This window comes from Labrys sp. ALF-8 (genome assembly GCF_059699065.1).
This window is the reverse complement of record NZ_AP048538.1, coordinates 1739900-1961979: the sequence shown is the minus strand read 5'-3', so window position 1 is coordinate 1961979 and position 222080 is coordinate 1739900. Positions and strand designations below refer to the sequence as shown.

At 62.2% G+C, this 222080-nt stretch carries 239 protein-coding genes and 4 tRNA genes (2 of these 243 running past the window's edge); 153 read left to right on the top strand and 90 right to left on the bottom strand.

Features of this window, described 5'->3' with window-relative positions; translation table 11 throughout:
- From ndk to AC6H34_RS29495, 5 genes are all read left to right on the top strand, one after another.
- A protein-coding gene (ndk, locus tag AC6H34_RS29515) for a nucleoside-diphosphate kinase (protein WP_448148191.1) crosses the window boundary here: on the top strand, positions 1-249 show its 3' portion. The gene continues 174 nt to the left of window position 1, outside the view; only the last 249 of its 423 coding nucleotides appear in the window; its start codon lies off the left edge, out of view; its stop codon occupies positions 247-249.
- A 387-nt stretch (positions 250-636) separates the two neighbouring features.
- Positions 637-1650 carry a taurine ABC transporter substrate-binding protein gene (gene tauA / locus AC6H34_RS29510; RefSeq protein WP_497541216.1) on the top strand — a complete coding sequence of 338 codons (1014 nt, stop codon included), beginning with the start codon at positions 637-639 and terminating at the stop codon, positions 1648-1650.
- 116 nt (positions 1651-1766) lie between these two features.
- On the top strand, positions 1767-2786 hold the full coding sequence (gene tauA / locus AC6H34_RS29505; RefSeq protein WP_497541215.1) for a taurine ABC transporter substrate-binding protein: 1020 nt from the start codon (positions 1767-1769) through the stop codon (positions 2784-2786).
- A 72-nt stretch (positions 2787-2858) separates the two neighbouring features.
- Complete coding sequence (locus AC6H34_RS29500; RefSeq protein ID WP_448151307.1) at positions 2859-3635, top strand: taurine ABC transporter ATP-binding protein; 777 nt, start codon at positions 2859-2861, stop codon at positions 3633-3635.
- The gene (locus AC6H34_RS29495) at positions 3632-4474 is read left to right on the top strand and encodes an ABC transporter permease subunit (protein WP_448148188.1); all 843 of its coding nucleotides are present in this window, start codon (positions 3632-3634) and stop codon (positions 4472-4474) included. The genes AC6H34_RS29500 and AC6H34_RS29495 overlap by 4 nt, the downstream gene beginning before the upstream one ends.
- Before the next feature lie 101 nt (positions 4475-4575).
- Here AC6H34_RS29495 and AC6H34_RS29490 read toward each other — a convergent pair whose 3' ends face one another.
- The 18 genes from AC6H34_RS29490 to AC6H34_RS29405 form a co-directional block, all read right to left on the bottom strand.
- Positions 4576-4947, bottom strand: a complete 372-nt coding sequence (locus AC6H34_RS29490) for a DUF427 domain-containing protein (protein ID WP_497541214.1) — start codon at positions 4945-4947, stop codon at positions 4576-4578.
- Between the two features lie 11 nt (positions 4948-4958).
- Entirely contained in the window at positions 4959-6449 is a 1491-nt protein-coding gene (locus AC6H34_RS29485; RefSeq protein ID WP_497541213.1) for an MFS transporter, read from the bottom strand.
- Between the two features lie 101 nt (positions 6450-6550).
- On the bottom strand, positions 6551-7132 hold the full coding sequence (locus tag AC6H34_RS29480) for a TetR/AcrR family transcriptional regulator (RefSeq protein WP_497541212.1): 582 nt from the start codon (positions 7130-7132) through the stop codon (positions 6551-6553).
- A 30-nt stretch (positions 7133-7162) separates the two neighbouring features.
- On the bottom strand, positions 7163-8173 hold the full coding sequence (gene curA, locus AC6H34_RS29475; RefSeq protein WP_497541211.1) for an NADPH-dependent curcumin/dihydrocurcumin reductase: 1011 nt from the start codon (positions 8171-8173) through the stop codon (positions 7163-7165).
- Between the two features lie 39 nt (positions 8174-8212).
- A complete protein-coding gene (locus AC6H34_RS29470; RefSeq protein ID WP_497541210.1) occupies positions 8213-9316 on the bottom strand; it encodes an amino acid ABC transporter permease in 1104 nt (367 codons plus the stop codon).
- Positions 9313-10500 (bottom strand): amino acid ABC transporter permease, encoded by a 1188-nt coding sequence (locus AC6H34_RS29465; RefSeq protein ID WP_497541209.1) that lies wholly within the window; start codon positions 10498-10500, stop codon positions 9313-9315. The genes AC6H34_RS29470 and AC6H34_RS29465 overlap by 4 nt, the downstream gene beginning before the upstream one ends.
- Positions 10501-10554: 54 nt before the next feature.
- The gene (locus AC6H34_RS29460; RefSeq protein WP_448148181.1) at positions 10555-11586 is read right to left on the bottom strand and encodes an amino acid ABC transporter substrate-binding protein; all 1032 of its coding nucleotides are present in this window, start codon (positions 11584-11586) and stop codon (positions 10555-10557) included.
- A 248-nt stretch (positions 11587-11834) separates the two neighbouring features.
- Complete coding sequence (gene cysE / locus AC6H34_RS29455) at positions 11835-12674, bottom strand: serine O-acetyltransferase (protein WP_497541208.1); 840 nt, start codon at positions 12672-12674, stop codon at positions 11835-11837.
- Between the two features lie 20 nt (positions 12675-12694).
- Positions 12695-13444 carry an ABC transporter permease gene (locus AC6H34_RS29450; protein ID WP_448148180.1) on the bottom strand — a complete coding sequence of 250 codons (750 nt, stop codon included), beginning with the start codon at positions 13442-13444 and terminating at the stop codon, positions 12695-12697.
- Positions 13441-14400 carry an ABC transporter ATP-binding protein gene (locus AC6H34_RS29445; RefSeq protein WP_497541207.1) on the bottom strand — a complete coding sequence of 320 codons (960 nt, stop codon included), beginning with the start codon at positions 14398-14400 and terminating at the stop codon, positions 13441-13443. The genes AC6H34_RS29450 and AC6H34_RS29445 overlap by 4 nt, the downstream gene beginning before the upstream one ends.
- On the bottom strand, positions 14397-15557 hold the full coding sequence (locus tag AC6H34_RS29440; protein ID WP_497541206.1) for an ABC transporter permease: 1161 nt from the start codon (positions 15555-15557) through the stop codon (positions 14397-14399). The genes AC6H34_RS29445 and AC6H34_RS29440 overlap by 4 nt, the downstream gene beginning before the upstream one ends.
- A 59-nt stretch (positions 15558-15616) precedes the next feature.
- On the bottom strand, positions 15617-16546 hold the full coding sequence (gene osmF, locus AC6H34_RS29435) for a glycine betaine ABC transporter substrate-binding protein OsmF (RefSeq protein ID WP_497541205.1): 930 nt from the start codon (positions 16544-16546) through the stop codon (positions 15617-15619).
- Between the two features lie 144 nt (positions 16547-16690).
- Complete coding sequence (locus tag AC6H34_RS29430) at positions 16691-16984, bottom strand: hypothetical protein (RefSeq protein WP_497541204.1); 294 nt, start codon at positions 16982-16984, stop codon at positions 16691-16693.
- Positions 16985-16986: 2 nt separating this feature from the next.
- Entirely contained in the window at positions 16987-17754 is a 768-nt protein-coding gene (locus AC6H34_RS29425) for an ABC transporter ATP-binding protein (protein ID WP_448148176.1), read from the bottom strand.
- A complete protein-coding gene (locus AC6H34_RS29420; protein WP_497541203.1) occupies positions 17754-18755 on the bottom strand; it encodes an ABC transporter permease in 1002 nt (333 codons plus the stop codon). Before AC6H34_RS29420 ends, AC6H34_RS29425 begins: the two co-directional genes overlap by 1 nt.
- A gap of 10 nt (positions 18756-18765) precedes the next feature.
- Positions 18766-19782 carry an ABC transporter substrate-binding protein gene (locus AC6H34_RS29415; protein ID WP_448148174.1) on the bottom strand — a complete coding sequence of 339 codons (1017 nt, stop codon included), beginning with the start codon at positions 19780-19782 and terminating at the stop codon, positions 18766-18768.
- A 186-nt stretch (positions 19783-19968) separates the two neighbouring features.
- Positions 19969-21291, bottom strand: coding sequence for an O-acetylhomoserine aminocarboxypropyltransferase/cysteine synthase family protein (locus AC6H34_RS29410; protein WP_448148173.1), 1323 nt, complete (start codon positions 21289-21291; stop codon positions 19969-19971).
- A 20-nt stretch (positions 21292-21311) separates the two neighbouring features.
- Positions 21312-22370 (bottom strand): isopenicillin N synthase family dioxygenase, encoded by a 1059-nt coding sequence (locus AC6H34_RS29405; RefSeq protein ID WP_497541202.1) that lies wholly within the window; start codon positions 22368-22370, stop codon positions 21312-21314.
- Positions 22371-22634: 264 nt separating this feature from the next.
- On the opposite strand from AC6H34_RS29405, the gene AC6H34_RS29400 reads away from it, so the two are divergent.
- The 3 genes from AC6H34_RS29400 to AC6H34_RS29390 are packed head-to-tail and all read left to right on the top strand — an operon-like array spanning position 22635 to position 25207.
- The gene (locus AC6H34_RS29400) at positions 22635-23591 is read left to right on the top strand and encodes a sulfonate ABC transporter substrate-binding protein (RefSeq protein ID WP_448148171.1); all 957 of its coding nucleotides are present in this window, start codon (positions 22635-22637) and stop codon (positions 23589-23591) included.
- Positions 23592-23603: 12 nt separating this feature from the next.
- Complete coding sequence (gene ssuC, locus AC6H34_RS29395) at positions 23604-24404, top strand: aliphatic sulfonate ABC transporter permease SsuC (RefSeq protein WP_497541201.1); 801 nt, start codon at positions 23604-23606, stop codon at positions 24402-24404.
- On the top strand, positions 24401-25207 hold the full coding sequence (locus tag AC6H34_RS29390; protein ID WP_497541200.1) for an ATP-binding cassette domain-containing protein: 807 nt from the start codon (positions 24401-24403) through the stop codon (positions 25205-25207). The genes ssuC and AC6H34_RS29390 overlap by 4 nt, the downstream gene beginning before the upstream one ends.
- Before the next feature lie 54 nt (positions 25208-25261).
- Here AC6H34_RS29390 and AC6H34_RS29385 read toward each other — a convergent pair whose 3' ends face one another.
- A complete protein-coding gene (locus tag AC6H34_RS29385) occupies positions 25262-26557 on the bottom strand; it encodes an NCS2 family permease (RefSeq protein WP_448148169.1) in 1296 nt (431 codons plus the stop codon).
- Between the two features lie 750 nt (positions 26558-27307).
- Between AC6H34_RS29385 and AC6H34_RS29380 the strand changes: the two genes are divergently transcribed.
- The 11 genes from AC6H34_RS29380 to AC6H34_RS29330 all read left to right on the top strand — a co-directional run bounded on the left by AC6H34_RS29380 (position 27308) and on the right by AC6H34_RS29330 (position 39090).
- Complete coding sequence (locus AC6H34_RS29380; protein ID WP_497541199.1) at positions 27308-27526, top strand: hypothetical protein; 219 nt, start codon at positions 27308-27310, stop codon at positions 27524-27526.
- Positions 27523-28626 (top strand): methionine ABC transporter ATP-binding protein, encoded by a 1104-nt coding sequence (locus AC6H34_RS29375; RefSeq protein ID WP_497541198.1) that lies wholly within the window; start codon positions 27523-27525, stop codon positions 28624-28626. Before AC6H34_RS29380 ends, AC6H34_RS29375 begins: the two co-directional genes overlap by 4 nt.
- Positions 28616-29281, top strand: a complete 666-nt coding sequence (locus tag AC6H34_RS29370; protein ID WP_448148166.1) for a methionine ABC transporter permease — start codon at positions 28616-28618, stop codon at positions 29279-29281. Before AC6H34_RS29375 ends, AC6H34_RS29370 begins: the two co-directional genes overlap by 11 nt.
- A gap of 70 nt (positions 29282-29351) precedes the next feature.
- Positions 29352-30164, top strand: a complete 813-nt coding sequence (locus AC6H34_RS29365) for a MetQ/NlpA family ABC transporter substrate-binding protein (RefSeq protein ID WP_497541197.1) — start codon at positions 29352-29354, stop codon at positions 30162-30164.
- Between the two features lie 398 nt (positions 30165-30562).
- Complete coding sequence (locus AC6H34_RS29360) at positions 30563-31072, top strand: flavin reductase family protein (RefSeq protein WP_448148164.1); 510 nt, start codon at positions 30563-30565, stop codon at positions 31070-31072.
- A 280-nt stretch (positions 31073-31352) separates the two neighbouring features.
- Positions 31353-32591 carry an SfnB family sulfur acquisition oxidoreductase gene (locus tag AC6H34_RS29355; protein ID WP_497541196.1) on the top strand — a complete coding sequence of 413 codons (1239 nt, stop codon included), beginning with the start codon at positions 31353-31355 and terminating at the stop codon, positions 32589-32591.
- 121 nt (positions 32592-32712) lie between these two features.
- Positions 32713-33972, top strand: a complete 1260-nt coding sequence (locus AC6H34_RS29350; RefSeq protein ID WP_497541195.1) for an SfnB family sulfur acquisition oxidoreductase — start codon at positions 32713-32715, stop codon at positions 33970-33972.
- 159 nt (positions 33973-34131) lie between these two features.
- A complete protein-coding gene (ssuD, locus tag AC6H34_RS29345) occupies positions 34132-35325 on the top strand; it encodes an FMNH2-dependent alkanesulfonate monooxygenase (RefSeq protein WP_497541194.1) in 1194 nt (397 codons plus the stop codon).
- Between the two features lie 188 nt (positions 35326-35513).
- Complete coding sequence (locus AC6H34_RS29340; protein WP_497541193.1) at positions 35514-36899, top strand: LLM class flavin-dependent oxidoreductase; 1386 nt, start codon at positions 35514-35516, stop codon at positions 36897-36899.
- A gap of 71 nt (positions 36900-36970) precedes the next feature.
- Complete coding sequence (locus AC6H34_RS29335; protein WP_448148159.1) at positions 36971-37420, top strand: RrF2 family transcriptional regulator; 450 nt, start codon at positions 36971-36973, stop codon at positions 37418-37420.
- Positions 37421-37710: 290 nt separating this feature from the next.
- Positions 37711-39090: an FAD/NAD(P)-binding protein gene (locus AC6H34_RS29330; RefSeq protein WP_497541192.1), complete on the top strand. Its 1380-nt coding sequence runs from the start codon at positions 37711-37713 to the stop codon at positions 39088-39090.
- Positions 39091-39233: 143 nt separating this feature from the next.
- On the opposite strand, the gene AC6H34_RS29325 is transcribed toward AC6H34_RS29330, so the two are convergent.
- The 3 genes from AC6H34_RS29325 to AC6H34_RS29315 are packed head-to-tail and all read right to left on the bottom strand — an operon-like array spanning position 39234 to position 42435.
- Positions 39234-40244 (bottom strand): zinc-binding alcohol dehydrogenase family protein, encoded by a 1011-nt coding sequence (locus AC6H34_RS29325; protein WP_448148157.1) that lies wholly within the window; start codon positions 40242-40244, stop codon positions 39234-39236.
- A complete protein-coding gene (locus AC6H34_RS29320; RefSeq protein ID WP_497541191.1) occupies positions 40241-41710 on the bottom strand; it encodes a mannitol dehydrogenase family protein in 1470 nt (489 codons plus the stop codon). Before AC6H34_RS29320 ends, AC6H34_RS29325 begins: the two co-directional genes overlap by 4 nt.
- Before the next feature lie 5 nt (positions 41711-41715).
- Positions 41716-42435: a GntR family transcriptional regulator gene (locus AC6H34_RS29315; RefSeq protein ID WP_448148155.1), complete on the bottom strand. Its 720-nt coding sequence runs from the start codon at positions 42433-42435 to the stop codon at positions 41716-41718.
- 211 nt (positions 42436-42646) lie between these two features.
- Here AC6H34_RS29315 and AC6H34_RS29310 point away from each other — a divergent pair, with 211 nt between their 5' ends.
- From AC6H34_RS29310 to AC6H34_RS29290, 5 genes are all read left to right on the top strand, one after another.
- Positions 42647-43672, top strand: a complete 1026-nt coding sequence (locus tag AC6H34_RS29310) for a sugar ABC transporter substrate-binding protein (RefSeq protein WP_497541190.1) — start codon at positions 42647-42649, stop codon at positions 43670-43672.
- Positions 43673-43768: 96 nt separating this feature from the next.
- Positions 43769-44833, top strand: coding sequence for an ABC transporter permease (locus tag AC6H34_RS29305; RefSeq protein WP_448148153.1), 1065 nt, complete (start codon positions 43769-43771; stop codon positions 44831-44833).
- Positions 44833-45792, top strand: a complete 960-nt coding sequence (locus tag AC6H34_RS29300; protein WP_497541189.1) for an ABC transporter permease — start codon at positions 44833-44835, stop codon at positions 45790-45792. The genes AC6H34_RS29305 and AC6H34_RS29300 overlap by 1 nt, the downstream gene beginning before the upstream one ends.
- A 3-nt stretch (positions 45793-45795) precedes the next feature.
- Complete coding sequence (locus tag AC6H34_RS29295; protein WP_448148151.1) at positions 45796-47325, top strand: sugar ABC transporter ATP-binding protein; 1530 nt, start codon at positions 45796-45798, stop codon at positions 47323-47325.
- A 230-nt stretch (positions 47326-47555) separates the two neighbouring features.
- Positions 47556-48590, top strand: a complete 1035-nt coding sequence (locus AC6H34_RS29290; protein ID WP_497541188.1) for an NAD(P)-dependent alcohol dehydrogenase — start codon at positions 47556-47558, stop codon at positions 48588-48590.
- Positions 48591-48647: 57 nt separating this feature from the next.
- Here AC6H34_RS29290 and AC6H34_RS29285 read toward each other — a convergent pair whose 3' ends face one another.
- The 3 genes from AC6H34_RS29285 to AC6H34_RS29275 all read right to left on the bottom strand — a co-directional run bounded on the left by AC6H34_RS29285 (position 48648) and on the right by AC6H34_RS29275 (position 51269).
- The gene (locus tag AC6H34_RS29285; protein WP_448148149.1) at positions 48648-48956 is read right to left on the bottom strand and encodes a Dabb family protein; all 309 of its coding nucleotides are present in this window, start codon (positions 48954-48956) and stop codon (positions 48648-48650) included.
- 398 nt (positions 48957-49354) lie between these two features.
- Complete coding sequence (locus AC6H34_RS29280; protein ID WP_448148148.1) at positions 49355-49666, bottom strand: type II toxin-antitoxin system HicB family antitoxin; 312 nt, start codon at positions 49664-49666, stop codon at positions 49355-49357.
- Between the two features lie 190 nt (positions 49667-49856).
- Positions 49857-51269 carry an MFS transporter gene (locus tag AC6H34_RS29275; protein ID WP_497541187.1) on the bottom strand — a complete coding sequence of 471 codons (1413 nt, stop codon included), beginning with the start codon at positions 51267-51269 and terminating at the stop codon, positions 49857-49859.
- Positions 51270-51560: 291 nt separating this feature from the next.
- On the opposite strand from AC6H34_RS29275, the gene AC6H34_RS29270 reads away from it, so the two are divergent.
- The 6 genes from AC6H34_RS29270 (at position 51561) to AC6H34_RS29245 (ending at position 54779) form a co-directional block, all read left to right on the top strand.
- Positions 51561-52193, top strand: coding sequence for a CDGSH iron-sulfur domain-containing protein (locus AC6H34_RS29270; protein ID WP_448148146.1), 633 nt, complete (start codon positions 51561-51563; stop codon positions 52191-52193).
- Between the two features lie 107 nt (positions 52194-52300).
- Positions 52301-52618 (top strand): hypothetical protein, encoded by a 318-nt coding sequence (locus AC6H34_RS29265; protein WP_497541186.1) that lies wholly within the window; start codon positions 52301-52303, stop codon positions 52616-52618.
- Positions 52619-52812: 194 nt separating this feature from the next.
- Positions 52813-53190 carry a hypothetical protein gene (locus tag AC6H34_RS29260; RefSeq protein ID WP_497541185.1) on the top strand — a complete coding sequence of 126 codons (378 nt, stop codon included), beginning with the start codon at positions 52813-52815 and terminating at the stop codon, positions 53188-53190.
- Positions 53191-53467: 277 nt separating this feature from the next.
- Positions 53468-53731: a YjhX family toxin gene (locus tag AC6H34_RS29255; RefSeq protein ID WP_497541184.1), complete on the top strand. Its 264-nt coding sequence runs from the start codon at positions 53468-53470 to the stop codon at positions 53729-53731.
- A gap of 1 nt (position 53732) precedes the next feature.
- Positions 53733-54233 carry a GNAT family N-acetyltransferase gene (locus AC6H34_RS29250; protein WP_497541183.1) on the top strand — a complete coding sequence of 167 codons (501 nt, stop codon included), beginning with the start codon at positions 53733-53735 and terminating at the stop codon, positions 54231-54233.
- 171 nt (positions 54234-54404) lie between these two features.
- Positions 54405-54779 carry a hypothetical protein gene (locus tag AC6H34_RS29245; RefSeq protein WP_497541182.1) on the top strand — a complete coding sequence of 125 codons (375 nt, stop codon included), beginning with the start codon at positions 54405-54407 and terminating at the stop codon, positions 54777-54779.
- Positions 54780-55240: 461 nt separating this feature from the next.
- On the opposite strand, the gene AC6H34_RS29240 is transcribed toward AC6H34_RS29245, so the two are convergent.
- The 11 genes from AC6H34_RS29240 to AC6H34_RS29190 form a co-directional block, all read right to left on the bottom strand.
- The gene (locus AC6H34_RS29240) at positions 55241-55966 is read right to left on the bottom strand and encodes a hypothetical protein (protein WP_497541181.1); all 726 of its coding nucleotides are present in this window, start codon (positions 55964-55966) and stop codon (positions 55241-55243) included.
- A 76-nt stretch (positions 55967-56042) separates the two neighbouring features.
- Positions 56043-57512, bottom strand: a complete 1470-nt coding sequence (locus AC6H34_RS29235; RefSeq protein WP_497541180.1) for an SNF2-related protein — start codon at positions 57510-57512, stop codon at positions 56043-56045.
- A complete protein-coding gene (locus tag AC6H34_RS29230) occupies positions 57505-57873 on the bottom strand; it encodes a VRR-NUC domain-containing protein (RefSeq protein WP_497541179.1) in 369 nt (122 codons plus the stop codon). Before AC6H34_RS29230 ends, AC6H34_RS29235 begins: the two co-directional genes overlap by 8 nt.
- Positions 57874-57922: 49 nt before the next feature.
- Positions 57923-58234 carry a hypothetical protein gene (locus AC6H34_RS29225; protein ID WP_497541178.1) on the bottom strand — a complete coding sequence of 104 codons (312 nt, stop codon included), beginning with the start codon at positions 58232-58234 and terminating at the stop codon, positions 57923-57925.
- 1 nt (position 58235) lies between these two features.
- Positions 58236-60206: a hypothetical protein gene (locus AC6H34_RS29220; RefSeq protein WP_497541177.1), complete on the bottom strand. Its 1971-nt coding sequence runs from the start codon at positions 60204-60206 to the stop codon at positions 58236-58238.
- Positions 60207-60274: 68 nt separating this feature from the next.
- Positions 60275-61234, bottom strand: a complete 960-nt coding sequence (locus tag AC6H34_RS29215) for an ssDNA-binding protein (RefSeq protein WP_497541176.1) — start codon at positions 61232-61234, stop codon at positions 60275-60277.
- 20 nt (positions 61235-61254) lie between these two features.
- A complete protein-coding gene (locus tag AC6H34_RS29210) occupies positions 61255-62562 on the bottom strand; it encodes a DUF2800 domain-containing protein (RefSeq protein ID WP_497541175.1) in 1308 nt (435 codons plus the stop codon).
- A complete protein-coding gene (locus AC6H34_RS29205; RefSeq protein ID WP_497541174.1) occupies positions 62562-62858 on the bottom strand; it encodes a hypothetical protein in 297 nt (98 codons plus the stop codon). The genes AC6H34_RS29210 and AC6H34_RS29205 overlap by 1 nt, the downstream gene beginning before the upstream one ends.
- Positions 62846-63091, bottom strand: coding sequence for a hypothetical protein (locus tag AC6H34_RS29200; protein WP_497541173.1), 246 nt, complete (start codon positions 63089-63091; stop codon positions 62846-62848). Before AC6H34_RS29200 ends, AC6H34_RS29205 begins: the two co-directional genes overlap by 13 nt.
- A gap of 3 nt (positions 63092-63094) precedes the next feature.
- Positions 63095-63319, bottom strand: a complete 225-nt coding sequence (locus AC6H34_RS29195; protein WP_497541172.1) for a hypothetical protein — start codon at positions 63317-63319, stop codon at positions 63095-63097.
- 207 nt (positions 63320-63526) lie between these two features.
- Positions 63527-64054, bottom strand: coding sequence for a hypothetical protein (locus AC6H34_RS29190; protein WP_497541171.1), 528 nt, complete (start codon positions 64052-64054; stop codon positions 63527-63529).
- 155 nt (positions 64055-64209) lie between these two features.
- On the opposite strand from AC6H34_RS29190, the gene AC6H34_RS29185 reads away from it, so the two are divergent.
- Positions 64210-64578 (top strand): YdaS family helix-turn-helix protein, encoded by a 369-nt coding sequence (locus AC6H34_RS29185; protein ID WP_497541170.1) that lies wholly within the window; start codon positions 64210-64212, stop codon positions 64576-64578.
- Positions 64550-66991 (top strand): PriCT-2 domain-containing protein, encoded by a 2442-nt coding sequence (locus tag AC6H34_RS29180; protein WP_497541169.1) that lies wholly within the window; start codon positions 64550-64552, stop codon positions 66989-66991. Before AC6H34_RS29185 ends, AC6H34_RS29180 begins: the two co-directional genes overlap by 29 nt.
- Here the strand turns inward: AC6H34_RS29180 and AC6H34_RS29175 are convergent.
- Positions 66988-69477: an ATP-binding protein gene (locus AC6H34_RS29175; protein ID WP_497541168.1), complete on the bottom strand. Its 2490-nt coding sequence runs from the start codon at positions 69475-69477 to the stop codon at positions 66988-66990. The two genes, AC6H34_RS29180 and AC6H34_RS29175, sit on opposite strands and share 4 nt — an antisense overlap.
- Positions 69478-70866: 1389 nt before the next feature.
- Between AC6H34_RS29175 and AC6H34_RS29170 the strand changes: the two genes are divergently transcribed.
- The 22 genes from AC6H34_RS29170 (at position 70867) to AC6H34_RS29065 (ending at position 80951) form a co-directional block, all read left to right on the top strand.
- Positions 70867-71022, top strand: coding sequence for a hypothetical protein (locus AC6H34_RS29170; protein ID WP_497541167.1), 156 nt, complete (start codon positions 70867-70869; stop codon positions 71020-71022).
- Between the two features lie 12 nt (positions 71023-71034).
- Complete coding sequence (locus AC6H34_RS29165; RefSeq protein ID WP_497541166.1) at positions 71035-71292, top strand: hypothetical protein; 258 nt, start codon at positions 71035-71037, stop codon at positions 71290-71292.
- 100 nt (positions 71293-71392) lie between these two features.
- Positions 71393-71680 (top strand): hypothetical protein, encoded by a 288-nt coding sequence (locus AC6H34_RS29160; protein ID WP_497541165.1) that lies wholly within the window; start codon positions 71393-71395, stop codon positions 71678-71680.
- Between the two features lie 5 nt (positions 71681-71685).
- On the top strand, positions 71686-71970 hold the full coding sequence (locus AC6H34_RS29155) for a hypothetical protein (protein ID WP_497541164.1): 285 nt from the start codon (positions 71686-71688) through the stop codon (positions 71968-71970).
- 2 nt (positions 71971-71972) lie between these two features.
- Positions 71973-72221: a hypothetical protein gene (locus tag AC6H34_RS29150; RefSeq protein WP_497541163.1), complete on the top strand. Its 249-nt coding sequence runs from the start codon at positions 71973-71975 to the stop codon at positions 72219-72221.
- Positions 72222-72584: 363 nt separating this feature from the next.
- Entirely contained in the window at positions 72585-73040 is a 456-nt protein-coding gene (locus AC6H34_RS29145) for a hypothetical protein (RefSeq protein ID WP_497541162.1), read from the top strand.
- A gap of 11 nt (positions 73041-73051) precedes the next feature.
- The gene (locus AC6H34_RS29140) at positions 73052-73360 is read left to right on the top strand and encodes a hypothetical protein (protein ID WP_497541161.1); all 309 of its coding nucleotides are present in this window, start codon (positions 73052-73054) and stop codon (positions 73358-73360) included.
- A gap of 30 nt (positions 73361-73390) precedes the next feature.
- Positions 73391-73834, top strand: coding sequence for a hypothetical protein (locus AC6H34_RS29135; protein WP_497541160.1), 444 nt, complete (start codon positions 73391-73393; stop codon positions 73832-73834).
- A gap of 4 nt (positions 73835-73838) precedes the next feature.
- Positions 73839-74132: a hypothetical protein gene (locus tag AC6H34_RS29130; RefSeq protein WP_497541159.1), complete on the top strand. Its 294-nt coding sequence runs from the start codon at positions 73839-73841 to the stop codon at positions 74130-74132.
- Positions 74133-74138: 6 nt separating this feature from the next.
- Positions 74139-74288 (top strand): hypothetical protein, encoded by a 150-nt coding sequence (locus tag AC6H34_RS29125; RefSeq protein ID WP_497540876.1) that lies wholly within the window; start codon positions 74139-74141, stop codon positions 74286-74288.
- 242 nt (positions 74289-74530) lie between these two features.
- Complete coding sequence (locus AC6H34_RS29120; RefSeq protein ID WP_497541158.1) at positions 74531-75760, top strand: helicase HerA-like domain-containing protein; 1230 nt, start codon at positions 74531-74533, stop codon at positions 75758-75760.
- Between the two features lie 300 nt (positions 75761-76060).
- Entirely contained in the window at positions 76061-76606 is a 546-nt protein-coding gene (locus AC6H34_RS29115) for a BRO-N domain-containing protein (RefSeq protein WP_497541157.1), read from the top strand.
- A 90-nt stretch (positions 76607-76696) separates the two neighbouring features.
- Positions 76697-76963: a hypothetical protein gene (locus AC6H34_RS29110; RefSeq protein WP_497541156.1), complete on the top strand. Its 267-nt coding sequence runs from the start codon at positions 76697-76699 to the stop codon at positions 76961-76963.
- A gap of 692 nt (positions 76964-77655) precedes the next feature.
- Positions 77656-77799 carry a hypothetical protein gene (locus tag AC6H34_RS29105; protein ID WP_497541155.1) on the top strand — a complete coding sequence of 48 codons (144 nt, stop codon included), beginning with the start codon at positions 77656-77658 and terminating at the stop codon, positions 77797-77799.
- A 194-nt stretch (positions 77800-77993) separates the two neighbouring features.
- A complete protein-coding gene (locus AC6H34_RS29100) occupies positions 77994-78503 on the top strand; it encodes a hypothetical protein (RefSeq protein ID WP_497541154.1) in 510 nt (169 codons plus the stop codon).
- Complete coding sequence (locus AC6H34_RS29095; RefSeq protein ID WP_497541153.1) at positions 78500-78661, top strand: hypothetical protein; 162 nt, start codon at positions 78500-78502, stop codon at positions 78659-78661. The genes AC6H34_RS29100 and AC6H34_RS29095 overlap by 4 nt, the downstream gene beginning before the upstream one ends.
- Positions 78658-79125, top strand: a complete 468-nt coding sequence (locus tag AC6H34_RS29090) for a hypothetical protein (RefSeq protein WP_497541152.1) — start codon at positions 78658-78660, stop codon at positions 79123-79125. Before AC6H34_RS29095 ends, AC6H34_RS29090 begins: the two co-directional genes overlap by 4 nt.
- Positions 79126-79128: 3 nt before the next feature.
- Positions 79129-79707 carry a DUF1643 domain-containing protein gene (locus tag AC6H34_RS29085; protein WP_497541151.1) on the top strand — a complete coding sequence of 193 codons (579 nt, stop codon included), beginning with the start codon at positions 79129-79131 and terminating at the stop codon, positions 79705-79707.
- Positions 79708-79714: 7 nt separating this feature from the next.
- Positions 79715-80032, top strand: coding sequence for a hypothetical protein (locus AC6H34_RS29080; RefSeq protein WP_497541150.1), 318 nt, complete (start codon positions 79715-79717; stop codon positions 80030-80032).
- Between the two features lie 2 nt (positions 80033-80034).
- Positions 80035-80382, top strand: coding sequence for a TSCPD domain-containing protein (locus tag AC6H34_RS29075; RefSeq protein WP_497541149.1), 348 nt, complete (start codon positions 80035-80037; stop codon positions 80380-80382).
- Positions 80366-80596 (top strand): hypothetical protein, encoded by a 231-nt coding sequence (locus tag AC6H34_RS29070; protein WP_497541148.1) that lies wholly within the window; start codon positions 80366-80368, stop codon positions 80594-80596. Before AC6H34_RS29075 ends, AC6H34_RS29070 begins: the two co-directional genes overlap by 17 nt.
- A 202-nt stretch (positions 80597-80798) precedes the next feature.
- Positions 80799-80951, top strand: coding sequence for a hypothetical protein (locus AC6H34_RS29065; protein ID WP_497541147.1), 153 nt, complete (start codon positions 80799-80801; stop codon positions 80949-80951).
- Positions 80952-81193: 242 nt separating this feature from the next.
- Here the strand turns inward: AC6H34_RS29065 and AC6H34_RS29060 are convergent, their stop codons facing one another.
- Positions 81194-81487: a hypothetical protein gene (locus AC6H34_RS29060; RefSeq protein ID WP_497541146.1), complete on the bottom strand. Its 294-nt coding sequence runs from the start codon at positions 81485-81487 to the stop codon at positions 81194-81196.
- A 624-nt stretch (positions 81488-82111) separates the two neighbouring features.
- On the opposite strand from AC6H34_RS29060, the gene AC6H34_RS29055 reads away from it, so the two are divergent.
- The 18 genes from AC6H34_RS29055 (at position 82112) to AC6H34_RS28970 (ending at position 90200) form a co-directional block, all read left to right on the top strand.
- On the top strand, positions 82112-82816 hold the full coding sequence (locus tag AC6H34_RS29055; protein ID WP_497541145.1) for a DUF7168 domain-containing protein: 705 nt from the start codon (positions 82112-82114) through the stop codon (positions 82814-82816).
- Positions 82813-83025, top strand: a complete 213-nt coding sequence (locus tag AC6H34_RS29050) for a hypothetical protein (RefSeq protein ID WP_497541144.1) — start codon at positions 82813-82815, stop codon at positions 83023-83025. Before AC6H34_RS29055 ends, AC6H34_RS29050 begins: the two co-directional genes overlap by 4 nt.
- 85 nt (positions 83026-83110) lie before the next feature.
- Complete coding sequence (locus tag AC6H34_RS29045; RefSeq protein WP_497541143.1) at positions 83111-83359, top strand: hypothetical protein; 249 nt, start codon at positions 83111-83113, stop codon at positions 83357-83359.
- Positions 83360-83654: 295 nt separating this feature from the next.
- Complete coding sequence (locus AC6H34_RS29040) at positions 83655-83879, top strand: hypothetical protein (RefSeq protein ID WP_497541142.1); 225 nt, start codon at positions 83655-83657, stop codon at positions 83877-83879.
- 160 nt (positions 83880-84039) lie between these two features.
- On the top strand, positions 84040-84294 hold the full coding sequence (locus AC6H34_RS29035; protein WP_497541141.1) for a spike base protein, RCAP_Rcc01079 family: 255 nt from the start codon (positions 84040-84042) through the stop codon (positions 84292-84294).
- Entirely contained in the window at positions 84222-85895 is a 1674-nt protein-coding gene (locus AC6H34_RS29030) for a hypothetical protein (protein ID WP_497541295.1), read from the top strand. Before AC6H34_RS29035 ends, AC6H34_RS29030 begins: the two co-directional genes overlap by 73 nt.
- Positions 85895-86158 (top strand): hypothetical protein, encoded by a 264-nt coding sequence (locus tag AC6H34_RS29025; RefSeq protein WP_497541140.1) that lies wholly within the window; start codon positions 85895-85897, stop codon positions 86156-86158. Before AC6H34_RS29030 ends, AC6H34_RS29025 begins: the two co-directional genes overlap by 1 nt.
- A gap of 135 nt (positions 86159-86293) precedes the next feature.
- Positions 86294-86707, top strand: coding sequence for a DUF3310 domain-containing protein (locus AC6H34_RS29020; RefSeq protein WP_497541139.1), 414 nt, complete (start codon positions 86294-86296; stop codon positions 86705-86707).
- A 42-nt stretch (positions 86708-86749) separates the two neighbouring features.
- Positions 86750-86902, top strand: a complete 153-nt coding sequence (locus AC6H34_RS29015) for a hypothetical protein (protein ID WP_497541138.1) — start codon at positions 86750-86752, stop codon at positions 86900-86902.
- Positions 86903-86968: 66 nt separating this feature from the next.
- Entirely contained in the window at positions 86969-87241 is a 273-nt protein-coding gene (locus AC6H34_RS29010; RefSeq protein ID WP_497541293.1) for a DUF2312 domain-containing protein, read from the top strand.
- A 5-nt stretch (positions 87242-87246) separates the two neighbouring features.
- Positions 87247-87528 (top strand): hypothetical protein, encoded by a 282-nt coding sequence (locus tag AC6H34_RS29005; RefSeq protein ID WP_497541137.1) that lies wholly within the window; start codon positions 87247-87249, stop codon positions 87526-87528.
- Positions 87528-87737, top strand: coding sequence for a hypothetical protein (locus tag AC6H34_RS29000; protein WP_497541136.1), 210 nt, complete (start codon positions 87528-87530; stop codon positions 87735-87737). Before AC6H34_RS29005 ends, AC6H34_RS29000 begins: the two co-directional genes overlap by 1 nt.
- Positions 87734-88039 carry a hypothetical protein gene (locus AC6H34_RS28995; RefSeq protein WP_497541135.1) on the top strand — a complete coding sequence of 102 codons (306 nt, stop codon included), beginning with the start codon at positions 87734-87736 and terminating at the stop codon, positions 88037-88039. The genes AC6H34_RS29000 and AC6H34_RS28995 overlap by 4 nt, the downstream gene beginning before the upstream one ends.
- Entirely contained in the window at positions 88040-88255 is a 216-nt protein-coding gene (locus AC6H34_RS28990) for a hypothetical protein (RefSeq protein WP_497541134.1), read from the top strand.
- Positions 88252-88419, top strand: a complete 168-nt coding sequence (locus tag AC6H34_RS28985; RefSeq protein WP_497541133.1) for a hypothetical protein — start codon at positions 88252-88254, stop codon at positions 88417-88419. The genes AC6H34_RS28990 and AC6H34_RS28985 overlap by 4 nt, the downstream gene beginning before the upstream one ends.
- Positions 88419-88676 (top strand): hypothetical protein, encoded by a 258-nt coding sequence (locus tag AC6H34_RS28980; RefSeq protein ID WP_497541132.1) that lies wholly within the window; start codon positions 88419-88421, stop codon positions 88674-88676. Before AC6H34_RS28985 ends, AC6H34_RS28980 begins: the two co-directional genes overlap by 1 nt.
- 188 nt (positions 88677-88864) lie before the next feature.
- The gene (locus AC6H34_RS28975; protein WP_497541131.1) at positions 88865-89842 is read left to right on the top strand and encodes a DNA methyltransferase; all 978 of its coding nucleotides are present in this window, start codon (positions 88865-88867) and stop codon (positions 89840-89842) included.
- A 109-nt stretch (positions 89843-89951) separates the two neighbouring features.
- The gene (locus tag AC6H34_RS28970; RefSeq protein WP_497541130.1) at positions 89952-90200 is read left to right on the top strand and encodes a hypothetical protein; all 249 of its coding nucleotides are present in this window, start codon (positions 89952-89954) and stop codon (positions 90198-90200) included.
- On the opposite strand, the gene AC6H34_RS28965 is transcribed toward AC6H34_RS28970, so the two are convergent.
- From AC6H34_RS28965 to AC6H34_RS28800, 34 genes are all read right to left on the bottom strand, one after another.
- A complete protein-coding gene (locus tag AC6H34_RS28965; RefSeq protein WP_497541129.1) occupies positions 90197-90550 on the bottom strand; it encodes a hypothetical protein in 354 nt (117 codons plus the stop codon). The two genes, AC6H34_RS28970 and AC6H34_RS28965, sit on opposite strands and share 4 nt — an antisense overlap.
- On the bottom strand, positions 90550-90966 hold the full coding sequence (locus AC6H34_RS28960) for a hypothetical protein (RefSeq protein WP_497541128.1): 417 nt from the start codon (positions 90964-90966) through the stop codon (positions 90550-90552). Before AC6H34_RS28960 ends, AC6H34_RS28965 begins: the two co-directional genes overlap by 1 nt.
- Complete coding sequence (locus tag AC6H34_RS28955) at positions 90963-91175, bottom strand: hypothetical protein (RefSeq protein ID WP_497541127.1); 213 nt, start codon at positions 91173-91175, stop codon at positions 90963-90965. The genes AC6H34_RS28960 and AC6H34_RS28955 overlap by 4 nt, the downstream gene beginning before the upstream one ends.
- A 7-nt stretch (positions 91176-91182) precedes the next feature.
- Positions 91183-91536, bottom strand: a complete 354-nt coding sequence (locus AC6H34_RS28950; RefSeq protein WP_497541126.1) for a hypothetical protein — start codon at positions 91534-91536, stop codon at positions 91183-91185.
- A 1-nt stretch (position 91537) separates the two neighbouring features.
- Positions 91538-92074, bottom strand: coding sequence for a lysozyme (locus AC6H34_RS28945; protein ID WP_497541125.1), 537 nt, complete (start codon positions 92072-92074; stop codon positions 91538-91540).
- 28 nt (positions 92075-92102) lie between these two features.
- Positions 92103-92342, bottom strand: coding sequence for a DUF7940 domain-containing protein (locus AC6H34_RS28940; protein WP_497541124.1), 240 nt, complete (start codon positions 92340-92342; stop codon positions 92103-92105).
- Positions 92343-92468: 126 nt separating this feature from the next.
- Entirely contained in the window at positions 92469-93032 is a 564-nt protein-coding gene (locus AC6H34_RS28935; RefSeq protein ID WP_497541123.1) for a hypothetical protein, read from the bottom strand.
- A complete protein-coding gene (locus tag AC6H34_RS28930; protein WP_497541122.1) occupies positions 93029-93574 on the bottom strand; it encodes a hypothetical protein in 546 nt (181 codons plus the stop codon). The genes AC6H34_RS28935 and AC6H34_RS28930 overlap by 4 nt, the downstream gene beginning before the upstream one ends.
- Positions 93575-93582: 8 nt before the next feature.
- Positions 93583-94089 carry a hypothetical protein gene (locus tag AC6H34_RS28925; RefSeq protein ID WP_497541121.1) on the bottom strand — a complete coding sequence of 169 codons (507 nt, stop codon included), beginning with the start codon at positions 94087-94089 and terminating at the stop codon, positions 93583-93585.
- Between the two features lie 161 nt (positions 94090-94250).
- Positions 94251-95849 carry a collagen-like domain-containing protein gene (locus tag AC6H34_RS28920; protein WP_497541120.1) on the bottom strand — a complete coding sequence of 533 codons (1599 nt, stop codon included), beginning with the start codon at positions 95847-95849 and terminating at the stop codon, positions 94251-94253.
- 4 nt (positions 95850-95853) lie between these two features.
- Positions 95854-96282, bottom strand: a complete 429-nt coding sequence (locus tag AC6H34_RS28915; protein ID WP_497541119.1) for a hypothetical protein — start codon at positions 96280-96282, stop codon at positions 95854-95856.
- Between the two features lie 9 nt (positions 96283-96291).
- Positions 96292-96951, bottom strand: coding sequence for a DUF2793 domain-containing protein (locus AC6H34_RS28910; RefSeq protein WP_497541118.1), 660 nt, complete (start codon positions 96949-96951; stop codon positions 96292-96294).
- A gap of 68 nt (positions 96952-97019) precedes the next feature.
- Positions 97020-99392, bottom strand: a complete 2373-nt coding sequence (locus tag AC6H34_RS28905; protein ID WP_497541117.1) for a phage tail protein — start codon at positions 99390-99392, stop codon at positions 97020-97022.
- Positions 99392-99616, bottom strand: a complete 225-nt coding sequence (locus tag AC6H34_RS28900) for a hypothetical protein (protein ID WP_497541116.1) — start codon at positions 99614-99616, stop codon at positions 99392-99394. The genes AC6H34_RS28905 and AC6H34_RS28900 overlap by 1 nt, the downstream gene beginning before the upstream one ends.
- Positions 99616-99843 carry a hypothetical protein gene (locus tag AC6H34_RS28895; protein ID WP_497541115.1) on the bottom strand — a complete coding sequence of 76 codons (228 nt, stop codon included), beginning with the start codon at positions 99841-99843 and terminating at the stop codon, positions 99616-99618. The genes AC6H34_RS28900 and AC6H34_RS28895 overlap by 1 nt, the downstream gene beginning before the upstream one ends.
- Positions 99844-99852: 9 nt before the next feature.
- A complete protein-coding gene (locus AC6H34_RS28890) occupies positions 99853-100716 on the bottom strand; it encodes a phage BR0599 family protein (protein ID WP_497541114.1) in 864 nt (287 codons plus the stop codon).
- Positions 100716-101996 carry a hypothetical protein gene (locus tag AC6H34_RS28885; protein WP_497541113.1) on the bottom strand — a complete coding sequence of 427 codons (1281 nt, stop codon included), beginning with the start codon at positions 101994-101996 and terminating at the stop codon, positions 100716-100718. Before AC6H34_RS28885 ends, AC6H34_RS28890 begins: the two co-directional genes overlap by 1 nt.
- Before the next feature lie 3 nt (positions 101997-101999).
- A complete protein-coding gene (locus tag AC6H34_RS28880; RefSeq protein WP_497541112.1) occupies positions 102000-106883 on the bottom strand; it encodes a tape measure protein in 4884 nt (1627 codons plus the stop codon).
- A gap of 231 nt (positions 106884-107114) precedes the next feature.
- The gene (locus AC6H34_RS28875) at positions 107115-107570 is read right to left on the bottom strand and encodes a phage pre-tape measure protein (protein WP_497541111.1); all 456 of its coding nucleotides are present in this window, start codon (positions 107568-107570) and stop codon (positions 107115-107117) included.
- A gap of 9 nt (positions 107571-107579) precedes the next feature.
- A complete protein-coding gene (locus AC6H34_RS28870) occupies positions 107580-108362 on the bottom strand; it encodes a phage tail tube protein (protein ID WP_497541110.1) in 783 nt (260 codons plus the stop codon).
- Between the two features lie 48 nt (positions 108363-108410).
- Positions 108411-108923 carry a hypothetical protein gene (locus AC6H34_RS28865; RefSeq protein WP_497541109.1) on the bottom strand — a complete coding sequence of 171 codons (513 nt, stop codon included), beginning with the start codon at positions 108921-108923 and terminating at the stop codon, positions 108411-108413.
- Positions 108920-109573 (bottom strand): hypothetical protein, encoded by a 654-nt coding sequence (locus AC6H34_RS28860; RefSeq protein ID WP_497541108.1) that lies wholly within the window; start codon positions 109571-109573, stop codon positions 108920-108922. Before AC6H34_RS28860 ends, AC6H34_RS28865 begins: the two co-directional genes overlap by 4 nt.
- On the bottom strand, positions 109573-109962 hold the full coding sequence (locus tag AC6H34_RS28855) for a hypothetical protein (protein WP_497541106.1): 390 nt from the start codon (positions 109960-109962) through the stop codon (positions 109573-109575). Before AC6H34_RS28855 ends, AC6H34_RS28860 begins: the two co-directional genes overlap by 1 nt.
- Complete coding sequence (locus tag AC6H34_RS28850; protein WP_497541105.1) at positions 109962-110267, bottom strand: hypothetical protein; 306 nt, start codon at positions 110265-110267, stop codon at positions 109962-109964. The genes AC6H34_RS28855 and AC6H34_RS28850 overlap by 1 nt, the downstream gene beginning before the upstream one ends.
- 72 nt (positions 110268-110339) lie before the next feature.
- Entirely contained in the window at positions 110340-111443 is a 1104-nt protein-coding gene (locus AC6H34_RS28845) for a major capsid protein (RefSeq protein WP_497541104.1), read from the bottom strand.
- A 69-nt stretch (positions 111444-111512) separates the two neighbouring features.
- Positions 111513-111941, bottom strand: a complete 429-nt coding sequence (locus tag AC6H34_RS28840; protein WP_497541103.1) for a hypothetical protein — start codon at positions 111939-111941, stop codon at positions 111513-111515.
- Positions 111942-111979: 38 nt separating this feature from the next.
- Positions 111980-113299: a S49 family peptidase gene (locus tag AC6H34_RS28835; protein WP_497541102.1), complete on the bottom strand. Its 1320-nt coding sequence runs from the start codon at positions 113297-113299 to the stop codon at positions 111980-111982.
- Positions 113296-114975, bottom strand: a complete 1680-nt coding sequence (locus AC6H34_RS28830) for a phage portal protein (RefSeq protein WP_497541101.1) — start codon at positions 114973-114975, stop codon at positions 113296-113298. Before AC6H34_RS28830 ends, AC6H34_RS28835 begins: the two co-directional genes overlap by 4 nt.
- The gene (gpW, locus tag AC6H34_RS28825; protein WP_497541100.1) at positions 114975-115205 is read right to left on the bottom strand and encodes a gpW family head-tail joining protein; all 231 of its coding nucleotides are present in this window, start codon (positions 115203-115205) and stop codon (positions 114975-114977) included. Before gpW ends, AC6H34_RS28830 begins: the two co-directional genes overlap by 1 nt.
- A 95-nt stretch (positions 115206-115300) precedes the next feature.
- The gene (locus AC6H34_RS28820) at positions 115301-117370 is read right to left on the bottom strand and encodes a phage terminase large subunit family protein (protein ID WP_497541099.1); all 2070 of its coding nucleotides are present in this window, start codon (positions 117368-117370) and stop codon (positions 115301-115303) included.
- Positions 117371-117407: 37 nt separating this feature from the next.
- Positions 117408-118079: a DUF1441 family protein gene (locus AC6H34_RS28815; protein WP_497541098.1), complete on the bottom strand. Its 672-nt coding sequence runs from the start codon at positions 118077-118079 to the stop codon at positions 117408-117410.
- Positions 118076-118267, bottom strand: coding sequence for a helix-turn-helix transcriptional regulator (locus tag AC6H34_RS28810; protein WP_497541097.1), 192 nt, complete (start codon positions 118265-118267; stop codon positions 118076-118078). The genes AC6H34_RS28815 and AC6H34_RS28810 overlap by 4 nt, the downstream gene beginning before the upstream one ends.
- Before the next feature lie 143 nt (positions 118268-118410).
- Positions 118411-119613, bottom strand: a complete 1203-nt coding sequence (locus AC6H34_RS28805) for a tyrosine-type recombinase/integrase (RefSeq protein ID WP_497541096.1) — start codon at positions 119611-119613, stop codon at positions 118411-118413.
- A 166-nt stretch (positions 119614-119779) separates the two neighbouring features.
- Positions 119780-119855 (bottom strand) — tRNA-Phe (locus AC6H34_RS28800).
- Between the two features lie 289 nt (positions 119856-120144).
- Between AC6H34_RS28800 and AC6H34_RS28795 the strand changes: the two genes are divergently transcribed.
- Together AC6H34_RS28795 and pbpC are read left to right on the top strand one after the other, a co-directional pair.
- Positions 120145-125376 carry an alpha-2-macroglobulin family protein gene (locus AC6H34_RS28795; protein ID WP_497541095.1) on the top strand — a complete coding sequence of 1744 codons (5232 nt, stop codon included), beginning with the start codon at positions 120145-120147 and terminating at the stop codon, positions 125374-125376.
- A gap of 51 nt (positions 125377-125427) precedes the next feature.
- On the top strand, positions 125428-127533 hold the full coding sequence (gene pbpC, locus AC6H34_RS28790) for a penicillin-binding protein 1C (protein WP_448148126.1): 2106 nt from the start codon (positions 125428-125430) through the stop codon (positions 127531-127533).
- A gap of 18 nt (positions 127534-127551) precedes the next feature.
- Here the strand turns inward: pbpC and AC6H34_RS28785 are convergent, their stop codons facing one another.
- Positions 127552-128424 carry a MurR/RpiR family transcriptional regulator gene (locus tag AC6H34_RS28785; RefSeq protein WP_448148125.1) on the bottom strand — a complete coding sequence of 291 codons (873 nt, stop codon included), beginning with the start codon at positions 128422-128424 and terminating at the stop codon, positions 127552-127554.
- Between the two features lie 120 nt (positions 128425-128544).
- Here AC6H34_RS28785 and AC6H34_RS28780 point away from each other — a divergent pair, with 120 nt between their 5' ends.
- The 8 genes from AC6H34_RS28780 (at position 128545) to AC6H34_RS28745 (ending at position 140243) form a co-directional block, all read left to right on the top strand.
- Positions 128545-129348: an N-formylglutamate amidohydrolase gene (locus tag AC6H34_RS28780; RefSeq protein ID WP_497541094.1), complete on the top strand. Its 804-nt coding sequence runs from the start codon at positions 128545-128547 to the stop codon at positions 129346-129348.
- An 81-nt stretch (positions 129349-129429) separates the two neighbouring features.
- Entirely contained in the window at positions 129430-131022 is a 1593-nt protein-coding gene (locus AC6H34_RS28775; RefSeq protein ID WP_497541093.1) for an amino acid permease, read from the top strand.
- 88 nt (positions 131023-131110) lie between these two features.
- A complete protein-coding gene (locus AC6H34_RS28770) occupies positions 131111-132484 on the top strand; it encodes a glutamine synthetase family protein (protein ID WP_497541092.1) in 1374 nt (457 codons plus the stop codon).
- Positions 132485-132628: 144 nt separating this feature from the next.
- Positions 132629-134014 (top strand): aldehyde dehydrogenase family protein, encoded by a 1386-nt coding sequence (locus AC6H34_RS28765; protein WP_497541091.1) that lies wholly within the window; start codon positions 132629-132631, stop codon positions 134012-134014.
- Between the two features lie 116 nt (positions 134015-134130).
- Entirely contained in the window at positions 134131-135297 is a 1167-nt protein-coding gene (locus AC6H34_RS28760; protein WP_497541090.1) for an iron-containing alcohol dehydrogenase, read from the top strand.
- 55 nt (positions 135298-135352) lie between these two features.
- Entirely contained in the window at positions 135353-136222 is an 870-nt protein-coding gene (locus AC6H34_RS28755) for a choline/ethanolamine kinase family protein (RefSeq protein ID WP_497541089.1), read from the top strand.
- 503 nt (positions 136223-136725) lie between these two features.
- The gene (locus tag AC6H34_RS28750; protein ID WP_497541088.1) at positions 136726-138093 is read left to right on the top strand and encodes a porin; all 1368 of its coding nucleotides are present in this window, start codon (positions 136726-136728) and stop codon (positions 138091-138093) included.
- A 755-nt stretch (positions 138094-138848) separates the two neighbouring features.
- Positions 138849-140243, top strand: coding sequence for a porin (locus AC6H34_RS28745; RefSeq protein WP_497541087.1), 1395 nt, complete (start codon positions 138849-138851; stop codon positions 140241-140243).
- 165 nt (positions 140244-140408) lie between these two features.
- On the opposite strand, the gene AC6H34_RS28740 is transcribed toward AC6H34_RS28745, so the two are convergent.
- Complete coding sequence (locus AC6H34_RS28740; protein WP_497541086.1) at positions 140409-142076, bottom strand: tetratricopeptide repeat protein; 1668 nt, start codon at positions 142074-142076, stop codon at positions 140409-140411.
- 150 nt (positions 142077-142226) lie between these two features.
- On the opposite strand from AC6H34_RS28740, the gene AC6H34_RS28735 reads away from it, so the two are divergent.
- Complete coding sequence (locus AC6H34_RS28735) at positions 142227-143249, top strand: pyridoxal-phosphate dependent enzyme (protein WP_497541085.1); 1023 nt, start codon at positions 142227-142229, stop codon at positions 143247-143249.
- A gap of 218 nt (positions 143250-143467) precedes the next feature.
- A complete protein-coding gene (locus tag AC6H34_RS28730) occupies positions 143468-144667 on the top strand; it encodes a porin (RefSeq protein ID WP_497541084.1) in 1200 nt (399 codons plus the stop codon).
- A gap of 27 nt (positions 144668-144694) precedes the next feature.
- Here AC6H34_RS28730 and AC6H34_RS28725 read toward each other — a convergent pair whose 3' ends face one another.
- Complete coding sequence (locus AC6H34_RS28725) at positions 144695-146749, bottom strand: lytic transglycosylase domain-containing protein (protein WP_497541083.1); 2055 nt, start codon at positions 146747-146749, stop codon at positions 144695-144697.
- A 102-nt stretch (positions 146750-146851) separates the two neighbouring features.
- Positions 146852-147016 (bottom strand): hypothetical protein, encoded by a 165-nt coding sequence (locus AC6H34_RS28720; protein WP_497541082.1) that lies wholly within the window; start codon positions 147014-147016, stop codon positions 146852-146854.
- Between the two features lie 93 nt (positions 147017-147109).
- Here AC6H34_RS28720 and dapA point away from each other — a divergent pair, with 93 nt between their 5' ends.
- The 3 genes from dapA to AC6H34_RS28705 are packed head-to-tail and all read left to right on the top strand — an operon-like array spanning position 147110 to position 149193.
- Positions 147110-147997, top strand: a complete 888-nt coding sequence (dapA, locus tag AC6H34_RS28715) for a 4-hydroxy-tetrahydrodipicolinate synthase (RefSeq protein WP_448148111.1) — start codon at positions 147110-147112, stop codon at positions 147995-147997.
- Between the two features lie 56 nt (positions 147998-148053).
- Positions 148054-148524 (top strand): SsrA-binding protein SmpB, encoded by a 471-nt coding sequence (gene smpB, locus AC6H34_RS28710; RefSeq protein ID WP_448148110.1) that lies wholly within the window; start codon positions 148054-148056, stop codon positions 148522-148524.
- A gap of 39 nt (positions 148525-148563) precedes the next feature.
- Complete coding sequence (locus tag AC6H34_RS28705; RefSeq protein WP_497541081.1) at positions 148564-149193, top strand: FMN-binding negative transcriptional regulator; 630 nt, start codon at positions 148564-148566, stop codon at positions 149191-149193.
- Positions 149194-149234: 41 nt separating this feature from the next.
- Here the strand turns inward: AC6H34_RS28705 and AC6H34_RS28700 are convergent, their stop codons facing one another.
- On the bottom strand, positions 149235-149879 hold the full coding sequence (locus tag AC6H34_RS28700; protein ID WP_497541080.1) for a uracil-DNA glycosylase: 645 nt from the start codon (positions 149877-149879) through the stop codon (positions 149235-149237).
- Between the two features lie 188 nt (positions 149880-150067).
- Positions 150068-150736 carry a LabA-like NYN domain-containing protein gene (locus AC6H34_RS28695; protein ID WP_448148107.1) on the bottom strand — a complete coding sequence of 223 codons (669 nt, stop codon included), beginning with the start codon at positions 150734-150736 and terminating at the stop codon, positions 150068-150070.
- A 433-nt stretch (positions 150737-151169) separates the two neighbouring features.
- On the opposite strand from AC6H34_RS28695, the gene rpoZ reads away from it, so the two are divergent.
- The 11 genes from rpoZ to AC6H34_RS28640 all read left to right on the top strand — a co-directional run bounded on the left by rpoZ (position 151170) and on the right by AC6H34_RS28640 (position 160404).
- Positions 151170-151547, top strand: coding sequence for a DNA-directed RNA polymerase subunit omega (rpoZ, locus tag AC6H34_RS28690; RefSeq protein ID WP_497541079.1), 378 nt, complete (start codon positions 151170-151172; stop codon positions 151545-151547).
- Between the two features lie 182 nt (positions 151548-151729).
- The gene (locus tag AC6H34_RS28685) at positions 151730-153922 is read left to right on the top strand and encodes a RelA/SpoT family protein (RefSeq protein ID WP_448151305.1); all 2193 of its coding nucleotides are present in this window, start codon (positions 151730-151732) and stop codon (positions 153920-153922) included.
- 124 nt (positions 153923-154046) lie between these two features.
- On the top strand, positions 154047-154631 hold the full coding sequence (pyrE, locus tag AC6H34_RS28680) for an orotate phosphoribosyltransferase (RefSeq protein WP_497541292.1): 585 nt from the start codon (positions 154047-154049) through the stop codon (positions 154629-154631).
- An 18-nt stretch (positions 154632-154649) separates the two neighbouring features.
- The gene (locus AC6H34_RS28675; RefSeq protein WP_497541291.1) at positions 154650-155408 is read left to right on the top strand and encodes a pyridoxine 5'-phosphate synthase; all 759 of its coding nucleotides are present in this window, start codon (positions 154650-154652) and stop codon (positions 155406-155408) included.
- Positions 155405-155812 carry a holo-ACP synthase gene (acpS, locus tag AC6H34_RS28670; RefSeq protein WP_448148105.1) on the top strand — a complete coding sequence of 136 codons (408 nt, stop codon included), beginning with the start codon at positions 155405-155407 and terminating at the stop codon, positions 155810-155812. The genes AC6H34_RS28675 and acpS overlap by 4 nt, the downstream gene beginning before the upstream one ends.
- A gap of 113 nt (positions 155813-155925) precedes the next feature.
- Positions 155926-156744, top strand: a complete 819-nt coding sequence (lepB, locus tag AC6H34_RS28665; RefSeq protein ID WP_448148104.1) for a signal peptidase I — start codon at positions 155926-155928, stop codon at positions 156742-156744.
- 222 nt (positions 156745-156966) lie between these two features.
- Positions 156967-157680: a ribonuclease III gene (gene rnc / locus AC6H34_RS28660; RefSeq protein ID WP_448148103.1), complete on the top strand. Its 714-nt coding sequence runs from the start codon at positions 156967-156969 to the stop codon at positions 157678-157680.
- Positions 157681-157758: 78 nt separating this feature from the next.
- A complete protein-coding gene (era, locus tag AC6H34_RS28655) occupies positions 157759-158673 on the top strand; it encodes a GTPase Era (protein ID WP_497541078.1) in 915 nt (304 codons plus the stop codon).
- 18 nt (positions 158674-158691) lie between these two features.
- Positions 158692-159423, top strand: coding sequence for a DNA repair protein RecO (recO, locus tag AC6H34_RS28650; protein WP_497541077.1), 732 nt, complete (start codon positions 158692-158694; stop codon positions 159421-159423).
- Between the two features lie 167 nt (positions 159424-159590).
- Positions 159591-159743, top strand: a complete 153-nt coding sequence (locus tag AC6H34_RS28645) for a hypothetical protein (RefSeq protein WP_448148100.1) — start codon at positions 159591-159593, stop codon at positions 159741-159743.
- 127 nt (positions 159744-159870) lie between these two features.
- A complete protein-coding gene (locus AC6H34_RS28640) occupies positions 159871-160404 on the top strand; it encodes a hypothetical protein (protein WP_497541076.1) in 534 nt (177 codons plus the stop codon).
- Positions 160405-160424: 20 nt separating this feature from the next.
- Here the strand turns inward: AC6H34_RS28640 and AC6H34_RS28635 are convergent, their stop codons facing one another.
- Positions 160425-161198, bottom strand: a complete 774-nt coding sequence (locus AC6H34_RS28635; protein WP_448148098.1) for a TrmH family RNA methyltransferase — start codon at positions 161196-161198, stop codon at positions 160425-160427.
- A gap of 213 nt (positions 161199-161411) precedes the next feature.
- Here AC6H34_RS28635 and AC6H34_RS28630 point away from each other — a divergent pair.
- The 13 genes from AC6H34_RS28630 to rpoC all read left to right on the top strand — a co-directional run bounded on the left by AC6H34_RS28630 (position 161412) and on the right by rpoC (position 176290).
- Positions 161412-161496, top strand: a tRNA-Tyr gene (locus AC6H34_RS28630).
- A 69-nt stretch (positions 161497-161565) separates the two neighbouring features.
- Positions 161566-161639 (top strand) — tRNA-Gly (locus AC6H34_RS28625).
- A 140-nt stretch (positions 161640-161779) separates the two neighbouring features.
- A complete protein-coding gene (tuf, locus tag AC6H34_RS28620) occupies positions 161780-162970 on the top strand; it encodes an elongation factor Tu (RefSeq protein WP_448148097.1) in 1191 nt (396 codons plus the stop codon).
- A gap of 181 nt (positions 162971-163151) precedes the next feature.
- On the top strand, positions 163152-163478 hold the full coding sequence (locus tag AC6H34_RS28615) for a YbjQ family protein (RefSeq protein WP_448148096.1): 327 nt from the start codon (positions 163152-163154) through the stop codon (positions 163476-163478).
- A gap of 158 nt (positions 163479-163636) precedes the next feature.
- Positions 163637-163712, top strand: a tRNA-Trp gene (locus AC6H34_RS28610).
- Positions 163713-163893: 181 nt separating this feature from the next.
- Positions 163894-164091, top strand: a complete 198-nt coding sequence (gene secE / locus AC6H34_RS28605) for a preprotein translocase subunit SecE (RefSeq protein WP_448148095.1) — start codon at positions 163894-163896, stop codon at positions 164089-164091.
- A gap of 10 nt (positions 164092-164101) precedes the next feature.
- Positions 164102-164635: a transcription termination/antitermination protein NusG gene (gene nusG / locus AC6H34_RS28600; RefSeq protein WP_448148094.1), complete on the top strand. Its 534-nt coding sequence runs from the start codon at positions 164102-164104 to the stop codon at positions 164633-164635.
- A 136-nt stretch (positions 164636-164771) separates the two neighbouring features.
- Complete coding sequence (gene rplK, locus AC6H34_RS28595) at positions 164772-165203, top strand: 50S ribosomal protein L11 (RefSeq protein WP_448148093.1); 432 nt, start codon at positions 164772-164774, stop codon at positions 165201-165203.
- Between the two features lie 4 nt (positions 165204-165207).
- On the top strand, positions 165208-165906 hold the full coding sequence (rplA, locus tag AC6H34_RS28590) for a 50S ribosomal protein L1 (protein ID WP_448148092.1): 699 nt from the start codon (positions 165208-165210) through the stop codon (positions 165904-165906).
- Between the two features lie 674 nt (positions 165907-166580).
- Positions 166581-167099 carry a 50S ribosomal protein L10 gene (rplJ, locus tag AC6H34_RS28585; protein WP_448148091.1) on the top strand — a complete coding sequence of 173 codons (519 nt, stop codon included), beginning with the start codon at positions 166581-166583 and terminating at the stop codon, positions 167097-167099.
- A 54-nt stretch (positions 167100-167153) separates the two neighbouring features.
- Positions 167154-167534: a 50S ribosomal protein L7/L12 gene (gene rplL / locus AC6H34_RS28580; protein WP_497541075.1), complete on the top strand. Its 381-nt coding sequence runs from the start codon at positions 167154-167156 to the stop codon at positions 167532-167534.
- Positions 167535-167835: 301 nt separating this feature from the next.
- The gene (gene rpoB, locus AC6H34_RS28575; RefSeq protein WP_448148089.1) at positions 167836-171957 is read left to right on the top strand and encodes a DNA-directed RNA polymerase subunit beta; all 4122 of its coding nucleotides are present in this window, start codon (positions 167836-167838) and stop codon (positions 171955-171957) included.
- 133 nt (positions 171958-172090) lie between these two features.
- Positions 172091-176290: a DNA-directed RNA polymerase subunit beta' gene (gene rpoC, locus AC6H34_RS28570; RefSeq protein WP_448148088.1), complete on the top strand. Its 4200-nt coding sequence runs from the start codon at positions 172091-172093 to the stop codon at positions 176288-176290.
- 201 nt (positions 176291-176491) lie between these two features.
- On the opposite strand, the gene AC6H34_RS28565 is transcribed toward rpoC, so the two are convergent.
- A complete protein-coding gene (locus AC6H34_RS28565; RefSeq protein WP_497541290.1) occupies positions 176492-179935 on the bottom strand; it encodes an autotransporter domain-containing protein in 3444 nt (1147 codons plus the stop codon).
- A 339-nt stretch (positions 179936-180274) separates the two neighbouring features.
- On the opposite strand from AC6H34_RS28565, the gene AC6H34_RS28560 reads away from it, so the two are divergent.
- Entirely contained in the window at positions 180275-181093 is an 819-nt protein-coding gene (locus AC6H34_RS28560) for a DeoR/GlpR family DNA-binding transcription regulator (protein WP_448148086.1), read from the top strand.
- Positions 181094-181154: 61 nt separating this feature from the next.
- Here the strand turns inward: AC6H34_RS28560 and AC6H34_RS28555 are convergent, their stop codons facing one another.
- From AC6H34_RS28555 to AC6H34_RS28540, 4 genes are read right to left on the bottom strand one after another with little or no spacing between them, the layout of a single operon-like run.
- Positions 181155-181304 carry a hypothetical protein gene (locus tag AC6H34_RS28555; protein ID WP_497541074.1) on the bottom strand — a complete coding sequence of 50 codons (150 nt, stop codon included), beginning with the start codon at positions 181302-181304 and terminating at the stop codon, positions 181155-181157.
- Between the two features lie 30 nt (positions 181305-181334).
- Positions 181335-183620 (bottom strand): xanthine dehydrogenase family protein molybdopterin-binding subunit, encoded by a 2286-nt coding sequence (locus AC6H34_RS28550; RefSeq protein WP_497541073.1) that lies wholly within the window; start codon positions 183618-183620, stop codon positions 181335-181337.
- Entirely contained in the window at positions 183617-184609 is a 993-nt protein-coding gene (locus AC6H34_RS28545) for an FAD binding domain-containing protein (RefSeq protein WP_497541072.1), read from the bottom strand. The genes AC6H34_RS28550 and AC6H34_RS28545 overlap by 4 nt, the downstream gene beginning before the upstream one ends.
- Positions 184606-185115, bottom strand: coding sequence for a 2Fe-2S iron-sulfur cluster-binding protein (locus AC6H34_RS28540; RefSeq protein WP_497541071.1), 510 nt, complete (start codon positions 185113-185115; stop codon positions 184606-184608). Before AC6H34_RS28540 ends, AC6H34_RS28545 begins: the two co-directional genes overlap by 4 nt.
- Positions 185116-185637: 522 nt before the next feature.
- On the opposite strand from AC6H34_RS28540, the gene rpsL reads away from it, so the two are divergent.
- The 33 genes from rpsL (at position 185638) to AC6H34_RS28375 (ending at position 207292) form a co-directional block, all read left to right on the top strand.
- Positions 185638-186009, top strand: a complete 372-nt coding sequence (gene rpsL / locus AC6H34_RS28535) for a 30S ribosomal protein S12 (protein WP_068299562.1) — start codon at positions 185638-185640, stop codon at positions 186007-186009.
- 14 nt (positions 186010-186023) lie between these two features.
- Positions 186024-186494, top strand: coding sequence for a 30S ribosomal protein S7 (gene rpsG / locus AC6H34_RS28530; RefSeq protein ID WP_448148082.1), 471 nt, complete (start codon positions 186024-186026; stop codon positions 186492-186494).
- A gap of 28 nt (positions 186495-186522) precedes the next feature.
- A complete protein-coding gene (gene fusA / locus AC6H34_RS28525; protein ID WP_448148081.1) occupies positions 186523-188598 on the top strand; it encodes an elongation factor G in 2076 nt (691 codons plus the stop codon).
- A 54-nt stretch (positions 188599-188652) separates the two neighbouring features.
- Positions 188653-189843 (top strand): elongation factor Tu, encoded by a 1191-nt coding sequence (tuf, locus tag AC6H34_RS28520; RefSeq protein ID WP_448148080.1) that lies wholly within the window; start codon positions 188653-188655, stop codon positions 189841-189843.
- 64 nt (positions 189844-189907) lie between these two features.
- A complete protein-coding gene (gene rpsJ, locus AC6H34_RS28515) occupies positions 189908-190216 on the top strand; it encodes a 30S ribosomal protein S10 (protein WP_284317122.1) in 309 nt (102 codons plus the stop codon).
- Positions 190217-190247: 31 nt separating this feature from the next.
- On the top strand, positions 190248-190952 hold the full coding sequence (gene rplC / locus AC6H34_RS28510) for a 50S ribosomal protein L3 (protein ID WP_448148079.1): 705 nt from the start codon (positions 190248-190250) through the stop codon (positions 190950-190952).
- Between the two features lie 10 nt (positions 190953-190962).
- A complete protein-coding gene (gene rplD, locus AC6H34_RS28505; RefSeq protein WP_497541070.1) occupies positions 190963-191583 on the top strand; it encodes a 50S ribosomal protein L4 in 621 nt (206 codons plus the stop codon).
- Positions 191580-191876, top strand: coding sequence for a 50S ribosomal protein L23 (locus AC6H34_RS28500; RefSeq protein ID WP_448148077.1), 297 nt, complete (start codon positions 191580-191582; stop codon positions 191874-191876). Before rplD ends, AC6H34_RS28500 begins: the two co-directional genes overlap by 4 nt.
- A gap of 28 nt (positions 191877-191904) precedes the next feature.
- On the top strand, positions 191905-192738 hold the full coding sequence (gene rplB, locus AC6H34_RS28495; protein ID WP_448148076.1) for a 50S ribosomal protein L2: 834 nt from the start codon (positions 191905-191907) through the stop codon (positions 192736-192738).
- An 11-nt stretch (positions 192739-192749) separates the two neighbouring features.
- Positions 192750-193028 (top strand): 30S ribosomal protein S19, encoded by a 279-nt coding sequence (gene rpsS, locus AC6H34_RS28490; protein ID WP_068292063.1) that lies wholly within the window; start codon positions 192750-192752, stop codon positions 193026-193028.
- A gap of 3 nt (positions 193029-193031) precedes the next feature.
- Complete coding sequence (rplV, locus tag AC6H34_RS28485; protein WP_284317128.1) at positions 193032-193412, top strand: 50S ribosomal protein L22; 381 nt, start codon at positions 193032-193034, stop codon at positions 193410-193412.
- A gap of 10 nt (positions 193413-193422) precedes the next feature.
- A complete protein-coding gene (gene rpsC, locus AC6H34_RS28480) occupies positions 193423-194133 on the top strand; it encodes a 30S ribosomal protein S3 (RefSeq protein ID WP_497541069.1) in 711 nt (236 codons plus the stop codon).
- A gap of 31 nt (positions 194134-194164) precedes the next feature.
- Positions 194165-194578: a 50S ribosomal protein L16 gene (rplP, locus tag AC6H34_RS28475; protein WP_307430551.1), complete on the top strand. Its 414-nt coding sequence runs from the start codon at positions 194165-194167 to the stop codon at positions 194576-194578.
- Between the two features lie 10 nt (positions 194579-194588).
- Positions 194589-194792, top strand: coding sequence for a 50S ribosomal protein L29 (gene rpmC / locus AC6H34_RS28470; protein WP_448148074.1), 204 nt, complete (start codon positions 194589-194591; stop codon positions 194790-194792).
- A gap of 11 nt (positions 194793-194803) precedes the next feature.
- Positions 194804-195055, top strand: a complete 252-nt coding sequence (gene rpsQ / locus AC6H34_RS28465; protein WP_448148073.1) for a 30S ribosomal protein S17 — start codon at positions 194804-194806, stop codon at positions 195053-195055.
- Positions 195056-195391: 336 nt separating this feature from the next.
- Positions 195392-195760, top strand: a complete 369-nt coding sequence (rplN, locus tag AC6H34_RS28460) for a 50S ribosomal protein L14 (protein WP_068292087.1) — start codon at positions 195392-195394, stop codon at positions 195758-195760.
- Between the two features lies 1 nt (position 195761).
- Positions 195762-196079: a 50S ribosomal protein L24 gene (rplX, locus tag AC6H34_RS28455; RefSeq protein WP_448148072.1), complete on the top strand. Its 318-nt coding sequence runs from the start codon at positions 195762-195764 to the stop codon at positions 196077-196079.
- Positions 196072-196659, top strand: a complete 588-nt coding sequence (gene rplE / locus AC6H34_RS28450; protein WP_497541068.1) for a 50S ribosomal protein L5 — start codon at positions 196072-196074, stop codon at positions 196657-196659. Before rplX ends, rplE begins: the two co-directional genes overlap by 8 nt.
- Before the next feature lie 42 nt (positions 196660-196701).
- Positions 196702-197007, top strand: a complete 306-nt coding sequence (gene rpsN / locus AC6H34_RS28445; protein WP_448148070.1) for a 30S ribosomal protein S14 — start codon at positions 196702-196704, stop codon at positions 197005-197007.
- A gap of 12 nt (positions 197008-197019) precedes the next feature.
- A complete protein-coding gene (rpsH, locus tag AC6H34_RS28440; RefSeq protein ID WP_448148069.1) occupies positions 197020-197418 on the top strand; it encodes a 30S ribosomal protein S8 in 399 nt (132 codons plus the stop codon).
- Positions 197419-197435: 17 nt separating this feature from the next.
- Positions 197436-197969, top strand: coding sequence for a 50S ribosomal protein L6 (rplF, locus tag AC6H34_RS28435; RefSeq protein WP_448148068.1), 534 nt, complete (start codon positions 197436-197438; stop codon positions 197967-197969).
- A 12-nt stretch (positions 197970-197981) separates the two neighbouring features.
- Positions 197982-198344, top strand: a complete 363-nt coding sequence (gene rplR / locus AC6H34_RS28430; RefSeq protein ID WP_448148067.1) for a 50S ribosomal protein L18 — start codon at positions 197982-197984, stop codon at positions 198342-198344.
- Positions 198345-198356: 12 nt separating this feature from the next.
- The gene (gene rpsE / locus AC6H34_RS28425; protein WP_497541067.1) at positions 198357-198914 is read left to right on the top strand and encodes a 30S ribosomal protein S5; all 558 of its coding nucleotides are present in this window, start codon (positions 198357-198359) and stop codon (positions 198912-198914) included.
- A gap of 17 nt (positions 198915-198931) precedes the next feature.
- On the top strand, positions 198932-199123 hold the full coding sequence (gene rpmD, locus AC6H34_RS28420; protein WP_448148065.1) for a 50S ribosomal protein L30: 192 nt from the start codon (positions 198932-198934) through the stop codon (positions 199121-199123).
- Between the two features lie 12 nt (positions 199124-199135).
- A complete protein-coding gene (gene rplO / locus AC6H34_RS28415) occupies positions 199136-199615 on the top strand; it encodes a 50S ribosomal protein L15 (protein ID WP_448148064.1) in 480 nt (159 codons plus the stop codon).
- Positions 199616-199691: 76 nt separating this feature from the next.
- The gene (gene secY, locus AC6H34_RS28410; protein ID WP_497541066.1) at positions 199692-201029 is read left to right on the top strand and encodes a preprotein translocase subunit SecY; all 1338 of its coding nucleotides are present in this window, start codon (positions 199692-199694) and stop codon (positions 201027-201029) included.
- Positions 201026-201616 carry an adenylate kinase gene (locus AC6H34_RS28405; protein ID WP_448148062.1) on the top strand — a complete coding sequence of 197 codons (591 nt, stop codon included), beginning with the start codon at positions 201026-201028 and terminating at the stop codon, positions 201614-201616. Before secY ends, AC6H34_RS28405 begins: the two co-directional genes overlap by 4 nt.
- Positions 201617-201837: 221 nt before the next feature.
- On the top strand, positions 201838-202206 hold the full coding sequence (rpsM, locus tag AC6H34_RS28400; RefSeq protein ID WP_068292123.1) for a 30S ribosomal protein S13: 369 nt from the start codon (positions 201838-201840) through the stop codon (positions 202204-202206).
- A 61-nt stretch (positions 202207-202267) separates the two neighbouring features.
- Positions 202268-202660: a 30S ribosomal protein S11 gene (rpsK, locus tag AC6H34_RS28395; RefSeq protein WP_068292125.1), complete on the top strand. Its 393-nt coding sequence runs from the start codon at positions 202268-202270 to the stop codon at positions 202658-202660.
- Positions 202661-202727: 67 nt separating this feature from the next.
- A complete protein-coding gene (locus tag AC6H34_RS28390; RefSeq protein WP_448148061.1) occupies positions 202728-203759 on the top strand; it encodes a DNA-directed RNA polymerase subunit alpha in 1032 nt (343 codons plus the stop codon).
- A gap of 39 nt (positions 203760-203798) precedes the next feature.
- Positions 203799-204212: a 50S ribosomal protein L17 gene (rplQ, locus tag AC6H34_RS28385; protein ID WP_497541065.1), complete on the top strand. Its 414-nt coding sequence runs from the start codon at positions 203799-203801 to the stop codon at positions 204210-204212.
- A 375-nt stretch (positions 204213-204587) separates the two neighbouring features.
- Positions 204588-205982 carry a Do family serine endopeptidase gene (locus AC6H34_RS28380; RefSeq protein ID WP_448148059.1) on the top strand — a complete coding sequence of 465 codons (1395 nt, stop codon included), beginning with the start codon at positions 204588-204590 and terminating at the stop codon, positions 205980-205982.
- A complete protein-coding gene (locus tag AC6H34_RS28375; RefSeq protein WP_448148058.1) occupies positions 205982-207292 on the top strand; it encodes a replication-associated recombination protein A in 1311 nt (436 codons plus the stop codon). Before AC6H34_RS28380 ends, AC6H34_RS28375 begins: the two co-directional genes overlap by 1 nt.
- A gap of 99 nt (positions 207293-207391) precedes the next feature.
- Here the strand turns inward: AC6H34_RS28375 and AC6H34_RS28370 are convergent, their stop codons facing one another.
- The gene (locus AC6H34_RS28370) at positions 207392-208138 is read right to left on the bottom strand and encodes a pyridoxamine 5'-phosphate oxidase family protein (RefSeq protein WP_448148057.1); all 747 of its coding nucleotides are present in this window, start codon (positions 208136-208138) and stop codon (positions 207392-207394) included.
- A gap of 70 nt (positions 208139-208208) precedes the next feature.
- On the opposite strand from AC6H34_RS28370, the gene pdxR reads away from it, so the two are divergent.
- The gene (gene pdxR / locus AC6H34_RS28365) at positions 208209-209606 is read left to right on the top strand and encodes a MocR-like pyridoxine biosynthesis transcription factor PdxR (RefSeq protein WP_497541064.1); all 1398 of its coding nucleotides are present in this window, start codon (positions 208209-208211) and stop codon (positions 209604-209606) included.
- 85 nt (positions 209607-209691) lie between these two features.
- Here pdxR and AC6H34_RS28360 read toward each other — a convergent pair whose 3' ends face one another.
- Positions 209692-210093, bottom strand: a complete 402-nt coding sequence (locus AC6H34_RS28360; protein ID WP_448148055.1) for a GFA family protein — start codon at positions 210091-210093, stop codon at positions 209692-209694.
- 170 nt (positions 210094-210263) lie between these two features.
- Here AC6H34_RS28360 and AC6H34_RS28355 point away from each other — a divergent pair, with 170 nt between their 5' ends.
- From AC6H34_RS28355 to AC6H34_RS28345, 3 genes are read left to right on the top strand one after another with little or no spacing between them, the layout of a single operon-like run.
- On the top strand, positions 210264-211271 hold the full coding sequence (locus tag AC6H34_RS28355; RefSeq protein ID WP_448148054.1) for an RluA family pseudouridine synthase: 1008 nt from the start codon (positions 210264-210266) through the stop codon (positions 211269-211271).
- A gap of 6 nt (positions 211272-211277) precedes the next feature.
- Positions 211278-211958, top strand: a complete 681-nt coding sequence (locus tag AC6H34_RS28350; RefSeq protein WP_448148053.1) for an HAD family hydrolase — start codon at positions 211278-211280, stop codon at positions 211956-211958.
- Positions 211955-212743 carry an ATP12 family chaperone protein gene (locus tag AC6H34_RS28345; protein ID WP_448148052.1) on the top strand — a complete coding sequence of 263 codons (789 nt, stop codon included), beginning with the start codon at positions 211955-211957 and terminating at the stop codon, positions 212741-212743. Before AC6H34_RS28350 ends, AC6H34_RS28345 begins: the two co-directional genes overlap by 4 nt.
- 106 nt (positions 212744-212849) lie before the next feature.
- On the opposite strand, the gene AC6H34_RS28340 is transcribed toward AC6H34_RS28345, so the two are convergent.
- Together AC6H34_RS28340 and AC6H34_RS28335 are read right to left on the bottom strand one after the other, a co-directional pair.
- Positions 212850-214031, bottom strand: a complete 1182-nt coding sequence (locus AC6H34_RS28340) for a heme-binding protein (RefSeq protein ID WP_497541063.1) — start codon at positions 214029-214031, stop codon at positions 212850-212852.
- A 557-nt stretch (positions 214032-214588) separates the two neighbouring features.
- The gene (locus AC6H34_RS28335; protein WP_497541062.1) at positions 214589-215872 is read right to left on the bottom strand and encodes an aspartate aminotransferase type Ic; all 1284 of its coding nucleotides are present in this window, start codon (positions 215870-215872) and stop codon (positions 214589-214591) included.
- 179 nt (positions 215873-216051) lie between these two features.
- On the opposite strand from AC6H34_RS28335, the gene AC6H34_RS28330 reads away from it, so the two are divergent.
- Entirely contained in the window at positions 216052-216600 is a 549-nt protein-coding gene (locus tag AC6H34_RS28330) for a GNAT family N-acetyltransferase (RefSeq protein WP_497541061.1), read from the top strand.
- A gap of 127 nt (positions 216601-216727) precedes the next feature.
- The gene (locus tag AC6H34_RS28325) at positions 216728-218260 is read left to right on the top strand and encodes an acyl-CoA carboxylase subunit beta (protein ID WP_448148049.1); all 1533 of its coding nucleotides are present in this window, start codon (positions 216728-216730) and stop codon (positions 218258-218260) included.
- 154 nt (positions 218261-218414) lie between these two features.
- Here the strand turns inward: AC6H34_RS28325 and AC6H34_RS28320 are convergent, their stop codons facing one another.
- Positions 218415-219032: an alpha/beta hydrolase gene (locus tag AC6H34_RS28320; protein ID WP_497541060.1), complete on the bottom strand. Its 618-nt coding sequence runs from the start codon at positions 219030-219032 to the stop codon at positions 218415-218417.
- Between the two features lie 102 nt (positions 219033-219134).
- Complete coding sequence (locus AC6H34_RS28315) at positions 219135-220082, bottom strand: ring-cleaving dioxygenase (protein WP_497541059.1); 948 nt, start codon at positions 220080-220082, stop codon at positions 219135-219137.
- Positions 220083-220488: 406 nt separating this feature from the next.
- Here AC6H34_RS28315 and AC6H34_RS28310 point away from each other — a divergent pair, with 406 nt between their 5' ends.
- Entirely contained in the window at positions 220489-221250 is a 762-nt protein-coding gene (locus AC6H34_RS28310; RefSeq protein WP_448148046.1) for a hypothetical protein, read from the top strand.
- 166 nt (positions 221251-221416) lie between these two features.
- On the top strand, positions 221417-222080 hold the 5' portion of the coding sequence (locus tag AC6H34_RS28305) for an acetyl-CoA carboxylase biotin carboxylase subunit (RefSeq protein WP_497541058.1). The gene runs 1352 nt beyond the window's last position; the window shows 664 of its 2016 coding nt (coding positions 1-664); the start codon lies at positions 221417-221419; its stop codon lies off the right edge, out of view.

Genomic DNA, 222080 nt, shown 5'->3' with positions numbered 1-222080 from the left:
TTCTTCGGAGAGCTCGTCGAGTTCATGATTTCCGCTCCGGTGGTCGTGCAGGTTCTGGAAGGCGAGAATGCGGTCGCCAAGCATCGCGAAGTGATGGGCGCCACCAATCCGGCCAATGCGGCGGAAGGCACCGTGCGCAAGCTCTTCGCGCTGTCGGTCGGCGAGAATTCCGTGCATGGCTCGGACTCGCTGGACAATGCCAAGATCGAAATCGCCCAGTTCTTCTCGGGCAACGAGATCGTCGGCTGAGGACCTCGGCCATCGCGGGCGCCCGTGCCCGCAGCGAGGTATCTGGTGCCAGGGCCCATGCGGCTTCCTTCTGCGTGCCAGCGACGCATCGAGGCGGACCCTGTGTCCGCCTTTTTTATTTCATATTCATTTTCTACTAAATCTATAGAAATTAATTGACATACCATCCGAGGCGACGCAGGGTAGGAATGCAGGGGATGACAGGTCTTGTTCGGAGGCCGCCCCGCCTTTGACGAAGAGGGGAAAGCCATGATGTCCTGTTGCTGTTGAGACCGGCTTTCGGCTGCTACATGCGGCCTGCTTCCTCCTAATCGTTCCTTTTCGTCAGACTTCGACCCGCGCATCACATGTTCGCGGCCGGGCTGGCTGTTGCCTCAAGGATCTCTCATGTCTTCCATCAACCGCCGTCTGCTGCTGGCCGCCGGTCTCGCGCTCGGCTATGCCCTGGCAATCCCGGCCTTCGCGGCCGACAACAAGGTCACCATCGGTTTCCAGACGGGGGTGGACCCCGCAAAGGTAGCCCAGGCCGCAGGGGACTATGAAAAAGCCACCGGCTGGACGATCGAGTGGCGCAAATTCGATTCCGGCGCCGATGTTATCACTGCCATCGCCTCGGGCGACGTTCAGATCGGTTATGTCGGCTCCAGCCCTCTTGCCGCGGCGGCCAGCCGCAAGCTGCCGATAGAAACCATCTTCGTCGCTGCCCTGCTCGGTGAGTCCGAGGAACTCGTGGTGCGCGACGATATCAAGGATCCCAAGGATCTCGTCGGAAAGAAGATTGGCACGCCTTTCGTGTCCACGTCGCATTACAGCTTGCTGGCAGCGCTGAAGCATTGGGGCATCGACCCCAAATCCGTGCAGATTCTCAATCTTCGCCCGCCTGAACTCGCGGCTGCCTTCGAGCGCGGCGACGTAGACGGAGGCTATGTCTGGGATCCCGCCCTCGGCAAGCTCAAGGAAAAGGGCAAGGTTCTTGTCTCGTCGGCCGATGTGGCCAAATGGGGCGCGCCGACCTTCGATGCCTGGATCGCCAGCACGGACTTCTCGAAGGCACATCCCGATGTGGTGACCGCCTTCGTCAAGGTCACGGGCGAGGCCTACAAGGCCTATCGCGACCATCCCGATGCGTGGAATGCCGGTTCCGACCAGGCCAAGGCCATCGCCCGCATAACCGGATCCAAGCCCGAGGACGTCCCCGGCCTCCTGAAGTCGAATATCTGGCCGCTCCTGGCCGAGCAGTCCTCGCCGGAATTGCTGGGCGGAGCGTCCGTCAAGGCCATTGCGGATACGGCGGCGTTCCTTGCCGAGCAGAAGAAGATCCCGGCCGTGCTGCCCGATTATTCGGCCTATGTAAACAAGGCCTATGCCGCTCAAGCCCTGACGAAACTCTCCTCCCAATAGGCTTCGTGGGCCTGCCGGCCCCGGGAGTTCCTTCCTCCCAGGGCCGGCCTTTTTATTCGCGATCCCGGGTGCGCCGAACGGTACGTTCCCTGGACGCCGTCTCCCAAGGAAATGTCATGTCTCCGCTCAGCCGCCGCGTCCTGCTGGCAGCAGGCCTCGCGCTTTCGTCCCTCCTGACCGGTCCGGCCCTTGCTGCCGACAAGAAGGTCACGATCGGCTATCAAACGGGTGTCGATCCTGCCAAGGCCTCGCAGGCTGCCGGCATCTACGAAAAGGAAACCGGCTGGGACATCACCTGGCGCAAGTTCGATTCCGGTGCGGACGTGATCGCTGCCATGGCTTCGGGCGATGTGCAGATCGGCAATATCGGGTCGAGCCCCCTTGCCGCCGCCAACAGCCGCAACCTGCCGATCGTATCGGTCTTCGTCGTCTCGCTGATCGGCGAATCCGAGGAACTGGTGGTTCGCGATGGCTCGGGTATCAGGGAGCCGGGCGACCTGGTCGGCAAGAAGGTGGGCGTCCCGTTCGTTTCCACCTCCCACTACAGCCTGCTGGCGGCGCTCAAGCATTGGAATATCGATCCGAAATCCGTGCAGGTCCTCAATCTGCGTCCGCCGGAACTGGCGGCGGCCTATGACCGTGGCGACATCGATGCCGGCTATGTCTGGGATCCCGCCCTGAGCAAGCTGAAGGCGAAGGGCAAGGTGCTCGTCTCGTCCCAGCAGGTGGCGGAATGGGGCGCGCCGACCTTCGACGTCTGGGCCGTCCGGAAGGAGTTCGCCGAGGCCCATCCCGATTTCATCACCGCATTCGTGAAGATCACCGGCGAGGCTTACCAGGCCTATCGCGACGATCCGGCTGCCTGGACGGCGGAGTCCGACAAGGCGGCGGGGATCGCGCGCTTGACGGGGTCGAAGCCGGAGGACGTACCGGGGCTCTTGAAGTCCAATGTCTGGCCGCTCCTGAGCGAGCAGGCCGGCCCGGCCCTGCTCGGAGGCGGTACGGCGAAGGCCATCGCCGATACCGCTGCCTTCCTGGTGGAGCAGAAGAAGATCCCGGCGGCGCTGCCCGACTATTCGGCCTTCGTCACCAAACGCTTCGTGGACGAGGCGCTTGCCAAGCCGCCCACGCAATGACCGCTCTTCCCGCCGGCCCGGGCGTTTCGCCCGGCCGGCCTTCTCGATCGATAGAGGCATCCCGCCGTGTCCGTGCTTTCCGCTCAAGACGTCAACGTGCTCTACCAGGGGCGTGCCGGCCGTTCGGTGACGGCGCTGAGCAATGTCTCCCTCACCATCGAATCCGGCGAGTTCGTGGTCGCCGTGGGAGCCTCCGGCTGCGGCAAGACCACGCTGTTGAAGCTCTTTGCGGGCTTTCTGTCACCGACCTCCGGCTCGATCTCGCTCGGCGGCAAGCCGGTGGAGGGACCGGGCGGCGATCGCGGGGTGGTATTCCAGGATGACGCCCTGTTCCCCTGGCTGACGGTGCGCGGCAATATTGAGTTCGGCCCGAAGATGGCGGGTCTTGGCGCTGCCGAGCGCAAGCAACGTTGTGGACGCATCATCGATCTCGTCGGGCTCGCCGATTTTGCCAATCACCGAGTATGGGAGTTGTCGGGCGGCATGCGCCAGCGTGTCGGCATGGCCCGCGCGCTCGCCAACGAACCCGCGATCCTCCTGATGGACGAGCCCCTCGGAGCGCTCGATGCGCTAACCCGCGAGAAGATGCAGGAGTTGCTCATCCGGCTCTGGGACCGCACGAAGCGGAGCGTGTTCCTGATCACCCACAGCGTTGAGGAAGCGATCTTCCTGGCCACGCGCATCGTCGTGCTGTCGCCGCGACCGGGGCGCATCACCCGCGAATTCCACACCGATTTCTCACGGCGCGTCCTCGCCGGTGAGAACAGCCGCTCCATCAAATCCGATCCTGCCTTCGTCGCCTTGCGCGAGCAGGTGCTCGCCGCCGTGCTGAAGGGAGCCGACGCATGACCGATCTCGCCAATTCCAGCAGCCTCAGCGATCTCGCCGGCAAGGACGGCAAGGACGCTCCCGGCAAGGCTTCCGCCCTCGGCGCCGGTCCCGTGCGCGTGATCACCATCCTCGCCTTGCTGGTCCTTTGGTCCGCAGCCACCTATTTCGAGTGGCTTCCCGCCTTCTATCTTCCGTCGCCGCGTGCGGTGTTCGATCAGCTCTATATCGTCGCTACCGAGGGCTACGCCGACGCGACGCTGCTGCAGCATTTCGATGCCAGCCTCTGGCGCATCCTTGGGGCACTGCTGATCGCCTTTGCCACCGCCGTGCCGGCGGGCATCGCCATCGGTCTCAGTCCCATCGCGCGCGGCATCCTCGATCCCATCATCGAATTCCTGCGCCCGGTTCCCCCGCTCGCCTACCTGCCGCTCGTGGTGATCTGGTGCGGAATCGGCGAGACGACCAAGGTGCTGATCATCCTGATTGCGATCTTCGCGCCGGTGGCGATCACCACGGCGGCCGGAGTGGCTACCGTGCCCACGGACCGGCTCGATGCGGCCCGTGCGCTGGGAGCCGGGAAATGGCAGGTGCTGCGGCATGTCATCCTGCCCAACGCGCTGCCCTCGATCCTGACGGGGGTGCGGATCGGCCTCGGGGTGGGTTGGTCCACCCTGATCGCCGCCGAGCTGGTGGCGGCCTCGCGGGGCCTCGGCATCATGATCAAGACTGCCTCGGACTTCCTGCAGACGGATATCGTCGTCCTCGGCATCTTCGTGATCGCCCTGGTGGCGATCGCCTTCGAATGGATCGTCCGGCTGACGGAGAGGATCTTGGTGCCCTGGCACGGCAAGGCATAGGCGTGGTGGCCCTCAACACCCGTGTCCGCGGTGTGGGTTGACCCTCCCCGCAAGCCAGGGGAGGGGGAAAATGTGCTTCCGGGTGCACCGTGCGGCGCCGGTCAGCCCAGCTCGATCGTATCGACGCGATCAGGGTAAAAGGCCACGTAGTCCTTGATGTCGTGCATGGCCGGATGGGGCGTCTCATAGGTCCAGATCGCGTTCACCGAACGCTCGCCGCCAGAGGGAATGCTGTAGTAGGAGGCTTCGCCCTTGTAAGGGCAGTAGGTGGTGTGGTCGGTACGCTGGAGCAGCGACATGTCGACATCGCCGCGCGGGATATAGAGCACCGCCGGATAGCTCGCTTCCTTGAGGCTGAGCGCATGGCGGGAATCGGCGACCACCTTGCCGGCGACGGTCACCACGACATGGGCGGAACTCGCCGTGAGGGTGATGGGATGGTCGGGGCCGGGTATCCTGACAGGCTTTTCCATGGCTGAGACTCCTATTCGGCGACGATGACGACGTCCTGGGTGGCACACACCTTGGAGCGGCGCTGGCCGAGGCCCGCCGCGAGCAGTGCGCCGCAGCAATGGCAGGCGGCAATCGCCAGCAATGTGAAGGCGAAGGCGGTGCCGATGGCGTTCGGATCCGAGCGTGTGCCCAGCAACGTGTAGAAGAGACCGCCCAGCACGGCCACGCTGATCGCGGCGCTCACCTGCAGGGTGGAATTGACGACACCACCCACCAGGCCGGCGTGGCGCGGGCCGACGCGTTCCACGATGACACGCATCATGGTCGGCATGGTCATGCCCATGCCGAAGCCGATCAAGGCGAGGGTCGGGGCGATCAGGGCCAGCGGCGGCAGGACTCCGGCGGGAGAGGACAGAATGACGGCTGCGCTCGCTGCCGTACCAAGGGCCGACAGGCCGTAGCCGAGGGAAGGTGCACTGCCGCCCGCCCTGCGTCCGATCGCAGGGCTGAAGGTCGAGCCGGCCAGGAAGCCCGCCGAGAAAGGCAGGATGGCAAGGCCCGCCTGCAGGGCGGTGTAGCCGAGGGCGCTCTGCAGATAGATCGAATAGGTGAGGAAGAAGGTGGCCATCGCGTAGAGCGTCAGGATGGCGCCAATGCCCCGCGTGAGGCCGGGCAGCCGGAAGATCTCCAGGTCGATCAGGGGATCGCCGCCCGCCCGCGCGAGGCGGAGTTCGTAGCGGCGGAAGAGCTCGACGAAGACCGGCGTCGCCAGGAGCATGACGATCGACCAGGCGGGCCAGCCGCGCTCTCTACCTTCGACCAGCGGCAGGACCAGGCTTGACAGGGCGAGGCTGGACAGCACCACGCCGCCAAGATCGAGGCGCGGGCGATGCTCGCCGCGCGTCTCGCGCAGTAGCGGGATGGCGGCGATGAAGGCGACGAGGGAGATCGGCAGGTTGATGAGGAAGATCAGGCGCCAGCCGAAACCGTCCACGTCTGCTCCCACCAGCGCACCTCCGAGCAATTGACCGACGATGGAGGACAGGCCCAGCACGATGCCGTAGATGCTCAGCGCCCGCCCGCGCTCATGCGCAGGGAAAAGGGCGTGCACGGAGGCGAGCGCCTGCGGCGCCATGGCCGCGGCCGCCAGGGCCTGGAGCATGCGGGCGCCGATCAGTACCGATGGAGACCATGCGAGGCCGCACAGGGCCGAGGCGAAGGCGAAGCCCGCGAGGCCGATCATGAAGATCGACTTCCGGCCGAAGATATCCCCGAGGCGTCCGCCGGTGATCAGGAACACGGCATAGACGACGGCATAGCCGGAGATAACCAGCTGGACGTCGGCAGCCGTGCTGCCGAGCCCCTTGGTGATGGACGGCATGGCGACGTTCACGATGAAGAAGTCGAGGGGAGCGAGAAACGCGCCTGTGAGGAGGATCGCCAGGGCCGACCAGCGATGCGGGTCGAGACCATCGGACGTCCGTTGTGGTGCTTGAGTTGAAGGGACTGCCGTGTCCGGCATCGAGAAACCTCGTTCGTTCTGAAAATAATTCAATACGGACGGCCGTATTGCTTATGATGAAACCTCGTGTCGTCCGTGTGAAGAGAGAGACGGACGACGCTTCAGCGCAGGATGCAGGAGAACAGGAACTTCTTGAAACGTTCGACGGGCGCGGGGTCTCGCTGCGCCTTGGCGATGAGATTGGCCCCCTGCATCGACGCGATGATGAAGGCGGCCGTCTCCTCGCAATCGAAATCCTCGCGCAATTCGCCGGCTTTCACCGCGGCGCGCAGGCAATAGGTTAGAGAACGCTGGACCTCGGCGAAGACTTCGAGAAGCTTGGCGCGAATGGCCTCGTTGTCGCCCGATGCCTCGGCCGTGAAATTGCCGAACAGGCATCCTGTGCGCATGTTGTTGCGCAGGAGGCGGTTCTTGCTCGCATCGACATAGTCGCCCAGGCGCTTGAGCGGCGGCAACTCGTCATTGAGCAGCGTCTGGCGCATGTTCTCGCAACTATTGGAGAAATAGAGGTCGATGACCTCCAGCCCGAAGGCCTCCTTGGAAGCGAAGTGATTGGTGAACGATCCCTGGGGCACGCCCGCCGCCTGGACGATGTCCCGCACGCTGGCACCCGCAAAGCCATGCGCATGGACCACGCGCATGCCCTCAGTCAGGATCTTCTCACGGTTCGAAGCTCTAGCCATGAGAGCAATATGGACGAACGTATTGGTTTGTCAAGGCTGCGCGACCCGCACCAGCAGCTTCCCGAAATTGCGGCCTTCGAGCAGGCCGATGAAAGCCTCGGGGGCGTTTTCGAGGCCCTCGACGATATCTTCCCGGTAACGGACCTTGCCTTCGGCGATCCAGCCGCTCATCTCGTCGTGAAAGGCGGGGAAATCGGCGGCATAGTCGCGCTGAATGAAGCCCTGGACGTGCAGGCTGCGCGAGAGGATCTGGCGCATCAGGTCCGGCAGGCGGTCGGCCGTTCCGGGCACCACGCCGTTATATTGCGCGACCAGCCCGCAGACCGGCACGCGGGCAAAGCCGTTGAGCAAGGGGAAGACGGCGTCCCACACCGCTCCGCCGACATTCTCGAAATAGACGTCGACACCATTCGGGCAGGCCTGTGCCAGTTGTCCGGCAAAGTCGGGCGCGCGATGATCGAGAGCCACGTCGAAGCCGAGTTCGTCGAGCAGGTAGGCGCACTTTTCCTTGCCGCCGGCGATCCCGACAGTCCGCGCGCCCCGGATGCGTGCAATCTGGCCGACCGTGGCACCCACGGGGCCGCTGGCAGCCGCGACGACCAGAGTTTCGCCGGCCTTCGGCCTGCCGATATGGTTCAGGCCGACATAGGCGGTAAAGCCGGGCATGCCGAGCACGCCGAGGGCGGTGGAGATTGGCGCGGCATCCGGATCGACGCGGCGCCGTATGTCCCGGGTGATGTCATGGCTCTGCCAGCCGGAATGGGAAAGCACGATTTCGCCTGGTCGATAATCGGTGTTGCGCGACTCCAGCACCCGCGCCACCGTACCGCCCTCCATCACTCCTCCGACCTCGACCGGCTTGGCGTAGGACTTGGCGGCGCTCATGCGCCCGCGCATGTAGGGATCGAGTGAGAGATAGAGGATGCGCAGAAGCACCTCGCCTTCCTCCAGAGGGCGCAGAGCCGTCTCCTCGAGCCGGAAATTCGCCGGGATCGGCGCGCCTTCCGGCCGGGAGGCGAGTACGATGCGGCGATTGATCATGCGGCGCTCCTCCTGGTGGCACGGGAGACCATGACTGGCCTACGCGTTCTTTTTTCCGGCCTCGTGGGCTTGCGAGCGTTTCAGGCGGCGTTCCAGCCACAGGCTGTAGCGGGAGGCGGCAAAGCAGATGGCGAAATAGATGATCGCCGCAAAGACATAGGCTTCGGTGTAGCGTCCGGGCCAGACCTGCTCATTGCTGGCCGCGATCTTCACGGCGCTGAGAAAGTCGATCATGCCGATGAAGGCGATCAGCGGCGTCGACAGGAAGACGCCGATACCCAGATTGACCAGCGGCGGGATGATGGCGCGCAAGGCCTGGGGCAATACGACAAGGCCCGTCGTCTGCCAATAGGAAAGGCCGAGTGCGCGAGCCGCCTCGGTCTGGCCCGCCGGCAGGGACTGGATGCCCGCGCGGATCACTTCGGCGAGATAGCAGGCGATGAAGATGGTGAGCGCCACTTCCACGCTGAAGAAGAGGTTGACGTCGAAGGCCGGCAGCATCATCGGAACGATCTGGCTGGAAACCAGTAGGATCACGACCATGGGCAGGCCGCGGATGATTTCGATGAAGCCGGTGCTGACGAGGCGGATGCCGCCCATGTTGGAGCGCCGCGCCAGCGCCAGCGGGATCGCTATGACGAAGGATGCCGCGTAGGCGATGGTCCAGATCAGCAGAGTCAGGGGCAGGCCGCCCCAATCGTTCGTGGAAACCGGCCTGCCCGTGAATGTGCCACCCAGAAGCAGGATCACCGCAGTCGGCGTGGCTATCCAGGCAATCGCCAGCCACTTGCTCCACAGGCGCGGCACCATCGAGGCGATCATCAGGCCGAACATCAGCACGAGGCCGAGGATGGGGCGCCAAAGCAGATCGATCGGATAGGTGCCGAACACCATCAGCTTGGAGTTTTCGCGCACGAAGGCCCAGCAGGCACCGCTGCTCCTGGCGCAATCGTCCGCCGTGCCGGTCCAGGTCGCGTCGATCAGCGCCCAGCGCAGCAGGCCCTGCAGCGCCCAGACCCCCGCCGCGACCACCGCGAGGGTGACGATGGTATTGAGAGGCGAGGAGAACAGCCCGGCACGCCAGTTCTGCCAGCGTTCGTTCCATTTCGACGGTCGGGCGCGTGAGATGGCAAGGTCGCTCATTTGGCGATGATCCCACGCTTGGCGAGACGCCGGTTATAGAGGTTGATGAGATAGGAGACCGGGAGGCTCACCGCCAGGAAGACGATGACGAGCACGATGATCGTCGCGACGGCATTGCCGTCCTTGTTGGCGCTGACCTTGATCACCTGCGTCACTTCGAAGAAGCCGATCAGCGGGCCGAGGCTGGTATCCTTGGTGAGGTCCAGGAAGCTCGATGTCATCAGGGGCGTGATGACGCGCATCGCCTGAGGGAAGACGATCAGGCGCATGATGCGCCCGCGCGACAGGCCGATGGCCGTGCCAGCTTCCCATTGGCCCCGGCCCACGGATTCGATGCCGCTCCGCACGCTCTCGGAGATCGAGGCGGCGTAGTAGAGCGTAAGCCCGAGCAGCATGGCGGCGAATTCGCGCGACATGCTCAGGCCGCCCCGGATGTTGAAGCCCTGCAGGGCCGGCAGGTCCGGCGTGAAGATAATGCCCGAGGCAAGGATCCAGGCGGCGGCGATCACGGGAAAGGCCGCCAGCAAGGCCAGGAATCCGCCTGCGGGGAGAGGACGCTGGCGCCGGCCCAGTGCGAGACGCGCCACGACGGCGAGGACGACCAGCACGCTGATCAGCGGCCACAGACTGCCGTTCTCGACATTGAACCAGGGGAGGAAGATACCCCGGATCGAGAGGAAGGTGGCGGGAAAGGGTTGCAGTGCCTGGCGGGGCTGCGGCAGGGCCTGCGTGAGCGCAATCCAGAAGAAAAGCTGCAGGGTCAGCGGCGTATTGCGGATCAGTTCGACATAGCCCTGGACCAGTCGCGACAGCAGCAGGTTGCCGGACAGGCGGATCACGCCGAGCGTGACGCCGAGGATGGTGGCGAAGATGCAGCCGAAGAAGGCGAGTTTCACCGTGTTGAGGAGGCCGACGAGGATGGCCCGGCCGAAATTGTCGTCCGAAGTGAAGGGAATGAGGGTCTCGTCGATGTCGAAACCCGTACGCTGCCACAGGTAGTCGAAGTTCGGCTCCATCCCCCGTGCATGCATGCTGCGCAGGACGTTGCTGCCGAAATAGGCCAGCAGGACGAAAAGCGCGGCGATCAGGAGGGCCTGCGCGTAAGGCCTATCTCCCCACCAGATGCGTAGCTTTCCGGCCACGCCCGGCCTGGCGGGGGCGCCGATACCAACGATGTCAGCCATATGCCCTGTCTGCAAACGAGGAGGGAGGCGGCGGGAACCGCCTCCCGGTAGGTATCAACGGAACGGAGGCGAATAGATCAGGCCGCCCTTGGTCCAGAGGTTGTTGAGGCCGCGATCGAAGCCGATCTTGGTGGTCTTGCCGAGATTGCGCTCGAAGATCTCGCCGTAATTGCCCACCTTCTTGATGATGTTGTAGGCGAATTTCGGGTCGAGGCCGATGTCCTGGCCGAGCGAGGTGTCGACCCCCAGGAAGCGCTTGATCGCCGGGTCGTCGCTGGTCAGGAAGCTGTCGACATTCTGGCTGTTGATGCCGAACTCCTCCGCCTGGATCGTGGCGTAGACGGTCCAGTTGACGATCTCGAGCCAGCGGTCGTCGCCGCCGAGCACGGCCGGGGCCAGGGGCTCCTTCGAAAGGCGCTCGGGAAGCAGCACGTAGTCGTCTGGATTCGGGAGAGCGGCGCGGCGAAGGCCGAGATCGGATGAATCCTGGGTGAGGGCGTCGACCCGGCCGGAAAGCAGTGCCTGCGTAAACGTGTTCGTATCCTCGATCACCACGGACTTGTAGGTCTTGCCCGTCTTCTTGAAGAAGTCGGCGATGTTCTGTTCGCCGGTGGTGCCGCTCTGCACGCCGATGGTGGCGCCGTCGAGATCGGCGGCCGTGGAAACGCCGAGCGACTTCTTCACCAGGATGCCCTGGCCGTCATAGAAGACCACCGGTCCGAAATGGAAGTTGAGCTTGAAGGCCCGGGTGATGGTCTGCGTCACACCGGAGAGCAGCACGTCGAACTGCCCGGACTGGAGGGCGGGCAGACGCTGCTGGGGCGAGGAATTGGTGAACTCGACCTTGTCGGGATCGTTGAAGACGGTGATTGCGAGGGCGCGGCCGAAATCAACGAAGAACCCCTGCCACTTGCCGTTGCTGTCGGGTGCGAAGAAGCCCGGCTGGCTGCCGACGCCCACCTTGATGACACCACGTTCCTTGATCTTGTCGAGCGTCGCTCCCGCCTGTGCGGGTGCCGCGGCGATGAAGCCGGCCGCGAGCGCGGCTATCGCGATGCTGGCGCTGTGTTTCAATGGCTTGAGCATGAAATCCCTTTCATTTTCTCTTTGGGGCGGCGCCGTAGCCTCAACCCCCGTTCGTCTCTTACGGAAGGATATTCAGCCCCGTCCGACATGATCGAGCGACAATTCCCGAAAGGCAAGGCCTGCCGTTGCGCTATACCATGCACAAAATGGGAATTATATCCAATCAGCGCAAACAGAGTGTAGAATGCTGCAAATCACATTGTCTACTAAATTTGTGTACTAATAGCATATATTTTGCGGGTGGGGCGCTACAGCCCCACATCGAAGAAAATCTGGTTCATGGTACGCCCGGGCTCGGTACTGCCGGCGGTGCCGACGATGCGCGCGGGGACGCCGGCGACCGTCCGGTGCGGCGGCACGGAGTCGATCACCACCGATCCCGCTCCAACCCATGCCCCTTCACCGATCTCGATATTGCCCATCAGCTTGGCGCCGGAGCCGATCAGCACTCCCTTGCGGATCTTGGGATGACGGTTCACCGCCTCGGTGCCACTGCCACCGAGCGTGACGGACTGCAGGATGGAGACATTGTCCTCGATCACCGCCGTCTCGCCCACCACGATGCCGGTGGCGTGGTCGAAGAACAGGCCGCGGCCGATGCGGACAGCCGGGTGCATGTCGACCTGCAGCACCTCGGACGATCGTCCCTGCAGGTAGAGGGCAAAGTCGCGCCGGCCCCGGGTCCAGAGCCAATGCGCCAGACGGTGCAGGCCGAGGGCATGAAAACCCTTGAAGTAGAGCAGGGGCTCAAGATAGCGGCTGCAGGCAGGGTCCCGTTCCAGAACCGCCTGGATGTCGGCTCGAATCGCCGGGCTGATGGCGTCGTCGTCCGCGAACGCTTCGCGGAAGGCGTGTACCAGGGCAGCTGCGGGCAGGTCGGCATGATCGAGGCGATGCGCCAGGCGATGGATCAGGGCCTCCTCGAAGGAGTCGTGATCCAGTACGCTCGTATAGAGGAGCGTCGCAAATTGAGGCTCGGCCTCGGCCGCTTCGTGGGCTTCGTCGACCAGCCGGTCCCAGATCAGGTCGGCGACCTGGCCCGGGGCGCGCTGACAGCGGGCGATCTTGCGTCCAATCGAGGCATCCATCGTCGATCCCCCATCCAAGGTTATCGCGTCGCGGCCATGCCGGTGCGCTTTGCCAGGTAACGTTCGATGCTGCCGAGCCCATCATAGATAAGCACGGCGAGCAGGGCGACAATGATGCCGCCTTGCAGGATGTAGGCCGTATTGGTGGTTGTGATTCCGGCCATGATCACTTCACCCAGGCTCTTGGCCCCCACCGTCGAGCCGATGGTGGCCGTGCCGAGGTTGATGACGAAGGAGAGGCGGATCCCGGTGAGGATCACCGGGAGGGCGAGAGGCAGTTCCACCCGGGACAGGCGCTGCCAGCCGGTCATGCCCATACCGCGCGCGGCATCGAGCGCGGCTGGCGGCACGCCTTTGAGGCCCGCCATGGTGTTCTCGAAAATCGGGAGCAGCCCGTAGAGGGTCAGGGCCAGCAGCGTGGGTTCTGCGCCGAAGCCCAGCGATGGGACCGCGATGGCCAGCACGGCGACGGGTGGGAAGGTCTGGCCGATGTTCACGATGGTGCGTGACAGCGGCAGGAATTCGGCGCCGGCCGGCCGGGTGACGAAGATGCCCGCGACGAGCGCGAGGGCGCCGCCTGCGAGGGTGGAGACAGCCACCAGGCCGAGATGGCTGAGCGCCAGGAACAGCAGGCTGCCCTGATGGTAGACCGCTGGAGCGCCATTGTCGTTCAGGGGTGCCAGGAGCGGGGCGAACAGGTCCGTTTCCACCAGCAGGAGGATGAGAAGAACGAGGGCCGCTATCCGCGCAATGTGGCCGAGCCATGTCATGCTGGCGTCTCCGCCCTCGGGGCATCCCTGCCGGCGAGATCGAGAATGGCCGGCAAGGTGATCCGGCCGCGCGGCGCTCCGTCCGCATTCGTGACGGGCAGGGCCTGCCTGCCGGTCCAGAGCAGTTCGGAGAGTGCGTCGCGAAGGTTCGCATTCTCGGTGATCGGTTTGCCCTCGGCCTCGCCGGGCTGCACGGCCCTGGCCACCTTGATCAACGACAGAAGGCGCAGCGAACGATCGGCACCACCGATCAGGCGCTCGACGAAGCCCGGTGCCGGTGCAGTGAGGATTTCGGTCGGCGTGGCATATTGCAGGAGCCTGCCGCCATCCATCACGGCGATGCGGTTGCCGAGCAGGAGGGCCTCCTCCATATCGTGGGTGACGAGCACCACGGTGATGCCCAGGCGGCGCTGCAGGGCAAGCAGATCCTCCTGCGCCTTGGCCCGGATGATCGGATCGAGTGCGCCGAAAGGCTCGTCCATCAGCAGCACGGCCGGCTCGGCCGCCAGTGCGCGAGCGACGCCGACACGCTGCTGCTGGCCGCCGGAAAGTTCGTGAGGCAGCTTTCCGGCATAGATGGCGGGGTCGAGGTCGAAGAGATTGAGAAGTTCGTCCACGCGCTTTGCGATGCGGTCCTTGTCCCAGCCCAGCAGCTGGGGGACGGTGGCGATGTTGCGGGCCACGGTCCAGTGGGGGAACAGCCCGTGACCCTGGATGGCATAGCCGATGCCGCGGCGCAGCTGCTCGCCCGAGAGGCTGGCCGTATCTCGTCCATCGATGCGGACGGTGCCTGACGTCGGTTCGATCAGGCGGTTTATGATCCGCAGCAGCGTGGACTTGCCGCTGCCGGATGTGCCGACCAGGACCGTAATCGTCCCGCGCTCGATGGTGAGCGACACGTTGTCGACCGCGAGCTGCGGGCCGAAGCGGCGGCTGACCTCATGAACCTCGATCATGCGTGCCGTCCTTTCAGGGCTTCGACGATGGCGTCGAGAATGATGGCCGCCGAGAAGGCGAGCGCGATGGTGGGGATCGCGCCCAGCAGCACGAGGTCGATCGCCGTCGCACCCATGCCATTCTGCACATAGACGCCGAAGCCTCCTCCACCGATCCAGGCCGCGATCGTGGCGAGGCCGATGTTCTGCACCAGCACGATGCGCACGCCTGTGAGAATGACCGGAAACGCCAGCGGCAGCTCGACCTGGAACAGCCGCTGGCCTCCCGTCATGCCCATGCCGCGCGCCGCATCGACCACGGAGGCCGACACGGAGTCGAGGCCGATCGCAGTGTTCGAGACGACGGGCAGCAGAGCGTAGAGGAACAGGGCGATTAGGGCAGGCGAGGGGCCGGTGCCATGAATGCCGAGGCTTTCCAGTATCGGGTAGGTTTTGGAGAGATAGGTGAGCGGAGCGATCATCAGGCCGAACAGCGCCAGCGACGGGATGGTCTGGATCATGTTCAGGGCGGGAAGGATCACGCCGCGCAATCCCGGCGAACGCTGGCAGAGGACGCCCAGCGGCAGGCCCACGACGACGGCGCCTCCCAGCGAGGCGAGCGCCAGCACGATGTGCCGGACGGCATTGGCCGGGAAATCGGAACCGTTGACGGCATATTCCTTCATGATGGACAGCCCGCTCCACTGGCCCGAAAGTAGGAAGGCCACGAAGACGGCGAGAGCGATGAGCAAGGCCGTGACCCGCTGCGCCGGACGCAGAGAGAGCTTCACCAGGGCGTCGGCGAGGATGATGGCGAAGGAAAAGGCGAGGAGCCAGAAGCCGGCGGCGGGGCCGACGCGGGGACGCGCGTTGCCCGCCGGGATCAGCGTGTCCGGCGCGAGGCCGATGAGTAGGCCCAGCAGGACCAGCGCAACCGCCGCAACCGCGAGCCGCAGGCGCGGCGCCGTGCGCCCCGCGATCGGGACCAGAGCGAGGATGAGAAGCGCCAATGCCGCCCAGCCGATGCCGGACGGCAGGGCGTCCAGAAAGGCCACGCCGCGCGCCTGGCCGATCCGGCTTGGGCGGAAATTGGCGAAAGGCCGCAACAGCGCGGCAAGCGCGACCAGGCTCATCACCACGCCGAGCTTATCGATGCCCTTGATCGCGAAGGATTTCATGCTTGCAGAGGACGCCGGGAAAGCGTGCCTGTCCAGCCCGACTTTCCCGGCGTCGTCTGTCACTTCACGAAGCCTTTTTGCTTGAGGTAGTCGGCCGCCACGTCCTTGGCTGCTTCGCCATCAACCTGGATGCGGCCGTTGAGGGTCTGCAGCGTGGTCAGATCGAGGCCAGCGAAGACGGGCTTGAGCCAGTCGGCGATCTCGGGATGGGCCTTGAGGACTGCCTCGCGGATCACCGGGGCGGGAGCATAGACCGGTTGCACGGACTTCGTGTCGTCGAGGACGACGAGGTCACCGGCTTCGATGCCCCCGTCCGTGCCGTAGACCATTGCGGTGTTGACACCGTCTGTCTGCTCGGCGGCTGCCTTGATGGTGGCTGCGGTATCGCCACCCGAGAGCACCACGAGCTGGTCGGACGAGAGCTTGAAGCCGTAGGTGGTCTGGAAGGCGGGAAGGGCGCCTGCGCTGTTGACGAACTCGGCGGAGGCGATGAGCTTGACCTTGCCACCGCCGGTGACGAACTTGCCGAAATCATCCAGCGATTTCAGCTTGTTCGGCTCCGCCACGTCCTTCCGGATGGCTATTGCCCAGGTGTTGTTGGCGGGCGCCGGGTCGAGCCAGACCAGCTTGTTCGCGTCGTAGTCGAGCTTCTTGGCCTCGGCATAGCCCTTGGCGGCATCCTTCCAGAGGCCGTCGTCCGCCTTGTTGAAGAAGAAGGCGGCATTGCCGGTATATTCTGGATAGAGATCGATGTCGCCGGCTACCAGCGCCTTGCGCACGATCGGCGTCGTACCGAGGCCGACGCGGTTGTTGACGCTCAGCCCGTGCGATTGCAGGACCTGCACGATGAGATTGCCGAGCAGGTTTCCTTCCGTGTCGATCTTCGAGGCGACGGTGACGTCGGCTGCTTGCGCGCTGCCGGCGGCCGTCATCAGGCCGACCGCTACGGCTATGGCCGCCAGGGTGCGGGATTTGGGGAAAAACGCCATTGGGAGACTCCTCTTGTTCTTGGGGCGATACCGCGGCCCGGTCAGGAAACGCGCGTTCAGGGAAAAGTTGAATCGGATTCTGAAGATCAGGGAGCGGTCTCAAGCCCTTGATTCAGATGAGAACTCACGCGGATCCTTCCGAGCTCAGGCATCTTGCGTCGAGCCCGTTACCAGGCTCGCGCAAAGCGCCGCGACACCGACCCAGATCGAGGCGGACCAATAGGCGGCGACCGCCAGGGGATGGGTGCTGCGGCACAACGAGCGTGCAAGCTGGCAAATGTCGGTGTTGCTGACAAGGCAAACTCCAGCATCCGGAAGAGACAGGTAGCTGTAACCGATCACATCGCGATAGGTGACCCACCACCATCCGATCGACAGGGCGACGATGGCAAGCCCTGAAATCACGAGCAGCCGGGTGGCGAGGGGAAGCGTGCGCATCGTCAGGAAATCGTCAGGCCGAGCGCGGTGAGGATCTCACGGCGCAGATGGATGAGGTCGCCGTCGTCGCGATGGCGCGGATAGGGCTTGTTCACATTGAACTCGGCCTTGATGCGGGCGGGGCGGTCTGAAAACACCACGATGCGCGAGGCGAGCAGGAGGGCTTCCTCGACATCGTGGGTGACGAGCAGGGCCGTGAAGCCGGTACGCTGCCACAGGGAGACGATCTCATCCTGCAACGTCAGGCGCGTCAGCGAGTCGAGCTTGCCGAGCGGCTCGTCGAGCAGGAGGAGGGCAGGATCGTTTACCAGTGCCCGCGCCAGCGATGCGCGCTGGGCCATGCCGCCGGAAAGCTGGTGCGGATAGGCGTCCGCGAAGCCGTCGAGGTCGACCAGCGACAGGGCCTGGCCGACACGGTGGCGCTGGCGGTTCAGCACACCGCGCGCCTCGAGGCTGGAGGCAACGTTCTTCCATACCGTCAGCCAGGGAAACAACGTAGGATCCTGGAACACCAGGATGCGTGACGGATCGGGACGCGTGATCGTCTCTCCATCGGCCAGGATGGTGCCGCTGGCTGGGGCTTCCAGGCCAGCGATCAATCTCAGAAGGGTGGATTTGCCGCAGCCCGATGGGCCGAGAAGGGCGACAAACTCCCCCGGCTCGACCTTCAGGTCCACATTGTCCAGCACGGCAAGCCTGCTGCCCGAGAGATCGAAGTGATGGCTGACGTCCTTGACATCGACGCCGATGCTGCGGGCTACCGCGGTCATCAGATGAAGCCCTTCTGCCAGTTGAGGAGACGATCCCGCACCACGAAGAGCAGCTTGACGATGCCGGCGCAGATCAGCGCCATGATCAGGAGCGTGGCGTAGACGTTGGCGTAGCCCGAATAGGCGGTCTGAAACTGGATGTACCAGCCGAGGCCATATTTGGCGCCGAGCATCTCGGCCACCACGAGCACCGCAAACGAGTAGTACAGCCCCATGAAAAGGCCGACGAAGACGTGCGGCAGCGAAGCCGGGACGGCGACCTTGCGGATGAGATACCAGTTGTCTGCGCCGAAGATGCGGCTGACGTCGTAGTAGGCCCGGTTGACCGAGGCGACGCCGGAGGCCGTGAGGATGGCGACGGGTATGCCGGAAGCGAGCGCCACGATGAAGACGCTGGCGTGGAAGGTGGTGGGGAAGAAATAGAAGGTGCAGGGAATCCAGGCCGTGGCGGGCACGGGACCGATCAGCTTCAGCAGCGGCATGCCCCAGTAGCTGACGCGCGGGGACCAGCCGAGCGCGATGCCTCCGACATAGCCCGCCGCGATACCCGAGAGGAATCCGAGCGACCACAGCCGCAGCGTATAGGCGATGCAGATCAGGAGGCGCTGGCTTTCGACCACATAGACGTTGAGCAGGCCATGGGGCGGCGAGAAGAAGGGCTTAGGGAGCCAGCCGGTCTTGGCCGTCGTCAGTTCCCACAGAGCCAGCCAGATACCGATGGCCAGGAGCCATGGGCCGTAGTGGATCAGTGTCTGGCTGAAACGGCCAAGACGATGCACGGTGAAGGAAAGGAGCAGCAGCAGGGCAGCGCCGATGCCGGTGATCGCGGCAAAGAGCCCCGCGCTGCCCCAGGGCACCACATCAGGCAGGCCGATGGTTATAGCCGCCGTCGCGGCCCAGGCCACGGCGGCAAGCAGCCCGTAGGTCCATACGTTGCCCCGGAGCCACTGCAAGGCGGAAGAGGGCGAGCCGGCCTCCAGGGCACGAATGGTGTCGGTCATCGTTCCGGTCTCAGGCGAGCAGGTTGATGGTGATCCGCTCGGCGAATTCCTTCGGATCGGTCGAGGGATCGAGAACCTTGACTAGCTTCAGATCCTCCGAGGTCGTTCGGATCTGGTCGATGAGCGCCTGGCCGATCGGATGATTATGGTAGACGAGCTTGCCGAGGATTTCGGTCAGGTCTTCCTTGCTGAGGCCGGCAGGCTTGAGGTTGTCGTAATACCATTGCGCCACCTCGTCCGGGTGGTTGGCGGTGTATTCGTGGACCTCGATATTGGCCTCGGCGAGCCGGCGCAGCGCATCCTTGTTCGCCTCCAGGAACGGTCCGTTGGCGCCGAGCACGCAGCAGGTGTGATTCTCGTAAACGCCCGTCTGGGTGTCCGCGATCTTGGTGAAGCCGTATTTCTTCTCGATCGACCAGGCCCAGGGGTCGAGATGGGCCGCGAGGTCCGCTTCGCCGCGCTCGACGACGTCGCCGACCAGTTCGAAGGGGACCGCCTTCCAGGTCACGTCGGTTTCGGGATCGATACCCGATTTCGCCAGGGTAACCTGGAACGCCACCTGGGGCGGCGCACCGATGCCGTAGGTGGCGATGGTCTTGCCCTTGACGCCGGCAATATCGGTGATGCCGGATGCCTTGGATGCCAGCAGGCGCTGGCAGCCACCATGCGAACCGACGAAGAGCTTCACGTCGAAGCCCTGTTCGAGAGGTTTCAGCCAGTCTCCGATGAGGCCGGCGCCCGCATCCGCTTTGTTGGTGGCGAGCGCCTGGATGAGCGTCTGGCCGCTGGAGCCCTGGTAAAAGAGCTCCACGTCGAGATTGTGCTTGGTGTAGATGCCCTTTGCGACACCGAAGCCCAGAGGCGAATGGCAGGCGGCGACTTCCGTCCAGGCGAGGCGGATCTTTGGTGCCGGGGCCGCGACGGCGGGTGAGAAGATGCGGCTGCCGACGGCCCCCAGCGAAGCGACCGCGCCCGTGGCGCCGGCCAGCTGGAGGATCTTGCGACGAGAAAGGGAAGGCTCGGTCATGGTTTGGGTCTCCTTAAGGGGTCTCGACCAGCACCCTCCCCGTGATGGGAAGGGTCGACGCGAAGCGTCGGGGTGGGGTGAGACGCGCTTCGCTTTCAAGAATTCGGGGACCGTGTTGTTTCCGGGGAGCGGTTCCCACCCCGCCCCGGACTTAGTCCCACCCGCCCTGTAGGGGGAGGGTAGCGGCTACGCCGCCTCTCTCAGCCCCTCCGGTTCCGCTGCCGCCAGAGCCTGCGTGATGTCGGCGATGATGTCGTCGGGATGTTCGATGCCGATGGAGAGGCGCACATAGCCGGGCGTGACGCCCGTCGCCAGCTGCTCCTCGGGGCTCAACTGCTGATGGGTGGTCGAAGCGGGATGAATGGCGAGCGAGCGGGCGTCGCCGATATTGGCGACGTGGAAGAGCAGCTTCAACGCGTCGATGAAGCGTTTGCCCGCCTCGACGCCGCCCTTGAGCTCGAAGCCCACCAGCGCTCCGTAGCCACCCTTGAGATAGGTTTCGGCTCGGCGGCGATTCTCGTCCGATTGCAGGCCCGGGAAGATGACGTGGCTGACGGTGGGGTGCTTGGCGAGGACTTCGGCCACCTTGATGGCATTCTCGTTGTGCTGGCGCAGGCGAAGGGGCAGCGTCTCCAAACCCTGCAGAAGCTGGAAGGCGTTGAAGGGCGAGAGCGCGGCGCCGACGTCGCGCAGCAGCTTCACGCGCACGCGCAGGATGTAGGCAATCGGCCCGAGCGGCTTGGCAGCCTCCGTCCAGATGGCGCCGTGATAGGCTTCGTCCGGCTGGGTCAGCAGCGGGAAGCGATCGGCATGTTCCTCCCACGGGAAGTTGCCGCCATCGATGATAAGGCCACCGATGGAAGTGCCATGCCCGCCGATATATTTCGTGGCCGAGTAGACCACGACGGCCGCGCCATGCTCCAGCGGGCGGGCGATCAGCGGAGCAGCGGTGTTATCGACGATCAGGGGAATGCCGAGCGAGCGGCCGATATCGGCGATCTCGCGGATAGGCAGTACATGCAGCTTGGGATTGGGCAGTGTCTCGGCGTAGTATGCGCGGGTCTTGTCGTCACTCGCACGGCGGAAATTCTCGGGATCCGACGGATCGACGAACCGGACCTCGACGCCGAACTGCTTCAGCGTATTGGCGAACAAGGTCCAGGTGCCCCCGTAGAGATCGGTCGAGGATACGATGTTGTCGCCCGGTTGCGTGAGGTTGAGGATGGAATAGGCGGAGGCCGTCTGCCCCGAGGCCACGGCCAGCGCCGCCGCGCCGCCTTCCAGAGCTGCGATGCGCTGCTCGAGCACGTCCGTCGTCGGGTTCTGGACACGGGTGTAGATGTTGCCCAGTTCCTCCAGAGCGAACAGGCGGGCGGCATGACCGGTATCCTGGAACTGGTAGGAGGTGGTCTGGTAGATGGGAACGGCGACGGCGCCGGTAGCCGGGTCGGCCCTGTAGGTGCCGCCATGGAGGACGAGGGTCTCGAAGTGCCGCGAGTCGGTGGTCATGGAGGGGCTCCTGGCTATATTCAGTAGGCGGAGGCTGGCTCGGCCGGCTTGGTCGCATCGACCAGATCGGGATGGTGGCGCCGCGCGACGTCGGGATGGGAGCGCAGCCGGCTCTTGAGGTAGTTGCGGCCGACCTCGCGGAAGAGTGGATTGAGCGGGTCCTGCGTCAGGCCGCGTATCCCCGCGGCAAGCTGGGGCGGGAGCTTGAGCAGCGGCACTTCCGCACCGAGATAGGCCCCCAGGAAGAACGGCACGGAGAGCCGGTCGGTACCGGCGGGCGGCGAGACGACCCGATGGACGTTGGCCCGAAGGTAGCCATTCGAAGCGAGTTCCAGGATCTCGCCGATATTGACGACGAAAGTGCCGGGGATCGGCGGGGCGTCGATCCAGCCGAGCTCGCCCTCGACCTGGAGGCCGCCTTGCACGTCCTGCAGCAGCAGGGTGAGGAAGCCGGAGTCCTTGTGGGCGCCCACGCCCTGGTCTCCGTCCGACTTCTCGCGGCCGGGATAGCGCACGATCTTGAGGAGCTGGTTGGGTTCTGGCGTGTAGATGGGCTCGAACACGTCGGGCTGCTGGCCAAGCGCGAGGGCGAAGGCCTGCAGGACGCGGATGCCGAGCTGGGTAACCTCCTGCTGGTACCGCAGGACAGTCAGCTGCAATTCCGGCAGGGCGGCGGGCCATTGGTTCGGACCCTGCAGGCGGGTCCAGGCCGGTGCCGTCGGATCGAAGGGGCGGGCTCTTTTCTCGGCGCCGATGTCCACCTGTTCGCGCCAGTCCGGCTTGCCTCGGGTGTGCTCGAAGCCCGCACGATTGTAGCCCCGGAAATAGGGAGACTTCACCATCTCGATCGCGAGCTTGTCTTCCTCCGGCAGGTCGAAGAAGCGGCGCGACAGGCGCAGCACTTCGTCGATGAGGGTCTGTGGAATGCCGTGGCCGGCAAGATAGAAGAAACCCGGCCCTCGCGCGGCTTCGCGCAGGTCCTTCAGAAAGGCAACGCGTTCCCCATCGCCCTGGTCGAAGCGGCGAAAATCGAGAATCGGGAGTGTCTCCGCGAGGGATGGGGCAGCTTGGGTCTTCATTGGTTTCTACCGTCCGGCTGAAGCAGGGTGTCAAAATCGAGCATGACGATTTTTATAAGTCAACTGATTTTATAGAATATATATATTTTACTGGGAAATATGAAAAATTATTGTTCTATAACAATGGCATAGCGAATAAATCGGAATCGATTGGGGAAGGCCTTAAATCGGTCTTTCAAGGTGAAGCCTGCCGCTCCGATATAAATTATTGACTAAATCTATCAGTTATGAGGATCATTAGGTAAATGACTCCGAGGATCTGCCATGACCACGCTCTGGACCCGACGCTCCCTCATTGCCGCTGCCGCGGCTCTGCCTGCGGCTGCCGCTTTCGGCACGGCCCGTGCCGACGCGAAGGTGGTGCGCGTGGGCTATCAGAAATACGGTACCTTCCTGCTGCTCAAGGCGCGGGGCAATCTGGAAAAGAAGCTGGAGCCGCTCGGCTTCGGCGTGACCTGGACCGAATTTCCCGGCGGGCCCCAGCTTCTCGAGGCGCTGAATGTGGGTGCCCTGGATTTCGGCATCACGGGCGAGGCGCCACCGATCTTCGCCCAGGCCGCGGGGGCCCCGCTCGTCTATGTCGCCAATGAGCCTGCCGCTCCCTTGAGCGAGGCCATCCTGGTGCCAAAGGATAGCCCGCTCAAGTCCGTCGTCGAGCTGAAAGGCAAAAAGGTCGGTCTCAACAAGGGCTCCAACGTCCACTATCTGCTGGTCAAGGCCCTGGAGAAGGCCGGACTGGCCTATACCGACATCGAGCCGGTCTTCCTGCCGCCTTCCGATGCTCGCGCCGCCTTCGAGCATGGCGATATCGATGCCTGGGCGATCTGGGATCCCTTCCAGGCCGCTGCCGAGGTTGCGATAGCTGCCCGCCAGCTCACCGATGGCGAGGGTATCGTCTCCAACCGGCAATTCTATCTCGGGGAGAAGACCTTCACCGAGGCCAATCCGGCCGCCGTTGATGCCATCCTCGCCGCAATCAACGAGATCGACGCCTGGGCCAAGGACAATGTCGAGCAGGCGGCCAACGAGCTTGCTCCGGCTGTCGGAATTCCCGCGCCCGTGCTCAAGCTCGCTCTGGGGCGCCAGAGCTGGAATGTCCAGCCGATCACGGCTGAAACCGTCGCGGCCCAGCAACAGATTGCCGACACCTTCCATCAGCTCCGCCTGATTCCCAAGCCGATCAGGATCACGGACGCCCTGCGTCCCGGCGTGTCGCTGTAAAGGGGGCAACCGATGGCGCGGCAACGTCTCGGCTATGTCTCCCAGCGCCTGATCCCGTGGGTGCTGCCGGTGCTCGTCCTCGCCGCTTGGGAAATCGCGGCCGATGCGGGCTGGCTGCAGGCCCGGGTTCTCTCGGCTCCCAGCGCCGTCGCGGTGGCCTTCTGGCAGACGTTGCAGGATGGCACTCTCCTCCACAATGTCGGGGTCAGTGCCGGACGTGCCCTGCAGGGGCTGGCGATAGGCGGGCTCCTCGGTTTTGCTCTCGGGGTCATCAACGGAGTCTGGCGCCCGGCCGAACTGCTGCTCGATTCCACCCTGCAGATGCTTCGCAACGTTCCGCACCTCGCCATCATTCCGCTGGTGATCTTGTGGTTCGGCATCGGTGAGAGTGCCAAGATCTTCCTGGTGGCGCTTGGCGTGCTCTTTCCGGTGTATATCAACACCTATCACGGCATCCGCACCATCGATCCTCAGCTCGTGGAGATGGCAAGGGTCTACGGTCTCGGACCGGTGGCCCGGTTCTGGCGTGTGATCCTGCCCGGCGCCCTGCCGTCGATCTTCGTGGGGCTGCGCTATGGGTTGGGCATCATGTGGCTGACGCTGATTGTCGCCGAGACGATCTCAGCCTCATCCGGCATCGGCTACATGACGATGAATGCCCGCGAATTCCTCCAGACGGACGTCATCCTCCTCGGGGTGATCATCTACGCCGTGCTCGGCAAGCTCTCCGACATCGTCGTGAAGTTCTTCGAGCAGGCCGCGCTGCAATGGCATCCGACCTATGTGCAGCCCCGACGGGAGGCCTTGGCATGAGCAACGCATTGCATATCGTCGAGGATGCCTATTTCGAACCGGAACTCGCCCGCCACGTGCTTCCCATCCCTGAGGAGAGCGCCCAGGCCGGGCCAGCGGACCTTTCAATCGAGCTGCGCGGCGTTTCCAAGGCTTTCGATCACCGCGTGGTTCTGGACCGGCTCAGCCTCTCCATCGCTCCGGGCGAATTCATCGCCGTCGTAGGACGGTCGGGCGGCGGGAAGTCGACGCTGCTCCGCCTCGTGGCGGGGCTCGAACAGCCGAGCGCGGGTGAAGTCGCCATCGGTGGCAGGGTGGGCAAGGACGCGCACGCACGAGCCCGGCTGATGTTCCAGGATTCCCGCCTGCTGCCCTGGCAGCGCGTGATCGGCAATGTCGGCATCGCCCGGGGGGCGAACTGGCGCTCACTGGCTCAGGCTGCCCTCGGCGAGGTGGGGCTGGGCGACAGGGCGAACGAATGGCCGGGCGTTCTGTCGGGCGGGCAGAAGCAGCGTGTCGCGCTTGCGCGTGCCCTGGTGAGCCGGCCGGAAATCCTTCTGCTGGATGAGCCTTTCGGCGCTCTCGACGCCATGACGCGGCTGGAGATGCATGACCTGCTTACGCGCATCTGGCGCGAGCACGGTTTCACCGCGATCCTGATCACCCACGACGTTGCCGAAGCCGTGGCGCTGGCGGATCGGGTCGTCGTCCTGCGCGACGGCGCCATCTCGCTGGATCTCGCCGTCGACCTCCCGCGCCCGCGCCGCGATGGCGACGAGAGAGCGATGACGCGCCTTACGAGTCGCATCCTCGCCTATGTCTGAGGCAGCGGCGCGAAGCCTTCCCGGTGACGCCGGGAAGGCTTGCGTTTCGTTTCGTCACCCATGCGGGAAGAAGGCGAAACGCAGGATGAAGAGCGCCGCCACGAGCCAGGTCGCCGGATGGACCTCGCGCGGACGGCCGGCAAGGGTCTTCAGCACGGCATAGCTCACAAAGCCGAAGGCCAGGCCGTTGGCGATCGAATAGGTGAAGGGCATCATCAGCGCCGTCAGCGCCGCAGGGGCCGCTTCAGTGACGTCGGCCCATTCCACTTCGACCAGTTCCCGCATCATCAGGCAGGCGACGTAGAGCAGCGCGGGCGCCGTGGCATAGACGGGGACCGAGCCGGCCAGGGGCGAGAAGAAGAGGGCGAGCAGGAACAGGGCGGCAATGGTGAGGGCCGTCAGCCCGGTTCTCCCGCCCGACTGCACGCCGGAAACGCTCTCGATATAGGCCGTGGTGCTGCTTGTCCCGAGCAGCGAGCCGGCGAGAATGGCGCTGGAATCGGCAAGCAACGCCTTGCCGAGCCTGTTTGGCTTGCCTTCCTCGATGAGTCCTGCCCGCTTGGCGACGCCGATCAGGGTGCCCGTGGCGTCGAACACCTCGACCAGCACGAACACCAGGATCACATGCGCGATGCCCGCATGGAGGGCGCCGACGAGATCGAGCTGCAGGAAAGTGGGCAGCAGGCTCGGCGGCATGGCGACGATGCCGCCGAACTTGCTCACGCCGAGTGCCATGGACAGCACCGTGATCACCAGGATGCCGATCAGGATGGCGCCCCGTACCTTCAGCGTGTCGAGCGCGGCGATGATAAAGAAGCCGAGGATGGCGAGCAGCGTGCCAGTCTGGCTGAGATCGCCAAGGGTGACCAGCGTTGCCTGGCTGCCGGTGATGATGCCCGAGCTCTTGAGGGCGATGATGGCGAGGAACAGGCCGATGCCCGCCGCGACGGCGCTGCGCATCGAATGCGGAATGCCCGCGATCAGCCAGGAGCGGACGCCCGTCAGCGTGAGGACCAGGAAGATCAGGCCGGAGATGAAGACGGCGCCGAGAGCCTGCTGCCAGGTGAAACCCATCGTCGCGACGACGGTGAAGGCGAAGAAGGCGTTGAGCCCCATTCCCGGCGCCATGCCGATCGGCCACTTGGCAAGGAGGCCCATCACGGTCGAGCCGAGCGCCGCGGCAAGGCAGGTCGCGACGAATACCGCATTCCTGTCCATGCCGGTCGTCGACAGGATTTCCGGGTTGACGAAGATGATGTAGGCCATGGTCAGGAAGGTCGTGATACCCGCGATCACCTCCGTCCGCACGGAGCTCCCTTGTTCCTTTAGATTGAATACCCGTTCGAGCACGTCTCGATTCCTCTCTCTCGGCAGGCGCAGCCATGCTGCGAGCTTGAGCGGATCGAGAACCGTGAGGCGATCACGGCGCGCGATCCGGCTCCTGCCGGGCGTTGCAACTCCCCGGATCCCGGTCCGCTCGTTTCGCCGGCAGGCGCTGCCTGCAAGCTGACGATGGCTTATTGTGCCAGCGGGTTGACATCCGTTTTAAACAATCCCAGCTTCCCCTTCTTTATTGCTGCGAACAAGCCCTTGGGCTCCAAGTAGAATTGGAAGCTCTTTCTCAAAGCTCTGGGGGGCGTGCTGCGATCTTTCCTGACCACGGAGCAGGCAGGGCTGTCGATTGGGGCTCGACAATCCCGGAAATCTCGCATGTTGGGAGGGGGCGAGAAACGCCGCTCGGTGTCCGGCGTGTCTCTCGTACCCCGTCTCGCGTCGATCGACAATCCGCGGATTCTTCGATTCAAACAGTTGACTAATTTTGTAGACTATATATTTTCAACTCATCGGCTCCTCAGCGAGTCGATCGCGGGCATTTGAGCGAGCAGCTTGCGCCGCGTCATCAAACGCTAAAGCGCCACGGCTGACGTCGTGGGCTCCCAGACAGGACATGACCCATGACGGCAATCAGCAGGACGATGGCAGGTAGATCTCCCACGAGGCTTCCGGGCGAGATGTGTTGGGGCGGCTGTCGCCGCTGATCCGCACCTTCGAACAGATTTCCCGAGCTTTGTGGAGCGCCATTCCGGTGGCGGCTGAACCATGTCCCAATCCGAATCCTATGTCATTGAAATCTCCGGCACCACGGTCGGTATCGTCGTGCGCCAGGCCGACGCCAGGCGCTTTGCCTTCCACGCCGCAAGCCGCCGCTTCAGCCGCTACAACGGCATGACTTTCGCCGGTCCGCGCGATGCCGAGCGTTTCATCTCGGGTCAGGTCGCTCGCCGCCTGCACAGCCTCCTTGAGGAGTTGGTCGCGTGAACGCTCCCGTGAGACTGGAGAACCTGGCCAGGCTGGAAAGTCTGGCACGGGCGGAGCCGATCGTTCGCCTCGAACATGTCTCGCGCTCCTTTGCCGCCCGCAAGGGCAGTGCGGCCGTCTTCGCACTTGACGATCTCAGCCTGGAGATTCCACGTGGCGAGATTTTCGGAGTGATCGGACGCAGCGGGGCCGGCAAATCGACGCTGATTCGTCTGATCAACGGGCTGGAACGCCCAAGCAATGGCCGCGTCATCGTCGATGGCATCGAGATCGATGCGTTGAGCGAGAGGGAATTGCGTCCGGTACGCCGCTCGATCGGCATGATCTTCCAGCATTTCAACCTGCTCTCCTCGCGCACGGTGTTCGACAATGTCGCGCTGCCGCTGGAGGTCGCGGGGATGGATGCAGCCGAGATCCGGGCGCGGGTCGAGCCGCTGCTCGATCTGGTCGGACTCGGCGACAAGCGCAATCGCTATCCCTCGGAGCTTTCCGGCGGCCAGAAGCAGCGTGTCGGTATCGCTCGGGCCCTGGCCACCAATCCGAAGATCCTTCTCGGCGATGAGGTGACCTCGGCTCTCGATCCGGAGACCACGGGGCAGATTCTCGCCCTGCTCGCCGACATCAACCGGCGTCTCGGCGTCACCATCATCCTGATCACCCACGAGATTCCCGTGATCAAGGAGATCTGCCATCGCGTGGCCGTACTGGAGGCCGGCAGGCTGATCGAAACGGGACGGGCGTTCGATGTACTCACCCGGCCCGTTCATCCCACCACCGCCAGTTTCGTGCGCAGCGTCACCGGCGTGGACCTGCCGGCCGATCTTGCGGGGCGCATCCGGTCTGGTCCCGCGCCGGGTCACCAGGCGGTGCTTCGCATCACCTTCACCGGTTCGCACGCCACCGCCCCGGTGATCAGCAGGCTCACCAGCATTCTCGGCATCGACGTGAACATCCTGGCGGGCCGCATCGATTCCATCGGCGGCGAGCCCTTCGGAGCGCTCCTCGTCTCGGTTCCCGGCGAGGAGGCCACTCGCCTCGCCGCCATCTCGGCGCTGGCGGCGCTGCAACTCAAGGTGGAGGTGATCGGCTATGTCGCCTGAAATCCTCTGGGTCATCGCCCAGGCCACCCGTGACACCGTCATCATGGTCGCCGTCGCCATCGCCTTCGGTTCGCTGATCGGTATTCCGCTCGGCATTTTTCTCGCCACGAGCAAGCAGGGTGAACTGTTGGCCCTCCCGGCGGTCAATGCGGCGCTGGGAGCGATCGTCAACGCCGCGCGTTCGACGCCCTTCATCATCCTGGTCGTCGCCATCATTCCGCTGACACGTGTTCTGGTCGGTACCTCCATCGGCACGGCGGCAGCGATCGTGCCGCTGACGCTGGCCGTGGCGCCGTTCATCGCCCGCATCGTCGAGAGCGCCATCCGCGAGGTCGATCCCGGGTTGATCGAAGCGGCTCGGGCCTTCGGTGCCTCACCCTTCCAGATCATCCGCAAGGTGCTGTTTGCGGAGGCCTTGCCGGCCATAGTGCTCGGCCTCACGCTCGCGACGGTCAGCTTGATCGGCTACTCGGCGATGGTGGGGGTGGTAGGCGGGGGCGGGCTCGGCGATGTCGGCGTGCGCTACGGCTACCAGCGCTTCATGCCGGACGTGATGGCGACGGTTGTCGTCATCCTCATCCTTCTCGTCCAGGGAGTCCAATCCGTGGGGGACCGCGTCGCCAGAAGGCTCAACAAACGCCTGCGACACGACTGACCTTTGAAAACCCGAGGCAATTTCCCCTCGAAAATGCATCAAGACTCAAGTCCATACAGGAACTCTACGCATGTCGACTTACAAGATCTCGCGCCGCCGCCTGGCCGGCGCGGCCCTGGCTCTCGCCTTCGCTCTCGGCCCCGTGGGTGGGGCCCTCGCGGCCGAGACGGTCAAGCTCGGCGTCATCGGCGGTGACGAGGAAAGGATCTGGGAGGTGGCCAAGAAGGTGGCTGCGAAGGACGGCCTGGATATTGAACTCGTCTCCTTCTCCGACTACGCCATTCCCAACGAGGCGCTGGAGAAGGGCGACCTCGATGCGAATGCTTTCCAGCACAAGCCCTATCTCGATAGCCAGATCGCCGCTCGCGGCTACAAGATCGTGCCGATCGGCTACACCCTGGTGGCGCCGATCGGCTTCTATTCCAAGAAGATCAAGAATTTCGCCGACCTGCCCCAGGGTGCCCTCATCGGCATTCCCAACGATCCCTCCAATGGCGGCCGTGCCCTCAAGCTGCTGGAAGCCAACGGGCTGATCAAGGTAAAGGCGGACAAGGGCCTGCTGCCGACCGTGCTTGATGTCACCGACAATCCGAAGAACGTGCAGTTCAAGGAGATCGATGCCGCGCAGATCCCCAATCTGCTGCCTGATCTCGACGGTGCGGTGATCAACACGAACTACGCGCTCGGAGCCGGACTTTCCCTGCGCACCGATGCCCTGATCCAGGAAAGCCGGACCAACAATCCCTATGGCAATTTCATCGCCGTGCGCGAGGCCGACAAGGACAAGCCGGTGTTCAAGAAACTGGTCGCCGCCTATCAGAACGCAGAAGTGGCCGACTTCATCGACGCCAATTTCAAGGGAGCCATCCAGCCCGCCTGGTAAGGGGTTGGAGGCCTTCCGCCGCGGAGCCGGCACGATTCCTCCCGGCGAATCCTCAGGCGTGCCAGCCCAGGGGCCGGCACGCTCCCGCCTCCAGCTGCGCTTGCCGCCCTTGAAAGGGAGTGGCTGCGCAACTAGGTGCTACGGCAGTGTCGTTTCTGTCGCTCGAAGGGCGTGATCTCTCTGCAACGCGACGCATTGAAGCAACCGTCCTGGGCATTGCGGTACCAGTGTTTCGAGACATCACCGCCGGGCTTGCATTCTTCGCGTATGAAAAAAGAAAAGAACATAAAATCTATAGACATTAAATTCTTGTTGTTGCACCATTCGTGCCGAATGCGCCGCTGGTGCGCCGAAGAGGAGGCGGAGCCTCCGCTGCTGATCTGATGACGGATACGACCATGAATATTTCAGTGAAGATTCCCTCGATCGGATCGCCCTCGCTCCGCGATGCCATGCGATTGGTGGCCGGCGGTGTGAGTGTGATCACTGCCGGCGAGGGCGATGAACGGACCGGCCTCACGGTGACCTCGGCCGTATCGCTGGCGGTCGACCCGCCCACGATGATCATCTGCGTCAATCGCGAGGCCTCGGCCTGGCCCATCATCCGTCGCTACGGCCATTACTGCGTCAATATCCTCGCGCATGACCAGCAGTACGTGGCCGACCGTTTCGCCGGAAAGGGCGGTGTCAAGGGCGTGGCGCGCTATGAAAATGCCTCCTGGCGCAGCCTCTTCACTGGTGCTCAGGCCCTCGAAGGGGCGCTCGCCTCCATTGACTGCGAGGTCGAGGAATTCATAGACCGGCATAGCCATTCCATCGTCATCGGAGCGGTGAGGGGCATACGCACCAGTCCCGGCAAGCCGCTTGTCTACGCCCAGGGCGGCTATGGTGGATTTCACCCGGCCTGATTGCTGCCGTCACACTCCCTCTGGCCGCTCCAGGTATCGTTTTTGCAGGCGCAGACGCTCGAGGCGCTGTCTTGCATTTCCACAAGACACATCGCTTGCAGGCATGGCGGTCGCAGGCCGCCTGTCCATCCTATCGCCTTTGCCTGCGAGGGCGGCGCCTATCGGGCTCGCCGTGGGAGTTGCTGCGTCGATCGGAGCAGTTTCCATTTAATTTATAAAATCTATAGACATTAAAGATTCAATGGTGCAGCATTTCCTGGATTACATTCAGGTTCCCGACATGACCATCTCCATTGCTCCGCCCATCACCACCGATCCGCCGGCATTCGATCTCACACCCCAAGCCCATGTCATTCGTTCCGATGCCGAGGCGATCGAGGTGGCGAAGGGCCTTGCCGCGGAGTTCGCCGTCGAAGCGGGCCTGCGGGACCGCGAGCGTCATCTGCCAGCTGCGGAACTCGACCGTTTTTCCAAGAGCGGCCTGTGGGGGATCACGATACCCAAGGCTTACGGCGGCGCCGGGGTGTCCTGGGTCACGCTCACCGAGGTCATCAAGCTGATTTCGGCCGCCGATCCTTCCATCGGTCAGATCCCGCAAAATCACCTGGCGGCTCTCGACGCCATTCGCGTCACCGCCTCGGAAGAACAGAAGAAGCTATGGTTCGGGCGCGTGCTGCAGGGCTACCGGCTCGGCAACGCCTTCTCTGAGGCCGGGTCCAAGCACGTCGGTGCCTTCGAGACGACGCTCACGCCGGAAGGCGACGGTTATCGTGTCAATGGCGAGAAATTCTACGCGACGGGCGCTCTTTTTGCCCACTACATCCACATTGGCGCCGTCAATCCCGAAGGAAAAGTGCATCTTGCCATCGTGCCGCGCTCGGCGGCCGGGCTGAGCATCATCGACAACTGGTCGAGCTTCGGCCAGCGCACCACTGCCAGCGGCAATGTCAAGATCGACAATGTCCGTGTCGAGGCCGAGGGTGTGATTCCCGCTTACCTGGGTGGGGAGAGGCCCTCCACCAACGGTTCGGTGTCGCAGATCATCCAGGCCGCAGTCGATGCGGGCATCGCTCGTGGTACCATCGAGGAGACGATCCGGTTCGTTCGCGACCACGTCCGCCCCTGGATCGATAGCGGTCAGGAGCACGGCTATGACGACGTCTTCACCATCTCCCAGATCGGTGATCTCGAGATCAAGCTGCATGCGGCGGAGGCCCTGCTCGAGAAGGCGGGAAGGGCGATCGACGCCATTGTCGACGACATTACCGAGGAAGGGGCGGTCGAGGCAGCCGTCGCGGTCGCGGAAGCCAAGGTGCTGACGACGGAGATCGCGATTCTCGCGACAAACAAGCTGCATGAACTCGGCGGCACACGCTCGACGCTCGGCCAGTACAACCTCGACCGGCACTGGCGTAACGCCCGTACCCACACGCTGCACGACCCGGTGCGCTGGAAATTCTTCCACGTCGGCAACCATGCCCTGAATGGTGTGAGCCCGCCGCGTCACGCCTGGAGCTGATCTGAAGGCGCGGACTTCACGGCGGCCACCGGCATGTCGTGATCTCCGCTCCTCGCGTCCTTCGACCACCGTTTCAAGATGCGGACGAGATGTCCGCGCAGCCGGACCAGGATTTATTTCGATGCCCTCTACCGCCGCTCTCACCATCGACATCCCTCCCGAGCGGATCGTCGCCTTCAAGGCGCCGCCGGCGCGTGTTCAGCACGCCCACGTCATCAGGGACGACGCCGAGGCTCTTGTTGCTGTTCGTAGACTTGCTGCAAGGATCGCAGAGACCGCCATAGAACGCGACCGGGAGCGGCGCCTGCCCTTCGAGGAACTGGACTGGCTCTCCGATGCCGGCCTCCTCGCTATCACGGTGCCGAAGGCCTATGGGGGCGCCGAGGTCTCGTCCGGCACGCTTGCCGAGGTGATCGCGACCCTGTCGGAGGCCGATGGCTCGATCGGGCAGATCCCGCAGAACCATTTCTTCATCCTCGAAGCCTTGCGCCTGGAGGGGAGCGAGGAGCAGAAAAGGTTCTTCTATAGCCGCATCCTATCGGGCGAGCGTATTGGCAACGCCCTTTCGGAAATCGGCACGAAGACGGCACAGGATCACAACACCCGCCTTTCCAAGGACGGGCCTGTACTGAGGCTGAACGGGCGCAAGTTCTATTGCACGGGCGCGCTCTTCGCCCATTGGGTGGCAGTGGTCGCCAATGACGACCAGGGCAACTCAACCATCTCCTTCGTACCGCGCGAGACCGCCGGCCTCACCGTTATCGACGACTGGTCCGGCTTCGGCCAGCGCGTGACCGCATCGGGCACCACCACGCTCGACAATGTCGAGGTCCACCCCTTCTCGGTGATCTCGCTTCGGGCGGTATTCGATCGCCCGACCTCGATGGGGCCCGTCGCTCAGATCATGCATGCCGCCGTGGAGGCTGGTATCGCCCGCGCAGCGCTCAAGGAAACCATCCGCTTTGTCCGCAATTACGCCCGGCCCTGGAAGGACAGCGGCCTCGATCACGGCTACGAGGACCCCTACACGATCGCTCAGATCGGCGAGGTGAAGATCCGTGTATCCGCCTCCGACGCGCTGCTCGAAAGGGCAGGGCGCATCGCCGATATCTCGGTGGCCAATCCCACCATCGAGACCGTAGCCGCCGCATCCGTCGCGGTGGCGGAGGCGAAGGTGGCCTCGACCGAGGCTTCCCTGCTCGCCGGCAGCAAGCTGATCGAACTCGCGGGCTCGCGCGCCACCCAGGCCCAGTATGGTCTCGACCGTTTCTGGCGCAATGCCCGCACCCATACCGTGCACGATCCCGTGCGGTGGAAGTACCGCGCCATCGGCGACTATTGGCTCAACGGCATCAATCCGCCGCGCCATGGTGCCATCTGAGAACGGACCATTTCATTGAGGCGATCCAGCGAGCGCGACGAGGCCAGGCAATCCGACGGAAACGGGCTCCGCCCGGCGATTTCCCGATTGCATGGTCTCGACAGCAATGACGGTGGATCTGCCTTTTGCCTTTCGACATTTGACTGAGAGACTTGAACCATGTCCTACGATCTTGACCTGCCGACGCCAGCCAAGGAAACCGATGTCCTCTGGTTCCTGCCGACGCATGGCGACGGCCGCTATCTCGGCAGCGAGCAGGGCGCGCGACACGTCTCACTGGGATACCTCTCCCAGATTGCCCGGGCCGCCGACGAACTCGGCTATTTCGGCGTGCTGCTGCCGACGGGGCGTTCCTGCGAGGACAGCTGGGTAATTGCATCCGCCATGGTGCCGCTCACCAAGAGGCTGCGTTTCCTCGTGGCGGTACGCCCTGGTCTCACGACCCCGGCCTTCGCAGCCCGGCAGGCCGCGACGCTGGACCGGCTTTCCGATGGGCGCCTGCTCATCAACGTGGTCACGGGCGGCGATCCGGTCGAACTCAAGGGCGACGGCGTCTTTCTCGACCATACCGAACGCTACGAGGTCACGGACGAGTATCTGACGATCTGGCGCGAACTGCTCCAGGGCGGCAAGGTCAATTTCCAGGGCGAGCATCTGCGTATCGAGGACGGCACGCTCCTCTACCCGCCCGTGAGCCGGCCTTACCCGCCGCTCTATTTCGGTGGATCCTCTGCCATCGGCAACGAGGTGGCGGGCAAGCACGTCGACGTATACCTCACCTGGGGTGAGCCGCCCCAGCAGGTGGCGGAGAAGATTGCCAACGCCAAGGCCGTCGCCGCCAAGTATGGCCGCACGCTGTCCTTCGGCATCCGCCTGCACGTCATCGTGCGGGAGACTTCGGCCGAGGCCTGGGCCGCGGCGGAAAGCCTGATCTCCAAGCTCGACGACGAGACCATCGCCACGGCGCAGAAGGCATTTGCGCGCATGGATTCGGTCGGCCAGAGCCGCATGCGGGCGCTGCACGGCGGTTCGCGTGACAAGCTCGAAGTCAGCCCCAACCTGTGGGCCGGGGTTGGCCTCGTGCGCGGCGGCGCCGGCACGGCGCTGGTCGGCAATCCCGACGAGGTGGCCGAGCGCATGAAGGAATACATGGCGCTGGGCATCGACCGCTTCATCCTCTCGGGTTATCCGCACCTGGAAGAGTGCTATCGCTTTGCCGAACTGGTCTTCCCCAAGCTGCCGCTCAAGAAGACGACCGGCAACGATCTCGGCCCGGCGCGCAATGCCGGACCCTTCGGCGAGATCATCGCTAACGTGGTGGCTCCATCGCACCGCAAGGCTGCTGCCGGATGAAGGGGTTGAAAGCCCGATCGACAAGAAGCTCCACCTTCGCCATTGCCGGGCTTGTGTCGGCAATGCGGGGGTGTAAGCCTTGACGGAAGTCTGCCTGGGTGCCCGAAAGCAGCCCGGGCATGACGAGGGTAACCCCTTCTCCATCCCGAGGAGGTTCCTCGGTCGAATCAAGATCGGCGCGCCAGACAATGTCCAAGCAGATCCGTCTCAATGCCTTCGAAATGAACTGCGGGGTTCACCAGTCTCCGGGCTTGTGGCGCCACCCGCGGGACCGTTCCCGCGACTACAGGAAGCTCGATTATTGGATTGATCTATCCAAAATCTTGGAGCGGGGTCTGTTCGACGGGCTGTTCCTGGCTGATGTCCTCGGCGTCTACGACGTCTTCGGCGGCAGCGGCGATGCGGCCCTCAGGCACGGCACGCAAACCCCGGTGAACGATCCACTGCTGATCGTGCCCGCGATGGCGGCGGCGACGCGGCATCTCGGCTTCGGCGTCACCGTCAATCTCTCCTATGAGCCGCCCTATGCCTTCGCCCGGCGCATGTCCACCCTGGATCACCTTACGGAAGGGCGGATCGGCTGGAACATCGTCACGGGTTATCTCGACAGTGCGGCCCGGGGCACGGGCAAGGCGAAGCAGACCGCGCATGACGACCGCTACGCCATCGCCGAGGATTACATGACGGCCGTCTACAGGCTCTGGGAAGAGAGCTGGGCCGACGATGCGGTGGTCGCCGATGCGCAGGCGGGCGTGTTTACCGATCCGGCGCGGGTCCGCAAGATCAGGCATGAAGGTCCGCATTTCAGGATCGATGCCCTTCATCTCAGCGAGCCTTCGCCTCAGCGCACCCCTGTGCTGTACCAGGCCGGCACGTCGCCGGCGGGCCGCGATTTTGCCGCCCGCCATGCCGAGTGCATCTTCATGTCGGGTCCCAGCCGCAAGGTGATTGCGCCGCGCGTAGCCGCCATCCGGCAGGCGGCGGCCAGGCTGGGGCGCGATCCTTCCGCCATCCTGATGTTCACGCTGCTGACCGTAATCGTGGCGCCCACCGATGCGGAGGCGCAAGCGAAGCTTGCGGACTATCGCCGCTATGCCGACCTCGAGGGAGCGCTCACCCTGATGTCCGGCTGGACAGGTGTCGACTTCTCCAGGCTCGATCCCGATGCCGTGGTCCAGCATGTCGAGAACGAGGCTGGCCGCACCGCTCTCGAGAACATCACCCGCGCCGATCCCGAGCGGACCTGGACGGTGCGGGAAGTGGCCGAACATGTCTCGATCGGCGGGATCGGGCCGGTTGTGGTCGGTTCGCCGGCGACGGTGGCCGACGAACTCGAGGCCTGGATCGACGAGACCGGCATAGACGGTTTCAATCTCGCCTTTGCCGTGCGCCCCGAGACCTTTCGTGACGTCGTCGACCTGCTGGTGCCGGAACTGCAGAGGCGTGGGCGCTACAAGACGACCTATCGCGAGGGTACGTTGCGCGAAAAGCTCTTCGGCGGTTCGGCACGACTGCCGCCAGAACATGCCGGCGCCATTTATCGCCAGGTTTGGCGATCCCTTGAGCCCGTTTGATTGGCAAATCACCCAGTTTGCTATTACCAGATGATCGAAAGGGATTCTCGCTGACACGTGCCGGGGGCCACATGCTGACGAAGAAGGGCAAATATGGCCTCAAGGCGATGGTGCATCTGGCCGGGCAGGAGCCGGGCCGGCCCTGTCTCGTCTCCGATATTGCCGAGCAGAACGGTATTCCCAAGAAGTTTCTCGACACCATCCTCGGCGAACTGAAGAATGCCGGCTTCCTGCACTCGAAGAAGGGCAAGGGCGGCGGATATGTGCTGGGGCGCCCCGCAAGCGAGATCCGGGTCGGCCATATCGTGCGTGTTCTCGATGGCCCGCTTGCGCCGATCCCCTGTGCCAGCCGTACTGCCTACCAGCGGTGCGACGACTGTTCCGACGAGAGCCAGTGCGCCGTGCGGTTGATGATGCTGGAAGTTCGGCAGGCGATCTCCACGGTGCTGGACAATCGCAGCCTTGCCGACATGCGCTCGCTGGCCGATCTCGACGACCTGACATACATGTATCACATCTGATCGCGAGCCTGCGGCTCTGCGCCGGCCGCAGGGCGGAAGGGTAGGACCGCGTTGCCGGAGTGCGACGACTTCAATTGGCGTCGATCGGCCGTCATTCCGGCCGGAGAGGCGGAACCCATGAATCCGGCCCCTCGGAACACGATATTCATGAATGCCGGGTCTGCCTTCGTTCACCCGGAGTGGTGCTGCGACTGCATCCGAAGTCACTCATGTCTGCCCGGCTGCGAAAGCCGTTGCCGTGGGCGTATCATTGGTCTATCAAACCACTAGATTAAGTGATCTTTCTAAACATGCTTGCACCAGCCCACCCGTCACCCACCCGGCATATCGTCGTCATCGGAGGCGGGGCGAGCGGCGTCCTGATGACGGCGCATCTGTTGCGCCATCACGATCCCTCCCTGCGAGTGACTCTTGTCGAGAAGAGCGCCGAACTGGGCGCAGGCATCGCGTATGGTACGGGCCATCCCGATCATCTCCTCAACGTTCGCGCCGCCAATATGAGCGCCTATCCCGACGATCCGGATCATTTCTGGCGCTGGGTCGGCGAGCACAGCAGCATCGATTGCCCTGATGCCCAGTCCTTCGCGCCGCGCCGGCTCTATCGCGACTATCTCGCGGATCTGCTCTCGCCCCATCTCGTGCAGCGCGCGGGCACCCGACGCCTCGCCATCGTCAATGACGAGGTGATGGGGCTGGAGGAGAGGGAGGACGGGCTGGTTATCCGCCTTGCCGGACGGGAACCCCTGCGGGCGGACATCGCGATTCTTGCCACTGGCAATGAGGGGCCGAAGCTGCAGCCCGCCTCATGGCGCTTCGATGGCTGGTTCGATGCGGCGCCGAACGCCTTTTCGCCGGACTCGGATGTGGTGATCGTAGGCACCGGCCTGACCATGGCCGACCGGGTGCTCTCATTGCTGCACGCCGGACATCGCGGCCGGATCACCGCGATCTCCCGCCGCGGCCTGCGTCCGCATGCTCATCGGCCGGTGGCGCCCTATCGTCTGGATGCCGCCGACATCCCCTATGGCACCGGCATCACCTATCTCACCCGCTGGCTGCGCGGCCTCGTCCGGGAGCACCAGGCTTCCGGTGGCGACTGGCGAGGCATCGTCGATGGTCTCCGCCCGTATACCCAGCCGCTCTGGCGCAGTCTCTCGCACGAGGCCCGCCGCCGCTTCCTGCGCCATGCCCGCGCTTGGTGGGACATTCACCGACATCGCATGGCGCCGAGTGCGGCCGATCGGATCGAAGCGGCGCGGGCTTCGGGGCAGCTTGCCATCGTGGCAGGTCGTGTTGCCGGTTTCGAACCGCTGGAGCAGGGTGTGCTCGTGCGCTATGTCGCCCGCACCGGTGCGGCCGAGAAGAAACTCCTGGCCCGTGCGGTGTTCGAATGCCGCGGTCGGGCCGCCGACGTGACGGCGACCGAAAATCCTGTCCTCCGCCAACTCCTCGCCGAGGGCATCGTACATCCCGATCCGCTTGGCCTTGGTCTCGATGTTGGTGCGGATTGCGGCGTCGTCCATCGCGACGGCAGGCATTCCAACCGCCTCTATGCGGTCGGGCCGATCACCTCGGGCGTGTTCTGGGAGATCGTGGCGGTGCCGGATATCCGCCAGCAGGTGGCCAAGCTGGCCGGCCACCTCATGCAGGGGCGTGTCACGGCGGGTTGAGTTGGCGCGCTGCGCCTTCGGATCGACTCGCCAGGCATGGTCTCGACGGCATCAGATGCGTCGTAAGCGCATCCCAGCCAAGCACGTGATGATCCTAGGATCTGTCGCCCCGCGCTTCCGAAATCGCCAGGCTTCCCTTCCGCCTACACCTCCAGTATCGCCTTGATCACGCCCGTCTGGGGCTTCGACCAGTGCGGGATGAGCGAGGGGGCGTCGTCGAGGCTGCCGCTGTGGCTGGCGAGGGCCTGCATCGGGACCTGCCCGCCTCGCATCGCAGTGAGGACCGTCTCGAAATCCGCACGAACAGCGTTTCGGCTCGCGAAGAGCGTGGTCTCCCGCTTGTGGAAATCGGGATCGTTGAAGCTGATGTCCGCTCGCACGAGCGATAGCAGCACATAGCCCCCGCCATGCCCCACCAGGGAGAACCCCTTCTGCATGGCGACCGGGCTGCCGGTGGCGTCGATCACGCAATCGAAATAGTCGCCGCCAGTGGCTTGGCCGAGTCTGTCGACGATGTCTGCGGAGGCCTCGAACGCAGCATCGGCGCCGAGTTCGTCCTCGCAGAAAGCGAGCCGATGGGGACTGAGATCGACCACGCTGACATGCGCTCCCATCGCCTTGGCGAAGATCGTGGCAGCAATGCCGATCGGCCCTGCACCGACGACGGCGACGCGATTGTTTCTGCCGATACCGCCACGGGCCACGCCATGGGCCCCGATGGCGAGAAACTCCACCATGGCCGCCTGGCTTGCCGTCAGGCCATCCGCGGGGACAACGTTGGCCTCGGGCACGGCGATGGCATCGCAGGCGCCTCCGTCGCGATGCACGCCCAGCACGGCGATACGCTGGCAACAGTTGGTCTTTCCCGCAAGGCAGGCCCGGCATCGCCCGCAATAGAGCGTCGGCATTATCGAGACGACCTGGCCGGCGCGAAGAGCCGAGCCGGAAGGTGCCGACATGACCTCGCCGCCGAGTTCGTGCCCGATCACGCGCGGATAGTCGAAATAGGGCTGGTTGCCATGAAAGATGTGGTAGTCGGTGCCGCAGATGCCGACATGACGGATACGCACCAGAACCTCGCCTTCACCGGCGCGCGGCTCGTCGCGTTCGATGATGGTGAGCTTGCCGGGCTCGTCGCAACTCAAGGCTCTCATAGGAGGCTCCGGGATTGAATGGCGCCGAGAACGCCCTTGGAAGCGATCGATCCGTATGCTTGCTTCAGCCTGGCGGCGAAACCCTCATTGCGCGGAAGGTCTTCGCCGAACACGGCGGACAGGCCGAGGAAAGCGTCGACCACACCGTCGGGTGGCGCGCTGCGCTGATCAGGCTGCCCGGTCCAGGCCTGGAAGGGAGGATCGTTGAGGGGGAGGGGATTGCCCCTGTCGTCCATTCCGCCGCATGAGCGTATCCACGCCGCGACAGCGAAGATCTGGGGATCGCAGGGCAGGCCCCTCGCGAGGCAGTCGCGAATGGGGGACAGGATGCGCTGGGGCAGCTTCTGCGAGGCATCGCTGGCGATCTGTGCAGTGCGATGGTGCAGGGAGGTGTTTTCGTAGCGGGTGAGCAACTTTCGCGTGTAGTCAAAGGCCCTGTCGGCGGGAATGGAAAGCGTGGGGATAACGCACTGCCAGTAATGCTCGATCAGGCCGCGGACCAGGTGATCACCTATTGCCTGGGAGACGAACTCGTGGCCGGACAACCGGCCCACTGCTGCAATCGTGGAGTGGGTGCCATTGAGCAGGCGCAACTTCATATGTTCGAAAGGCTCGACGTCTTCGGCGAATTCGACGCCGCTTTCCTCCAGGCGCGGCCGGCCGGAGATAAAGCGATCCTCTATCACCCATTGCGTGAAGGGCTCTCCCAGCACCGGCCAGGCATCTGTCATGCCGAGTGCCGCAGCTGTGGTGGCGCGGTCCGCGTCGGTGGTGGACGGCACGATGCGATCCACCATCGAGGAGGGGAAGGAAATCTCACCGCGTATGAAGGCGGCGAGGTCCTTGTCCCGAAGCGTGGCATATTCCGTGAGCACGCGTCGAAGGGTACGGCCGTTCTGCGGAAGGTTATCGCAGGAGAGCAGCGTGAACGGCCGGGTTCCGGTCTTGCGGCGCCGGTCGATCGCCTCCACGAGGAAACCAAGCGCCGAACGAGGCGAGCCTGGATTGGCGAGGTCGTGCGCCACATCCGGGTGATCCTGCCGTAGTCCTCCGGACCCTAGATCGACCGCATAGCCCTTCTCGGTAATGGTGAGCGTGACGATGCGGATCGCGGGATCGCTGAGTCGGGCGAGCAGCGCGCCGGGATCCTCCGGTGCGACGGTCACCCCCGATATCGAGCCGATGATGCGCAGATCTTCGCTGCCGCTGTCGCGGACGGCGAGAGTGTAGAGCCCGTCCTGCGGATTGAGCGCGTCACGCGTTTCGGTGCTCCGCAGGGACGTACCGACGATGCCCCAGTCCGTCTCTCCGCGCGCAAGGCAGTCGTCGACATATACGGCCTGATGGGCACGGTGGAAGGCGCCCGTGCCGAGATGGAGTATGCCGGGCGTAATGACGGAACGGTCATAGGCTGGCTTGGCGATTCCCGATCCGAGCTTGGACAGGGTGGTGTTGGACAGGCGCATGCAACTCACTCGACGATGTAGGGTCCGTATTCTTCCGGCAGTTGCTCAAGGATGTGGAAGATCATGTCGAGATGCTCCTCCATGAACTGTGCCGCTTCGTTCACCCTGCCGGCATCGAGTGCATCCAGCACGGTCAGGTGCTCGTCGATGACGACGGGCAGCCGGGAAGGCGTTCCGAACAGGCGCACGAAGCGCGCGAGGCGGCTCTTGGCCTGGAGCACCGTGGACCAAACGCCCTCACGGGCAGCGAAGGCCGCAAAGGCCTGGTGGAAGTTCTCGTCCTCCTCGAAGAAGAGATCGATGTTCCCGGTTGACAGCGCCCGGCGCTGCGTGTCGACGATGATGCGGGCCTGCGCGCTCATGGCGGGGCTCCACCTGGCGGCCGCCTCGCGCAGCAGGGCGAGTTCGAGGTTCTTCCGCACGAAATGGCTGTCGCGTACTTCGCCGAGGCGAACGGGCGAGACGAAACTGCCTTGCTGGGGGTAGACGTCGATCAGTCCCTCTTCGCTGAGCCGGGTAACGGCGGAGCGCACGGGCGTGCGGGAGACGCCGAAGTGGCGACAGATGCGATTCTCGCTGATCGAGGTGCCGGGCATCAGGCGCGTGGTGATGATGGCGCGCTTGAGAGCCTCGTAGATCTGGTCGGCGACCGGATGCTTGCGGTCGATCTCGACCGCGAAGCCAAGGCCGTCTTCTTCGCTCTCCCTGAGTGTCGCGGAAGACATCGCGCCACATCCTCCCAAAAAAACCAACGGAAGCAGGTGGATAGCGGTTCATCTTGAATCGGGCCAGCAGCAGCTGCGGGCGTCGATTTCCATCCTTGCCTCAGAAACACTATTGCATGTTTAGGGCTTGGATCCTAGTATCCAAACTGCAAAGTGGGCCGATAAAAAGAATATGGTCCGCGACGAAGATACCCAATGGGAGTGGAAACGCATGTTTGCCCGACACAAGCTGTTTGCCTGCGCCGCCGCGGTCGCCCTGTTCGCCGGCGCGCTGCCGGCGCTTGCCGCCGATGACACCAAGGTCGCCCTGGTTCCGGGCGGCCCGCATCCCTATTTCGCCGCCTGGGATCAGGCCGGCAAGGATGCCGCCAAGGATTTCGGTATCGGCGCTGCCGACTACAAGGTTCCCCAGAAATGGGAGCTCAGCGCTCAGAATGAGTTGCTGGAGAGCCTCGTCACCCAGGGATACAATGCCTTCCTGGTCTTCCCGGGCGATCCCGTAGGCTCCGTGGCCACGGCCAACGAACTGGCCGACACCGGCGCGCCCGTCCTGGCACTGGCCGGCTGCCTGAAGGATCCCTCGAAGGCCGGCTTCTGCCTCGGCACCGATACGGGCCATTCGGCCTATCTCGGTACCAAGGAGTTGTTCAAGGCGATGGGCGGCAAGAAGCGCATCGCCCACTTCACCGGTTTCCTGGTCGATTCCAACACGCAATTGCGCATCGACGCCGTCAACAAGGCGGCCCAGGAAGAGGGCGGCCAGGTGGTGCAGGTGATTGCCGACATCGACGCCCCCGAACCGGCGGAGGAAAAGATCAACGCCTATCTCGCGGCCCATGCCGGGGAGATCGACGGCATCGTCACCACCGCGTGGGTGCCGGCCGTGGTCGCCTCCAACGCGCTGCGCAAGATCGGCGACAAGCGCATCAAGATGGTCGGTATCGATCATGACGAGGTGGTGCTCAAGGCGATCAAGGACGGATTCGTGAGCGGCACCATGCTGCAAAATCCCTACGGGCAGGCCTATATCGGCTCCTTTGCTGCCGACAAGCTGCGTAGCGGCTGCACGGTGAAGGCAGACGCCCCCTGGAAGTCCAACGCTCTCACCAACCACTTCATCGATTCCGGCACGGTGTTCGTCGATGCCTCGGGCGTGGACAACTACATCACCGCCATGCAGGGCATCACGAAGACGCTGCTGGCGGACTTCCAGAAGACCTATCTCGACTGCAAGTAAGGACAGGCTGAGGCGGGGCGCGTCTTTCCAAGCGCGTCCACGCCCTTCCGTCTTTTTCAACAGGGCCTTCTCCCCCGGCTCCCCGGGGAGGGGGCCGTGCCTTTTTTCCTAGTAGTGACGGAGCAACTGCTGCTCATGACCGTCGATGAGAGCAAGACCGCGACGCTTCCCGGCGCTCCCATGCGCAGCGGCTCGGTGCGTTTCTATCTCACCAACGAGTTCGGCCTGATCGTGCTGATCGTGGTGTTCGGCTGTCTCTTCGGCCTGCTCACGAAGGGTTTCTTCTCGCCCTTCAACCAGTTCACCCTGGGGCGCGTCGCCGCCGTCAACATCATGGTGGGCCTGTCGATGATGGTGGTGATCGTCACGGGCGGCCTCAATCTCGCCGTTGGCGCCATCGGTGTGTGCGCCGCGATGACCTTCGGTGCACTGGTCGAACTGGCTGGCCTGCCTTGGCCCCTCGCAGCGCTTGGCGGCGTCGCGATGGCGGCCCTGCTCGGCTGGGTCAATGGCTTCGTGGTCGTTCGATCGGGCCTGCACAGCTTCATCATCACTCTCGCCAGCATGAGCATCTTCTTCGGCACGATGATCTATCTGACCAAAGCGCAGTCCTTCCGCGGCATTCCCGCCGATTTCTCGGAATTCGGCCGCATGCGCCTGTTCGGGCTGGTCTCGCCCCTGCTGGTGGTCGCGCTCGTCATGGCTGTCCTGCTCGTCATCCTCTATCGCTACACGGTGCTTGGCCGCGAAATGCTGGCGGCGGGTGCGCGGCCGGAGGCAGCGGAGCTCTCCGGCGTGCGCGTCGGGCGCGTCTTCATCATCTGCCATATGCTCTCGGGGGCGCTCGCGGCGATCACCGCCATGCTGGTGGTTGCCCGAACGGGCGCCGCCATCCCGTCCATGGCCGGACAGCTTGGACAGGACTGGCTGCTGCCGGCCTTCCTCGGCCCCGTCCTCGGCGGCACGCTGCTGAGCGGCGGCCGGGTCTCCGTCATCGGCACGGTCCTCGGCGCCATCCTGGTCACGATGCTCACCAACGGCCTGCTGCTCCTGCAGATCGGTGAATTCTGGGTGCAGGCATGCCTGGGCGTGCTGCTCCTCGTCGCTGTGCTGATCGACCTTGCGCGCCGCTCCTATCTCGCCCATCGGAGAATGGTGTGATGCCCCGTTTCATCCAGACCGACTGGTTCGGCCCTCTCGCCATCACGGTTCTCGCCATCGCGGTCATCGCGCCGTTCAATCCCTCCTTCCTTTCGCCGCTGAACATCCAGGTGCTGCTGCTGGCGATCACCGTGAACATGCTGATCGCCTTTTCGCAGATGATCATCATCGCGATCGGCCAGATGAACCTCGCCGTGGGCGCCATCGGAGGGCTCGTGGCGATTTCCTTCGCCGGCATGATGCAGGTGTGGGGCCTGCCGCCGGTCGCGGCGGCGGTCCTGGCCGCGCTGATCGGCCTCGCCGCCGGTATCGTCAACGGCATCTTCATCGCGGCAACCGGCATTTCCGCTTTCGTCATCACGTTGGCGACCCTGTCGGTGTTCAAGGGCATCAATCTCGCCATCACCAAGGCGCAGCCGTTCTACGGCGTGCCGCAGAGCGTCAAGGATTTCGGCAACACGACCTTCCTGAGCCCGCTGCCCTGGCTCGTCATCCCCGCTGCCATCGTCTTCGGCCTGATCTGGTACCTGCTGAACCGCCTGCCGCTCGGACGCTTCATTCTCGCCGTTGGCGGCAACGCCCATTCGGCCGAGCTCTCCGGCATCTCGGTTTCGCGCACGGTGGTGACGGCGCATGCCATCTCCGGCCTTCTGGCCGGGCTGGCCGGCATCTTCCTGGTTGCGCGGCTCGAAATCGGCCAGCCCACGATCGGGGACGACTGGCTGATCCTTTCCTTCGCCGCGCCGGTGATCGGCGGCGCCGTGCTGGCGGGCGGGCACGTCTCGGCCCTCGCCACGCTGCTCGGCGTCGTCATCGTGGCGATCATCACGCAGGCCCTCGTGCTCTTTCACATCGACCCCTTCCTCGTCCAGGTTGTGCTCGGAGCCCTGATTCTCTGGGCGGTCGGCATGAATCGTTGGCGCGAGGTCCGGGTCTCGCGCGGCCTGAAGAGGATCTGAGCCATGGCCGAAACGACCCCAGGCCCGGTGTTCCAGGCGCGCGGCGTCAGCAAGTTCTTTCCAGGCGTCAAGGCGCTGGAGGGCGTTTCGATCACGCTGGGCAAGGGCTCGATTCATGCCCTCCTGGGTGAGAACGGCGCCGGCAAGTCGACCCTCATCAAGCTGATCACGGGCGTGCTTCGTCCCGACGAGGGGGAACTCTTCGTCGACGGCAAGCCGGTGCACTTCTCCTCCACCCGCGACGCCATTGCCACCGGCATCGGTGTGGTGCATCAGGAACGGAACCTCATTCCGCGCTTCTCGGTGGGCGAGAACATCATGCTGGAGCGCCTCAGCGACAGCCCGTTCAAGCCCATCGACTATGCCGAGATCAACAAGGAGGCGCGGCGCTGGCTCGACGTGCTCGGCCTCGACCTCGATCCCGCTACGCCCGTCTCCCAGCTCAGCGTCGCCAAGATGCAGCTCGTCGAGATCGCCAAGGCACTCTCCCTGCGTTCGCGCGTGCTGCTGCTGGACGAACCGACGGCCTCCCTGACGCCGCATGAGACGGTTGCGCTCTTCGCCCTGCTCAAGAAACTACGGGACGAGGGCGTCAGCATGCTCTTCGTTAGCCACAAGCTCGAGGAGGTGCAGGAGATCTGCGACCAGGTCACCGTGCTGCGCGACGGCAAGAATGCCTGCGAGAGCCGCTCGATGACCGGCCTCGGCCGCCAGGACCTGGTGCGGCTGATGATCGGGCGCAGCGAGCAGATCCCCGACTGGAAGCCGCGCGACTACTCGTCCGCGCCGCCGGTGCTGGAACTCCAGGGCGTCGCCACGCCCCTCGGCCATCGCGATATCGACCTGACCGTCCGGCGAGGCGAGATCGTCGGCCTCTACGGACTGGTCGGGGCGGGGCGCACGGAACTCGCCAAGTCGATCATGGGACTTTATCCGGCAACCGCTGGCGTCATCAAGCTCGATGGAAAGCCCGTCACCATAGGCAGCGTCGGCGAGGCGATTCATACGCACCGCCTCGGCTATGTCAGCGAGGATCGCAAGCAGGAGGGCCTGATCCTCCTGCATTCGGTCCTCGACAATGCCGGCATCACCATCTGGCGAAAGCTCGCCAAATTCGGGGGCTTCCTCACCGACCGCGCCGTTCGGGATACGGCGGAGCCCTATATCCGCAAGCTCGAGGTGCGCACGCCGTCGCTCGGCCAGCTTGTAGGCAATCTTTCGGGCGGCAACCAGCAGAAGATCAGCGTGGCCAAGTGGTTGGCCGCCGGTGTGCGGCTCCTGATCGTCGACGAGCCGTCGGTCGGAATCGACATCAAGACCAAGGCCTATCTGCATGAATTGCTGCGTGAATTGTCCGATGCGGGCACTGCGGTCCTGCTGATCACCAGCGACATGCCGGAGATGATCACCCTGGCGGATCGGATTGCCGTGATGAACGGCTACAGGCTGGCGGGAGACCTGCCCAACACCCGCGACTACGCGGCCGTGAGCGAAGGCATCATGAACCTGATCCACAAGGTCGACGCGGCGTAGCGCGGGCGCGGGATTGGAGTATCGATCACCGATCGCATTCCTGGAAACGATACGTTCGGCGGGAGAGAAGGAGGGCAATCGATGATCGCCCCTCCTCGTTTGGGTGCCCTTGCCTGCAAGAGGCGGGGGGCCTGTGGCACCAGGGAGTTGAAGTCGCCCGACAACCCGCCCTAAAGTCAGACGAAAACATTCGCCGACTCGTCGCTCGGCGTCTCTGTCAGGAGGAAATAATGCTCGCCCTCGTTCTCGAACGTCAGCACGAATTGTCGATGCGGGAGATCGACCTGCCCATGCAGGTCGGGCCCGACGACGTGAAGATCTCGCTCCATACCGTGGGCGTCTGCGGCAGCGACGTGCATTATTACACCCATGGCCGCATCGGTAATTTCATCGTCAATGAGCCGATGGTGCTCGGCCATGAGGCTGCCGGCACGGTCGTGGAAGTCGGTTCCAGCGTGAAGACGCTGAAGGTGGGCGATCGCGTCTGCATGGAGCCCGGCATTCCCAACCTCTCGTCGCGCGCCTCCAAGCTCGGTATCTACAATGTCGATCCTTCCGTGACCTTCTGGGCGACACCGCCCGTACATGGCGTGCTTACCCCCGAGGTGGTGCACCCCGCCGCGTTCACCTACAAGCTGCCGGACAACGTGTCCTTCGCCGAAGGGGCGATGGTCGAGCCTTTCGCAGTCGGCATGCAGGCTGCCGCGCGCGCGCGCATCGCCCCTGGCGACGTCGGCGCCGTCATCGGCGCCGGCCCGATCGGCATCATGATTGCCCTGGCTGCTCTTGCCGGCGGGTGCAGCAAGGTGCTGATCTCGGACTTCAGCAAGGAGAAGCTCGCGATTGCCGGCCGCTATGACGGCATCATCCCCGTGGATCTCGGCCAGGAGAGCTATGCCAGCGCCATCGCGCGAGAGACCGGCGACTGGGGTGCCGATGTGGTGTTCGAGGCAAGCGGCAATCCGAAGGCCTATAGCGGTATTTTCGATCTGGTGCGGCCAGGCGGCGCGCTTGTGCTGGTGGGACTGCCGGTGGAGCCCGTGACCTTCGATGTGCCTGGCGCAATCGCCAAGGAAGTGCGCATCGAGACCGTGTTTCGCTATGCCAACATCTATGATCGCGCCATCGCCCTGATTGCCTCCGGCAAGGTGGATCTGAAGCCGCTGATCACCGGGACGTACCCGTTCAGGAACAGCATCGCCGCTTTCGAGCGTGCCGAGAAGGCGCTGCCAACCGACGTCAAGCTGCAGATCCTGATGGATTGAGGGGAGCGGCAATCGGGAGAGGCGGCGCCATGCCGATCGGGCGCCGTCCCACTCCTGCTAGAGCGTGAAGTCGGCCACCATGACGCCCTCCAGCCCACCCTCGAGACAGGGCAGGATACGTTCTGCCAAGGCGGCGCGGGTAGGGTGGCTGAGATACGCCTCCCTTGCCTCATCATCCTCTATGTCCATCATAAAGCCATGCCGGAAGCCCCGCTCCAGCCCTTCACGGCTGTCGTTCCTGCCGGCTACGACGTCGCGTATGCCGGGGACGACATTCTTCATCAGCACGAAATCGCCAAGCAGTTCATCGATCGTATCGTCGGCAATGTCATTCTTGAAACGCAAGAACACACAATGACGGATCATCGGGTGCCTCCTGTATCTGCAATGGAATGGGGGAGCGGCTGCATGTCCTCTCGGCATTCGGGAACTTCGCCTACCCTCTTGGCAAGCGTGCGGCCGCTCCGCGAAGCGGGAGGTATACTGCCCGCGTTCCGGCCATTAGGGAAGGTTCCCTGGTCGTGACCTGCGCAATACGGAATAAAGCATTGGCATATCAGTAGCTTCGTCGCTGCGATCAGTGATTTTCGCAGGACGGTGCGGGCTGTCGCCGGCTAGGCATGAGCCGGACGACCTTCCCTTTGGCCATCACCATCGGCCCTCATGCCACAGATCGATTCGAGATGAGGCGACACTCCCCAGCCTTGCAGCCCAATGAGACCCCGGCAGGCATCGGGCCTCCATCCCCCTCAGGATCCGTCGCGCTACTGCCTGCGGATGCGGGGCTCCGGGATTTCGTGGCTCCGCCGTATTTCGGCGCCGACGGTGATCATGATCGCGCCCTCTGCCACGGCATCCGCCAGGTCGAGATTGGCGAGCAGGGTGCCCTGGGAGCGCGCAACAGGCCGGATGATGCCGTTGGCGTCATGGTGATCCAGCCAGCGGCTCAGTTCGGTACTCGCGTGGCGGTGGGCTTCATCGATGGTGCGGCCGTGGGCGGTGCACCCCGGGCAGTCAGGAAAGGTCACGTCATACGCGCCATTCTGCCCGGCAATCAGAGCAACGTAATGTGCCATGGACATCTCCTCCATGATGGCCCGAAGACCATACTCCTCTTTTCGGAGGACGTATGGCCATAGCCGGCAACATGACGCAGATTTTATTCCGCCGGCGGCCGCCGGACGTTTGTAGCGAGATGTCGGGAATGAAAAATTATCGTCATTCCAATGCGTTACAGGAGGTATCAACGCGGCGGAGCGCTTCGCCTCAACGCTCCCGCCTACGGTAAAGCAGGGGGGAGAGCCGCCACGCAGCGAGGAATCCCGGCACTGCAATCGCGGTCGCGACGATGAAGACCACCAGCATGGCGTGCCGCAATTCCTCGGGCGAGGTCGCTGCGGCGGCGCCGGCCATATTCGCGACCAGCCCCAGCAAGGCGGCTCCGATCGCATAGGCGGCCGACTGCAATGTCGGCAGCAAGGTGGATGTACGATTGCGGTCCGCTTCGGGAGCGGCTTCCATGAGGCCTTGGCACAGATAGCCCCAACTGCTGCCGAAACCTATGCCGGTCAGGGCCTGGCCCGTCACCAGCAAGGCGATCGCATCATGTTCGAGCGCGAGGAAGATGGCGCCGAGGCCTGCCACCAGCAGGAGCGGCCCGAGCCAGATCAGCAGCCGCCGAAGGGCAAACGAAGCCTGGCCGGCGACCACGATGGCGGTGAGGCTCCAGCAGATCGCCATGACGGCATTGAGAGCGCCGGCCAGGGTCGGCCCGTATCCCCACAGATGCTGCATCAGATAGACGAGGTAGACCGACGACGCGGATTGCGCCATCGGCATCAGCAGGATCACCCACAGGCCGAGCCCGATCGGCCCCCGCAGCCGGAAGGCACTTGCCGGAAACAGCCTCGCCTTCGAACTCCGGTCGACCCACACCGCGCTCACATAGAGAAACGCGGAGAGGAGGAGAAGTCCCGCCGCCACGGCGACGCTGCCGGCGAGGTCGGCGATCATCACGAGGATCATGCCGCCCGCGATGGCCACAAGCTGGGCGACCGGCAGTGCCTGGTCGGCCCGCTCGTCGCGCGTTATGGGTACCACCTTGAAAACCAGGGCCATGAAGAGGAGCGAAAGCGGGACGTTGACGAGGAAGGCGGCCCGCCAGGACACTGTCTCGCTGATGACGCCGGCTATGATAGGGCCGCCGAATGCGGCGCCCGCCCAGACCATTGCTTCCGCACCGAACACTTTCGGCACGAGTCGCGACGGGAAGATCTCCGGAATGAGGGCGTAGCATATGGCGGCTATCAGTCCCTCGCCGAAGCCCTGGAAGATGCGTCCGGCGAGCAGGACGGGCATCGCCGGGGCCAGGCCGGCGAGCAAGGTGCCGAAGGTGAACAGCAGGGCTGCCGCCTGGAGGCCTGCCCTGGCGCCATGGCGCGCCTTGACCAGCGCGGCGACGGCGCCGCCGAAAATCGCGAACACCAGATAGAGGCTGATCGACCACGCGATCAACGCGGCGCCGCCGAGTTCGTCGACGGCGGAGGGCAGGGCGGTCGAAACCAGGAAGCCGTTGAAGGCAAAGAGGGCCACGCCCAGGCACAGGGTCGCAGTCGCCGCGGCATAGCCAGGCGCCAGCATTTCCCGCCAACGCGCATCGATACTCAACTGTCCTTCCATGGCCATCTCCGCCCCTCACCAGCATTTCAATGTCTCGATAAAAAGCAAGTTCGCCTGCTTCCGGACGATGGGCTACAACTTCAAGTGTACTTGAGGTCAAGCGGCTTTCCGCTCGGGGGGAGGTGCTGGCAATTGGTCGGGGCGGGATAGCGGGTAGTCCTGCGGCGTGCATGCCTCGTCGTTCCTCCCGACGCCGCGCGGCGCGACCTCATTCTTTCGCTGGCGCAAGCGCTCCTTTCGGGTGACACTGGGGCGTCGCGGGTCGGGGCAGGGTCATCGGGGAGAGCAGGGATGGCGATCGAGACTGTCGAAGGCAGGGAAGTGACGATCCAGTTCGATGGCGGCAGGTGTATTCATGCCAGGCGGTGCGTGATGACGCAGCCGGGGGTCTTCCGCGCCAATGTGGAGGGGGAGTGGATCCATCCCGATGCCGCGAGCGCCGAGGAAGCGATGGACGTTGCCCTCAACTGTCCCTCCGGCGCCATCCGGATCACGCGCCGGGACGGCCCGCAGGAGACGGCGCCGCGCGCCAACACGATCCTGATCCGCGAGAACGGCCCCCTCGCCGTGCATGCCGACCTCTATATCAAAGGCGAGCCGGTGCAGTTTCGAGCAACGCTGTGCCGCTGCGGATTATCGAAGAACAAGCCCTATTGCGACGGCAGCCACGTCGGAAACTTCATCGCCAGCGGAGAGCCGGCGGTACAGGCGAGCACCCTTCAGATCGTCGACCTCGTGGGGCCCGTCGAAATAACGCCCTTCCCGAATGGACCGCTGGGTGTGAAGGGTGCGCTGGAAATCTCCTCGGGAACGGGCCGGAACACCAACCGCGTGACCCAGACGGCGCTGTGCCGCTGCGGGCATTCCGGCAACAAGCCCTACTGCGATGGTTCCCACAAGAAGGCGGGCTTCGAGGCGCCGTGAGATTGCACGGGCCCGATAACAGCTCGCGCTCGGCCGGAAGGGTCTCGTTCGGAACGAATACCCCTCAAACGTGTTAATCTGCAGCTATTCGCCTGGAGGAGCGCAGGATGAGATCATTCGTTGTTGCGGCTTTCGTATCTTTTGTGGGGCTGGCTGCGGCCCCGGCTTCGGCAATGCCCGTCGCACCCGGCGAGACTGGAGGCAATGGACTTGTGCACACCATCGAGGATGGCTGCGCGCGCGGCTATTACATGAGCTACGGACGCTGCATACCCAACAGCGCCGGGTATGGCGGGCCGAGATATTATTACGCGCAACCACGATATTATGTGCCCCCGCCTGCCTATTACTACCGGCCGCGTTACTATTACAGGCCTCGCTATTACTACCGGCCACGCTACTACGCGCCCGCATATCCGTATTGATGGCATATCGGCTCGCCGCCCGATGGATCCCTTCGGTCGGCCGGCATGCAGAAGGTCCGGACGACCTTGCTGGTGCCCCCAGGTGTCGTCTCGAACCGTTTTTCCGGGGCTGTTCTCCGTGGAACTTCCTATGCTCCCGTTGGCTGCCATCTTCCGGCATCAATCATCCGGGAAACCGAAAGGGAGGCGTGCAGATGTTGCGGAGAGTGTCCGGGTTGATGGTTCTGGGCGTACTCGTGGCAGCGTCCCCGGCGGCGTGTGCCGACGGGCTGCCGAAGCAAGTGGGCCAATGCGTGGAGACCCGTATCAAGGAACTGGGGTCTCGCCTCGAAGGTGTCGCCGACAGTGGCAGCGCCGTCGTTTATGAGAATGGAATCTATGGGGTTTCCTACGAGATGGAGGCAGCGCTCCGGCGCGCCCGTGTCGGAGACCGCATAAAGCTCTGCCTCGCTTCGGTGCCGAAGGGCTGCCCGCCAGGCGACGAACGGGGAAAGGAATACAAGGCTACCGACCTCAGGACTCATCGTACCTGGACCTTGCCGGACGCCGAGCACATGTGCGGAGGAGCCTAGGGAGCGGCGCGGAGCAGTCGACCGCCCCCGATCGGAGCCGGGCAATCGGAGCGCCGCGCGGGCCGCTACTTCCCCCACTTTACGGGGTTGCTCCAAAGGTGTGCTTTTCTTAGATTAGCGATCTGAGCCGCGACATTGTTCGCTGCCCGGCCGATGGAGACTGGATGTCAGAGCTTGTGTGACAAGGCTCTCTGAATTTCAGAGAGCCTCGTGAAGTCAAAGCCGCCGAGTGCATCCGCGCTCGGGCGATTTTTCACGCCTGCCATTCGAGACTTCCATGAATATCTCAGAAAATGAACGACATCCGCTGCACATGCGGGCCCCTGGTGGCTGCATTCCGCACGCGTGTGCCGACGGTTCCGGAATCATGCCCGTGACATGCTTCACGCGCGAGCGGACGGTCCTTGCCGACTTCGGCCTGACGGCTTTCAACCGATTGCGGCGGGAACGGCTGGTCGAATCCCGGCCGGGCGGTCCGTGTCGGATCCCGCAACGCGAGCGCACCGCCGTTCGCACGCAACTCGACAGTCAAGAGGCATGACATGCTGATCCGCAATGAAACTGCCGGCGACATCCCGGCGATCAGCCGTGTCGTCACTGAAGCCCTCCGGATGCTGGCGCAATCCACCGGAACGGAGGCGGGCATCGTCGAAAGGTTGCGCGCTGACGGCGCACTCGCCCTCTCGCTCGTGGCCGAGGAAGAGGGGGAGGTGATCGGCTATCTGGCCGCCTCGGCGGCACGGATCGGGAAGCAGGACGGCTGGGGCCTGATCGGCCCGCTTGCGGTTCTGCCGTCGAGGCATCGCCAGGGGATCGGTACGGCCCTGATGACGGAAGCCCTCCGCCGGTTGCGGGCGACAAGCCGGGGTGCGGCGCTGGTGGGCGACCCCGCCTACTATGGCCGGTTCGGCTTCCGGGCCTTCCCCGGCCTGAAGGTGGAAGGCTGTCTTCCCGAGGTGGTTCAGGCCTTACCCTTCGACGGCAGCGAGCCGCGCGGAGAACTGAAACATCATCCGGCATTCGGCCTGGATCAGCAGAAGTGACCGAAGGTGGGGCTGCATCCGCAAGCGGTGCAGCCCCACCGCCCATCGAGAACTGCTTCCGGCCTCCAAAGTTCCCGGCTTCACCGCCGACGAGCGCGGGGTGCACCAGCGCACATCTCGCTGGAGTCACGCCAGTCACTCCTATGTTGAAGTTACAACATGGGGGATTCGATGTCCGACAATTTGGATGGCACCTATGCCGTGGTCGTCACTTCATCGACAGGTTGCCTTGCCGGTGTCTGCGTGATCTGCGGGGGGCAGCTCGACGGGAACGATTTTGAGGGCGGGCGCTACCGAGGCGATGTCCGCCGTCGAGACGACGTGGTGGAGCTCAACATCACGATGGAGGGGCCAACTCGCTCGTCGAGGGCCGGCGACAATACGGCCCGCCAGTTGTTTCGACTGAAGGAAGCCATCTCGGCCAGGGAGTGGATCGACGGCGGAACCATCTTTCTCAAGGATTCCGGCGTCTGGCTTATCATGCGCCAGATTGCCAGCGCACCGAGCGTTGGCAACAGCGCTGAGCTCACCCGCCGCGCGGCATGATGAAATGCCAACCGGCACTCTTCCGAATCCATGTCGCCACGGTTCAGAGGGCCAGCCAGCGGGTTATGCCCTGGTGGCCCCATGGCTCCGCGACCTCGCTGCACATGTCTCCAGCGAGGGCCAGCACCTGCTTATCGGTCAAATCTTCAGGGCTGTGCCTTTGGCGCTGCCGAGGACCTTTTCAGCTTCTTGAATCGGAAATGGCGATGCAAGTGTCGTGATGGCTTGCCGCTCGAGCCCTTGCGAACGCCATTCGAGCCTCCTAGCGGTGCCGTGTGGCAGACGCAGAGGAAGATAAGAAAGCAAATCCAGCAACTTATTGAAGGGCTTCACACAAATGGTGTGATGGTGCCTAGGGGCGGAATCGAGGTCTAGGGCTATCGAATTGATATTACAGTGATTTTCAGAGATCTCATTCTGAGATCACCCGTTCGATACCCCTAGTGCCACGCGGCTGCGTTTTAGGCTGGGGAGCCCGCCTTTTCGCCTTCCAGATTATCGAGCCATTGGATGCGCGCAACGGGAATCTCACCCGCGACATATCCCGACTTGGTCAAGCGCAGATCGAGAATGACGGAGTCACCGCGGACAGTCCCGCGATCCCTAATCATTTCCCTAGTGAGCCGGTAAATCCCGAAATCGACATCCGTCTCGCCGGGGATCACAACCAGGGTCGTCAGGTGGTAAAAGACGGACGGAATGACCACCCTGGCACCGTCGTCCATCAGGCGACCGAAGCGACATAGCACGTCGTGTTGTTCGCCAGCGATGATGACGCTGAAATCGGTCGAAGGATTGGCAGCGGGAGAAAGAGGGACACCGTTCATCTGGAAGATGCCGCCGACGAAATTTGCAGCGCCCTTCTGATCACGGACGCCGCGGGACTCGGAGGGTTTCGCAGAGGTCGCACCCGTACTTAACCAGGCGAGATCGGTTTGAAGAACCTGCGCCAACACCTCGAGAGTATCCTGGTGAGGTCGATTTACACCAAGCAGCCACTTGCGCACCGTCTCTCGACTGGCCTCCGCTCCGTGCGCACGAAGCTCCCTTTCGAGCCAGGCATTTGCGCCGCGCCCTTTCGGCGCTCGCGGGAAATCCTTCAATACTTGCCGAAGTCTGGCGGCAAAATCAGCAGAACGTATGACGAGCGACTTACCGTCGTCAGGTTGGTCGTCTTCGATAGGCATAGCCTCTCATCTCCGCAAATAGCAACTAGTTGTTGACTTATTGCGGAAATGGTTGACGACGTCAATGTGCCCCAGCCTATCTCTTTGGCTGACCGAGACGCACCCTCACCGCTTGGGTAATGGTGTCTTGGGTAACCCCCTTGGCTTGCAAATTCGTGAACTGTCTCTGATCGTAGGTACCCTTAGCCATAATCACATGGATGAAAACAGATCGCTGCGCCTGACCTGGCCGCGCCAGCCTACGGTTGAATTGATCCCATAGCTCTAGAGACCAAGTGAGGCCGTACCACACCTGAATATTTCCGCCGTACTGAAGATTGAGCCCGTGTGCCATGGACGCCGGGTGAGCTAGACCAATTCCAATCTTGCCCGCGTTCCATTTTTTAATGAAATTCGGCTCGTCCTCGAAGATAACGGCCTTCGGATACCTCTTCTTGATCCGCTGCAAATCGAACTTAAAGCTGTAGGCGATGAGTACCTGATTACCAGCAGCCTCTTCGATAATGTTGTCCAACGGGTCCAACTTAAGGTCGTGTACGGGAACAATTTCGCGCTCCGGTGGGTCAGTCCCCTCGATATTTCGGTACATGCTACCGTTGGAGAACTGTAACAATTTGTTGACAAGAACGCCGCGGTTCACGGCCTCAATGTCGTAGTCTTCTGCTACAAGCGTTTTGTCGAAGTCCCGATACTGCCGCATGATCTTTGGGGGCAATGAAATATAGATCGGATTAAATACCTGCGGCGGTAGATCTATATAGTCCTGCGAGCGTAGACCTATCATGACGTCTTTCATGCGCGTCATGATTTGATCGTGCGCGAACTCCTTTGGCTTGATAGATCGGTCGTATTTGTTCTGTTCAAACCAGCGGCTCAGATAGGCCTCTCTATCAGTGCCGAGGCGGCGCCCGCCGTCGAGGATGTAGGCTTGCCCGCCCAGGTCTATGAGCCCATTCGGTGCCGGCGTACCGGACAGTTCGACAATGCGCTCAAATGCCATGCGCGCTTGGGCGAGAGCGCCGAACTCGGTGAACTGACCCGTCGGGGTCCGGTCCTGCCAAGCCTTCAAACGGCTGGACTCGTCGTAGACCAGCATGTCCCACTTCCAGCCGATGCGCCCCCGCACCGCCTTCCAAAGCCAAGGCAGGTTTTCACGGTTGATGATGTGGATCTCGACGTCGGCCTTGAGCGCTTCCAGACGCGTCTTCTCATCGCCGACCACAATGGAGTAGGTGAGATCCTGTAGGTGCTCCCATTCTTTGATCTCCGACGGCCAAGTCTCCCTGGCGACGAATTTTGGGGCGACGATGAGCACTCGGGTAACGGTACCGTCATCGAGGAGATCCCTTATCGCGGTCAGGGTGGCGGCCGTCTTGCCAAGCGACATTTCCGCGGCGCCGAGGACGGCTTTCTTCCGAACGATCTGATCGGCGAGATAGCGCTGATATGAACGTAGCATTGAGCGTGGTCGAAGTCCGGGCTTTGGGACCGTCCAATCGATGAACCCGCGCTCGGCGAGGAAGCGGCCGAGCAGCGAGTCAGTCAAACAATGCACAGCCACGCTCCACGTTATCGATCACATGGACCTCGAGCCCGTGCTCGCGCATGCGTTGGATCTCGCGCACCTGCGTTGGCGATGGCTTCTTTCCCGGCGCTTTGAATTCGATGAAGATCACTCGGCCGTTCTTGCCGAAGAGATCATCGGGCGCGCCGTTGCGGCCGATCCACTGCAGCTTACGAACGAACCAGCCTTTGCGAGCCGCATGACGCTTGACCGGCAGTTCGACATGCGCCTTTTCGCGCACCGCCTTTTGCCAATGGCTCACACGCCTTTCAATGCGCTTCTCAGCGCGAACCAGGGGGCGCAGTGGGCGTTCAAAGTCGTCGAAGTCGCTGTACTCGGTCATGTCGACAACCTTATGTTGCCGACAACTAGAGTCAATAAAAAGTTGCCAACTAGAGCTTGCGAGCAGTGCTGATCTTGTTTCTGGCCAACCAAGCGCGAAGCGACTGGTGCTTCAGGCCGAGGCGTCTGGATATCTCGCCAGCGTTATGCCCGGCCTTGACCAGTCGTTGGATCTGGAGGCGATAGAGATCGATATTCACGCCGCGTTCGAATGCGACGATCTTCAGATACTCGCAGCGAAAAGTTCGAAGTGTACGCCTTGAAAATCCGAATATGCTGGCCGCCTCCTGGTCGGTTCCGCCATTCTCGTAATGCTTTTGCACTTCAGAATAGTGTTGTTTAATAGTACCTTTCGTACCCATCTCACGCAAATACCTTGAGATAATCTATAATTAGATGTGTTTTCAATCTGTTTCCGATATTTTTGTAGTAACCGACGTCATCGAGCAGCTCGCGCGCTTCGTCAATATACCAATTGTAATCGACCCCGCTTGGGAACTCTTCTGGGAACACATTGCAAAGCATGGCGCCCTCCGACTTGGCGACCTTTGCGTAGTTTCCGGTCTTCGCATGAGGCTTGGCACGATAGATCGGTTCGCCCCTCTGCTCGATTGAGTGATAGAAGCGCACCGTTTTTCCGAGCAGACCACCATCACGAATGTGGCCGCCCTTGTCAGCGCGCCAGATCGCGCCACCGGTCACTTTCTGGACGGTGATCATCTTGCGGAGATCCTTACAGCCCAGGATTGTCTTCTCGATCGATGTGCCCTTGGTCAGGAACTCGACCACGGCCTCGACGCAGATCGTGTTCTTCGGCGAGGTCATGAACTGTCCGCGAGCATCCGGTGCCTTCTCCCACCAGGGGTTTGCGAATGCGCCCTTGGTCTTGATCTTGCCGTCCGGCTTCACTGCGATGTAGCTGTTCACATCGCGGCTGTGAACAGCCGTATACTCCGTAGCCTCCGTGTCGAAGCCGGTGTCGCGTTCCCACTGCTTGACGATCGCCGTGAACTCGTCTTCGCGGTTGCGCGGCACGAGCGTAACGATGCCGTCTGTGTTGGCGCTGATGACGCGGAAGCCGGCGCGCTCGAGGCGATCGATCTTCATCAGCAGGGCGAGCTGGCCGGTGAGAGTCACCTGGATAAGTAGGTCCGGCGCAAACACGATGGCAAAGCGACTTCCGAGTTTACCGAAGAGTCCGTTCAGGACGATCTTCAGCGACTCCATCGCGACGACGTCTTTTTCAGCCGGCGTCAGGCCTTTATCGCGTGCCGCGCCGACGCGCGCCTTAGCTGCCAGGCGCTCGTCGAAGATCTTCTTATAGACCTTGAGGAACGCCTTTCCGAGGTGCTTCGGGAACAGGCCCAGCGTCAGGATGATGCTGGGATAGTAGGAGGCCACGTCGCGGTCGATGATCTTGGTCATCGCGTCGGCGCGGTGTGTGACGCTCTCTTCTGAGCTGTGCAGGCCGCCGATACCCATCCGGTAGACGGACTGGCCGATTTTGATTTTGCGACCTTCGAGGGTCTTGGGGAGCAACACCCGCCCATTGCTCTGCACAACGAACTTGGTATTGCGCACCTCCTCGAGCATCTCTCGAAGGGTAGGGTGCGTGTATTCGATATAGTCAGGGATTTGGTATCGAAACGTCGCGCCGGGTCTGAACGGCGGCTTCTTCGGCACTTCACCGGTGAGATCCGTGAGGCGCTTCTTGATCACCGCCTCGGCGATCTGCGCCTCGGATTTCGAGCGGAGATCCTCGCCGTATTCTCTGCCCATGGCATAGCGAAGATCGAGCTGGCCCTTGAGCTTCTCGAATAGGAGCTGTGTTGCCGGGATATCGCTGTTCTCGCAATAGTCCGCGGTGATATCCATTTCGCGGCCGGTCAGGACGGCAGACGGATCGATCGGCAAGTCCTGGATGCGTTTGGCATGCATCCGGCCGGCGTAGACCTTGAGACTGACGCCGACGCCGGGCGCAGTCTCGATGAGATCGATCATGTCTATGTTTTTAGGCAGCGAGAACTCGTAACGTCGCTCAATGTCCCACGGCTTCATGTCGCGAATAATGATGTCGTCGGCGGCTTCCTTCAGATCTGCCAGCGAGAAGCCGAGCACCGCCATCCAGGCGATCACCAGGTCGAAATTCTTGCAGTTGAAGCCGATGAGCTGGTGGTTGCGCAGCATCCACTCGAGCTCGGTACGGTCGAGCGCATGCCCACGCCGCTTCTCGAATGTCGTCACCTCGCCGGTGTCGAGATCCTTGAAGGCGATGAAAAAGAAGTTTCGATAGATTTCCAGGTCGAAGACGACCCGCGGCTTGCTTCGGGGCACGCCGAAATCTCCAATGGCACTAAAAAGTTGACGAGCCGCCCAATGAGCGGCTCGTCAAACGTCGCTACTCAGATCTCGTCGCGGCTGCGGCTACGACGGGCCGGCCGATCATCCTCCTCGTCGCGGGAACGACGCGAGGGACGGTCCTCGTCTTCATCACGGGAGCGGCGCCGGCTCGACCTGTCATCATCCTCGTCCCTAGAACGGCGAGCGGGTCGATCGTCGTCTTCATCGCGGGAACGCCGGCTCGACCTGCTGTCGTCTTCATCACGGGAACGACGCGACGGACGGTCGTCCTCATCCCTGGAACGGCGGGCAGGGCGATCGTCGTCTTCATCACGAGAGCGCGACCGGCGCGCGGGCGGCGCATCTTCATCCTCGTCGCGGGAGCGACTACGGCGGGCAGGGCGATCGTCGTCTTCATCACGGGAACGGCTCCGACGAGCCGGACGATCGTCATCACCGTCGTCATTCATACGCTCGAACTCGTCGTCGGACATGCCGCCACCGCCGAACTTCTCGCCGTGCTTGACGAATTGAACGCCGTCGATTGAGCAGAAGATACCGTTGCCACCCTTTTTCGGATCGGTAATAGCGAAGAGTCGCAGATAGCCGATCACGTGCGCGCCGGAGTAGAGGAGGTCATCTTCCTCCAGAACTTCGTCCTCGCCGTTGCGGGCACGGAGCTTCGGTTTCTTGTCGGACGATGCCTTGATATACATCATGTCTTCATAGCCGTTGCGGACATTGCCGTCGCGATCGAGCATGTCGTTGCCGTCCATGAAGCAGTTGCGATCCTCCTTGAGCTTCGGCTTCTTGCCCTTCCAGGTGTCGTCGATCAGGTCGTCGATAGCATTCTCGATTTGCCCGATGTCTTTTTTGCCCTGCGAGCTGGTTGGGTCGATGATGAAGTTCGCTCGGTATTTTTCGGGGCCACCGTCGATCGACGAGCTCTTCTTGAACAGATGTTCGAAGGAGAGGATGCCATGAATTTTGATCTTACCGATTTCGTTACTGGCTTCAGCCATAGTTATACTCCGTATGTCCGTCAGTCGTTTTCAACGTTTTCATCGTCATCGAGGTTGTCAAACTTAACTTCCCTGTCTACTAGCGCCTGTTTTCTATCGCTCTTGTCGACAAGAACAGGCTTGGGATCGCCCTGTTTGACTAGGGCACTTCTCTTTCCGGGTTTGACCTGGATTTTCGCGGCTTCATCTGTCGGCAGGAGCTTTTCTGCTTGTGCCGGCGACAGCAATTTGCGGGTGAACGCCTTCTCTTCGCCGAGCCGGTCGACCAGGAAGGCCTCGGCGGTCTCCTCGTCGATCCAGTCGCGCTTGCCGTGACGACCTTCGACGGCTTTGAGGCCTGGCACCTTGTCGAAATCGCCAGCGAGAGCGTCCATCAGTGCTTGTGCATGCATGCGCTTGTACCAGCGCTCGATCGTCGGCCAGTTGCGTATGAGGTAGGTGCGGCGCTCAGGCGTGATGCGCTCGGTAGGCTTCACGTCGAGTCCCAGCGCCCCGGCCGTATCGAGGTTCTCAAAGCTGAGTCCGATCGTCTGCATGTTGTGCTTCTCGAACTCGGGGCACATGCCGTCGATCTTCGCGGCGGGGCACCATCGGCAGGCTTTGGCGCTCGGTATCCGCGGTGCGCCGGGGATCGTTGTACGCTTGGCCGCCGCCTTCACCTCGTTGCCGAACTCCAAGAGATCCTTGACGGAGACGCGCCACTCATTGCCGCCGAGTTGCTGCAACGGCTCGTCATACTCTGCGTCAAGATCCTCGAATTCCACATTGCCAACATTTTGTTGACGTCTCATTCGCGGCTGATCGATGATCAGGATCACTTCCTTGGCGTCGGTCAGGTGCCTCGCGATGTTCCACCAGAAGCCCAAGGCATAGATACGAAGCTGCGTGTTGCCGACAACTTCGACCGGCACACCCTGACCCCACTTCAAGTCATTGATGCAGATGAAATTCTTGCCGACAATGCCGACGTCAAGCGTCCCCCAGCAGTCCTCAGCCCACCTCGCGAGCGACACCTTGGTCTCGAGGAACAGTTTGCCGTGGAACTGCCGAATACGATCGAGCCCTGGCTGAAGGTACTTTGCGTCCTCTTCTCGCCACTCGAATGGGAATCCGTCGATCCGTGCCCTGTGCCCTATGAAGTCGCGCGCATCGAAACCGATGTCGAGCACTTCCTCGCGGATCATGTGTGCGAATGTGCCTTCAGCGCTCCAGGTCGTGGATTCGCGCGTGGCCTTGAGCTGCTCTGTAAGCTGGATTGAACCTGGGCACGACATCCATCGAGCACTGTCCGATGGGCCGAGTTTGGCATGGGCCGACGGTGACGCCATCAGTCGAAACCGTCGCCTGCAACGTCATTCGTAGTCGGGATCTCGCGAGTGAATTTTACCCGGGCCTGCACTCCGACTTTGTACGGAGGTGAACCCTCAGTCGCATCTTCGAAGGTTATTTCGAGTACATCAGAGCCGTCGCGATGGATGCGCCCGTTGCCCTTTAAGTGGAATTCACCGATGCCGGCAGCTTCTGCGACTGCTTTACCGACGATGGCTTTCAACTCCTGGTGCGAGATGAATGCTGTCGTCACGATGGTATGACTCTCTTCGACCCTTATGTTCATTTTGCGCATGGCAGCATCCAATTGATCTGGGGGTCGAGGGGAGTTCTGGCCCGACGGACTGTGCCCGCGCGCTCCATACGAATGAGCTTTGCCCGCATCCACTTCGTGTCGACGTCGCAGCCGTGGCCCAGGTCGCGCACGTAGCTGGCAACGACCCAGGTCCGCATCGGCTTGCCGCGTCCGAACCGCTTGAGGATCTCGATAATGATATCGTCAGAGGCGGGGTAGCGGACGCGGGCCATGGCTCACTTGCTGAAATGCTCGAGCACCCGCATACCGGCCGGCGTGGCAAGGGCCTTGCCGTGATGCACGACGCGACCTGTGCCGGTGCTCGAGAGGACTTCGCCGTCAACGTCGATGAAGCCGAACAGCCGCAGATCGGCGGTCGTCTTCTTCTGGGCCAGCGGGGAGAGGTTCAGACCGCCAGCGATCTCACGAAGGCGGGCGAGTTCAGTCTTGCTCAAACGCACGGGAATGCTCCTTGTGTTGTTCTCGGGAGAGCCGGCGAGGACTGAGGCGCTGTGCGCCGATCTTGCCTGTGCCGGATTTACGGTGCTTGTCGACCCGATCTGATGCTGCCCGGGGCCGGCTCACCTGAGGACAGGTCGAGGGGAACTGGAGCACCCCTCGACCATCGACCAGCGCGCCGCCATCCACTCGGCGCGCTGGGAGCGCAATCAGTCTCCGTCGGAGGCGAAGGGATCGTCGCCTTCCTTCTTCTGCTCGACCCAATCGCGCAGCTTGACGAGGTCGGCCTGGTCTTCGATTTCCATGATGTTGGCGACGTCGAGCTTCTTGTAGCAGAGCTTCACGAACGCCAGTCGGCTCTTGCGGCGCTTTAGCAGCTTCTCGTCGGCGTCATCGACCTCGTTGCCGTTCTCGTCGAAAAGCTTGTCGTCATATTCGCCGATCCAGTTGCTGAGATCGGTCTTGAGATCCTCGGCCTTGATCTTGCCTTTGCCCTTGTTCGCGGGCGGCTCGTCATCGGTGTCCTTCGAGGTGCGGCGGGTCGCAGACTTGTCCTCGTTGTCGTTGTCCTTGGCGGCGGCGCGGGTACGGCGGGTACGGGTGCCCTTGCCTTCATCGGCGCCTTCGGTCTCGCCCTTGTCGAGGCGGGCCTTGCCGTTGTTGACGATGATCGAGAGAAGTTCGTTGTTCTTGTTCACGGCTTCCGTCAGCGCGCGAATGTCGTCTTCCAATGGCATCTAGGGATCTCCAAGCAGGGTGTTGAGCGCCGCAGCGATGTCGGCGATGGGGATGACCAAAGCATGGGCCTAAACTGTTGTCAATAAAATGTTGCTAAAAAAATCGTCATGGGCCATGTTGACGATCACTCATACCCCTCGCAAGGATCTCAACTGTGCGTGACGACATCAGCCACCTGGTCGGCATCAAGCGCAAGAAGCGCATCAACCCATGGAAATATCCCACCTCGGCCGAAGACGCTCGTCAGCTCCCTTTCTGGGCGACGCCGAGCCCGCTGCTGAAGGTGCTGAGCAGGGGGTTGCCGGACCTGTGCTATGACAACGGCATCTGCGATATCAAGAAGCTCGCGCAGGAGCTCGGTATCACGCGCCAGGGCGTGCATAAGTGGGTCAACCCCAACAGGCAGAATCACATTCCGGCCAAGGCGGCCGCGAAGATCGTCGATTTGAGCAAGGTGCAGAAGAGCGGGGGCGACGGCTTTGTGCCGCTGACCCATGAGGATTTCCTTCCTTTCATCTTCTGACCCTCGTTCATTTTCGAGTTTTGCTATGATCCTCAAAAAGGCCGAGCGGCTTGCCAGGGTAGGATTCGCTCTGCACTGGCTGAAACCAAGGTCCAAGGCGCCGATTGGCAACGATTGGGCTGACAAGCCCGTCGCAAGTGTGGAAAAGCTGCGTCAGACCTACAAGGCCGGATACAACGTCGGCATTCGGACGGGCAAATACTCCAAGGTCAACGGCCAGTTTCTCCATCTGATCGACATGGACGTGCGCAATCCGCACGAGGTAGACACGGCGCGCGCCAGGCTCAAGGGGCTTCTGCCTGGTATCGACCTGCACGATTTGCCCTCCGTGATCAGCGGCAGCGGCGGCGGTAGCCGGCATTTCTATTTCCTCACCGACAAGCCTTTCACCTCCAAGAAGCTCGCAACAAGCATCGACTTCTCGATGGTGTTCGATCCGAAGCTGGATCGTGAGGTCAAGAAATACGATTGGGAGATTGAGCTATTCGGCACCGGCAAGCAGGCCGTGCTCCCGCCGTCGATCCATCCGGACACTGGTCGCGAATATGTCTGGGAGCGCCCGTTCAATCTGACCGATATCGAGTTGGGCGAGGGGCCCTACATCCCGGCAGAGACGATCGAGCGCGCCGTTGAGATCGAGCGGCGCCATACCTCCGACACATCCGAGCCGCCGCTCGACCTGACCAGGCGCGAGATCCGCCGCATACTCGACAAGCTCGACGTCAACGAGTGGTGCGAAGACCGCGATGGCTGGCTCCATGTCGGCATGGCGTTGCATCACGAGACCAACGGCTCATCCGAAGGCTACAAAATCTGGAAGGAATTCTCCGAGCAATCCGAGAAGTTCGATGAGAAGGACCAGCGGGCAGTCTGGCGATCATTCGACGAGGGGCGCCGCGGTGGAATCACCATGCGCTCGCTGCGCAGCGCTGCGCGCGATGCTGAACTCGATGCCCAATTCGAGAACCTCGACGTCACCGAGCCGCTTAAGGACGACGAGCCAGAAGACGACGATATTCGCGACTACGAGGGCGAAGACGGCAACACCCCCAAGCGGCTCAAAGCCCTGCGCAAGGATCGCATCGACGCTGAGCTCGGCGAAGAGGCACCACCAAGGATCGCCGCCTTCAACAATAAGCACGCCGTGGCGCGCATCGCCGGCAAGACGGCCATCATCAATTTCGAGAGCGACGGCACGGTGTCATATGCCACGCCGACGGACCTGAACAACCTCTATGCGAACGACCGGGTGACGACGCAGACAGGCAGCAAGCCGGCGTCACAGCGCTGGATGGAGCACCCGAAGCGCCGGACCTACCTGAACGGCGTGGTGTTCCGCCCGAACGGCAACCTCAAGGGCGCCTATAACCTGTGGCGCGGCTTCGCGATCGAGCGCGACTCCGAGGCATCCTGCAAGCTTATCCGCTGGCACATGAAGCATATCCTCTGCCGCGGCGACAACGGCGCCTACGACTATCTGATCGGCTGGCTCGCACACCTGGTGCAGCATCCGGAGGACAAACCCGGCGTCGCCGTCGTGGTCCGCGGCAAGAAGGGCGTCGGCAAGGACACCGTCGGCTACTACATCAAAGGCCTTTTCCCGGTTCACTACCAGAACGTCAGCCACAAGGAGCACTTCCTGGGCAAGTTCAACGCCCACGTGAGCTCCTGCCTTTTCCTCCACGTCGAAGAGGCATTCTGGGCCGGCGATCGGCGCGACGACGGCATCCTCAAGTCGCTGATCACCGCAGAGACGATGACCATCGAGCCCAAGGGCGTGAACGCCTTCCAGGTGGACAGCTTCTTGCGTCTGTTCATGAGTTCGAACGAAAAATGGGTTGTGCCGGCCACCGAAGACGAGCGCCGCTACTTTGTGCTCGACGCCAGCACCGAGAAAAAGGGCGACCATGCCTACTTCGCGGCGCTGCGCCGGGAGATGAACAACGGCGGCCGCGAAGCTCTCCTCGACTTCCTGCTCAATGTCGATCTGAGCGACTTCAACGTCCGCGACGTCCCGGGTACCGAAGCCCTCGGCGAGCAAAAGCTTGCCGGCCTTCGCAACTTCCCACGGTGGTTCTACGGGTGCCTTCAGAGCGGCGATCTCGACCTGTCGATGCACGACGAGGACGGTGGCTCTGATTGGTCTGCTGGCCGCGTCAGGGTCGCATGCAAGGACTTCCGCGACAGCTACACCCGCTGGCTCAAGACCCGCCGCTACGATGGTGAAGAAATCGATCCTAGGGCGATGGGGAAGGCTTTCAAGGAGCTGTGCCCGGGAGTTGAGATCGATCGACCAAAGAAGGATAATAGCGACCGTCAGCGTTTCTACGACCTACCCGCGCTCAACGCTTGTCGGAAGGCATTTGAGGCGTGGATCGATGCGTCCATAGATTGGGGAGATGACGATAACTAACGTCGCTTCCTAACGCCGGTAGAAACTCTACCGGAATCACGAGATGTTTGCCGCGTTGGTGGACGCTCATCCCCGATGCGGCCTCGAATACTTCTCCGTGCCTCCATCAAAGAGGCGAAAGACGGGCCAGGTGGGATCTCAAGTCGCGCGGCATCGATCCTCAAGAGATACCGGATGAACAGGTCTCTGATCTCCGTAAATTTTTGCGCGTTCGGTTGAATTGTAAGCTTCTTAATCTCATCGCGAACGTGTTGATCCGCGAAGCCTGTCACGAGAGCCGTCTGTTCGAGGTAGACTGACGATCCCAGCACAAGTTCGAGATGAGCCATGCCGCTCTCCTTGATCGCAACACGTCCAGAAAGTTCAACATCCTCCGCATTCGGATCGAGCGTCTCGATTAGACCCCGCTTAAAGACCCTCCGAAGGGTTCGAAGAGTGATGTCTTCAGGCACGCCGCACTGATCGAAGTATGAGCACAGGTCGTCCACGAGCCAGTGTCTGTCTTCTGATTCCCCTGCCTTTGATGCATTTAGCTTCTGGCGCAAGACCCAAAGGCAGTAGTAAGGAAGTAGCGGTGAACCGGGCTTGGTCTGTTCGGTCACAAAAACGTTGGTGACGAAGTCGTTCTCTACCTCACTTAGTCGGTCGTATTCACCTTTTATTAGAGCGCGATGCGTCCGCAATCGATCCGCCGTGATGCTTGGTCCGCCGAAAGTTGACCTGATGATGTCGTCCACTTTCAGCTCTGGCGAGACAAAGATCCTCTCCGCGAGCTTGAGCATTCGGCGAATGTCGAAGTTACCTAATCGACCGATGAGACCCGTGACGTAGTCGTTATCGACGAAGACCTTCTCCACCGTATCGGCCATCACTCGTATGTCGTTAATCTGAACCCGGAAGCCTCGCTTAGAGAAATACGCTTCCGTGGCCGGTTTTTCCCCCTGTAGTTTCTTCTTAATGAACGTGACTCGCCTGGAGATGATTTGCTTCGCGTCGGGGACGGGAAGATAAAAGCTTCGCGACGTATAGCTCTGCAACGCGCCTGCCTTTGAAAGTCGCCACACCGAGCGGTCCGTAATCGGCACGATATTGAAGATTGGGGCGGCGCTCTCTAATGAATGCGCCAACTGGTAGACCCGGTCTTGGATCTCCAATGGGAACTGGTCAGTATTGTCGAATATGAGGCAGGGCAGTAAACCGTGGCCCTTGGCGGCACGTGCCAGCAGCAACCGGACATACTCATCCGGATGAGTCTCGCGCCGGCTTTCAATATGCCGTCCGAATTCGATCTTGAAAGCCTTCTTGTCAGATTCGTACAGGTGCTTGAGAGGCCCTTTCGACATCCTTTGGTATTCATTAAAGAAGATCCCCTGGAGCTCTTCATACGAGGGAGCCGCTCCGGAGGTGATACCATCTTCCAGCGCGTTGCGTAGCTGAAGTATACACCAATCAATTGCATTCGCCGGAGAGCCAGTGCTTTCAGCTAGATCGACGCGCGCGAGAAGGCATTTCTTCCGTAGCGGCACAGGAAGTATGTCTCCGAAGAATCGATCAATGAAAGTGGACTTTCCCGATCCTTTGTTGCCGATGAGAAGGACTGTCTCGGCGCGCTGGGTGGCCATCGTGCGTTCGATCTGATCTTGGAGAGCTCCCCCGCGATCCGTTGCAATAGCTGCGATATTATTGAGGACATTCTGGATGATCTTTTCTAGCTCAAGGTCAGCCTTGTGGCTTTCTGCGGTCTCAACGAAACAGTCCCGCAGCATTTCCTTGTCCTGATCATTCGAAAGTCGAGAAAAGAATTGTGCAAACAACTCAGCCGCGTCGCTGGCCATAGGATCGCGAGGGCGCATCTTCGCTTCATTGGGAGGATATACCGTGTACTGCTGTTCGGCCTCCGAGACTGTGTAGCCCTCGGCATCGTTTAAATGCGCGAGGTGGCGCTTGTCCAATACGGCTCGCGGCGAAATGAGTTCGGAAAACGGGACGAAGTACTCGACGACTGCCTTCCAAGACGGGAAAAGGATTCCTTTACCTTTCAATGGCGGACGGCCATCCGTTCGGGATGCTCTGAAGAACAACCACGTGAAGCCGTCTGTAAGGACCGCTGTAGGAACGCCCTGCTCGTTGGCGTACGCCAGAGCCTGTCGAATGCCGTCTCTCATCGGCTTGGCGACAGGTCCGTCAAGCGCAATGGTCATCTTGTCGTTGGATTTCGTTTCTGGAGCGAGAAGGCCGGCCTTCTTTGCCTCAATCACAAACAGGTTTCGCCCCGAGCCAGCCTGTATCAGATAATCTATAAATCCGCTTTCCGTCGCTGGTTCGGTGAATATAGCGTCGCGCTGCCAGCCCATCACCTCGATTAGGATTCGATCAAGTGCCTTGAAGCGGGTATCGGCTTCGTTCGGGCGTGACTCCAAGGCAATCAATATCTCGGGTTCTATCTTGTGAAGCCGCTCGAACGCGTCGTCGGATACGTTGTTCACCACTTAAGCTCCGCCTTTTGAATCACTTCACACTTTCAACTATCAGAACGGCAGGCGATTTTGTCGACACTGAAGATCACAAAGATATCGACATTTAAATGCTCTCGAAACCCAGTCTACGCGTTGTTTTTTACCGTTTACGGAGTCCAATGAGGTCCAATGAGGTCCAAACGCCGAATCCCGTGTCGACTTTTCGTAAGTGATTGATTTAAAAAGTAAATTGTGAAGAGTCCAATGAGTCCGGATTTGGCGGCCGAAATTCATCAAAGAGAATTGAAATACGGATGTACGAAATAGCGATGAGAGCTGTTTTTGCATTTCTATTCCATCGTCGGCTTCGCCGCCGTTTTTCTACTAACCTGCAATCTCTATTTCTCTTTGGACTCTTTGGACTCTTTGGACTCCAATAAATAAGTATAAGAAAATAAAGGGAAATTTCGGTCCAATGAGGAGTCCAATCAAGGGCTCAGGTCCAATGAGCTCAAGACCAAAACGGATTTTCATCTGAAAACTCTGCCGCATCGCGCTCGGCGCCCGCCGCGAACGACGATTTTGTCGAAGAGGGACCCGTAGCGAACGCTCGCTCACCGTAGTACATCGACGTAGTAGATCGGCTGTACAGATGAGCCTCCTCGACCTACTACATTTATAATGTCGTGCTACTACATATATCGCCATACGATATATCTGTATTATCAATAGCAACATATTGTTGACACTACCAGCGTGTGATAATACGGATGCACCTACTACAGAGGACAAACCACAATGGGCAGACGTAAAATAGAACTCGCACGACATGACGTTGCGGAAAGTAAACAGGCGGCGATAGAAGCCGGCAAGCGCGCCTATGTAGGTGAGGCCTGTAGCCTAGGCCATACCACGCGCTGGACTAGCAACGGCATGTGCGTGGAGTGCGTCAGGCAACGCAATGCGATCAAGGCAGAGGCCCGCCAGGTAGAGCGAAACCAACAGGCCAATGACGCCTTGGCCAGGCAAGAGTGGAAGGCTAGGGCGGACGGGCTCGAGCACGGCCGCGCCTATCTCAGGCTGGCAGACGACGGCGCCTACATCCGAAGCGCTCACGTGGAAACACTCTATCTGCAGCATGAGCCGTGCAAGGCGTGCGGTAGTCGCGTGCGGTACACGCGCAGTGAGGCATGCGGGCAATGCGGTGAGGCTGACGAAATCGCAAGGCGCCGCGCTATCAAGCGTGCACAAATGCGGCGCTACAGGCAGGCGCGCGCACCCAAGCCCGTGGCAGGCTTCAGGCCTAGGGCAGACCTGTTAGACCTTTAATCGAGCAAACTTTTTATCGTATAACGCAACAAAAAGTTGACAACAAAAATGCGCCAACGTAGAGTGTTTGCAGACAAGAGGAGTCACCGCATGTCCCGCCGTTCCACCCTCCGCCAGCGCCGCGCTCGCAAAGCCGCAATCCGGCATGCGGTTGAAGTCACTGCGACCTGGACGGCATGGGCAATTGGCACGCTGGCGGGCCTCGGCGTTGTGACCGCAGTTACCCTTTCCATGATGAGCCTTTGAGGAGTCTTTGCCATGCCACTTTACCGCCTTGACGATGCTGCAATTAAGCAAGTCCGCCACGTTGCTGCATTGGAATTGATGTGCGCACGTGGGCAGGTTCGAGACAATAGGCGCAATCGCTCCAAAGCATCGCGCAGTAATCCGGCAATCATTAGCAGGGCGATTGCCAACGTAACCCGCAATATCCCTTTGGCCTACGCGCTTTCGAGTGCTGAAGGCCTGATGATGGAACACGTAAAGCAAAGCCTTTTGCTTATCCAAGCCGCCTAACCCTTATCTCCACTGTCAACATTTTGGAGCCAAACAAATGTCCCTCATCTCATCGAAGCGTATCGGCGGAATCCGGTTTGTCCGTATTGGCAGGTGGAACGTGTCTATCAGCCGTTCCAAGCTCGAGTCCCGGCTTAACTGGTATCGGTTTGGCGCGGCGAGTGTCGCGCTTGCCTCTGCCGTGACCATGGGCGGGCTATTCGGCGCTGCTTTGAGCGAGGTAGCAGCAATGGAGGCAGGAACGTCCTACAGCCTCATTGTCAGCCGCGCGGGCCATGACTACCGCGACGACTTCAACCTTACCCTGGACGATTGCAGGCAGGCGGTTGACGTCGCCATGGGCGGCGACCTGCCCATGAACGACGGCGCGCGTTGCGAGGCGGAGTAGGGGACATGACCGATCCGCGCCGCACGATAGTCACATACAGCGGCAATTCCCATAGCCCGCGCGCACGCAAATGGTATCGCGTCGCTGAGGCATGCGAGTTTGACGGCACGCTGTACATGCATCGGGACTATGTGCAAACCGCCGTCGAGCACATGCCAGGAGTCAATGGCGCGTCGCCACACAACAGGCTTGAGGTAGCGAAGCAGGCTAAGGCTTATGCGGCAGCGAGCGGCTTTCCGTTCGTCGGGATTTACGTTGGCGTGCACGGCTACCCGATGAGGAAGGCCTAGCCATGAATGCCTATCTCAAGGCCTACAACACGCACCGGGCGGCCGCTGAATCGGCCTATGACGCTTTCGTGCATCATTGCGAGGATAAGGCGCCAATCCGCGTACCTGGCATGGATACCGTCATCCGTCTCGCATGGCGCATCGAGTGCGGCCGAACGGTCGAGGAAGCGGCAGCGCGGGAATATATCTACCGCTGGAATCTGGCGTTGCGGAGTCCGGTTTTCGGAGTGCCGCATACAATCGGCATGTAGCGATCTTCCTGCTTAGAATGTCAACTTGTTGTTGCGTTCTGTTGTCGACTCCCTTATGTTGACAATCAGACGGGAACGCAAGGCGTGCCGAACGCCTACCCCCATAAGCGACCTGTCCGGAAAGTCGGCACGATAGCCCGACGCTCTAGCCTCTAGGGGTTTGTCATGTCTCGCACATGCACAATCACCCTTAGCTGGAAATGGAAAAGGGTAACGGTCCGCATAACCGTTACCCTCAAATTCCTAGCCTAGCCTAAGGGGGCGGTGGGGTTTCAGGCCTCACCGCTTCCCTAGAGGTTAAATCAATCCACCACGTCATTCAAGAGGCCTCCGCCACGGCGTAGAGGCCGGGAGTCTAGCCAAATGTCCGAGTCCAGCGAAATTGCCGCGAACATGCTTGAAAAGTATGGCACCCCTTTGTTGCGTGATATCGAGGAAGCGCGCACATGGGTTAAAACGCATTGGAGCGACTGGAAAGAATACATCAGCCATCAAATGCTCGATAACACTGCTGAATCCGTCGTTTCGCAAAGCATACTATTGCGTGTCAAAGAGCGCATGCCGGGATATTACACAGAGCGAGACGGCGGCGATTGGTATGTACTGACGCCTCACCACGACAGATTGGCGCAAGAGTTCTATAGCCGTAATGACGCGCGCCGCTTTATTTTGTGGTTGTCGGGTGACGACTTGCCGACAGGCTGGACATTCACACCGCACGGCGACGGGCATTTGTCTTTCGACTTGGATTGCAAGCAGGGGTACCCGGCTTGCGTTTGGATCCGTGCCGTTCGTCGCAACTTCCCCTCAAAGCTTTAGGAATGAACGCTATGCTTCGTCGCGCACCGTACTACGTCTTGGCAGGTTTCAAGACGGATAAGCCTTCCCCTGACGTTTGGATACTCGATTGCTTTGATGCCAGAAAGGAAGCCGCTCGCGCCATCAATTGGCAAGAACGCGGCACGGCAGACAGGGCCGATTTCAGAATTTGCACGTTCGATGAGACGCGCCGCATGTTCATTCCGGACTCTGGCGGCGCCGTCGACTTTCCCTTGAGGCGAGGAATCTACACTCGCGAGGCGTACGGCGCCTTTATGCGAGCTCACGGAATCGACCCGAAAGATATGCGCGACGCATAATCCTTTCGTCAACATTTTGGGGTCAAAACAGTGAACACTCTTGAAGCTATGGCCGCGCCGTCACCTCAACCTGGAAAATCGGCAGAATGGCATTTCTTCCGCGCCTATGTCGGGACCGCGCTTTGGTCGAGTACGGATGACGACGGTAACCCCCTGGACGATGGCCGCGACGACTCCGACATTGCGCCAGCTACGCTTGACGAAATGCGGGCTGATTGCGCCGCGTTCTATGACGCCAATTCAGAGCATATCCACTGCGATAGCGCGCCGTTGTCCAGTGACATGGAAGGCTCGACTGCCGCGCGCGAGGCGGCAATGGCTGGCCATGATTTTTGGCTCACCCGTTGCGGCCATGGTGCGGGCTTCTGGGACGGCGATTGGCCGGAACCGGCCGCAACCACTCTCGACAATGCGAGCAAGGCTTTCGGCAACGTCGACCTGTACTTGGGCGATGACGGGCAGATTTGGAGCTAAGGCAATGGCGCATTTCATCCTCAACGCCAGCGACGACAGAGGCGGATTCGGCAAGCGCAAATGCGATGCCACGGAAGCGGCTCTAGTCGGCCGTCTCGATAGCACCGGTAGGCTTTGGAAGCCTGACTATCATTCCGTCATGCTCGCGCTGCCTCACCGCTGGCGCAAGGCGTTTGAGCGAAGCGGCGGCAACTTTTGGTTTGACAAGTACTGCCCCGAAAAGTGCGTGCCGTACCTTTCGTTGAGCGACAGGCGCGGCCGATACCTCACGACAATCTATGCATTCTTTGCGGAGTGAACGCCAATGCTTATCGAAAAGAACATATATGGCGCTTGGGTTATTTCCGACATGGTTGACGGCGCGCTTTTCACGCGCCGTTACTATGGAGTGACAAAGCGCGAGGCGATTGCCGAATTCAAGCGCGAGCTAAAGCAGCGGCAACCCTGGAAGTGACGGCATGCGAGCGGCGCCCAATGCGGCGCCGTTGTCGTGCTTTCATTTGGAGGAGTCGAGACGATGATTAACGACAAAGGCAAACGCGTCTGCGATCATGAGTTTAAACAGCGCAACGGAACATGGCGTACATGCCGTTCGCCGGCCGTGTCTTCCGTTCCTAGCAAGAAAATCTCCTATATGCGTCTTGATTATTGCGCCAAACATCTAGCAATTCATTGTGTAAGGGAAACGGCCGCGTCATGACGTTTGCACGCCTCAACACCACGGCCGGAATTCCCCTCCGCTACGCAAATCGCCACGGACTTATCAGCGGCGCCACGGGAACGGGTAAAACCGTGACGCTCATGAAGCTTGCGGAGGAATTCAGCAAAGCCGGAGTCCCTGTATTCCTGGCTGACGTCAAGGGGGACATTGCCGCTCTATCGCGTTCCTATCCGGCCGAATTGCTCGATTTGTTCGGCCTCAATGGGCGGCAAATTTGCTTGCCGTTGCATGCCATGGACGCCGATCTAGTGGCGCGGGCATTGGAACTGACGGATGCACAAAGCGGAGTCGTGGAAGCGGCTTTTGGGCTTTGGGCCCATGGCGTTGCGCCGCTCGATAGTCCGGCCGATTTCCGGGCCATGCTTCAGTACATGCTTGCCCGTAAGGGGGAACTTGCGGGCAGTTATGGGCAAGTGACGGCCGCGTCAACCGGAGTCGTTGTGCGGGCATTGAACCGACTAGAACGACAAGCCGGACCATACTTTTTTCAGGGTGACGCTTTCGACGTGGCAGACCTGTTGCAGGAACGAAACGGCAAGGGAGTCCTATCGATCATTGCCGCCGATCAATTGATCCAAGCGCCACGCCTCTATGGGGCGTTCCTGCTTTACGTGCTCAATGATCTATATGTCCGCCTGCCTGAAGTCGGCGACCTGGAAAAGCCGCGCCTTGTCCTGTTCTTTGATGAGGCTCATTTGCTTTTCCAGGATTGCCCGCCGTCCCTGTTGCGGAAGATAGAGCAAACCGTGAGGCTCATCCGTTCCAAGGGGGTAGGCGTCTATTTCGCGTCGCAGAGTGCCGCCGATATCCCGAACGTGATTGCCGCCCAATTGGCGCATAGGATTGAGCACGATCGATCATTGCCAGTCGGCACGGCGCGGTTTGTCACGATCGATGAAAGCGGCCGTCCGCTCATCGCCGGAGTCCAGCGCGTACAGCCTCCGACATGCCCGCTAGGTGCATTGGAGCGCCGTCCGGCTCCAGCGCCGCCACCAACGCCAAAGCCAGCCAGCGCGCCACGTGGCGCGGGCTACAGCATAGGCAAGGCAGCGGCGCTCATTGCCGCGACGCTATGGATTGCGTCAGCCGGCGCCATGGGCTGGAGTTTCGTCAGTCATGACGGGAACTTCGCTTGTTGGCTCATTGGCTGGCTAGCGATGACGGGAATTCTTGGAAGTATGGATAATTCGTCAACAAAATATTGACAGATTATTTATGTGAAATTTTCTTGCCTACCTAGGGTCGCGGAGGTATAAGAGTCGAGCACGGTTAACAAAGCCGTGTGGGGCGTCGAAACCCCTTGCACCGTAGGCGCGCAAGCGCCAGCTATAAAGCCTTGGCGCTATTTTTGTGCTTTCGCTATGGCGGGACGGCGAGGAATACAATACCCGCAAGGGGAATAACTCCGCCTGTTTCCTATGGTCCAGGTTTCGAACGTCCCGCCGCCAGCGGGCGCCGTCGAAAGCACCGCTGTCGGCTTGATCCAAACCATAGGAATCAAGCTTATGTCTGCAAATATCGCCTCTTCGAACCTTGTTGAATTCAACGGGGAACCTCGCATACTCGATATCGATTTGGGTTTTTCACTCGGTATGAAAAACCCTACCGCTGCCGTTCGGCAAATGATTGAACGCAACCGGGATGAGCTCGAAATGCACGGCGGTGTTTTTTCACGCCCCGTGAAAAATAGCGACCCACTTAGAAGAGGTCGACCTGGCAAAGCCTATTACCTCAATGAAGGCCAGGCACTTGTCATTTGCGCGTTGTCGAGAACACCCATCGCCGCCCAAATCAGAAAGACGATTATCGACGTGTTCATGGCCTATCGCCAAGGCAAGGTGGTACATGTGCGTGAGCACCATAGGACCTCGCCACGTCGTGACAATGTGCGGCATGCCAGTGACGGAACATTTACGGGCAGTGATTCTGAATTTAGGTTGCAATATGAGCAATTGCTCATCTGGAAGGAACATGAGCCTAACACTATTCTGCAGTTCCTAGCTAGAACAATGATCAAGGTGAAAAAGCTGGAAACCGCCTTGGCTAGATAACGGCTGTATTGCTTTAAACTTTTAGTTGCGCTTATAGCTAAACCTCGCGTCATGTTGGCGCGAGGTTTTTTGCGTCCTAGGGGTAGGGGAATGAAGCGTAAAGCTATAAGCATGGCGATTGTCGCGCTCGCATTGACGGCTTGTGTCACGCCGCCTGAGAAAATCAAAGCCGTTCGAACGGATAATAGGCCGTGTACACTTCAAGATCGGGACCGGCTTGCAGACCTGACAGGCATCCAGAAAACGAGCGCCAACCGCGACGCCTGGAGCGTTTTCGCCTATGGCGTTCCCGCGCCCAATAGCGAAGATCATTCTCCAGAAATCGCAAGACTTAAAGGCCGTTGCGGGGTGCCGTGACATGCGGAGAGTCTCTCTACCGATGGCAATGGCAGCGATCCTTTTTCTACCGCTCACTGGTAGGTTTGCGTATGCCGGTGGAAGTGAGGAAACCGCGCTTCTCATCAGGCAAAGCGGCTATTGGTGCCCTAGAAACGTTAGTAACGCCAGCGATTATAGCCCGGACGCACCTCCGCTAACACAGGAAATAGTGTTGTCCGGAAAATTCCATAGTTGGACATACTGCGACGACGGATCGCGCGGGCAATGGTATATTGTGAAGTTCATTAAGCGCGACGACGGCACGGGTATTGATATGACGTACACGCCCATTGATGGCGCTCCTCCGGCTGAAGCAAAGTATCGCTACTAAAGCGAAAGGCCGGTCGATGAGCCGGCCATTTCTTTGCCCAGAAGGAGGTATTTAGACACCTCCGTATTGCGCCGATTTTCCCCAGGCGCAACTCGATCGGCGGCCCATGACCTGGTGCGCCAGCCGGCTCGCCCGAGATCCCCACATTGAGCCGTCGCTTTGGAGCTCCAGATTGATCGGGCTCCCTTTGGTGCTCCAAATTGATCCGCGGAAATCCTGAATTCGGAATCCGGTCTTCGGCAACCCAAATCCAACATTTCCCTTGATACGCAACAAAATGTTGACTAAACTATTTCCTGTTCAAAGACAGCCACCGAGCACAATCACGGAGACAGACTCGATGCCCTTCCAGGATTACGGCAAGAATGACGGCTTCAGCACGCCCGGCGATACGGGCAACGGCCACAGCCCCGCGCTCATTGTCGGCATCGCCATCGGCGCAGTCGCGATCATCGGCCTGGCGCTCTATTTCTTCGCCGGCTGAGCCCGAGATCGGGCGTTTGTAGCAGGCCCGCGAGCCCACCGAGGGGCGCCGCGACGCAAGTCCATCCCCTCACGACAGGTGCCACGCTCCGCCTTTCACGCCCGTACCCGCGGCCGGGAAGCCCGCAACCCCCAGCAGCCCAACTTCCCGGCCGCGGTCCAAATCCATCGTCAACATTTGAGTGACAACACCCCATGAAGAACTGTCACAAGATCCTGATCGAGATGCACCATAGCGGTGCGATCACGGCCAACGAGTGGGCGCACCTGATCGCCAGCGTCGACGGCCTGCTCGGAGATTGGCTGGAGTACACCCTGGGCGAGGAGGGTGTTCGACCTTTCAGCGATAGGTGCCGCGCCACAGTCGACAATCTCACGGCGCTCAGCGCGGCGTTGCCGGTCACGTGGCCGGGGCAGAACGCGCTCATCGGTGCGATCACTCAGCTCCAGGTGGCCGACCGCGCAATCTCGAAAGTTTTTGAGTTGAACGACCCTGCCACTCTGAAAGGCGAGGGGGGTCAGAGCGACCCGCTGCCACTGCGCAGGCATTCCCATCGGGTCGAAATCTATCGGGAGCCTGAGCTGCCGAAGGTGCTCGAGACCATCCAGGAGACGGCGCGCGAGAAGTGGGCTTTACCCGGCGTCGGCTTCATCACGCATGACGGCCAGCGCATCCAGGCCGACGGTCGGAGTGCGCCGCTGTGAGCCATTACAAGCTGCATAAGGCCGCCAAGTTGTGGTGTGCCGGTCACGACACCAAGGAGATCGCCCGGCGCCTGCAAACCACCGAGGTTTCCGTTTTCCGGGCCATCCCAGCGATCAAGCTTCTTGCTCACGAATACCAGGCGAGGGGCGAGGCATGATCGTTAATCGGATCCTCGCAATTGCTGATCGCCGGCCGCCAGACGTCACTATTGGCGGCAAAGAGAACCCCTATATGCGCCGCTGGTGGGTGATCCCGCGCAATCGCTGGATCAATGTCTATCTCCACCATTTCCTGCGGTCAGACGACGACCGGGCGCTCCATGATCACCCCTGGATGAACCTCTCTCTCTTGCTCAAGGGGGAATACACGGAGCACACCATTCAGGAAGGCGGCATTTCGGTACGGACTATCCGACGGGCCGGCGAGCTTAAGCTGCGCGGCGCAAAGGCGGCACATCGCATCGAGCTCCATGCGGGCCCCTGTTGGACCCTCTTCATCACCGGCCCGCGGATACGTGATTGGGGCTTCCACTGCCCCAATGGCTGGAAGAATTGGCGAGACTTCACGTCATTCCGAACCAAGGGGAACGGCAACGAAGTCGGCCCAGGCTGTGGGGACTGACCGGTGAGCAGTCCCTATATCTCCGCTGGCGCCACCATCTCAGCAGACGGTCGGTACCGCTATCGCCTGTGGCGCGAATGGCGTCTTCACCCCAAGCCCGCCAAGTGGCGCTGGCTCAGGAATGAGCTCGGCGAGATCGAGGCGGACGGTGCCGGCGAGCCTCTGGGCGAACCGATCCCCTGCGTCTTCGTCATGCTCAACCCGTCGACAGCAGACGGCGAGACCGATGACCCGACTATCCGCCGATGCGTCAATTTCGCGAAGGCCTGGGGATATGACCGGCTCGAGGTGATCAACCTGTTCGCCCATCGCGCCACCAACCCGCGCGAGCTTCTGGCGCTCAACCACAATGACGATCCCGTTGGTGTCGACAATCAGCGCCAGGTCGAGCGCGCGATCGAGGGCGCCGGGCCGATCGTCTGTGCCTGGGGCGCGCATGGCGGGCATCTCGGCCAGGACGAAACGATGCGCGGCTGGCTCGGCAATCGGAAGCTGTTTGCGCTCAAGATCACCGCGGCCGGCCATCCGGCTCACCCCCTCTACCTTCCAGCCAACAGCAAACTGCACAGGTTCGTGCCGTGAGGACCGAATGATGCTCACGCTGACCGATCACGTCCGCGAGATGGTCAAGCTCGGCATGAGCAATGCCGAGATCATCGCAGCATTGCCGCGCCACAACACGAAGTCGATCCACGTCACGGCGGCAAAGGAGCGCCAGAAGCTCGGCGTCGTGCGGGAATATCTCCACCGCGGTCCAGCGCTCCAGATCCCGCGCAAGCTTCACAAGGTGCTCGCCCAGCAGGCCATCAGCCGCCTCGGCGCGAATGCCACTGCCAACGACATCGCACTCAACATTCTGACGATCGTCGTCGATGACGATCTGTTCAACGCCATTCTAGGAGAATGATAATGATGCCACGCAAGATCCTTCCGTCGCGCCGGCCACAGGTCACCTTCGCAGTCAAGCACGGTCTCAACGACAGCAAGCACAACACGTTCACCGTCTCGATCGGCAGCGACGGTGATACCGAGAATATCCGAGAGGTATTCATCGGCGGCCGACCGAGCGAGCAGATGAACATCATGCGCGATTCCGCGATCCTGATCAGCCTGGCGCTCCAGCACGGGTGTCCACTCGACACCATCGTGCACGCGCTGACCCGCGACGACTTCAACCAGCCAGCGACGCCAATCGGCTCGGTGGTCCACGGAATCGCGCAATATCTGCAAGGAGGGGGTGATGCGCCAGCAAGTTGAGCGTGTTTCTGACGAGGTGGACGATGCGAGCGAGCCCCGTCACCTCGACGCGCATCATGCCGGCGTGCTGTGCGCCGCCTTGGTATCATCGGCCGGCGTGGGAGCGCTGCTGACCCATTTGGCGTACCAGTATGGCTGGGCTGGCGCTGCCCTGTTCGCGATCATGGTCGTCGTAACGATGCTCGCATTCGCCGACACTTTTCTTGTGCGCTAGATAGCAACTTTTTGTTGGCAATTGACCCTGCTTGCTTTGATTTGATGCTCGTTAAATACAGGGCGCCGACCGTGGAAGATGAAGTGACCTACAAGCTCGTCATTCTTGACGCGGGGCCTTTTTAGGAGGAATCGCGGTAGCGGCGCCTTTCGAGGCAGGCACGACCGAATGGCTCGACTATATGAGGGGTTGGAACGATGCCTTGGATCGCTTCATGCAAAGCGCGGGTGAAATGAACAACCACTGGCTGACATCCTCCGCCGTATTTGCCGCCGAAATCCCGGTGGATAATCATCTTATCGAAGTGCTTGATGCCACAACGTGTTGCGGCATCCGCAACAACATATTACGATAAAATCGTAATGAGGCCCCGCTGAGCTGCAACCCAGCGAGGCCCCGGAGCCTGCTCTCAGGCTCGCTTAAACAGCGTGATGATTGCGACCGTTGCCAAAACATAGGTAGGCAACAAACTTAGAAACATATAAGTGCTCATCATTCCTCCTTCCTGCCTGGCTCATCAGGCAGGAAGGACTATAAGCCGCAACCAGTAAATTCGCGATGGCTGTCGGCCGTCATCCACTGTCACAGCGGTGGTGGCTAAAGCGGCGCCTCAAACTCGTCCAGACCGGGCGTTTCCATGATCTCGTAGTTCAGCCAGCGCTCGGCAAATTGCTTGTTGGGCGGCACGAAGGCATGACTCTGTTTGATGTTGCAGGTCGTACACCTCATCCGCCTCGCCACCGTGGAGATCGCTGTCATGAGGCCTTTGGTGCCACCAGGCATAATCTTCTTTTCGGGCACCAGAGAGCGATGACCGCACCGCGTACAGACCACAGCGAGATCCGTGCCGTAGGTGTGCAGAGTGTGGAGATTGTCGTTAGGGCCGGTCATCTGCTTTCGGCGCTGTCCCTGATTACGCGTCCACCCTGTTGAAGAGTGAGCCGAGTGCCAGGCATCTGTTCGACCAGGATCTCATAGCAAGCGATCGCAGCACTGATTGAAGTCGAGCCGCCTTGGGTGCGAACAATCCGCATCCCGTCGTCCGTCCATTCCTGGATGAGGAACGACAAGCCAGCGGGCTCAACTACATGGTTTGACGGCGGATATTTCTTCAGACCCATGGCGAATCCCTTGCAGTTGTTCCTGTTATGTTCTCATCGAATAGGCGTGTCAACCGAGCGGCCCGGTGGTGGCTTTGGGTAGTCGGCGAAGCCGACGAGCCAACACACAGTCGTCAACTTTTTTACGAAAAATAGCAACTTAATGTTGACACTGTGAGCCGGCGACTCTATGTTCGCCTTGTCAACGAAACGTTGACTAGAAATTGGAATTTGGAAATGAAACATCGCTATGCGACGGGCCCACCATGTGGCGGCATCAGGAGGTCGAACCAAAAAACGGGAGAATGAAAGTGTCGGCGAGAAGCCCACCAGGAATGCAGACGAGCGCCACCTGGACCAGTACTAGACAGATTGAGGCGCGGTATATGATGATCGAGTCCAGGCGCCCACCACCATGATCGACAAAGACAAGATCGCCGCTCGCATTCGCGCTCTGCTCGCGAAGACCGTCGAGAACGGCTGTACCGAAGATGAGGCAATTGCCGCCGCGGCCAAGGCCGCGGAGATGCTGGCCCGCTACAACCTCACGATCGATGAGGTGCAGATGCGGGAGAGCGCCTTCAAGAAGCATACGGAATATCACGAAGATCCCGTCGGCGAGCGCCTCTGGAAGGTGGCCGACGGCATTGCGCGTCTCACCGGCGCTCGCTACTGGCAGTCGCGCAAGGGCGTGTGGCCGATCGAGATCAGCTTCTTTGGATTCGACCACGAGGTCGACGTTGCTCGCTACCTGCTGGAGATCTGCGCCAGGGCAATGCGGCAGGAGTACAAGCGTCTCGAGCGCGGCGTGGCATTGTTGGTGCCGGCCGCTCGTCGCAGGCATGTCCTGCCCTTTCTGGATGGCATGGCCGACAGGCTCAGGCAGCGCATCCGAGCATTGAAGCCGCCAGCCCCGACAGGTACCGGTCTGATCGTGCTCCACGACGAGTTGGTCGCGCAGGCGATGAAGGATGCGGGTCTGAAGACAGAGAAGATGGATGCGCGCCGCAGCCGGGACTACGAGAAGTCATACGGCGACGGTGTTGCGGCCGGTGACCGCGTCGGGTTGAATGAGGGCCTACGCGGGCCGACGGATAATGCCAGGAGGATTGGGCGATGAGCGTTCTCGAAGACTTAATCGGGAAATGCATCGGGCGTTTAACCGACCAAGAGGAGTTCGATCTGCGCTACGACACAGCGAGTTGGTCTGCAACCGTCGGGCAATTTGACTCCGACGTGAAATCTGGAGTGTGGATCAACGAGACCACAGCGGAAGGAGAAACTGCAGTTGAAGCCGTGCAGAACCTTTTGATGAAGTTGGAGCAATGAGCTAGCCCGTAATTGTGATCCGGACCAGCTTGGCGCTAAAGTTGACGAGTTCGATGGAAATTGCCGCGTGGAGGTACCTCAACTCGTGAGCAACCTCGAGAAACTCATTGCTAAATGCATCGAGCGCAAGGTTGGAAACAGCGACTTTTCGCTCTTCTATACGGCCAAACATGAGTTGCCTTGGGAAGCGCTCATTGGCAGCAACCGCGATGAAGGGGGTCTGATAGAAGCCCGTGGCATGACCGCTTTAGAGGCGGTCCAGGAGTTATTTAATCTACTAGTGGAACAGAATCATCATCAGCATATTTCACGTACTCCGCGCCGCACGCACTGAGGCACGATCGCCGAAAAGGAGCAGCGCGGCATGTTCAACTCGTGAAAGCGTAGACAGGTAATTTTTGACAATGAATTTGCGATGGGAACGACAAGGTAGCGCGGGGTGGGACGCCTATCAGGGATCCCTCCGTGTGGGCTTCATCGTGGAACGCGACGACAGCGCATTCTATTACAGGATCGCTGCCGTCGATATAAGGTCGATCACAGAGGGTTTTGGGGAAGCAGCGTCGCTCGAGGCAGCACAACAGGCAGTAGAGCGTGGGTGGGCCGAATGGCTCGACAGAGCTGGGTTGATGAGGCGTACCGACGTCGACGGTGTCAGGTACGGTCTCAATGCCGCTGCCGACTACCTCGAGGGAACTGCCGATGGTGCTGCTGCCATAGCGACTGTCCATGAACAGGCTGGCGACACCGCGGCGGCCGCCGAACATAGAGCCGAGGAGCGCTGGGCTCGCACGTACTCGGAACAAATTCGAGAGCTGCGTGCAGATGTGGTGAAGGCCACGCCCAGGAGCTGACTTCGTCACGGAGTCAGTGACGTGCCGCAATCGGTGTGATAGCCATTGGTCTGCCGGTCCTTTCCAATATGGTCCACCCCAAAAAGTCACCTTTTTATTGACAAGAAGGTGCGGTGGTGTTTCAACGAGGCTCGACCCAACCGACATTACGGGATGAGCCATGGCAGCGGCCGAGAACTACAAATATCCCGCATCGTCTCCTGTTGCCACGGGCGCCGCAGTCGTACCGAGTAACACCCAAGACCTCGCGACCGTATCGCGCGTCCTATGGGTCGGCACAGCCGGGGACCTCAGGGTCACACTGCGAGACGGCGGCGATATCATCTACAAAAATGCGCAAGGTTGGATGCCGATCAGGGCGACCAAAATCTGGGCAACCGGTACCACGGCAACGGATATTGTGAGCCACTGGTGATGTTTGGCTTCGGCTTCGATTTCGCCATTCCGTCAGTGATACGGCGCGCGGGCAAGATCTACGATCCGGATGCTTCAGCCCTTTTCTCCCGAATGACCGCGCAGTTGACGAAAGACGACAAGGCTGCGATCAATCAGTTCTTCGTCACTATGAAGTCGGACGGCACGTTTGACCAGTGTGACTGTCTGTACTTTGACGGAGCGTTCAACGGTGCCGACAGTCTCCAGAACTGGCGTCAGAACGCATATAACCTAGACAATGGCTCAGCTATTCCTGCCACGTTCCGCACGAGGCGTGGTCATACCGGCGCGACTAACACGACCACGAGGCTGGACAGTGGGTTCAACCCCACGGCGGCCCCCGGCTGCAAGTACACCCGGAACTCTGCCTTTGTCGCGGTTTATATACCCACCCCTATCGCAGGGAACAACCGCCCTCCTATCGGTGCGGGCGACACCGGCGTCACGTACATCCATCCGTTCTACACCGACGGCAAGATCTACGTGCGGGTCAACGCGAGCACCTCGTCTGGGACCACGGTGACCGATGCCACGGGCCTGTCCGCTGGCAATCGGTCGTCCTCGACTGACCTGAGAACCTTCAGGAATGGCGTCAAGCTGTCGACGGATGCCACGACCAGCACCGTTGTGCCAAACAACAACTTCTATGTCGGTGCGTACAACAATGCGGGAGCCGTTCAGGGCGCGGCTCATCAGGTCTCGTTCGCGGGCTGGGGCGGCTCTCTGACCGACGCCCAACATGCAACCCTGAACACAGCCGTCACAACCTTCCTGAACTACCTTTGGGCAAAGTACGAGACCGAGACTTGGAACTACCTCGATCAGATTGCATCCGACGTTCAGTTGCAGACTGCTTACGGTTCCGCCAGCTACGCCGATTGGTATGACGCTGATTGGATTAAGCCGCTCAAGGCCGCAGGCATTTGGCAGAGGGGAGACAAGTTCCACCTTCTTGCCAATTACGATGCGCAAGCAGCACAGCGAAATGCGATCAAGCCGCTCGGACCGTTGGCACCTGTCAACGCGCCGATTTTCACAAGAGACCGCGGGTACACAGGAAACGGTACAAGCTCTTACTTGACTGACGGTGTCCAAGCCGTCATCTCGATGGTCAACGGGAGCCAGAACAATAATAGTATCGGTGCGTATATAAATACATCCCGTACAACAGGCAACAACACTTCTTGTGTTTGGGGCTCACATTCTGCGCACAACGTTTACCCTATGTTGACAGCCCCGTTGGTTCACAGGACACGCACCTGTGATTCCGGAGTCGGACCTAACATTCCCATGGCTGTTGGTAACGCCAAGGGTTTCGCTCTAGGCAATCGCAGGGCCGCCAACTCAAACCGGTATGTCAAGGACGGCATTCTTGTACAAGATCCCGGTGAGGCATCCGTAGGAGGGTTCACAACCCAGGTACATATGGCGTTAGCCTTGTCAAACGGGGCGGCTATACATTTTAGCACAGACCGGGTTGCCTTCGTCTGGTCGGGGGCGAGCCTGACCAACCAGCAGGAAGTCGATTTTAATACAATCGCAGTGAACGCACTCACTAAGATAGGAGCTCAGGCAGCATAATGGCCGTTCAAGCTTTCTTCATTCTCGACCAGGATCAGGAAACGGCTGCAGAGGCATTGAATACGCCTGAAGCCATGGTTTTGGGGATTCCCATCAACAACCCACTAGCCAATCAGCTAGGGCTTGGTACCCTCGTCGGGAAGTTCTTCGTCCCTGCACTGCTGATGAATGACCCGGCCTACACGGGGTTCTACGACTTTTTCGAGAATTACCAGATCCACACCGTAGAGAGCGAGTTGCTGGTTCTACCGGTGATCATATAGTCTCGGGACATCACCGAGGTGCCTTCTAAGGGCCGCTTCAGCGGCCTTTTTCGCCTGTCCATGTTGACGTTTTCGCTTGTTTGTCATCAAAAAGTTGCTTAATGTAGTCGGACGTTCCCAGCCAAGGAATCCCCGATGTCAGACCCATTGCGCCGCATGGTCGGTGGCACGCACTATCTCAAGCTCGAGGTCAGCCCATTCGAATTCGCCCACCGCAACCAGTGGGACGCGACCTCCTTCTCGATCCTGAAATATCTCACCCGATTCCGCGACAAAAACGGTCTCCAGGACGTGGAAAAGTCCCGACATATCGCTGAACTGAGGGCGGAATTCCTCTCATTGTCACCGCCGACGGCACGCTTCGAAATGCCGATGAGCGAGTATATCGAGCGCAACAAGATCGCCGGCCCGGAAGCCGTGGCACTCATGACCCTGGAGTCGTGGGTCCGCGGCGCATGCGGGGTATCGCCGCTCCTCGCGGTCATCGACGAGATCATTCGTCAAGAAAATGATGTGGAGGCCCAGCCGAAACTTGACTTGGCTATGTAGTCAACATTATGTTGCAATTCTAATCCTACAGGAGATCCCCCGATGGCAAAGCGTCGTAAGGACGAAGCCAAACCCGTTGGCTTGAGCCGATATCGTTGGTGGCTGCGCCACACCGTCAGCCCCTTGGCGATCGTCGCACATGCCCGGGCGAAGCTCATCGATCGCCAGATCCACGCCAAGTCGCGGTCGGCCTAAAACCCCAAGCAGGAGACTTCCCCCATGGCATCTCGTCGTGACGATGATGAAGATTTCGGCCCAGGCATCGGGCATAACAGCAAGCGCAAGGGCACCGACGCCACCAGCGTAGCGGCAGACCAATTGCAGTCGATCGTCGAGCGAATCGAGCGCCTCGAGGAAGACAAGAAGGCGATCGCTGACGATATCAAGGAAGTGTACGGCGAGGCCAAGGCCAACGGCTTCGACACCGCCACAATCCGCAAAGTCGTCTCGCTGCGAAAGATCGCGGCGGCCGAGCGCGCCGAGCGCGACGCGATGCTGGAACTCTACCTCCAGGCGCTGGGCATGGAAGGCTGACCACTGTGAGCCTCGACGCAGCCCTGAAGCGAGTGGCCGACAAGGGGCTGCTCCTGAACAATCTCTTCCAGCACAACGACGGCACCTGGCAGGCGAATGTCCGCAAGGTGCTGGGCGCCAAAATGAGCTGGACCGAGTTCGGTAACGGCCCGACTGCCGAAGCCGCGATCGACGAGTGCCTCAGCAAGCCGTTGATCACCAAGCAGTTCCAAACGGTGGACTCGGCCGGGCTGAAGACGGCCGCCGAGAAGCCGGCGAAGCATAAGGCGCGGGAGATCGACATCTGATGAGCGCCCTCGAGGTTACATATATCTGGCTTGCCGGCATGGCCCTTACGCTCGGCTTTATCGTCACGCGTCGAGATGATCGCGGCAACCGCGGAAGTGGGTCTGGCTGGCTCGATTTCTGGATAAGCTGCGCTTGGCCGCTGTTTTGGGTCGGCGCCATTGGCGTGTTTATCGGTTGGTGTATCAACCGGCTGGAGCACGGCAGATGAGCGCTCTTGAAGACACCCTGCGCTCGATCGCGAAGCGCGGCGAGCTGAACCACCTGAGTGTCATCTACGACAGTCGGGTGGGCTTCAACGCCATGTATCGTCGGGCCACCAGCAGCGTCTCCGAGCATTGTGCTGACCGTGATCCGGTGAAGGCGATCATGTATGCCCTGGTCGGCCGGAAGCGTGCTGAGACCATGATGGCTCGAGCAGCGGCCGCCGAGCCTGCCGAAGTTCCGGCCGATCCGCCACCGGCTCAACCCACACCCGCAACTAAATCAAAACGCGACCTGGAGGAGCTCTAGATGACCGAGGCTGACATCTCCGGCAACATCATGGCCATACGCGAGTGTGTCGTTGCACCGATGCAGGCCGGACGCGAGCCGACGAACGTCGAGGCTGCGACGGCAATCGTTGCCGGCTTCAACCTACTCCACGGTTTCCTCAACGACATCAACCGGATCGCCGACGCGCTGGAGTCGACCTACATCGCCAATACCGATGTCAGAGTGCGTCGATGAAGATCTCCAGCGACCTCGCCGAGCAGATCAAGGCCGCCGATGCCCTGAACAAGCTGCTCCACGCCAACGGGATCAAGCTCATCAAATTCAAGGATGTGCCGCGGAACATGGGGAAGTCCCCCTATCTCATCCTCGCGCAAATCCTGAGCGAGGTGGCAGGCTGATGCAGATCCTCATCTACGACTGTCCCGAGGCACCAGAGCATGCCCGTTATTGCGCCAAGTTCGTGAGCGGCGGAGCGCTGATGCCCGTCGTCGCCTATCGCGCGACCATGAAGGAGGCGGAGGCCGCCGCAGCGGCGTTCCTGGCCGGCGAGATCAGGTCGCTGAAATCTCCGAAGGCGGCCAAGCCCAAAGCCGCCCCTGAGCCGCTGCCGAGCGTGCAGACGCCCAAACGGACCCGTGACCTGGACGAACTATGATCAAGCTGCACGAAGGCGACGCACGGCAGGTTCTCCGCACTATTCACAGGAGCGGAAAGCGGTTTCACGCTTGCGTCACGGACCCGCCATACGGACTCGTCTCCATTATCGATAGGTTCGGGTCTACCTCCGCTGCCCCCGCGAAACCGGGACGCGATGGTGCATTCGCGCGCCAAAGCAGAGGTTTCATGGGCAAGCGGTGGGACGGTACCGGCATAGAGCGCGACCCCGCGTTCTGGCGTCTTGTCTTCGACGTGTTGTTGCCGGGCGCATACATCGTCGCTTTCTCACATAGTCGCACCTACCACCACGTGGCGATTGCGATCGAGCGGGCGGGCTTTGTCACGCACCCCTTGATCGGCTGGGCCTATGGCTCCGGCATGCCACGGCCACATAGCGCGGCCCAGCATGTGGAGCGTTGGGCACCAGGTCGCGGCAACGAATTCAAGGGGCGAGTATTCGGCGCCGGTGCGCGCAAGCTCGCCCTGGAGCCGATCTATATCGGTCAGAAGCCATTCAGCGAAAAGAATGCGGCTCTCAACCTTCTGCGCCACGGCGTCGGCGCGGTGAGCATCGATGCGTGTCGGGTGAAGGCGAACGGTAACTGGCCGGCCAACCTCATCCACGACGGCAGCGACGAGGTGAAGACGCTTTTCCCGGGTGAGAGTGCGGGCTTCTTCGAGAGCTACCCCTTTCTCTGCGAAGACTGCGGCGATACGGGCTACGTGGTCGCAGGCGATGGCACGCATGGGAACATTTGGCAGGAGGGGTGCTCGACCTGCCTAGGGGCGTGTCTTGACGGAACACCCTTCGATCGCGAACCCCTCATCTATAATGCGAAGGCGGGCAAGGCCGACCGCGCCGGAAGCTCGCACCCGACGGTCAAGCCCATCGCCCTGATGCAGGCGCTCATTCGCCACGTCACGCCGCGCGACGGACATGTGCTTGATCCATTCGCAGGCAGCGGTACCACCGGTCAGGCCGCCCGGAACGAAGGTGTCGACTGCACGCTCATCGAACAGGACCGGGAGTCTATCGTCGATATTCGGCGTCGCCTCGATTTGCCCAAGCGGAGAGGCCCAGGTTTGGATGAGCTGTTCGGCGAACCATCCACAGATTTATCCACATTACAAAGGTGTTATAAAAAAGACATTGCCGAACTGTGACTTGAATAAATAAACAAAATCATTCGGTCAAAAGTATTTAGACCGATAAACCCGAAGAAGTATATTTTTTGGGACTGCAAAACTGCAACTATATTACTACGGGGACACCATGAGTGTGGTTGAGGATACTTTAGAGGAAGACGCGACGGAGGACTTGTGGGCAGTGACGCCAACCGGCAACTGGCGACAGGACAACATCCAAGGTAGGCAATTGGCGAGGGATCTATGCGCGCGAATGCGCAAGGACGGAGCGTTACACCTGCTCAATTTCACGATGATGGCGATGATGGAAAAGCCGCGTTGCCCAGGTATCGAGACAGGCTTCTTCCACGAGCTCGCAGAAAGAATCTGCGACTAGCGACTGGAAGCCAGCATCGTCAACATACCCCGCAGCTCTGACAAGGCGCGTGCATTCGACGTCGCCTTGTCATCCAACTCGTCCAACCTGACCACCAGGTCGCCATGAATCCGGGTGACGTCCTTGTTGATGTCCGCGATATGGCGAGAGAGCATCGACGCGATACCGTCGGCTTTGCCATCAATGGTATCGAAGCGCCCGTCCAGATCCTCGATCGCGGCCGGCAAATTTGCATGCGCGACCGTCGGCTTCTGCTGGCGCTTTCCGACTATAATGGCCGCAACGCCGCCAAGCAGAGCGGTGATGACGCTGGCAACCCCAGCCCATAGAACTTGGCTTTCCCACCACATTATATAGTTTCCCGGCGCTTGCGCGCTGCGATCAATGCCTTGGCCGCGTCAGCTCCGCAACGAGCGCACGCTAGAATAGAAAACGCAGTCACAACTCCATAGGTGGCGACGCCCGTCGACGGGCCATTCATGCTTATGCCTGTCCAAATGAAGCCCCACATGCCCGTCCCGAGGATCGCACAGCCAAGCCTTATCCAGGGTGTGCCGCCCGGCCACGAGCCGTTAATCTTGAGGCCGACCATCCACACCGAGCCGATCACAATCATGACGATCGTGAGAACGTCATCCACGACGCCGTAGTCAGTCACAAGCTGGAGGAATGGCGAGAGCATGTTGTCAGGTATGAAGCGAACCGCGACTCCGAGCGCCACCAGCAGACAGGCGAGCAACCATTCGATGTCGCGGTTGCGGCTCATTGTGCTGCCCCAGGCTGAGCCGTGCAGACAGCGTCGGCGGGCTGTTCGTAGCACTGCCGCACCTGCTCATACCAGCGGCGAGAGCCTTTCAGACGGTTGTTGGCCGTATCGGTCGCTCCGAGCGCCTGGGCGGCCAGCAGTCGCGCGTCCATACCTTCCTTGATCACCGGCACCGGGACGGGCTTCATCAGGTCCGGAGCCGGGGGCAACTGACGCTTAAGGGGCGGAGGTGATCGCACGCAGGCGCCGCACATCGTCAGCACCAAGGCGGCAGCGATCATCCGGCCGAGCGGCCAGGGCTGTCTCGTAATCATCGATCTTTTCCTGGTTGGCTTCGGCCGCCTTTTCGACAGCCCGCATCTCGTCCTGGGCAATGCCGGCGAGAGCGTTGGCGATGTTGAGATCCGCGTTTGCCGCGGCGAGCTTGGCCTCGAGCGCTGCGACATTGTCGAGTCGCGCCTGCTCGTGTCGGCCGTAGAAGTAGCTGCCGCCACATGCCATGGCGGCGAGCATGATAAGCGCGCATGCCTGGCCGAGCCTGGTAGAGAGGAAGGCGAGGGCGGCTGACATGTCAGATGCCTGACACGCAGAGTTCGCCCTCACCAACGCGGCTGGTGTCGCCCATCTCGCGGCGTTTCACCAAGCCGATAATCATCCTGCCGCCAGCCTTATTGAAGGCCGTCGCGGCGTTGCAGCTCGCCTGATATTGCCCGGCCTGCCCGAGCCTGGCGGCCGTGGAGCCGCAAGCATTGCCGACCCCGATGTTCCAGGACAAGGAAACCATCATCGCCTGCCACGCCACCGGCCGCGTGTCGAAATTGTCGATGCATCGTTTGAGGCCGGGGTAGAACTCCTTGGCGAGTCGCCCTTGCAGGCGTCGATCGCATCCTGCCGGCGTCTCGACCATCCCCGGGGTGACATTCTTCGTGTCGCCGTCGCAGATCGTCCAGACGGGCGGCCGCGCGATCCGGTCATAGTAGGCGCGGAGTTCGCGCCCCTCCCATGGCTTGATCAGCGAGTTCGCCGCGAGCGCGACAGCAGATGGCACCGGAGGTTCACCGGACTTGGTGACGTACCAGACACCTCCGACCGCCGTCGAGATCGACATGACGGCTGCGATTGCGGTCTTGGCCCGGTTACTTGACCTGATCGGCTGGGTTGGCATTGGTGATACCTTTCTGAGCGACGAGGCGCGCGAAGAATGCGGCGGCAACGGTCAAGCCGGTCACCGCCGAGAAGAGGCTTTGGGGAATGGGGAGGATGCCGCCGAGAATGGGCCATGCCGCCTCGATGCCGGACAGGATGGCGGCGATCAGCATGAGCCGTACGCTCCAGGCTCGACGCAGCACTACACGCCAGTTCTCCACGAGCGTCATGGCCGCAACTCCCTTGCGAGGAGGCGCACTTTTATAGTGACGAGGCAGGCAAGGACGCGCATGTGGGAAGCCCTAGTTTAGCTCGGACTAAAGAGGTATGCCCATTTTGTCAATAAAAGAGTGACGTTAGTACCACTCGATTACACAGCCGCCGTCCTGTCCAAACCCCTGATTGGTGATCGAGTTCTGCCCAGCCTTACCGAGAACGATCATGATAATGCTGTTTGGAAGCACGGCCGGATCGCCGATCGTAAATGTCTTCTCGACGTAGCCAGCGCCGCCACCGCCAGATTCAGCACCGTAGCCGGCCATGCTGAGCGATGGCACGGGCACACCTCGGGTTGGGGTCGATGTGGTATAGCCCACAGTGCCGGTCCCGTTGATGTCGCCACCGGTGCCAACACCACCAGCGCCGCCGCTGTATTGCGCTTGCCTTCCCTGACCGCCCGTGGCTTTGAGGCCGAGTGCATCGATCTTGGAGTCACCACCTGCAGTGCCGTACCCGCCGCCAGCGCCGCCTACCTGGCCGTCCGTCCTAGCTCCGCCGCCGCCAGCGCCGGTCATGCGGAAGCGGATCTGATTGAACACGGGCGGCACTGTGAAGTAGAAGGTACCGTTGGTCCAATATTCGGCCGAGCCCGCCTCTACCGACGGGGTCGCCATCAGGAAGTGGCGAACAAGACGGCTCATACTTGCCCCAGCGCGGCGCCTGCCGTCCAGATCGCATCGGCCTGGGCCGAGGTCATGCCGGCGAATTCGATGAATGCCTCGACGAAACGGTGGTGCCGGTGGAATTCCTGCACGCTGCTCAACAGCATCTCGGCCTGAAACTGATCGTCCGGTGTCGGAAGCGTGGCGATGAAGTCGATGAATTGCTGAGGGAGCGCCCCGGTTTTCACGGCGGCAAGTGCAGATTGCTGGCTGATGATCGGCGGATTCTGCATCGCGACGACGGTGAAAAACTGCCAGCGAGAGAGCGCCTCCGGCACGATCGGGGTGTCCAGCTCCACGTCATAGCTGGTCTTGATAATCCCGCCCTCGAGCGAATAGCGCGCCTCGCCGACGACATGAAAACCGACAGGCGGCACAAACGGCTCGACCGGCGCAAGACCGATCGCATTGAGCCCCTCGGCCGTCCAAAATTGCTCGATATTCATCGGGTAGAGCACACCATCATCATCGGGAAGACGCTCGCCGAGCCAGGGTTGCATGGTGTCAATTCGGAAGAGCATGGGATTTCCTATCTCAATGCCATGGCGACGCCGGAGTATGGGCTGACGCTCGTGCTTGGGGTTGCGGTGATCGAGACGCTGCCGCCGCCGACCGATTGCAGACTCGCGCCGCTATGCCGGGCCTGCGTCGAGCCCATGACCGCATCGACGTCCTTGGTCAGAAGGGTCCAGGTCCAGGAATAGGCGCCGGTCTGATAGCCGAGCACATATCCGAACATCAGGGCACCGGCCGACACACCGCTCATGGATAGGTTCAAGGGGCTTGTGCCGGCGCTGGCTGTCGCGACGGGAGTCAAGCTCTTCAGCTTCTTGGCTGACCAAACCGTACAGCTCGCGCGAACCATTGCGGCACTGAACGTCACTGTCACATTGGCTGTGGTATTGCTGCCCAGCGGTGGCACGGTGATGACATAGAAGGCGGACGTAGCGAAGGAATTGGCTTCGAGGCGGACTTTCTGAACGCCCGATATGGCGTTCCAAACCACCGACGAAATCGTGCGGGTCGCTGCCGACATACCGCCTACTGCGACAATGAGGTACTGCGTTTCGGTCGAGGCTGGCACAGTGGCGCTGAAGCTATATGCCGACGCACCCGCCGAACTGCTAGCTGAGCCGAGGAGGCTGTAGCTCGGAAGCGATTTCCGTTTGCGGACGCGTGCGATCAAGCCTGGGAGCATCAGCCCAGCCCACTTGCGCTAATCGAAAGCTGAATTTCGTTCGTTGCCGTGCAGCGCCAGTCGATGATCGTGATTGCGTTCGCAGCGCTGGCAATAGCCTCGGCGGTCTGGCCGTCCCACTTGTAATAGGAACCGTAGGCAAGGGTCCGCCCGCCCGTGGCGTCTTGCTTGATCCGGAAAAAACCGGTTTCTCCGACAAACGGAGCGTTGGACGGGTTCGCCAACGTGGCGTTGGTTGCCAGCGACGCTAGCTCGAAATTCCAGCCAGCGGCGAAATCCGGCGTGATGGTTGAACCAGATACCAAGTTGACGACGGCCGCCGCCGCTCGCGCTTTGTCGGCGGTTATGACTTTGTCAACAGTGCCGGCCGCAAGTTCGGCCGCCGTGCCGATGCTCTTCGAAGCGGCACTGCCAAGCGTCGGCTTGTTGTCCAGCGCATTGTAGTCCGTCGTGCCGGCCGGGCCGGTTGCGCCAGTATCGCCCTTGTCGCCCTTGGGGCCGGTAGCACCGGTATCGCCCTTTGCGCCAGTGGCGCCCGTATTGCCGGTCGGCCCCTGGATACCTTGATCGCCCTTTGGACCCTGCGGCCCCTGATCGCCGGTGTCGCCCTTTGGTCCTGCCGGTCCGATGCCACCTTGCGGGCCCTGGTCGCCAGTGTCCCCCTTTGGTCCGGCAGGTCCGACATCGCCCATGTCACCTTTGTCGCCTTTGTCGCCTTTATCGCCCTTGCCAAAGGGAATGCCGGCTGACCAACCGGAGACGCCCTGGCGGATGTAAAGGTTACCCTCATCCGTTGCCAGGAACGAAAAGCCCGACGGCTGCGCATCGTATGTGGAGCGCTCCGCGAAAAGACCTGTGGCATCGACGGCAAATGCCTCGCCACGGTCGCCCTTATCGCCCTTAGGGCCAGTGGCACCAGTTGGCCCGACGGAGCCCGTTGCGCCGGTATCGCCTTTGTCGCCCTTTGCGCCGGTAGCACCGGTGTCTCCCTTATCGCCCTTCGGCCCCTGCGCGCCGGTATTTCCCTGCGGACCTTGGGCGCCCTGTGAGCCGGATGCACCGGTATCGCCCTGGTCGCCTTTGGCTCCTTGGTCCCCGCGGTCCCCCGACAACACAGCCATCGTCGATACGGCACTTCCGCTGACGAACGGGCCAGAGTGGGCGACATGGGTCAGCGGGAATTTGACATAGGTGCCGGCGTCCACCGGAGCGCCGAAGCGATAGATGGACCATGTCGAGGCGTCGGCCGAGGCGACAAGGTGGAAGAGACCCTTCCAGGTCGAAGTATTCGACCCAAGCGCCGCCAGCCACCCGCCGACGGGTGTCCCGAGCCTCTCCGTCTTGGAGAAATAGCCGAATGTTGCGGTGCTCGGGTCTGCGGAGTTGAGGGCGAGTTTACCGGTGCCGGGGTCGAGATCGGCGGTGGCAGGTGAGAAGTCGTATGCGAATGTCGGCGAAATCCCGTCCTTCAGCGCGAAGCTGTCGACCTCAACACCCAAGAACCGCGCGTCATCTGTGACGCCGTCGGGATCGTAAATCGGCATGATCTCCTTGCCGGAGAGTGCCTTCTTGATCGGGCGCGTGCTGAGGTCTGCCATTGAGTTACCTGTACGGATAACGCTGGCGGATCTCTTCGACCTTGACGAGCCATTGCCCGCGGGTCGCCTCGCCACGCTGGAATTTCATGAAGAGTGGATCGGCCTCGAGCACCATGGCCGCGTTGCGCGACTGGCGCTGGCCGGCATTGTAGGTCTCGACGATCTCAGCGACTTCCTGCTCGGTCAGATCGATGATCGGTCGCGAGACCGAGAAACCCTTCTTCGGGTCATAGGTGACCTGGATGTCGCCGACCTTCTGCTTGAAGGAGTCAAAGTCGGGCACCACTGCCTGGACCAAGTGCCAGCCGTGGCGCTCTTGATCCTGCTCGCTCAGCAGATGGAAGCCGGTGATATTTCCGAACTCGGTAGCCGGCGAGGTGCGGAATTCCGTCACCGTGTTGCCGTCGAGATGGACGTAGAGAACAATGCGCATCAGGGGCTCTCAGGTGTATTTGCCGTAGACAGTCGCGCCACCGTCGCGGCTCCAAAACACCATCCAGTCGGTACCGGATGCACGCGGAGTTCGAACGGGCGTGGTTTGGAATGTGCCGTCGGCTTTGATCCACTGGATGGTCGGCCAAATGATGCTCGCGCTGCCGCCGTTCACCAGCTCGAGGAACAGGTTGGTCATCGTTCCGGCCGGCGACCAGTTCGAGAACGCGACTGTGCAGGCGCCGCCGATGATCAGCTTCTTGGCTGACCCGGCTCGAAGGTCCAGGGTGACAGTGCCGGTGACTATCGTGCCATGGTCGACGAACGTTTCGGTGAAGTCTCCATTCGGCACCGTCCACTGCGCGCCGTCGAAATACATCTGACGGTTCTTCTGCGCCTTGACGGTGGCACGCCAGCCCAACTTCGGAACTAGATAGACCCAAACCCCATTGTCTCGCACCGCGACTTTCTGGTCATTCACGCCGCCAGAAACAATGTAGATCACCCCGTCGCTCGGGGTCGCCGGCAGTGCCGATATGTCTTCCACGGCGAGCTGTGAGACGGCTGAGACGGTGAGCATATTGGGGTCCATCCAGAGATCCCAATTGCTGTCGCCGCGCGGCGCGTAGCCTCCGAGGCCGAGTCCGGGGAGTGTGCGCTGTGAGGGCATTCGTCTATCCGTGTTGACGAATGACCACTATCATCACTCGTCAGCTTACACAACAAAATGTTGACAAACTAGGTGCCGTAATCCACCCCGTACCTGATGCCGTAGCCCGATGCGCTGAGCTGATAAAGCACATGGCGACTGGTTGAGGTGAGCGACGGGAAGCCATCGCGAACCGACGACACCCTGACAAAGAAATAGGTGTCGACTGTCACCACGCCAAAGTCGGCGAGCGGAATGTCCAGCGACGTTCCTACGATGCCGGTGTAGCTCTTCACCATCGTCGTACCGTCGGCGGCCAAGAGTTCCACCGTGGTCGTCTGTCCATCCTCGGGTGGCACGTCGGCGTCCGTCCAGCGCAGGACTTGCGCCGTCTCCGTCAGCCGGTTGCGCCTCGACCAGGTGACCGTAATGCCGGAGTCGAGGGCGTTGATCACGGTCAGTACGGAGTCTGTCCCATTGAGCTTTATATTCGCCGGGCGGTAGGGCCGATAGATACGGTCGGTGAGATCGGCTATCTGGACGGGGGCCTCTTCTACCGGAAGCTGGTCGATCGGGGTTTTGGTCAGCAGTTTGTAGCTCACGCTCTCGCCGTCAGACCGGACAGTCGGATCAATTATCGTCGTGCGCGGGTCAATGAACCAGATGTAGGCTCCTGCGCCCCAGGCCAGTGGCACCGTGTCGAGCACACCGCGACGCACGACGCAGGTGCTTTCCGACAGCGACTCCACGGCGCACAGCTCGAAGATCGTCGGGTCATCCTGGTTCTCGATCAGCACCGTCATGCCGACCTCCAGCTCGCGGCCGCTGTAGTTGGCGATCGGGTAGAGGTCGGTTTGGTATTCCGAGGGGAGGGACGACGTGATGACGCCGAAGCCCTGTTTGTCGATCGAGCACACGCTCAGGAATTTCAGATTGCCGACGATGTCGGTTTGGAGCGCCATGACGTCGAGGGTCTTGATATCGCGGGATGGATCGCCGGTGAGCAGCAGGGACCGGCATTCCGGATACTGGATCTGCTGGGCTATGGTGTCACCGAGGCCGACGGCGACGAAGTAATAGGGCGATGTGTCGAGCCTCGAATAGGAGATTGGCTCTGCCTGCCGACTCTCGTCGACCCACTGTGTCGGCGGAGCGATGTAGACCGCGTCGGCGAAGCCAAAGATGTCCTCATTCATCGTGAGGATGATGCTCGGATCGTTGGGCTGACCGTACTGCACCTGCATCACGCGCATATAGGCTCGGCCGACACCGCGCTCAGGCCAATGGAATGCCACCACGTCACCCGGCTTCGTCGCCCAGAACCGATGATCGACAGCGACCGTGGCTGCAATGAGCGGCGTGGAGGAGTTCTGGACATCTCGTTCCGCCAGCCGCATTGCCAGGTCGGCATTGCGCACGCCGTAATAGTTGCGCGAGTCCGAGATGACCGCGCCCTGGATCATTATATTCGCATCAGCGTGGGCGGTGACGGTTTCTTCCTGCTCGTTCTCGGGGTTGGTCCAAGTGACCACAACCTCATTGACCGTCTCACCCCAACCCTTGCGCTGGAAGGACTGGAGGGTGGCATTGTCGGGCGATACGACCGGCAGACTGTCTTCGTCGTAATCCTTGCGCAGGAGCTTGAGGAAGAGCTTGCCGGTGCGGGGGTCGAGTGCCAGCGTGCCGGAGATATGGTCGGCGATCTCGCCGATGAAGTCCTGGATGGTTGCCTGCTGGTTCCAGAGCATCGACAGGCCGAAGCTCTCGTCGCGAAGTGTCTGCGCTGCCACCAGGAAGGAGTCGACGTCGATGATCGCCGCCGATGCGCCCATGCCCCATTCCTGGTTGGTGAGGCATTCGTAGATCATATGCGCCGGGTTGGCGTTCACGCCGATCTTCGAGTTTGAGTCCAGGCCACGCGGCTTGCGGCTGACGGTTACCCAGATCCCGGGCACGCTCGGATTATTCGAGCCCCACTTATAACCGCCAAATTTCTTGTTGCCTTTGACCGAGCTCAGGACGGTATCGACAAGTGCTTGGCCGAACGTGTTTGCCACGGCCGTAGCCGCGTCTCGACCTCGAAAGAACAGCGCCGCGATGCCGCGAAATCCCGGCATGTCCTGCGGCGTTCCATTGGTGACGAACGCGCCCGTGTCGCTGCCCGGTAGGCTATTGGCGAGACGAACCGCCGCATTCGTTGTGAGAAGCTGGTCTGGGCCGCCCATATAGCACTCGACGGTGCCCACGACGCCGCCCTGCTCTTTGTCGCCACCGAACAAGCCGGGCATGGAGGTCACGACAGCCACATTTGACGTGACGGGCGTGAACACGGTGATCTTCTTCTCGTTGATATAGAGCGCGTCGATCGAGTCCACGGGCCCGCGGCAGATGCCGTAGTGCATGGAGAGCAGATAATCGGCTACCTGCGTCTGTTGGCCACCGGCCTTACCGCCCATTCCCATTATGAAATTCCTCGGTTGCGCAAGGTGCGCTCCACGATATTGATCGCATCTGCATCACCGACGGCCAGGCAATCACGAGCCGGGATGCCTTCCTTGAAGGCCTTGCGCGCATCGAAGCCATTCAGCTCCAGCCATTTGCGGAGACCGGACGGGCAGTAGCCGGCACGGCGCGCATCCGTCGCGGTGATCACAAGGCCGTCGATATCTTCGTCGCGGAACGGCATCAGTTGACGTACCTCGTGATGACCTGCTTATCGCCGAACCAAAGGATGTTTGGGCCCTGGACGGTTATCTGGCCGAACACCACCGGGATCGGCCGACCAGCATCCACGGTCGGGTCTTGCAAATCCTGTGCGGCGGCCGGCTTCTGCTTCTTCGGCTTTGGAGTGATCGCAAAGGCGATCACCTGGAGCGCGAGTCCGATCAGGATTTGGATTAGCCAGGTAGGCAAGACTTCCTCCTAGGTGAAGGTGCCGAAGTTTTTCACGGGGTTGTTCTTGGGTATCCAAGGGCATCCGCGAAAATTGACGATGTTGTTGTGGATCGCCTTGCAGTCGTTCATGTCGTGCTTACAGCCGGCGAACATGGAGCCGGTGAGTCCGGCTGTATTTGCGTCGATCAAGCCGCTTAATGTCAACAAAATAGTGCCATCGCCCTGATCGGTAACCCCATAAATGCTGCGTGTCTGGAACCGGTTGTCGCGATCGAGCCACTCGACGGTGCCCTTATTGAATGCCGTCTTCGGTTTGGCGAGCGCGGAGGTGGGGGTGACGACAACCTTGTTCCCGCCAGCGACGGATGTGAAGGCGATAGGATTAGGGATCTTCACCGCCTTGCACTCGCCGCCATACAGACGCACTCGGCAGGGGTATTGGTAGTTGCCCAGCAAGCCCGGCCGCGCGAGCGACGAGCTCACAGGCTCACAGGTTAGGGTGGCTTCGAGGTTGTCCTCGTTGCAATTGAGTACCCGACCGGTCCACAGCGCAGAGAATTCGTGATCCGGATCTTCAGCGTGCCCCTGATATATGATCAGTGTGATGACGAAGCTCGGAGGAAATACCCGGAACAGGCCCGGGATCTCCAGGGTGCGGCTCATATTGACGTTGAGGGTCTGCTTATCGACGACGCTCATCGAGACGATGTTGTCGCTCTTGATAGGTACACGCCTGTAGATGACGGTGTTGCCGTTGAAACCCTTGAACGAAATATCCGTGTCAGCCGAGGCGTAGTAGAAATTGTCGGCTTCGTTGGTGCCGATCTGGAACCAGAAAAGTGATATGGGCGAGCCGTTGTAAAGGCTCTCCTCGCGCGTGGCGAACGACATTATTCCATCTCCACGGGGTTGGAGTGGATGCTGACGGGCAGGCCCGCGATCCAGAGGGTGAACTGAGTGTCGACCACGTCGTCGAGCGTGCTGACGGTAAAGTCGAAGGTCGCGACTTCGTCGGTTTGCCAGGCGATTGTCAAATCGTCGCCCGCGCACCGGCAGAGCGGCAACCAGCACACCATCAACACCTCATCTGGGTCTAGCGTCGATGGAAGTGGCTCCATCAATGTCATGACCGTGGCGCCGTTCAGCGCATCCACGGTCATGTTGGTGATGTTGCAGGGAATGATCGAGGTAGCTGTGATGAGGGCCAGGTTGCTGAAGCCCGCAATGCCCTTCAGCGTGGCCGTGTCGGTGCCGTCAACGTGGATTGTCGTATCGCCGGGGGCGATCGGGGATACCAGTTCCAGGTCGCGCTCCCAGGTCGGCATGAAGAAGACGCCGCGCTGCCCCTTCATGCGGAAGAAGAACCGGCGAAGGTCATCGGCATCGGCCCGCGAGCGTGAAAGAAACGTGCCCTTGATCGTGCGGCGCGGGTACTGGTTCGGCATATAGGTCTCGATCGGGCCAGCGCCGTTGTAGTCCACCCGATCGACAACGACATCGTTGGTTATCGAGAGATCGGAGCTCCAGTTCGGTCGAAGCGGGAACACCTCCACGGAGAGATGATAAGTCGGGGTCCGGCCGCCAAAGCGACTGCTGACGAAAGGATCGCCGTAGGTCTCTGTCGTAGGGTCGACCTCGAAATCGACGGCATACTCGGCCACCGTCGCCGTCTTCCTCGTCGAGCTCAACGAGGTTGCCAGCCGGCCAAAGCGCAGCGGGTATATCCGACCGCCGCCACCGGCGTTGTCGAGGCCGACGAGCACGTGGACGGTGTTGCCGGTAACACTGACGACATTGGCCTGACGCCATTTGCCCTGCAATTCCAGGGCCACGTAGGCGCCGGCTACCAGCCAGCCCGGCACCTCGGCGACATCGAACGTATCCTGGAAAGAAACCAGCGTGCTTGTGATGTCGACGGAGTCTGTGATCTCGGGGACCGCGAAACGAAGACCCTGATTGTAGGCGACGACGGTCTTGAAGTTGCGGAGATCGGCATCGGTCGGGTTGGTCGTGAAAGACAGTCGTTTCCGCGGCACCATTCGCAGGGCCCGGCGCTGCTCGACACCGGCACGCGACGTGATGATATCCGTCTTAAACTGATAGGTGACGTTGTAGGCGTTGCTCCAGTTCGGAGGGATGAGTGCGAATTTGACGTCCGAAGGCAGTACCATGGCTCACCCGAGGATCTTCCGGATTTGGTTCTTGTTGCGCTGGATATAGTTCGTGAGCACGCGCTGCCCGGGAACCGTGTCCATGGCGGCCGAGAGAACGTCAGCCGGATCGAAGGTATTGATGATCTTGAGATCTGTCGTGCCAGCGGCCGGCGCCGCACCGGGGCTCATCCCACCGTTCAGGATATTGCGGGGGTCGCCCTTGCTGAGCACTTCCTCGCCCCTCTGAAGGATCGCCGGCACTTCATCGCTCGAAAGGCCGGGCAAACCTCCGCTGTGGAATCGCCTGGCGCCCATGAATACCATTGGGTCGATGGAGCGCACGCGCGCGCTACTCTCGGATCCGATCAGACCACCGGAGTGGAATAGTGACGCGAAGAATCCACCAATGCCGCCCTGACCCTTGAAACCCTTGAAGGCGGAAGACAGTGCGTTGAAGATCGTCGCCTCAATAATCATCTGGCCGATCTTCATCAGGAAGCTTGATGCCCAGTTGAGAAATGCATCCTTCAGAGCATCGATACCCTTCTTTCCTTCACGCAGGCCGTTGAGGAAGTCGCCAAAGATGTTGCTGAAGCCACTGGCAAAGTCGCGTCCAATCCCGGAAAGCTGATCGAGGTTAAGACCGAGATAGCTTGTTTCGCTTTTTGCGTGCTCCACGTTCTCGCCAAGGTGCTCAGCACTTGCGGCGAGTTTGTCCAAGTCGCCCAGAGCCTTCTTGTCACCTAGAGCTTCGGCAAGTTCCTTCGCTTTCGGCACACCATCCTTGATCTGCTGGATGTAATTGGCCATTGCTGCCTTCGCAGCATCCATGCCCGAGCGATTGCCATCTCTCTGCGCGTCCTGATACTTCCTCCACTCGGCTTGCAGGCTAGCGTAAAGGCCCTGAATCTCGCGGATCGCATCCTTCTCGGCTTTGTTCTTCGCGTCACCGGCATGCTTCGCATCGTACTGAGCGCCGACTTCTTCCTGGATGCGCTTGATCTGCTCCTCGCTGATCGCCACGCCATCCTGGGCGGCCTTGTTTTTGGCCTCTTGTACGGCCTTGTTTATAAGCTCCTGGCGGGTCGACTCCTTCAGTCCATCGATCTCGGCCTTGCGCAAATCGCTCTGCCGCTGAAGGTCGGAGTCGAAATTCTCCTGCTTGGTGTTGCCCTTATTGTCGAGCGTGGCGTTAACGCCACCCATCTTACCAGCGGCCCATGCCTCTAGCTGGGCGACAGTCAGACCGGCCTTGAAAACGCCGGGGTTGGCACGAGCGGCTTCCGGGGCGATCTTGGCGGCGAGCTCATCCGGGTTGGCCAGCAGAACCTTGATGGCGCCACCTGCTCCTAGGAAATGAGCAAGATAGAGGTTGGCCGGCGAAGCATCCAGGCCGGCCCGCGCCAGTGCCGCAGCGTTCTCCTTCGTCAGCGCGTCCAGCATCTTGGTCGCGGATTCCTGATTGAACCGAAACGCGAGCTTCTGGGTGTCATTCAGTTCCTTTAGCTCGGGGAAGACACTGTTAAACAAGCGCAGCCAAGTGCCTTCGGTAAACTGACCGATACCGCGTGCCGTTGATGTCGTCGGCTGAGGCGTATTAGGGCTTTGCCCGCCCTCAATCCTGATAATGCGTGCGATGATGCCTTCGGCGTTGCCCGTCAAGCCCTCCACGGCTGCGCCAAACTTCTGGTTCGCCATGAATTCGGCGGCATCCTTGGCGGCATCGCGCATATCAGTCAGTTGCTTCGACAGCGCCTGGAACGCGGGAAGCGAAATGCCGGCCTGTTTGGCATACTGTTCGAGGGCCTTCTGAGCGTCCGCATAGACTTCATCGATCTTAGCGTCCTTCTGAAGGAGCTTCATGTCGGTCGACAGGTCCGGCAGAAACCCCTTCAGCTTGTTCGTCGCATCGGTATACGCCTGCTGCGCCTCAGCCGCCTTCGCAGTGTTATCCGTCAGATCTTTCGTCGCGCTGCCGACACCGTCCAATGACTTCGACGCTTCGTCAGCCGTGCCATTGAAAATCGCGAGGATGCGTTGCGCAGACTGCGCACCCTCCTCGTACTTGCGGGTAGCCTCGGCATTGGCGAGCAACTGATCGGCAAATGCCTTCACCGCCTCGCTGCTCGAAGCCGTCGCGATGTCGGAGATCTTCTTCTTGTAGTCGTCGACGTTGCCGCCGAGCTTCACCCATTGCTGCTCAAGGCGCGCGAGATCGTAGAACTGATCCTTGACACCATTGCCGTTGATGTTGGTTTGGTCGAAGAAGGATAGACTGCTGCTGCCGCGGCTGGTTTGAAGAGATGCGCGCGAGTCGTTGGCCGCCTGAGTCAGCTTGATCGAGTTCGTTTCGGCTTCACGCTTGGTAACGCCCTCGATCTTCTTGGCCCAATCATCCGCGGCCGCGCCATTCGCCACGTAGGCGGCCCGCACCGCTTCGAGGATCCGCTGGTGCTCGTCGAGCGCCTGCGTGGCTTTGTCGACGCTGGTCGCCCAATACGTCACACCGGCACCGACGATTGTGGCGATGATGCCAGGGATGCCGCCGAGAGCTGATGTCAGAGCCCGGGCCGCCACGCCGAGGCCGCCGATTAGACTGGTTGCGCCGGTGAGGGCAGTGGCGAAGGTCGCGAAGCCCGTGGCGGCGGCGCCAATTGCTGCACCGATGCGGGTGATCACGCCGGCAAACTGCATGCCGATAATCGCACCGATGAGGATTTTGAGTTCGTTGATGTAGGGGATGAGCGCGGTCAGGGCGCGCACGGCAGTTCCAGCGGCCTGACCGATAGCAAGGAAGAAGTCTCGGCCGTCGCGACTCTGGAAATAGGCCGTCAGCTTGCGCAGACCGTCTGTAAAGGCATCGATAAAGCCACCCTTGCCGACCTCGAGCAGTGCATTGAAGATGGCGTTCTGGAACTGACCAAGCGCCGTCGTTGTCGTCTTAAGCGAATCCTGGAGCTGCGGGCCGAACTTTTGCGTCAACAGGTCTGCGAATTTAAGCATGGTGTCGCTTTCCGCGAGCACCTCACCCTTCTTCATCATCTTGTCGAGTTCGGCCGTCGACACGCCGAGCGCTTCGGCAAAGAGCGAAAAGGCGCCGGGCAGACGATCGCCCAACTGCCGACGCAGTTCTTCGGACGATACCTTGCCCTTCGAGATCATCTGCTCGAGCGCGAGGAACACGCCGTTTGTCTGGTCAATCGACAGCTTGTTGACACGAGCTGCTTCGGCGACCGAAACGAAGATCTTGCGCGTATCCTCCATGGTGAAGTTGGAGGTCTTCGCGGCCACCGCAAATTTCGAATACTGGTCGGACAGCGTCTCGAAACTGATGCCGAGCCGGGCCGCCTGCTGATTCAGGAAGGCCATCTCGTTCTGGATCTTCTGGCCGTCCTGATCGAACACCACGCCGAGGCGGTTCTGTGCGGCTTCCACTGTGCGGAACGCGGCGACGACAGAGCCGAGCTGTCCGATCGCCGCCTGCAAGCCAATATAGCTCGCAGCCAGCGAGAGTACCTGGCCACGCAAACGCTGGAACAGATCCAGTGCCTCGCGCGAGCTATTGCCGGCGCTGGCGAGCCCGCTTCCGGCGCCGGCCGCTGCCGAGCCCAGATTGGTGAGCCCCTGCGCCGCCTGGCGCGCGATCGGTGGAATGTTGCGAGTGGCAGAGGCGACCTGGTTGGTAGCCTGGGCGAGCGGCTGGACCTGGGCGGTGGCCTGTGCGAACTGCGCAAAGGTCGAGTTCGAGACGCCGCGAAGCTGTCCGAGTGCCTGCGCCTGACCGATGTATGCGGCCTTGGCGGCGGCCGAGGCATCTTTCGCCAGCAGGAATTCCCGCTGCAATTCGTCGGTTGGCGTCTTGGCATCAGCCATAGCCTTGCCGAGGCGCGTCGCTTCCGCTCGAGCATCAGCGTACGCGACCTTGGCTTGCTGGATGGCTTCCACCTGGGCCTTGTAGCCGGCGACGGTTGCCTCTGGTGCCACTACGCTCTGCGACGTGGTGCCGGTGGTGCTCTGGCGCTTCAACGCAGCGCTGAGCTTGTCGACATCCACGGCCGCCTTCGCCGAAGCGGCTGCAATGGCTTCCTGGGTTGGCGCGATGCCGCCAAGGGCGGAACTCGCGCGGTTCGCAATGGCCGAAATATCCGACATCGCGCCCTGGGCCTGCTTCAGCGCAGCGGCGTTGGTCTCGTAGGCCTTTGCGGCATTGTTCGCGTCGCGGGCAATGCGATCGTCGTTGCTGCTGGCCGATGTCTTCGCGGCTTTGAGATCGGCGTAGCTCGTCTTCAACTGCTCGAGCGCCAGCTTCTCGGCACCATACGTGTCGCTCGCAGCCTGCTTTTCGGACTGCAACTGCGCCACGAGATCGCGCTGCTGGGCGGCACGCTTGACCAGGTCGTCCGACGGCGTCTGCTGCTTGCCGACAAGCGCATTCAGGTTGTTGAGGACGGTCTCGGCCTTCGAGAATTCCTTGTTGGCCTCCGTCTGGGCCTTGCGTGCAGCGTCGACAGCGTCCTTCTGCTTCTTAAGAGCAGCAGCTTCGGAGTCGATCAGGGTCGTGAGATTGGCGATATAGTCGCGGCTGACACGCTGAGACTCGGCGAAGGTCGCCATGTCGGACTGGCTCTTCGAGACGGCGTTCTGCAAACGCCCGACCGCGCCAGCGGCCTTGTCCATCTGCTCGCTGATCACGCCAAGGGCACTCAGGCCCTTGGTCTCTGCGTTGAGCTTCGTGAGCGCATCCTTGAGCTGACCCATCATGGAGTCAGCTTTGCCCGCGCTCACGGCGGTCGAGGACTGCGCGTCGGTCAGATCCTTGAGCGCCTTGGATACGCTTTCGATGGCGGCTGTTGCGTCATTCTTGGCCTTAATGACCAGGGAGACGTCTTTGCTATTACCCGCCATCTCGCGTCAACCTCTTGATCGTCTTAGAAAACTGCTTCCCGCCTTCTTTCGAGAGGATCGAGGAGACGGTCTGCTGGAGGAGGATCGCTGCGGAGGCCAGGGCGAGATTATTCCGCTCCCTGACCAAGCGCGCCTCATCCAGGACAAAGCCAACTGGATAGTGGCGGGCGAGGGGGTGGCCGTTGGCGAGCAGCAAGCTCACATGGCGGCGCAGTCCCCAAATCCAGTCGGTCAGCCCTTCGGCGCCAGCTTGGAGGAAAGTCCCCCCAGAAGGCGCGTCACCGTCTCCCAGACTTTTTTTGCTCCGCCCTCCGTCTGGAATGTGAGGCGGATCGTCTTGTCGAGCGCATCCACCTGCACGTCGATCGGCAGCATGGCCGCCACGTCAAACGCCGGCACTTCGTCGGGCTTCTCGCGGGAGGCGAGGGCGATGATGTGTGCGGCGATCCCGGGAGCGGCGATCACAAGCTCCTGGGCGACATCCCCGATGGTCTCGGCGGCAATTGCGAGGTTGCCGGCCTGGTCTTCGCTCACGAGCTGGGCATAGATCTGCTTCAGCCGTTCGCCATGGAATGCGACCAGGGTCGAGATGTCGGAGAGGGAGAGACCGCGGACGGTGAAACTCTGGCCGTCCGCGAGAGTGACCTCTTTGCGAGGCAAAGACAGGGTGAGGTCTTTCAGGCCCATGACGGCTCCTTACGCCGTAACCGGACGGGTTTCGACGTACAGAGCTTCCCGGTCGGCGCGCTTGAGGATCTCGAGCTTGAACGGGATGGTCTGCCACTGATCGGTGATCAGGTTGTAGTCGCCATTCGGACTGACCTTGATCCACGGAATCAGATAGTCCTTCTGCGACCCGGTCGGATTGCGCGAGATGAACTTCAGCGAGCCTTCGACCGAGGTCGAGCCCGAGATGATGCGCGTGCGGGTCGAGGCGAGGATATCGTAGTCGATGGTCAGGTCGTCGCCGTCGACGATGGAGCCGTCACTCAGGATGTGCAGCCAGCCCGTGGAACGATCGAGCTCGTAGTCGGTGCCCTCCACGAAGGTAGTGGCGCCCTTCTTAAGGACAACTCCGGTCTGCTTGATACCCTTGTTGCCCGTCGGATTCGCCGCCGACGCACCGAGCTGGTAGCCACGGTTGACCATGGCGTCGGCCAGGGCCTCACCGGTCACACTCGACGCCGCCACTGTCAGTGCATTCGCATCGCCGAAGAAGAACAGCGAGACGTTCTTCGGGTCGATGTTGTCCGTGGTCATCTGACCGGTGCGGTTGACCTGGAGGTCAACGGCCGCGTCCTTCTCCTTCACACCGCGATAGCTGGCGAAGTGCTCGAGCTGATCGGACGCGAAGTTCATGTTGAGGTCGGTCACGTTGCCGAGCCAGCGGAAGCCTTCGGGCTCCTGCGTGCCGGTCTTGAATTTGCTGAACCAAACCTCGCCTTTACCGAGGACGTAGTCCTGTGGGTCCAATGCCATCTGACGTCACTCCTTTGTTGGCATGTCTCTAAAATGTTGACAACTTACTTACTCGAACGGCGCCAGAATGTCTTCTGCCAATGTGAAGTTCACAGGCAAATAAAACGAGGCGCGTACCGAGGTTGCATCGGCAGGGCGCGTGACGGTCGCACCGACACGCATTCTGACGATATTGTTGCGGGGGCTGGATAGCGAACCAAGTCCCAGCGCATCGGATGTCCGGCCTTTGACGCGGGTCTTCTCGGCGGTCAAAACAGCACGGGTATAGGCGGCCAGTGTGTAGGCATGCGCCAACGGGTCGTTGAGATCCTGGTCGTTCGCCCAGCCCTGCACGATGACGTCCCATTCACCGACCATCAACGGATTGTCTTCCGCGTCGGGCTGCACCTGGTCGATCGCCACGGGCGGCTCGAGGATGGTGAGCATCGGCAGGGGCTCGTCGTCGCCGATCAGACGTCGGCCGACGAAGACATTCTCGCCCACGTCGGGCACGCCGGCTTTGAGCGCTGCTTGCATGGCATCGAGGACGCGAAGACGGAAGGGACGGGTGAAAGTGCTCATAGCTTGAGATCCACAAGGCGGAGGAACTCGCTCTCAAGGTAGTCGGCGATTTCCGGGGAAATGTCGTCTGCCACGCCCTTACTCTGGCTGTTGATGAACGCCTGATCGACGCTCGGGCCATAGAGCAGCCAGACATTAGGAAAGATCTCTTTGGCCTTCGACGTGTTGCTCGGCTTTGTGCCGGGCTTCAGCCGCATGGCCAGGCCGAGATTGTTCTGCGTGTCCGTGGTGGTCGAGCCACGGCGCAGCTTGATCAGGAAGGCATTCTTGAGGCGAACGGCGTGACCGGGCTTGATCTCTACCCTGACGCCGGGGTTGTTCCCTCGCGCCTGACCCTTGCCGTAGGTTGTGAGTGGCGGCTTGGCAAACCGAGCGAGCGACGTCGGCCGCCGCTGCGCACTGATCACGGCAGAGAGATCATCGGCGGCGGCATATTTCGAGATGCGAAGCTTGCCGTTCGTCTCGCTGAGATAATCTGCCGGGAAGGCAATCTGACGGCGAATGGCACGAGATGCTTGAGTACGACCAAAGCGCGCTGCGGAATTCACGGCCATCGACGCTGCGCGCACGATCTCGTCGGATAGATCGTCGAGGTTGCCGAGATCCTTGAGGCCTTCGATCGCCACAACGTAAGTGCCATCGTTCGCCATCAGTCGGGCTCCGGCACCGGGAAGCCGGTCGTGTCGAGTACCTTGACCACGGAGGCCGTGTGCGTGATGTCGTCGGGAGCTAGCAGGTTGTCGACCGCGTAGGCTTCATCAATGTCGAGGGAGAACACCCCGCCGCGGGCAAACCTGAGGCCGAGCGTCTCGAACTCATCGCGCATGATGAGGATACGCAGGTCGGCATCGTTGATATCGGCAAGTCCAAGCTGCACGTCGTGGCGGCCGAAGGCGCGCTGCACGATGGGCTTGGTGAAGTCGCGCACATGCACTCGCACCCAGGGTGCGTTCGGCGTGGCGCGATAGTAAGCCGGAACCCGCAACGCATTGTGCAGATCCCGGCGAGCTTTCCGCCTGGTGTCGCGGATGTCAGGCATCAGAGTCCCGAGGACTTCCGGCTGCGAGAGCGAGCGGCAGGCTTTCCGCCCTGGTTGGACTCGCCTTCACCCTCAGCTTCACCGTCGCCTTCATCTTCGTCAACGTCATCCGCATCGACGATGAACTTGCCCTTGGCCTTCGCCACGGCGACATCCTCGGCGCTCGCTTCGCGAACCGCGTTGAGCTTGGTGAGATCTTTGACCTCCGCGTCGGAGGCAGGGAAAACGGACTCGGGTTCCACGACCTCGATCTTCTTGCCGGTTGGGTTGCGATGGATCGTATGTAGTGCAAAGAGCTTCGGCATCAGAGTGATATCCTTGTTGTGTCAACAAAAGAGTGACGAAAGGCGCACAGCCCCCTGTGCGCCTCCGTCAGATCAGGCGAGAACTCGGGCCTTGAAGGTCCGGTTCGGATACACCGGGATCGGCAGGGGCGCCGACTGGTGCATAATGAAGACGTCGCCCGGGTCTTCCTCGTACCACATCTTCGGGAACACCTCGGCGTTCTGCATGCCGGAGGTGTAGGCGGCGGCATCCTCGATCGCGCCGAAGGCCATCACGCCACCGATGCCGGGGCAGGTGATCAGCACGTCGCGGGGATCGAACATCTCCACCAGCGTGCCGTCGTTGTTCTGCACCACGTCTCGATAGCTGTAGACCTCCAGGTTGTTGTCCAGCTTGCCGACATAGTTGAGCGGCTGAATGGTACGCTGGATCGTCCGGAAGTCGTTGAGGTTGACGCTCTCCGCACCGCCGTAGAACTTGTTCAGGAGCTCCTTCACACCCTTGTTCTTCCGGAATGCACCGAGGGCCTGGTACCCGAGGTACATGCGGGTGCCCGTGCCCCCGAGCTCGGTGAGATACATCGTGTTAAGCCACGAGGTGACGTCGCCGAGGATATCGTGATCGGGATCATCCCAGCGGGCGCCAGCACCGAGCGTAACGGTGTGCGCTGCGCTGCGGCCGAAGTCGATCGTCGCGTTCGGGTAGGGATTGCCGGTCTCGCGCTCGTAGGAGACCTGGACCTTGGCGTCGATGAGGGCGCGGGCCGCCATCCAGACCTGCTGCATCTGGATCGCACGCATATGGAACTGCGTGACCTCGGCGACGCGCTGGTCGAAGCGCTGGGCAGGGCCGGGAGGCGTGCCGCCGTTGAGATAGATCTCGCTCGGCGTGATATTGCGGGCCTCGGCGGCGCGAACCGCGTCCTTCGGCTTAATATACGGCGTGGTGAGAGCGCTCAGCGTCTCGCCCTGCTGCTTGAAGATCGGCTTGCCCTTTTCAGTGGGCAGCACGAACGGAGCAAGGAAGCGGTTCGCCATCGGCAGCTTGCTCAGCTTGATCTCGCGATCTTCCGAGTAGTAGCGGCCCTGGAAGTAGGTGCCCATGAAGTAGTCGGGCACGGTGTCGAAGCGCTCGTCATGCTGAATAGCGAGGAGCGCGCGGGGAGACCAAAGCTCCAATCCGGTCGGCATTGCCATTTCAAGATCCTTTCATTGTGAGAGCCGCGCGGGCCTCTGCGAAAGTTGGTGAGGAAGAAGTGACGCTGCTCAGGGCAGCGTCACGCTTGCGGTCCTGACCGAGCGCATGATGATGCTGCACGGCGCCGGGGCACCGCGGAATGCAGCGATCTTCTTGGCGGCCGAGTCGAACGTGGCCGGCCAGTTCGCCAGGTCGGGGTTGAAGACACCCTGAACGTAGACCGGCGCAGCGCGCGCAGCGCCCGTCGTGTCCACATCGATCACGGAGAAGCCGACGATCTTGGTGGGGTCGTTGGTGGAGGGAATCAGGCCACCGGCGCTGTTCTCCAGGGGCGTGCGAGCCGGGATCACCTGGTTGGTGGCGAAGACAAGATCTTCGGTCGCCACGTCCGGCTCGTCACCGGTGATCCAGCCGACGGGCCCACGAACGATGTCCTGCGACCACTGGTAGGGAATTCCGCCGAGCGTGGAGCGATCGGGAAGGTTGATGTTTGCCATGGGAATCTCTTTCCTGTTTGGCGGTTACGTGGGAGGGCTCAGGCGCTCTTCTTGCGGTAGCCCGCAAGCGTGAGAGCATTGGCGGCTCGAGCCTTGTCCTTCTCGACCTCGGTCTGAGCTTCCGAGCGGTCCTCGCCGCCGTCAGCACCGACGTTGGGCTGCTTGCCGCCGTCCATGGCCTGCTTGAAGGCGCTGTCGCGCGACTGCTGACCGCTGGCGGGCGCTTCAGCCGTCTCCTCCGGCATGTCGGCGAGCATTTCGCCAACCTGCTCAACGCTCATGCCGGTCTTCGTTGCGAAGGACATCGCGGCCTTCGGGCGCTTCTTGGCGTTCTCATGGCCGAGAATGCCGGCAAAGCGGGCACGCTCAGCAACGGCACCAGCCTCGAGACCAGCGGCATGACCTTCAGCGCGTGCGGTATCAACGGCGGCCTGATCGACCGCCGATTCGCCCTTATTCGTGGACATATCGTCTTCCTCATCATCAATGAGCAAATCAGCCGCGAACGCGGCAACGGCGTCGTCAAGCGAGCCGATGTTATCGGCGAGCCCATTCGACACGGCTTCTGAGGCGGTGAAGCAGGCGGCTTCGGTTGCCCGAACGTCGTCTGCACTCATCGCCCGGTTTCGCGCCACGGTGGCGACGAACAGTTCACCGGACTCGTCGATGCGAGCCTGGATACGAGCCTTCACATCATCGGGCAGCGGCTCGAACGGGTTACCGTCGACCTTGTGCGCGCCGAAATGGATGAAGGTGATTTTTACGCCGTCCTGCTCCAGGGCCTTGGAGTAGTCGACATGCATGGTGACTACGCCGATCGAGCCCAGCCCACCGGTGCGGGTGACGTTGACGTTGTCGGCGGTCGAAATCAGCAGGTAGCCGGCCGAGTAGGCGCTCTCACTGGCAAAGCCACGGATCGGCTTCTGCCCGCGACCCGCATACATCGCGTCTGCCAGGTCGAATGCACCTGCAACGTGACCACCCGGGGTGTCGCAAACCAGGGCGATACCCTTGACTTCGGGGTCGGCCATGCCGCGGTCAAACGCGCGGCGGATGTAGGTATAGCCGGTCGCCCAGCTTCCGAGCTGATAGCCGAAGTCATGCAGCAGCACGCCCTTGATCGGAATCAGCAGCACGCCGTTCTTGACGATGTACGGGCGATAGGCCGAGCGCCAGTCGTCCTGCGAAAACCAGAAACCGTCATCAGCCATCACCGGCTTGTCGTTGGCGAACGAAGCCTCGATCTTTGCTGACAGAAGCGCGGCCTGCTGCAGGCAGGCCTCGAACACGCCCTTCATGGCGGGGTTCACGAGCGCCGGGACGTGCTGAAAGCTGGCGAGTAGCGGGTTGTTGGTCATGAGTTTCCACTCCCGTCGCTCGGCTCAGCCGAAAGCGCGTTTTCCTGGTTCGTTGTGTCGGTCTGTTGGAGGAGGATTCCGTACTCTTCCTTCCACTCCTTCTCGCGCTTGAGCTGGCGGAGGGTCTTGCGCCAGTCGAGGCCGAGACGGGCGCACTCCATCTCGATCGTGGAGAGACCGTTGTTGATGCGGAGCACGGCCGCCTGTGTCTCCTTGAGCTCGTCAATCTGGCCGCGGCTCGCACCGACCCAATCGCAGGCGGTGAGGGCCTCTTTGATGAACGGATCGTAGAAGTTCACCGAGCGCCGGCCCTTGAGCGTTTCGAAGGAGCCCGCGTTGAAGAGCTCCTCGAACCAGAGCTGGTAGACCAGCGTTGCGAAGGTATCGGCCGTGCGCTTCTTGAGCGACTGCATCGCGCGCCAGGTCGTGCTCATGGCGGCGCGGGCTGACGAGTAGTTCGTCTGCGTGTAGTCGCGCGACAGTTCCTCGTAGGAGATGCCAAGAGCAGCAGCGATGTAGCGCAGTAGGGAGTGCTCGAAGTCCGTACCGAGCGGGCCCATCTTGCCGACGGGGCGCATCTGGAGCTTGGTGCCCGGGAACAGATGCGGGATCTTCACGCCGTCGAGGGTCAGGCCTTTGAGGCCGGCCGCATATTCTTTGATGGAGCCGAGGTATCCGGCCGTATACTCTTCGATCGCCTTGCCGACATCATCGACGCCGATGGCTGCGAGCGCCTGGGCAGGCGGCATATCGGACTCGATCGACGCGGCGAAGGTGGCCTGCACCACGGCGTTCTGAAGCATGATCTCGCGGAAGCGCTTGGTCTGCTTCATCTCCTTGAGCGCCGATACCACCATCGACATGCCGCGCGACTGAGCCGCCCGGTTGCGCTCGAAGATATGGAGCATCTGACGACGCCCCCATGGCTTGCGCGCAGGGATGAATGCAGTCTGCTGCGAGTTCGGATCGAAGAACTCGCTGGGATGCGCCATGCGAATGTAATAGCCGACGGGTGCACCCCAGCTATTAAGCCGCACACCGCCGCGCACGTTGCGGTCGTTAAGATATTGCGGCGGCGCGCGTAGCCGATCGGGATCGATGATCTGGATCGCTGTGCTGAATGGGCGGCCGCTCTCGCGAATCCACTCGACGCTGGAGATGGACTCGCCAGCGAAGACATTCGATCCGACGGCCATGCGTGCGAGGCCGGTGAGGGTGCTCTGCCTGGATGCGTCGAGCCAGTTGTCGGTCGACTCTCCGGAGAATGCGAACTTCTCCTCAACCTCTTCCTGGAACTCGTCTTCCCAAACGGTGTCCTCCTTGCCGAACAGCGTCTTCGAGGAGGGCTTGGCATTAAGCATGAAGTACGCGCCGACAACGCTATCCTTGTGGATGTCGGCGCCGCCCTGCATGTAGGCATCGTTCCGCACCATGTCGCGGACACGCGTGTCGGCGGTGAACTTCTCCGGAATGGTGTCAAGATCGGCCGAGCGTCCGGACGGTTGCCATAGCGCCAGTTCACGGTCGAAGAGGCTGGCACCTTCATGGGCCTCGCCAACGATCGCGAGATCTTTACCCGTGCCGGACGACACCCTGCGACCGCCCGGCACGGGAAGATTGCTCGACGCCCCGTCGCCAAGCAATTCTGCAATATCTGATTGAATGCGGCGAGCCATCAGGCGAACCACACGGTCGCCGGCCCGGTGAAGCCCGTGTAGCCAAGTGCGGGAAGGCCTAGTTCGGCGCGAATGAGATTGATCAGCGCTCGAAGATCCGATGCCTTTGAGGCCGCGTAGGTGACCTCTTCCCCGTTCTGATCGCGGAACTTGGCCACGCTCTCGCCGGTCATCAGCTTGAAGTAAGCTGCTTCGGCTGCTTCGAGATTTGCCTGGGTTGCAAGCGCCATGGTTCATCCGCTGGGGAAAGTTTCAGCGAGAGATAAACCACGAGATATTATTTGGCAACTATTTGTTGTCATGCAACAAATAGTTGACATAGTTATCAAGACAAACCGCTCGCAAGGTCTCTGAGACTGCGTTTCTTCTCGGGTATCGCTTTCGTCGGGATGATATCCTCATTGCCGAAAACGAGCTCGTTCTCATCCCAATGCTCAGCCCATAACGGCGGTGTTGACCAGTCGAGACGCTCCAGTCGGATCGGTGCGTGCAAGCAAATCGCGATGCAGTAGACAAGCAAGTCCCACGCTTCGTTTCGCCGGTTGCGAGGGTTTTCCCAACGATCTCCGGTACGAACCTCGGCGGTAAGCTGTTGGAAAATGAACGTCTCGGTCCAGGACGGAAAATGCACGGCGCCGAAAACGACTTCTGGCTTTCGCTCCAGCCCCTCGACCTCACGGCCAAGAATGCCGGAGACCTGGTCCTTGACCATGGTGCTGTTGATAAACAGCACAGGTACGTCACCGCGCCCACCGGCGCTGCGCTGCTTGTTCGTCGAGTCAGGGAACCCCTCGCGGATGCGGGGTGCCGTCTTGGATGGCTCACCCTTCACGAGGCGGAACCGCTTGTGGTGACCTTCCGGCTTTCCGCGAAGATACCGCCAGAACGCGTAGGCATTGGCGGTAACACCGTCGCGGCCGCCAGAGTCGCAGGCAGTGATTTTGATCGCCATTCGACGCCCACTGTCATCGTCCAGCGGGTAGGTACGCTCGATCACTTCCTCGATCAGAATATGCCAGTCTTCGGGGTAGGACGCCGGGTCGAGCAACTCACGCTCTCCGTCGGCATCGAGACGGGCAGACTTGCGGATCTTGAAATAGTGGACCAGCCAGATTTCGCCATTCTCGCCGATGCCATGCACCTGCACGACGAACGACGGCCTACCACCGGCCTGTACGTCGACTGTGGCAACTAGGAATCGCACGCCGTCAGGTACGACCGGATTTTCGAGCGTGCCACCCCATTCTTCCTTGCGGTCGGACAGCGTGCTCGTTGACCGAGCCGACTCCATCGCCTTCGGCAAATAGGGGAGGCCTTGGTCCGTGTTCGTCGTCTTACGGAGCGCACCTTCGTCGCCGGTCTTCTCGAATTCCTCCTCGGCCTTGAGGTAATTGTAGACGATCGATGACCAGTCCTGGAAAGCTGCGGCCGGCCCCTTGAGCCAAAAGCTCGCCATCTTCGACCGGATCGGCGTACCCACTATCTTGCCGTCAGGTAGCCAGAGCATCCCTTCCTTGATCCAGCGACCTCCCGCGTTGAGCTCCTGCTTATGCTCCGGCTCCAAATCGAATTGGCAATGCGGGCATGTCAGCGTCACCATCTCGGCCGCTTCCATGTGATCACCGGACCTCGGATAGTTGAAGTGCTTGAAGTCTGCCTCGAAGGCGCGTCGGCAGTTCGGGTTGAGGCAGCGCCAATACCAGCGGCGGCGATCACCGCGATTGTAGAGGGCGAGGATGCCTTTCGCGGGAGGAGCTTCGTGAGGTGTCCGCGGTTCCCATTTCGGGTCTTCGACGTCATAGCCCGGCGAGGACTCCGCCATGGTCATGCCGAAGCGCTTGAAGGTGGTTGTGCGTTTGGCGCCCAGGTCGAACGGAGGCCCTTCGCCGTCCACGTCCAAGGGCATGCGGTCGTAGTCCATTTCCCAGACGTACCGCATCGTCTTCGCAGAAAGCTCAGTGATGGTCGGCCATTTGATAATCAAGTCCATGCCGGACTTGAACTTCTTGTCATGCACGTTGTCGTTTTGGCGCCCTGGCAGGAGGCGAGACCCGACCTCCGGAGAATGCCGAAATAGGCGCGCGAGATCGCGCTGCGACCAGTCGCGGGCACTTGCCTGCGTCATATGGACGATCATCATGTCGGCAGGATCGCAGATCGACGTCTTTGCGATCCAGTTGAGGCACATGTCGGATTTGCCCGTACGCGCGGGCCCGACGAATACCTCTTCGGTGAAATCCAGGCTGTCGAGCGTGTCCATGGGCTCGACAAGATATGGCGTCTTCTCGTTGCGCCACGGGCCGACATACGAACCGGGGTTGTTGAGCTTCCGATATTCGACGGCGGCTTGACTGGTGCTCAATCTGACAGGCGGTCTGACCATTTCGGAGGCCATGACCATCATGTCCTCAATCGAGCCATAGGTGGCCGATCTAATCCTCATAGTCTTCCTCGAGCTCAGGATCGTCATCGAGTTCGGCCACCTGGCTCGGCGTCGCGTTGCTCTTGGCGTGGCTGATTAGCTTCCCGTGCAACTCGTCGAGCAAACCGTCGACAAGCTGGTTGATGATCTCGCGCTGCTTGTCCGTGAGCCCTGAGTCCTCTTCGATCGTGTCGACCCAAAGCTGCGTGGTGTTCTTGATCGTTTTGAAGGTCTCGCCGAACACCGCCATCACGGAGTCCGAGGGCCACAGCTCACCGGCGAGCAGTCGGAACTTCTGCTCCTTCAGCTTGGCATTCCACACGCTCTCGCGCAGACGCGGCGGCAGGTCAGCCGGCTTCATGTCTTTCATGTAAGAGCGCAGCGAAGCCTTGGGCGTGACGAGGTACTGCGCCGCTTCGACCAGGTCGTAGAGCGGGCCGCCGTTCGTGTGGAAACCGATTGGCGCCACTGGCGCGAGCAGTCTTTCGACCTTCTGCCGGCTCATCCGGAATGTCTTCATCATCCACGGGATGGAGAACGTTTCAACGTCCATGGCGAGCAGTCGCGCACGAGCCTCTTCCTTGGTAGGTCGACCTGCGCGGCGGCGAGGTGGATCGGTCACGGCTGGCGTCGGCGCCGGAGCGCTCGAGCCTCCGAACAGCTCATCCAGATCGCGCCTCATGCGCTCATCTTCTGCTGCTGCCAGGCGGCTATCGCCTCCTCCGGCCACACAGAGATATAGCCAAGCTTCACCGGCTTGGGGAAATCGCCGGCTTCAATCCTCCGATAGAGGGTTGGTCGGCTGAATCCCACGAGCGCAAGTACTGCTGGCAGGCGGAGGAACTTCGATGCGGTTTCGGGGCGAGACATTTGGTGCGTCCAGGTCGTCAACTTTTTGGCACCTTATACAACAAAAAGTTGCCATTCAAGTGGGAACGTGAGAGTATGCACCTGCCCTCTAAGTGAGAGCGTTTCCTCCCTTGACTGAGCCGGGCCTCGTGCCCGGCTCCCCTTTACGCTTTAGCTTTTAGATCGTCGCAATAGTCAGCCCAATCCTGCATGAGCTGAACGCGCTCTTCCCAATATTTCGCCCGATTGTAGATACGGCGGGTCTCGTTCTCGTCGAGGTGCGCGAGGTGCATTTCCACCACCTCGGAGCGGCCGAGCTTCGCCTCGTGCGCGATGGTACTGAATGACGATCGGAAGCCATGTGCGCAGTGCTCGGTGCCGGCGATGCCCATGCGTCGCAAAGCCGAGTTCAAGGCATTTTCGGAGAGCGGGCGCGCCTTGTTCCGGATCGATGAAAAAACGTAGTCGTCATCGCCGGTGAGCAACTTCAGCTCGGAGAGGATTTCAACCACTTGCCGCGACAGCGGTATATCGTGAGGACGACGGCTCTTCATCCGCTCCTCTGGAATGCTCCATTTCTTCTGCGCCAGGTCAAACTCGCTCTGCTTCCAGGTTGACAGACGCAACTCCTGGGGGCGCGGAGTGAGTAGGGCGATGATGCGCAGGGCGGCTGTGAGAGTCGGCCAGCCATCGTACTCATCGATCACCTTGAGCATTCGGCCAAATGCCAGCTCATCTGTAATCGCCGGCCGGGGCACCACGGCCGGGGCCGCAGTAGCTCCAATCAACGGAGCGGTTGGATCGCTATCGGCTCGGAGCGTGACGATCGCCAGCTTGAAGACGCTGCTCAGTGTCGCCCGCAAGCGGCGGGCGGTGTCGAGCCGTCCACTACGCTCGATCTTCTGCAACAGCGACAAGATCTCAACCGGCTTGATCTCCGATATCGGGCGAGTGCTCAGGGACGGACCGGCGAGGTCATTCAGCAGCCATTTGGCTCGCTTCATGGTCGGCTCTGACACATTCTTCTCGGACTTCAAGCGTCGCAGATAGTCCTTGGCCACGTCCGCGAATGTGTTCTTGGCAGCTATGGCCGCCGCGGCTTTGGCGACCTTCTTTTTGGCCGACGGATCGATCGCATTCTTGATATCGAGCTTCGCCTGGTCGCGCTGCTTTCTCGCGTCAGAGAGTGATGTGTGAGGGTAGGGGCCAAACGACAGCGCGCGCTCCTTGCCCTGCCAGGTGTATTTCATCTGCCAAAGCTTCGAGCCGTTGGGCTTGATCAACAGATATAGGCCACGGGCGTCCGATAGCTTGAAAGCCTTATCGGTGGGCTTGGCATTGCGAATGGCTACGTCGGTGAGGGGCATGTCGGGGTATCGGTTTTTGCTGGAATTTCCAGTACCCCAGGTAATACCCCGAATTCAACTGAGCTGCCGTGAGACGACATGAGATCTTCTGATTGCAACAATTAGCTCTAAGCTATTGATTTTGCTGCTGTTTCGAGATGATCTGAGATCAGTTGAGAGGGGGTAATGGTGCCTAGGGGCGGAATCGAACCACCGACACTGCGATTTTCAGTCGCATGCTCTACCAACTGAGCTACCTAGGCATCCGGTCGAGTCAGCCGGGGCCGACGCGAGACGGCGGCTTATAGCCATGGCACTTGGGGTTGTCCAGCCCATGTGACAGAAAAATCGACAGGCTTTCGAAAGTCGCCTTTGCGACAAGGTGTTACCACCGAAACAGTTGGTAAAAACTTGATGAATCATGATTGCCGCCGGATCGGCCCGCACTTAGTGTGACGGGATGGGAGGGCTTCGCGTTCCCGGGGTGCCGCGCGCGTGTCACGCAGGGGCGCTAGCATGGGCGAAGCTTACGCGTGAATGAGGATTGGCGGCATGCTTGGCGAACCAGCGCGCATCAACGGCGTCGTTCGATATTTGGTACAACTCATGATTGTGCTGGCGCTGCTGGGATGGCAGGCGAACCTGCCGGCGGCAGCCGCGCCGCCCTTCCAGGCCGACAGCTACTCCTACGCGGCAGACAGCTACAAGGACTCGATCGCCCGGCTCGCCAAGACGCTCAAGAAGGGGCTTCCTCAGGTGCAGCAGGAGCTCCAGGCGGCGGAAGCCGCGGACAATGCCCGCAACACCGCCGTTGTAGTCGAGCAGGTGCTGGCGCTCCGGCCGAACGATTTCGCCTCCTGGAAGCAGCTCGCCGACCTCCTCCTCGTCGCCGAGCCCTTCAACAGCCAGGACGGCTACGAACTGCCTTACAAGGCGCTGGGCGCCTCGATCCGCGCCTATCAGCTCGCCAGCACCACCCCGGACAAGGCCGCGGCCCTGAATGACGTGGCCCAGGCCCTCGTCAAGCGCGAGGACTGGCGGCCGGCGCTGAACGCCTACCGTGCGAGCCTGGAGCTGGCGGAGGATGCCAGCATCCGCGAGACCTATGAGCAGGTGCGCAAGGAGCATGGCTTCCGCATCACGGACTACACGGTGGAGAGCGACGCGCCGCAGCCGCGCGTGTGCTTCCAGTTCTCCGATCCCGTTTCCAATTCCGTCAGCGATTTCTCGCAATATTTCACGCAGGATCCCGGCCCGGTCTCGGCCGTCACGGTCGACGGCACGAAGCTGTGCGTTGAAGGCCTCAAGCATGGCGGCCGCTACAAGGTGACGGTCCGCCAGGGGTTGCCGTCGGCGGTGGACGAAAACCTGCTCAAGGATGCCGATTACGAATTCTACGTGCGCGACCGCGAACCCTCGGTGCAGTTCGTCGGAAAGTCCTACGTACTGCCCCGCACCGGCCAGAACGGCATTCCGCTGGTCTCCGTCAACTCCCGGCAGGCCAAGCTGAAGCTTTATCGCGTGGGCGACCGCAGCCTTCTCTCGGCCGTGGCCGATTCGAATTTCCTCGATCAGATCTACGGCTCTCAGGCCGGCGACCTCGCCCGCACTAAGGGTCAGAAGGTCTGGGAAGGCACGATGGACCTCACCAGCCCGCCGAACGAGGACGTCACCACGGCCTTCCCTGTTGACGAGGCGCTCGGCAAGATCGATCCCGGTCTCTACGTGATGACGGCCCAGCCGGGCGAGGTGAACGACAACGACGACGAATACGGCCAGCTCGCCACGCAGTGGTTCGTCGTCTCCGATCTCGGCTTGTCCACGTTGAAGGGCAAGGACGGGCTGCACGTGTTCCTGCGCTCGATCGCGACGGCGGATCCGCTTGCGGACGTCACCGTGCGCCTGATCGCCCGCGACAACGAGATCCTGGGATCGGTGAAGACGGGCGCCGACGGCGCTGCCTGGTTCGACGCCGGCCTCACCAAGGGCACGGACGGCCAGGAGCCGGCGCTCGTCGTCGCCTCCGACGGCAAGAACGACTACGCCTTCATCGATCTTTCCCAGCAGGCCTTCGACCTCACGGACCGCGGCGTGACCGGGCGCGATCCGCCGGGTGCGGCCGATGCCTTCGTCTATGTCGAGCGCGGTGTCTATCGTCGCGGCGAAACGGTGCATGCCGCCGTTCTGCTGCGTGACGGCAACGCCAATGCCCTCGGCAACGTGCCCGTCACCCTGGTGGTCCAGCGTCCGGACGGCGTCGAGTATTCCCGCACCGTCCTGAACGATCAGGGCGCGGGCGGACGTGCCTCGGATATCCCGATCATCTCCTCGGCCGCCAGCGGCACGTGGCGCGTGCAGGCCTATACGGACCCCAAGGGCGCGCCGGTGGGCGAGACGACCTTCCTGGTCGAAGACTACGTGCCCGATCGTATCGAGTTTGATCTCGCCGCCGACGGCACCCGCATCGATCGCACCAGCGGCGCCAGCCTCAAGGTCGACGGTCGCTACCTCTTCGGCGCGCCGGCCGCGGGCCTCGATGTCGAGGGCGACGTGTCCGTTTCGGTGGACGACCAGCCCTTCCCGCAATGGAAGGACTATGCATTCGGGCTCACGGACGAAAGCGTCGACACGGTACAGAACACCATCGACGACCTCGCCCAGACCGACGACAAGGGCCATGCGGACTTCACCGTGCCGCTGCCTCAACTGCCCACCACCACGCGGCCGCTGAAGGCGAACTTCGTTATCCGCATGAAGGAGGGCGGCGGGCGGGGCGTGGTACGCACGACGTCGCTGCCTATCGCCTCCGCTGGCCCCATGCTCGGTCTGAAACCGCGCTTTGACGCGGGCACCGTGCCCGAGGGCCAGCAGGCGCTGTTCGATGTCGTCGCCGTCGACCCCCAGGGCAATCAGGCCGCCGCAAAGGCCGCGACCTGGACGTTGAAGCGCCTCACCACGACCTATCAGTGGTACAAGTCGAACAATCGGTGGAACTACGAGGCCGTCACGACGGCCCGCAAGGTCGGCGGCGGAACCATCGACCTTGCGGCCGACAAGCCGACGCAGATCTCCGCACCGGTGCAGTGGGGCCAGTACCGCCTCGAGATTGCCGCCGACGCGCTCGCCTCGGCGTCATCGACCTTCTACGCCGGCTACTACACCAGCGAAAAGGCCGATACCCCCGATATGCTGCCGGTGGCGCTGGACCGTTCCAGCGTGAAGTCCGGCGATACGCTCCAGGTCAAGATCGACGCGCGATTCACCGGAAAGGCCTCCGTGCAGGTTGTGGGCGAAAAGCTCCTCTCCTCACAGCTGATCGACGTGCCGGCTGGCGGCACCACCGTTCCCGTCACCGTCGGCCAGGACTGGGGGACGGGCGCCTACGTCGTCGTCACCCATTTCCGCCCGATGGACGTGGAAGCCAAGCGCATGCCCACGCGAGCCATCGGCCTTGCCTGGTTCGGTATCGACCGTGACGAGCGCACGCTCAAGGTCTCGCTCGCGCCGGTCGACGTGATGAAGCCGCGCCGTCCGCTCAAGGTGCCCGTGAAGATCGAAGGACTGAGCGGCGAGAAGGCCTATGTCACTCTCGCTGCTGTCGACGTCGGCATCCTCAATCTCACGGGCTACAAGCCTCCGGAGCCGGAAACCTACTACTACGCCCAGAAGCGCCTTTCGGCCGAGCTGCACGACATCTACGGCCAGCTCATCGACGGCATGGAGGGCGCCCGCGGGCATATCCGCACCGGCGGCGACGGCGGGGCGAATTTCAACAGCCCGCCGCCGACGCAAGCGCCGCTCGCCCTGTTCTCGGGCATCGTGGAGGTCGCCTCCGACGGTACGGCCGAGGTGAATTTCGACATTCCGGCCTTCAATGGCTCCATCCGCGTCATGGCCGTCGCCTGGACGCAGACCAAGGTCGGCCATGCCTCGGTGGATGTCATCGCCCGCGATCCGGTGGTGATCGCCGGCACGCTGCCGCGCTTCCTCGGATCGGGTGACCAGTCGCGCTTCCGACTCGACCTCGTCAATGCCGAGGCCACGCCGGGTGACTACACGCTCGCGGTCAATGTCGACGGGCCGATCGGCGCCGCGCCGGCCGCGCTCTACCAGACCGTGAAGATCGGTCCGGTCGGCTCGCGCACTCCAGTGAACATCCCCATTACCGCCACCGGCGTGGGCACGGCGCGCCTTGTCGCCACGCTTGCCGGTCCCGGCAATGTCGCCATCGACCAGAGCTTCACGCTCGGCGTGCTCCCGGCCAATCCGCCGGTCACGCGGCGTGTGGTGCAGAACATCGCCCCCAATGGCGGCGGGATCACCGTGAATGCCGATCTCGTCGCCGAGATGGTGCCCGGCACGGGTGCGGTCTCGCTCTCGGTCGGTCCCTCCTCGGCGCTCGACGTGCCGAGCCTCCTTCGTGACCTCGACCTCTATCCCTATGGCTGTTCGGAACAGCTGGTCAGTCGTGCTCTGCCGCTGCTCTATCTCACCGAACTCGGCGGCAACAATCTCGATCTCGACGGCACGGTGAAAGACCGGCTCGCCGATACGGTCCAGCGGCTTCTCGCCCGCCAGGACTCCAATGGCGCGTTTGGTCTGTGGAGCGCCGACAGCGGCGAACTCTGGCTCTCCGCCTATGTCACCGACTTCCTGCTGCGGGCTCGCGAGAAGGGTTTCGCAGTGCCTGAACTCGCCCTCAACCAGGCGGTCGACTACCTGCGCAACCGCGTCGGCAACGCCCCCGAGGTGGAAGAAGGCAAGGGCGAGGACATCGCCTATGCGCTCTACACCCTGGCACGCGCCGGCCGCGCGCCGGCGGGCGATCTGAAATATTTCGCCGATACCAAGATCGGGCAGTTCGGCACCGCCATGGCGCGCGCGCAGATCGCGGCGGCGCTCGGCATGCTCGGCGACAAGCCGCGTGCCAGCGAGGCCTTCTCCTCGGCCGCCGAAGCGCTGCAGGCTGAAGCGGCGGGCACGGTGTCTGCCTACCGCAACTACGGTTCGCCGTTGCGTGATGCCGCCGCCATGGTCGCTCTGGCCGGTGACAACGGAGCCGGTGCGCCTGTGATCAAGGCCGCGCTGAAGGTCATCACCGACGCGCGGGCCAAGACCCGGTACAGTTCCACCCAGGAGATGACCTGGATGGTGCTGGCCGCTCGTTCAGTGGTCGACCAGGCTCGCTCGATCGAGCTGAATGTCGACGGTTCGGCCCAGCAGGGGGCCTTCTACAAGGTCTATCGCGGCGGCGCGCTCGCGGCCGCCCACACGGTCAAGAACCCAGGCGGGGGCCCGCTGCAGGCGGTGGTGGCCGTCTCGGGATCTCCCACGGTGCCGGAGCCGGAATCCTTCAACGGCATGAACCTCACGCGCAGCTACTTCACGCTGAGCGGCAAGCCGGCGGATCCGGACCAGGTGCAGCAGAACACCCGTCTCGTGGTGGTTCTGAGCGCCAGCCGGACGGGTGACGACCAGACGGGCAACTTCCTTCTCGTCGACCGGCTGCCCGCCGGCCTTGAGATCGAGAATCCGACACTGGTCGCGACCGGGGAAACCGGCAGTCTTTCGTGGCTGACGGACCTCACGGACGTCACGCATTCGGAGTTCCGCGACGATCGCTTCGTTGCCGCGTTCACCGACCAGTCCGTGAAGGTCGCCTACATCGTCCGCGCCGTCGCGCCGGGCCAGTACACGCTGCCCGGCACAACGGTGGAGGACATGTACCAGCCCGAGCGCAACGCCACGCTTGCCACCACGACGATGACGGTGACGGCCAAGTAAGGAATCGGAGGGCCGGCCTTCGGGCCGGCCCTCCAGCAGGTGTTCCCGGACATGACTTCCCGCCGTACCCACATACTCTGTGCGCTCCTGTTCACTGCGATCATCGTCGTGAACGCCGGCGGATTCACGCTCTCCGAGGTGCTGCGCCGCCTCGGGCCGGTGCCGCTCGGCGAGGCCATCACCTATTCGCCGCTTGTGGTGGACAGGGACGGCAAGCTGCTTCGCCCCTTCACGACGGCGGATGGCTATTGGCGCTTGCCGGCCAGGCCGGAGGATGTGGACCGCCGTTTCGTCTCCATGCTCATCGCCTATGAGGACAAGCGCTTTTATTCCCACCATGGGGTCGATCCCGTGGCAATGCTGCGCGCCAGCTGGCAGATGCTGCGCCATGGCCATGTCGTGTCGGGCGGTTCGACCCTGACGATGCAGGTCGCTCGTCTCCTCGAACCGCGTCCCAGCCGGACCTTTGCCGACAAGGCGGCCGAGATGATCCGTGCCGTGCAGATCGAGAATCGGCTCGGCAAGGAAGAGATCCTGCAGCTCTATCTGGCTTTGGCGCCTTATGGCGGCAATCTCGAAGGCGCGCGCGCTGCTTCGCTCGCCTATTTCGGCAAGGAGCCCAAGCGGCTTTCGACGGCCGAGGCGGCCATGCTGGTCGCACTCCCGCAGGCGCCGGAAACGCGGCGCCCCGACCGGGCGCCAGCCGTGGCCAAGGCCGCGCGCAACCGCGTGCTCGCGCTGCTCGCCGGAAAGGGCATCATCAATGCCGACCAGGCGAGGTCGGCATCGCTTGAGACGGCGCCGCAGGGCCGCAGGCTCTTCCCGCTTCTCGCCGCCCACGTCGCGGAACGCTTTGCCCGCCAGAACCAGGCGAGCGGCCCCAAGGCGAGTTTCGTAGAGACCACGACGATTTCGCGATTCCTTCAGGAGCAGTTGGAGAACCTGGCGCGCGAGCGCGCCACCGCATTGGGCGGAGGGGTCTCGGTCGCGATCATTGCCGTCGACAACGAAACCGGAGAGGTGCGTGCCCATGTCGGCGGCGTCGGCTATTTCGACAAGGCGCGGGCAGGGCAGATGGATCTCGCCGAGAGCCTGCGCTCACCGGGATCTACCCTGAAGCCCTTCATCTACGGGCTTGCCTTCGAAGACGGGCTTGCCCATCCCGAGACGCTGGTCGACGACCGTCCCGCGCGCTTCGGGATCTATAAGCCGGAGAATTTCGACGATGCCTTCCAGGGCACGGTCACCATGCGCCGGGCCCTGCAGCAATCGCTCAACGTACCGGCGGTCATGCTGCTCAATTCCGTTGGCCCGACGCGCCTCATTGCCCGCATGAAGAATGCCGGCGCCGAGCCCGCACTGCCTGTCGACGCGGCCCCGGGCCTCGCGGTCGGGCTCGGTGGGGCAGGGGTCAAGCTCACGGACCTCGCCACTCTCTACCTCGCCCTGGCGCGGGACGGCGAGGCGCTTCCGCTGGTCTGGCGCCCGCAGGACAGGACGATTGCCGCACAGCCGCATCGCCTGTTCGAGAAGGCGGCGGCCTGGCAGGTCGGAAACGTGCTCATCGGCGCGCCGCCTCCCGAGAATGCCATCGGAGGCAAGATCGCCTACAAGACCGGAACGTCCTACGGCTATCGCGACGCCTGGGCGGTCGGCTATGACGGCGCCAATACGGTGGCCGTCTGGGTCGGCCGGCCGGACGGCGCCCCGGTATCGGACCTGGTGGGTCGCAAGGCTGCCGCGCCGATCCTGTTCGATGCGTTCCAGCGCATCAGCGAGAAGCGCACGCCTCTGCCTCCGCCGCCGCCCGGCGTCGTCTTCGCCCGTACCTCCGAGCTGCCGCCGGCCTTGCAGCGCTTCCGGCCGGGCAGCCTGCCCGAGGTCGCCGCGGCCGGCCCGGGCGATGCTCCGCTGGCGATCTCCTTTCCGCCCGACGGCGCACGTGTCGACATCTCGTCCAGCGAGCCGGACGCCACGCTCGCGCTGAAGGCCATGGGCGGCGCGCCCCCCTTTACCTGGCTTGCGGACGGCCTGCCCATCGCCATAGGCGAGGAACGGCGCGAGGCCATCTGGGACAAGCCCGGCAAGGGATTCGCACGGTTGTCCGTGATCGACGCGAAAGGCCACACGGCGAGCGTGCAGATCCGGCTCGAGTAGACGACCGGGTGCGCGGACCTACCTGGGGCCGCCTTTCCTGAGCATTTCCAATGCTTCCATGCGGGCCTTCGACAATTCCCACAGCGATTTGGTGGCGCCCGCGATCAACGCCTCCACCACCGCGAGAATGGCCGTGTTCGAATCCCAGTTCGAGGGCACCGCGGTGCGGGCCGAGATGACATGGCGGGCAAAGCGGGCGATGGGCGAAAGCCATTGATCGGTGAACAGCACGATGCTGGCTCCCCGTTCGGCCGCCTCCTGCGCCAGGAGGATGATGTCGTCCTGATAGCGGCGGATATCGAAGACGATCAGCACGTCGCGCTTGCCGAAATCGATTACCTGATCACGCCAGGTCGCCGCCTGTCCTTCCACCAGCGTCACTTCCGGACGGATCACCCGCAGGTGGCGCACGGCGTAGAGCGCGATGGCTTCGGTCAGGCGTCCGCCAACGATGTGCAGTCGGCGCTTGGTGTCGGTGAGAATGGCGAGGATGGCCTCGAATTCAGCCGGCGCAACTGATTCGAAAGTCTGGGTCACATTCGCCAGCGTGGCCGCGGCGAAGGCGGAAAGGGGACTGGCGGCGACGGGTTCCGGCGACTGCTTCATGAGCGGGGACTGCAGCTGCGCCTCCAGCTCATCCTTCAGGTGGCGCTGGAAATCCGCATAGGCGCCGAAGCCGAGCCGGGCGATGAAACGCAGGATGGAAGGCGCGGATACGCCGGCACGAGCGGCAAATTGCGCAACGGTTTCAAGGCCCGCGAAGGGATAATTCGAGAGGAGTACATGGGCAGCGCGCCGCTCGGTCGGCGTGAGGTCGCCCAACCTGCCGCGGATCAGCATCGCCAGGGTCTCGTCGTTCGTGGCGGTCGCCTGATCTGGCTGCTTCGTCATCAAGCCGCTCCGTCTCAAAAGGTACGAAATGGAGGGTGGCGGTTATTTTCGTAATTGACAAGTCGGGCGCTGCTGTACTCAGAATAACACGCGGTGCAATAATTCATCTGGACGTAATGAATGTTAGAGTCGCTTGCCGACATGACCGCCAGCGGCGGACCGGACAAGCCGGTTCCGGCCGATGTCGCCATCGTCGAAAATGCAGGGGGCCTCGGGCCCTTTGTCATCGTCTGCGAACACGCATCCAATTTCGTGCCGGCCCGCTTCGGCAATCTGGGCCTGCCGGAAGCCGAGCTGCAGCGTCATATCGCCTGGGATCCCGGCGCCCTCGGTGTCGCGCGGGTGCTGGCGAAGGAGCTTGATGCGCCCTTGGTCTCCTGCGCCGTCAGCCGACTGGTGATTGATTGCAACCGCGATCCCTCGGTATTCGATGCCATCACGGCCAAGAGCGAGGACACCATCATTCCGGGCAATACGGATCTTTCCAACGAGGAGCGCCGGACTCGCGTCGCGGAAGTGTACGAGCCCTTCCATGCCGGCGTCGCAGCCCAGGTGGCGGCCAAGCGGGCGAAGGGGCCCGTCGCGATCGTCGGTATCCACAGTTTCACGCCCGTCTACAACGGCGCCGGACGCCCCTGGCACATCGGCATCCTGTTCGATCGGGACGAAAGCCTGTCTGCCCCGATGTTGACCGCCCTGCGCAGAGATTCGGCAATCGTCGTCGGCGCAAATGAGCCCTATAGTCCGGGCGACCGGGTCTACCACACGCTGGATCGCCATGGCCAAAGCCAGGGGCTTTCGAGCGTTATGGTGGAGATCCGCAACGATCTTCTCACCACGCCCGAGCAAGAGCGGGCGTGGGGCACGAAACTTGCCTCCATCCTCAAGGGCATCCCGGTGCAGGAGGGAACTCCTCAAGAATGAGAGCCGGCATACCGGCCACGGACGCAACCATCCGAAAGCTACCATCCATCGCTCACAAGACGATAAGTCGGGGGACTTACAATGAGTGGTTCAACTGACGAGGACGTAAAGGTCCTCCATTCCATGGGTTACGCGCAGGAGTTGGCGCGCCGCATGGGCGGCTTCTCCAACTTCGCGATCTCCTTCTCCATCATCTGCATCCTGGCGGGCGGCATCACTTCGTTCCCCCTCGCCATGGGTACCGGCCTCGGCTTCGAGGCGACCATCGGCTGGATCATCGGCGGTGTTTTCGCCTTGATCGTGGCGGCCTGCCTCGGCCAGATCGGTTCGGCCTATCCTACGGCCGGCGGCCTCTATCATTGGTCCTCGATCCTCGGCGGGCGTGGCTGGGGCTGGGCGACTGCCTGGATCAACCTGCTCGGCCTGATCTTCGTGGTCGCCTCCGTGAACGTCGGCGTGTGGCTGCTGTTCCGCGATCTCGTCCTGGCCGGCGTCTTCCACGTCGACGTCACCGCCTGGACTTCTGTGACCACCGATCCGCTGCCGCAGGGCATGACGGCCGAGCAGGCGGCCGCCGTCAACAATTCAGCCTATGTCGCCCAGGTCGTCGCCGTCTGCCTGATCACCCTCGTCCAGGCGCTGATCAATCATTTCGGCATCAAGCTGACCACGCTGCTGACCGACTTCTCCGGCTACCTCATCCTGGTGCTGGCGGTCGTGTTGACCCTCACCTTCCTCATCTGGGGCGCGGGCTGGGACCTTTCCCGTATCACCACTTTCGTGAACACCACGGGTGATCCGGGTGGCAACTACGTGCCCGAGCCCCGTCCGGCCTTCATCGCATTCCTGGTGGGCCTCCTCTACCCCCTCTACACGATCACCGGCTTCGATGCTTCGGCGCACACCTCCGAGGAGACGCAGAACGCTCGGGTGGCCGTGCCTCGCGGCATGATCCATTCCGTATTCTGGTCGCTGGTCTTCGGCCTCGCCATGGCGGTGTCCTTCGTGATGGCCAGCCCGGATCTCGCGCAGACGGCCAAGGATGGCGGCGCTGGCTGGTTCAACCTGTTCAACAACCTGCCTGCTCCGGGCGCGCTGAAGGACGTCCTCGCCATCGGCATCGTGATCGCCAACTTCATCTGCGCCCTCGCCGGACTGACCTCCACCTCGCGCATGATCTACGCCTTCGCGCGTGACGGCGGCTTGCCGGCTTCCTCGCTCTGGAAGGGCGTGAGCCCCACATGGCGCACGCCCGTCGCGGCCATCTGGCTCGGCGCCGTCCTCTCGGTGGCGGCAACGCTCTACTCGCCGGCCTTCGCGGCCCTGGCGGCCGGGTGCGCGCTGTTCCTCTACGTCTCCTACGCCATGCCGATCGCCGCGGGCCTCCTCGCGGAAGGCAAGACCTGGACCGAATTCGGGCCTTTCCGGCTCGGCATCTGGTCCAAGCCGCTGGGCGTCATCGCCGTCCTGGGCGTGCTGGTCCTGATGTATGCGGGCATTCAGCCGCCCTTCGACATCCTGATCAACTATGCCATCGGTCTCCTGGTCCTCCTGCTTGTGCTGTGGTTCGGCATCGAGGCGCGGCGCTTCAAGGGCCCGCCGATCGGCGCGGACATCGCCAAGCGCGCCAGCGAGATCGCCCAGGCCGAGAAGGCGGTCGGCGAGACGGCCTGATCACGACGACAGCCGGCCCCGCGAAGGTTCGGGGCCGGCTTTTCATTGCACTCGAAGAACAATCCAGGAAGTCGGGAACAAGCGGATTATGGCACCCCCAGCGAGACCCAAGAATGCAGCTGAAGCGATCGCCTATGTACGGGAGAAAGGCTTTGCGGACGTAAAGGTCGGCGTCTTTGATGTCGATGGCGTCTTCCGCGGCAAATATATGGCTCGCGACAAGTTCGAGAGTGCCATCGATAAAGGCTTCGGCTTCTGCAACGTGGTGCTCGGCTGGGACTCCAACGACCAGCTCTATGACAACACCAGCTTCGCAGGCTGGCATAATGGCTATCGTGACGCGGAGACGCGGTTCGTACCCGAGACGATGCGCGCCATCCCGTTCGAGGACGGCATTCCACTCTTCATCGGCGAATTTGCGGGCGATGCCGAGGCGTTCTGCCCACGCGGCACGCTGCGCCGGGTGCTCGGCCGCGCCGCCGACATGGGCTACAAGGTCTCCGCGGCGGCCGAGTTCGAATTCTTCGTCTTCGACGAGACGCCCGACAGCGTACGGGAGAAGCGCTACCGCAACCTCAAGAACATCACGCCCGGCTTCTTCGGCTATTCGATGCTGCGCGCGGGCGTGCATGCAGACTTCTACCAGGATCTCCTGGAGATGTGCCGCGAGATGGACATGGAGATCGAGGGCCTCCATACCGAAACCGGCCCCGGCGTGCTCGAGGCGGCCCTCAAGGTCGACGAAGCCCTCGCCATGGCGGACAAGGCTGCCCTGTTCAAGACCTACACCAAGATCCTCGCCCAGAAGCGCGGATGGATGGCGACCTTCATGGCCAAGTGGTCGCATGACTGGCCCGGCCAGTCCGGCCACCTCCACAGCTCGCTTTCCAGCCTGAAGACCGGGAAGGGCGTGTTCTACGACAAGTCGAAGCCGCACCAGATGTCGGACGAGATGCGCTGGTACGTCGGCGGCCAGCAGGCGCTGATGCCCGAATTGCTGGCGATGATTGCCTGCACGGTGAATTCCTACACTCGCCTCATCCCGGGTTTCTGGGCGCCTACCGACGCAAGCTGGGGCGTGGAAAACCGCACCTGCGCTCTTCGTGTCATCCCGGGTTCGGAGAAGTCGCAGCGTGTCGAGTATCGCGTCGCGGCCGCCGACATCAATCCCTATATCGCATTGGCGGCAGCCATCGGTTCGGGCCTGTGGGGCATCGAGAACAGGATCGAGCCGGACGCGCCGGTGCAGGGCTCCGCCTATGACAAGAAGTACCCGAAGGCGCGCCAGCTGCCGCGCAGCCTGTGGGAGGCCGCCCAGCGGCTCAAGGCGTCCAAGGCAGCACGCTCCCTGTTCGGCGACGCCTTCGTCGATCACTATGCCGCCACGCGCGAATGGGAGGAACGCGAATTCCGGCGTACCATCTCCGATTGGCAACTGGAGCGCTATTTCGAGATCATTTAAGATGTGATCACAAAATGCCGCGGCATTGTGTATAGGTTGTTTCTTCCCGTCCGGGCACCGTGCGTCCCGGCTTCGGACGGGAAGCATCTCGTTCATTGAGGCGAGTCCGGCCTGCCAGGGCTGGAACGCCAGAGGTTCTCAATCATGTCCGATATCGTCTGTATCTCTCCCATCGACGGCAAGGAACTGGTGCGCCGCCCGGCGGCCAGCAATGCCGAGATCGATGGCGCCCTCAAGGCCGCGCGCGCGGCCCAGAAGGAGTGGCGCAAACTCTCGATCGAGGAACGCAGCGCCTATGTGCTGAAGTTTCTCGACGTCATGCTGGGAATGAATCAGGAGGTCGTGCCCGAACTCGCCCAGCAGATGGGGCGGCCTGTGCGCTATGGAGGTGAGTTCCGCGGCTTCGAGGAGCGCGTGCGCTACATGGTGCGCATTGCCAATGAAAGCCTTGCTCCCTTCATCCCCGACGATGACCGACCGGGCTTCAAGCGCATGATCAAGCGCGAGCCGGTTGGCGTCGTGTTCGTCGTCGCGCCCTGGAACTATCCCTTCATGACGGCGGTGAACACGGTGGCGCCGGCCTTGATCGCCGGCAATGCCGTCATCCTCAAGCATGCTGCGCAGACCATTCTCGTCGGCGAGCGCTTCCAGAAAGCCATGGACGCCGCGGGCCTGCCCAAGGGTGTGTTCCAGAACCTCGTGCTTACGCATGAGCAGACCAGCGATCTGCTTTCCAAGGGGCTCGTCGACCATACCAATTTCACCGGCTCGGTCGCCGGCGGCCAAGCGATCGAACGGGCTGCCGCCGGGAGTTTCATGAGCCTCGGCCTCGAACTGGGGGGCAAGGACCCTGCTTACGTCCGCGCCGATGCCAATGTGGACCATGCCATCGAGAACCTCGTCGACGGCGCCTTCTACAATTCCGGGCAATGCTGCTGCGGCATCGAGCGCATCTACGTGCATGAGAGCCATTACGACCGCTTTGTCGACGGCTTCGTGAATCTCACGGGACAGTATGTGCTGGGCAATCCGCTGGACGAGACGACGACGCTCGGGCCGATGGCCAATGTCCGTTTCGCCGACTGGGTGAGGAAGCAGACGGCGGAGGCTCTCGCCAAGGGTGCCAAGGCGCATATCGATGGCTCGAAATATGCTGCCGATGTCGGCAACACCGCCTATCTCGCGCCGCAGGTGCTCACCAACGTCGATCATTCGATGTCGGTGATGATGGAGGAGAGCTTCGGTCCCGTCGTCGGCATCATGAAGGTGAAGTCGGACGAGGAGGCGATCAAGCTGATGAACGACTCGCCCTACGGCCTCACTGCCGCGATCTGGACGCAGGACCTCGACGCTGCCGAGCGTATCGGCGGCGAGATCGAGACCGGCACCGTGTTCATGAACCGCTGCGACTATCTCGATCCGGGCCTCACCTGGACGGGCGTGAAGGACACCGGCCGCGGCACGGGTCTCTCGCGCCTGGGCTATGAATCGCTCACCCAGCCCAAGAGCTATCATCTGAGAACGATCTGAGTCTTTTCCTGGGACTGCCGGCTTCCGGCCGGCTGTTCTCCGCGCCGCCGTGCTTCCAGGAGCCGGCTGGAAGCCGGCGGTCCCAGGAGAGCGCCACCCCCCAACGGAACCCTCCCATGACCACCACTTCTCCCCGCGCCAATTGGAGCTATCCCACCGCCATCCGCTTTGGCGCCGGCCGCATTTCTGAGCTTGCCGAGGCCTGCAAGACCGCCGGCATCACGGCGCCCCTTCTGGTGACGGACCCGTTCCTCGCGACGCAGAAGATGACCAAGGATGCCCTCGACAGCCTGAAGGCGGCCGGCCTGCATGCTGCCATCTTCTCGGATGTGAAGCCCAATCCGGTGGAATCAAACGTCTATGCGGGCCTCGAAGTGGTGCGCAAGGGCGGTCATGACGGGGTGGTGGCCTTCGGTGGCGGTTCCGGCCTCGATGCGGGCAAGGTCATCGCCTTCATGGCGGGCCAGAAGCGGCCGATGTGGGATTTCGAGGACATCGGGGACTGGTGGACCCGTGCCGATCCCAACGGCATCCTGCCGATCGTTGCCGTGCCGACGACCGCTGGAACGGGTTCGGAAGTCGGCCGCGCCGGCGTGATCACCCAGGAGAAGACGCATACCAAGAAGGTCATCTTCCATCCGCTGATGATGCCGAAGGTGGTTATCTGCGACCCCGAACTCACCGTCGGCATGCCGAAGCACATCACGGCCGGCACGGGGCTCGACGCCCTGGCACACTGCCTGGAGGCTTATTGCTCGCCGTTCTACCATCCCATGGCCGAGGGCATGGCGGTGGAGGGCGTGCGCCTTGTGAAGGAATATCTGCCGCGAGCCTACAAGGACGGCACCGACCTGGAAGCCCGCGCCCACATGATGTCGGCGGCTGCCATCGGAGCCACTGCTTTCCAGAAGGGGCTGGGCGCCATCCACGCGCTTTCGCACCCTGTCGGCGCGCTCTACGACACCCATCACGGCCTGACCAACGCGGTGTTCATGCCCTATGTCATCGCCTTCAACAGGAAGGCGGTGAAGGAGAAGATCGAGCGCCTCGCCGCTTATATCGGTCTCAAGCCGCGCTATTCGGCGTTCCTCGACTGGACCCTGGCGCTGCGCGAGGAACTCGGCGTGCCGCACACGCTGGCCGGCCTCAAGGTCGACGATCAGAAGTTCGAGTTGATGTCCAAAATGGCGCCCAAGGATCCGACAGCGGGTGGCAATCCGGTGTCCCTGACCAAGGCGGGGGCTCTCAAGCTCTACCGGAAGGCGCTCGAAGGGACGCTCTGAGCTTCGGCAGGGCGGGCGCAGGCAATGGCCGCGCCCGCCTCCTTCGGGAGCGTCGATGCGCGATCTCCAAGCCCGTCTCGCCACCTTGCCGATCTGGTCCGGCCCGATCGAAGTCGAGCCGCTCGCTGGCGGGATGACGAACCGCAACCTGCTCGTCACGGCGCGGGAAGGCCGCTTCGTCGCGCGGATCGCGGGCGACAATCGAGTTCATGATATCGACCGGCAGGCTGAGCAGGCCGCGACCTGCGCCGCAGCCAGGGCAGGCCTTGGGCCGCAGGTGCTCTGGGCCGAGCCGGACCTGATGGTCCTTCTGCATATCGAAGGGCGTACACTTGCGCAGGCGGACTTCAACGATAGGAAGATCCTTGTACCGGCAGTAGAGTTGCTGCGGAATATCTCTGTGGATTTGCCCATTTACTATGATGGTGCTCGGCGCAATCGTCATCCGCTCGCAGTCTTGACGCGTTATGTCGAGGCTCTCACGAGCGGCCCGGGCGCCTGGAGTGAGACCGTGCGCGATCTTGCCCCGCTGCTCGCGGCCCTGGCGCCTCGGCTCGCTGCAGTGCCGGAGGGTTTTGCGCATAACGATGTCCACGGCGGCAATCTGATCGACGATGGCGCCCGGCTCTGGCTCGTCGACTGGGAATATGCGGGGCAGGGGCAGCCGCTCGTCGACCTCGCCAGTTTCGTCAACAATGCACTGCTGGGTGAAGAGGCCGCCGATGCGGCTCTGGCGCTTTGGCTCGCCCGACCGCCGACAGCCGATGATCGACTTGCCTTCGCCGCCATGCGCGCCGCGGCGGCCTTGCGCGACCTGTTCTGGGGATATGCCCAGCATCGCGCAGCCGATGGTCCTCATGCCGACCTCGATCTTTACATCGCGATCAACGAAAAGCGCGTGAAGGCCGCCGCCGCCCGTTTGTAGGGGCCGCGAGACGCATGGCCGATACCGCGGATTTTCTCTCTCCAGGCTGGTTCCAGCCCCTGGGTTCGTGCCCATGGGGAATCCAGGGTTGTGTGATTTGATGCGTTCAATTTAAAGTATTTAATCTTTTTGGTTGTGCATCATTTTCAATGATTGTATTACCTATGCGTGTACTTGAATCAATTGCGGCAAAAATTGGATTAAACTGACAGTTGTGAATATCGATACTATGCAAATATAAATTGTAAATACTTAAAGTAGACTCTGACATGAAGACATATGTTGTGTCTTTTAGGTGACATGTCTTTGGCAAAACGATGTGAATACCTCCGATCGGATTGAATCTCGATTGTGGAAAGCCGGGGACTGAAGCAGTCTGACTTCAACGATTCACCCACTGGGTCGTGTCCGGACCGCCGACCTGAGGTTGGGGCCGGGGTCTCGCGGAGTCGGCTGAAGACGCAAATGTCGCGGCCGCAGTAAAATGTCTTGGAGGTCATCTCATGACGATGAAGTCACTTCTTCTCGGCGCAGCCGCCGGTATCGCCGCCATCGGCGCTGCCCAGGCCGCCGACCTGCCCATGACCAAGGGCGAAGCCGTCGAATATGTGAAGGTCTGCACGTCCTTCGGTCCCGGCTTCTTCTACATCCCCGGCACCGACACCTGCCTCAAGATCGGCGGTGAAATCCGTGCCGACTACCGCGTGTTCGGCGGCGACCGGCCGTCGTTCCTCGGTAGCTCGAGCTTCAGCCGCGATGACAATCGGTCGGGCTTCAATACCGAAGCACGTATCTGGTTCGATGCCCGCACGCAGACCGATTGGGGCCTGCTGCGCTCCTATTTCCAGATCGACGCCGACTCCCATCCGCTCAGCGCCGGCGGCCGCAGCAATGCCTACAACGGCAACACCTTCACGATCGACAAGGCCTTCATCCAGTTCGGCGGCCTGACGGCTGGTTACGCCCATTCGTTCTTCGGCTTCTACGATAACGAGTACGGCGATACGATCTGGGGGCCGTACTACGCTGAATCCAACACCTCGAACTTGATCGCCTACACCGCCCAGTTCGGTGGCGGCTTCAACGCCACGCTGTCGATCGAAGATGCGCGCGATCACAACCAGAACGGCTTCGTGCTGGACACGACCGCTCTGCCGCTAGGCACGTACTATGCCTTCAACCAGGGCGGTACGACGGTGCCTGACGTTGTCGGTCAGCTTCGCTGGGACCAGGATTGGGGTACCCTCGCAGTGCAGGCCGCAGGGCATGAAAGCCGCAGCGGTGTTGCCGATACCACCGTCGTCTTCGGTAATGGCACGACCGAGCGCAACAGCAACAAGTACGGCTTCGCCGTCGGCGGCGACGTCCTGATCAAGATCCCTGCCATCGATGGCGGCCACTTCATCGTGGAAGGTCAGTATGCCGATGGCGCGACTGACTACCTCGGAGTCGGGAACAGCGTGCTCGGAAGCGTCGATCACTTCTACAATCCCTTCCTCGGTTCGATCGAAACGGGCAAGGGCTGGTCGGCCGTTGCCGAACTCGGCGGCAACATCACGCCTCAGTGGAATTTCAACATTGTCGGCAGCTACCTTGATGTGCGGTACGACAACGCGTTGGCCGATTCCAACGGCGGACTTTATGACTATGGCATCAAGGAAGGTTCGATTGTCGGCAATTTGACCTACACTGTGGTCAAGGGCCTTACCATCGGCGCGGAAGTTGCCTACACCCGCGTTCTTCAGCACAACGGCGATCCTCTGACGACGACCGCTACGGTGGGCGAGACCACGACGACGACGGTCAACAGCTTCAAGAACCAGAGAGACAATGTCTGGCAGGCCGGCATTCGTATCCGCCGCGTATTCTGATAGAACCCAATATACACCTCACCTCGCGAGGAGGCCCGGCGCAAGCCGGGCCTTTTCATTTGGAGCGTATTGGCACTCGCTTGATCTTCTTCCGGAGCAGATGCCAGGGGGAGATGGGTTGGACAGAACCCGAACTCAACCATTTTTCCAGCCGCTCGAACCCGCGTCCTCACGCCGGGGGCAAGGACTTCCAGTGTTCATGACACCAAAACCGCCTTGGCTAAAGTCGTGGCGATCGTTCAGTCGAGATGCCGCGTTACAGCGGTGAGGGCGAATCTCGTCCTGGGGCGTTATTAGCGCGGCGATTCCAACGGGCGATTCATCCAGTTGGCAAAGTCATTTCCATGTAAATCTGCCTCCAGGGCGGGCCGCCCGATCTTGCGCGGCCCGGAGGGCTATTTCCAATGGCCTGGTGGCGAAGGCTTGAGCAGGCCGCGAAATCGTTTTGGGCGGGCCCCCAAATGTGGCGTAAATCGTTCAAAAATAGGTGATTTTGGCCTGATTATTCGCTCTGGACGGTGAATAAGGCGCGTGTGTCTTTTTTGCTACACAGCTTTGTCAAAATGGCTCCACCCCGGGTTGTCGGGCGTAATCGCTGTTGTGCAACCAAGAGGAGTCCGACAATGTATCTCCAACGACACAAACTATGTGCCGTATCCGGATTGCAAGTGTTGCGTGTGATCGGGGTCTCGCGAATCGGTCGAAGCACCAAGCGGCGCTCTCGATCAAAGAATAACTGTCTTGGAGGTCATCTAATGACGATGAAGTCTCTTCTCCTCGGCGCCGCTGCCGGTATCGCCGCCATCGGTGCTGCCCAGGCTGCCGATCTGCCCATGACCAAGGGTGAAGCCGTTGAGTACGTGAAGGTCTGCTCGACCTTCGGCCCCGGCTTCTTCTACATCCCCGGCAGCGATACCTGCCTCAAGATCGGCGGCGAAATCCGCGCCGACTACCGCGTGTTCGGCGGCGACCGTCCCGGCTTGTTCACGCCGACGGCTGGCGGTGTCCAGACTGGCCCGGTCTTCATTAACAACCGTGGCTTCAATCGTAGCGACAACCGTTCGGCCTTCAACACCCAGGCCCGTATCTGGTTCGATGCCCGCACCCAGACCGACTGGGGTCTGCTGCGCTCTTACTTCCAGATTAACGCTGACTCGCATCCGATCAGCGCTGCTGGCCGCAGCAATGCTTACAACGGCAACAGCTTCTCGATCGACAAGGCCTTCATCCAGTTCGGCGGCCTGACGGCTGGTTACGCCCACTCGTTCTTCGGCTTCTACGATAACGAGTACGGCGACACCATCTGGGCTCCGTACTACGCAGAATCCAACACCGTGAACCTGATCGCCTACACCGCCCAGTTCGGTGGTGGCTTCAGCGCCACGCTGTCGATCGAAGACGGTCGTGACCATCGCGCTGATGGCCTTGACAGCTACATCGGCACTGCCTTCGCCGGCGTCGCCTATCTCCCCGGCGGTCAGCAGGTTCCGGATATCGTCGCTCAGCTGCGCTATGACGCGGATTGGGGCTCCTTGGCCGTTCAGGCTGCTGGGCACCAGACACGTTCGGGTGACGCTATTGATCCGGCCACCGGTCTCGTAGTTGCTGCTCCGAACTTCAACAAGTATGGCTTCGCGGTGGGTGGTACTGCCCTCATCAAGATCCCGGCCATCGACGGCGGCCACTTCATCGTTGAAGGTCAGTATGCTGACGGCGCTACCGACTACCTCGGCGCTGGCAACACTGTTCTCGGCAGCTCGGATGTCTTCCTGACCACGACGGACGGTGTGAATTTCCGTTCCGAGCGCGGCAAGGGCTGGTCGATCGTCGCGGAACTCGGCGGCAACATCACCCCGCAGCTCAATGCCAACTTGGTGGGTTCTTACATCGATACGTCCTACAACAATGGCCTACCGAATGTGAACACGGGCACCTTCGGTGACTTCAAGCTCAAGGAATTCACCGTTGCCGGCAACTTGACCTACACCATCGTCAAGGGCCTGACGATCGCAGGTGAAGTCTCCTATACCCGCGTTGACGCCGACAATGCCCTGACCACCGTGAATACGGTTGAAGGACCTGTGTATGCAACGCGCGACATCAAGTCGAACGTCTGGCAGGGTGGTATCCGTCTGAAGCGGACCTTCTGATCCTCCCAGATAGTATGATGGCAAGAAGCCCGGCTTTCGTAGCCGGGCTTTTTGTTTGCCTCCTCACAGCTCGACGTTCGGCTGTGAGAGGCCACCTTGCTCGCGTGTTTGGCCGAGCAGTAGAATCCTTCTCGTAGTGGGGTGGGAGGCGATCGATACGCTCTTCTAGCGACCTGCGGCGACAAACGTGAAAAGCCGGTGAAGAGCGTCCGTCAGTTGCCCCTGAGGTTCCCGGGGATAGCTCAATCCACCCTCGGCATTGTCCAGGAAGTTCATTGTCGCGTTGGCCTCGAAAACGGCGAGCCTGCCGTCATAGGTGATGTCGAAATCCATGCCGAAGATGTCCAGCGGCATGGCCTTTGCGATCTCGTCGAGCTTGGCGAGCGCACCGGGGGCGAGCATTCCATGTGGATCCCGTATCATGCTGTCCGACAGGGCCATCAGTTCCGGATGTTCACGATAGAACTCGCCGATGTGCTCCTCCCGGCGCCCGCGCACATTCCAGTTCTTGTCGTAGTCGATGCGCAGGATTGTCCAAGCCTTATCCACGAACGCGGCTCTGATGCGGCGATAAAACCCGTTGTCGTGGCGCAAGTCGAAGTAATTTATAATATATATCTGCTGACCATCCGTATTTTCCAGCGCATCCGCCAGTTCCTGGCGATTGTAGGCCAGCCACGTACCCTTGCCCATCTGGTGGAAGACCGTGCGCAGGATCATCGGATACTCGTAACGGCTCTCGATGTCAGCGATGAGGGCAGCCTGCTGCCACCCTATGCTGAAATAGCGCGTGATCCTGGGAGCCAGAATTCCTTCCACATTCGCGAAGCGCTCCGAGTTCTTTTGCCGTGTGACCTGGGCCACCTGCCGGGGATGATTGATGACGGGAACGCCGAGGGCATCGACCGTTGCACAGACCCGGGCAAACGTATCGCCGACGAGAAGCTTTTCGGCGTTGACGAAATTGTTCAGGGCAAGGGCAGGCCGCGGCAGATCCCTCAGGGCATCGTGGATGGTGGTGGTGTTCGGGAAAATGGAGAGGAAGCGGTAGGAATCCGCGAATTCCGTCGCAAGCTGCGACGGGAAGTTTCCAGCATAGTGATGATTTTCCATCGCGCTGAAGTCGCTGATGGACTCGGGGGCTGGATTGAACACCGCCAGGACGAATTTCTGCGCCGGCCCCCTCGGTGAGAGGAATGCAGGGAATGTTGCCGCAAATCGCGTGGCCGAGCGGGCGCTTGAGGCATAGTCGCTGGCCTCGAACGCAAGTGCGCTGCGCAGGGCGTGAAGGTTTGGGCTTTCCTCTTCCGGTCCGAAATCCTGGGACAGTTCGGTGCGCGCGTCCTGCAGCCGTCCGGCGTCGTGAAGTAACTCAGCTCGCTGGGTAGCAAAATTAAGGTTCTCTCGGAAGTATTTTGAAGTAAAGTCAGATATTTGCAAAGCTTTCGACTTCTGATCCAAAGTCTTGAGTGCTTCGATGGTGCTCACGATCGTGTCGGGCATGGCTGGGGCGGGGGCGTGCTGGGCTGGCCAGTCGGGAAACTCGGTTTCCGCCGCCAGGACCCTGGCATCGTCCAGCCGTCCCGACTCGATCAGCAGGCCGGCGAGGTTGTTGAAATTCCTGTAGAGGAGCTCGGTCGACGTGTTCTTCGTCAAGCTGCGGCGCAGAAGTCTCTCCGCCTCGGCCGGATCTCCGGACTGCTCGGTAGCGACACCAAGCAAGCCCAGTATGTCGGGATCTTCGGGATTCACGGCCAGTAGGGCCCGATAGGCCGTGATCGCTGCATCGATCTGCCCGTTGCGATGCAGGGCAACGGCGTCATCCCTATTCATTCGTTGCTCAATAGGCATTGACGGATCTCCTGGCCGGCCGGGTTTCTAGGAATTCCCATGTTGCGCAGCAAGAAGTTTCCTTGCATTGCCGGCCTCACTGCGCAAGGAATCCGATGACGGATAGACTCGGCGCCGAGGAGGCTGCTCGATTTGGATTGGCCATCCCACCCTCGCATGCTTGCACCGCCCGCCGCCATCGGCAACACGCCATGGCGCCATTTCCACGTCGAAATCGGAGGCTTCGAGCACGAGATCCGGATCAAGGAAGAGTACCGGAACGCGTTCGGGTCCATCAAGGACCGGGTGGCCTGGGCCTTGCTTTCCGAGGCCATGGCGGCCGGCAGCCTGGAGCCGGGCGGCCACGTGATCGATGCCTCGTCGGGGAACTACGGCATAGCGCTGGCATCCCTGGGCCGCATTCTCGATATCGGTGTCGAGATCGTCGTTTCGGCCGGCACGCCCGAAACGACCGTCGATCTGATCCGGTCAGCCGGAGCATTCGTCCACGTCGCCCGGCCCGAGCATGGCGAGACCCTGCACCAGGCCCGTATCGCCCTTGCGGGCAGGATCGCGGCCCGAACGGGTGCAACCTTTCTGGATCAGTACAACAATCCGGGAAATCCGCGGACGCATCGGCAGTGGACGGCCCCCGAGACCCTTGATGCCTTTTCGCCGGATGCGATCTTCGTCTCGGCGTCCTCGGGTGGAACAGCGGCCGGATTCGCCCGCTACATCGGCGAACGGCGCCTGCCGTTTCCGCTCGTCGTCGTCGATTCAGTTGCCTCTAACATTCTTGCCGAGCCTTCGGGCGAGGGGCGGCTGCTCGTGCCGGGAATGGGCTCGAAAAGGCGGACGAGCTTCGTGCCGGAGGAAGGCAGCTATCGGCTGCTGACGATAAGGGACAGCGAGGCGCTCGCCCACTATTCGCTCTTCGAGGAGGCCGGCGATCCGGTGCTGGGGCTGTCGAGCTGCGGCGTGCTGGCGGGGGCCTTGAGTTGGCTTGCCCTGCAGGACCGGTCCTGCAGGGTCGCGATGCTGGGGGTCGACGGACCCGCCAAATATGCAGCTCACGTGGCGGCCTGCCTGCTGGACGCGTCACTGGCGGGCGAGATCGATGCCTGCATGCGAACGGAAAGGGCGAGGCTCAAGAGAATCGGTGTTTTTTCGAGCTAGGCCGTATCCTCTGCGCAATAACGATAATGCGCAGGGCGTTCAGTTATTGTCGATCCCTCTCATTTCGCGTGCTTTTTATGCAACGCCTTCGTTGAATATGCTTCTCCAGGGTTGTCCTCGCGCCCCTCTGCATTGAGTCACGGCAGTTTTTGCCTCACTCTGCCAACAACAAGTCGCGCCTGAATACCGGGAGAAGTTCTCGTCCACGAGGGGTAACGATGAAAGCAGGCATCTTCAGCCTTGCTGCCTTGCTGATCGGCTGCGGAGCCGCCGGCGCGCAGGATCTGCCGGTGGGCAAGTCCGGGCCGGATCAGAACATGCAGGCCTGCGTTGCCGTCGGTGTCGGCTTCTGGGCGCTTCCCGGCACCGACACATGCCTCAAGATCGGCGGTGAGGTGAGGGCGGACTACGTGCTTTCGCATCAGGCGACTCGTAATGACGACGCCACCGGCTTCTTCACGCGCGCGCAGATCGGCTTCGATGCCCGCACCAACACCGATTACGGGTTGCTGCGTTCCTACTTCCTGCTGGACGCCTATGTCGGCCCAGGGCAGGCGACGAATTTCGTGATCGACAAGGCCTATCTGCAGATCGGCGGCCTCACCGCGGGCTATGCGCACAGCTTCTTCGGCATCTACGACCTCGACTATGCCAATGACCTGCTGCAGCCCTATTTCGGCTATGCGGCGACGGCCAATCTCATCGCCTACACACAGGAGTTCGGAAACGGGCTCTCGGCCACGCTGTCGGTCGAGGATGCGCGCGGCACGCGCGGCAGCCTGCTCGATACGTTCGGCTTTCCATCCGTCGTCGTGGCATCCGGCGGCTCGGTGGTCCCCGACGTCGTCGGCAACCTGCGCTACGATGCCGATTGGGGCGAGGCGGCCGTGTTCGGCGCGGTGCACCAGATCCGCTATCCCGCTCCCTCGCAGCCGATCGGCGGTTCCGACTATGGCTATGCCTTCGGCGGTGCTCTCGGCGTGAACCTGCCCGTGCTCTCCGGCGGCCACGTCGCCGTTGAGGGCACCTATGCCAACGGGGCCTCGGCCTATCTCGGTTGGCAGCAGATCGACGCGGCCTTCGATCGCTTCAATGACAGGACGGACCTCGGCAGCGGCTGGACGGCGACAGGGGAGATCGGCGTCAACGTTACGCCTGCGGTCACGCTGAACCTGCTGGGCAGCTATCTCGACTACAGCGCCGCCACCACCCACACCTCCTTCCTCGACCCGATTGCGCCCGATATCCGCGGCTGGGTCGCCGGCGGCAATGCCGTCTACACCGTCACGCGAGGGCTCTCCTTCGGCGCCGAGGCGTTCTATTCCTCCTACCGGGCCAAAGGCGGCCAGGGCTTCTTCGCCTATGAGGAAGAGCAGAAGGGCTGGACCGGCGTGCTGCGGGTGCGGCGGACGTTTTGACCGCCTGCAAGACGCCCCCGTGGCCGTCTATCGTCCTTCGCCCCGGCGCAGGTCCGAGTCGATCAGCAGGGCCGTCTTGTTGCCGAGTCGCGAGCGATAGACCTGTACGTTCTCGAGCACGCGCTGCACATAATTGCGGGTCTCGGTGTAGGGAATGCGCTCTACCCAGTCGATGGGATCGACCTTGGGATCGCGGGGGTCTCCATAGGTCTTCACCCAGTCGGCTACCTTGGAAGGTCCGGCGTTATAGGCGGCGAAGGTCATGATGTAGGAGCCGCGGAAGCGGTCGATCAGTTCTCCCAGATGCGCCTCGCCGATCATGGCGTTGTAGGCGGGGTCGGTGGTGAGCCGCTTGGAATCGAAGGCCATGCCGGCCGCCTTGGCAGTTGCCTTCGCAGTCGAAGGCATCACCTGCATCAGGCCGCGCGCGCCGGCGCCGCTGACGACGTCGTGGCCGAACTCGCTCTCCTGGCGGGCGATGCTGTAGACGACCGCACGCTCGACATTGCCGGAGCCCTGGAAGCCCGGTATGGCGCCGGTGGGAAAGGCGATCGCATCGAGGGGCAGGCCGCGCTGGGTCGCGGACTTGCCCACCCCCAGGGCCGCCTTCGCGTCGCGGTTGGCCAAGGCGAGCTGGCCCAGCAAGGCAAGTTGCTGCGTATCCTGCAGCCGCTTGCCCATGTCGGCCACGAGGCTGCGCGCGTAGACGCGCTCGCCCGTGGCGTAGAGCTGGGTGATCGCACGTACGGCCAGGAGGCTGCTGAAGTTTGCGCGCGTCGCCGCCGATGCCTCGGGCAACGGACTGAGGTCGAGCGAGCGCAAGCCGAGCCGGGCACGGGCGATCTGGCCATAATAGGTGGTGGGGTAGCGCGCGGCGAGTTGGTAGAATCGCGTGGCGGCGTTCTTGTCTCCGGCGGCCTCCGCAGTGCGGCCCTGCCAATAGGCGCCGCGCGATATGCTGATAGGGCGCTGGGACTGCGCGCTGAGGTTGGCGAAGTGGCGAGCAGCCACGCGCGTGTCGCCGAGAAAGCGCAGCGCAATCCAGCCGCAGTGGAATTCGGCTTCCATCCGCGTCGTGTCGCTCTCGGCTGTGAAGCCGGCCGCGACGGCATAGGCGGTACGGGCATCTCCCTGGTCGAGCAGGGCTCGCGCCACCAGGCGGCGCTCCGTCCACCATTCGTCGGGCCGCACGAGGGAGGCCGCGTCACGCGGTGCCCGCAGCAGCAGCGCTGCGGCCTCCTTGTCCTTGTCCCGGCGCCGCAGATAGCTCACCTTGGCGAATATGTAGGCCGGATCGTTCGAGGCGCCTGAGGCGAGCAGGGTACCGGCGTTGCCGGCCCCCTTGGCCACGGCGATGCGCACTTTGGCGAGAGACACGACATCGGCGCCCGCGCGGGCAGCCACACGCAGGCCATCGACGAAGTTGCCGTCATAGATCAGGCGATCGGCGCGGAATTTGTGGTCCGCGCGCGAGAGCAGGTTGCCATAGCCGCGCACGATGTCGGCTTCGAGCTGGCCCGAGAGCGGGTCGTTGCGATAGGCGTCGCGGATGAGGGCAGCGGCGGCCTGCTGGTCACCCGAGCGCAGCAAGACGGAGGCGAGCGCCACCTTGCCCTCGTCGGTCTCGGGAGCGGAGGAAGCGAAGAAGGAGCGGATCGTGCCCGCATCCATCCCGTCATTGTAGAGGGCTTCCTCGGCGCGCCGGCGCAGCAGGCCGTTGCCGGGCCAGGCCGGGTAGGCCGTCAGGAAAGCATTGATGCGCTGGAAGCCGACCTGCCTCGCGGCGCTGCGGATTGCGATCCATTCGGCGGTCGCCCGGCTTGCGGGGTCGTTCAGGGAGCGCGCCAGTCCATCGCCCCCCGCCAGGTCGCCGCTGCCATAGGCATCGATGGCCTGGCGCAGGGTCTGCAATTGCGGGGCGATCGGAGAAATCACGCCGATCGATCCGGTGATGTCGTTGTCCGTGCTTATGATCGTGGTGGGCGAGCGGCTCAACGTGCCGTCGCCGGGCGGGGCGAGGGGAGCGGCGACGGCCGCCGTCAGCACGGCGACAAACAGGGATGTTCCAGTCAAAAAACGCACGAGCATTGCCGCCATGCCAACCAGGGAGTCCAGATTGGCTATTCTCGCGTCCCCTCATTGACGAAGCATGAATTACACCATGGTAATGCCACAGTATCGCCATCACACAGGCGTGAGAAAATGGGGATTTTCATGGCTCGATGGCGGCAGATTCGGGATTCCGGTTCCATTTTTCATCTCACCGGCCCGGACCAGCTCCGTTAACCAGACGAATGCGAAAATGTTGAGCCTTAAAGTGGGCATTTTCGGCCCGGAATCAGCGGTCATGCTCTTTCCGTGGCTGATACGCTCGTATATGTCTGGCCCGGTGACGGCGCTGCGACCGAGCGGCCCGTCAGCTTGCGATTGCGGAGTGAGATCATGTCGAAGGCAAAGTTCAGAGGTTCGCTCACCGCCCTGGTGACGCCGTTTCGCGACGGTGCTCTGGACGAGAAAGGCTTCCGTGACCTGATCGACTGGCAGATCGCCGAAGGCACCAGCGGTCTCGTGCCCGTGGGCACCACGGGTGAGAGCCCGACCCTCAGCCATGCCGAGCACCGTCGCGCGGTGGAAATCTGCATCTCTCAAGCCGCAGGCCGCGTGCCGGTCATCGCCGGGGCCGGCTCCAACAATACGGTCGAGGCCATCGATCTTGCCAGGCATGCGGAGAAGGCCGGCGCGGATGCCGTGCTGGTGGTCACGCCCTATTACAACAAGCCGACCCAGGAAGGGCTCTACCAGCACTTCAAGGCGGTGAACGACGCCATCAATATCCCGATCTTCATCTACAACATCCCGCCGCGTTCGGTGGTGGATATGTCGGTGGAGACGATGAAGCGCCTCTACGAGCTGAAGAACATCGTCGGCGTCAAGGACGCCACGGGTAATCTCGCCCGCGTCTCGCAGCAGCGCCAGCTGCTCGGCCCCGATTTCATCCAGCTTTCGGGCGAGGACATGACGGCCCTCGCCTTCAACGCCGCCGGTGGGCAGGGGTGCATCTCGGTGGTATCGAACATCGCCCCCGGCCTGTGTGCCCAGTTGCAGGATGCCACATTGCGCGGCGATTATGCCGCAGCCCTTGAAATCCAGGACCGCCTGATCCCACTTCATGCTGCGACCTTCCTCGAACCGGGACTCGCGGGCGCCAAGTGCGGCCTGGCGATCCTCGGTCGGGTCAAGGAGGAGGTTCGCCTGCCGCTGCTGCCCGTCACCGATGGCGCCCGCAACCAGATCCGGCAGGCCATGGTCCATGCAGGCCTCGTGAACTGACGAGCCCGGGGCGGGTGTCCCATCACACGCCCTGATGCACTGAAAGCGAGAAAGACGTGTCCGACAAGAAGGGCGCCCAGAAGCTGGTCGCCGACAACCGCAAGGCGCGATTCAATTACGAATTGCTCGATACCTTCGAGGCCGGCATCGTCCTGGCCGGAACCGAGGTGAAATCGTTGCGTCTGGGCAAGGCGACGATCGGCGAATCCTATGCCGGGCCGTCCGGCGATGAGTTGTTGCTGTTCAATGCCGACATCCCCGAATATCTCCAGGCCAACCGCTTCAATCACGAGCGCAAGCGGCCCCGCAAATTGCTGCTTCACAAGCGCCAGATCTCCAAGCTGATCGGTGCCGTACAGCGCGACGGGCTGACGATCGTTCCCACCAAGCTCTATTTCAACGAGCAGGGCAGGGCGAAGATCGAGCTGGCGCTGGCTCGCGGCAAGACCATGGGCGACAAGCGTGAGACCGAGAAGAAGCGCGACTGGCAACGCGAAAAGGGGCGCCTGCTGCGCGACAAGGGCTAAGGGCCGACATACCACCGGCACCATTCAAGGAGTTGCAGGATGTATCAGCCTCCTCACTTTCGCGAAGAACGCCGAGAGGTTCTGCACGCCATGATGCGCGCCCACCCGCTGGCGGCTCTGGTGACATTCTCGGACGGCAGGCTCGACGCCAATCATGTTCCCATGCTGCTGGACGCCGGGCGCGGACCAGAGGGCACGCTGCTTGCCCATATCGCGCGGGCCAACGATCTTGCCCGCCGCCACGATTCCGGCATCGAGGTGCTGGTGATCTTCCAGGGGGCGGAGAGCTATATCTCGCCAAGCTGGTACGAGACCAAGCGCGAGACCGGCAAGGTGGTGCCGACCTGGAACTACGTCACCGTGCATGCGCATGGGCGACTGCGGATATTCGACGATCCGGCCTGGCTGCGCCGGCAGATCTCGGCCCTGACCGAGACCCATGAAGCCGGCCGCGCGCTGCCCTGGCATGTCGATGATGCGCCGGAGGCATTCCTCCAGTCCCAGGTCAAGGGCATCGTCGGCATCGAAATCGAGATCACCGCCCTCAAGGGCAAATGGAAGGTCAGCCAGAACCGTCCCGCGGCGGACCGCGAGGGCGTTTACGCGGGCTTGTCGGCGGATGGCGACGGCGCGATGGCGGATCTCGTGAAGCGGGCCTCGGAGGACTGACTCGCCTCTTCCGGTTGGTTCGCCTTCCGCGGACAGGCTCGTCAGGCGGGCAGCAGCGTCCGGATCGTCCGGAAGACCTCGCGGAACATCTCAGTCGTGAGCCGGCCCGTATTCGTGTTGTAGCGAGAGCAGTGGTAGCTGTCGATCAGCACGAATTTTCCGATGCTGTGCCGGGCATGATGGGCGAAGCGATAGCGTGCCGGTCGTTCGCCAAGGGCGGTGACGACGCTGTCATGGCCGATCTTGCCAAGGGCGAGAATGACCTGGAGGCCACCCATCTCCTCGACGGTGCGCGTCAGGAAGGGGCGGCAGGTGGCGATCTCGCCGCCCGTCGGCTTGTTCTCGGGCGGCACGCAGCGTACGGCATTGGTAATGCGGCAGTCGACGAGTTCGAGGCCGTCATCCGGCCGCTCGTCATAGGTGCCGGTGGCAAAGCCGAAGTCGCCCAGCGTTTCGTAGAGAAGGTCGCCCGCCCAGTCGCCGGTGAAGGGACGGCCGGTCCTGTTGGCGCCTTGCAGGCCGGGTGCGAGGCCCACGATCAGCAGGCGGGCGGCCGACGCTCCGAAACTCGGCACCGGCGCATTGTGCCAGCCGGGTTCCCTGGCGCGCCAATGCTGACGAAATGCCACGAGGCGCTCGCAGAGCGGACAGTCGCGGCCCGGCTCGGTAGTCGGCAGGAGGGACATCGGGAACTTATCTTGCGCTTGGAGGGGCCGGAGAAACGGATAGACCTGTCAAACGCGAAACGGTGGCGGATTACAAGGTTGCCTTCGCACGTTTTCAACCGTTCAGGACCGGGCGGAAGGTTCGAGGGCCCTTCGCCGCGGTCCCATATCGCTCAGCAATCCAGGCAGATCCCGTAGGGTAGCTGCGCCTACTCTTCCTCGCCCTGGTTGTTGACGCCGGCGGACATGAAACCCGGCGTCTGTCCGGCGAAGCCTTGCTGGGGCGTCTGGCGCGGAGCGCCCGGACCGGCGGGGTAACTGGGGCCGGACTGGCTACGAACCGCGCGTTCCGAAGGGTCGCGGCCGATCTTGCCCTGCAGGGTCACGAGGTCGACGAACTCGTCGGCCTGACGGCGCAGTTCGTCGGCCACCATGGGCGGCTGCGTCGAAACGGTGGAGACGACGGAAACGCGTACGCCCTTGCGCTGCATGGCCTCAACCAAGGACCGGAAGTCTCCGTCGCCCGAGAACAGGATCATGTGGGAAATGTGGTCGGCCAGTTCCATCGCATCGATGGCCAGCTCGATGTCCATATTGCCCTTCACCTTGCGGCGACCGGTGGAATCGACAAATTCCTTGGTCGGCTTGGTCACCACGGCATAGCCATTGTAGTCCAGCCAGTCGATCAGCGGGCGAATGGAGGAATATTCCTGATCCTCGACCAGGGCGGTATAATAGAACGCTCGGACCAGATAGCCGCGGCTCTGGTATTCCTTGAGCATCTTCCGATAGTCGATATCGAACCCCAAGCTTTTTGCCGTGGCGTAAAGGTTGGCGCCGTCGATAAAGAGGGCGATGCGTTCCTGGGTGTTGTTCATTCTTCTGCCAGTCAGGGTCCGTTGTGCTAAGGCCGGCTTTGGAAGCATAGCGAAATTTTGTGTCTAAATTTAAGTTTAGTATTGGGTACCGAGACAGGATAAAGCGACTGCTTTGTGTCTAATCTCAGCGAAAAGCCAGCAACGACAAGCTTAAGCTTACCGCTATCCGCTTGTGCCTAGGACGGTATAGAAAGTCAAGTCTGCGATCTGCGCCGCTACATTGGAATTCTTCAGCCACGCTGGGAGATTGGTTTATTATAATATCGAGACGTCCAGGCTCGTTATTGTCGAACTCCTTCGAAAGTCTTACGCAGCGCGAAGTGGGTTCAGCCGCCGAATATTGCCGTGCGCCCACGATTGGGGTTGCACAAAGCCCCGGCTCGGTGTACTTGGCCCGCTTGACCCCAAAACACGGTTACAGAAAGGCTTCGCCATGGCCCGCGTCACGGTGGAAGATTGCATCGACAAGGTCGAGAACCGTTTCGAACTGGTTCTGCTCGCCAGCCACCGCGCACGCATGATCGCGGGCGGTGCGGCGCTGACTGTCGAGCGCGATCGCGATAAAAACCCGGTTGTGGCTTTGCGCGAGATCGCAGACGAAACGCTGACGCCGGACGATCTGAAGGAAGACCTCATCCACTCGATGCAGAAATATGTCGAGGTGGACGAGCCCGAATCGGATCCGGCCGCTCTCGCCGCTGGTGATTCCGACGACAACATCGCCTTCGACCGCATGTCCGAAGAGGATCTGCTGCGCGGCCTCGAGGGCCTCGTACCCCCGGCCAACAACGGTTCGGACGACGAAGAGTAAGGTCTTCCTGCATTGCAGGCGAGATAAAGCGGGCCGGCATTGCCGGCCCGCTTTTCTTTTGCATACCAGCCGTATTGAATAGCGTTCCTGCCGGCCACAGATCGTGGCCATGCAAGCGTTGAGAATGCCGGGGCAAGAGCGTATCCGGCGGGAGAATGTGAGTGACGGCGCCTTTCCGCCTGATGCGGCAATACGAACTGGTCGACAAGGTCAGGGCCTATAATCCGGCCGTGAACGAAGACCTGCTGAACGCTGCCTATGTGTATGCGATGCAGAAGCATGGGGCGCAGTTCCGTGCCTCGGGCGATCCCTATTTCTCCCATCCGCTCCAGGTCGCCTCGCTCCTCACCGATCTCAAGCTCGACGACGCCACCATCGCCGCCGCCCTCCTGCACGACACCATCGAGGACACGGACGCCACGCGCGGCGAAATCGAGCGTCGCTTCGGCAAGGAGATCGCCGCTCTCGTGGACGGCCTGACCAAGATCAAGAAGCTCGATCTCGTCTCCAAGGAGGCCAAGCAGGCCGAGAACCTGCGCAAGCTCCTGCTCGCCATCGTCGAGGATGTCCGCGTACTGCTCGTCAAGCTCGCCGACCGCCTCCACAACATGCGCACGCTCAACTTCATGAAGGCCGAGAAGCGCGCCCGCATCGCACAGGAGACGCTCGACATCTATGCCCCGCTTGCCGGGCGCATGGGCATGCAGGACATGCGCGAGGAACTGGAGGACCTGTCCTTCCACGAACTCCAGCCTGCGCATTACGAGACGATCGTGCGGCGCCTCGAAGGCCTCAAGCGTCGCAACGGCGCCCTGATCGCGGAGATCGAGAGCGATCTGCGGGAACAACTGCGGGAAAGCGGAATCGAGGCGACCGTCAAGGGTCGAGAGAAGCGGCCCTATTCGATCTTCAAGAAGACCGAGCAGAAGCAGGTGGCCTTCGAGCAGCTTTCCGACATCTTCGCCTTTCGCGTATTGGTGAATACGGTCGAGGATTGCTATCGCGCGCTGGGCATCGTCCACACCAAGTGGCCGCTCGTGCCGGGGCGCTTCAAGGACTACATCTCGACGCCCAAGCAGAACGACTACCGGTCCCTGCACACCACCGTCATCGGGCCGGGCCAGCAGCGCGTGGAGCTGCAGATCCGCACCGAGGAAATGCACCGCATCGCCGAATTGGGGATCGCGGCCCACGCTCTCTACAAGGAGAACAAGGCCGGCGACACGCTTCGCCTCGAGGGCGAGAGCCGGGCCTTCGCGTGGCTGCGCAGGACCATGGCCATGCTGGCGGAAGGCGACAATCCAGAGGAGTTCCTGGAGCATACCAAGCTCGAACTCTTCCAGGATCAGGTGTTCTGCTTCACGCCGAAGGGCAAGCTGATCACCCTGCCGCGCGGCGCCAATGCCATCGACTTCGCCTATGCCGTGCACACCGATGTCGGCAACACGGCCGTGGGCTGCCGGGTCAATGGCCGGACCGCGCCGCTGGTCTCCGAACTCTTCAACGGCGACGAGGTGGCGATCATCACGGCCAAGGAGCAGACCCCGCCTGCGGCATGGGAAACACTGGTCGTCACCGGCCGGGCACGAGCCGCGATCCGCAAGGCGACGCGCAGCGCCGTGCGCGCGCAATATGCGGGCCTGGGGCAGCGCATCATCGAGCGCGCCTTCGAGCGCCTGGACAGGACCTATTCTCCCGATGCGCTGCAGGGAGCGCTGAAGCGGCTCGCCCGCAAGAGCGTCGAGGACGTGCTCACCGCCGTGGGGCGCGGAGAGATGCGTTCTCAGGACGTCGTTCGGGCCGTCTTCCCCGACTTCAAGCTCGAACAGTCCAGCCATGCCGCCGCCGGGCTGGACGAGACCTGGTTCGGACTGCAGGGCGGGCAGAATCTGCGCTTCAAGCTTCCGGGCGGCGGCGATCCGGCCAAGGCCGCCATTCCCGTGCGTGGACTGATGGGCGACCTGCCCGTGCGGTTCTCCGAAGGGGGCGCCGTGCCGGGCGATCGCATCGTCGCCATCCTCACGCCGGACGAGGCGATCACCATCTATCCGATCCAGTCTCCGGCGCTCGCCAATTTCGAGGACCACCCCGAACTCTGGCTTGACGTGCGCTGGGATCTCGAAGCCACGAGGGCGGAGCGTTATCCTGCCCGGATCCAGGTCGTTTCGATCAATGAACCCGGCACGCTCGCGCAGATCGCCCAGGTCATCGCTGAGACAGACGGCAACATCGACAATCTCGCCATGCAGCGCCGGTCCTTCGACATGACGGAGATGATCATCGACATCGAGGTCTACGACCTCAAGCACCTGCTTGCCATCATCGACGGTCTGCGGGCCCGCAAGGTCGTGAGCGAGGTGACGCGCATCGTGTAGGCGGCGGCACCCGGTGCCCGGGAATGGCCCTCGTGACAAAATTTTCGCCCTGACGGGAAGCGGCCATTGATCTGCGGGCTGCGGAAGCGTAGCCCCTACAGCCGGCAAATCGCAGGAGAAGATGATGACGCAGGATGAAGTGCTGGCCGAATTCAAGGATGCGGGCGCCCTCTTGGAAGGGCATTTCATCCTCTCCTCCGGCCTGCACTCGCCGGTATTCCTGCAGAAGATGTTCATCTTCATGGATCCTGCCCGCACCGAGCGCCTCTGCCGCGCGCTGGCCGAGAAGATCCGCGCACGGTTCGGCAAGATCGACATGGTGGTTTCACCAGCCGTCGGCGGCATCGTGCCGGGCTACGAGACTGCCCGAGCCCTGGGCGCCAAGGCCGTGTTCGTCGAGCGCGAGAACGGACGGTTCCAGCTCCGCCGGGGATTCCAGATTCCCGCTGGTGCCCGGGTGGTCATGGTGGAGGACATCGTCACCACCGGCCTTTCCTCACGCGAATGCCTGGCGGCGATCGCCGATCATCCGGGCGAGGTGGTCGGCGCCGCCTGCCTGATCGACCGTTCGGGCGGCAAGGCCGATCTCGGCAAGCCCCTGGTGGCGCTGGCCACTCTCGATATTCCCGCCTTCCCCGCCGACCAATTGCCGCCCGAGCTTGCCAGTCTTCCCGTGGTCAAGCCTGGCAGCCGCGCGCTTTCCAGCTGAGACAGGGCCATGTCCGCCATCACGCGTTCCGACTATATTCGCCTCGGCCTCAACGTCGATCACGTCGCCACCGTCCGCAATGCGCGGGGCGGTAAATGGCCTGATCCGGTGCGTGCCGCTCATCTCGCCATTGAGGCAGGCGCCGATGGCATCACGGCGCATCTCCGCGAGGATCGCCGTCATATCCGGGACGAGGATATTCGCCGGATCAGGGCCGAGGTGGCGGCTCCCTTGAATTTCGAAATGGCCGTCACACCGCAGATGCTGGACATCGCGCTCCAGGTGAAGCCGCATGCCGTATGCCTGGTCCCCGAGAAGCGCGAGGAGCGCACGACCGAGGGCGGGCTCGACGTACGGGGCGCGCAGGCGAACCTTCTTAACGCCATTCCCCGTTTCAAGGACGCCGGTATCCGGGTGTCGCTCTTCGTAGAGCCGGACAGGGCTGTGCTCGAAACCTGCGCGGCCCTCGGTGCCGACATCGTCGAACTCCACACCGGCACCTGGTGCGAGGCCGTGGCGGCCGGGCAGGGTGGGCATGCGGCGGCGGAGTTCGAGCGCCTCAAGCTTGGCGCCGCCATCGCCGCCGGGCTCGGCCTGGAGGTACATGCGGGTCATGGGCTTGATTTCGAGACCTCGGAGACGCTGGCAGCGGTTCCGCAATTCTCCGAATTCAATACCGGCCATTTCCTCATCGGCGAGGCGATCTTCGTCGGGCTCGCCGAAAGCATCAGAACCGTGAAGGCGGCCATGGCGGCAGGCCGGAGCCGGGCTGCATGATCATCGGCATCGGCAACGATCTCTGCGACATCAGGCGGATCGAGACGGCATTGAGCCGTTTCGGCCGCCGTTTCGAGGAGCGCTGCTTCACAGAGACCGAGCGGGCGAAGGCGGCGGGGCGGGCCGACAAGGCGGGCACGCTGGCCAAGCGCTTTGCGGCGAAGGAAGCTTGCTCCAAGGCCCTCGGCACGGGCGTCAACGGCATGCAAGGCGTCCACTGGCACCATATGGAGGTCGTCAACGACAGGACCGGGCGGCCGACGATGCGGCTCACCGGAACGGCCCGCGCGATGCTCGACGCCCTCCTGCCGGAAGGGCATGACGCCGTTGTTCACCTCAGTTTGAGCGACGAGCACCCCCTGGCGCAGGCTTTCGTGGTCATAGAGGCGCGTCCTTCGCGTTGAACGCCCCATTGCTGCCATAGAAACCGGGTCTGTCGTTGCGCCCGGAGTCGCCAGAGGTTATAGCAGCCGCGACAGGGTTGTTTCGAAAGACAGCCTCGAGAGATGGAAGATCGATGAGCGTGGCCAGCGAACCCAACAAGACGCCCAACACCAGCGGCGCTGCGAAGAAGACTAAAGACGGTGGCATCCTCGAACTCATCAAGATCATCATCCATGCTTTGATCATCGCACTTGTTGTGCGCACCGCCCTGTTCCAGCCCTTCAATATTCCCTCGGGTTCGCTGATCCCCACGCTGCTTGTGGGTGACTATGTGATGGTGTCGAAATACAGCTACGGCTGGTCGCGCTACTCGGTGCCCCTGGTCTCCGACATCCTGCCTGCCGGGCGCATCTGGTCCGGTGACGGTCCCAAGCGTGGCGACGTCGCGGTGTTCAAGCTCCCCAGCGACAATTCGACCGACTACATCAAGCGCGTGATCGGCCTGCCGGGCGACCACGTCCAGATGAAGGAGGGGCGGCTCTATATCAACAACGTCGTCGTGCAGCGTGAGCCGACCACACCCTTCCAGATGAAGGATGCCTTCGGCCGCGACGTCGACGTGCCGACCTATATCGAGACGCTGCCGAATGGCGTGAAGCATCGCATCATCGAGGTGAGCGGCGACACCGGTTATTACGACAACACCGAAGAGTTCGTGGTGCCGCCGGGCCACTATTTCATGATGGGCGACAATCGGGACAATTCGGACGATTCCCGCGACATGACGAACCAGGGCGTGGGCTATGTCCCGCTCGACAACTTCGTCGGCAAGGCCCAGATCATCTTCTTCTCGGTGGGCGACGGCCCCGAAGACAAGAGCGCTTCCGTGCTGGCGTTCTGGCAGTGGCCATGGACAATCCGCGGCAGCCGCTTGTTCTCCTTCATCCACTAGGGCCGACCGCATCTCTTGCATAGAGCCAGCCGCAGGGGCATCGGCAAGCGATGCCCGGCGCCCGGCGGGGCTATTGCCTGAAAGAAGGTCCTTTCCAGTGGCAGTCGCCATGATATGACAATCCGTCACGCCGGTTGTCTCCATCGGCAATCTCCATCTCCAGGACCCCACGCGTGGTCTATTCGAAGAAGGGCGTCATCGGACGCGAGTTAGACCAGTTCAATGAGCGTGAAGAAGAAGCCGCCGCTTGAGACCCTGGAAGCCGCCATTGGCCATGTGTTCGCCGATCGAGGCCTGCTGGAGCGTGCGTTGACCCACATCAGCGCGCTCGAAGGACCGGGGCGCCTGATGAGCTATCAGCGGCTGGAGTTCCTGGGCGACCGCGTGCTGGGCCTGGCGGTGGCCGACATGCTCTTCCGCGCTTTCCCCGACGACGAGGAGGGAGCGATGTCGCGGCGCCTTTCAGATCTCGTGCGCAAGGAGACCTGCGCGGCCGTCGCCGCCGACTGGGGGGTCGGTCCGCATGTGAAGCTCGGTATGGGCGAGGCCCAGTCCGGCGGACGCAAGCGGCTCACCACGCTGGGCGACGTCTGCGAAGCCCTCATCGGCGCCGTTTTCCTCGATGCCGGGTATGAGACGGCCCGTACCATGGTGGAACGCGCCTGGCGCGAGCGCCTGCACGCGCCGATCCGGCCGCCGAGCGATGCAAAGACCGCGCTGCAGGAATGGGCACAGGCGAGGGCGCTGAAGGCGCCGACCTATCGGCTGGTTTCGCGCTCCGGCCCGGACCATAATCCGCGCTTCGTCATAGCCGTCGACGTGGAGACGCAGGTCTCCGCCGAGGGAGAGGGCAAATCGAAGCGCCTGGCCGAGCAGGCCGCGGCCGCCGCCTTCATGGCCCGCGAGCATATCGGCTTCGAAGGCAAGGGATATTGATTACCGGCAACGACGGATAATCGCTGCTATATAGAGAAGATGCCGCATCCGCATTCGGAACGGCCCATGGATGGTTCAATGAACGACACTCCCGAGACCCGGTGCGGCTTCGTCGCACTGATCGGCGCTCCCAATGCCGGCAAGTCGACGCTGATGAACGCCATCGTCGGCGCCAAGCTCTCCATCGTCACGCACAAGGTGCAGACGACGCGCGCCATCGTGCGCGGCATCGCCATGAGCGGAGCGTGCCAGCTCATTTTCGTCGATACGCCGGGTATCTTTCAGCCCAAGCGCCGGCTCGACAGGGCCATGGTCACCACCGCCTGGGGCGGAGCCGCCGACGCGGATGCGATCTGCCTGCTGGTGGATGCACAGCGGGGGCTCGACGAAGGAAACGAGGCTATCCTCGCAAAACTCGCCGACACCAATCGGACCAAGATCCTGATCCTCAACAAGATCGACGCCGTGAAGCGTGAGACGCTGCTCGACCTTGCCGCCGGTATCAACGCCCGGCAGAAATTCGCCGCCACCTTCATGGTTTCGGCCCTGACGGGAAGCGGAGTCGAGGATCTCCTCGCATATCTCGCAGGCATCATGCCCGCCGGCCCCTGGCTCTACCCGGAAGACCAGATCTCGGATGCGCCGCTGCGCTCGCTCGCCGCGGAGATCACGCGTGAGAAGCTGTTCCTGCGCCTGCACGACGAGTTGCCCTACGAATCGACGGTCGAGACGACAGACTGGAAGTCGATGGGCGATGGCTCCGCCCGCATAGAGCAGACGATCTTTGTCGCGCGCGAGGGCCAGAAGAAGATCGTCATCGGCAAGGGCGGCGAGACGATCAAGGCGATCTCGATGGCCGCGCGCAAGGAAATCTCCGCGATGGCCGAGACCCCGGTTCATCTCTTCCTCTTCGTGAAGGTGCGCGAGAACTGGTCCGACGATCCTGAGCGCTATCGCGAGATGGGGCTCGAATTTCCTGTCGAGAAGCGGTGAAACGCGTGCTGGCCTTCCATGGAATGGACCGATAGCGGCTACGTCCTCGGTGTGAGGCGCCACGGGGAGTCCAGCGTGATCCTCGAGGCGATGACGCGGGACCACGGTCGCCATCTCGGCCTAGTCCGGGGAGGGCGGTCGCGTATGCTGCAGCCGGTCCTCCAGCCTGGAAATGCGGTGCAGTTGGTCTGGCGGGCGCGGATCGACGGGCATCTGGGGCACTACGCCGTCGAGGGGTTGACGCTGCATGCGGCGAGTTTCCTCTCCTCGCGCCTGGCGCTTTTCGCCATGACCCATGTCGCCGCCCTGGTGCGGTTGCTGCCCGAGCGCGATCCGCATCCCGCGCTGCATGAAGCGCTCGGTCACGTCATCGAGGTGTTGGGCGATGCCGGTCTTGCACCGGCGCTGATCGCGCGGTTCGAACTCGAAATCCTGTCAGAACTCGGCTTCGGGCTCGACCTCAGCGCTTGCGCCGCCACCGGTCGGCAGGACGATCTGGTCTATGTCTCGCCCAAGTCCGGCCGGGCGGTGAGCCGCGAGGCTGGCGCGCCCTGGCATGACAAGCTGCTGCGGCTACCGGGTTTCCTGCGCGGCGAGGAGGGCATGCCCGGCTCGGCCGACATCGCCGACGCCCTCAGGCTGACCCAGTATTTCCTGGAGCGCGACGTTTTCTCCCCCCGCGGCCTTGCGATGCCCGAGGGGCGCCGGGTCTTGCTCGAAGCCTTGTCGGCTCGGGCGGAGGAGACTTAGTTGATTTTTAAACACAAGTCATTGAAGTTGCTGTTCTTTACGGGAACACGCAGGGCGTGTTCATCCAAGCCGCGCTCCGCATAAAATTTCACGCTTGCGTCACGGGTAATCTGATCCGAAAACACAGACGAAGGTTGTCATTTCCAGCCTTCGAAGCGGGGGCTATCTTGAAATTACGGGGTGCGGACGCGGTTGCCATCGCAATATTGATTGCGTTGGTGGGTGGAGGAGGACTCTGCTTCGCGTCGGGAGACTACAAGGCTTCTGCCGCCATGCTGATGATCGCGATCGCCTTCTTCATGGGCGTCTATCACGATTGAAGAGCAAGCAGGATTCCATTGAATTTTTGACAAGATCGATGGGTTGCGGGATCAAAAGGTTAATCAATCCTTATTCCGCCCAGATCTTGGGTTAACCGCCTCCCAAGCATTTTCAGAGGATGGACCCGTGACCGTTCCTGTCTTTCGCCTGCTGGCGATTTCACTCACCCTGGCCACCGCGATGCCGGTGGCGCCGGCGTTGGCCGGATGGCGAGACGGACCGTATTATGTGGAGGGCGGCTGGGGCGGCGACTATTATGCGCCGGCCCCTTCCTATCGCGACGAGTATCAGCCTGACTACCGTTATTATCAGGGCCCTCGGGCGGGGCGTCAGGCCTATGCGCCCTACTACGACGATCCGGATTATGTAGGACGGGACGAGGATTTCGGACCGCTCGTGCGGCCACGCGTGATGCGTCCCCCCCGGAACGTATACGGCGTGCCCGAGCAGCCGCGCCGGATCGCGCCGGCGAAGCCGAGGACGGCCGTGACCATTCCGCCGGCCAAGCCGAAAGCGGCGGCATTGCCCGTGGCGAAACCCGTGCCGGAGTCCAAGCCTGCGGCGGTCCTGGAAGCGAGGGCACTGCCTGTCCCGCGGCCGAACCTTGAGAGCATGGACTTCGATGCCGTCACGCCGACCCCGGCTCCCGCCGCGCAATAGCGGCACCCCGGCAGCGGAAGTCAGACCGGGACTTTCGTCCTCGCCACATAGAGGGCCAGGGCGGCTGCGTTCGAGACATTCAGGCTCTTGATCGCACCCGGCATGTCCAGTCGTGCCAGGGCATCGCAGAGCGAGCGCGTGCGCTGGCGAAGGCCCTTGCCTTCCGCGCCCAGCACCAGCGCCAGCGGTCCTTGGAAGGCCGTGCCCTCAAGCGTTGCCGGTCCCTCCGAATCGAGGCCGATTCGCATCACGCCGCTGGCGCCCATTTCGTCCAGCGTGTCGCCGAGATTCTTCACCGATACGATCGGCACGTGCTCGAGGCCGCCGGAAGCCGATTTCGCCAGAACGCCGGTGGCGGCCGGCGAATGGCGCTCGGTGGTGATGATCGCCGCTACCTTGAAGGCAGCCGCCGAGCGGACGATGGCGCCGACATTGTGGGGATCGGTGATCTGGTCGAGCACCAGTACGATATCGCCCGAACCGAGATCGCCGAAGGCAGGGGCGGGCAGGGGAGCCGTTTCGAGATAAAGGCCCTGATGGATCGAATCGGGCGTGAGCAGGCGGTCGATCTCGGCCGGCCGTACGGTCTCCGGCCTGATTCGCGTCGGCACGTTCTCCTCCGCCAGGCGTTTCAGGGCATTCTCGGTCGCCAGAAGCCTCTTGAGCTTGCGCGCGGGATTCTGCAGGGCCTCGCGCACGGGGTGCCAGCCGTAGATCACCACGGTGTCGGGAGTGGCTTCGCTGGCATGCCCCCGGTGGTGTCCGCGATGGTTCCTGCGATCCCTGTCGTTCATCTCTTTCTCCGTCTGCACCCGTGCCCATTGCACGGCTGGCGCGGCAAAAAAAGCCCCAAGGGAAATTAAGTGCAGAAAGTCGTCGGTGAACTGTGCCTTTTGGGTTGACAGCTTCCGTCCGCCTCACCATAACGGCGCCCTCTGAACGAAGCGGCCGCACCACTCGGCAGCTTTGGTTTCGCGGCGGTTCATAGCGTTGCGGAAGGACGGTTTGGAGGGGTGCCCGAGTGGTTAAAGGGGACGGACTGTAAATCCGTTGGCTCAGCCTACGTTGGTTCGAATCCAACCCCCTCCACCAACGTCCACGGAATCCTGTGTGAGGGTCTATCCCGTCAAACTTGACCATGCCTGACGATGGATCCTGATTGCGGGTGTAGCTCAATGGTAGAGCAGCAGCCTTCCAAGCTGAATACGAGGGTTCGATTCCCTTCACCCGCTCCAACCCTTTTCCGGTTCGAATTCGAGCAGGGATATGATTTCGCGCCATTCTTATCTTGCGCGCTGCTCCAAAAACCCCTATCGACCCGCCCGATATTTCGCACCGGCGAAATACCCAATCCTCCAATGCTGGAAACGGGGCTATGGCCAAAGAGAAATTTGAACGCAACAAGCCGCACTGCAACATCGGCACGATTGGTCACGTTGACCATGGCAAGACGTCGCTGACGGCGGCGATCACGAAGGTTCTTGCCGAGACGGGCGGTGCGACGTTCACGGCGTATGACCAGATCGACAAGGCTCCGGAAGAGAAGGCTCGTGGCATCACGATCTCGACGGCGCATGTGGAATACGAGACGAAGAACCGTCACTATGCGCATGTGGACTGCCCCGGCCACGCGGACTACGTGAAGAACATGATCACGGGTGCGGCGCAGATGGACGGCGCGATCCTGGTGGTTTCTGCGGCTGACGGCCCGATGCCGCAGACCCGCGAGCACATCCTTCTGGCCCGCCAGGTCGGCGTTCCCGCGCTGGTGGTGTTCCTGAACAAGGTCGACATGGTCGACGATCCGGAACTGCTGGAGCTGGTGGAGCTCGAAGTTCGCGAGCTCCTGTCGAAGTATGAGTTCCCTGGCGACGACATTCCGATCACCAAGGGCTCGGCGCTGATGGCGCTGGAGAACAAGTCGCCGGAGATCGGGCATGACGCGATCCTGCAGCTGATGCAGACGGTTGACGAGTACATTCCGCAGCCGGAGCGTCCGATCGACCAGCCCTTCCTGATGCCGGTCGAAGACGTGTTCTCGATCTCGGGCCGCGGTACCGTGGTGACGGGTCGTGTCGAGCGCGGCATCGTGAAGGTTGGCGAGGAAGTCGAGATCGTTGGCATCCGGGCCACGCAGAAGACGACGGTGACGGGCGTCGAGATGTTCCGCAAGCTTCTGGACCAGGGCCAGGCGGGCGACAACATCGGCGCGCTGCTGCGCGGCACCAAGCGCGAGGACGTGGAGCGCGGCCAGGTGCTGTGCAAGCCGGGTTCGGTGAAGCCGCACACCAAGTTCAAGGCCGAGGCCTACATCTTGACGAAGGAAGAGGGTGGCCGTCATACGCCGTTCTTCGGCAACTACCGTCCGCAGTTCTACTTCCGCACGACGGACGTGACGGGCGTGGTGACGCTGCCGGAAGGCACGGAGATGGTGATGCCGGGTGACAACATCGCCATGACGGTGAGCCTGATCGTGCCGATCGCCATGGAAGAGAAGCTGCGCTTCGCTATCCGTGAAGGCGGCCGTACCGTCGGCGCCGGCGTCGTCGCCGCCATCATCGAGTAAGAGCCGGGCCTCATGCCCGATCTTTCGGAACCGGCGCGGCGCAAGTCGCGCCGGTTTTGTTTCAGGAGGCCAAGGCCAGCCTCACGAGCCGCGACACGGAACGAGCGGCGATGACAAAAGTCGAGGTTTCTGCGAGTTTTCGGTCAGTCTCGAAGACCTTCCTTCGTTTAAGGAGAACCCCATGATCGTCGTCACCACCAACGACCTTGCCGGCTACCGCATCACGCGGCATTTCGGCGTCGTGCGCGGCATCACCGTGCGCTCGCGCAGCGTGATCGGCAATCTGGGCGGCGCCATCCAGTCCGTGTTCGGCGGCAAGCTGTCGGTCTACACCAATCTCGCCGAGACCGCGCGGCAGGAGGCTTATGAGCTTCTGGTGCAGCACGCGCAGGACCTCGGTGCCAATGCGGTCATCGCCATGCGCTATGATGCCAACGAGATCATGGAAGGCATCACCGAGGTGCTCGCCTACGGCTCGGCCGTACAGGTTGAGCCCATTCACGGGTGATCCGGGACCGCGAAACTTCCTGAGCCTCGGGCTTACGGCCGCCTCCGGGAGGGAGTTGAAAGCTCGCCCTCCCGGCTATTTTTTTACGCAGACTTCCCATCTACGGGATTGCACCAAATCGTTTGCGCGGCTATGTAAGCGCCGCGCGAGCAACGCGTAGGAGTATAGCTCAGCTGGTAGAGCGACGGTCTCCAAAACCGTAGGTCGTAGGTTCGATCCCTACTGCTCCTGCCAATTCACGCGGATGAGGCGTTCAGCTTTTTTCGCTCTGTCATGCAAGCCGAGGGATGGGGTTTGGCCGCACCCTCGGTTTTGTGTTGGCAATTTAGAATTCAGGCCCGACCTTGCTTTTGCGAGGCGGGATTTCGAAATGAGTGCCGGGACGGTCTGGTTCCGGTCGAGGCGGTAGAGAACGATGGCAAAGACGACTCCGTTGGAGTTCCTGCGGCAGGTTCGCAATGAGACGAACAAGGTCACCTGGCCCACGCGCCGGGAGACAATGATTACGGCCTTCATGGTCTTTGTCTTCGTGATCATCATGGCGATCTTCTTCTCGATCGCCGACACGCTGATGCATGGCGCCGTCGGCCTCATTCTCAATCTGGGCCGCTAGGGAAAATCCAATGGCCAAGCGTTGGTATATCGTTCACGCCTATTCTAATTTCGAGAACAAGGTCGCTCAGTCGATTCGCGAGCAGGTCGCCCAGCGTGGGCTGCAGGATCTGTTCGAAGAGATCCTGGTGCCGACCGAGAAGGTCGTCGAGGTTCGCCGCGGCCGCAAGGTCGACACCGAACGCAAGTTCTTCCCCGGCTATGTGCTGGTGAAATGCGATCTGACGGACGAGGTTCATCACCTCATCAAGAATACGCCGAAGGTCACGGGCTTCCTGGGTGCCGACAAGGCCAAGCCCGTGCCGATTCCCGACCGCGAGGCGGAGCGCATCAAGGGGCAGGTCGCCGACGGCGTCGAGCGGCCCAAGCCCTCGGTCAGCTTCGAGGTCGGCGAGCAGGTCAAGGTGGCCGACGGTCCGTTCGCTTCTTTCAACGGCATCGTCGAGGAAGTCGACGAGAGCCGCGCCCGCCTCAAGGTGGCGGTTTCCATTTTTGGCCGGGCAACCCCGGTCGAACTCGAATACGGGCAGGTCGAAAAGGTCTGAATTCCGTACGCGGGAGGGGAAGTCGGGCTGATCGCCGCCCGGCGGAACCGAACCGCGAAACTCCGGCCGCTTCGGCGGTCACCTGCCATCGTCTCGATGGCTGATAACCGCGGGGCAACCCGCACAGGAGCAACAAATGGCGAAGAAAATTACGGGCTACGTAAAGCTTCAGGTTCCGGCCGGCGCCGCGAACCCGTCGCCGCCCATCGGCCCCGCGCTCGGTCAGCGCGGCCTGAACATCATGGAATTCTGCAAGGCCTTCAACGCGAAGACCGCGCAGATGACCAAGGGAACCCCGATCCCGGTCATCATCACGGCCTATCAGGATCGTTCCTTCACCTTCGAACTGAAGCTGCCGCCCGTCTCCTACTGGGTTAAGGAAGCTGCCGGCATCAAGTCCGGTTCGCAGACCCCCGGCAAGGGTGCCAAGGCAGGCAAGATCACGATGGCCCAGATCCGCGAGATCGCGGAGAAGAAGCTTCCCGACCTCAACACGGATTCGGTTGAGTCGGCGATGGCCATGGTGAAGGGTTCCGCCCAGTCGATGGGCCTCGAGATCGTCGGGTGATATGATGTCTCAGCACGGAAAGCGTATTCGCGCGGCCAAGGAAGGCATTGACCGCACCAAGCTCTACGGCCTCGACGAGGCCATCTCGCTCATCAAGGAGCGCGCCAAGGCGAAGTTCGACGAGACCGTCGAGATCGCCATGAACCTCGGTGTCGACCCTCGCCATGCCGACCAGATGGTCCGCGGCGTGTGCAACCTGCCGAACGGTTCGGGCCGTACCCTGCGCGTGGCGGTGTTCGCCCGTGGCGCCAAGGCTGACGAAGCCCGCGCCGCCGGTGCGGACGTGGTGGGCGCCGAGGATCTCGTCGAGATCGTCAATGGCGGCAAGATCGACTTCGATCGCTGCATTGCCACCCCGGACATGATGCCGCTGGTCGGCCGTCTCGGTAAGGTGCTCGGCCCGCGCGGCATGATGCCGAACCCGAAGGTCGGCACCGTGACCATGGACGTCACCTCCGCCGTCAAGGCTTCGAAGGGTGGTTCGGTCGAGTTCCGCGTCGAGAAGGCCGGCATCGTGCACGGTGCCATCGGCAAGGCCTCGTTCTCGGCCGAGAAGCTCTCCGAGAACATCAAGGCGTTCGCCGACGCGGTCGTGAAGGCCAAGCCCACCGGCGCCAAGGGCACCTATGTCCAGCGCGTTGCTGTGTCCTCGACCATGGGACCGGGCGTCAAGATCGATCCGTCGTCGGTCCTGAGCGCCTGATAGGCCTGGCAGATTGAGTATAGTAGGCCCCGCCGACCATTTCGGCGGGGCTTTTTCGTGGGCGCGGCGGGGCGAAGCCTTTGCTTTCTCGCATCTGCCGCGGCCCCCGGGTCTTGATGGATGAGAAAGCGGGCCCTATGTTGGGAACCGTGGGTCGCAGCGACCGGGAGGCATCTTGAAAAAGTGGCACCGGCACCAAGATTTCCTCTTGGCATTCGTGCTTCGAGGGACTATATCGCGCTTCTCACTGAACTGATCAAAGGTTCATGAACCTGGGATGTGTAAACAGCCCGGGATTTTTGCTGTCCGGAGAAATTCGGATGGCTGACTGGCCGGATGGGTTCTCGAACCTTGATGGCCATGTCCTGTCCGAGACTGCAGGCGCGGGGAAACCCGCTTAATCGCCGGCGAGATGCCCAAAAAGGCTCTCCTTTTGGCCTGCATAGACGGGGAAGACCGGTTTTCGGTATCCGCCTCGCGGCTGCCTCGTGAATTGGTTCGATCCGACGCACCTGTCATCGGGGCGTGTGTCATATTGACGCATGTCCGGTTGTAAGGGGACAGGCACTCAAGCGTCGTCTTCAACGGGCCCGGTTCGCCGGGCGCTTGCGAAGGCGGCAAGTGCAACGGTCAGCATTCTCGTCCCGCGAGATGCTGCAACCGGAGAGAGCAACGTGGAAAGAGCGGAAAAGCAGGAGTTCATCGGCTTTCTCCAGCAGGTCTTCACGACCACTGGGGTTGTCGTCGTAGCTCACTATTCCGGCCTGACCGTCGCCCAGATGCAGACTCTGCGCAAGCAGATGAAGGCAGCTGGTGCGACTGTGAAGGTCGCGAAGAACCGCCTCGCCAAGATCGCTCTTGATGGCACGGATGTGGCCTCCATCGCGCCCCTCATGAAGGGCCCGACCCTGATCGCTTATTCGAGCGATCCGGTGGCTGCACCAAAGGTCGCCGTCGACTTCGCCAAGGCCAACGACAAGTTCGTTATCCTCGGCGGCGCGATGGGCAAGACCTCTCTGAACCAGGATGGTGTCAAGGCGCTTGCGACCTTGCCGTCCCTGGACGAACTGCGCGCCAAGCTCATCGGCCTCATCCAGGCCCCGGCTACCAAGATCGCTCAGGTCGTCAACGCACCGGCTGCCAAGCTGGCCCGCGTGTTCGGAGCCTATGCCAAGCAAGACGAAGCGGCGTAAGGCCGTTCGCAACCCGATTAAACCGGTACGAACCAAAACCAAGGATTATGGACAATGTCCAAGATTGAAAAGCTTGTTGAAGACCTCTCGAGCCTGACCGTGCTCGAGGCTGCAGACCTCGCAAAGGCCCTGGAAGAGAAGTGGGGCGTTTCGGCCGCCGCTGCCGTGGCTGTTGCCGCTGCTCCGGGCGCTGGTGGCGCTGCTGCTGCTCCGGTTGAAGAGAAGACCGAGTTCACGGTCGTTCTCGCCGCTGCCGGCGACAAGAAGATCGAAGTCATCAAGGAAGTCCGCGCGATCACGGGCCTCGGCCTCAAGGAAGCCAAGGACCTCGTCGAAGCTGCTCCGAAGCCCGTCAAGGAAGGCGTTGCCAAGGACGAAGCCGAGAAGATCAAGGCGACCCTCGAGAAGGTCGGCGCCAAGGTCGAGCTCAAGTAATCGAGCTTGCGTCAGGCGTTACGGCTCCGGGGTTTCCCCCGGGGCCTTTTCGGCGTTTTGGGCCTGGTCCGGAGCGCCGGGGCGGCGGACCTGAGAATCTCCAGCTCCTCACAGGGAGCTGCTGGGTTTTCCGGTCCGCCGCGAAAGCTGCGAAGAGCCGGCATGCCGGCTGATGTTTCCGCGACGCGCCGCGCCAGCGCTGCGTCGCCGGGCAGGGAAGGGGCTTCCTCTTCAGCTGCCGATGCCAATGCCTGCGGCGCCGGACACTCCCACCGGTGCAGCATTAGAGGACGAGGACCACATGGCTCAGACGACCACTGCCCGCAAGCGCGTCCGCCGGTTTTTCGGAAAGATCCGCGAAGTCGCGACGATGCCGAACCTGATCGAGGTTCAAAAGGCTTCCTACGACCAGTTTCTCCAGGTCTACGAACCCGAAGGCGGGCGGACGGACGAGGGATTGCAGACCGTCTTCAAGTCGGTCTTCCCGATCTCTGACTTCTCCAACAAGGCGATGCTCGAATTCGTCAAGTACGAGTTCGAAGCCCCCAAGTATGACGTCGACGAGTGCCGCCAGCGCGGCATGACCTTTGCTGCGCCGCTCAAGGTGACGCTGCGCCTCATCGTGTTCGATGTCGACGAGGAAACCGGTGCCCGGTCGGTGAAGGACATCAAGGAGCAGGACGTGTACATGGGCGATATGCCGCTCATGACCATGAACGGCACCTTCATCGTCAACGGCACCGAGCGCGTCATCGTCTCCCAGATGCATCGCTCGCCTGGCGTGTTCTTCGACCACGACAAGGGCAAGACCCATTCCTCGGGCAAGCTCCTGTTCGCCGCGCGCATCATTCCCTATCGTGGCTCCTGGCTCGACATCGAGTTCGACGCCAAGGACATCGTGCATGCGCGCATCGATCGCCGCCGCAAGATCCCGGTCTCCTCGCTGCTCTTCGCCCTCGGCATGGACGGCGAAGAAATCCTGCGCACCTTCTACAACTCCATCACCTATGTCAGCGACAAGGGCGGCTGGCGCGTTCCCTATGACTGGAACCGCCTGAAGGGCGCAAAGCCCACGGTCGACCTCATCGATGCCGATACGGGTGAGGTGGTCGTCGAGGCCGGCAAGAAGCTGACCGCGCGTTCGGCACGCGCCCTGGCCGAGAAGGGCCTCAAGGCGTTGCGCGTCACCGACGAGGATCTCGTCGGCCGCTATGTTTCCGAGGACATCGTCAACGAGAAGACGGGCGAGATCTATCTCGAGGCGGGCGACGAACTCAGCGAGAAGAACCTCAAGCTGCTGGCTGACGAGGGCTTCCACGAGATTCCCGTGCTCGACATCGATCACGTCACTGTGGGTGGCTACATCCGCAACACGCTCGCCGCTGACAAGAATAACTCACGCGAAGAAGCGCTGTTCGACATTTATCGCGTCATGCGACCGGGCGAGCCGCCGACCATCGACTCGGCGGAAGCGATGTTCCAGTCGCTGTTCTTCGACGCCGAGCGCTACGACCTTTCCTCGGTCGGCCGCGTCAAGATGAACATGCGTCTCGACCTCGACGCTGAGGATACCGTGCGCGTGCTGCGCAAGGACGACATCCTGGCCGTGGTCAAGACGCTGGTCGACCTGCGCGACGGCAAGGGCGAGATCGACGACATCGACCATCTCGGCAACCGCCGCGTGCGTTCGGTGGGCGAGCTGATGGAGAACCAGTATCGCGTCGGCCTGCTGCGCATGGAGCGTGCCATCAAGGAGCGCATGTCCTCGGTCGACGTCGACACGGTCATGCCGCAGGACCTGATCAACGCCAAGCCGGCGGCTGCCGCCGTGCGTGAGTTCTTCGGTTCCTCGCAGCTCTCGCAGTTCATGGACCAGACCAACCCGCTCTCGGAGATCACCCACAAGCGCCGCCTCTCGGCCCTTGGCCCGGGCGGTCTGACCCGCGAGCGCGCCGGCTTCGAAGTCCGCGACGTGCATCCGACGCATTACGGCCGCATCTGCCCGATCGAGACGCCGGAAGGCCCGAATATCGGCCTGATCAACTCGCTGGCCACCTTCGCCCGCGTCAACAAGTACGGCTTCATCGAGGCGCCCTATCGTCGCGTCCGCGACGGCAAGGTCACGCCCGAGGTTGTCTACCTGTCGGCCATGGAAGAGGGCAAGTACTACGTCGCACAGGCGAACATCCCGCTCGACAAGGATGGCCGCCTGACGGAAGACTTCGTGGTCTGCCGCCATGCCGGCGACGTGCTGATGGTCGCGCCGGAACGCGTCGACTACATGGACGTTTCGCCCAAACAGCTCGTCTCGGTCGCCGCCGCGCTCATTCCGTTCATCGAGAATGACGACGCCAACCGCGCCCTGATGGGTGCGAACATGCAGCGCCAGGCCGTGCCGCTGGTCCGCGCCGATGCTCCCTTCGTGGGCACCGGCATGGAGAGCGTGGTCGCCCGCGACTCGGGCGCCGCGATCGCCGCGCGCCGCACCGGCATCGTCGACCAGATCGACGCGACGCGTATCGTCATCCGCGCCACCGCCGATCTCGACCCGACCCAGTCCGGCGTCGACATCTACCGCCTGATGAAGTTCCAGCGCTCCAACCAGTCGACCTGCATCACGCAGAAGCCGCTGGTGCGCGTCGGCGACGTCGTTAAGAAGGGTGACATCATCGCCGACGGTCCCTCGACCGAACTCGGCGAACTCGCGCTCGGCCGCAACGTGCTCGTCGCGTTCATGCCCTGGAACGGCTACAACTTCGAGGACTCCATCCTCCTCAGCGAGAACATCGCCAAGGAAGACGTGTTCACGTCGATCCACATCGACGAGTTCGAAGTGATGGCCCGCGACACCAAGCTGGGTCCGGAGGAAATCACGCGCGACATTCCGAACGTTTCGGAAGAAGCGCTGAAGAATCTGGACGAAGCCGGCATCGTCTATATCGGTGCCGAGGTGCAGGCAGGCGACATCCTCGTCGGCAAGATCACGCCGAAGGGCGAGAGCCCGATGACGCCGGAAGAAAAGCTCCTGCGAGCCATCTTCGGCGAGAAGGCTTCCGACGTGCGCGACACCTCGCTGCGCGTGCCCCCGGGGGTCACCGGCACCATCGTCGAAGTGCGCGTGTTCAACCGCCACGGCGTCGACAAGGACGAGCGCGCCCAGGCGATCGAGCGCGAGGAGATCGAGCGCCTGGCCAAGGACCGCGACGACGAGCAGGCGATCCTGGACCGCAACGTCTATCAGCGCCTCCTCGAGATCCTCGACGGCAAGCCGGCGATCGGCGGGCCGAAGGGCTTCAAGAAGGAGACGGTGCTCAGCGCCGATGTGATGCAGGAATATCCCCGCTCGCAGTGGTGGAACTTCGCCGTGGCCGACGATGCGCTGATGAGCGAGATCGAAGCCATGCGCAAGCAGTACGACGAGTCGAAGAAGCGCCTTGAGCAGCGCTTCCTCGACAAGGTCGAGAAGCTGCAGCGCGGCGACGAGCTGCCTCCGGGCGTCATGAAGATGGTCAAGGTCTTCGTCGCTGTGAAGCGCAAGATCCAGCCGGGCGACAAGATGGCCGGCCGTCACGGGAACAAGGGTGTCGTCTCGCGCATCATGCCGATCGAGGACATGCCGTTCCTCGAGGACGGTACGCCGGTGGACATCGTGCTGAACCCGCTCGGCGTGCCGAGCCGCATGAATGTCGGCCAGATCCTCGAAACCCATCTGGGATGGGCGGCTGCGGGTCTGGGCAAGCTCGTCGGCGAGGCCGTCGACGCCTACAAGAAGGGCAGGGGCGTCAAGCAGCTGAAGGGCACGCTTGAGCGCATCTACGGCAACAACGAGGAGATCGAAGGCATGGACGAGCGCGAGCTCGTGGACATGTCCTCGACACTTCGCCGCGGCGTGCCGATCGCGACCCCGGTCTTCGACGGCGCGAAGGAAAGCGACATCGTCGACTTCCTCAAGATGTCGGGCCACGACGCTTCGGGCCAGGTGCAGCTTTACGACGGGCGCACGGGCAATGCCTTCGACCGCAAGGTGACTGTCGGCTACATCTACATGCTGAAGCTGCACCATCTGGTCGACGACAAGATCCATGCCCGTTCGATCGGTCCGTACTCGCTGGTCACGCAGCAGCCGCTGGGTGGCAAGGCGCAGTTCGGCGGCCAGCGTTTCGGCGAAATGGAAGTGTGGGCGCTCGAAGCCTATGGCGCGGCCTACACGCTGCAGGAAATGCTCACCGTCAAGTCGGACGACGTTGCCGGCCGCACCAAGGTCTACGAGGCCATCGTGCGCGGCGACGACTCCTTCGAGGCGGGCATTCCGGAGTCGTTCAACGTGCTGGTCAAGGAAATGCGTTCGCTTGGCCTCAACGTCGAGCTCACCGGTCTGCGCAATGCCGACCAGATGCTGCCGCCGGCCGAAGCCGCCGAGTGATGCTGCCGGGGGCGGGTCTTCGGACCTGCCGCGAACCGTACCGCGAATGAGGCGGGTCTGATGACCCGCCCCCCATTTTTATCCGCGCGGGCAGGGGTGTCTGGCCCCGCCCTGCGCAAAACTGGAGACGGCCATGAACCAAGAGGTCATGAATCTCTTCAACCCGGTGGCGCAGCCGCAGACCTTCGATCAGATCAAGATCTCGATCGCCTCGCCGGAGAAAATCCTGTCCTGGTCCTACGGCGAGATCAAGAAGCCGGAGACAATCAACTACCGTACGTTCAAGCCCGAGCGTGACGGCCTGTTCTGTGCGCGCATCTTCGGTCCGATCAAGGACTATGAGTGCTTGTGCGGCAAGTACAAGCGCATGAAGTACAAGGGCGTGATCTGCGAGAAGTGCGGCGTCGAGGTGACGCTCTCGCGCGTTCGCCGCGAGCGCATGGGCCATATCGAGCTCGCCGCGCCCGTCGCCCATATCTGGTTCCTGAAGTCGCTGCCCAGCCGCATCGGCCTCCTGATGGATATGACGCTCAAGGATCTCGAGCGCATCCTGTACTTCGAATATTACGTCGTGATCGAGCCCGGCCTCACCCCGTTGAAGGAGCGTCAGCTCCTCTCCGAGGACGAGTACGCTCGTGCGCAGGACGAATATGGCGAGGACTCGTTCACCGCCATGATCGGCGCCGAGGCCATCCGCGAGATGCTGCGCGCCATGGATCTGGAGAAGATCGCGGCTGACCTGCGCGTCGAGATCGCCGAATCCACTTCGGAGCTGAAGCCCAAGAAGCTCGCTAAGCGCCTGAAGATCATCGAGGCCTTCATCCAGTCGGGCAACAAGCCCGAGTGGATGATCCTGACCGCCGTTCCGGTTATCCCGCCGGATCTGCGTCCGCTCGTGCCGTTGGACGGCGGTCGCTTTGCGACCTCGGACCTCAACGACCTCTATCGTCGCGTCATCAACCGCAACAACCGCCTGAAGCGGCTGATCGAACTGCGCGCGCCCGACATCATCATCCGCAACGAAAAGCGCATGCTGCAGGAAGCTGTGGACGCGCTCTTCGACAACGGCCGCCGTGGCCGCGTCATCACCGGTGCCAACAAGCGTCCGCTGAAGTCGCTGTCCGACATGCTGAAGGGCAAGCAGGGCCGCTTCCGCCAGAACCTGCTCGGCAAGCGCGTCGACTATTCCGGCCGCTCGGTGATCGTGGTCGGCCCGGAGCTCAAGTTGCATCAGTGCGGCCTGCCGAAGAAGATGGCGCTTGAGCTGTTCAAGCCCTTCATCTACTCGCGTCTCGACGCGAAGGGGCTTTCGGCAACCGTCAAGCAGGCCAAGAAGCTGGTCGAGAAGGAAAAGCCGGAAGTCTGGGATATCCTCGACGAGGTCATCCGCGAACATCCGGTCCTGCTCAACCGGGCTCCGACGCTGCACCGCCTCGGCATCCAGGCCTTCGAGCCGGTGCTGATCGAAGGCAAGGCGATCCAGCTTCACCCGCTGGTCTGCACCGCCTTCAACGCGGACTTCGACGGCGACCAGATGGCCGTGCACGTCCCGCTGTCGCTCGAAGCGCAGCTGGAAGCGCGGGTGCTCATGATGTCGACCAACAACATCCTGCATCCGGCCAACGGTCAGCCGATCATTGTGCCCTCGCAGGACGTCGTGCTCGGTCTCTACTACGTGACGCTGATGTCCGACGGCATGCCCGGCCAGGGCATGACCTTCGGCAATATCGGCGAGCTCGATCATGCGCTCGACAGCAAGGTCATCACGCTGCACACGAAGATCAAGTGGCGTTGGAAGGGCGTGGACGCGGACGGCAATCCCGTCTCCAAGCTCTACGACACCACGCCCGGCCGCGTGAAGCTGGCCGAGCTGCTGCCGAAGAGCCCGAAGATTACTTTCGACGCCGCCAACAACCTGATGACGAAGAAGGCGATCTCCGCCCTCATCGACGTCGTCTATCGTAACGTGGGTCAGAAGGAAGCGGTCATCTTCTGCGATCGCATCATGACGCTCGGCTTCTCCAACGCCTTCAAGGCGGGCATCTCGTTCGGCAAGGACGACATCGTCATTCCGGAGAACAAGTGGAAGATCGTCGCCGAGACCGACGCTCTCGCGAAGGACTACGAGCAGCAGTACAATGACGGTCTGATCACCCAGGGCGAAAAGTACAACAAGGTGGTGGACGCCTGGGCCAAGTGCGCCGATCTCCTCGCCAAGGAGATGATGGAGCGCATCTCGGCCGTGAAGAAGGACGAGAACGGCCGCGATCGGCCGATCAACTCCATCTACATGATGGCTCACTCCTCGGCTCGTGGTTCGCCCGCCCAGATGCGCCAGCTCGGCGCCATGCGCGGCCTGATGGCCAAGCCGTCGGGCGAGATCATCGAAAGCCCGATCATCTCGAACTTCAAGGAAGGCCTCACCGTGCTCGAGTACTTCAACTCGACCCACGGCGCCCGCAAGGGTCTGGCCGACACCGCCTTGAAGACCGCCAACTCGGGCTACCTGACGCGCCGTCTCGTCGACGTCGCCCAGGACTCGATCATTACGGAGATCGATTGCGGCTCGGAAGGCGGCATCGGCGTGCGTGCGATCATCGACGCGGGCCAGATCGTGGCTTCGCTCGGCGTTCGCGTCCTCGGCCGTACCGCGGCCGAGAACATCACCGATCCTTCCACCGGCACGGTCATCGTGCCGATGGGCGGCATGATCGATGAGAAGGCAGTCGACCTGATCAGCGCTTCGGGTATCCAGGAAGTGAAGATCCGTTCGGTGCTCACCTGCGAGACCAAGAACGGCGTGTGCGCCACCTGCTACGGGCGTGACCTGTCGCGCGGCACGCGCGTCAACATGGGCGAGGCAGTGGGCGTCATTGCGGCGCAGTCCATCGGTGAACCGGGCACGCAGCTCACCATGCGTACCTTCCACATCGGCGGCGCGGCGCAGATCAACGAGACCTCGAACATCGAGTCGACCTTCGAGGGCACCGTCAAGATCCGCAACCGCAACGTCGTCCGTAACTCGGATGGCGAACTCATCGCCATGGCCCGCAACCTGGCAGTCGTGGTCCTCGACCATGACGGCACGGAGCGCTCGGTCAACCGCGTCCCCTACGGTGCCCGCGTCAAGGTCGATGACGGCGACAAGATCAAGCGCGGCCAGCGCATCGCCGAGTGGGATCCCTATACCCGCCCGGTGATCACCGAAGTCGAAGGTGTGGCTGGGTTCGAGGATCTGGTCGACGGCATTTCGCTCAACGAAAGTGCCGACGAGTCGACGGGTATCACCAAGCGCGTCGTCTCCGACTGGCGTACCTCCAACCGCTCGGCGGACCTGCGGCCGGCCATCGTCATCAAGACGGCGGACGGCAAGATGGCCAAGCTGTCGCGCGGTGGCGATGCACGCTACTTCCTGGCGGCGGAATCGGTGATCTCGGTCGAGCCGGGCTCGAAGGTGCATGCCGGCGACGTCATCGCCCGCGTTCCGCTGGAGAGCGCCAAGACCCGCGACATCACCGGCGGTCTGCCGCGCGTCGCCGAACTGTTCGAAGCCCGTCGTCCGAAGGATGCTGCGATCATTGCCGAGATCACAGGCACGATCCAGTTCGGTCGCGACTACAAGAACAAGCGGCGCCTCACGATCCAGCCGCATGAGGCGGATCAGGAGCCGGTCGAGTATCTGATCCCGAAGGGCAAGCACATCCATCTCCAGGACGGCGACGTCGTGGAAAAGGGTGACTTCATCGTCGACGGCAACCCCGCTCCGCATGACATTCTTGCGGTCAAGGGCGTCGAGGAACTGGCGGCCTACCTGGTCAACGAAATCCAGGAAGTCTACCGCCTGCAGGGCGTGCAGATTAACGACAAGCATATCGAGGTGATCGTCCGCCAGATGCTGCAGAAGATCGAGATCGTCGATGCCGGCGATACCGAGTTCCTTCCCAGCGAGCAGGTCGACCGTATCGAGTTCGAAGCGGCCAATGCCAAGGCGGTCGAGGAGAACAGGAAGCCTGCGACGGGTCATCCGGTGCTGCTCGGCATCACCAAGGCCTCGCTGCAGACCCGTTCCTTCATCTCGGCGGCTTCGTTCCAGGAGACTACCCGCGTGCTCACCGAGGCTGCCGTCAACGGCAAGTCGGACGCGCTCGAGGGCCTGAAGGAGAATGTCATCGTCGGCCGCCTCATCCCGGCCGGCACCGGTGCCCAGATCGCGCGTGTCCGCGAGATCGCCAAGCGCCGCGACGATCTCATCCTGCAGCAGAAGCAGACGGAAGCCGGCACCCCGGTTGCCGGAACCGAAGGCGAAGTCGTGGCGCTGCCTGCCGCGGAATGAGCGTTCTACGATCCTGATTGACAAGGGGCGGTCCGGAAGGGCCGCCCCTTTTTGCGTCGGGGTTTCGACAAGTCAGGCTGAACAATGCGACCAGTGCTAACTCGATGATCCAGCACCACGGCAGGGCTTCGGCCCTCGCCGCCGCACGGCACCATCGCCGTGCAGCGGTATTGGGCCGCCGAGTTGGCCCCCGCCACCTGCTCAGAATTTTACGCTGAGTTTTCCCGAAACGTTCTGGTCGAAGCTGCCGCGACGGGCGAATTGCCCGCCATAGGACAGGTTGAAGGTCGTGGATTGTCCGAGGGCTACGTCGACCCCGGCCTTTGCCGTCAGGGCATCGCGCGCAATGGGTACGCCTTCCACGCCAAAAGGCATGCCGCCGTCGAAGGAGAATTTGGTGAGCGGCGCGGTGTCGCCGAAGGCGTGACGCCAACCGAGCGTGGCGCTGATGCGTGTCGCCATGCCGGCCATTTCGAACTCGCTGGATGCCCTCAGGCCCAGGGTCGAGAACGTGGTTCCCGTGCTGGAGGACGCCGCGCCCAACGCCGCGCTGCCGCCGCTTTCGTGAAAGCTGTCCGCGTGCAGGTTGACATAGGCCAGGTTGGCAAATGGCTCGAGGCCCAGACCACCGAAACGCATGTTGTATCCCGCCTCGCCGAAGACCTGGGCGGTGCCGGCGCGGTAGTCCGCGTTCAGGCCCTGCCCGACGGCCGTACGGCTGGTGGAGACATCGTGCCATGTATAGAAGGCACCGGCGCGCAGTGCGAGCGGGCCCGCAAGCGCGCCGCCATAGAGGCCGAGGTGGTAGTTGTCGCTGTCGCCGCTCCCGAGTCCGGATGTGCTGAAGGTGGTGCGGCTGTAGCCGGCGAGGGCGCCGAGTCGGAGCATGGCATCGTTCAAAACGACAGGCGTATCGGCGCCGACCAGGAAGCCGCCGCTGTTGCGCGTCATCCCCACGGCATTGCCGCTTCGCCCGCTGCGCCCCCAGGATCCGAAACCCTGGCCCCAGAATACGAGACCGTCCGCAGCGAAGGACGTGGCAGTCGGCGCGCTCGCCCGAGGTACCGCCGGGTTGCCGAGCGAAGCAAACTGCATCCTCTCGCCGGCGGGTACGGTGGTCGCCGTCGCCGAAACAGTGGTACCCGCCGGGCCGAGACTGGCACGCAGGCGATCGCCGGCCGCATCCCGAAGCAGGGATGCATCCTCGATCAGGGTCGTCTGGGCGGAAACATTGACCTCTCCCGAAAGGGAACCCAGACGCGTGGCAAGGCCATCGTCGAGACCGGATACGAGAAAGTCGTCATGGAGTGCATTGCCGAGGCCGAGGGATTCGAGCCCTGCGCCCGCTGCTCGCTGATTGGCTATCTGGCCCACGCTGGCGAAGCTGCGATCATTGCGCTCGATCGTCAATTGCACCCGGTCGGGATCGTAGTCCAGGCTCGCGTCGAGAAACGCGTAGTTGGGCATGGCCGCATCGAACCGCCCCTGGATTCCGCCATCGGCGGTCAGGACGGTATATGTCTTGTCCAGATGGCCAAGCAATTCGGCCGCGGTCATCGGTCCGGTGCCGTCCTGGCGGCCGACTAGCAAGGTGCCACCATTCAAAGTCACGCCACCGGTCGCATCGAGCCGGCTTGAGCCGCCGTTTTCACCAAGGGTGACCTGATAATAGCTGCCTTGTTCGAAGCGGACGTTGCCTTTCACGCTCAGCACCCCGCCGCCGGTGGGGGCGGTCAGACTGCCGGCCTTGCCCGTGAGGCCGCCAATGGTTCCCTTGCCGCCGAGTGCTGCCCCTTGATCGACCGTCACCGCCGAGGTCACGGAGCCGTCGACGACGAGTGCACCCTGGTTGACGAAAGTAGGCCCGGCGTAGGTGCTGCTGCCCGTCAGGCGAACGCCGCCGGCACCAAGTTTCGTCAAGCCGCCGGTGCCCGATATGGTCTGGCCCACTGTCACCGCATTGGCGGTGCTGGCGACATCGAGTGAACCTCCCGCTCCTTCCAGCACCAGGGCGCGATCCAGGCTGTTCATCTCATCGCCGATCACCCGCAGGGTACCATCCGCCAGCCTGAGCTTGGCCTGCGAGGTGCCGAGCGCCGCGTCCTCGTCGACAATGAGGATGCCCTTGTCCTTGACCAGTGTCTCGCCGATGAAGGAGTGATCGTCGATGCAATAGTCCCGTATCGCTTGCTGAAAGCGGGGGTCCTTGCTGGCGCAATCGAGCAGGCTCTTCTTTTCGTCCGTCGTCAGGCCTGTCAGGATCGGATTGCCCGCACCGTCCGAAACTTCGCCGAGATGCACGTCCGTACGCATGTTGTTGCGTGTCAGGTAGAACGTCTTGTCGTCGTCGACGAACGTGTTGGCTTCCTCGCCCCAGACCAGCGTCTTCTTGGTAGCGTCAGGCGCGTAGCCTTCCAGGGCGGGACCGATCCACTGCAACTCATGGGCAACCAGCGCGTGGTCGGATAGAGGAGTCTGGCCGTCATTGGCCTTGTCCGTCTCGGTCATCGCGCCGAGATAGGGATCGGTGGGGTCATCGATGACCTTCCACCACTTGCCGAAGGGACGCGACGCCAGGAAATGATCGATGGCGGAGCGATCCCAGCTCGTCGCCGTATTCTCCTCCGCGCTCGTGGGCCAGGTCACGCTGCCGTCGCCCTGCGTGTGCGGCGCGTAGTCCTCGCGCGTCGAATCAGAATTCAATACGATGAACTGCTTCTTGAGGATGTTCATCGTCGTCGGCTGGTTGCTCGCGACGGGATAGGTCTCGTCCTCGAATGTGAGGCCGTTCGCGGTCATATCCTTGGCGATGATCTCTTCCCACTGTCGCCAGCTCATGTCCGAGATGCTCGTCAGGCCGGGGTACTCGTCCCGATGGGCGTCAAAATAGGCTTGGATCACATTCCGGTAGCGCGGGCTGCCGTTTCCCTCGACGACCTGCATCGCCTGGACGTAGCTTTGATATTCGCCCTCCCGGCCGGCGGGCGTATATTCCGATGCCAGTTGCTTCCACAGATCGGAACTGCTCGAGTCGACGATCGTGCGCGCGAAGAGATAGGCCTGCTGCTCCGCCGTATGCAGGCCACGTTCGGAAACGTCACCAGCGTTGAAATCACCCATCATCAGAATCGGGTTGCTCTGCTGGGCCGCCCAGTTCACGAGCGTTTGAGCTTCGCTGACGCGATAGGTCTGAGGATCGTCGCGCCAGTCGAAATGAGCGGAAACGAAGGTCGTCTGCGGAATGCCGTTTTGTGCGTCCGTGGTGAAATGAGCAACCTGGCCGCTGAAATAATTGCCCCAGACGAATTCGCCCGGCGTTCCTGGAATACGGCTAAGGACACCGTCTTCGCCTGAGCGCGAGCCCGAATAGGTGCCCATGCCGGCATCTCCGAGCACGCGCGGAATGTCCTTCATGTAGGCGCAGTCACTTAGATAGCAGAGTTCCTGCAGCGCGATGACGTCGTAGTTTCCCTTGGTCAGAAAATCGGACATGGCGCTGGCATCGCTGCCGATGCCGCTATTGAAGTATTCTCGCCACGTGTTGAAGCTCAGTACACGAAGCGTTCCCGGCTTTTCCTGTGCTTGTGCTCCTGGAACTATCGGCGACAGGATCAAGGCCCCCAGAGCGGCGACACTGCAGAGCATCGAGCGCGACAGGCGCCTCAACGCTCCCTTGTGTCTTTTTTCCAACAACGCTTTTGCATAAAGCAACATTTTTGAAATCCCCCGGCAAAAATGGCCGGCTCAAGCGGCTTGATGGCCGGACCGCGGGGAGTCTTACCGTTAAGACATGTTTGATATGTGACATGAATAATGTTGTTTTATTTACAATGTCAGCTCGTGTCGGCCTGGGTGGCGTTCGGGCGGAGCGGCGGACTGCGTCGTTATGCAAGATTTTGAAGGGTGGCCGTCGACCAAGTGTGGATACAGGTCAGAGCGGCAAGTCACATTGGCAACGTTCTGGTAAGATGGCAGCCTACTGACATGCGTGATTTGTCAACTGGTGGCGGAACCGGGCCGTTGAGCATCGAACATTCGGGCGAGGGAGGGAAGAAGGAGGGACGCCAGGAAGCGATCTTGCGTCTGGTCGCCCAGAATTTCTACGTGGCGATCGAGGAGATCGCTTCGCTTTTTGGGGTGACCACACAAACGGCGCGTCGCGACATCATGGCGCTGGAGGAGGCCGGAAAGATACGTCGCCTGCATGGCGGCGCGGTCCTGACGACACCCCTGGAAACATCGGTCTATCGCCAGCGGCGGGTCGAGAACGCTGCGCAGAAAGAGCGCCTCGCGCAAGTGGTCGGCGACCTCGTGCCCGAGGGGGCAAATCTCTTCATCGACTCGGGCACGACCTGCGAGGCGATCGCGCATGCACTGCTCAGACACAGGCACCTTCGCCTGGTGACCTACAGCCTGCGGGTAGCCACCATATTGAGCGAGAACTCCAACTTCACATTGGCGGTTCCGGGCGGGTTCGTCCGTCCGGTTCACGGCGGGATCTTCCAGGAGGACACCGCGGATTTCATGAAGAGGTTCAAATTCGACTTCGCCCTCATATCCGTGAGTGGCATCGACCGGGACGGCGACATCTGCGACGATGATCATGCAGAGGGCGTCATTGCAGCCGCCGCCATGGCACAGGCCGAGCGCACCATATTGGCGGTAGACAGCAGCAAATTCGGCAAGCGTGCCATGGTTCGCCTGGGCACGATCGCAGACATTGACATTCTGGTTACTGATGCCTATCCCGAGGGCGAAATTCTGCGTCTGTTGAAAGACAATGATGTCGAGATCATATGCTGATTTACTATGATGTTTCGTAGATTTTGGTTCCATTTTTGCTCTAAGTATTTGTTTTTTATTCTTAGTGACGTTTGAAATATTGTATTGCCCGCTCGTGCTTCTGGGCAGCCTCGCGGGTCTGGAAAGTGTCGAGGTTCCGACGCTTCCCGGTCTTTGGGTCCTGCTTGCGTGAATAGAGGCGGTATTCGCCGGACTTCAACTTGCGGATCATGGCTCTATCCTCCGTATGCCGGCGACGGTTTCAAAGCAGCTTGTCCAGGGTGATGGGCAATTCGCGGACACGCCTGCCTGTCGCGTTGTAGACTGCGTTGGCGATTGCGGCGGCCGCGCCGGTGATGCCGATCTCCCCAATCCCGTGCAGACCCATGGGGGCGTGCGGGTCGGGTATGTCGGTCCAGATCACGTCGATGTTCGGGACGTCCATTTGGACAGGCACGTGATAGTCGGAAAGGGATGCATTCATGATACGTCCGCTGCGGGGATCGAACTGCGTCTCCTCCGTGAGCGCGAGCCCAATTCCCATGATGATGCCGCCCCGAAACTGGCTGGCCGCCGTCTTCGGATTAAGGATGCGGCCGGTATCGAAGGAACCCAGCCAGCGACTGATGCGGACCTCGCCCGTGATCTCATGGACCCGGACCTCGCAGAACTGGGCTACATAGGAATGCATCGAGTATTTCTTCATTTCGAACGGCATCGGTGCCGTCGCCTCGGCTTCCACCTGATCTCGCCCGGATCGTCGAAGTATGGAAACGTAGCTTTCGTGCCGGCCGGGCTCATCGCTCTTGCACAGGCCGCCATCGTGCGCCCTGACCTCGGAGGGGCGCAACCCGGCGATGGGCGAGTCGTTTCCGGCGAGCTTGAGCAGGAGTTTCACCAGGACTTCCTGTGCGGCGGCTACCGCTGCAGCAATGCTTGCCGTCTGCGAGGAGCCGCCGGCCATCGTGCCGGCCGGCAGATCGGAATCGCCATAGTCGAAGCGGACGCGGGCGACAGGCAGGCCCAGCCGCTCGGCGGCGTGCTGCGTCTGTACGGTAGCGGTGCCCATGCCCATCTCGTGGCTGGCCATCGAGATTACGGCATCACCTGCGGCGGTGAGGGTGATGCGCGCCACCCCGCCAGGCATCCGGTAGTAGGGGTAGGTCCCGGTCGCGACGCCCTGGCCATAGAGCCAGTCACCCTGGCGCTGTGAACGCGGCCTCGGCTCGCGGCGATGCCAGCCGAACCGTTCGGCACCATGCGCATAAGCCTCCATCAGGTGCCTCGACGAGAAGGGACGCCGGGTCGTCGGGTCGCGGTCGGGCTCGAGGCGCCGACGCAGGTCGATGGGATTCTCGCCGAGCGCCGCCGCCAGTTCATCTATGGCCGACTCCAGAGCGAAGGTGCCGATCGATTCTCCGGGCGCCCGCATCGACGTATTGGCGATCATGTCGAGCTCGACCACCTTCTGGTCGATCAGGAAGTTCCTGGCGGCATAGAGATGACGTGCGGGGAAACTGAATTGCTCCGGGAATGAATTATGCGCGGTGACGGCTGTGCAGCCGGTATGGAGGAGCGCGAGCAGATTGCCTTCTTCGTCGGCCCCGAGCGCTACACGCTGTTCCGACAGTGTCCGCCCGCCGGTAAGACGAAAGACCTGTTCGCGGGGCAGTGCGATCCGCACCGGCCGGCGGGTCAGCCTTGCTGCTGCGGCAGCGAGGATCTGGTGGCTCCATATCGCCTTGTTGCCGAAGCCTCCGCCCACGAACGGCGAGAGCACGCGGATCTTGTCCTCACCGATGCCGAGGACTTTCGCGAGCGTATAGCGTGTGCCGTTCAGCATCTGGGTGGCTTCGTGCACCAACAGTCTACCGTCCTCGTCCCAGGCCACCGTGACAGCGTGGGGCTCGATGGCGGCATGGTTGTGGCGCGGCGTCCGGTAGGTCTGGTCCACGACGAAGGCAGCCTTGGTCAGCGCCTCCTCGGCTCGGCCGATGGCCACTTTGGGCGGTTCTCCGAGGATGTCGTGCGGCGGCTTGGCCGCCGGCCTGAGCAGATCGAAGTCGGTATGAGCGGTATCCGCCTGGTAGGACACGGTGACGAGCGAAGCGGCATAGTCGGCCTGCTCCTGGCTGTCCGCCAGCACCAAGGCAACCGGCTCCCCGTTCCAGTGGATGCTGTCATCCTGCATCACCGGTAAGTCGCTCGCAGAGCAGGACTGGCGGTCGTCGAAGGCGCGTGGGGGAGACGCGAGGCGAGGGGCATTTCGATATGTCATCACCAACGCGACGCCGGGGGCCCCTTCGGCTGCGCATGTGTCGATCTCAGCGATGCGGCCGCGGGGAATGGTGCTGCAGACGATACTGCCATAAGCCAGGTTTTCATATTCCACCTCGGCCGCGAAAGTCGCCCGCCCGCTGACCTTGAGCGGACCGTCGATACGCGAGAGCGGGCGGCGAACGCAGTCATCCGCATCCATGAGAGGATCGGGCGAGCGATCGGGCACGAATCTGGCGACTGCGGAGGCGGCCTTCTCGATGAAATTCATGGCCGCTCCTCCAGGGTCAGCGATTGCAGGGTGCGAACGATGAGACGCCTGGCGACCTCGATCTTGAAGCCGTTGTCCCGGAGGGCCACCGCGGGTGCCAGTTCCGTCTCGGCCGCCGCCGCGAAGTTCTCCAGGCTCGCCTTGCAGCCCCAGAGTTGCGCCTCGGCGGCGGAGGCACGCCAGGGCTTGTGGGCGACGCCGCCGAGCGCCAGGCGGATCTCCTTGATCATGCCGTGCCTGTCGATGTCGATGATCGCGGCGAGCGAGACCAGGGCGAAGGCATAGCTGGCCCGGTCGCGTACCTTCACATAGGCGGAATGGCGCGCTGCGGGCAGGGCAGGCAACTCCACGGCGGTGATCAGTTCGCCGGGCATAAGTTCGGTCTCGATCTCGGGCGTGCCGGCTGCAAGACGATGAAAATCGACGGAGGACAGGCTGCGCACCCCCGCTGGGCCTTCCAGGTGAATGACGGCATCCAGTGCCGCGAGCGCCACGCACATGTCGGAAGGGTGCGTCGCCACGCAGGCCGGGGACGCACCGAGGATGGCGTGCATGCGGTTGAAGCCCTCGATAGCGTCGCAGCCGGCGCCGTGCACCCGTTTGTTGCAGCGCGCTGCCGTGTCGTAGAAATAGGCGCAGCGCGTGCGCTGTAGAATGTTGCCGCCTACCGTTGCCATGTTGCGGATCTGGCCGGAGGCACCCGCAAGAAGGGCGCGGGCAAGCAGCGGGTAGCGTTGGCGCACGCCGAGGTGAGCGGCGACGGCGGTGTTCCGGGCTTCGGCCCCGATCAACAGGCCGCCGTCCGGCAGATCCCTGATTTCGCCGTCGAGACCGGAGATGTCGATGATCGTCGCCGGGCGCTCGATATTTTCGCGCATGAGGTCGACGAGATTGGTGCCGCCGCCGAGATAGCGGGCATCTTCGCTGTCCATATAGGCTCGGATCGCAGCAGTCCGGTCGGCGGCGCGCGCGTATCGAAATGGAATCATGCCGTTGCCCTCTTGTCGAGTACGGCCTTGATGGCAGCGACGATGCCGTTATAGGCGCCGCAGCGGCAGAGATTGCCGCTCATGCGCTCACGCAGCTCTTCCTCGGCAAGGTCGTAGTGGTCGGCGTCGAGTTCCGCGCTCACCAGGCTGGGGATGCCCCGCTCGGCCTCGGATATCATGCCGAGGGCGGAGCAGATCTGTCCGCAGGTGCAATAGCCGCACTGGAAGCCGTCATGCTCGATGAAGGCTTGCTGGAGGGGGTGCAGCGCCTCCGGCCTGCCCACGCCCTCGATCGTCAGGATTGGTCGATTCTGATATTGCACCGCAAACGCCAGGCAGGAATTGATGCGCTCGCCGTCGACCAGGACAGTGCAGGCGCCGCAGGCTCCCTGATCGCAACCCTTCTTGGTTCCGCGCAGGTGGAGATGTTCGCGCAGGAGATCGAGGAGCGAGGTCCGGACGTCCACGTCGATTTCGTGGAGTTCGTCGTTTATGAGGAAATGCATGGGCGTCTCCGCGTGGGATGTGGCCAGCGACTGGCATTTAAACATTTCCGAAGGCACCGGGGTTCCGCCTGGGCGTGTTTCCTTGCGGGGAGCGGATGGTCGGATAGCTGTCGACAAGGAGGGAGTGGGTCTTGCGCGGGCGGGGAGAGCCATGCAAAAAAGAGAGGTGGCCCATGCGGGCGTTTTGCCGGTCGAAAACGAGATTTCTGGCAATTTTGACGCGGTTTGCGCTTGACTGCGATTGAGTCGGCAGTTAAAGACGGCCTCACTTTCAGGGCAGGCGGTAAGCTGTATTGTTCCTGCAGTCGCCAAGACGCGGAACCGATCGCTTAAACGCTGCCTCCGGACTACCAGACACAGTTCCGGTCATGATCGTTTCGCCTTGCGTTGCGATCCTCTGTGGGTGTCGCGCTTGCATCCCGTAATCGGGAAGCTGGCGCGGTTTCGTTTTGCGTGGTTGTCCACGCAGGGCAAAAGCTGCGCGTTCGCAAGGGCGTGCTATTCGATTTTGAAGGGCGAACGATGCCAACCATTAGCCAGCTGATCCGCAAGCCGCGCGAACCGAAAGTGTATCGCGAGAAGGCGCGCCACCTGGAAGCATGCCCGCAGAAGCGCGGTGTGTGCACTCGTGTGTATACGACGACTCCGAAGAAGCCGAACTCGGCTCTTCGTAAGGTTGCCAAGGTGCGTCTCACCAATGGCTTCGAAGTCATCGGCTACATTCCTGGCGAAGGCCACAACCTTCAGGAGCACTCCGTGGTCATGATCCGCGGCGGCCGCGTGAAGGACTTGCCGGGCGTTCGCTACCACATCCTCCGCGGCGTTCTCGATACCCAGGGTGTCAAGAACCGCAAGCAGCGTCGTTCGAAGTACGGCGCGAAGCGTCCGAAGTAAGGGAAGAGTCCACCATGTCGCGTCGCCATCGTGCAGAGAAGCGTGAGATCATCCCGGATCCGAAGTTCGGTGATCTCGTCGTAACCAAGTTCATGAATGCCATCATGTATGATGGCAAGAAGTCGGTTGCCGAAAAGATCGTCTACGACGCTTTCGACACCATCGAAGCCAAGGCCAAGCAGAGCCCGATCACGGTGTTCCAGACGGCCTTGTCGAACGTCGCTCCGGCGATCGAGGTTCGTTCCCGCCGCGTCGGCGGTGCGACCTACCAGGTTCCGGTCGAAGTTCGCCCCGAGCGTCGCCAGGCTCTTGCCATCCGTTGGATCCTCGCCGCGGCCCGCAACCGCAACGAGAAGACCATGGAAGAGAAGCTGTCGGGTGAACTGCTCGACGCCTCCAACAATCGCGGCAATGCCGTGAAGAAACGCGAAGACACGCACCGGATGGCGGAAGCCAACCGCGCCTTCTCGCATTACCGCTGGTAAGCCGGAAGACAGGACCGAGGATCACACGATGGCCCGTACCCACGCGATCGAGGACTACCGCAACTTTGGTATTATGGCGCATATTGACGCCGGTAAGACCACGACCACCGAGCGGATCCTCTATTACACCGGCAAGTCCCACAAGATCGGCGAAGTCCATGACGGCGCCGCCACGATGGACTTCATGACCCAGGAGCAGGAGCGCGGCATCACCATCACGTCTGCTGCGACGACCGCTCTTTGGGCCGGCAAGCGCCTGAACATCATCGACACCCCCGGCCACGTCGACTTCACCATCGAAGTCGAGCGTTCGCTGCGCGTGCTTGACGGTGCGGTTTGCGTCCTCGACTCCAACCAGGGTGTCGAGCCGCAGACGGAGACCGTCTGGCGCCAGGGCGACAAGTACAAGGTTCCGCGTATCGTCTTCGCCAACAAGATGGATAAGACGGGTGCCGACTTCTACAAGTGCCTCGACGACATCGTGAAGCGCCTCGGCGCCAAGCCGATCGCCATTCAGCTGCCGATCGGTTCGGAATCGAACTTCAAGGGCGTGGTCGACCTCGTCCGCATGAAGGCCGTCGTCTGGTCGGGTGAATCGCTTGGTGCCGAGTTCGACGCCAACCTGCCGATCCCGGAAGACATGGTCGAGAAGGCCAACGAGTATCGCAACATCCTCATCGAGGCCGCTGTCGAGCTCGATGACGACGCGATGGCCGCTTATTTCGATGGCCAGGAGCCGGATGAAGCGACCCTGAAGAAGCTCATCCGCAAGGCTGTGCTCACCGGCGCCTTCTATCCCGTTCTTGCCGGTTCGGCCTTCAAGAACAAGGGCGTGCAGACGCTTCTTGACGCTGTGGTTGATTATCTGCCGTCGCCGGTGGATGTCCCCGCCATCAAGGGCATCGACCCGAAGACGGAAGCGGAAGTCGAGCGCAAATCCTCCGACGCCGAGCCGCTCTCGCTCCTTGGCTTCAAGATCATGGACGACCAGTACGGCGTCCTGACCTTCTGCCGCATCTACTCCGGCAAGCTCGAGAAGGGCGTTTCGCTCCTCAATTCGAGCCGCGAGAAGACCGAGCGTGTCGGCCGCATGGTTCTCATGCACGCCAACAACCGCGAGGAAATCGCCGAGGCCTATGCTGGCGACATCGTCGCTCTGGTCGGCCTGAAGGACACCCGCACCGGCGATACGCTGTGCGATCCCAACCATCCGGTCATCCTTGAGCGCATGGAGTTCCCCGAGCCCGTCATCGAGATGGCTGTGGAACCCAAGACGAAGGCCGATCAGGAAAAGATGGCTCTCGCCCTGATCAAGCTGGCCTCGGAAGATCCGTCTTTCCGTGTGTCGACCGATCAGGAATCCGGCCAGACCATCATCAAGGGCATGGGCGAGCTCCATCTCGACATCAAGGTCGACATCCTGCGTCGTACCCACAAGGTCGAAGTGAATGTCGGCGCACCGCAGGTGGCCTTCCGCGAGAAGATCACCAAGCGCGCCGAGATCGACTACACCCACAAGAAGCAGACCGGCGGTACCGGCCAGTTCGCCCGCGTCAAGTTCGTGGTCGAGCCGAACGAGCCCGGCAAGGGCTTCGAGTTCGAATCGAAGATCATCGGCGGCGCCGTGCCGAAGGAATATATCCCCGGCGTCGAAAAGGGCCTGCAGTCGGTTCTCGGTGCTGGCATCGTCGCCGGCTTCCCGGTGGTCGACGTCAAGGTCACGCTGATCGACGGTGCGTTCCACGAGGTCGACTCGTCGGCCCTGGCCTTCGAAATCGCCTCGCGTGCCGCTCTTCGCGAAGGCCTGCAGAAGGGTCATTCGGTTCTGCTTGAGCCGATCATGAAGGTCGAAGTCGTGACTCCGGAGGAATATACCGGCTCGGTCATTGGCGACCTCAACTCCCGTCGTGGTCAGATCCAGGGCCAGGACATGCGCGGCAACGCGAATGTCGTGAACGCCATGGTCCCGCTCATGAACATGTTCGGCTACGTCAACCAGCTGCGTTCCTTCACCCAGGGTCGCGCCAGCTACACGATGCAGTTCGATCACTATGAACAGGCGCCGTCCAACGTCGCTGCTGAAATCCAGGCGAAGTACGCCTGATCCGTTTGACCCTAGTTTCATCCGCCGTTTCGGCGACAGGTGAAGGAGGCCCCGATGGCCAAAGAGAAATTTGAACGCAACAAGCCGCACTGCAACATCGGCACGATTGGTCACGTTGACCATGGCAAGACGTCGCTGACGGCGGCGATCACGAAGGTTCTTGCCGAGACGGGCGGTGCGACGTTCACGGCGTATGACCAGATCGACAAGGCTCCGGAAGAGAAGGCTCGTGGCATCACGATCTCGACGGCGCATGTGGAATACGAGACGAAGAACCGTCACTATGCGCATGTGGACTGCCCCGGCCACGCGGACTACGTGAAGAACATGATCACGGGTGCGGCGCAGATGGACGGCGCGATCCTGGTGGTTTCTGCGGCTGACGGCCCGATGCCGCAGACCCGCGAGCACATCCTTCTGGCCCGCCAGGTCGGCGTTCCCGCGCTGGTGGTGTTCCTGAACAAGGTCGACCTGGTCGACGATCCGGAGCTGCTCGAGCTGGTCGAGATGGAAGTTCGCGAGCTCCTGTCGAAGTATGAGTTCCCCGGCGACGACATTCCGATCACGATGGGTTCGGCCAAGGCGGCGCTCGACAACGTCAACCCGGCGATCGGCCATGACGCCGTGCTGAAGCTGATGCAGACGGTTGACGAGTACATTCCGCAGCCGGAGCGTCCGATCGACCAGCCCTTCCTGATGCCGGTCGAAGACGTGTTCTCGATCTCGGGCCGCGGCACCGTGGTGACGGGTCGTGTCGAGCGCGGCATCGTGAAGGTTGGCGAGGAAGTCGAGATCGTCGGCATCCGGGCCACGCAGAAGACGACGGTGACGGGCGTCGAGATGTTCCGCAAGCTTCTGGACCAGGGCCAGGCGGGCGACAACATCGGCGCGCTGCTGCGCGGCACCAAGCGCGAGGACGTGGAGCGCGGCCAGGTGCTGTGCAAGCCGGGTTCGGTGAAGCCGCACACCAAGTTCAAGGCCGAGGCCTACATCTTGACGAAGGAAGAGGGTGGCCGTCATACGCCGTTCTTCGGCAACTACCGTCCGCAGTTCTACTTCCGCACGACGGACGTGACGGGCGTGGTGACGCTGCCGGAAGGCACGGAGATGGTGATGCCGGGTGACAACATCGCCATGACGGTGAGCCTGATCGTGCCGATCGCCATGGAAGAGAAGCTGCGCTTCGCTATCCGTGAAGGCGGCCGCACCGTCGGCGCCGGCGTCGTCGCCGCCATCATCGAGTAAGAGCTTAGGCATCTTGTCGGCGCGCCGTTTCGGGCGGCGCGCCAATTATTTTCGGAGTCAGGGCATGAACGGCCAGAACATCCGCATCCGTCTCAAGGCGTTCGATCATCGCATCCTCGATGCGTCGACCCGCGAGATCGTTTCGACGGCCAAGCGCACTGGCGCCGCCGTTCGCGGACCGATTCCGCTTCCTACGCGGATCGAAAAATACACGGTGAACCGCTCGCCGCACGTCGACAAGAAATCGCGTGAGCAGTTCGAGATGCGCACTCACAAGCGCCTGCTCGACATCGTAGACCCCACCCCGCAGACCGTGGACGCGCTCATGAAGCTCGACCTCGCTGCCGGCGTGGACGTCGAGATCAAGCTCTGATCAGGCTCCTCTAGTGTTAGGAACGAACGCCATGCGTTCTGGTGTCATTGCACAGAAGATCGGCATGAGCCGCGTTTACAACGACGCTGGCGAGCATGTCCCGGTCACGGTTCTCCGGCTCGACGACTGTCAGGTCGTCGCCCACAGGACCAACGATAAGAATGGTTATACCGCGCTCCAGCTCGGCGCCGGCCTCGCCAAGGTCAAGAACACGACCAAGGCGCAGCGTGGCCACTTTGCCGTCGCGCAGGTCGAACCCAAGCGCAAGATCGTCGAGTTCCGCGTGCCGGAAGCCGAGATGATCCCGGTTGGTGCGACGATCACGGCGGATCACTTCGTCCCCGGTCAGTTCGTCGACGTGACGGGCACGTCGGTCGGCAAGGGCTTCGCCGGTTCCATGAAGCGCTGGAACTTCGCCGGCCACCGCGCCAGCCATGGTAACTCGATCACCCATCGTGCCCATGGTTCGACGGGTCAGCGTCAGGATCCGGGCAAGACCTTCGCCGGCAAGAAGATGGCCGGTCACATGGGCGACGAGCGTGTCACCACCTTGAATCTCAAGGTCGTTCGCACCGACGTCGAGCGTGGCCTGATCCTGGTCGAGGGTGCCGTTCCCGGCGCCAAGGGCGGCTGGATCCTGGTGCGTGACGCCGTGAAGAAGCAGCTGCCGGAAGCAGCGCCGAAGCCCGGCGCGTTCCGCTTGCCCGAAGCTGCCGCCGCAGCGACCGGTGAGTGAGGAGGAGCCGATGAAACTCGCAATTACCACTCTCGAAGGTTCTGACGCCGGCTCCGTGACGCTGTCGGACGAGATCTTCGGTCTCGAGCCGCGTACGGATATCCTGCAGCGCGTCGTGCGCTGGCAGCTGGCCAAGCGCCAGGCCGGCACGCACAAGACCAAGGGCCGTTCGGAGATCGACCGGACGAAGAAGAAGCTGTACAAGCAGAAGGGCACCGGTGGTGCTCGTCACGGTGCGGCTTCGGCTCCCCAGTTCCGTGGCGGTGGCCGCGCTTTTGGTCCGGTGGTGCGCTCCCATGCGCATGACCTGCCTAAGAAGGTGCGCGTGCTCGGTCTGAAGCATGCTCTTTCGTCCAAGGCGAAGACTCAGCAGCTCATCATCGTCGACGCTGCGACGGTCGCCGAGGCCAAGACCAAGGCCCTGAAGGAGACCTTCACCAAGCGTGGTCTGGCCAACGTGCTCATCATCGATGGCGCCGAGGTCGATCAGAATTTTGCTCTGGCCGCCCGCAACATTCCGAATGTTGACGTGCTGCCGGTTCAAGGCATCAACGTTTACGACATCCTTCGCCGTGACAGCCTCGTGCTGACCAAGGCGGCTGTCGATGCGCTGGAGGCGCGCTTCAAATGAGCACCGATGTCAGGCATTACGATGTGATCGTGTCGCCGGTGATCACCGAAAAGGCGACCGCTCACTCCGAGCACAACCAGGTGGTTTTCAAGGTTGCCCCCACGGCGACCAAGCCGCAGATCAAGGCCGCCGTTGAGAAGCTTTTCAATGTCAAGGTCACGGGCGTCAACACGCTCGTGCGCAAGGGCAAGGTCAAGCGCTTCAAGGGCATTTTGGGCAATCAGAGCGACGTCAAGCGCGCGATCGTGACTTTGGCCGAGGGCCACACGATCGACGTGACGACGGGCCTCTGAGCCGCGTACCGGAAGGGGAGAGAGACCAATGGCTCTCAGGAATTTTAAGCCGGTCACGCCGGGCCTCCGCCAGCTCGTGCTGGTGGATCGCTCCGCCTTGTACAAGGGCGCTCCGGTCAAGACCTTGACCGAAGGCCTGAACAAGTCGGGTGGCCGCAATAATACCGGTCGCATCACGTCGTTCCGCAAGTCGGGCGGCCACAAGCGCGCCTACCGCATCATCGACTTCAAGCGCCGCAAGCTGGACGTCGAGGGTACGGTCGAGCGGATCGAGTATGATCCGAACCGCACCGCCTTCATCGCGCTCATCACCTACACGGATGGCGAGCAGGCCTATATCCTTGCCCCGCAGCGCCTCGCTGTCGGCGACAAGGTAGTCGCCTCGGCCTCGGCCGACGTGAAGCCGGGCAATGCCATGCCGATGTCGGCGATGCCGGTTGGCACCATCGTCCACAATGTCGAGCTCAAGCTCGGCCGTGGCGGTGCGATCGCCCGCTCCGCCGGCAGTTACGCCCAGATCGCAGGTCGTGATGGCTCGTACGTCATCCTGCGCCTGAATTCGGGTGAGCAGCGTCTGATCCTCTCGAGTTGCTTCGCCACCGTCGGCGCGGTCTCGAACCAGGATCACATGAACATCTCGCTCGGCAAGGCCGGCCGTTCCCGCTGGCTCGGCGTCAAGCCGTCGGTGCGTGGTGTTGCCATGAACCCGATCGACCATCCCCATGGTGGCGGCGAAGGCCGTACCTCGGGTGGCCGTCACCCTGTCACGCCCTGGGGCAAGCCGACCAAGGGCAAGAAGACGCGTTCCAACAAGGCGACGAACAAGTTCATCGTCTCCTCGCGTCACGCCAAGAAGAAGTAAGGAGACCACACGTGTCCCGCTCAGTCTGGAAAGGCCCGTTCGTTGACGGGTACCTCCTGAAAAAGGCGGATGCCGCGCGCGGCTCCGGCCGCAGCGAGGTCATCAAGACCTGGAGCCGCCGCTCCACCATCCTGCCGCACTTCATCGGCGTGACCTTTGGCGTCTACAACGGCCAGAAGCACGTTCCGGTGCAGGTGACCGAAGACATGGTCGGCATGAAGCTCGGCGAATTTGCCCCGACGCGCACCTTCTACGGTCACGCGGCGGACAAGAAGTCGAAGAGGAAGTAAGCGATGGGCAAGCCGAAGTCCGAACGGGCCCTGCCCGACAACGAGGCGAAGGCGGTTGCGCGCATGCTGCGCGTCTCGCCGCAGAAGCTCAACCTCGTCGCCTCCATGATCCGCGGCAAGAAGGTCGACTCGGCTCTGGCCGACCTGACCTTCTCGCGCAAGCGTATCGCGACCGATGTGAAGAAGACGCTGCAGAGCGCCATTGCCAACGCCGAGAACAATCACGGCCTGGACGTGGACGACCTGATCGTCTCCGAAGCTTTCGTCGGCAAGGCCTTCGTCATCAAGCGTTTCCATGCTCGTGCCCGCGGCCGGGCAGGGCGCATCGAAAAGCCCTTCTCGAACCTGACGGTCGTCGTCCGCCAGGTCGAAGCCAAGGCGTAAGGAGCAAACGATGGGACAGAAAGTCAATCCGATCGGCCTGCGTCTGGGCATCAACCGGACCTGGGATTCCCGCTGGTTCGCCCCCAAGGGCGAGTACGGCAAGCTGCTGCACGAGGATATCGCGATCCGCCAGGCGCTGATGAAGCTCCTGAAGCAGGCCGCGGTCTCGCGCATCGTGATCGAGCGTCCGCACAAGAAGTGCCGCGTCACGATCTACTCGGCTCGCCCGGGTATCGTGATCGGCAAGAAGGGCGCCGACATCGACAAGCTGAAGAAGGCCGTGTCGAAGCTCACCACTTCGGAAGTGCACATCAACATCGTTGAAGTGCGCAAGCCGGAAGTGGATGCGACGCTGGTTGCCGACTCCATCGCCCAGCAGCTGGAGCGTCGCGTGGCGTTCCGCCGCGCCATGAAGCGCGCCGTTCAGTCGGCGATGCGTCTGGGCGCCGAGGGCATCCGTATCAATTGCTCGGGCCGTCTGGGTGGCGCCGAAATCGCACGTCTGGAATGGTATCGCGAAGGTCGCGTGCCGCTTCACACGCTGCGTGCCGATGTCGATTACGGCACGGCGACGGCCTTCACCACCTTCGGCACGTGCGGCATCAAGGTCTGGATCTTCAAGGGTGAAATCCTCGAGCACGATCCGATGGCCCAGGACAAGCGCATGGCGGAGCCGGAGACCGGCCGCTCGTCGTCGCGCCCTCGTAACGAAGCTGCGTAAGCGGCTTACGGGGATCTGAGAGAAGAAAACCATGTTGCAACCCAAGCGCACCAAATTCCGTAAGCAGTTCAAGGGCCGCATCCACGGTGTGGCCTCTTCGGGCGCGCTCCTGAACTTTGGCCAGTTCGGCCTCAAGGCTCTGGAGCCCGAGCGCGTCACTGCCCGTCAGATCGAAGCCGCGCGTCGTGCGATCACCCGCGAAATGAAGCGTCAGGGTCGCGTGTGGATCCGCATCTTCCCGGACGTGCCGGTCTCGGCAAAGCCCGCGGAAGTGCGCATGGGCTCCGGCAAGGGCGCGCCCGACCATTGGGTCGCGCGCGTCAAGCCGGGCCGTATCATGTTCGAACTGGACGGCGTGAGCGAGGAAATCGCCCGCTCCGCCCTCACGCTCGGCGCCGCCAAGCTGCCGATCAAGACCCGTTTCATCCAGCGCATCGCTGAGTAGGGAAAACGCCATGAAGATTCAGGATGTCAAGGCGCTGTCCGAAGACCAGCTCGCCGATGAACTCGCCAAGCAGAAGAAGTCGCAGTTCAACATGCGCTTCCAGAAGGCCACGGGACAGCTCAACAACACGGCCGAGGTGCGCACCGTTCGTCGCACCATCGCCAGGATCAAGACGGTTCAGAGCCAGAAGGCCGCGACCAAAGCCAAGGCTTGAGGAGATAATCCATGCCCAAGCGCGTCCTGCAAGGCGTCGTCGTCTCTGACAAGAACGACAAGACGATTGTGGTGAAGGTGGAGCGCCGCTTCACCCATCCGCTGCTGAAGAAGACGGTGCGCCGCACCAAGAACTACCATGCCCATGACGAGAACAACGGCCACAAGGTCGGTGACGTCGTGTGGATCGAGGAAGGTCGTCCGATGTCCAAGCTGAAGCGCTGGGTCGTCGTCGATCAGGCCGCGGAAGCTGCCAAGGCCTGATCCTGTCAGGACGGGAGTAGGGCCTTTCGACCCATCGACAGTCGCGCTGAAAATAAAAGCCGGCGGAAGCCGGCTTTCTGCTTGTGATTGGGCGAAGGAATCGCTAGAAGGCACGCTTTCCCGGAGCGTGGGTAAAAGGGGCGGAATTATCCGCCACCTTAGCCGCGCTTTGGTTGTTTCCAATGATTTGCCTGCCGCAAGGCCGGCGAAGTGGGCTCAAGGCCGAGCAGGCGGCGAGCTTCACGGAGGCTGGGTGAAGATCCTGTCTCCAAACCCGAGGTTGGGCCGGGTCCGCTGCGTGCGGATACCAGCCTGCGAAGAATAAGAGGGTACGTCATGATTCAGATGCAATCGAATCTCGACGTCGCGGACAATTCTGGTGCCCGACGCGTGATGTGCATCAAGGTTTTGGGCGGCTCGAAGCGGAAATATGCTTCCGTCGGCGACGTTATCGTCGTGTCGATCAAGGAAGCCATTCCGCGCGGGCGCGTCAAGAAGGGCGACGTGATGAAGGCCGTGGTCGTTCGCACGGCCAAGGATATCCGTCGTCCAGATGGTTCTGTGATCCGCTTCGACCGCAATGCGGCCGTGCTGATCAACAACCAGAAGGAGCCGATCGGCACCCGTATCTTCGGGCCGGTTCCGCGCGAGTTGCGCGCCAAGAACCACATGAAGATCATCTCTCTGGCGCCGGAGGTATTGTAACATGGCCGCCAAGATCAAGAAGGGCGACAAGGTCGTCGTCACGACCGGCCGTTCCAAGGGCCGCGTCGGTGAAGTGATCCAGGTCTTCCCGGAGGAGAACCGGGCGATCATCCGTGGCGTGAACGTCGTTCGCCGCCATCAGCGCCAGACTGCGAGCCAGGAAGGCGGCGTTATCTCCAAGGAAGCGCCGATCCACCTGTCGAATGTCGCCATTGCCGATCCCAAGGACGGCAAGCCGACCCGCGTCGGGTTCAAGGTTCTCGAAGGCGGCAAGAAGGTTCGCGTCGCCAAGCGTTCGGGAGAGCAGATCGATGGCTAAGTCCCCAGCCAAGGCCGAGGCCGCGAACGGTGATGCGTACTCGCCGCGCCTGAAGGCCTATTACAATGACGTGGTTCGTCCGCAGCTGATCGAACAGTTCGGCTACAAGAACCCGATGGAAGTGCCCACCATCACGAAGATCGTGCTGAACATGGGCGTCGGCGAAGCCACCGGCGATACGAAGAAGGTGTCCGTTGCGGCCGCCGACCTTGCCATGATCGCCGGCCAGAAGCCGATCATCACCCGCGCCCGCAAGGCCATCTCGCAGTTCAAGGTGCGCGAGAACATGCCGATCGGCGCCAAGGTTACCCTGCGCAAGACTCGCATGTACGAGTTCTTCGACCGCCTGGTGACGATCGCGCTGCCGCGCGTTCGCGACTTCCGGGGTCTGAACCCGAACAGCTTCGACGGCCGTGGCAACTACGCCATGGGCTTCAAGGAGCATATCGTGTTCCCGGAAATCAACTACGACAAGATCGATCAGGTCTGGGGTATGGACATCGTCGTCTGCACCACGGCCAAGACCGATGCCGAAGCGCGTGCGCTTCTGAAACTGATGAACTTCCCCTTCCGGCAGTGAGGCGGTTTATCCGCCCTCAAACGCGGAACGTTGGAGACCTAAATGGCCAAGAAAAGTTCGATTGAAAAGAACAAGCGCCGCGAGAAGCTCGCCAAGCAGTATGCTGGCCGGCGCGCCCGCTTGAAAGCCATCGCCAATGACGAGTCGTTGTCGATGGAGGAGCGCTTCACCGCTCGTCTGAAGCTCTCGGAACTGCCGCGCAACTCCGCCAAGGAGCGCGTACGCAACCGTTGCGAAGTGACCGGCCGCCCGCGCGCCGTCTATCGCAAGCTGAAGATGTCGCGTATCGCACTGCGCGAACTCGGTTCCAAGGGGCTGGTTCCCGGCCTCGTGAAGTCGAGCTGGTAAGGAGATATCGTCATGGCGATCAATGATCCTGTCGGCGATATGCTGACCCGCATCCGCAATGCGCAGCTGCGCCGCAAGACCAGCGTGACCACGCCCGGTTCCGGCCAGCGCGCCCGCGTCCTCGATGTGCTGCAGGCGGAAGGTTACATCCGCGGCTACACCGTTACCGACTTCGGCAACGGCCGCAGCGAGTTCGCGATCGAGTTGAAATATTATGATGGCGCACCGGTGATCCGTGAGATCGCCCGCGTCTCCAAGCCCGGCCGGCGCGTCTACGCGTCCGTCAAGAACATCCCGCGCGTGGCCAATGGCCTCGGCGTTTCGATCGTTTCGACCCCGCGTGGCGTCATGGCCGATCATCAGGCCCGTGAAGCCAATGTTGGCGGCGAAGTGATCTGCACCGTGTTCTGAGCCGAAGGAGAAATAGAATGTCTCGTATCGGCAAAAAGGCTGTTGCCGTTCCTGCTGGCGTTACCGCCAGTCTCGAAGGCCAGACCGTCAAGGCCAAGGGCCCTAAGGGCGAACTGCGTTTCACCATTCCCGACCTCATCAAGGTCGAGTTCAAGGACAACGCGTTCAAGGTCGACCCGAAGGACGATTCCAAGCTCGCTCGCTCCCAGTGGGGCATGTCGCGCACCATGGTGTCGAACATCCTCGTGGGCGTCACCCAGGGCTTCGAGAAGCGTCTCGAGATCAACGGCGTCGGCTACAAGGCCGCAGTCGCCGGCAAGGTCGTGAAGCTCTCGCTCGGCTATTCTCATGATGTCGATTATCCGATTCCGGAAGGCATCACCGTCACTACCCCGAAGCCGACCGAAATCGTCGTTGCGGGTATCGACAAGCAGATGGTCGGTCAGGTCGCTGCGGAAATCCGCGAGTATCGTGGCCCCGAACCCTACAAGGGCAAGGGTGTCAAGTACGCTGGTGAATTCATCTTCCGCAAGGAAGGCAAGAAGAAGTAAACGGAGCCTATCATGGCCAATGCAAGGCAAGCTCTTGAGCGCCGCAAGGCGCGTGTCCGCCGGCAGCTTCGCTCGGTGGCAAACGGACGGCCGCGCCTCTCGGTTTTCCGCTCTTCCAAGCACATCTATGCCCAGGTCATCGATGATGCGAACGGCGTTACCGTCGTTGCCGCTTCGTCGATCGAAAAGGACCTGCGCGGCAGCTTGAAGACGGGCGCCGACATCGAGGCCGCGAAGGTGATCGGCAAGCTCGTCGCCGAGCGCGCCGTCGCCAAGGGCGTCAAGGACGTCTTTTTCGATCGTGGTGCCTACATCTTCCACGGGCGCGTCAAGGCGCTCGCCGATGCGGCCCGCGAAAGCGGCCTGAATTTCTAAGGAACGGATCCAATGGCTCGTGAACGTGAACGTGAACGTCAGCGCGAAGAGCGCGACAGCGAGTTCGTGGACCGCCTTGTCCACATCAACCGCGTCGCCAAGGTGGTGAAGGGCGGCAAGCGCTTCGGCTTTGCTGCACTCGTCGTCGTCGGTGACCAGAAGGGTCGTGTCGGCTACGGCCATGGCAAGGCCCGTGAAGTGCCGGAAGCCATCCGCAAGGCAACCGACCAGGCCAAGCGTGGCCTGGTGCGCGTGTCCCTGCGCGAAGGCCGCACCCTGCACCATGACGTCAATGGCCGTCATGGCGCCGGTAAGGTCGTGCTCCGCGCGGCTCCGGCCGGTACCGGCATCATCGCCGGCGGCCCGATGCGCGCCGTGTTCGAATCGCTCGGCATGCATGACGTGGTGGCCAAGTCTCTCGGCTCCTCGAATCCCTACAACCTGGTCCGCGCGACGTTCGATGCGCTGAAGCAGGAAGACTCGCCGCGTTCCGTCGCGGCTCGTCGTAGCCTCAAGGTGTCCCAGATCCAGAGCCGGCGTCAGGGTATCGACGCCGAGTCGACCGACTGATCGGGGAGGGATAAGCGATGGCTAAAACCAAGACCGTGACGGTCGAGCAGGTCGGAAGCCCGATCCGCCGCACCAAGGACCAGCGTGCGACTCTCGTCGGCCTGGGCCTGAACAAGATCCGCCGCCAGAGCACGCTGGAAGATACGCCGGCCGTGCGTGGCATGATTGCCAAGCTCGGTCACCTCGTCCGCGTGGTCGGGGCCGAGTAAGGAGACGCGACGATGAAACTCAACGATCTTCGCGACAATGAAGGCGCGACCAAGAGCCGTATCCGCGTTGGACGCGGCATCGGCTCGGGCAAGGGCAAGACCGGCGGCCGCGGTGTCAAGGGTCAGAAGGCTCGCACCGGCGTCGCCGTGAAGGGCTTCGAAGGCGGTCAGATGCCCTTGCATCGTCGTCTGCCCAAGCGCGGCTTCCACAACATCTTCGCCAAGCACTTCGCCGAGGTGAACCTCGGCCGCGTGCAGACGGCCGTCGATGCCGGCAAGCTCGATGCCAAGGCCGTGGTGAATGCCGAGGCCCTCGTCAAGGCCGGCGTGATCCGCCGCGCTCTCGACGGCGTCAGGTTGCTCGGCTCGGGCGAACTCAAGGCCAAGGTGGCCTTCGAGGTTGCCGGCGCCACCAAGGGCGCCCTGGCTGCTGTCGAAAAGGCTGGCGGTTCGGTAAAAGTACTGACTGCCGCTGCAAAGGCCGAGGCCTGACACTATATAGAAGCGGCTCGCCGGTTCTGGCGGGCCGCACCTTTATTGGCGCGCTTTCGACACGGCGGAGCACGATATGGCATCGGCGGCGGAGCAGCTTGCTGCGAGCATCAATTGGAGTTCGTTCTCCAAGGCTGACGAACTTAAGAAGCGCATTTGGTTTACGCTGGGCGCGCTGCTCATCTACCGGTTGGGTACCTATATCCCGTTGCCCGGCATCAATCCCGAAGCCTATGCGAGCGCCTTCAACGGCCAGGCCGGCGGGATTCTCGGTCTCTTCAATATGTTTTCGGGCGGTGCTGTTTCGCGTATGGCGATCTTCGCGCTCGCGATCATGCCCTATATCTCCGCCTCGATCATCATTCAGCTTTTGACGACCGTGGTGCCCCAGCTCGAAGCTCTCAAGAAGGAGGGCGAGCAGGGCCGCAAGATCATGAACCAGTATACCCGCTACCTGACCGTCGTGCTGGCGACGGCGCAGGCCTGGGGTATTGCGGTAGGTCTCGAAGGCGGCCAGGGTATCGTCACGGCGCCGGGCCTCTTCTTCAAGCTATCGACCACGCTCACGCTGGTGGGTGGGACCATGTTCCTGCTCTGGCTGGGAGAGCAGATCACGTCGCGCGGCATCGGCAACGGTACGTCGCTGATCATCCAGGCCGGCATCGTCGCCGAGTTTCCGACGCACCTGGCGCAGATGTTCGATCTTGCCCGCACGGGCGGCATGTCTCCGCTGACGCTGCTCATGGCCCTGGTCGTCGCCGTTGCGGTGGTTCTTGCGATCGTGTTCTTCGAGCGCGCCCAACGCCGCCTGCTGATCCAGTATCCAAAGCGGCAAGTCGGCAACAGGCTTTATGAAGGGCAGTCGTCACATCTGCCCTTGAAGCTGAACACGTCGGGCGTGATCCCGCCGATCTTTGCTTCTTCGCTGCTGCTGCTGCCGACCACGGCGGCGACCTTCGTGGCTGCTGGCAACCCGAATTCCTGGCTCGCCAACGTCGCGATCTACCTGAACCATGGCAAGCCGCTGTTCATGGTGCTCTATGCGGTCCTCATCGTGTTCTTCTGCTTCTTCTATACGGCCATCGTCTTCAATCCGACTGAGACGGCCGACAATCTGAAGAAGCATGGCGGCTTCATTCCGGGGATCCGGCCTGGCGAGAATACGGCCAAATTCATCGACTATGTGCTCACGCGCATCACGGTGGTCGGCGCGATCTACATCGCCCTGGTGTGCATGGTGCCGGAGATCCAGAATTACATGGTCCCGTCGGTTCCGTTCGTCCTGGGCGGCACCTCTCTGCTCATCACGGTGAGCGTGGCCATGGACACGCTGGCGCAGATCCACGGGCACCTGCTCGCTCATCAATATGAAGGGCTGGTGCGCAAGACCAAGCTGAAAGGGCGTCGGGGATGAAGCTCATTCTCCTGGGTCCGCCGGGGGCGGGCAAGGGTACCCAGGCCGTGCGATTGGTTGAGAAGCATGGCATTCCTCAACTGTCGACGGGCGATATGCTCCGGGCCGCAGTCAAGGCTGGCACTCCGGTCGGAGTGAAGGCCAAGGCGGTGATGGATGCGGGCAAGCTGGTTTCGGACGATATCGTCGTCGGCATCGTCGCCGACCGTATCGAGGAGCCGGATGCGCATAACGGCTTCATTCTCGATGGCTTCCCGCGCACGGTCGCGCAGGCGGTCGCGCTGGACAAGATGCTGGCAGAGAAGGGCATGCGTCTGGATGCCGTGATCGAGTTCCTGGTGGACGAGTCCATCCTCCTCTCGCGTATCGAGAGGCGCGTGGCCGATACCATTGCTACCGGCGGAACGCCACGCAAGGACGACAATGCCGAGGCTCTCAAGGCGCGTCTCGAGAGCTACCGCAAGGAAACGGCACCGTTGTCGGACTATTATCGCAAGTGCGGGGATCTCTACACCGTCGATGCGATGAAATCGATCGAGGATGTGTCCGCCGAGATCGATGCACTTCTGGATACCGTTTCAGTCTGAGCCGGGATCCGTTGCATGGCGGCCATTCGGCCGAAATGCATGAACTTTGTCTTTACGAGTTGACGTCTTCGCAGAGAATCTCTACAAGGCGCATCTCACGTCAAAGACGCGCGGGCCGATCGCTCATCCGAGCGAACGGCTCGTTTTTGCGCTGCCGGCTCGCCGGTCATGATTGGACTGATATTCGGCCTTCGCCGGATCAAAGATTTGGAGACCGGAACGTGGCCCGCATCGCTGGTGTCAACATTCCCACCGCCAAGCGCGTCGAGATCGCGCTGCAGTATATCCACGGCATTGGCCCCGCCAAAGCCAAGGAGATCGTTGCCAAGGTTGGCATTGCGCCCGAGCGCCGTGTCCACCAGTTGTCGGATCAGGAAGTTTTGCAGATTCGCGAAACCATCGATCGTGACTACATCGTCGAGGGTGACCTTCGTCGTGACGTCGCCATGAACATCAAGCGTCTGATGGATCTTGGCTGCTATCGTGGCCTTCGTCATCGTCGCAGCCTGCCCGTCCGCGGACAGCGCACGCATACCAATGCCCGCACCCGCAAGGGCAAGGCAAAGCCGATCGCCGGCAAGAAGAAGTAATTCACTTTCTCTTTTTGTCCCGAGCGCCTGGTACAACGGGCGCGCTTGAAGGATCTACAGTATGGCCAAAGAAGCCGCAGGTCGCGTTCGCCGTCGCGAGCGCAAGAATATCGTTTCTGGCGTTGCACACGTCAATTCGAGCTTCAACAACACGATGATCACCATCACCGACGCACAGGGCAACACGATCGCCTGGTCCTCGTCGGGCACGATGGGTTTCAAGGGTTCGCGCAAGTCGACCCCCTATGCCGCGCAGATGGCCGCCGAAGATGCCGGCCGCAAGGCGAGCGAGCATGGCATGCGTACGCTGGAAGTTGAAGTCTCTGGTCCCGGTTCCGGTCGTGAATCGGCTCTGCGCGCGCTGCAGGCGTCGGGCTTCACGATCACCTCGATCCGCGACGTGACGCCAATTCCGCATAATGGTTGCCGCCCGCGCAAGCGTCGTCGCGTCTAATTTCGCGATTTGAGATGGCCCGGTCGCCATTGGGGCGTACCGGGCTTGTTGGCCGCACCGAGACCGATTGAAGGGTGTCGTCGTGATTCAGAAGAACTGGCAGGAACTGATCAAGCCGCAAAAGCTCGAAGTGACTCCGGGAGAAGATCCGAAGAGCCAGGCAACTGCGGTTGCCGAGCCGCTGGAGCGGGGCTTCGGCGTGACTTTGGGCAATGCGTTGCGTCGCGTTCTGCTGTCGTCCCTCCAGGGCGCGGCGGTGACCTCCGTGCACATCGATGGCGTGTTGCATGAGTTCTCGTCCATCCCCGGCGTGCGCGAGGACGTGACGGACATCGTCCTCAACATCAAGGAAATCGCCGTCAAGATGTCGGCGGAAGGCCCCAAGCGCATCGTGCTGAAGAAGCAGGGTCCTGGCCAGGTCTTCGCCGGCGACATCCAGACGGTCGGTGACATCCAGATCCTCAACCCCGAGCACGTGCTCTGCACGCTGGACGAAGGGGCGGAGATCCGCATGGAGTTCACCGTCAATACCGGCAAGGGCTACGTCGCGGCTGACCGCAATCGTCCGGAAGATGCGCCGATCGGCCTCATCCCGGTCGACAGCCTCTACTCCCCGGTCAAGAAGGTCGCTTTCAAGGTCGAGAACACCCGCGAGGGCCAGATCCTCGACTATGACAAGCTGACCTTGACGATCGAGACCAACGGCTCGATCACCCCGGACGACGCGCTCGCCTTCGCGGCCCGCATCATCCAGGACCAGCTGGAAGTCTTCGTCAACTTCGAAGAGCCCAAGAAGGAATCCGAGGCCCCGGCCATTCCGGAACTCGCCTTCAACCCGGCCCTTCTCAAGAAGGTGGACGAACTGGAACTGTCGGTCCGCTCGGCGAACTGCCTGAAGAACGACAACATCGTCTATATCGGCGACCTCATCCAGAAGACGGAAGCGGAGATGCTCCGCACGCCGAACTTCGGCCGCAAGTCCTTGAACGAAATCAAGGAAGTGCTGGCTCAGATGGGGCTCCACCTCGGCATGGAAGTGCCGGGCTGGCCGCCGGAGAACATCGAAGAGCTCGCCAAGCGCTTCGAAGAGCATTATTGATCCGGCGCATCGCGCTGCCAAAGCTAAAGGAACAGGGCAATGCGTCACGGCAAGGCTCATCGCAAATTCAACCGTACGGCCGAACACCGCAAGGCGATGTTCGAGAACATGGCGTCCTCGCTCATCAAGCATGAGCAGATCGTCACCACGCTCCCCAAGGCGAAGGATCTTCGCCCGATCGTCGAGAAGCTTGTCACCCTCGGCAAGCGCGGCGATCTGCACGCCCGTCGTCAGGCCATCGCTGCGCTTCAGGACGAGACCATCGTGAAGAAGCTCTTCGACGTGCTGGCGACTCGCTACAAGGACCGCCAAGGTGGCTACACCCGTGTCCTCAAGGCAGGCTTCCGCCATGGTGACTCGGCGCCCGTCGCCGTGATCGAGTTCGTCGATCGCGACGTCTCGGCCAAGGGCCAGGATTCGGGCCCGGTGCAGGACCAGGCCGAGGCGGCCTGATCTTCCGGGGACCGGTGAGAGTTTGAAAGGGCGGTGCGCAAGCGCCGCCCTTTTTTCTGGGAGTATAGGCATCCTGGCCCGGCTTCATTCCTCTGGACAGGCTTCAAAGTGCCAGAGGGCAGGCGAGACGCCAGCCTCTTTCCGCCATGGCGAGATCGGTTTGGCTGCGGTGCGCATCCGACGAACCGGAGCGAGGAAGAGCTTTCATCACCGGCGAGCGGTTCGGGCTCGTACGGCGGCACGACGGCCTCACGCGGCTTCGGGGGCAGACTGGAAGTCCTCACACCCAGCAACCACATTTGCACCATTGGCTTTACGCATAATCTGGTTCAGAAGATCCCTGATTTGACGAACCAGTCCCCGCCGGAGTTGTTCATGCGCCGTCTTGCCCCCGCCGCTCTCATCCTGCTCGCCAGCTTCGTGCCGGTCCACGCACAGGATGCCGCCGTCCCGCAGAGCGCCGGGCAGGTGAAGCTCTCCTTCGCGCCCGTGGTGAAGGCCGTCACGCCGGCCGTCGTGAATGTCTATGCCACCCATGTCGAGAAGGCTCAGGCCAATCCCATGTTCGACGATCCCTTCTTCCGCCAGTTCTTCGGCGGTGGCGGGGCACCGCGTGACCGCGTGGAACGCTCGCTCGGTTCCGGCGTGATCGTGGCAAGGGACGGCATGATCGTCACCAACTACCACGTGATCGCGAACGCCACGCAGGTACGGGTCGCCCTTTCCGACAAGCGGGAGTTCGACGCGGACATCATCCTCAAGGACCAGCGGGCGGATCTGGCGGTCCTCAAGCTCAAGGGTGTGAAGGGTGATCTGGCGACCCTCGAGATAGCTGATTCCGACAAGATCCAGGTGGGCGACCTTGTTCTGGCTATCGGTGACCCCTTCGGCGTGGGGCAGACGGTGACATCCGGCATCGTATCGGCCCTGGCGCGCAGTCAGGTCGGGCAGTCGGATTTCCAGTCCTTCATTCAGACGGATGCCGCCATCAATCCAGGCAATTCGGGCGGCGCACTTGTCGACATGTCGGGCAAGCTCGTCGGCATCAACACGGCGATCGTCTCCCGGTCCGGCGGCAATATTGGTATCGGTTTCGCCATTCCCGCAGCCATGGTGAAGGTCGTGGTGGCATCCGCGCAAGCCGGATCGGACCGCGTGCTGAGGCCTTGGCTCGGGGCGAGCATGCAGAGCGTGAGCTCGGAGATCGCCGAGTCGCTGTCGATGGATCATCCCGCTGGCGCGCTCATCACCGATGTCGCCAAGGATGGTCCGGCGGCACAGGGCGGTCTGCGGACGGGGGATGTCGTGTTGAGCGTCGATGGTGTGCCCATATCCGATCCTGACGAGTTCGGCTACCGCTTCGCCACCAAGACGCTGGGCGGTACGGCGCAGCTCGACGTTCTGCGCAAGGGCGACCATGTCACCGTTCCCGTCAAGCTGGTCGTGGCGCCGGAGACCACGCCGCGCGATGAAACTGTGCTCGAAGGCGATTCGCCGCTGGCCGGTGCCAAGGTTGCCAATCTCTCGCCGGCGGTAGCCGAGTCGCTCGGCATGTCGATGGACGCCGAGGGCGTGGTGGTCGTCGATGTCGAGGACGGCAGCGCCGCCGCCAATTTCGGCTTCCAGAAGAAGGACATCATCCTGGTCGTCAACGGGAAGAAGGTGACCGACCCCAAGGCGCTGAACGAACTGGCGCAGGAACAGCGCCGCCTGTGGCGGATCACCATCAACCGTGACGGCCAGCAGATATCGACGATCCTGGGGGGCTGATGGCGGATCTGTTTTCCTCGGCCGGGCTGGAGAAGGACGCACCGCGCCCATTGGCGGATCGCATGCGGCCGAAGACGCTTGCCGAGGTGGCCGGGCAGGACCATCTCGTCGGCGCCGAAGGCGCGCTGACGCGCCTGCTTGCCTCCGGCTCGCTCGGCAGCCTGATTTTCTGGGGCCCGCCGGGGACCGGCAAGACAACGGTGGCACGGCTGCTTGCAGGGGAAACCGATCTTGCCTTCGAGCAGATCTCCGCAATTTTCACCGGTGTCGCCGATCTCAAGAAAGTGTTCGAGGCAGCTCGCTCGCGCCGCATGATGGGGCGCGGCACGCTGTTGTTCGTCGACGAGATCCATCGTTTCAATCGCGCCCAGCAGGACAGCTTCCTGCCAGTGATGGAAGACGGCACGGTAACGCTGGTAGGCGCCACGACCGAGAATCCATCCTTCGAGCTCAACGCCGCGCTGCTCTCCCGCGCCCGGGTGATGGTGTTTAACGCGCTCGACGAGGCGGCGATCCTGCGCCTGCTCGCCCATGCCGAGGAGGTCGAGAGCCGCAAGCTTCCGCTCGACGACGAGGCGAGGGCGGTGCTGGTACGCATGGCTGACGGCGACGGCCGCGCGAGCCTCACTCTGGCCGAGGAGGCCTGGCGCGCGGCGAAGCCGGGGGAGGTCTTCACCGCCGCCACGCTCCAGCAGGTGTTGCAGCGCCGGGCACCGATCTACGACAAGTCAGCGGATGGCCACTACAATCTGATCTCGGCTCTGCACAAATCGGTGCGCGGTTCCGATCCCGACGCCGCGCTCTATTATCTCGCCCGGATGTTTGACGCGGGCGAGGATCCCTTGTTCATCGCCCGGCGGGTGGTCCGCATGGCGGTGGAGGACATCGGCATGGCCGATCCACAAGCCCTCGTCGTCGCCAATGCCGCCAAGGATGCCTATGATTTCCTGGGCAGTCCCGAGGGCGAGCTCGCCATTGCGCAGGCCGTGATCTATGTCGCCACGGCGCCGAAGTCGAATGCCGCCTACACTGCCTTCAAGGCCGCCACGCGTCTTGCCAAGGAGGCCGGCTCCCTGACGCCGCCCAAGGTCATCCTCAACGCGCCGACCAAGCTGATGCAGGCCGAGAACTACGGCGCCGGTTATCGCTACGACCACGACGAGCCCGACGGCTTTTCCGGCCAGAACTATTTCCCCGACGCGCTCGGGCGCCGGCAATTCTACGAACCGGTGGAGCGGGGCTTCGAAAGGGAAATCCGCAAGCGGCTGGACTACTGGGAGAAGCTTCGGCGCGAGCGGGGAGAGGAATAGTCACGGGACGGCGACGTCCAGTCCGCTTTTGCAAATCACGCGCTTCGGGGGAGCGGGCGGCAGGCGTGATGCCTGCCGCTCCATGAAGGCCCCGGTCATTCACGCGACCAATTCAGTCGTCTCCTCGCCTTCATAGAGACGCTGTGCCTCGACCAGCACCTCGTCCAGCGGCCGTCCGGCGCGATAGCCGGCAAGTCCCGCCGACTGTTCCATGCCCGGCAGCAGCCGTGGGCAAGGCTGGGCAGCGCCCACCACCGTACTTACGGGAATGACGCCGGCCCAGACTGGATGGCCATAGTCTTCCTCGTCATCGCCAACGCCGGCGGCACGCACCTTGGCGGAAGCCTCCTCGATGCGCATGCCGATTACCATGGTCGCCTTGGCCTCCTGCTCATGGGTCTGGCGAAGCTCGGCGGCCCGGCCGGGATAGAAGCGGTCGACGACGCCGAGCAGGGCCTTCGCCTTCTCCTGCGGATCGTCGATGATGCGGGCGGTCCCGAAGCAGATCGCCGAGCGGTAATTGGCCGAATGATTGAAGCCGCTGCGCGCCAGCACCAGCCCATCGAGATGGGAAACGGTGAGACAGACCGGCGTGCCGCCCTTGAGAGCGCGCAGCATGCGGCTGGCCGAGGAGCCGTGCCAATAGAGCCAGTCGCCCTCGCGCCAATGGATGGTCGGCGTGCAATAGGGCTGGCCGTCGATGACATAGGCGACATGGCACAGGAAGGAGGCATCCAGAACGGCATAGACCGCTTCATGATCATACCGGCCCCTGTCGTGCCGGCGCTTGAGCCGATTGCGTCCCGTTACGGCGAAACTGGTCGAAGTGGATTCCTGTTCCTTCATGGCCCTTGCTTTCGAAACGACGATCGGGGCAAGGTGCCCCTTTATATTGGTTCAAAAAAGATCCAATCCTATGAAAAAACTTCGAACCAATTCGGCGGACTGGTCGGCGTTGATGCCGGTGTTACCGGGTGAAGGGCCCCGCACCCGGGAACTCTATGCCGCCATCCGCCGGTTGATCGAGGGCGGCCAGGCGCCGTCCGGCACCAAGCTGCCCACGACCCGCGACCTTGCAGCACGCCTGGGCGTTTCGCGCGCCGCGGCCGTGGCGGCGTTCGAGTTGCTGGTCGCGGATGGTTTCGCGGAGGCACGTGTGGGGGCCGGCACCTTTGTTGCCCCGCAGGTGCCGGCACTGGCGCCGGTATCGCGGGAGGTTCCGCCAATGGCGGCGCCACCGCCACCGCTGCCTTGCGAACTGGGCGTCGCGACGATGGACGAGAAGACCATGCGGATCTTTCGCAGGCTGCTGTCCCGCAGCCTTGCGCGTCCCGGGCCTGAGCATTTCCACTACGGCGACGCCAGGGGAACGAGAGCGCTGCGCGATGCAATCGCCGCCTATCTGCGCACCGCGCGCGGCGTGCGGTGCGATCCGGAGCAAATCATCGTCACTACTGGTACGATGCACGGCATGGACCTGGTGGTGCGCAGCGTCATCCGCCCGGGCGACGCCGCGTGGATCGAGGATCCCTGCTACGGCAAAGCTCGTACAATTCTGAAGGCTGCGGGCGCTCGTCTCGTCGGTGTGCCGGTTGACGGAGAGGGGATCGATTCGGCCCAGGGGACCATCGCGTGCTCGAAGGCGAGGCTTGCCTATGTCACCCCCTCGCATCAGTTCCCGCTTGGCGTTGCCATGAGCATGCGCCGCCGCCTTGCCTTGCTGGAATGGGCACGCCGTAACGACGGCTGGATCATCGAGGACGACTATGACAGCGAATTTCGCTTTTCCGGTCCACCGCTCGCGTGCCTGCAGGGCATGGACGACGGCGACAGGGTCGCCTATCTCGGCACATTTTCGAAGGTACTGTTTCCCGGGATGCGCATCGGCTACGCAGTGGTGCCGAGGGCGCTCCTGGCCGCCGTGCTAAGGCTGCGTATCCAGTCCGATCGCCAGCCGCCCACGCTCGCGCAGGGCGCCATCGCCGATTTCCTCGACCAGGGGCACTTCGCCGCACATCTGCGGCGCGTCCGTCGACGCGTTCAGTCGGCACGGGATCGTCTCGTGGCCGGATTGAGGCGAGGGGGGCTCGAGGTCGATGTACCCGAGCAGGGCCTGCATCTGGTGGCGGGCCTGCCTTCGAGCTTCGACGACAGGGCACTCGCGATTGCGGCGCGTGAGGCGGATGTAGGGGCTCTGCCGTTGTCTCCGCTCCATCTCGATGCGCCGCAGCGGCAGGGGTTGATCCTGGGCTTTTCGGGTTTCGACGGAGAAGTACTCGCCGAGGCGGCCGAAAGGTTGTGCCGGTTGTTGTGAGCACGTTGCCGGGCCGTGGGCATTCCTTCCCGCAAGCGCCTGCTCTGCCGGGAAAAGCACAGGGGAACCGCTGCCTTTCGTGCGGCTATTCCTGGGGCAGGCCGTCCGTGATCTCGTAGAAATCGCCCTTCTCCGCGGTGCAGATGTGCTTCACCAGCCTGAGGCCGGTCGGTTCGTCGAGCGAGCCGGCGGAGACGGAAACATGTCCCTTGGCCGTACCCTCCCAGAACAGGTGACTTCCGCATTCGGAACAGAAGCCTCGCCTGGCCGCCGGCGAGGACCGATACCAGCTGAGCTTGCTGTCGCTTTCCATATGGAGGTCCGCCGGGTCACAGGCTGCGTAGGCACCCGCGTAGGTGTGGACCCGTCGGCAGAGCGCGCAATGGCATGCCCATACGTCGCGCAGGGCACCACGTATGGCGTACCGGACCGAGCCGCACAGGCAACCACCCGTGGCGCGAAGGGCCTTGTCGTTCCTGGTCGTCATATATGCATTCCCTTCCAATGAGAGGGCAGTTTCCGATGCCCGGCTTCTTTTATCGGTGATCGGGGCTATGGCCACGCCTATCCGCGCCCTGCTTCGCGAATTTCGGGCAGACATGGCGCGCCCGCTGCTTTATAGGGACGCGATCCCTTTCATCGCGCTTCGGAATCTTGATGTCCTTTCTGGTCGAAACACGTATCGTCACCGCAGATGAGGACGGCATGCGTCTCGACCGCTGGTTCAAGACGCATTTTCCCGACCTTGCCTTCGGCCATCTTCAGAAGTTGCTGCGGTCGGGCCAGGTCCGGATCGACGGCGCGCGCGCCAAGACCAATGATCGTCTTGCGAAGAACCAGAGCATTCGCATCCCGCCTTTGCCGAAATCCGAGCCCGGGGCATCCAATCCCCACGTCGCGACCAAACGCTCGGTCCAGGCACAGAAGGATGCCGAGTTCATCCGCTCCCTGATCCTCTACGAGGACAAGGACGTGCTGGTGATCAACAAGCCCCACGGTCTCGCCGTGCAGGGCGGTTCCGGCACGGAGCGTCACGTCGACGGCATGCTCGCGGCATTGGCCGGCCCCGATGGCGAAAAGCCGCGTCTCGTGCATCGTCTCGATCGCGACACCTCCGGCGTTCTGGTGCTGGCCAAGACTCGAAAAGCCGCGTCTGATCTCGGCGCGATCTTCCGCACCCGCTCCGCCCGCAAGATCTATTGGGCGCTGGTGAAGGGCGTGCCTTCGCCCAAGCAGGGTCGCATTTCGCTGTTCCTCTCCAAGCAGCTCGGCATGGATGGCGAGAAGGTGCGGGTGATGAAGCATGGCGACGAGGAGGCCGTGCATTCCGTCACCTATTATTCACTTGTAGACAGGGCCGCCAACTCCGTGTCCTGGCTGTCGCTGAAGCCGGTCACCGGTCGCACGCACCAGCTGCGCGCGCACACCGCCCATATCGGCCATCCGATCATCGGCGATCCCAAATATGGCGAGGCGATGGAGAACGTCCCCGAGGAACTGCCCAAGAAGCTGCATCTGCACGCGCGTCGGATCACGCTGCCGCATCCGCGCGGCGGTACGCTCGACGTTACCGCGCCCCTGCCGCCCCATATGCGCCAGAGCTTCGAGATCCTCGGCTTCGATACCTCGGCGTATGATCCCATTGTCGATGCGCCGGAGGATTGATCCCAAGTGAAACTCGTCTTGTTCGATGTCGACGGCACGCTGATCGACAGCCAGCATCTGATCTATGCCTGCCTGGTCCATATGTTCGAACGCTTGGGCCGCCCGTTGCTGCCGCGCGCGCAGATGCTCGGCATCGTCGGCCTCTCGCTGGAGCCCGCGGTGCGCCAGCTGCTCGGCGCAGATACGAGCGCTGCCGAGATCGAACAGGCGGCCGCCTTTTACCGGGAGGCGTTCCTGGCGCGCGTGGATGATCCCGCCCATGCCCCGCCGCTCTTTCCGGGCGCTGCGGAGGCGGTTGCGACACTGCGCCGGCGCGAGGATGTCATCCTCGGCATCGCCACCGGCAAGTCCATGCGCGGCGTCGAGCGCATATTGAGTGGATTGGGCTGGGGTGGGGATGTGTTCGCGACAATCCAGACGGCCGATACCGCTCCCTCGAAGCCGGATCCGGGCATGGTGCTGCAGGCCGCCCGCGAGGTCGGACTGGCACCGGGACAGACGGTCATGATCGGCGACACCAGCTTTGATATCCTGATGGGGCGGTCCGCCGGCGCGGCGACGATCGGCGTGTCCTGGGGTAACCATCCGGTGGTGGACTTGCGCGAGGCCGGTGCCGATCACATCATCGATGAGTTCTCCCAGCTTCTGCCGTTGGTCGATGCCTTCAAGGTGGCGGAACCCTCATGAGCGACGAGCGCGATTTCTACGGGCACTGGTTCCGCGACAGCTCCATGCCCGATCCCATGTATGCTGCCCAGAAGGGCATGAAGCCGGAGCTGCCGAAGCGTTTCTACACGCAGGCGGCGTCCGTCGAGAAGGACGGGCTTCACGCCGTGGCCCTGGACGGCCGCGTCGCCCGGACGCCGGCGAAGTCGCTGCTGGCCTTCGCATCGCGTGATGTCGCCCAGGCGCTGGCGGAGGAATGGAACGGGCAGGGCAGTCATATCGACCCATTCTCCATGCCCATGACGCGCATTGCCAATTCCGCCATAGACGGCGTCCGCCCGACCCGGCAGGCGGTGATCGACGAGATCGCGAAATATGGTGGTTCCGACCTCCTGTGTTATCGCGCCGAGACACCGGAGGAGCTGGTTCGCCGGCAGAAGGAGGCCTGGGACCCCCTTCTCGCATGGTGCGCCGGGAACATCGGTGCTGAACTCGTTCTGGCCGAAGGCATCATCCACAAGGCCCAGGCGCCGGAGGCGTTGGCGGCCATAGCAAATGCCGTGTCGACCTTCGACGAGCTGGGTCTTGCAAGTCTCCATGTGATTACAACGCTGACAGGCTCGGTCGTGCTGGCGCTTGCCGTGGCCAGGGGCCATCTCGAACCGGAGGCGGCCTGGGCTGCTGCGCATGTCGACGAGGACTATCAGATCGAGCTCTGGGGCAGCGACGAGGATGCCCAGCAGCGCCGTGCCTGGCGCTGGCGTGAGATGGAAGCGGCTTCGCGGCTGCTGGGCATGCTGCGCTGAGCCAGCGATGATCCACAGGTCGGCGGGAGGGGAATGGCCACCGGTCGGGAAGGCGGCCATTCCCCTTGGCGTCCGGCAATGACGGGTAACGTCACTCCCTTCTGCCTTAGTTCCAGGCGCCCGGAGGGATGGTGATCGGATGGGACGGCACCAGCGTCGCCACCGAGACATGGGGCCAGGTCAGCCCGTTGAAGTTCAGGAAAACCACCTGTGAATATTGGATCTGCGTCGAATGCACCTTGATGGTGCGCGGCGTCTCGATCGTGATCGGCGGAGCAACGTGGAACTTCGGCACGGGCTGGCCGGCCGCGCCGCCTTCGGCGTGAATCGTCAGTGGAGAATGGCCGGTCCTGAAGATCGGAATATGCAGCACGTGCTCGACGGTCTCGATCCAGAACGTCGCCGTCATTTTCAGCGACTGGGCGTTAGGGCCGGGCGGATTGGGGTTGGTGAGAGCACCCGCATTGCCGAGAAGAAAGGCGATGTTGTCCGTACCGCCTCCGAACAGAGGGGTGGCAGGGCTGGTGGAGATATCCAGCACTGTCGTCGAGATGATGGTCTGCGACACGATGTGGTTCCGCAGGAGCGTGTTGGGATCGTCGAGAAGGGCCTGCGTGATAGTGCCCTGCTGGATGAAGGAAGTCAGATCCTGGGGGATGCGCGGCGTATTCTGGGTTGCTGCCGTCTGGCTCGCGAACTTGATCCTGTTCGCGGGGTTGGCGGTGAGGAACGGCGTCATGTCTACAGGTGCTATCGTCGGCTTGCCGCTGACGGTCGTCGCCGTGCCCTGCGCGGCAATGGTGGTGCCATGGGGGATGGAGGCCATGCGGGTGAAGGTCTGCCCCTCGGCTGGGTTGGTCGTCAAGGGAACCATGACCCATAGTCCAGGCTCGAGGTGGATGCCTGTCGGCTGGCTGGGTACGGTGATGTCGTTGATGCTCTGCAGATAGGGGACGCCGTTGAGAAAGATGTCGCCCTGTACCATGCCGCGATTGGGGACCGAACCCAAGGGAGAGGAGAACGAAAGGGTCTCCGAGGTGATGTTCAACTCCAGGATATTATCGCTGTTGGGCTGCGGGGTCGGCAACGGTGTCGGTGTCGTCGGGTTTTGAGGTCGGAAGATCGAATTGAAGCCGCTGCCGGTAAAAGTGCCGGTGAAGGCGGCGAGGGGACCGAGGCTCGGTGTCGCCTTGCCCAGCGTCTTCAGCCTCGTGAGGCTGGACACTTCGTCGAACCTGAAGCCGCTGGGCAGCGAGACGGCGGATTCGAGCTTTATGTCTTGCGTCATTGCAGAGTTCTCCGGTTCTGGACGAGGCCTGCGAAGGGCGCCTCGTCGTTGCAGAAAGCCCGTCCGGTGGATTCAGCCACCGGATGAAGGCAACGCCGCCCCGGCCCGCAAATTCATTGGCAGTGGGGGCCGGGGCGTGCTTCGGCGTCCCGGGAAAGCCGGCGTGCAAACGCAAGCAGACCTTCTCCGGCAGGGAGTTCAACTGTCGTTGGAATAAGATGGGTAATAGTTTAGGTGTCAGCTTCTCCAGGCAGGAATATGCCTAAAGCTGCTTGCTCAATTCGAAATGAGACCCAAGCAAATTGCAGTATCTATAATATAGGGAGTTTAATGCCGGAGAAGGTGTGATATTGCCGTGACAAAATCTATATTATACTTATATTTGCGATATCGATGTGCCGCAAGTATGGGTTGTGCCTCGGCTCGGAAAGGTTTGTACCTTGGCGATGCCGGTGCCCGGCAGCGTCTCGGCAGGTGGCCGATGATGGGGGGCGGTGACCTTGTCTGCGGCCCCGTTCCCCCGTTGTCAGCTTCTCGCGTTTTCACCTGGGCGATGGTCAGCCTTCCCCAGCGATACGCTTCTCGCAGGCGGCGAGCAGCGTACAGAGCGCGACCGCTTCCGCGGCCTGCCTGACTTCGGCCAGGCTCGGGTAGGTCGGTGCGATGCGCAATGTCCTGTCGAGCGGATCCTTCCCATAGGGATGGGTGGAACCTGCGGGCGTAAGCGCGAGCCCGGCTGCCTTGGCGAGGGTGACGACCCGCCCGGCAGTGCCCGGCAAGACGTCGAGGATGATGAAGTAGCCACCCGCCGGCTTCGTCCAGCTTGCGAAGCCGTAGGGTTCCAGCCGGCCTTCGAAGGCTGCCTCGACCGCTGCGAATTTGGGGGCAATCAAGGCGCGATGCTTCTCCATGTGATCGGAGATGCCCTTGTAGTCCTTGAGGAAGCGCACATGGCGCAGCTGGTTGAGCTTGTCCGGGCCGATGGTGCGCTTGCCGGCGCTGTCGAGATACCAGCGCACCGTGGCGGGCGAACCGGCCAGGAAGGCGAGACCCGCTCCGGCGAGCGTGACCTTCGATGTCGAGGCGAAGACGATCGGCCTATCGGGATGGCCGGCCTCGGTGCAGGCATCCAGGATGTTGCGCAGATGCGGGCGCTCGTCGCTGAGGTGATGGAGCGCGTAGGCATTGTCCCAGAGGATGCGGAAATCGCTCGCGGCGGTTTTCAAGCGTGCGAGGCGTTCCACCGTATCACCGCCGTAGGTCTCGCCGCTGGGATTGGAATATTGAGGCACGCACCAGATCGCCTTGACGCGGGCGTCCGCCACCAGACGCTCGACCTCGTCCATATCGGGGCCCTCGCCGGTGAGCTGTACCGGAATGAGTTTGATGCCGAAGGACTCGGCCAAGGCAAAATGCCGGTCATATCCGGGTACCGGGCAGAGTATGCTGACCTCCTCTTCCTTTGACCATGGCCTGCTGCCGCCTGGCAGCCCCCGCAGCAGGGCGTAGACCAGGACGTCATGCATCATGGCGAGGCTCGAATTGTTGCCGACCACGATCTGCGCCGCCGGTGCGCCAAGCACGGGCGCGAACAGGTTGCGCACTTCGGCGAGGCCCTGCAGGCCGCCATAGTTGCGCGCGTCTTCCCCGGATTCGGTGAGATGATCGCGGTTGCCGGGTAGCGCCAGCATGCCGCTGGCGAGGTCGAGCTGCTCGGGCGCCGGCTTGCCGCGCGTCATGTCGAGAGAAAGCTTGCGGTCCTTCAGCGCCTCATATTCACGGGTGAGATCACGGTGCAGGGCGCTGATGGCCTCCGCGCTCATATGGGCCAGGCTCGACATGGGCAGGTTCTCTACAGGTGACGCTGGAGGCTGCACTATCGCGCAACGGCATGGCATTCAAGCGTGGTGCCGCGCTTCGTGATGGAAAAGCCGGCCGATGCCGGGCCCGGCGCATGATTGCGCTCGCCTTGGGGGATGGGGTGGCTACTATCTCCGTCGAGAAGTCTCGGCAGGGAAGCATGAAGGCTGCACCGATCATACGCGACGCTGACGACCTGGACATGGCGATAGTCCAGTCCATCTACGCCCATCATGTATTGCATGGCCTCGCAAGTTTCGAGGAGGAGCCGCCCAGCCTCGAGGAGATGCGCCGACGCCGCGCCTCGGTGGTGCAGCGGGGTTTGCCCTATCTCGTCGCCGAACTGGAGGGCCGTATCGCCGCTTACAGCTATGCGACGCCCTATCGTCCACGCCGTGCCTATCGCTACACGGTGGAGGACTCGGTCTATGTGGCACCCGGGCTCGCCGGGCGGGGCATCGGCTCCGCCTTGCTCCGCGCGTTGATCGCCCGGTGCGAGGCCGGTCCCTGGCGGCAGATGCTCGCCGTCATCGGCGACAGCGGCAACACCGGTTCGATCGGCCTGCATGGGAGTCTCGGCTTCACGCAGATCGGCGTTCTCAGGACGGTGGGCTTCAAGCACGGTCGATGGGTGGACACGGTGCTCATGCAGCGCTCTCTCGGGGAGGGTGCGAGGACGCTGCCGGCCGAGATGGAGGCTATACCGTGATCCCTTGCGGCGCGAGGCTTTCTACTTCCTGTGGAATCCTGTAGGTGGACCCGGTGAAATTTTAGCAATGTCGCGGTATGGGTCGAGAAGCGGCGCCCTTCACAACGAGCCGCCGGAAACGCCGTTCATGAAGCACATCCTGGCCGAACTCGAAACACGCCGCGCGCAGGCACTCCTGGGCGGCGGCGAGAAACGCATCGCAGCCCAGCACGCCAAGGGCAAGCTCACGGCCCGCGAGCGCCTGGAACTCCTGCTGGACGCCGGGTCCTTCGAGGAATTCGATGCCTTCGTGGAGCACCGCGCCGTCGATTTCGGCATGGATCAAAGCCATATCGCCGGAGATGGCGTGATCACCGGCTGGGGCACCGTGAACGGGCGCAAGATCTTCGTCTTTGCCAAGGACTTCACGGTATTCGGTGGTTCGCTCTCGGAGACGCATGCCGCCAAGATCAACAAGATCCAGGACATGGCGCTGAAGAACCGCGCCCCGATCATCGGCCTGTTCGATGCAGGCGGCGCCCGCATCCAGGAAGGTGTCGCGGCACTCGGCGGCTATGGCGAGGTCTTCCGGCGCAACGTGCTGGCATCGGGCGTCATTCCCCAGATCTCGTTGATCATGGGCCCGTGCGCGGGCGGCGACGTCTATTCCCCGGCGATGACCGACTTCATCTTCATGGTGAAGGATACCAGCTACATGTTCGTCACCGGTCCCGATGTGACCAAGACGGTAACGAACGAAACCGTTACGGCGGAGGAACTCGGCGGCGCCTCGGTGCATGCCGTGCGTTCCTCGGTTGCGGACGGTGCCTACGAGAATGATGTCGAAGCGCTCCTGCAGATGCGCCGCCTCATTGATTTCCTGCCCGCGAACAATTGCGAGGGACCGCCGGAACTGCCTTCCTTCGACGATGTCGAGCGGTTGGAGCCTTCGCTGGACACCCTGGTGCCGGATAATCCCAACAAGCCCTACGATATGAAGGAACTCGTCGCCAAGCTGGCCGACGAGGGCGATTTCTTCGAAATCCAGGAGAAGTTCGCCCGCAATATCATCACCGGTTTTGCGCGCATCGGCGGCCGGACGGTGGGGATCGTTGCCAATCAGCCGATGGTGCTCGCGGGGGTGCTCGATTCCGATGCCAGCCGCAAGGCGGCTCGCTTCGTGCGTTTCTGCAACGCCTTCGAGATCCCGATCGTCACCCTGGTGGACGTGCCCGGCTTCCTGCCCGGCACGGCGCAGGAATATGGCGGCCTCATCAAGCATGGTGCCAAGCTGCTCTTCGCCTATTCGCAGGCGACCGTACCGCTGGTGACCATCATCACGCGCAAGGCCTATGGCGGCGCCTATGACGTCATGGCTTCGAAGCATGTCGGCGCCGACGTCAACTATGCCTGGCCGACGGCGCAGATCGCCGTGATGGGCGCGAAAGGGGCGGTCGAGATCATCTTCCGGCAGGACATGGCCGATCCGGAGAAGATAGCCGAGCACGTCAAACGCTATGAGGATCGCTTCCTCTCCCCCTTCGTGGCCGCCGAGCGCGGCTATGTCGACGAGGTGATCCAGCCTTCGCAGACCCGCAAGCGCGTGGCCCGGGCGCTGGCCATGCTGCGCAACAAGCATGTCGAGGCGCCGAAGAAGAAGCACGACAACATACCGCTGTAAGGCGGACGTCCTGCCCGCTTCTGCCCTGGAGACGGATGGAACGCGGCGGGGCGGTTTCCAAGGCATTCCACGGGAGGGAGAGATGGCGATCTCCGTCACATCGGCCCTGCCGATGCCGCCCTCGATCGCCACTCCGTGTCCCGCTCGCCCTGGCCTACGCTGCCGCCTTGAGCCCTTCCCACCAGCTTTGCGCCAGCGTGAGATCCCGCTGCAGCAGGCCGTGTCCGCCGGGCAGGACCTCGTGCCTGACATTGCCGCCGGCCTCGCGCAGCAGGGTCGCCAGCCGCTCGACCTTGGACGCGGGAGCCATGGGATCGGCCTGGCCGGAGAGGATCAGCAGGGGCTTGCCGGCAAGATCCGGCAGGCGATCCGGCTCGAAGGGCAGGGTCGGCCGCAGGAGGATGGCGCCGGAAAGTACCTCGGGTCTGAGCAGCAGCAGCGAGGCGGCGATATTGGCGCCGTTGGAAAAGCCGAGCGCGACAGGCGGTTCGATCCCGTAGCTCTTGCCTGCCTCCGAAACGAAGTCGGCCAAGGCCTGCGTACGAGCCTTCAGGTCCGGTATGTCGAACACGCCTTCAGCCATGCGGCGGAAAAAGCGGTTGGCAGGGCCTTCCCTGACCTGCCCGCGCGGCGAAAGCAGCGGTGCGCCAGGCGCGACGGCGCGGCCGAGATCGATGAGGTCGTGTTCGTCGCCGCCGGTACCGTGAAGGAGAAGCAGGCTCCGGGAGCCGGGGCCTGGCTCGAAACGATGGATGTGGGAGAGAGTGGACATGGTTCACCTGGAAGTGCGGACATCTCATCCGTTCTTGAAGACGCCGAGGTCGAGGAGGGGCGCGAACGGCGCCGTTTGGGAAGGACCCGTTCGCGCCGTCGGTCAGTCGATATCCGGCAGGGCGGCCTCGATCTGCCGGCGATAGACTTCATACTGCGCCGGCAGCTTCAGGACCGTACCCAGGGTATCGACGCTTTCGTCCACCGCGAAACCGGGATCGTCGGTGGCGATCTCGAAGATCGTGCCGCCGGGTTCGCGGAAGTAGATGGAACGGAAATAGTTCCGGTCCTTCTGTTCCGTGGTGGAGATGTGCATCGTGCCGAGTGCGTCAGCGAGGGCCTGTTGCTCGGCATCGCCGGCCGCCCGGAAGGCGACGTGATGAATCGAGCCTGCTCCCATCGAGGGCCGTACCCGCTTCTCGTCGACGATCACATCGACATGACCACCGATGACGCCTTCCGGTTTGCTGTAGCGGCTGACGTCGCCGTCACGGCCCGCATGAGTGAAGCCGAATGCCTCCGTGAGGACACGGGCGGTGCCTTCCTCGGCCGAGACATGCAGGGTCACGCCGTGGAAACCGCCGACCGCGTGCTCTACCGGTATCGGATTGCCCGCCCAGTTCCCGCCCTCCGGTTTGCCGGTTGCGACCACCTCCAGGTGGATGCCGTCGGGATCCGAGAAGGCGATGAACTTCTCCTCGAAGCGCCCGCTTTCCTCGTGGGGGATGCCCATGCTGGCCAGGTGCCCCCGCCACCAGTCGAGAGATCCCTCTGGAACGCGAAAGGAGATGGTCTGCGCTTCTCCGGTACCCGACTTGCCGGAATTGGCGCCGGCCCACGCGAAGAAGGTCAGGATGGTGCCGGGCCTGCCGGTGGCATCGCCGAAATAGAGGTGATGGGCCGTTGGATCATCGAAGTTGACGGTCCGCTTGACGAGGCGCAGGCCAAGAACGTCCCGGTAGAAGCGGATGTTGGCACGGCCATCGGCGGTGATCGCGGTAATATGGTGAATCCCGGCGCTTGTCGTGCCGGTAGAAGCGATGGTGCTCATGAAAGCTGCCCTCCAGCTTGCCGTCCTGCAAACCCGATCCATTCGAGTTCTCTAGGAAAATCTTTCTGTATCAAGCAGATGAAGCGCAGAGTTGACGGCTTTCTCCGTTCGCTTCGTTGGCGGTAAGATAGAGATAGTTGCGAATGTGCAAAGATGTGCAAGACTGGTTTGCATCGCGGCAATGCCACAGCTTTGTGGCAAAAAGCACATTCTTTGGCCACCTCCGCCCTGTAGGCTTCTCCCATTAACGCAGCTTTGAGTGATGCGTGCTCAAAGTGGCCTCATGAGGCGCCGGGGGCTTGGCGCAGACATTTGCAAGGCTTGAACAATGGTGACGTCGCCAATCGCAACTTTGATACAACCTGCGCTGGAGCGAGGCGCGGTGGAGGAATCCGAAGTCGGGCAAATGCGCCAGCGTTGGCGGGCGGGTGAGCCGCTGCAGGCCGCCGACGCTGACGCTCTCTTCGCCCTTCAGGGCATGCTGGCCGGACGCGATGCCGGCTTCAATACTCTCTTCGAGGACATGCTGACGTCCTACATGCTGGAGAATGGCGCTCCTCGGGGCAGCATCTCCAAGGAGCAGTCGGACTGGCTGCTCTCCATGCTGGATGGCGGGGAGGGGCTGGTGGCCAATGCTGCCGAGCTCGAGATGCTGATCAGGCTGATCGAGAAGGCCGACAGCGTGCCTGCCGCCCTTGCGAGCTTCGCCCTGCATCAGATCCAGCATTCCGCGATGACCGGCGAGGGGCCGGCTGCACTGGGCCGCATCCATTTCTCGCGTGTGGTGGACTCAAGGGATGTCGCCAATCTCGCGCGCCTGTTCCAGGTTGCCCGCGGAGACAAGCGCCGCATCATTTCACGTCCCGAGGCCGACATCCTCTTCGAGATGGCGGAAGGCTGCACGGGCGGCAACGATCCCGCCTGGGACGGCCTGTTCGCAGAAGCGATCCAGGCACATCTCCTTGCCACCAACCTGCCCAACGACACGCATGGCCTGTCGATGGCCACGCCGGTCGTGCTCGACGACCGTGACAGCGCCTGGCTCAGCCGCCGGATCCAGCATGACGGCGTCGTCAGCCGAGCGGAGCGCGCGCTGCTGGCGCTGGTCGATCCGCGTCAGATGGCCGCGACCAACAACTGGGACAAGTCGATCAGCCAGATGATCTGAGCGCGGGCTTTCGGCCCCGGCATCTTCGGAATGAGCTCAATGCCGGCCCTGGGGCCGGCATTCCTGTTCAAGGCGGTGCCAACATGCGGCGCGACTCATTGCGCGCGGATCAATTCTGTGAGACGCCGTGCAATGGGTTTCCGTGGCATTTCAGGTGGTCTCCGGCATGTTCTCGAAAGTTCTGATCGCCAATCGCGGCGAGATCGCTTGCCGGATCATCAAGACGGCTCGCCGGATGGGTATAGCGACCGTTGCCGTCTATTCGGATGCTGATCGCGATGCGCTCCACGTCGAGATGGCCGATGAGGCGGTGCATATCGGACCGCCTGCCGCGTCGGAATCCTATCTTCGCATAGACAAGATCATCGCCGCCTGCAGGCAGACGGGTGCCGATGCCGTCCACCCGGGCTATGGCTTTCTTTCCGAGCGTGAAGCCTTTGCTACCGCCCTCCAGGAAGCCGGCATCGTTTTCATCGGGCCTAATGCCCACGCCATCGCGGCGATGGGCGACAAGATCGAGTCCAAGAAGGCCGCCGCTGCTGCGGGAGTTTCAACCGTGCCCGGCCATCTCGGCGTCATCGAGGACGGCAAGGCCGCGATCCGCATTGCCGACGAGATCGGCTACCCCGTGATGATCAAGGCGTCGGCTGGCGGAGGCGGCAAGGGCATGCGCATTGCCCAGTCGGCCGCCGAGGTGGAGGAGGGGTTCCGCCTCGCACGCTCGGAGGCGAAGGCCTCCTTCGGTGACGACCGGGTCTTCATCGAGAAGTTCATCGTCGAGCCACGCCATATCGAGATCCAGGTACTGGGCGACAAGCACGGCAATGTCA

What these genes read in the sequence shown, in the direction of transcription:
- AC6H34_RS29260 (WP_497541185.1), top strand. Translation starts at nt 52,813, where the DNA reads ATGTTGCGGAGAGTGTCCGGGTTGATGGTTCTGGGCGTACTCGTGGCA.
- AC6H34_RS29295 (WP_448148151.1), top strand. Translation starts at nt 45,796, where the DNA reads ATGGCCGAAACGACCCCAGGCCCGGTGTTCCAGGCGCGCGGCGTCAGC.
- AC6H34_RS29000 (WP_497541136.1), top strand. Translation starts at nt 87,528, where the DNA reads ATGAGCGCCCTCGAGGTTACATATATCTGGCTTGCCGGCATGGCCCTT.
- AC6H34_RS28795 (WP_497541095.1), top strand. Translation starts at nt 120,145, where the DNA reads ATGCTTGGCGAACCAGCGCGCATCAACGGCGTCGTTCGATATTTGGTA.
- AC6H34_RS28830 (WP_497541101.1), bottom strand. Translation starts at nt 114,975, where the DNA reads ATGGCTCGCCGCATTCAATCAGATATTGCAGAATTGCTTGGCGACGGG.
- AC6H34_RS28765 (WP_497541091.1), top strand. Translation starts at nt 132,629, where the DNA reads ATGTCCGATATCGTCTGTATCTCTCCCATCGACGGCAAGGAACTGGTG.
- AC6H34_RS28330 (WP_497541061.1), top strand. Translation starts at nt 216,052, where the DNA reads ATGAAGGCTGCACCGATCATACGCGACGCTGACGACCTGGACATGGCG.
- tauA (WP_497541216.1), top strand. Translation starts at nt 637, where the DNA reads ATGTCTTCCATCAACCGCCGTCTGCTGCTGGCCGCCGGTCTCGCGCTC.
- AC6H34_RS29315 (WP_448148155.1), bottom strand. Translation starts at nt 42,435, where the DNA reads ATGTCTTCCGCGACACTCAGGGAGAGCGAAGAAGACGGCCTTGGCTTC.
- rpoC (WP_448148088.1), top strand. Translation starts at nt 172,091, where the DNA reads ATGAACCAAGAGGTCATGAATCTCTTCAACCCGGTGGCGCAGCCGCAG.
- rplR (WP_448148067.1), top strand. Translation starts at nt 197,982, where the DNA reads ATGGCCAATGCAAGGCAAGCTCTTGAGCGCCGCAAGGCGCGTGTCCGC.
- AC6H34_RS29365 (WP_497541197.1), top strand. Translation starts at nt 29,352, where the DNA reads ATGTCGACTTACAAGATCTCGCGCCGCCGCCTGGCCGGCGCGGCCCTG.
- AC6H34_RS29485 (WP_497541213.1), bottom strand. Translation starts at nt 6,449, where the DNA reads ATGCCGGACACGGCAGTCCCTTCAACTCAAGCACCACAACGGACGTCC.
- AC6H34_RS28805 (WP_497541096.1), bottom strand. Translation starts at nt 119,613, where the DNA reads ATGCCCCTCACCGACGTAGCCATTCGCAATGCCAAGCCCACCGATAAG.
- AC6H34_RS29180 (WP_497541169.1), top strand. Translation starts at nt 64,550, where the DNA reads ATGAGGATTTCCTTCCTTTCATCTTCTGACCCTCGTTCATTTTCGAGT.
- AC6H34_RS29380 (WP_497541199.1), top strand. Translation starts at nt 27,308, where the DNA reads ATGTCCCAATCCGAATCCTATGTCATTGAAATCTCCGGCACCACGGTC.
- AC6H34_RS28960 (WP_497541128.1), bottom strand. Translation starts at nt 90,966, where the DNA reads ATGAGCCGCAACCGCGACATCGAATGGTTGCTCGCCTGTCTGCTGGTG.
- rpsH (WP_448148069.1), top strand. Translation starts at nt 197,020, where the DNA reads ATGGCGATCAATGATCCTGTCGGCGATATGCTGACCCGCATCCGCAAT.
- AC6H34_RS28545 (WP_497541072.1), bottom strand. Translation starts at nt 184,609, where the DNA reads ATGATTCCATTTCGATACGCGCGCGCCGCCGACCGGACTGCTGCGATC.
- rpsJ (WP_284317122.1), top strand. Translation starts at nt 189,908, where the DNA reads ATGAACGGCCAGAACATCCGCATCCGTCTCAAGGCGTTCGATCATCGC.
- AC6H34_RS29460 (WP_448148181.1), bottom strand. Translation starts at nt 11,586, where the DNA reads ATGCTCAAGCCATTGAAACACAGCGCCAGCATCGCGATAGCCGCGCTC.
- AC6H34_RS28845 (WP_497541104.1), bottom strand. Translation starts at nt 111,443, where the DNA reads ATGGCAATGCCGACCGGATTGGAGCTTTGGTCTCCCCGCGCGCTCCTC.
- AC6H34_RS29120 (WP_497541158.1), top strand. Translation starts at nt 74,531, where the DNA reads ATGACGTTTGCACGCCTCAACACCACGGCCGGAATTCCCCTCCGCTAC.
- AC6H34_RS29250 (WP_497541183.1), top strand. Translation starts at nt 53,733, where the DNA reads ATGCTGATCCGCAATGAAACTGCCGGCGACATCCCGGCGATCAGCCGT.
- rplL (WP_497541075.1), top strand. Translation starts at nt 167,154, where the DNA reads ATGTCCAAGATTGAAAAGCTTGTTGAAGACCTCTCGAGCCTGACCGTG.
- AC6H34_RS28755 (WP_497541089.1), top strand. Translation starts at nt 135,353, where the DNA reads ATGCGCGATCTCCAAGCCCGTCTCGCCACCTTGCCGATCTGGTCCGGC.
- AC6H34_RS28775 (WP_497541093.1), top strand. Translation starts at nt 129,430, where the DNA reads ATGAGTGGTTCAACTGACGAGGACGTAAAGGTCCTCCATTCCATGGGT.
- AC6H34_RS28760 (WP_497541090.1), top strand. Translation starts at nt 134,131, where the DNA reads ATGACCACCACTTCTCCCCGCGCCAATTGGAGCTATCCCACCGCCATC.
- AC6H34_RS29050 (WP_497541144.1), top strand. Translation starts at nt 82,813, where the DNA reads ATGAGCGTTCTCGAAGACTTAATCGGGAAATGCATCGGGCGTTTAACC.
- AC6H34_RS29140 (WP_497541161.1), top strand. Translation starts at nt 73,052, where the DNA reads ATGCTTCGTCGCGCACCGTACTACGTCTTGGCAGGTTTCAAGACGGAT.
- AC6H34_RS28700 (WP_497541080.1), bottom strand. Translation starts at nt 149,879, where the DNA reads ATGTCCCTCCTGCCGACTACCGAGCCGGGCCGCGACTGTCCGCTCTGC.
- AC6H34_RS28740 (WP_497541086.1), bottom strand. Translation starts at nt 142,076, where the DNA reads ATGAATAGGGATGACGCCGTTGCCCTGCATCGCAACGGGCAGATCGAT.
- AC6H34_RS28325 (WP_448148049.1), top strand. Translation starts at nt 216,728, where the DNA reads ATGAAGCACATCCTGGCCGAACTCGAAACACGCCGCGCGCAGGCACTC.
- AC6H34_RS28555 (WP_497541074.1), bottom strand. Translation starts at nt 181,304, where the DNA reads ATGATCCGCAAGTTGAAGTCCGGCGAATACCGCCTCTATTCACGCAAG.
- AC6H34_RS29165 (WP_497541166.1), top strand. Translation starts at nt 71,035, where the DNA reads ATGCCACTTTACCGCCTTGACGATGCTGCAATTAAGCAAGTCCGCCAC.
- AC6H34_RS28865 (WP_497541109.1), bottom strand. Translation starts at nt 108,923, where the DNA reads ATGAGCACTTTCACCCGTCCCTTCCGTCTTCGCGTCCTCGATGCCATG.
- AC6H34_RS28815 (WP_497541098.1), bottom strand. Translation starts at nt 118,079, where the DNA reads ATGAGGCGCGATCTGGATGAGCTGTTCGGAGGCTCGAGCGCTCCGGCG.
- AC6H34_RS28340 (WP_497541063.1), bottom strand. Translation starts at nt 214,031, where the DNA reads ATGACGCAAGACATAAAGCTCGAATCCGCCGTCTCGCTGCCCAGCGGC.
- AC6H34_RS28965 (WP_497541129.1), bottom strand. Translation starts at nt 90,550, where the DNA reads ATGTGGTGGGAAAGCCAAGTTCTATGGGCTGGGGTTGCCAGCGTCATC.
- AC6H34_RS28870 (WP_497541110.1), bottom strand. Translation starts at nt 108,362, where the DNA reads ATGGCATTGGACCCACAGGACTACGTCCTCGGTAAAGGCGAGGTTTGG.
- AC6H34_RS29370 (WP_448148166.1), top strand. Translation starts at nt 28,616, where the DNA reads ATGTCGCCTGAAATCCTCTGGGTCATCGCCCAGGCCACCCGTGACACC.
- rplC (WP_448148079.1), top strand. Translation starts at nt 190,248, where the DNA reads ATGCGTTCTGGTGTCATTGCACAGAAGATCGGCATGAGCCGCGTTTAC.
- pbpC (WP_448148126.1), top strand. Translation starts at nt 125,428, where the DNA reads ATGACTTCCCGCCGTACCCACATACTCTGTGCGCTCCTGTTCACTGCG.
- AC6H34_RS28345 (WP_448148052.1), top strand. Translation starts at nt 211,955, where the DNA reads ATGAGCGACGAGCGCGATTTCTACGGGCACTGGTTCCGCGACAGCTCC.
- tuf (WP_448148080.1), top strand. Translation starts at nt 188,653, where the DNA reads ATGGCCAAAGAGAAATTTGAACGCAACAAGCCGCACTGCAACATCGGC.
- AC6H34_RS29450 (WP_448148180.1), bottom strand. Translation starts at nt 13,444, where the DNA reads ATGACATGGCTCGGCCACATTGCGCGGATAGCGGCCCTCGTTCTTCTC.
- rpoZ (WP_497541079.1), top strand. Translation starts at nt 151,170, where the DNA reads ATGGCCCGCGTCACGGTGGAAGATTGCATCGACAAGGTCGAGAACCGT.
- AC6H34_RS29430 (WP_497541204.1), bottom strand. Translation starts at nt 16,984, where the DNA reads ATGCGCACGCTTCCCCTCGCCACCCGGCTGCTCGTGATTTCAGGGCTT.
- rpsE (WP_497541067.1), top strand. Translation starts at nt 198,357, where the DNA reads ATGGCTCGTGAACGTGAACGTGAACGTCAGCGCGAAGAGCGCGACAGC.
- AC6H34_RS28840 (WP_497541103.1), bottom strand. Translation starts at nt 111,941, where the DNA reads ATGGCAAACATCAACCTTCCCGATCGCTCCACGCTCGGCGGAATTCCC.
- AC6H34_RS29495 (WP_448148188.1), top strand. Translation starts at nt 3,632, where the DNA reads ATGACCGATCTCGCCAATTCCAGCAGCCTCAGCGATCTCGCCGGCAAG.
- AC6H34_RS29245 (WP_497541182.1), top strand. Translation starts at nt 54,405, where the DNA reads ATGTCCGACAATTTGGATGGCACCTATGCCGTGGTCGTCACTTCATCG.
- AC6H34_RS29470 (WP_497541210.1), bottom strand. Translation starts at nt 9,316, where the DNA reads ATGAGCGACCTTGCCATCTCACGCGCCCGACCGTCGAAATGGAACGAA.
- AC6H34_RS29300 (WP_497541189.1), top strand. Translation starts at nt 44,833, where the DNA reads ATGCCCCGTTTCATCCAGACCGACTGGTTCGGCCCTCTCGCCATCACG.
- AC6H34_RS29255 (WP_497541184.1), top strand. Translation starts at nt 53,468, where the DNA reads ATGAATATCTCAGAAAATGAACGACATCCGCTGCACATGCGGGCCCCT.
- AC6H34_RS28380 (WP_448148059.1), top strand. Translation starts at nt 204,588, where the DNA reads ATGCGCCGTCTTGCCCCCGCCGCTCTCATCCTGCTCGCCAGCTTCGTG.
- rplE (WP_497541068.1), top strand. Translation starts at nt 196,072, where the DNA reads ATGGCTAAGTCCCCAGCCAAGGCCGAGGCCGCGAACGGTGATGCGTAC.
- AC6H34_RS29480 (WP_497541212.1), bottom strand. Translation starts at nt 7,132, where the DNA reads ATGGCTAGAGCTTCGAACCGTGAGAAGATCCTGACTGAGGGCATGCGC.
- AC6H34_RS29465 (WP_497541209.1), bottom strand. Translation starts at nt 10,500, where the DNA reads ATGGCTGACATCGTTGGTATCGGCGCCCCCGCCAGGCCGGGCGTGGCC.
- AC6H34_RS29055 (WP_497541145.1), top strand. Translation starts at nt 82,112, where the DNA reads ATGATCGACAAAGACAAGATCGCCGCTCGCATTCGCGCTCTGCTCGCG.
- AC6H34_RS28560 (WP_448148086.1), top strand. Translation starts at nt 180,275, where the DNA reads ATGCGTGATTTGTCAACTGGTGGCGGAACCGGGCCGTTGAGCATCGAA.
- curA (WP_497541211.1), bottom strand. Translation starts at nt 8,173, where the DNA reads ATGATCAATCGCCGCATCGTACTCGCCTCCCGGCCGGAAGGCGCGCCG.
- AC6H34_RS29355 (WP_497541196.1), top strand. Translation starts at nt 31,353, where the DNA reads ATGACCATCTCCATTGCTCCGCCCATCACCACCGATCCGCCGGCATTC.
- AC6H34_RS28850 (WP_497541105.1), bottom strand. Translation starts at nt 110,267, where the DNA reads ATGCCGAAGCTCTTTGCACTACATACGATCCATCGCAACCCAACCGGC.
- AC6H34_RS29285 (WP_448148149.1), bottom strand. Translation starts at nt 48,956, where the DNA reads ATGATCCGTCATTGTGTGTTCTTGCGTTTCAAGAATGACATTGCCGAC.
- AC6H34_RS29060 (WP_497541146.1), bottom strand. Translation starts at nt 81,487, where the DNA reads ATGACCGGCCCTAACGACAATCTCCACACTCTGCACACCTACGGCACG.
- rplB (WP_448148076.1), top strand. Translation starts at nt 191,905, where the DNA reads ATGGCTCTCAGGAATTTTAAGCCGGTCACGCCGGGCCTCCGCCAGCTC.
- AC6H34_RS28565 (WP_497541290.1), bottom strand. Translation starts at nt 179,935, where the DNA reads ATGCTCTGCAGTGTCGCCGCTCTGGGGGCCTTGATCCTGTCGCCGATA.
- rpsL (WP_068299562.1), top strand. Translation starts at nt 185,638, where the DNA reads ATGCCAACCATTAGCCAGCTGATCCGCAAGCCGCGCGAACCGAAAGTG.
- AC6H34_RS28730 (WP_497541084.1), top strand. Translation starts at nt 143,468, where the DNA reads ATGAAAGCAGGCATCTTCAGCCTTGCTGCCTTGCTGATCGGCTGCGGA.
- era (WP_497541078.1), top strand. Translation starts at nt 157,759, where the DNA reads ATGAACGACACTCCCGAGACCCGGTGCGGCTTCGTCGCACTGATCGGC.
- AC6H34_RS28880 (WP_497541112.1), bottom strand. Translation starts at nt 106,883, where the DNA reads ATGGCGGGTAATAGCAAAGACGTCTCCCTGGTCATTAAGGCCAAGAAT.
- rpsC (WP_497541069.1), top strand. Translation starts at nt 193,423, where the DNA reads ATGGGACAGAAAGTCAATCCGATCGGCCTGCGTCTGGGCATCAACCGG.
- AC6H34_RS28995 (WP_497541135.1), top strand. Translation starts at nt 87,734, where the DNA reads ATGAGCGCTCTTGAAGACACCCTGCGCTCGATCGCGAAGCGCGGCGAG.
- AC6H34_RS28810 (WP_497541097.1), bottom strand. Translation starts at nt 118,267, where the DNA reads ATGTCTCGCCCCGAAACCGCATCGAAGTTCCTCCGCCTGCCAGCAGTA.
- AC6H34_RS29105 (WP_497541155.1), top strand. Translation starts at nt 77,656, where the DNA reads ATGCCCTTCCAGGATTACGGCAAGAATGACGGCTTCAGCACGCCCGGC.
- osmF (WP_497541205.1), bottom strand. Translation starts at nt 16,546, where the DNA reads ATGGCGTTTTTCCCCAAATCCCGCACCCTGGCGGCCATAGCCGTAGCG.
- AC6H34_RS28945 (WP_497541125.1), bottom strand. Translation starts at nt 92,074, where the DNA reads ATGTCGATCTCGACGGCGGTCGGAGGTGTCTGGTACGTCACCAAGTCC.
- AC6H34_RS29425 (WP_448148176.1), bottom strand. Translation starts at nt 17,754, where the DNA reads ATGACCGCGGTAGCCCGCAGCATCGGCGTCGATGTCAAGGACGTCAGC.
- rpsQ (WP_448148073.1), top strand. Translation starts at nt 194,804, where the DNA reads ATGCCCAAGCGCGTCCTGCAAGGCGTCGTCGTCTCTGACAAGAACGAC.
- lepB (WP_448148104.1), top strand. Translation starts at nt 155,926, where the DNA reads ATGAGCGTGGCCAGCGAACCCAACAAGACGCCCAACACCAGCGGCGCT.
- AC6H34_RS28990 (WP_497541134.1), top strand. Translation starts at nt 88,040, where the DNA reads ATGACCGAGGCTGACATCTCCGGCAACATCATGGCCATACGCGAGTGT.
- AC6H34_RS28930 (WP_497541122.1), bottom strand. Translation starts at nt 93,574, where the DNA reads ATGCTCTTCCGAATTGACACCATGCAACCCTGGCTCGGCGAGCGTCTT.
- AC6H34_RS29335 (WP_448148159.1), top strand. Translation starts at nt 36,971, where the DNA reads ATGCTGACGAAGAAGGGCAAATATGGCCTCAAGGCGATGGTGCATCTG.
- AC6H34_RS29100 (WP_497541154.1), top strand. Translation starts at nt 77,994, where the DNA reads ATGAAGAACTGTCACAAGATCCTGATCGAGATGCACCATAGCGGTGCG.
- AC6H34_RS29090 (WP_497541152.1), top strand. Translation starts at nt 78,658, where the DNA reads ATGATCGTTAATCGGATCCTCGCAATTGCTGATCGCCGGCCGCCAGAC.
- AC6H34_RS29265 (WP_497541186.1), top strand. Translation starts at nt 52,301, where the DNA reads ATGAGATCATTCGTTGTTGCGGCTTTCGTATCTTTTGTGGGGCTGGCT.
- AC6H34_RS28885 (WP_497541113.1), bottom strand. Translation starts at nt 101,996, where the DNA reads ATGGTACTGCCTTCGGACGTCAAATTCGCACTCATCCCTCCGAACTGG.
- rplK (WP_448148093.1), top strand. Translation starts at nt 164,772, where the DNA reads ATGGCGAAGAAAATTACGGGCTACGTAAAGCTTCAGGTTCCGGCCGGC.
- AC6H34_RS29070 (WP_497541148.1), top strand. Translation starts at nt 80,366, where the DNA reads ATGCGCCAGCAAGTTGAGCGTGTTTCTGACGAGGTGGACGATGCGAGC.
- AC6H34_RS28970 (WP_497541130.1), top strand. Translation starts at nt 89,952, where the DNA reads ATGAGTGTGGTTGAGGATACTTTAGAGGAAGACGCGACGGAGGACTTG.
- AC6H34_RS28635 (WP_448148098.1), bottom strand. Translation starts at nt 161,198, where the DNA reads ATGAACGACAGGGATCGCAGGAACCATCGCGGACACCACCGGGGGCAT.
- AC6H34_RS29280 (WP_448148148.1), bottom strand. Translation starts at nt 49,666, where the DNA reads ATGGCACATTACGTTGCTCTGATTGCCGGGCAGAATGGCGCGTATGAC.
- AC6H34_RS29035 (WP_497541141.1), top strand. Translation starts at nt 84,040, where the DNA reads ATGGCAGCGGCCGAGAACTACAAATATCCCGCATCGTCTCCTGTTGCC.
- AC6H34_RS28550 (WP_497541073.1), bottom strand. Translation starts at nt 183,620, where the DNA reads ATGAATTTCATCGAGAAGGCCGCCTCCGCAGTCGCCAGATTCGTGCCC.
- AC6H34_RS29110 (WP_497541156.1), top strand. Translation starts at nt 76,697, where the DNA reads ATGAAGCGTAAAGCTATAAGCATGGCGATTGTCGCGCTCGCATTGACG.
- AC6H34_RS28615 (WP_448148096.1), top strand. Translation starts at nt 163,152, where the DNA reads ATGATCGTCGTCACCACCAACGACCTTGCCGGCTACCGCATCACGCGG.
- rpmC (WP_448148074.1), top strand. Translation starts at nt 194,589, where the DNA reads ATGAAGATTCAGGATGTCAAGGCGCTGTCCGAAGACCAGCTCGCCGAT.
- rpsG (WP_448148082.1), top strand. Translation starts at nt 186,024, where the DNA reads ATGTCGCGTCGCCATCGTGCAGAGAAGCGTGAGATCATCCCGGATCCG.
- AC6H34_RS29015 (WP_497541138.1), top strand. Translation starts at nt 86,750, where the DNA reads ATGGCAAAGCGTCGTAAGGACGAAGCCAAACCCGTTGGCTTGAGCCGA.
- rplA (WP_448148092.1), top strand. Translation starts at nt 165,208, where the DNA reads ATGTCTCAGCACGGAAAGCGTATTCGCGCGGCCAAGGAAGGCATTGAC.
- AC6H34_RS29420 (WP_497541203.1), bottom strand. Translation starts at nt 18,755, where the DNA reads ATGACCGACACCATTCGTGCCCTGGAGGCCGGCTCGCCCTCTTCCGCC.
- AC6H34_RS28695 (WP_448148107.1), bottom strand. Translation starts at nt 150,736, where the DNA reads ATGAACAACACCCAGGAACGCATCGCCCTCTTTATCGACGGCGCCAAC.
- AC6H34_RS28975 (WP_497541131.1), top strand. Translation starts at nt 88,865, where the DNA reads ATGGGCAAGCGGTGGGACGGTACCGGCATAGAGCGCGACCCCGCGTTC.
- AC6H34_RS28915 (WP_497541119.1), bottom strand. Translation starts at nt 96,282, where the DNA reads ATGCGCATTGTTCTCTACGTCCATCTCGACGGCAACACGGTGACGGAA.
- AC6H34_RS29275 (WP_497541187.1), bottom strand. Translation starts at nt 51,269, where the DNA reads ATGGAAGGACAGTTGAGTATCGATGCGCGTTGGCGGGAAATGCTGGCG.
- rplF (WP_448148068.1), top strand. Translation starts at nt 197,436, where the DNA reads ATGTCTCGTATCGGCAAAAAGGCTGTTGCCGTTCCTGCTGGCGTTACC.
- AC6H34_RS29290 (WP_497541188.1), top strand. Translation starts at nt 47,556, where the DNA reads ATGCTCGCCCTCGTTCTCGAACGTCAGCACGAATTGTCGATGCGGGAG.
- rnc (WP_448148103.1), top strand. Translation starts at nt 156,967, where the DNA reads ATGAGCGTGAAGAAGAAGCCGCCGCTTGAGACCCTGGAAGCCGCCATT.
- AC6H34_RS29025 (WP_497541140.1), top strand. Translation starts at nt 85,895, where the DNA reads ATGGCCGTTCAAGCTTTCTTCATTCTCGACCAGGATCAGGAAACGGCT.
- secE (WP_448148095.1), top strand. Translation starts at nt 163,894, where the DNA reads ATGGCAAAGACGACTCCGTTGGAGTTCCTGCGGCAGGTTCGCAATGAG.
- acpS (WP_448148105.1), top strand. Translation starts at nt 155,405, where the DNA reads ATGATCATCGGCATCGGCAACGATCTCTGCGACATCAGGCGGATCGAG.
- pdxR (WP_497541064.1), top strand. Translation starts at nt 208,209, where the DNA reads ATGAAAAAACTTCGAACCAATTCGGCGGACTGGTCGGCGTTGATGCCG.
- AC6H34_RS29150 (WP_497541163.1), top strand. Translation starts at nt 71,973, where the DNA reads ATGAATGCCTATCTCAAGGCCTACAACACGCACCGGGCGGCCGCTGAA.
- AC6H34_RS29415 (WP_448148174.1), bottom strand. Translation starts at nt 19,782, where the DNA reads ATGACCGAGCCTTCCCTTTCTCGTCGCAAGATCCTCCAGCTGGCCGGC.
- rpmD (WP_448148065.1), top strand. Translation starts at nt 198,932, where the DNA reads ATGGCTAAAACCAAGACCGTGACGGTCGAGCAGGTCGGAAGCCCGATC.
- rplP (WP_307430551.1), top strand. Translation starts at nt 194,165, where the DNA reads ATGTTGCAACCCAAGCGCACCAAATTCCGTAAGCAGTTCAAGGGCCGC.
- AC6H34_RS28980 (WP_497541132.1), top strand. Translation starts at nt 88,419, where the DNA reads ATGCAGATCCTCATCTACGACTGTCCCGAGGCACCAGAGCATGCCCGT.
- AC6H34_RS28780 (WP_497541094.1), top strand. Translation starts at nt 128,545, where the DNA reads ATGTTAGAGTCGCTTGCCGACATGACCGCCAGCGGCGGACCGGACAAG.
- AC6H34_RS28320 (WP_497541060.1), bottom strand. Translation starts at nt 219,032, where the DNA reads ATGTCCACTCTCTCCCACATCCATCGTTTCGAGCCAGGCCCCGGCTCC.
- AC6H34_RS28705 (WP_497541081.1), top strand. Translation starts at nt 148,564, where the DNA reads ATGTATCAGCCTCCTCACTTTCGCGAAGAACGCCGAGAGGTTCTGCAC.
- AC6H34_RS29170 (WP_497541167.1), top strand. Translation starts at nt 70,867, where the DNA reads ATGTCCCGCCGTTCCACCCTCCGCCAGCGCCGCGCTCGCAAAGCCGCA.
- AC6H34_RS29310 (WP_497541190.1), top strand. Translation starts at nt 42,647, where the DNA reads ATGTTTGCCCGACACAAGCTGTTTGCCTGCGCCGCCGCGGTCGCCCTG.
- AC6H34_RS29115 (WP_497541157.1), top strand. Translation starts at nt 76,061, where the DNA reads ATGTCTGCAAATATCGCCTCTTCGAACCTTGTTGAATTCAACGGGGAA.
- AC6H34_RS29205 (WP_497541174.1), bottom strand. Translation starts at nt 62,858, where the DNA reads ATGCGCAAAATGAACATAAGGGTCGAAGAGAGTCATACCATCGTGACG.
- cysE (WP_497541208.1), bottom strand. Translation starts at nt 12,674, where the DNA reads ATGGATGCCTCGATTGGACGCAAGATCGCCCGCTGTCAGCGCGCCCCG.
- rplN (WP_068292087.1), top strand. Translation starts at nt 195,392, where the DNA reads ATGATTCAGATGCAATCGAATCTCGACGTCGCGGACAATTCTGGTGCC.
- AC6H34_RS28745 (WP_497541087.1), top strand. Translation starts at nt 138,849, where the DNA reads ATGACGATGAAGTCTCTTCTCCTCGGCGCCGCTGCCGGTATCGCCGCC.
- AC6H34_RS29360 (WP_448148164.1), top strand. Translation starts at nt 30,563, where the DNA reads ATGAATATTTCAGTGAAGATTCCCTCGATCGGATCGCCCTCGCTCCGC.
- AC6H34_RS29230 (WP_497541179.1), bottom strand. Translation starts at nt 57,873, where the DNA reads ATGACCGAGTACAGCGACTTCGACGACTTTGAACGCCCACTGCGCCCC.
- AC6H34_RS29125 (WP_497540876.1), top strand. Translation starts at nt 74,139, where the DNA reads ATGCTTATCGAAAAGAACATATATGGCGCTTGGGTTATTTCCGACATG.
- AC6H34_RS28405 (WP_448148062.1), top strand. Translation starts at nt 201,026, where the DNA reads ATGAAGCTCATTCTCCTGGGTCCGCCGGGGGCGGGCAAGGGTACCCAG.
- AC6H34_RS29040 (WP_497541142.1), top strand. Translation starts at nt 83,655, where the DNA reads ATGAGGCGTACCGACGTCGACGGTGTCAGGTACGGTCTCAATGCCGCT.
- AC6H34_RS28900 (WP_497541116.1), bottom strand. Translation starts at nt 99,616, where the DNA reads ATGCCGTTCCGCGACGAAGATATCGACGGCCTTGTGATCACCGCGACG.
- AC6H34_RS28950 (WP_497541126.1), bottom strand. Translation starts at nt 91,536, where the DNA reads ATGTCAGCCGCCCTCGCCTTCCTCTCTACCAGGCTCGGCCAGGCATGC.
- AC6H34_RS29445 (WP_497541207.1), bottom strand. Translation starts at nt 14,400, where the DNA reads ATGATCGAGGTTCATGAGGTCAGCCGCCGCTTCGGCCCGCAGCTCGCG.
- rplQ (WP_497541065.1), top strand. Translation starts at nt 203,799, where the DNA reads ATGCGTCACGGCAAGGCTCATCGCAAATTCAACCGTACGGCCGAACAC.
- AC6H34_RS29330 (WP_497541192.1), top strand. Translation starts at nt 37,711, where the DNA reads ATGCTTGCACCAGCCCACCCGTCACCCACCCGGCATATCGTCGTCATC.
- dapA (WP_448148111.1), top strand. Translation starts at nt 147,110, where the DNA reads ATGTCGAAGGCAAAGTTCAGAGGTTCGCTCACCGCCCTGGTGACGCCG.
- AC6H34_RS28785 (WP_448148125.1), bottom strand. Translation starts at nt 128,424, where the DNA reads ATGACGAAGCAGCCAGATCAGGCGACCGCCACGAACGACGAGACCCTG.
- pyrE (WP_497541292.1), top strand. Translation starts at nt 154,047, where the DNA reads ATGACGCAGGATGAAGTGCTGGCCGAATTCAAGGATGCGGGCGCCCTC.
- tuf (WP_448148097.1), top strand. Translation starts at nt 161,780, where the DNA reads ATGGCCAAAGAGAAATTTGAACGCAACAAGCCGCACTGCAACATCGGC.
- tauA (WP_497541215.1), top strand. Translation starts at nt 1,767, where the DNA reads ATGTCTCCGCTCAGCCGCCGCGTCCTGCTGGCAGCAGGCCTCGCGCTT.
- AC6H34_RS28920 (WP_497541120.1), bottom strand. Translation starts at nt 95,849, where the DNA reads ATGGCAGACCTCAGCACGCGCCCGATCAAGAAGGCACTCTCCGGCAAG.
- AC6H34_RS28315 (WP_497541059.1), bottom strand. Translation starts at nt 220,082, where the DNA reads ATGAGCACCATCGCTTCTACCGGCACGACAAGCGCCGGGATTCACCAT.
- rpsK (WP_068292125.1), top strand. Translation starts at nt 202,268, where the DNA reads ATGGCCAAAGAAGCCGCAGGTCGCGTTCGCCGTCGCGAGCGCAAGAAT.
- rplD (WP_497541070.1), top strand. Translation starts at nt 190,963, where the DNA reads ATGAAACTCGCAATTACCACTCTCGAAGGTTCTGACGCCGGCTCCGTG.
- rplV (WP_284317128.1), top strand. Translation starts at nt 193,032, where the DNA reads ATGGGCAAGCCGAAGTCCGAACGGGCCCTGCCCGACAACGAGGCGAAG.
- AC6H34_RS29490 (WP_497541214.1), bottom strand. Translation starts at nt 4,947, where the DNA reads ATGGAAAAGCCTGTCAGGATACCCGGCCCCGACCATCCCATCACCCTC.
- rplO (WP_448148064.1), top strand. Translation starts at nt 199,136, where the DNA reads ATGAAACTCAACGATCTTCGCGACAATGAAGGCGCGACCAAGAGCCGT.
- AC6H34_RS29270 (WP_448148146.1), top strand. Translation starts at nt 51,561, where the DNA reads ATGGCGATCGAGACTGTCGAAGGCAGGGAAGTGACGATCCAGTTCGAT.
- AC6H34_RS29410 (WP_448148173.1), bottom strand. Translation starts at nt 21,291, where the DNA reads ATGACCACCGACTCGCGGCACTTCGAGACCCTCGTCCTCCATGGCGGC.
- AC6H34_RS29130 (WP_497541159.1), top strand. Translation starts at nt 73,839, where the DNA reads ATGGCGCATTTCATCCTCAACGCCAGCGACGACAGAGGCGGATTCGGC.
- AC6H34_RS28935 (WP_497541123.1), bottom strand. Translation starts at nt 93,032, where the DNA reads ATGAGCCGTCTTGTTCGCCACTTCCTGATGGCGACCCCGTCGGTAGAG.
- AC6H34_RS29405 (WP_497541202.1), bottom strand. Translation starts at nt 22,370, where the DNA reads ATGAAGACCCAAGCTGCCCCATCCCTCGCGGAGACACTCCCGATTCTC.
- AC6H34_RS29350 (WP_497541195.1), top strand. Translation starts at nt 32,713, where the DNA reads ATGCCCTCTACCGCCGCTCTCACCATCGACATCCCTCCCGAGCGGATC.
- AC6H34_RS28835 (WP_497541102.1), bottom strand. Translation starts at nt 113,299, where the DNA reads ATGACCAACAACCCGCTACTCGCCAGCTTTCAGCACGTCCCGGCGCTC.
- AC6H34_RS28910 (WP_497541118.1), bottom strand. Translation starts at nt 96,951, where the DNA reads ATGCCCTCACAGCGCACACTCCCCGGACTCGGCCTCGGAGGCTACGCG.
- AC6H34_RS29240 (WP_497541181.1), bottom strand. Translation starts at nt 55,966, where the DNA reads ATGCCTATCGAAGACGACCAACCTGACGACGGTAAGTCGCTCGTCATA.
- AC6H34_RS28750 (WP_497541088.1), top strand. Translation starts at nt 136,726, where the DNA reads ATGACGATGAAGTCACTTCTTCTCGGCGCAGCCGCCGGTATCGCCGCC.
- AC6H34_RS29155 (WP_497541164.1), top strand. Translation starts at nt 71,686, where the DNA reads ATGACCGATCCGCGCCGCACGATAGTCACATACAGCGGCAATTCCCAT.
- AC6H34_RS29390 (WP_497541200.1), top strand. Translation starts at nt 24,401, where the DNA reads ATGAGCAACGCATTGCATATCGTCGAGGATGCCTATTTCGAACCGGAA.
- AC6H34_RS29210 (WP_497541175.1), bottom strand. Translation starts at nt 62,562, where the DNA reads ATGGCGTCACCGTCGGCCCATGCCAAACTCGGCCCATCGGACAGTGCT.
- gpW (WP_497541100.1), bottom strand. Translation starts at nt 115,205, where the DNA reads ATGGCGCTTGCAACCCAGGCAAATCTCGAAGCAGCCGAAGCAGCTTAC.
- AC6H34_RS28375 (WP_448148058.1), top strand. Translation starts at nt 205,982, where the DNA reads ATGGCGGATCTGTTTTCCTCGGCCGGGCTGGAGAAGGACGCACCGCGC.
- AC6H34_RS29400 (WP_448148171.1), top strand. Translation starts at nt 22,635, where the DNA reads ATGACCACGCTCTGGACCCGACGCTCCCTCATTGCCGCTGCCGCGGCT.
- AC6H34_RS29215 (WP_497541176.1), bottom strand. Translation starts at nt 61,234, where the DNA reads ATGGCTGAAGCCAGTAACGAAATCGGTAAGATCAAAATTCATGGCATC.
- AC6H34_RS28540 (WP_497541071.1), bottom strand. Translation starts at nt 185,115, where the DNA reads ATGCATTTCCTCATAAACGACGAACTCCACGAAATCGACGTGGACGTC.
- AC6H34_RS29225 (WP_497541178.1), bottom strand. Translation starts at nt 58,234, where the DNA reads ATGGGTACGAAAGGTACTATTAAACAACACTATTCTGAAGTGCAAAAG.
- AC6H34_RS28925 (WP_497541121.1), bottom strand. Translation starts at nt 94,089, where the DNA reads ATGTCGGCAGCGACCCGCACGATTTCGTCGGTGGTTTGGAACGCCATA.
- AC6H34_RS29145 (WP_497541162.1), top strand. Translation starts at nt 72,585, where the DNA reads ATGTCCGAGTCCAGCGAAATTGCCGCGAACATGCTTGAAAAGTATGGC.
- AC6H34_RS28360 (WP_448148055.1), bottom strand. Translation starts at nt 210,093, where the DNA reads ATGACGACCAGGAACGACAAGGCCCTTCGCGCCACGGGTGGTTGCCTG.
- AC6H34_RS28310 (WP_448148046.1), top strand. Translation starts at nt 220,489, where the DNA reads ATGCGCCAGCGTTGGCGGGCGGGTGAGCCGCTGCAGGCCGCCGACGCT.
- AC6H34_RS28770 (WP_497541092.1), top strand. Translation starts at nt 131,111, where the DNA reads ATGGCACCCCCAGCGAGACCCAAGAATGCAGCTGAAGCGATCGCCTAT.
- AC6H34_RS28370 (WP_448148057.1), bottom strand. Translation starts at nt 208,138, where the DNA reads ATGAAGGAACAGGAATCCACTTCGACCAGTTTCGCCGTAACGGGACGC.
- AC6H34_RS28500 (WP_448148077.1), top strand. Translation starts at nt 191,580, where the DNA reads ATGAGCACCGATGTCAGGCATTACGATGTGATCGTGTCGCCGGTGATC.
- recO (WP_497541077.1), top strand. Translation starts at nt 158,692, where the DNA reads ATGGAATGGACCGATAGCGGCTACGTCCTCGGTGTGAGGCGCCACGGG.
- AC6H34_RS29190 (WP_497541171.1), bottom strand. Translation starts at nt 64,054, where the DNA reads ATGCCATTGGAAGACGACATTCGCGCGCTGACGGAAGCCGTGAACAAG.
- AC6H34_RS28335 (WP_497541062.1), bottom strand. Translation starts at nt 215,872, where the DNA reads ATGTCGAGCCTGGCCCATATGAGCGCGGAGGCCATCAGCGCCCTGCAC.
- AC6H34_RS28985 (WP_497541133.1), top strand. Translation starts at nt 88,252, where the DNA reads ATGAAGATCTCCAGCGACCTCGCCGAGCAGATCAAGGCCGCCGATGCC.
- AC6H34_RS29075 (WP_497541149.1), top strand. Translation starts at nt 80,035, where the DNA reads ATGATGCCACGCAAGATCCTTCCGTCGCGCCGGCCACAGGTCACCTTC.
- ssuC (WP_497541201.1), top strand. Translation starts at nt 23,604, where the DNA reads ATGGCGCGGCAACGTCTCGGCTATGTCTCCCAGCGCCTGATCCCGTGG.
- rpsN (WP_448148070.1), top strand. Translation starts at nt 196,702, where the DNA reads ATGGCCAAGAAAAGTTCGATTGAAAAGAACAAGCGCCGCGAGAAGCTC.
- AC6H34_RS29200 (WP_497541173.1), bottom strand. Translation starts at nt 63,091, where the DNA reads ATGGCCCGCGTCCGCTACCCCGCCTCTGACGATATCATTATCGAGATC.
- nusG (WP_448148094.1), top strand. Translation starts at nt 164,102, where the DNA reads ATGGCCAAGCGTTGGTATATCGTTCACGCCTATTCTAATTTCGAGAAC.
- ssuD (WP_497541194.1), top strand. Translation starts at nt 34,132, where the DNA reads ATGTCCTACGATCTTGACCTGCCGACGCCAGCCAAGGAAACCGATGTC.
- AC6H34_RS29340 (WP_497541193.1), top strand. Translation starts at nt 35,514, where the DNA reads ATGTCCAAGCAGATCCGTCTCAATGCCTTCGAAATGAACTGCGGGGTT.
- secY (WP_497541066.1), top strand. Translation starts at nt 199,692, where the DNA reads ATGGCATCGGCGGCGGAGCAGCTTGCTGCGAGCATCAATTGGAGTTCG.
- AC6H34_RS28875 (WP_497541111.1), bottom strand. Translation starts at nt 107,570, where the DNA reads ATGGGCCTGAAAGACCTCACCCTGTCTTTGCCTCGCAAAGAGGTCACT.
- AC6H34_RS28890 (WP_497541114.1), bottom strand. Translation starts at nt 100,716, where the DNA reads ATGTCGTTCGCCACGCGCGAGGAGAGCCTTTACAACGGCTCGCCCATA.
- AC6H34_RS29440 (WP_497541206.1), bottom strand. Translation starts at nt 15,557, where the DNA reads ATGAAATCCTTCGCGATCAAGGGCATCGATAAGCTCGGCGTGGTGATG.
- rplX (WP_448148072.1), top strand. Translation starts at nt 195,762, where the DNA reads ATGGCCGCCAAGATCAAGAAGGGCGACAAGGTCGTCGTCACGACCGGC.
- AC6H34_RS28905 (WP_497541117.1), bottom strand. Translation starts at nt 99,392, where the DNA reads ATGGGAATGGGCGGTAAGGCCGGTGGCCAACAGACGCAGGTAGCCGAT.
- AC6H34_RS28940 (WP_497541124.1), bottom strand. Translation starts at nt 92,342, where the DNA reads ATGACGCTCGTGGAGAACTGGCGTGTAGTGCTGCGTCGAGCCTGGAGC.
- AC6H34_RS28720 (WP_497541082.1), bottom strand. Translation starts at nt 147,016, where the DNA reads ATGACCGCTGATTCCGGGCCGAAAATGCCCACTTTAAGGCTCAACATT.
- AC6H34_RS28860 (WP_497541108.1), bottom strand. Translation starts at nt 109,573, where the DNA reads ATGGCGAACGATGGCACTTACGTTGTGGCGATCGAAGGCCTCAAGGAT.
- AC6H34_RS29020 (WP_497541139.1), top strand. Translation starts at nt 86,294, where the DNA reads ATGTCAGACCCATTGCGCCGCATGGTCGGTGGCACGCACTATCTCAAG.
- AC6H34_RS29080 (WP_497541150.1), top strand. Translation starts at nt 79,715, where the DNA reads ATGATGCTCACGCTGACCGATCACGTCCGCGAGATGGTCAAGCTCGGC.
- AC6H34_RS28820 (WP_497541099.1), bottom strand. Translation starts at nt 117,370, where the DNA reads ATGGCCTCCGAAATGGTCAGACCGCCTGTCAGATTGAGCACCAGTCAA.
- rpoB (WP_448148089.1), top strand. Translation starts at nt 167,836, where the DNA reads ATGGCTCAGACGACCACTGCCCGCAAGCGCGTCCGCCGGTTTTTCGGA.
- AC6H34_RS28355 (WP_448148054.1), top strand. Translation starts at nt 210,264, where the DNA reads ATGTCCTTTCTGGTCGAAACACGTATCGTCACCGCAGATGAGGACGGC.
- fusA (WP_448148081.1), top strand. Translation starts at nt 186,523, where the DNA reads ATGGCCCGTACCCACGCGATCGAGGACTACCGCAACTTTGGTATTATG.
- AC6H34_RS28685 (WP_448151305.1), top strand. Translation starts at nt 151,730, where the DNA reads ATGCGGCAATACGAACTGGTCGACAAGGTCAGGGCCTATAATCCGGCC.
- AC6H34_RS28855 (WP_497541106.1), bottom strand. Translation starts at nt 109,962, where the DNA reads ATGCCTGACATCCGCGACACCAGGCGGAAAGCTCGCCGGGATCTGCAC.
- AC6H34_RS29325 (WP_448148157.1), bottom strand. Translation starts at nt 40,244, where the DNA reads ATGAGAGCCTTGAGTTGCGACGAGCCCGGCAAGCTCACCATCATCGAA.
- AC6H34_RS29320 (WP_497541191.1), bottom strand. Translation starts at nt 41,710, where the DNA reads ATGCGCCTGTCCAACACCACCCTGTCCAAGCTCGGATCGGGAATCGCC.